Consider the following 228,970-nt stretch of genomic DNA (forward strand, 5'->3'; position numbering starts at 1 on the left):
GTTTCGTCGATTCCATCGCTGGCGGTGGTGGGTTGATCACCATCCCGGCCATGCTGATCGCGGGAATCCCGCCCCTGGAATCCTTGGCCACGAACAAGCTGCAGTCGCAATTCGGCTCAGCCTCGGCGACCATCGCCTACGCACGACGCGGCCACGTCAATCTGAAGCGCCAGATGCCGATGGCGATCATGTCGATGATCGGCGGTGCCGTGGGCGCGGTTCTGGCCTCGCTGGTGCCCGCGGAATGGCTTGCGGCCGCAATTCCCTTCCTGCTGATCGCGATCGCCATATTCTTCTCCATCAAGCCGAACCTCAACGATGTCGACGGTCACCAAAGGGTGACGCCATTCGTCTTCGGCCTCAGCGTGGTTCCGCTCGTCGGACTCTACGACGGCGTCTTCGGTCCGGGAGCCGGCTCTTTCTACATGCTCGGATTCGTGCTGCTCGCCGGCTTCGGCATGTTGAAGGCGACCGCCCATACGAAACTCATCAATCTCGGCTCGAACTTCGGTTCGTTCCTGATTTTTGCGGCAACCGGTTCAGTGCTTTGGAAGATCGGCCTGTTGATGGGCGTCGGCCAGTTCCTCGGCGCCCAGGTCGGCTCGCGGCTCGCGATGAAGAACGGCGCGAAGCTCATCAAGCCGCTGCTGATCGTCTCCTGCCTGTCGCTTGCCATCAAGCTGATCGCCGATCCTGCCCATCCGATAAGGGTCTGGCTGGGGTTCTAGAAGACCGCTCGGAAATCTCTCAGCCCTTCATCCGGAGCGGTAAGCCGGCCGCTACGAAATAGACGTTGTCGGCCACTGCCGCAATTTTCTGATGCAACCGGCCAGCATGGTCGCGGAACTCCCGCGCCATCTTGTTTTCGGGGACGATGCCGAGGCCGACTTCGTTGGAGACGAGAATTAGGGGGGCGGACAGAGATTCGAGCGTACGGATCAGCACCACTCCTTCGGCATCGACGTCACGTTCCTCCATCATCAGATTCGTGACCCAGAGCGTGAGACAATCAACCAGTATCACCCTGCCCGGCCCATCCATGCTCCGGATTTGCGCCGAGAGTTCAACCGGAACCTCGTGCGTCACCCATTGCTCGCCGCGGTCCGTGCGGTGCCGCGCGATGCGCTCGCGCATTTCCTCGTCATAGGCGCGCCCCGTTGCGATATAATGCCGCTCGAAACCCGTCTCTCGAGCAAGCGTTTCGGAAAAGGCCGACTTACCCGAGCGGGCGCCGCCGAGGACGAGGGTCAGTTGACCGGAGGTTTTCATGGGAAGACGTGGCCTGATCCAGAGGGGACCGGACGATTCGTAGATAAAGGAGGCGTCCGGCCCTGTTGGTGTTTGCTCTGGATTTTCATCACCGTCAGATGGTGCCGCCTCCCGGACGATGTGTCAATCTCTCCGGCATCGCGCCGTGAAAGATCGAATGGAAGGATCGGGGAGACCTGAAGGCGATATGGCACGAGCCGAAAAATCATGGCTCTGAACAACAAGGCGACCGGTACGCACTACCTGATCCGGCGCCGAAGGCAAGCTGACCGCCTGCCCCACCACGAATAGCGTGACATTCTTACCGGATGGTTAGTGAGAGCACTCAGCGGCAAAATTTCTCGCTGCAAGTTGAAGAAAGATGCTCGGTCGAGGTACGGAAACCTGCGTGCGGTATCCACATGCCGCAATAGCTGTGCCCTTCCGATGCAATCATTTAAAAGTGACCTTCCAGATGAACAGGAAACCGGAAATCGTGTGCTTCCAAGAGGTTGGACGGTTCCCACCGCAACTGATCCGGCGCTTGAAGGTTGATTTCCTGCGGGGAAGTCGTACCCTCAATTTTTAGGGCGCAGTGATGCGAACTGGACGAGATGGCGGCTGAACCGAGGAAAATACGCTGATCACGCTCGATCGAAGCCCGAATTCACTCACGTCGCGATCGGCGCATGCGGCCAATGCGCAGGAATCGTGAAATCGCGAACCCGAGACGGAGGTTAAAATGAAGAGACTTCTGGCTTCCACGGGGTTCGCCATCGGTATCTGCGCTCTTGCCGGGACGGCACAAGCTGATTGCGGATCTGTCTCGGTCGCCGAGATGAACTGGGCTTCGGCGGGTGTTGCCGCCAATGTCGACAAGATCATCCTGGAAGAGGGCTACGGTTGCATCGTAAAGCTCGTCTCCGGCGACACGATGACGACCTTCACCTCGATGGACGAGAAGGGAGAGCCCGATGTCGCACCGGAGTTCTGGGTCAACTCCGCCCGTATCCAGCTCAACAAGGCAGCAACGGAAGGCCGTCTGGTCATCGCGGCGGAGATCCTCTCCGACGGAGCGGTGGAAGGCTGGTGGATTCCGAAATTCGTTGCCGACAAACATCCGACCATCAAGACCGTTCAGCAGGCGCTGGCTCATCCGGAACTTTTTCCAGCCCCCGGAAACCCCGCCAAGGGAGCAATATTCAACTGCCCGCGAGGCTGGAATTGCCAGGTTTCCACGACCAACCTCTATCGGGCCCTCGGTGCCAAAGAGAAGAATTTCGAATTGATCGAAACCGCCACTGCGGCCGAACTCGACAGTTCGATATCAAACGCGTTTGCGAAGAAGACAGGCTGGCTGGGCTACTACTGGGCTCCAACTCCCATCCTCGGTACATACGAGATGGTAAAACTCTCATTTGACGTGCCGCATGATGTCAACGACTGGAGCGCCTGTACTTCGGTTGCCAACTGTCCCAATCCGAAGGTCAATTCCTATCCGACGTCGCAGGCCTTCACGGTGGTGACGAAGCGACTGGCAGACCGGGCGCCGGATGCACTGGATTATATGAAGAAGCGGAAATGGACGAATGCAACGGTGAATACCGTCCTCGCCTGGCAGCATGAGAACCGAGGCACAAACGAAGCCACAGCCAAGCACTTTCTCGATACAATGCCGGACATCTGGACGAAATGGCTGCCGCCTGCAATCGTGGAAAAGGTCAGGGCGTCGCTCTGAGACCTATACGGAGCCGTTTCCGGATAAATGGGAAAGAGCGTTTAAGTGCAGAATTTGCCGATGCCTTGCTTGGAACGCCATTCCGGCCAACGAGCCTGAAAAGAATAAAACAATAAGGGGAATTCCATGGCGCATAGCCTTACGGCGCCGCATTTTCACAGATCCTGGGCGTCGTGCCGATGGCCGCGGCTGAATACGGAGGTGGTTCGTGGCTAGTCATGGCATAGAGATCAAGGGGCTCTACAAGATCTTCGGGCCGCGAGGCAAAGACTACGTGGATGCCGTGAAAGCCGGCATGACGAAGACTGAGCTCAATGAAAAACATGGCCATGTCCTCGGCCTGAAGGATATCAATATTTCAATGCCGGCCGGCGGTATCACGGTTGTCATGGGACTTTCGGGTTCGGGAAAATCGACCCTGATCCGCCATATCAATCGCCTGATCGAGCCGACCGACGGCGAGGTCATCTATGACGGCAACGATATCTGTCGGATGAACGAAAAGGACCTGCGGGACTTCCGCCGCCTCAAGACCGCGATGGTCTTCCAGAAATTCGCGCTGCTGCCGCACCGTACCGTCATCGAAAATACCGTCTACGGCCTCGACATCCAGGGCATCCCCCGTCCCGAAAGCATGAAGCGCGGCCAGTATTGGATCGAACGGGTCGGCCTTGCGGGCTTTGAGCGGCATTATCCCAATCAGCTTTCCGGCGGCATGCAACAGCGCGTCGGGCTTGCCCGCGCGCTGACCAACGATGCCGATATCCTGTTGATGGACGAAGCCTATTCGGCGCTCGATCCGCTGATCCGCGTCGACATGCAGACCGTTCTCCTTACGCTTCAGGCCGAACTGAAGAAGACGGTGGTGTTTATCACCCACGATCTCGACGAGGCGCTGAGGCTCGGCGACAAGATCGCGATCCTGCGCGACGGAAAGGTTGTGCAGCAGGGTACCGGCCAGGAGATCGTGTTGTCTCCGGCCGACGACTACATCACCGCCTTCGTCAAGGAGGTCAATCGTGGCAGGGTTATCCAGGCGACGACGGTCATGCAGCCGCTCGACGGCGCACCGGACGGAATGCAGATCCCCGGCAGTTCAACACTTGAGGCCGCCGCCAGGCTTATGACCGAAGCCGGCCAGAGCCGCGCGGTGGTTCTGGACGAGAGCGGTACGCCGAGCGGCACGCTCGACCTGCGGACCATCATCACCGCAATGGTCAGTCCTGCCAGCCACGAGACGGAAAAGATGGCGGCGGAATAAAGAGGCTCTGCGTCGCCCACGGACGCGTCCGCGGGCACTTGCCATCATATAAAGCAATCTTTATATGATGGCTTGCGCCGCAGGAGAACCGCCATGACCACCGCCAATGCACTGACAGAGCTTCTTGCCGAAAAAGGTGTGCTTTTGGCAGATGGCGCGACAGGTACCAACCTGTTCGCGATGGGTCTCGAGGCCGGCGAAGCGCCGGAGCTGTGGAACGAGGCGGCGCCCGAGAAGATCGAAAAGCTGCATCAGGATTTTGTCGATGCGGGCGCGGACATCATCCTCACCAATTCCTTTGGCGGCACCCGTCACCGGCTGAAACTGCACAAGGCCGAGGGCCGGGTCCATGAGCTGAACAAGCTGGCCGCGGAGATCGCCCGCTCCGTTGCCGACAAGGCAGAACGCAAGGTCATCGTCGCCGGCTCTGTCGGTCCGACCGGCGAACTGCTGATCCCGCTTGGAGCCCTCTCCTATGACGACGCGGTCGCGGCCTTCGCGGAACAGATCGAAGGGCTGAAGGCCGGCGGCGCCGATGTCGCCTGGATCGAGACGATGTCGTCTGCCGATGAAATCCGCGCTGCTGCGGAAGCCGCGGCCAAGGTCGGACTGCCCTACACCTATACCGGCTCTTTCGATACCGCCGGCAAGACCATGATGGGTCTCGACCCCAAAGACATCCATGGCGTCGTCAATGAGGTAGGCAGCGCCCCGATTGCGGTCGGTGCCAATTGCGGCGTCGGGGCTTCCGACATCCTGTCGAGCCTTCTCGACATGACGGCCGCGGCGCCGGACGCGATCACCATCGTCAAGGGCAATTGCGGCATTCCGGAATATCGCGGCGCCGAAATTCACTATTCCGGCACGCCTCCGCTGATGGCCGAATATGCTCGCCTGGCCCGCGATGCCGGCGCCAGGATCATCGGCGGCTGCTGCGGCACGTCCTGTGAACATCTCGCCGCCATGCGCAAGGCGATTGACGAATACACGCCCCGTCCCCGTCCGACGATCGAGGAAATCGTCGACAAGATCGGCCCGCTGCGCAATAAGACCGCCAGCGAATCGGGCGGCGATTCCGGTCGCGAAAGACGTCGCCGCCGCGGATAGGGCATCGGGCTCCAACCGGGCCGCGGATCGGTCCGTCCGATGCTCACAGAAACAGAGCCGAGGAGGACCAAGATGGCGAACATATCCCCGATCGGCAGCAGGGAGACCGTGGCGGAAAGCCTTGCCGCGCTTTTACCCGAAAACCAGTCCTGGCTGACGCTCCTGATGGAGAACCCGTCGTCGGACGATCTGCTGCTGGACGGCCTGCACTTCTATCTCGACCAGGCGTCCGAGGCGAAGTTCCTGAACTCGTTGAAGCTGCAGAAGTGCGGTGAATGGATCGGCAGTGCCGCGCCTGCCCGGTTGCAGATCAGACTGGCGGAAGCGGCGAAATCCAGCCAGCACCCTGCCTATGCCGCGTTCCGGGACGGGCTCACCCGCTCCGGTGGGCTGGAGCGGGCTTATCCGAAGGCGAATATCTGAGCAGCCGCCAAGTCTAACGGCGGTCGAGTGTTTCGGCGAGCCTCACGAGATCCAGAAAGCCGCTGCGATATCCGAACGGGTCGTCGCCGCGCGCAGCGCGCGCCATCTCCAGAATTTCCTGGTAGGAATAAGCCTCCAGGGCATCCGTGCCGCGCAGCTTCTGGCCGAAGGCTGCAACCGTAGTGGCAAACCGCACGTCTTGCGGCGCGGCCGCGAAGTCGCTGACCGCATTCACCTCCGTTACCGGCGTGGTGATGAGTTTGCTCGTATTACTATCCGGCTCCTTGTAGCGGATCTTCACGAAGGCAAGTTCATCCGACGCCGAAGCCTGGGTTGAAGCCGCTGCAGGCGCTTCGTATCGCAGCGGATCGTTGAGGGTTGAAGCGCTGCCTTTGGGCGTAATTTCGTAGATCGCCGTAACGGAATGTCCAGAACCGATGTCGCCGGCATCTACCCGGTCGTTGTTGAAGTCCTCGCGCTTCAACGCGCGGGTCTCATAGCCGATCAGCCTGTATTCCGCGATCCTTTCGGGATTGAACTCGACCTGGATCTTGACGTCTTTTGCGATCGGAAAAAGGTTCGAGCCCGCCTCCTCCACCAGCGCTTTCTGCGCTTCGGCCAGCGTATCGATATAGGCTGCAGTGCCATTGCCGTTCTGGGCGAGCGTCTGCATCAGGCTGTCGTTGAGATTGCCCTGACCGAAACCGAGCACGGAAAGGAAAATGCCGTCCTTGCGGCGCCGCTCGATCAGCCGCTTCAACGCCTCGTCACTCGATACGCCGACGTTGAAGTCGCCGTCCGTCGCAAGCATCACCCGGTTGACGCCCCCTTGGATAAAACTCTGGCGCGCGAGGCGATAGGCGGATTCGATGCCTTCCGCACCGGCAGTCGAACCTCCCGGCTGGAGGTTGTCGATGGCGGCAAGGATCTTGTCCCGCTCGCGGGCCGAAGTCGGCTCCAGCACCGTTCCGGCATTGCCGGCATAGGTGACGATCGACACCTTGTCTTCCGGCTTCAGCTTGCCGACCAGCAGCCGGAAGGCACTCTTCAGCAACGGCAGCCTGTCCGCCCCGTTCATGGAACCGGAAACATCGATCAGGAACACGAGGTTGGCGGGCGGTGCTGCAGCCGGCGCATTCTCATAACCCTTGATCGCCACCTGCATCAGCCGCGTGCCGGCATTCCACGGCGTCGGTGTGAGGGTCACGGTCGTGCGGAATGGCTCTTCTGCCGATTGTGGCCGCGGCCAGTCATAGGGGAAATAGTTGATCATCTCCTCGACGCGTACGCTGTCCGGAGCGGGCAGATTCCCCTGCATCAGGGAACGGCGGACGAAAGCGTAGGAGGCGGTATCGACATCGACGGAAAAGGTCGAGACCGGATCGGTCGCAACACTTTTTACGGGGTTGGGATCGGCATTGGCGAAACGATCACGCCCCTGCTCCAGTGGTGGGAGAATCGCTGGCTCAGTAGGCACATGACGCGGGGCGGCGGCGAGCGGCGCTGCGCCCTCGGCCATCATCGACTGGGTGGGGGCAGGCATGGGAGGAGAGAGGGCCACGGGAGGCTCCGCCATGCGCTGCGCCGCGCCGCCGGAGGGGGCAGCCTCATAGTCCAACGGCTTCGACGCAGGCAGCGGGCTTGCGGCATCCTCCTCCCGTTGACGCTTGGCCTCGCCATGCCTCACAGAGGCCTTCGGAGCAACGGGCTCGCTTTGGACCTTTGGCGCATCAGCCATCTCGGGCAAAGCCACCTGCCCTGACGCCGGCAGATTGCCGCGTGTGATTTCGAAGGTGAGAAAGGCCGCCGCGGGAACGATGAGCAGAGTCGCAAGCGCCGAGCCTGCCAGATAACGATGTTGAGTGATCATGTTGGTGCTCCAGATCCGGTTGAGGATGGAGCTTTGACGCTGCCGCCACGATTTTCCTTGGGCGCGGTTTGCGGTTTTTTCTTCTGCGTCGAATGCCTGCATGGCGGCAGCGAGCGCACGGGCGCGTTTCTCGGAAGATGCGGGCGGAGCCGGAGGCAGAGTGCCGAGCTTTTCGAATTCGTCCGTCATGGTCACACCGCCTCCTTCTTCAGAAGGTCCTTCAATCGTTTTCGCGCCTCGTGCAGGTGCCAGGAAACAGTGTTTTCGCTGCAGTCCAGGACCTCTGCCGCCGCGGCGTGGCTGAGCCCTTCGCTATGGACGAGCAGGACCGCGTCTCTTTGTTTCTCGGGCAAAAGTCGCACTGCCGCCCACAGCCACTCGCCCCGCCCGTCATTCTCCGGCTCGAGATGCGCGAAGAAGACCGGGTCATTGGCAAGCCGGCCCTCGTCGCGCCGGCGGCGCAAGGACTGCCGTTGATGGTCGCGCACAACGTTCAACGTCAACGTGTAGAGCCAGGTGCGGAAGGCCGACTGGCCCTTGAAGGACCGGATGGAACGGCCGAGACGGATACAGGCTTCCTGAGCCACGTCCTCCGCGTCCGTCTCCGTTCCGCACCAGCGCCATGCGACGGAATGGATGAAATCGTAATGCGTTTCGACAAGCACGCCGAAGGCATCCCTGTCACCGTCACACGCCCTCTGAAGGATTTCCGCGCTCACGATTCCCGCCCGATTTCCGTCATTTTCAGCTTAGACGTTTCTCTATGCAAATTCCTTGGGGCCACGCGTAAAAATGTTCGGGTCAGCGCATCAGCGCCCGCATATGGAACCGCAGCTGCTCCGGCGGGTAGCGGAATTCCGCGCCCACCGGACAGGCATTGCGGGCGAGACAGCCTGAGACGACGCAGGTTTTCCCACCCGGTTCGTTGCCGAGATAGGAACGACAGGCAGGAACGTCGAAGCCGGACCGGCTGATCGCGCCGACGGGACAGGCCGTCAGACAAGGTTTGTCGATACAGCCATCGCAGGGATGCTCTGCGACTTTTACGGAGGTCTCGATCTCGAACGGAAAACCCAATGCGCCGCGATAGCCGTGCCAAAGGCCAAACTGCGGATGAATGAGGATGCCGAGCGGCGACGGTTTCAGGCCTTCCGCGCGCATGGCCCACTGCTGAAATGGCTGCCAGGGCGGGTCGGATGGGAAATAGGCGGTCGCACCGAGCTTTTCCGCCAGCGGGCGGATCAACTGTTTCGACCAGGTATCGAGCGGATCAGCGCCGTCATAGCCTCGGAGCCAACTCCTGAAAGACGGCCAGATGGAACCGCCGGCATTGCCGAGCAGGACGACGGCGAGCGCGTGATTGCCATCCGTCAGAAGCGGACCCTCGCCCGGCGCCAAACTCACGACGCCGCGGACAAGGATGCCGTATGGGCCGAGCACCGCGGCAATCGAGCCCGGAATGGCCGAAGGGCCGCTCATCGCGGCCCCTGATATTTATAGTGCGGGCGCCAGACCCCTTCCTGGATGAAGTCGGCGACCATTCTGGCGCCGCCTTGCTCCCTGGCGGCATCGGGCTCTCTTCAGGTGAAGGCGTCGGGCATCGAATCCTTGCGATCCTTGATGAAGGCGAGCAGCGCCTCGTCGATTGCCGGATCGAGCGGCGGTGCTTCATACGAATCGAGCCAGGAGCGGCAAAGCGCATTGGCGCGCTGTTCGATGCGCTTTTCGCCTTCGATCTCCCACTGTTCGAAGGAGTTGTTGTCCATCAGCGCCGAACGATAGAAGGCCGTCTGGAAATGCGCCTGGGTGTGGGCGCAACCGAGATAGTGGCTGCCCGGCCCGACTTCCCGGATTGCGGAAAGCGCCTGGCCTTCCTCGGACAGATCGACGCCCTGCGCCATTTTTTGCATCATGCCGAGTTGGTCCTGGTCGATCATGAATTTTTCGTAGGACGACACCAGGCCGCCTTCCAGCCAGCCGGCGGCATGCAGAACGAAATTGGTGCCGGCGAGCAGTGTCGTGTTCAGCGTGTTGGCCGATTCGTGGGCGGCTTGAGCATCGGGAACCTTCGAGCCGCAAAGCGAGCCGCCCGTGCGGAACGGCAGACCGAGGCGGCGGGCAAGCTGTGCTGCTCCGTAAGATACCAGCGACGGCTCCGGCGTGCCGAAGGTCGGAGCACCCGACTGCATGGAGATGGAGGCTGCGAAAGTGCCGAACAGTACCGGCGAACCCTTGCGGATGAGCTGTGTCATCGACGCACCCGCGAGCACTTCCGCCAGGATCTGAGCCAGTGTACCGGCGACGGTCACCGGGCTCATCGCGCCGGACAGGATGAAGGGCGATACGACCGACGCCTGGTTGTGGCGCGCATAGACCTTGAGAGCACCGAGCATGGTGCCGTCGAAGACCATCGGCGAGTTGGCATTGATGAGGTTCAGCGTGACGCAATTGTTCTCGACGAAATCGTCGCCGAAAACGATCTTCGCCATGGCGATCGTGTCTTCGGCGCGTTCCGGCGCGGTGACGGAGCCCATGAAGGGTTTGTCGGAGTATTTGATATGGCTGTAGACCATATCCAGGTGTCGCTTGTTGACCGGCACGTCGACCGGTTCGCAGACCGTGCCTCCGGAAGAATGCATGGACGGAGCGAGATACGCCAGCTTCACGAAGTTGCGGAAATCCTCGATCGTCGCATAGCGGCGCGTGCCGTCGAGGTCCCGCACGAACGGAGGGCCGTAGACCGGCGCAAAGACGGTGGCATTGCCCCCGATCACGACATTGCGCTCCGGGTTGCGGGCATGCCAGGTAAATTCCTTCGGTGCGGTTTTGAGAATTTCACGGCAAAGACCTTTCGGGAAATGCACCCGGTGGCCCTGCACGTCGGCGCCCGCCTTTTTCCAAAGGTCCAGAGCTTCGTCATCGTCACGGAATTCGATGCCTATTTCTTCGAGGATGGTATCCGCATTGCGCTCGATGAGCTGCAGTCCCTCCTCGTCCAGCACCTCATAGACGTTGATCTTGCGGGTGATATAGGGAAGCGAAGGGCCGGGACCGCCGCCCGTACGCGCGGCACGGCGGCCTGCCGCTCCCCGTTCGCCACGCCCGCGTCGTCCTGCGCCGCCTGCCGGTTCCGTCTGCTGGGTCAAGTCGTCCATGATGTTCCTCGCCTTGCGCCGTCGTTTGCGCCTGTCTTTCTGATGCGCCATGCTAAGCCGCGGCGCAAGCCGAACCCTGCCTTTCTGCGGCACGGGTTTGTGCAGGACAGACATTTGCGACAACCACTCCGTCGTTTTTCCGATGCGCTGCTGTCGCATACGAAAGAAATTGCGAAACAATTTGAAGGTACAGATAGTCGACGACGTGAGCGTCTGATTTGCAGGCCCCTCGAACCCAAGGGAAGTATTCCATGTCTGACGATGAAATCATCCTTTCGGAACTTTCCGACGAAGAACTCGTGCAGCAGATGCACGACGATCTCTACGACGGGCTGAAGGAAGAAATCGAAGAAGCGACCCATATCCTGCTGGATCGTGGCTGGACGCCTTACGACGTCCTCACCCAGGCACTTGTCGAGGGCATGCGGATCGTCGGCATCGATTTCCGCGATGGCATCCTCTTCGTTCCCGAGGTGCTGCTGTCGGCCAACGCCATGAAGTCCGGCATGAATATCCTGCGTCCGCTGCTCGTGGAGACCGGTGCGCCGAAACTCGGCAAGATGATCATCGGCACCGTGAAGGGCGACATTCACGACATCGGCAAGAACCTCGTCGGAATGATGATGGAAGGCGCCGGCTTCGACGTGGTCGATCTCGGCATCAACAACCCGGTAGAAAACTACCTGGAAGCGATCGAACGGGAAAAACCGGACATTCTGGGCATGTCCGCATTGCTGACCACGACCATGCCCTACATGAAGGTCGTCATCGACACCATGAAGGAAAAGGGCATTCGCGACGACTATGTCGTGCTGGTGGGCGGTGCGCCTCTCAACGAGGAATTCGGCAAGGCGGTGGGCGCCGATGCCTATTGCCGCGACGCGGCCGTAGCAGTGGAAACGGCGAAGGACTTCATCCGCCGTAGACATAATCAGCTGACTTAAGTCTGCCGCTGCAATCAAAGATAGCACTTAGTTGTAAATATTACTCCAGGTTGTAATCCTTTTCAGGATGAGCTATCCTCGTAGCTCTACTGGAGGGGAGAACAATGAGTCATTTCACGGACGACCTGATACGGACCGCAACGGAGGAATGGGATTTTTTTGGGCGATCGGCCTATAACCTCAATGGAACGACCGTCGACGGAAAAAAGGAATACCAAGATGGCGCTTGGCAAAGGATAGGGACCTACTGGCAAAATATCGGAGGTCCTTACGCCAGGCTGACAGGGAAAGACCGCGGCTATCCTTGGTCAGCAGCGTTTGTAAGCTTTTGCATGACGGACGCAAAGGTGCCGCCGACGAAGTTTGGAAAGTCAGCCGCCCATTCAAGCTACATAAACGATGCCATCCGAGCGATGGTTAGTGGCAATCGCTCGACTGCCTTTTTCGCTCAGGATAAACGACAATACCCTTTAAAACCAGGCGACCTCGTCGCGTACTGGCGGGGAGGCAGACCGATCTCGATCGGAAATGCTTTATCTGTCGGTTACTACCAGAGCCACTGCGATATTGTGGTGGATGTCAATTCCGCCTCTGCCTACGTCATCGGCGGCAATGTGGGGAACTCGGTGACACGCAAGGAACTCCGGATCGACTCTCAAGGTCGTCTGACTGACACCGGCTACAAATGGTTCGTCATTTTGGAGAACCTTCTGTAGCCCGGTAAATTCTCGGTTACCGGGCGGCGCGGTCGACCTTGCGGCCGGCATCCTGAGTGGCGTCGACGGCATTCGCCGTGTCCTGACCCACGCCGCGGATGGTATTGCCGCAGGCGGAAAGCGAAACCATCGTCGCAAAAAGAGCGGCGATCACCGTGACTGTCTTTGTCGTCATGATAGAATACTCCGATGGATGTGGATCGAATTGTTCCGGAAAGCGAACTTCCGCCGAAGGAACGTGCAAATTGTGAAAAAGTTCACGTGATCGCCTGCGGCGCCATCGCGCGGGAAATTCTCGCCGTCTGCAGACAGGCCGGGCTTGCCCATATCGACCTCAATTGCCTGCCCGCCATCTGGCATGCCTATCCGCAGAAAATCGTCCCAGGATTGGAAAAAGCCGTCACGGAGGCGCGCGCAAAAGGTTTTGAGAAGATCTTTTTCGCCTATGCGGATTGTGGCACGGGCGGTGACATCGACAGGCTTTGCGAGCGCGAAGGTATCGCCCGCATCGAGGGTCCCCACTGTTATTCGTTTTTCGCCGGAAACGAAGCGTTTGCGGCCGGGGCGGACGAGGATCTGCTCTCCTTTTTCCTTACGGACTTTCTCGCCCGCCAATTCGAAGCCTTCGTCATCGAGCCGTTAGGCCTCGATAGGCATCCGCAGCTCAAGGAAATGTATTTCGGCAACTACCGGAAGCTGGTCTATCTCTCTCAGGAAGAGGACGAAGCTCTACAGGAAAAGGCGCGCGCGGCGGCCGACTACCTCGGTCTCGAATACGAGTACCGCTACACGGGTTATGGCGACCTCACGCTCGCGTTACGCCTGGCTTAATCGTTTCTTTCGGCTTGTCGGCAACACTGCGCTCCGCACAAAGCGGAGTGGCACATGCAGGAACGGAATCCCTCTCGAATCGTGGTGATGACCGCCGGCGGGACAAACCCGCAGGTGATGATCAACGCACTTGCCAAGCACTTTCCGGATCTGCACGTGATCGAGGAACAGCCGGAATCCAAGGGCACGCTGCTACGGCGCCGTGCCAAGCGATTCGGCTGGTTTACGGCACTTGGACAGCTTGCGACCATGGTTGCCTCGCGGCTCGGGAAGCGCTTTGCCGCCAGGCGCATGGAAGAGATCATCCGCGACTACGGCCACTCCGCCGCCTCCAATGCGAACATCCCGGTCACGCATGTGCCGTCGCTCAACGATCCGGCATATCTCGCGGCGGTGACAACCCTGAAACCCCAGGCAGTCTTCACCATTTCCTGCCGTATCCTGTCGCCCGCAACGCTTGCCGCGATTCCCTGCCCGGTGATCAATTTCCATGCCGGCATCAACCCGATGTATCGCGGCCAGATGGGCGGTTACTGGTCGCTGGTCGAACGGGACGAGGGAAATTTCGGCGCGACGGTGCATCTCGTCGACAACGGGATCGACACAGGCGGGACCCTTTATGAAAAACGCCTCAAGCCGTCGCCCCGCGATAGCCTTGCGACATACCCGCTGCTGATGACGGCCGCCTGCATCGACATCAGCGTGCAAGCGCTCGAGGACGCCGTCGCGGGAACGCTGAGGCCCCATCAACCTCAGGGCCCCTCCTTCTTGCGCTTCCCGCCGCCGGTCTGGACCTGGCTCTATCACGGCCTTACGAAGCGCATCTGGTAGCCGCGTCGCTTTTTGCTCTGTGCGACGTCGTGGCAAGCGCAGTCTTGGCCGGCGCGCCCGTGCATGCTGGCCTTCAACACGGAGGAATTCATGGCCGACCGCATCGTCGTCTACTGGCGGGACATTCCGGCGCAGGTGATCGTCAAGAAGGGCAGACAAACCGCCAAACGCGAACTGTCGCTGCGCTTCACCGAAGCGATCGACATGTGCGCCATGCGGACGGGGGCATCGGAGACGGACGACTACCTTGCCGAATGGCGCAAGGCGGAGGCCGTTCCCGTATCCGATGACCTGGAAACCGAAGCGGATAAGGCTGCCGCCGACCTGGAGGCGGCTTACGACAAGGACAGGCTTGTCGCTCTGGTGAAGGCCGGCGGTCGCGAAGCGGCCTGACACTGAAGCACTGACATCAATCGGCGCCCGAAACCATGCGCCTGGAGGAACATATGACACGTACCATCGTCGCGTCCGCAACCCGCGAAATCGTGATCGGCTTCGACCAGCCCTTCTGCGTGATCGGCGAACGCATCAACCCGACCGGCCGCAAGAAGCTGGCGGCAGAAATGATCGAGGGCAATTTCGACACGGTCATCAAGGACGCCCTGGAGCAAGTCGCGGCCGGCGCCACCATGCTCGACGTCAATGCCGGCGTGACGGCGGTCAATCCGAACGAGACGGAACCGCCGCTTCTCGTCCGGACGATGGAAATCGTCCAGGGTCTGGTGGACGTCCCCCTCTCGATCGACAGTTCCGTAACCGCTGCAATCGAGGCGGCCCTGAAGGTGGCGAAGGGTCGGCCCCTCGTCAACTCCGTCACGGGCGAGGAAGAGAAGCTGGAAGCCATCCTGCCGCTCTGCAAGAAATACGACGTGCCTGTTGTGGCGATCTCGAACGACGAGACCGGCATCTCCATGGATCCGGACGTGCGGTTTGCCGTGGCCAAGAAGATCGTCGAGCGCGCGGCGGATTACGGCATCAAGGCACATGACATCGTTGTCGATCCGCTCGTCATGCCGATCGGAGCTTTGGGTTCGGCCGGACTGCAGGTCTTCGCGCTCCTCAGGCGCCTGCGTGAGGAACTGAAGGTCAACACGACCTGCGGGCTTTCCAACATCTCCTTCGGCCTGCCGCATCGCCACGGCATCAACGCCGGCTTCATCCCGATGGTGATCGGCGCCGGCATGACGTCCGCCATCATGAACCCCTGCCGGCCGCAGGAAATGGAAGCCGTCCGCGCCGCCAACGTTCTGAACGGCACCGACCAGAACTGCGGCAACTGGATCATGACCTACCGGGACTACAAGCCGGCTGAGGCGGGAGCTGCAGCGACCGCTGCCCCTGCATCGGCGGCTGGAGGTCGGCGCGGTGGTCGCGCCGCCCGGGCTGGCGCCGCCGCCAGAATGGAGTAGAACGCGCCTTCAAACGCGCGAGCCGAGAGAATGAACGATACCTCGACCCACCCCCTCGTCCTCTTCATGCCGTCCGGCAAGCGCGGCCGTTTCCCGGTGGGAACGCCCGTGCTCGATGCCGCGCGACAGCTCGGCGTTTATGTGGAGAGCGTCTGCGGCGGGCGGGCGACCTGCGGGCGCTGCCAGGTGTCGGTTCAGGAGGGTCATTTCGCCAAGCATGGCATCAGATCCTCCGACGACCACCTTTCTCCGATCGGCCCCAAGGAGGAACGCTACGACCGCGTGCGCAGCCTGCCGGAGGGGCGCCGGCTTTCCTGCTCCGCGCAGATTCTTGGCGACCTCGTCATCGACGTTCCCCAAGATACGGTCATCAACGCGCAGGTGGTCCGCAAGGCCGCCGACGAACGCGTCTTCGATCGCAATCCGGCAATCCGCATGTGTTACGTCGAAGTCGAAGAGCCGGATATGGAAAAGCCGCTCGGCGATCTCGATCGCCTCAAGGCCGCACTCTCCGCGGAGTGGCATGTCGACGATCTCGATGTCGATTTTCACCTGATTCCCCAGGTGCAGGCGATCCTGCGCAAGGGAGAGTGGAAGGCGACGGCGGCAATCCACAAGGACCGCGACGACGACCGCCCTCGCCTCATCGCGCTCTATCCCGGCTTGAAGAACGAGGCCTACGGGATCGCCTGTGATATCGGCTCCACGACCATCGCCATGCATCTTTCCTCGCTGCTGTCAGGACGGACGGTCGCCTCCGCCGGAACGTCCAATCCGCAGATCCGCTTCGGCGAGGATTTGATGAGCCGCGTCTCCTACATCATGATGAACCCCGACGGCCTAGACGCGATGACGGCCGCCGTGCGCGAAGCACTGAACGGACTGATCGACAAGGTATGCGCAGAAGGTGGCGTGTCGCGCGAGGATATTCTCGACTGCGTGTTCGTCGGCAACCCGATCATGCACCACCTTTTCCTCGGTATCGATCCCACCGAGCTTGGCGGGGCGCCCTTTGCGCTTGCCGTTTCCGGCGCAGTTCAAGTGAAGTCGAGCGAGATCGGCCTGCCGATGAACAAGGGCACGCGGACCTATGTGCTGCCCTGCATCGCGGGTCATGTGGGGGCCGATGCCGCCGCCGCGACGCTGTCGGAAGGTCCGCACCGGCAGGACGAAATGATGCTGATGGTCGATATCGGTACTAATGCCGAAATCGTGCTCGGTAATTCCTCGCGCGTGGTCGCCGCCTCGTCTCCCACCGGCCCCGCCTTCGAAGGTGCCGAGATATCGTCAGGCCAGCGTGCGGCACCCGGCGCGATCGAACGCGTCCGCATCGATCCGGTGACGCTCGAGCCGCGCTTCCGGGTGATCGGCGTCGAGCAATGGTCCGACGAACCGGGTTTTGCCGAAGCAGCGGCGACGTCCGGCGTGACCGGCATCTGCGGCTCCGGCATCATTGAGGTGGTCGCAGAAATGTTTCTTGCCGGCATCATCTCAGAAGACGGCGTCGTCGACGGGTCGCTGAGTTCACGCTCGCCGCGTATTCTGCAGAACCGCCGCACCTTCTCCTATCTGCTGCATGACGGGGAACCCCGGATCACCGTCACCCAGAACGACGTGCGCGCCATCCAGCTCGCCAAGGCCGCCCTTTATGCCGGCGTAAAGCTGCTGATGGACAAGCAGGGCATCGACCATGTCGATCGCATCGGTCTCGCCGGCGCCTTCGGCACGTTCATCGACCCGAAATATGCAATGGTGCTGGGTCTCATTCCCGACTGCGATCTCGCCAGAGTGAAATCGGTCGGCAACGCGGCAGGCACCGGAGCCCGCATGTGCCTGCTGAACCGGGGCTATCGGCGCGAGATCGAGGAAACGGTCGGAAAGATCGAAAAGATCGAGACGGCTCTTGAAACGAAGTTCCAGGACCATTTCGTCGCCGCCATGGCGCTGCCGAACAAGGTGGATGCCTTCCCCCGGTTGAGTTCGGTGGTAACTCTGCCGGACCGGAAGTTGTCGGCGGACGCCATCGCTGGTGAAGGTGGCGGCCGCCGCAGACGACGACGGGAGTGACGACCGGCTCGTGAGGAAGCAGAGCCGGTCGCGACGGACAAGTCCCTACGCCGCAGCAGCGACCATAGCGCCAAACGCCTCCCGGATGCTCTCCGCGACGGCCTTGCCAGGGATCGACAGCTGTGGCGCAGTCAGGAGCCGTATGTCGAAACTGATCAGCTCCGGCAGCCCCTCCTTGGGGCCAAGCACCTGCATATCGTCCGTGACGTAGGACCGTGGGAAAGGCGCGATGGCGAGGTCGGAGAGCACCGCTGCACGCTGCGCCATGGTATGGGCGCTCGCATAGGCGATCCGATAGCTCCGCTTGTGTCTCTCCAGCTGCGTGATTGCGTCCTGCCGCCACACGCAGCCATCCTCCCAAACGGAGATCGGGAGCGGGTCCCGCAGATAGGCGGTACCGCATTTTGCCCCGGCCCAGACCAGCTTTTCGGTATAGATCACCTCACCGCCGGTCGGAAAAGGCCGCGTCGCGCAGTTGATGAGCGCAAGATCAAGCCGCTGCTCGTCCATGCGTTTGCGCAGAAGAATGCTCTGATCCACGGTGACGTCGACCATGATGCCGGGGAAGCTTTCTCCGAAATCCTTGAGCACTTTCGGCAGAAGCCGCTCACCCACATCGTCGGGAGCCCCGAGCCGTACGACACCGGAGAGTTCGGGCATGACGAAGCGCGAAACCGCTTCATTGGAAAGCGCCAGCATACGCCGCGCATAGGAAAGCAGCATTTCGCCATGCTGGGTCAGCGACACCGATCGCGCATCACGCAGAAAGAGCGTCGTCTTCAACTGCTCTTCCAGCTTCTTGATCTGCATCGAAACAGCGGACGGCGTCCGCAGCACCGCATCGGCGGCAGTCGAGAAATTACCCGTCTCGGCGATCGCGACGAACGTGCGCAAAACATCGTTGTCGAGCACCGGGAGCGGCGGACGGAACGGGACGGTCATGGGATGCTCCATCAAAAAATCTGAACTTAAACACCATATCATTTCGTTTGATTGAATGTCAAACCCGGAGCATAGTCCAAAGCATCGGAAGTAAGCGTCAATTCCAAACGGAATTTCATAGAACGCATCACATGCATCCGATTGATTGATGGATCGGCGGCGCTCATTCTCCCAGTCCAGCACCGCCCATAATGACCCAAGGAGAACTGTCATGACTATGATCACCTATCAGGAGAGCGATCACTCCCGGTTTCGGCCGTCATCGTTCGCCTCGTTCATTCGCCCGGCCCTGCGTCTCACCCTGAGGCTTCGGGACGAGTGGCAGCGCCGCCAGACGGAAAAGATGCTGGAAGGCCTTCCAGCCGAAATCCGCAAAGACATTGGATGGCCGACGACCAATGCCGCACCGCGTAGATAACTCCCCGACACATGGCCTGCATGTCTAAAGATGCGGGCCATGTGATATCTCTCGTTCCATGACCGCCCATTTTTAGATCCCCCGCAAGGCTGCGACAGGTCAATGTCGCAAAAATTTTATTCGCTTGTCGTCAAAAGCCCTTCTCCCCTCCTTTTTTCCATGCCAATGTCGCTTTTGAATTAATGGCAGGCCGCAATGTACGGCCACGGCAAGGGGAATGATCGCATGGACATATCGAGCAAACACCCGGCGAAGAAGCGTTCTCTCGTCTTCTTTCTGGTGCCGAACTTCACCATGCTGCCTTTCGCGGCGGCGGTCGAGACACTCAGAATTGCCAACCGCATGCTCGGTTACCCTGCCTATACCTGGCGCCTCTGTTCCGCCGACGGCGCCAAGGTGCAATCCTCGAGTGGCATCGAACTCGAGGTCAACTCGTCGCTTGCCGATGAACGGCGCTATCTTTCCGGTGAAAACCGGCCGAACATGGTGATCGTCTGTTCGGGCGTCTATGTCGAAGAATTCCAGAATAAATCGGTAAACGCCTGGCTGCGGGAAACCTACAATCGCGGGATTGCGGTCGGCAGCCTCTGCACCGGCGCCCATGTGCTCGCTCAGGCCGGGCTGCTGAACGGCAAGCGCTGCGCCATCCACTGGGAAAACCTGCCCGGCTTTGCCGAAGCCTTTCCGCAGGCGGAAGTTTATGCCGACCTCTACGAAGTCGATTCCAACCTCTATACCTGCGCGGGAGGCACGGCATCGCTGGACATGATGCTGAACCTGATCGGCCAGGATTTCGGCGAAAATCTCGTCAACCGGGTCTGCGAACAGCAATTGACCGATCGGGTGCGCAATCCGCACGACCGCCAGCGCCTGCCCTTGCGGGCTCGACTGGGCGTCCAGAACGCCAAAGTGCTGTCGATCATCGAACTGATGGAGAACAATCTCTCCGAACCGCTGTCGCTCGTGGAAATCGCGGAGGACGCCGGATTGTCCCGACGGCAGATCGAGCGGCTGTTCCGCCAGGAGATGGGGCGCTCGCCAGCACGCTACTACCTGGAAATCCGGCTAGACCGGGCCCGGCACCTGCTCGTGCAGTCATCCATGCCGGTCGTCGAGGTGGCGGTCGCCTGCGGCTTCGTTTCGGCGTCGCATTTCTCGAAATGCTACCGCGAGGTCTACAATCGCTCGCCGCAGCAGGAACGGGCCGAGCGCAAGCTCAACATGAATTCGTCCCGCGCCGGCGTTGCGGCCTGAACCCGAAAAACGGCTCAGTCCGGCACGCTGCTGCCCGTTCACCACGACGCCGGGCCTCCTATTCGGAGGCGCCGGCGCGGACCATGGGCTCTGACAGTCCCTGGAATCAGGCGACGCTCTTGACGGCCGCCGTCTCCTTCAGCTTTGCCTGCATCGAGCGTATCTGAACCAGCGTGTCCAGGTTCTGGTTGACGCGGCAGTAGAACTCCTCGTCGATGAAGGGGCGCAGCATGAAATCATTGCCGCCCGCCTTCAAGAAGCGTGCGGACAACAGCCGGTTCGAGGAGGACGAAACGCCGATGATTCGCAGTTCGTGCGACCCGCGCACCGAACGTATGCGACGGGTAAGTTCGAAACCGTCGATATCGGGCATGTTGTAGTCCGTCACTAGGAGGCCGATATCCGGGTTCTTCTTGAGAATTTCCAGTGCTTTGGCGCCGCTTTCTGCGAGACTGACCCGAAAATTGTAGCGCTTCAGGCGGCTGGAAAGCAGGGCTCGCGCTGTCGGGCTGTCATCGACGATCAGCACATGGTGGCGGTGGTTGGTAAGGAAGCGGCAGACCGACTCCGCCAGCATCTCCACCGCGAAAACATTGTCCTTGAGGATATAATCGACGATGTCCTTGGACAGCAGTTTGTCCCGGGTGTCTTCATGGAATGTTCCGGTAAAGACGATCGTCGGGATCGAGAGGTCGATCAGATATTCCAGCGCCTCCCCGTGCTCTGCGCCCGGCAAATTGATATTCGAGATCGCCAAAGTCACCGGTTCACTGGACTGATCATAGGCAAGCTGCAGTTCTTCGAAGTTGCGGCAAATCTCCACCTCGATGCCGAACAGCTCCTTGAGGCGCGTCCCGATCATCGATGTGAAAACATTCGAATCCTCCGCAAGGAAGATGCGGGAGTTTGCCAGTGACTGGCCGGAATACTGCATCCCGGAAATGCCGAGGAATGTCATAAAGCCCCTTATCAGTAAGTACTGTCCCCTCTTGGAACACTCTTACTGTCAACGGTTTGCAGAACCGTTAATCCCGAAAAATGGAGCAACGTCAAAATGGAACGGGCGGTCCAAGGACCGCCCGTCATCGTCAAGATATCTGTTTTCGAGCAACCTTAGGCACGAAGCGCGGCGTTATCGGCGTCGAACGGACTTTCCGGGATGACGCTTGCATTATACAGCGTGCCCAAGATCTTGATCTTGAGCTTGGTTCCGGTCTCGGCATAGCCGGGCTTTACCATGGCAAGGGCCAGCGATTTGCCGATTCGCCAACCATAGGCGCCGTTGGTGGCGCGGCCGATCAACTCACCCGCCTCGTTGTAGATCGCCTCGGAACCGCGCGTATCCACATCGTTGGCGCCCTCCACCGCCAAGGTGCAGAAGTTCCACCTGAGCCCTTTTTCCTTGTAGGAAAGCAGCCCCTCCTTGCCGAGAAACTCCTTGTCCGCCTTGATGAAGCGGTCGAGGCCGGATTCGTAGGCGTTGTACTCGATCGACATCTCGCGCGGAATGAGCCGGTAGGACTTCTCGACCGACATGGCGAGCATGGCGCGAATGCCGAAAGGTTTGATACCGAACTCGGCGCCGGCCTCCATCAGCTTGTCGAAAATGTAGTTCTGCATCTCGATCGGATGGTGCAGTTCCCACCCGAGTTCGCCGACGAAGTTGACGCGGAGGGCATGAGCGGAAGCTACACCGATGGCAATCTCCTTGCCGGAAAGCCAGGGGAAATCCTTGTTCTCCAGGCTCGTCCGGGTGAGTTTCTTCAGGACAGCGCGGGATTTCGGACCGGCGAGCACCAGCACGCCGATCTTCTGGGTGATCTGCTGCAGGCGGACGGAGCCGTCCGTCGGGGCAAGCTTACGCAGATAATCGTGGTCATGAGCCTCATAGGCACCGGCCGAAACGAGGTAGAAACGGCCCGGTGCCCATTCGTAGACGGTGAACTCGGAACGGACCCCGCCGCTCTTGGTCAGCAGGTGGCAAAGTGCGATCCGCCCCTGCTTCTTCGGTATGGCGTTGGCAAAAATCGATTCGAGCCACGCGCGTGCGCCGGGGCCGGAGGCCTCCATCTTCGCAAAGGCCGACATATCCAGCACGCCGACATTCTCGTGGACGTTCTTCACCTCGTTGCCGACATGCTCGAAGTAGTTCGAACGGCGGAACGACCACTTTTCGACAATCCGGCCGTCTTCCAGCGCGGGCGCGTGATTATGGGCGGTGATAACGTCGGCACCAACGCCGAGCTCACTCTCCGGCACTTCGTAACCGTCAGGCGCAAACCAGTTAGCGCGCTCCCAGCCGTAGACGGAGCCGAAGACCGCACCGAGGTTCTTCAGCCGGTCATAAACGGGCGTCGTCTTCAAGGGGCGAGCCGCCGACCGCTCCTCATCCGGATAATGCATCGTGAAAACATTGGCATAGGCTTCTTCGTTCTTCTCGATGAGATAGCCTTCCGTAGCGTAAGGCCCGAAGCGGCGCGGATCGACGCCCATCATATCCACGGTCGGCTCGCCATCGACGATCCACTCCGCCAGCTGCCAGCCGGCACCGCCCGCCGCGGTGATGCCGAAGGAGTGCCCTTCGTTGAGCCAGAAGTTCTTGAGCCCCGGAGCCGGTCCGACGATCGGGGAACCATCCGGCGTGTAGGCGATCGCGCCGTTATAAACCTTCTTGATGCCGACGTCTCCAAAGGCGGGTACGCGGGCGATCGCGGTTTCGATATAGGGCATCAACCGGTCGAGATCTTCCTGGAAGAGTTCGTATTCGCTCTCGTCCGAGGGACCGTCGACGTAACAGACGGGGGCGCCGACCTCGTACGGACCGAGCAGCAGCCCGCCGTTTTCCTCGCGCATGTACCACGAGGAGTCGGATTCGCGCAGGACGCCCATTTCGGGCAAGCCCTTGGCCTTGCGTTCCTGGATCGCCGGATGCGGCTCCGTGACGATGTATTGATGTTCGACCGGGATCACCGGAACGTTGAGGCCGACCATCTCCCCGGTCTTGCGGGCGAAATTGCCGGTGCATGAAATGAGATGTTCGGCCGTGATCTCGCCCTTGTCGGTCGTCACCTTCCACAAGCCGTCGGGCTGCTGCGAAATCGCCGTGACCGTCGTGTTCCGATAGATGGTCGCGCCGCGGTCGCGCGCACCCTTGGCAAGGGCCTGTGTGAGATCGGCCGGTTGGATATAACCGTCGTCGGGATGCTGGATGGCTCCGAGAATTCCATCGGTTTCGCAGAGCGGCCAGATTTCCTTCACCTGCTCCGGCGTCAGGATATTCACCTTGACGCCGATGGTCTCGGCGATGCCGGCATAATACATAAATTCTTCCCAGCGATCCTTGGTCCGGGCAAGACGAATGTTGCTGACATTCGAAAAACCGACATTCATGCCAGTTTCGTTCTGAAGCTCCTGATAGAAGCGCACCGAGTACTTATGGAGCTGGCCAACCGAATAGGACAGGTTGAAAAGCGGTAGAAGGCCTGCGGCATGCCAGGTCGACCCCGAGGTCAGTTCCTTGCGCTCGATGAGGACGGAATCGCCCCAGCCCTTTTTCGCCAGATGGTAGAGCGTGGAAACGCCGACCACGCCGCCGCCGATCACCACCGCCCGTGCATGTGTCTTCATGGAATGAACCCCTCTTTGGCCTCGTGTGACCGTCTGTCAATCTGCTGGGACTATGCAATTCCAGCCGAGCGGCCAAACGCCTGATTACGACATGGCCGCATCCAGCTCGCGACGGCGATACGACATTCCGTCATCTGAGGGCAGGAGGCGATCAGACGCCTCCCCTATCATCGGCCTCGTCCGGCAGAATCGGCTTGCCGCGATGAAAGACGATCTCCTGTTGCGGGAATGGAATAGCGATCCCTTCGTCTCGGAACCGCTTCAGGATCGCGATCCTGAGATTGTTCCGAATGCGAAGTCCCTCCCCCATGTCGGCGAGGTGGAAGCGCAGCTCGAAGTTCAGCGACGACGGACCAAAGCTCAGAAATTCCACGTGCGGCTCGGGATTGCGCAGAACCTCGGGAATCTGATCGACCAGCTCCAGCAGAATATCCATCACCTTTTGCGGTTCGGTGTCGTAGCTCACCGAGATCGGCACTTCCGAGCGGCCGATCTTGTTGCGATGGGTCCAGTTGCCCACGGGCGAATTGATCAGGTCGGAGTTCGGCACGATGATGGCCTGCTTGCGGAACGTCTCGATCTCGGTCGCGCGTACCGAGATGCGCTTGACGATGCCTTCCGTCGCTCCCGTTATTACGTGATCGCCAACCTTGAAGGGACGCTCCACCAGCAGGATCAGGCCTGAAACGAAGTTGGAAACGATATTTTGCAGGCCGAAACCGATACCGACCGAAAGCGCGGAGGCGACCAGGGCGAAACTCGAGAGATTGATGCCCGCAGCCGATACGCCAACGATGACCGCGAGGCCGATACCGAGATAGCCGATGCCGGTCTTGACCGAATTGCGCACGCCGAGATCGACCTGGCTTCGCGCCAGCACATTCCCGTCGATCCATTTCTGCACCCAGCGGGTGACAACGTAGCCGACGCCGAAGAGAAGGATGCCGCCCAGGATGCCGATGATCGAGATGGAGATGTTGCCGATGCGGATCTCGGTGAAGAAGCCGTAGATCCAGGCTTCGATATCGGCGATCTGGAAGCCCCAGGTCAGCAGGATCAGCGGAATGCCGAACAGCAACGCGAAGGCATAGATGCCGAGACCCGCCACAAGCCCGGCCTGGTCGAGCGCCACCTCGTTGAAGTCCAACCGATCGGCAAGTCTTCTACCCGCTGCCGTCTCGGTAAACGAGCCCTGCTTGGAAATGGCCTTGCCCGACAAGAGACCGACATAGATGAGCACGACCACGGCGCCGGTGAGAACGATCTGGGTCGAGGCAAAGCGGGCGAGACCGACATAACCGGTCAGCACCGCGAGAATGAGCAGGCCTCCCATTACCCTCAGCAGCAGGGGAAAAAAGCGCGGCCACGCGTGGCCCTGCCCGTCTGGATCCTCGCCTTCGACAAGCCGCGGCTTGACGAAGGAGATGGCAATCAGAATGAGGCCGACGATGAGGGAAGCCAGCAGGCTTTTCACGATCGTCAGCACGAGCGGCGAACTCAACGCCTCGCTGATCGCGCCGAGCAGGTAATCCAGCCCGTTGACGATCGCCATCACGAGAACCGCCCATGTCAAAAGACGCGCGCCACGGTTGGTGATGCGCACCAGCCGCCATTCGGGTTCGCCGGGGGCCATGACGCCGTAGGTCAGCTTCCAAACGAAATAAACGAACCAGACGAAGCCGAAGAAGGTCGCGACGATCGGCGAGATATCCGCCCTCAGGACATTGAACCCGTCCAGGAAAACAAAGGAAGCGGCAAGGAAGGCCGCAAGCGACATCGTCTGGATGACGGTCGACCAGAAGGCGACGGAGAGACGCCGGATATAGGATGGGGTCTCATGAATCTCGCGACGGATGAAACGACCGAAAAGCCTGTAGCCGCCGCGAAGAAAGAGCAGGCCTGCGGCAAGCGACAAGACAATCGCTCCAAGGAGCTGCAGCTTCTTGAACTTCCAGACAAAACCGATCCAGCTTCCGAATGTGGATCCGAAATTGCGAACCTCCGCGACAAAGGCGTTTCCAGCGTCGGCGAAAAGCTCCGGGGAGAGTTCCGTGTGGCGGAACAGGGTTTGGGTGAAAAGGGTGCGGCGCAGATTGGTGATCGTATTGGCGAGCTGGGTGGCGCTGTTGGAAAGGCTGCCGGCGTCGTCGACGATAATGTTCAGCTGCGAACGCTCGTTGAGGAGACGGGCTCGTTCTTCGGCAACCGCTGGCGCTTCAGCGGGCTGGCCGGAGGCCGGCGGCTCGCCGAGGCTGGAGAGCCGCCCCTGGATCTGTTCGACGCGCGTCTTCATCGCGTCGGAGGCGGCGCGCATTTCCTTGACGATCTCTTCGGCCTGAACCCTGAGTTCCGCCAAGCGGGCATCGTCATGGGCTTCGTCCTCTATGCGCGTGCGGAAATTGTTGAGCTGTCCGCGAATGGCATCGAGCTTGCCCTTCATGTCCTCGTTGATCGAATCAACGGTCACGTCGGCCTCGGGTCGCGGCTGCGCTTGCTGCTGAGCCTGGGCCGCCGCATCGGCCGGCAAGCCGACAAAAGCGGCACCTGCCACGATGAGAAAGGCTGCGAAAATTGCGCGGGCCGCGCGCGAAGAAGTTGAACGGCCGGTCTTGAAGGGTCGTGCCAAGGCTCTGCTCTTTGTCTTTTTCGATCGGATTCGCGGGCGAAAATAGAGGCACTTCAAGGCGAAGAAAAGGAAGCTTGCGCCGCTCCCTCAAGAATTGGAACAAACGGAGGGAACTCGGGAACATTTCTCCGCGTTACCTTCCGCCACAACCAATGGAGGGTAGGCTTATGGAAAGTGATGCAGGGATCGGCTGGATTGCGGCAATCATTATCGGCGGCGTTGCCGGGTGGCTCGCCGAACAGTTCATGAAGAGCAATATGGGCATCCTCATGAACATTCTTCTCGGCATCGTTGGCGCCATCATCGCCAATGCCATTCTCAGCGTCTTCGGCGTCGTGCTCGGCGGCTGGATCGGTTATCTCATTGCAGGTTTCATCGGAGCCTGCATCCTGATTGCCGTCGGTCGCATGGTACGCCGTTAGCGCCTGATGTCAGAAACCGGCGCCGGGTCTCGAAAGGTATTCGAGCTCGGCGGCGGTGGATTCCCGCCCCAGAAGCGCATTTCGGTGCGGAAACCGCCCAAATTGCCGAATCACCACACGGTGACGCTCTGCATAATCGAGATATTCGGCATCCCCCAGCAGAGCAAAAAGCTCCACCGACCGATCCTGCTCGGCCAGATTTTCCGAATGTTCGAACGGCAGGTAGAAGAAAACACGCTGCTCCGGCGGGACGGCCATATCCGCACCGGCCTCGATCGCGAGCTTGGCTTCCCTCAACGCCTGCCAATCGGTCGCAAACGCCAGCGGCGTGCCACGGTAGAGATTGCGCGGGAACTGGTCGAGCACGATGACGGCTGCCAGGCGATTTTGAGGAGATGCACGCCAAGTATCCAGTTCACCGCGGGCAAGCGATAGATGCGTCGGCGCAAAATGCCTCCGCATCGCCTCGTCCAACGCCTCGTTCTTCTCGAACCAGTCTTTGCGGCTAAGCTCCTTGAACCAGAAGGAGAACACCTCGTCAGAGGTCTTGATATCGGCTTTGGCCATCGGGGGTTCCTCAATCGAGCCGGAAAGTCGAGACGTCCTTGCCGAGCAGGCGCCCTAGCGCCTCCACGACCAGATTGTGATCTTCCCGCTGCGGCAGGCCCGATACCGTTACGGCTCCGATACAGCCGACGCCGGTGACTGCAATCGGAAAACTGCCCCCGTGCGGCGCATAGTCGACCGCCGACAGGCCATATTTCGATTCGAGCGTTTCATCCCGCTGCGCAAGCTTTCGACCGATCATGTAGCTCGATTGAAAAAACCGCAGAACAACGTTGCGCTTGCGCCGCACCCAGCTTTCGTTATCCGGTGTGGAGCCGGCAAGAGCCGCATAGAAGGCAGGCATGGAATGCAGCCGCACGTCGATCGCGACACCGAGGTTTCTTTCGATTGCCATATGACGGAGCAAGGATCCGAGATCCCACGCTGTGCCGAGGTCGAAGCGATCGAAGACAAGGGTCTTCTCCTGCTCGGTGATCCTGGCGATATCCTCCTCGATGGCCATGCCCGTTCTCCCTAAATTCGCTTGGACGGCGCGGGCATAGATACGGCAACGCGGACGAAAGTAAAGTTCAGCCGGTCGCGGCAAACTTCCGTGCGGGCAAGAAAGCGGCGAGCTCGTCGACGGCGAAACCGATTCTCTGCCGCAGCGGGTCCGAGACGATCCGGTAATCGGCGAAATCCTTGTCGGAAGCATACACGGCCGTCGGCAAGGTATGGGCCATAAAGAAACCGAAGAGCGGCCGCAGCTGGTGCTCGACCATCAAGGCATGCCGGTCACCGCCGCCTGTCGCGGTAATCAGGACGAGCTTGGCGCGGAGCTGCTCGGGGTCGATGAGGTCTATGAAATGCTTGAAAAGACCTGAATAGCTTCCTTTGTAGGTCGGCGACCCCACGATCAGCAGATCCGCTCCAACCACATCATCCAGGACGGCCGTCGCGGCCTCGTCGAGGTCGCGTTGGTGCTGCGCCTGCCCGAGGGAAGGCCCCACATCGGCCATATCATAAATCAACGGCTCGAAGCCGTAGCGGTGAGCGGCGATCCTGGCGATATGCTCGACCAGCACGAAAGTCTTGGAAGGCCGGTTGTAGCTACCGGCGAGACCGACAACCTTCAGAGCCATGGGAAATCCTTTCGCAAAACAATTTGCTACAGACTACCGCCCGTTTTTGCGGACGGAAGGAAAGGAAACACCGAAGACACCCTGTAAGAAGAAATTCATGCCAACGAAACCCGATCAGGCAATGCGAGCAGACGGCGGAGCCGTTTGCGCGACCTGCGCGGCGATCGCCTCCGCAAGCAGATTTGCCTGAACTCGAATATCCGGTACGGCCGTTATTTCCCAGAACTGGCCCGCCGTAAGGGCGCCAGCGGCAAACAGGCCGGGCTGGGCCTTGCCGTCTGCATCCAAAACCCGGGAATGCGGATCGACGGAAATACCGAGGCCGAGGTCGTCCATGACAAGCATCTCCCTCTCTCGCATTTCGCGCAGCAAGGGCGAATGCCCGATGCCGGCCCGTTCCATGCCCGTGCAATTGACGATCCAGTCGGCGCGAATGGAGGCGAAGCCCTGGGTGCCGCGCCGGCGATAGCCAATGTTCGCGACAGCGCCCTCATCGTCGATAGACCGGATGAATCCGGCATGTACGGTTACCGTCCCGTCCTTGATCAATGCGTCGAAGCGGGTGAAAACTTCCGGTGCGATGCGGTGACGGTGAATATTCCACCAGGCAAGCGCATGACGGAGAAAACGCGAGCGCTGCTCCCGGCTCAAAGACTGCCATAGGGCCTGGCTTTGCGGTCTCAGCCCGTCGACGACGCCGCGCCAGTCGGCGCCGCTGCTTTGTATCTGCTTACGCAAAGCGTGCAATAGCTGACTGATCTCCCGGCTGGCCGGCAGTGCCGGAGTGACCGGAGTGGCGCGCCGCGGAGGATGCGGGTGCGGCACCAGTCCGCGACGCGACAGCACATGAATTTTACCGCGATGCCCACGGGCTCGTAGTGACAGCACCTGATCGATCATGGTCAGCCCGGAGCCGAGAATACAGATCTCGTCCGTTCTTCCCACCCGCGAAAGCCAGCTGAGCCGCCATGGATTGTCGATGATGCGAGGCCGGACGCTTTCCGCGACGCAATCCTTCGACACCGGCAGATCGGCGCTGCCGACACCCAAAGCCAAAACCACATTTCGGGCTTTCAATTCGTCGTGGTTGTCGAGACAGAAAACGAGGCGATCGCTCTCGCATTGAACGCAGGCCGTCGCCTTCGCCTTGACGAAATCCACATGGGCCCGGCGTTGCCGTGGCCGCAGGAGGGTCGCCAGCGTATCTCGCAGATAGAGGCCGTAGTCGCCGCGTGTGGCGAAATCCTCGGCGAAAACCGCCTTGCCCCTCCGCCGCAGCCACTCGACGAAATCGTCCGGCCGGTCCGGAAATACGCTCATTCGTGCGGCGGGCACGTTCAGGCGATGCAGATAGAATTCGGTGCGATAGGCCGTCCCACGCCCGAAACCCGGATCGTCCCCGACGACGGCTATCGAAGCGGAGCGTGGCAGAACCCTAAGGAGATTGATGGTGAGAGCGATTGCGGAGAAACCGGAACCGACGATAGCGACATCATAGGTCATCAAGCACACTCCTCGTCCGTTGCAATTGGGCGAAAGGGGGCAGTCTCACAAAGCCGCCGACACCCGGTTTGCCCGAGCTTCGGCAGCGGCCTTATCTCTACCAACTTAATAGAGATTGACGCATGATCGATGGTGCCGGTTGTGCTATTGGTGGTCGTCGGGTCGGTGACCCCCGGTAGCGGCGTTACCGGGGAGGTTCCCACAGTGCCGGCCGGCGCTGTCGCCGTGCCGGATTGCGGGCTCGTCGCATCCGTCGCAGGCACCTGGGAAAACGCAGGTTCGGCGAATGCAAGGGTTATCGCTACTATCGTTGCTAGCCTCGTCAGCATATCGAGATCTCCTCGGATGGACCGGCAACACAACCGCAAACAGGGCTATCTGGTTCCGCCGGGCACCCTTTGAAGCTTGGGTGAGGCGCCCTCCTCTTAGCGCATCAGCTCATGAATCGAGGACAACAGCCTGTCGTGCTGGTAGGGCTTCGGCAGGAACACCGTATTGGCGGGCAACAGCATAGGATCAAGATTGACGACGCCGGAGGTGATGATAATGCCCACATTGGGGCGCACGGCGCGGATACGTCGGGCAAGCTGGAGCCCGTCCATTGAACCCGCCATATTGACGTCGGTGAACACGATATCGATATCGGACCGGTTTCGGAAAAGCACCATTGCCTCATCGGCATTCCCGGCCTCGAGGACCACATGGCCGACTTCTTCCAGCACATCGAGCGTTGTGAATCGGATCAGCGGCTCATCATCCACGATGAGCACGACGGCATTCTGCGCCATCAAAATCTCCTAAGATGCGCCCCATCGGGGGCCACGGTCAGGTAATATGCTCGGCAATTGTCGCGAAATCCGGGCCTATCTGCGTGACGCCATATAGGGGATGGGGGAGTCAGCGGCAAGCATCGCTCGTTTCAGCGTCAAATTCATGTCGACACCTGCCGCAACTCGGGGATTCTGGTCCTTGAGAACCGGTGCGCGCATTCGTCATCTCGACATCCGGACTTTTGCGGGCGACTTGATGCCTGGCGTTTGGAAGCGGATGATTGCAAATGAATGATGTCCGGCGGGATACGATCGACGAGGAGCTTGTGCGGACTGTCGTCCACCTCTTCTACGGCAGGGTTAGGACCGATCCGTTGCTCGGTCCGATCTTCGAAGGCCGGATAGGGCGTGACTGGGACGCTCACCTTCAGCGTCTGACATTGTTCTGGTCCGCCTTGGCTTTCAAAAATGGCGTGTACTCCGGCAATCCCCACAAAGCCCATCAGGGACTTGCCTTGACGGCGGAACACTTCCAGCGTTGGCTTCATCTCTTCGAAGACACCCTGGAACAGACATGCCGCGGAGACGCCATGGAATTCTTCCGGGAGCGTGCGCACCGCATCGCGGAGAGCCTTCAGATCGGCCTCGGCATCGGACCCAAGGCGCTGCGCCTCTCCTGAAACGCAAGTCCGCGTTTTCTCATCGGCCACCTCTCATAAGCTGATTGCGTTGCGTCAACGAAAGAGTTGCCCAATCACCTCATGGTCCGCTCGCCATAGTCAAGGCTACCGGAACAGGAGCGAGTAATGCGGAAGATATCTGGACCATGTGCGGAATCCATATTCGGCGGCCGCTTTCGGGACCATCGCCGCGGCATTCGGCTTCGTCCTGAGGAAGATCGTCATGAAGCCTGAGCGAGTGATCGTTGGAATATCGGGCGCCTCGGGTGCCGCGATCGCTGTTCGGATTGTCGAGCGACTGGCTGAACTGCCGGATATCGAAACTCACCTCGTGGTCTCCGATGCCGGAAGGCGGACGCTGCAGCACGAGATCGGTCCGCAGGCACTTGCCTACGTCCGCTCCCTCGCCCAAAGGATCTACCCGGCGAGCGACATCGGGGCTGCGATCGCAAGCGGCTCCTTCCCTGTTCATGGAATGATCGTGGCACCGTGTTCCATGCGCACGCTATCGGCCGTGGCGACCGGCCATGCCGACACGCTCATCGTCCGGGCGGCCGACGTGCAACTCAAGGAACGGAGAAGGCTCGTGCTGCTTGCCAGGGAAACGCCGTTGCATCTCGGCCACCTGCGCAATATGTGCACAGTCACTGAAATGGGAGCGATCGTCATGCCGCCAGTGCCTGCTTTCTACCACAAACCGCAGACGATCGACGATATGGTCGATCAACTGGCTTGTCGGGCGATCGACCTTCTGGCTCTGTCCATCGGAACCATCGCTCGGACGTGGGAAGGCGAGATCACTGAAACAGAGCGGCGATCCACAGTAACCGACCTTCTCCTTTAGCTCGCCCGTAGGACGAATCATGCATATCGAACGCGACGAAAATGGTGATTTTGTCCTGGAAACCCCTGAGCTTGCCCAGCGTTTCGGACTGTCGAGCGAGGAGTTCCGAAAAAGCCTCAGACAAGGACACATCACGAGCAGCGTGGAACGGGGCGAAGGAGAGGATGCCGGAACCCACAGGCTGAGCGTGCGGCTTGGAAACCGCAGATGGCGCGCCATCCTGAGCGCCCAAGGCAAGGTGGATCACGAAGAGATGACCTTCGTAAAGAATTCCCCCAAACCGCGCCGTCCCTGATCCGGGATTTCCAACGGCGCCCACGGTTCCGCCTTGCTTGCTTCCGCGCAAAGATAGGCCGACCCTGTTCGGGCATTATCCTTCCTTGCGGAATGCTCTCGGGAAAAATCCCCGTCTGGACACACTCCGCCACCTCACGGGTTGAAGGGAAGGAATATGACAATCAAGGCGAAGCTGAGCGCCCAGAACCTTGCCGTGCTGGAGCGCAATCACGAGGCGCTTCTGGAGCTGTGCCTGGCGCTCGAGGAAATAGCCTCCTCGTTGCCCGGCGAAATCGACCGCGTGACCTGCCTCGCTGCATCGGAGGACATTGGCGCGTTGATTGAGATGACGCATGTGCTGGAAGAGGAAGTGCTGTTTCCCGACTTCAGCAGCAATGCCGGATCAAACTTTGCGCAGCGCATGATCGAACGGCTGAAGGCGGAGCACCGCTGCGATCTGCTTGCCGGTCGGGAAGTCTCGAAGACCTTGAAGGAGCTTGCGACCAGCAGCGGCGCTTCCATCAGTTCGGCCCACCATCTGCTCCAGGGTTTTCAGGAGGCCCTCAGACGGCATGTGCATTCGGAAAAGCTGATCATCGAAGCACTGCTTGTTGCCGAAGCCGAGGGGCGTGAGGTCTTGTGCTAGCGTAATCGAACTGCCGTGCGCTTGGGAAAAGCCCCTGCTGTTTGCGCCCCGTCAAACATCGCCGTGACGACAGCCGATAGCCTCCGGCCGATTCCAGCAGGACCCGCCCAGATGAGATTTCCCGCGACACTCGCCGCCCCTCTTAATGTCATTCCAGTCGCGGCGATCGAGCGGGCCACGTCCATCCTGTTTCGGCGGGTGATGAAGGAACATCCCCATCTGTTCGTCCGCCTCGGGGAGCATGTGGGAAAGCGCTTCGCCTTCATGCCGACCGACATCCCGCTTGTTTTCGTTGTTTCACCCGCGCAGCCTTCCATCTGTGTGGCGCGAAGGACACCAGCACCGCCAGACGCGGATGCCTGCGTCGAAGGCCCAATCGTCATGCTGCTCGCGCTGCTCGAAGGCCGCTGCGATGCGGACGCCCTTTTCTTCTCGCGCGACCTCACCGTCAGCGGCGACATGGAGGCCATGCTGGCAATGCGCAACGCCCTCGACGACTGCGATATCGATCTACCGCGCGACCTGTCCGCTCTGGCCGGCCCGCTTGCGCCGATCGTCAGCCGCGTCGCCGAGAGCATTCGGCAGCGCGCACTGACCGGGGAGGTTGGCCGATGGAACTGATTTGCCCCGCCGGAACACCCGCAGCTTTTCGCGAGGCTGTCGACGCCGGCGCCGATGCCGTTTATTGCGGCTTCCGCGACGAGACGAACGCCCGCAACTTTCCGGGCCTGAACTTCACGAGGGACGAGTTACGTGAAGCAATTGTCTATGCCGGCCGGAACGGCACCCAGACCTTCGTCGCCCTCAACACTTTCATGCGCGCAGGCGATGAAGAGATCTGGTACCGGGCCGCCGCCGACGCGGTGGCGCTCGGCGCCGATGCGCTGATCCTTGCCGATTTCGGCTTGATGGCCCATGTCGCGGAGCACTATCCCGACCAGCGGCTGCATGTCTCGGTGCAGGCGTCCGCCTCCAACGTCGATGCGATCAACTTTCTGGTCGACGCCTTCAACGCCAAGCGCGTGGTCCTGCCTCGGACGCTGACCATCGCCGACATAGCTCGCATTGCGCCGAAGATCCGCTGCGAAATCGAAGTCTTCGTCTTCGGCGGACTTTGCGTCATGGCCGAAGGGCGCTGTTCGTTGTCTTCCTATGCGACCGGGAAGTCGCCGAATATGAACGGCGTCTGCTCGCCGGCCAGCCATGTCCGTTACCGCAAGGAAGCAGATGAGCTCGTTTCCGAGCTTGGCGCCTACACCATAAACCGCTTCGCCGCCGGAGAGGCCGCCGGTTATCCGACACTCTGCAAGGGCCGCTTCGATATCGCCGACGAGCCCGGCTACGCCTTCGAGGACCCGGTATCGCTCGATGTCATGGGCGAGATCGATGCCCTGACCGCAGCCGGTGTCAGCGCACTGAAAATCGAGGGCCGCCAGCGCGGCAAAGCCTATGTGGCGGAGGTCGTTTCGACGCTGAAGAAGGCGTTATCGGCCAAGCCTGATGATCGCCCGGCCCTGCTTGCCCATCTCCGCGGGTTGAGCGAGGGGCAGAAGACGACATCCGGTGCCTACGAAAAGCGTTGGAGATAAGGACCATGGACATTGCCCGCCCCTCGCTGACCATGGGTCCCGTCTACTATCTTTGGGATAGCGCAAAATGGCGCGATCTCCACTTCCGCATCGCCGACGAATCCCCCTTCGATCGGGTTGTGATCGGTGAGACGGTCTGTTCCAAACGGCAGCATTTTATCGAGCCGCACATTGCCGAGGTCATCGAACGGCTGGAGGACGCCGGCAAGACGGTGCTCCTTTCGACGCTGGCTCTCGTTACGCTGGAGCGGGAAAGCAGGCTGGTCCGCGAGCTTGCACACGATAGCCAGCACATGGTCGAGGCGAACGACCTCTCGGCGCTCGGTCTTTTGAACGGCAAGGCCCATAGCATCGGGCCATTGGTCAACGTCTACAATTCCGCCACCGCCCGGCTGCTGGCCGGGCGCGGTGCTTGCCGCATCTGTCTGCCGCCGGAGCTCCCCTTCTCCTCCGTCAAGCGGGTCGTTTCCGCGACCCCGGGAGTCGATTTCGAGGTCTTCGCATTCGGACGTATGCCGCTGGCGATCTCCGCACGCTGCGCCCACGCGCGATCGAAAGGAAAAATCAAGGACAATTGCCAGTTCGTATGCGGTGAGGATCCGGACGGCCTGCCGGTGAGAACGCTCGACCGCCAGTCGTTCCTGGCTTTGAACGGCGTGCAGACGATTTCCCATACCTGTCAGGCCCTTCTCGGAGAACTCGTCGAGCTTGCCGCGTGCGGGGTTTCAGCAATCCGCTTGTCGCCTCAGGACTGCGACATGGTGGCCGTGGCGACCCTCTATCGGGACGCGCTCGATGGGGCCATCGGGGCAGACGAGGCCGCCGAAAAACTCCGGAGGCTTTATCCCGCCGCGCCGCTGTCAAACGGCTTTCATCATGCGCGCGAAGGTGCCGCCTGGGTTGCGCGGGCCCGTGACACCGCTCATGTAGGGTAATCCACCTGCGCAATGCGGATCAAACCAGATGAGATGATGTGCTGTTTTCGGACAGGGAAGTCAGCGTTTCGTCACCAAGCTTCCGACTTTCGTTTCAGGTCCCATTGAACATGCTCCGAAAGCAAAGGTAGGTGCGCTTTCAGCCGGCATGATGCCGGTTAGGGGCTCGCGGACCCCCTTCTCGCAAGAGTTGGTGAGCCCCGCTTCAACTTCTTCGACGCCTTGTGGGCCGAATGCTTCGGCGTCGGTAATGAAGCCGCAATCTCGATCTACGCTCCCCGACACTGAGATTGACCACCTGAAGGCTCTCCTTTAGAAGGCTGCTTTCCGTTCCGAAGCAGGCACTTCGGGATTTTGTAAACGCTCCGGAGCTGAGACGGATGGCGCTTTTTCCGCAGGACAAGCGGATCAGAGGCGAACGCGACGAGCTTAACCTGCCGTCGCGCTGGCCAGCGATTGCCGCGGCGCTGCTGATTGCCGCGCTTTTCGGCCTGCTGTCGGGCGTCGTAAAGGACGTGCAGATCTCGCGCGGCATCCAGTCCGCCGGCAAAAGCACCGATGCCCCGAATCTTTCCAAGCGCGAGCCGCTCAGGGCGCTCGCAGCAACGGATCGCAAGGACGGAGCCGGCCCTCATTCGGCGAATGCGGACGGCGCGCTCGTGCCTCGTTTCACCGCAATCGCCTTCCCGCTTTATTCCGCGGCCCAGGCGCCGAATGCCATCGCCGAAACCCGGCGCCTCCGGTTCTGGCCGGGATCGCTGCCGCGAGCGCCGCCTCGCGCCGTCTGAGAATAACGCCTCCGGCGTCTCGACAATATGAGCATTCTTGCCCTCCGCCCAGGAAGCGACAGGGCTTAGCAGGATCAGAAACATGAGAAATTCCCCCTGGCTGGTGGCGAGCTATGCTCTCATCATCATTATCGGCGTTCTGGTGGCGCTGCCGAACGTCATCCCGCAGTCCACCCTCGACCGTCTTCCGTCATGGCTGCCCCACAATCGGGTTTCCCTCGGCCTCGATCTGCGCGGTGGCTCGCATCTGGTGCTGGAAGTGGACCGCGCGGACCTGATCAACGAGCGCGTCCAGAGCCTCCTCCAGGATGCCCGCCGCGTACTGCGCGACAAGAACATCAACACCTCGGCGATCCGCCGTTCTGGCGAAACGATCACCGTCGCACTTCGCGACCCGGCACAGCGAGACGCGGCCGTCACAGAGCTGCAGACGCTCGCAAACCCTGTCGGTCTGGGAACGGCCGTCGGCGGCAGCGATCTTGCAATCACAACGCCGTCCGACAACACGATCTCGATTGCCCAGACGGAAGCGGGCATCAACTCGCACATCACCGCCGCGGTTGATCAGAGCCTTGAAATCATCCGCCAGCGTGTCGACCAGGTGGGTGTTGCCGAACCGACCATCCAGCGCGTCGGCTCCGACCGTGTTCTCGTCCAGCTTCCGGGCGAACAGGATCCGTCCCGCCTGCGCCAGCTCCTCGGCTCCACCGCCAAGATGAGCTTCCACCTGCTCGGCCAGCAGGGTGAGCCGGGCGTTACGATGCTCTCGGACGACGGCGGCAACCAGTATCCGGTTCTCGATCGCGTCGAACTGTCCGGCGACCGTCTGACGGATGCCCGCGCCGCCTTTGACCAGCAGACCAACGAGCCGGTCGTCAACTTCCGCTTCGATTCGGCCGGCGCCAACCGCTTCGCCCAGATCACCCAGCAGAATGTCGGCCGTCCCTTCGCGATCGTGCTCGACAACAAGGTGCTGAGCGCGCCCGTCATCCGCACGCCGATCACCGGCGGCTCGGGTCAGATCTCGGGCGGTTTCTCGGTCGAGGAAGCCAATACGCTTTCGGCCTTGCTGCGCGCCGGCGCCCTGCCCGCCAAGCTGACAGTCATCGAGGAACGCACCGTGGGTGCCGACCTCGGTTCCGATGCCATCGAGATGGGTATCTTCACCGGCATCATCGGTTTCGGCCTCGTCGTCGGTTTCATGTTCTTCCTTTATGGCCCCTGGGGCATTCTCGCCAACGTGGCGCTGTTCATCAACGTCATCCTGACCTTTGCCGGCCTGACGCTAATCGGCTCCACACTGACGCTACCCGGTATCGCCGGTATCGTGCTCGGCATCGGCCTGGCGGTCGACGCGAACGTTCTCATCAACGAACGCATCAAGGAGGAAACGAGGAAGGGTCGCAGCGCCTTCGGAGCAATCGACGCGGGCTTCAAGCGCGCCTACTCGACCATCGTCGACAGTAACGTCACGGCCCTGATCGCTACGGTGCTGCTCTTCTGGTTCGGGTCGGGTCCCGTCCGCGGCTTCGCCGTTACCATGGGTCTCGGCATCGCGATCTCGATGTTCACGGCGGTTTCCATCGTCCGTGTCGTGATGGTCTTCATTGCAGCGCGTCAGAAGCTCAAGAAAATCGAGATCAAGCCGCTCCTGCCGATCAACCTGATCCCGGACGGAACGCATATCAACTTCATGAAGGGTCGGTTCGTCGGCATCGGCGTATCGCTGATATTGTCCGTGGCCTCGATCATTCTGTTCGTCACGCCCGGCCTGAACTACGGCGTCGACTTCCGCGGTGGCATCCAGCTCGAAGTCATAACCCAGAACGAAACGGATCTGGGAGCCTTCCGGTCCGGCCTCGACGAACTTGGCCTCGGCGAAGTCGCGCTGCAGGAATTCGGTGCCAAAAACCGGGTGCTGGTCCGCGTCGAGCGGCAACCGGGCGGTGAACAGGCACAGACCGAGGCCGTCGAAAAACTGAAGGCCGAAGTGGTCAAGATCGACTCGACCTCGAAGGTGGAACGTACCGAAGTCGTTGGCCCGAAGGTCAGCGGCGAGCTTGCAACGGCAGGCATCCTGGCAGTCGTGCTCGCGTCGCTCGCGATGCTCGTCTATATCTGGGCGCGGTTCGAATGGCCCTTCGCAGTGGGCGCAATCGCAACCCTTGTGCTCGACGTCACGAAAACGATCGGCTTCTTCGCGCTGACCGGCCTCGACTTCAACCTGACGGCCATCGCGGCGCTGCTGACACTCGTCGGCTATTCGGTGAACGACAAGGTCGTGGTCTACGACCGGATGCGTGAAAACATGCGTCTCTACAAGAAGATGCCGCTGCGCGAACTGATCGACCTGTCGATCAACGAAACGCTGGCTCGAAGCCTCTACACCTCCGTCACCGCCTTCCTGGCGATGCTGCCGATGGCGATCTGGGGCGGCAGCGCGGTGGAAAGCTTCGCAATCCCGATGGTGTTCGGTATCGTGATCGCGGCTTCCTCGTCGGTCTTCATCGCGGCGCCGATCCTGCTCTTCCTCGGCGACTGGCGCACCCGGCGCAAGGCCAACCAGGCCGAAGCCGCCGGCGAAGCGGCCATCGAGGACGGCGAACGCGCAAAGCAGGTCTGAATTTCACATTCAGCGATACCGAAGGGCGGATGAGAATCCGCCCTTTTTGTTTCCCCTCTCCAAGTCTTGATCATGTTCGATTTTGCCGCCTACGCGGGCCTTTTCTCCGCAGCCTTCATCGCCGCCACCATTTTTCCGATGCAGTCGGAAGCGATCCTTGTGGGACTGATCCTCAGCGATCGGTATTCGCTCGCGGGACTGCTTCTCGTGGCGTCGGTCGGCAATACGCTGGGCGCTGCGGTCAACTGGTTCATCGGACGCGGGGTCGAGCAGTTTCGAGACAGGCGCTGGTTTCCCGTCACACCCGAAAAGCTCGAGCGGGCGCAAATCTGGTATCAGAAATACGGAAAATGGTCGCTTCTGCTGAGCTGGCTGCCGATTGGCGGCGACGCGGTCACTGTTGCCGCCGGGGTCATGAAGGAGCCTTTGCCGATCTTCCTGATCCTCGTCTTTATAGGCAAGGCCAGTCGCTATCTGGTTCTCGCAGGCGCAACGCTGAGCATCATCTGAGGCCCAACCGGCCTGTCAGTCGTCCAATTCGCCTGCGGCAGGCAGCGCTGCGAACAACGCTTCTTCCCCGGAGGTTCGCACGCCATGGAGATGATCCAGCGGCTTCCGGCGAGAGATCTTGTATACGGCGGCCGGCGGCAGATTGCGCATGGTCCCCCCGATATGGGTAGCCTTGAGGCCCAGCCTATCGAGGATCGGCCGAGGCACCGGGCACCGCGGGCCGTAAGTGAACTGATAAAAGGCCGCTCCCGGGCGGAGATAGGTAAAAGCACCCAGCAGAATAGCCGTCACCTTTCTAGGCGACATGGAGAGGATCGGCAGACCGCTTACGACCGCACCGACAGGCTGGCCCTCGAAGAGATCCCCCGAGTGAAGCTTCGCGGCATCCATCTGAAGCACGCGCGCCTTCGGAAAACGACGCTGGAGACCTGGAACAAATTCCGTTCCGTACTCGATCAGCGTCAGATCGGATTCGCTGACGCCTCGTGCCAGCAGGGCACGGGTGAAGACGCCGGTGCCAGGCCCCAATTCGATCACGGGGCCATCGATCGGCGCAATATCCTGGGTCATCAGCCTCGCAAGCGAATCTCCGGACGGCGCGACGGCTGCCACACGCAGCGGATTGCTGATCCAGGAGCGGAAGAAATGCAGAAAGTCGGAAACGGCTGCATCTGTCGCAGGCAATAAGGCTTCGTCAGCGGAAAGTTGCCCCGCGCCCCGCCCCTTGCCGCCGGCATTGCAATTCCAAGTCATGGAACTCTCCTGATTATCCTGATGCCGTTGCGCCCAGATCCACAATGCAGGCACATATCAGGTCCACACATGGCATTTTCAAGGAAACGCCCTAGGTTGCATTTGCGTCGGCGGAACAACAAGACTTTGCTGGCATTAAGCGAGACGCATGAGATTTTGCAGAGGGAGGACGAAAATGGATCAGCCGGTAACGGAACCGCAGGACGAAAAGACGGAACTTAACCGTGTCATCGGCCCTGGACTTCTCCTGTTGTTCATCGTTGGCGACATCCTCGGGACCGGTATCTATGCCCTTACGGGGCAAGTGGCGGCCAGGGTGGGAGGCGTCGTCTGGTTGCCCTTCCTGGTGGCTTTTGTCGTCGCGCTGTTGACGGCCTGCAGCTATCTGGAGCTGGTCACCAAATATCCTCGCGCCGCCGGCGCGGCGCTTTATGCCAACAAGGCGTTCGGCATTCATTTCGTCACCTTCCTGGTCGCCTTCGCCGTCATGTCCTCGGGCATCACGTCCGCGGCGACCGCCTCGCGCGCCTTTGCCTCCAATTTTGCCACGTCTCTCGGTCTCGATCTCGGAACGTGGGGCGTTCCGCTGATTGCCGTCGGCTTCATCGTCCTGGTCAGTCTGATCAATTTCCGGGGTGTCGGCGAAAGCCTGAAGATGAACGTGCTGCTGACGGTCGTCGAGCTCACCGGCCTTCTGATCATCATCGGCGTCGGCTTCTGGGCGATTGCCGGCGGCCAAGGAGATGTCTCCCGCGCCTGGACGTTTGCGACCCCGGAAGGCAGCGGCATCTTCTGGCCGGTGATCGCGGCAACCACGCTCGCGTTCTTCGCCATGGTGGGCTTCGAGGACTCGGTCAACATGGCGGAGGAGTGCAAGGAACCCAGCCGTATGTTTCCGAAGGTCCTCCTGAGCGGTCTCGTCATCACCGGCCTGATCTACATTCTCGTCGCGATCTCGGCGATCACGCTGGTGCCCGCCAACGAGCTTGGCGAAGGGGAAACCCCGCTCCTCAAGGTAATTCAGGCCGGCGCGCCCGGCTTTCCGATCAGCATCTTCGCCGTCATCACGATGTTTGCGGTCGCCAACTCCGCCTTGATCAACATGATGATGGCGAGCCGGCTCATCTACGGCATGAGCCGCGAAGGCGTGTTGCCGACCTCGCTCGGCAGGGTGCATGCGGTTCGCCGGACCCCGCATGCCGCGATCTTCTTTACGTCGCTGCTCGCGATAGCTCTCATACTGTTTGCAGGGGGCGTGCCGGCCCTCGGCGGCACGACGGCTCTGCTGCTGCTTTGCGTCTTCGCGGTGGTCAATGTGTCCGTGCTGGTGCTGCGCAAGGACAAGGTCGGACACAAGCATTTCCGCACGCCGACCATCCTTCCGGTGCTGGGGGCAATCTCCTGCACCTTTCTCGCCGGCCCCTGGACCGGGCGCGATCCGATCCAGTACGTAATCGCCGCCTGCCTCCTGGGGCTGGGTGTGATCCTCTGGTTCGCCACGGTTCAGATCATGCGCACCAGCCGGCAACCGGCGTGACTAGGATCTCGCCACGACCGAGAGCCGCCCGTCATCGCCGATATGCGGCATGACATCCCTATAGCCGGGCAGTCGCGGGTGCGTCGTATCCATCGGATGACTATGAGTGGCTGTGATGACCAGGACGTCGGCGCCGGCAGCCTCCCCTGCCTGAACACCGGCCAGCACGTCTTCGAACACCAGAACATCCGAGGGTCTGACGCCGAGCCGTTCAGATCCTAGGATGTAACCCTGCGGGTTCGGTTTGCCGACCGTCACATCTTCCGCGGTCACCATGTAGCGCGGTTGGACAATCCCGGCAGCTTCGAGCCTGCGTTTGGCAAGTTCGATCGGAGACGATGTCACGATTGCCCATCGTTCCGGAGGTATGGCGGACAGGAATTCGACGGCGCCGGGAATCGGCACGACCCCTTCCACGTCCTCGATTTCCCCTTGGAGGATCACATCCGCCTCTTTCTGAGGATCAATGCCCGGAAGATTGAGTGCCGTGATGGTGTCGATGCCGCGCTTGCCGTGCATGGTCGGCAGGAATTTTTCCACATCAAGCCCCATGGCCGCCGCCCATCGGCCCCAGACGCGTTCGGCAGCAGCAATCGAGTTCAGGATCGTCCCATCCATATCGAACAGGAACACGGCATAGTGTTTTTCCGGAAGGACGATCTTTGCTTCGGACGATAAGGACAAGGGACGTTCCTTTGTGAGGCGCAGTGCGGGAATCGAGCGACGGATTTTCTCCCCCTTGGACTAACGTGTGGCCACGATAGAGGCAAATGACAGATAGGGTCCAAGACGCGATAATTGCGAGGTTCTGAGGAACAATGTCCCTAGGCAGGAGTTACGGCCTCGTGGTCGCGCCCTTTGCTTCCGCAAGCGATGCGGCGCGCCTTTCTCCAAGGAGGGATGAAGATGGACGACAAGACCAATCCGCGCGCTCCGGGCGGCATGCCCGAGGGCTCTGGGGACCGCACCTTGACGAACCGCCAAGGCCACCCGATCACGAACAACCAGTCGCAGCGCACAGTCGGCAGCCGCGGCCCGGCGACACTCGAAAACTATCCATTTCTTGAAAAGATAACCCATTTCGATCGCGAACGCATTCCCGAACGCGTGGTCCATGCACGCGGTTTCGTCTGTTATGGCGAGTTCGAGGCGACCGGAAAAATCGGCGACGAACCCGCCTCGAAATACACTCGCGCAAAACTTTTCCAGGCGGCGGGGAAGAAGACACCGCTGGCGATCCGTTTCTCCACCGTGATCGGTGGCCGCGACTCCTCGGAAGCCGCCCGCGATCCCCGCGGCTTTGCCGTGAAGTTCTACACCGAGGATGGCAACTGGGACCTGGTCGGCAACAATCTTGCCGTCTTCTTCATCCGCGACGCGATCAAGTTTCCGGATGTGATCCACTCGCTGAAGCCTGACCCCATCACCTTCCGGCAGGAGCCGAACCGTATCTTCGACTTCATGAGCCAGACACCGGAATCCATGCACATGCTGACGCATCTGTTCAGCCCGCGCGGCATTCCGGCGAGCTACCGGCACATGGAAGGATTTGGGGTCAATACCTACAAGATGGTCGACGCAAAGGGCGATACGGTGCTCGTGAAATACCACTTCCATCCGCGTTGCGGCCTCGCAAGCCTGACCGCGGCCGAAGCGGCAAAGGTACAGGGCCAGGATCTCGGTTCCGCGTCGAAGGATCTTTATGAAGCCATCGAGCGGGCCGACTATCCGCGGTGGGACATGTACGTCCAGATCATGGACGACCACGATCATCCCGAACTGGACTGGGATCCGCTCGACGACACCAAGATCTGGCCGGAGAAGGATTTCCCGCTTCGCCACATCGGCGTCATGACGCTGAACCGCAACGTCGAAGACCATTTCAACGAAAACGAACAGATCGCCATGGGCACGGGCGTGCTGGTCGACGGCTTGGACTTTTCCGACGACAAGATGCTGGTCGGCAGGACGTTTTCCTATTCCGACACCCAGCGCTATCGCGTTGGCACGAACTACCTTCAGCTTCCCGTAAACCAGGCCAAGAACGCCAAGGTCTCGACCAATCTCAACGGCGGACAGATGTCCTACCGTCGCGACCTCGCCCCCGGACAGAACCCGCATATCAACTTCGAACCATCGATCCATAACGGGCTGCACGAGGCTGCGCAGGAAGCGCCGAACAATCCCCCCGAAATCCACGGCCGCCTGACGCGCAGCGTCATCGAACGCCGCAACGACTATATCCACGCCCGCGGCCGCTACTCTACGATGATGGATTGGGAGCGCGACGATCTCGTCTCCAACATGGGCGACCTGCTCGGCCAGTGCGAGCGCGACGTGCAGGAACGGATGGTCTGGCACTTCTTCATGGTGCATGACGATTACGGCAGGCGCGTCGGCGAAAAGCTCGGCATCTCCGCCAATGATGTCAAACATCTAGGCCCGCTGCCGAAACAGGTTTTGACCGAAGCTGAAAACAATCGCCTGCAGAACCTCGGCAACAACGCCGACAAGATCGATCCTGCGGTGTGGGGCCAATGGACCAGTTCCGTCAAGAATTATCGCGCTTCCGCAGAGGAAGTACTGACGGGGAAACTGCCGAGCCAGGGGATGACGCAGAGCCAGGCGGCGGAATAGCTGCTTTTCCTCGACCTTCCCGGACGTCTCCGGGAAGGTCGTCATTTCGAACGCATATGGGACACGGCATAGCTGCATGCGACGCCCAACGCGATCCCAATGGCAATGCCGATCCCGACATTGTCGAAGAATGCCTCTCCCAGAACTGCGCCAAGACCGACGCCAACCGCTATTCCCATGGCGATACTCATGCCGCGCAAAATAGCGTCAGCCAGTGGCGAGACTTTGGCGTCTTGCCGCTTTCGGCCGTTCTGCGATAAAGCTCGCGAACAAGCGAGCGGAGGAGCATGTGACTGCAGTTTCTGTCCGGCATACGGATCTGGCCGATCGCGGCGTGCTGATCACAGGCGGCGGATCCGGCATTGGAGCCGCTCTCGTCGAAGGTTTTGCGGAACAAGGCGCCAGAGTTGCGTTCCTGGACATTGCCGAGCAACAGAGCCAAAAATTGGCGGGTCGGCTGTCGGAAAAGTCTGCTCACCCGGTTATCTATCTGAAAGCCGACTTGCGTAACGTCGCAGAGACGCAGGCTGCCGTGGATGAAGCCGCCGCAAGGCTCGGTTCGCTCTCAGTGCTCGTCAACAATGCCGGCTGGGACGACCGGCATGAACTCGATGCGGTAACCGAAGAATACTGGGACGACAGCCAGGCGATCAATCTGAAGCAGATGTTCTTCGTTTCGCAGGCCGCGGTACCGCACATGCGCAAAGCCGGCGCTGGCGCGATCGTCAACTTCTCCTCGATCGCCTATCTGCTCAACATGGGAGAGATGCCGGCCTACACGACCGCCAAGGCCGGCATCATCGGGCTGACGAAGAGTCTTGCGGGAAGGCTTGGGCCGGAGAACATTCGCGTCAACGCCATCCTTCCGGGCATGATCGTCACCGAACGGCAGAAGGAACTCTGGCTGACAGAGGAAGGCATCGGCAAGATGGTTGCCCGCCAGTGTCTGAAGCGGGTGCTGACGGCGGAAGACCTCGTCGGTCCCTGCCTGTTCCTCGCTTCAAACGCTTCCGCCGCCATGACGGCTCAAACGATCGTCATCGACGGCGGCGCTTTGTAGAAAAACGGATTGCCGCGCGGGCTCCCGGTGGAAGAGCCCGCGCGGCCTGGAGGTCAGCTTACTCCGCTGGAGAGAGAGCGGGCGCCGCCTCCGTGCCGTGCTGCCGCAGAGGGCGGCCGCCGGTAAGCAAACGTGCCAGCATGTAGAAGACCGGCGTCATGAAGATGCCGAAGAAGGTCACTCCGATCATGCCGGAGAAGACCGCGATACCCATTGCGGAGCGCATTTCCGAACCCGCCCCCGTCGAGATGACCAGCGGCACGACGCCCATGATGAACGCCATGGATGTCATCAGGATTGGCCGCAGGCGCAGCCGGCTCGACTCCACGGCCGCCTGGAAGGGCGTGCGGCCCTGGAATTCCAGCTCCCGAGCGAATTCGACGATCAAGATCGCATTCTTCGCTGAAAGCCCCACCAGCACCACGAGCCCGATCTGGGTGAAGATATTGTTGTCTCCCCCGGTGAGCCACACCCCGGTCAAGGCGGCAAGCACACCCATCGGCACGATCATGATGATCGCAAGCGGCAGGGTCAGGCTCTCATACTGCGCCGCAAGCACGAGATAGACGAGCAGCAGTGCCAGCGGGAAAACGACGATGCTCGAATTGCCTGCCAGGATCTGCTGATAGGTGAGATCCGTCCATTCGAAGTCGATACCTGAAGGCAGCGTCTCATCCAGGATTTTCTCGATCGCCGCCTGTGCCTGGCCCGAAGAGAAGCCCGGCGCCGGACCGCCGTTGATGTCGGCAGAAAGGAAGCCGTTGTACCGCGTGGCGCGCTCCGGACCTGTCTGCGCATCCACCTTCAGCAGCGCCGAGAGCGGAATCATCTGGCCGGACTGAGAACGGACCTTCAGCTGGCCGATGTCCTCGGGCTTAGCGCGGAATTGCGCATCCGCCTGGACCCGGACGCTGTAGGTGCGGCCGAAGGCGTTGAAGTCGTTGACGTAGAGCGAACCGAGATAGATCTGCAGCGTTTCGAAGACGTCGGTCACCGAGACGCCGAGTTGTTCGGCCTTGGCGCGGTCCAGATCCGCATAAAGCTGCGGCACGTTGATCTGGAAGCTCGAGAAGATCCCGGCGAGTTCCGGCGTCTGGTAGGCCTTGGCAAGCACCGCCTTGGCCGCTTCGTCGAGCGCTTGGTTGCCCAGACCCGCACGGTCCTCGATCTGCAGCTTGAACCCGCCCGTCTGGCCGAGGCCGTTGACCGGCGGCGGCGGGAACATGGCGATGAACGCATCCTGGATGCCGGCGTATTTCTGGTTCAACGCCATGGCGATGGCGCCCCCGGAAAGCTCCGGCGACTTGCGGGCTTCGAAGTCGTCGAGGATCGCAAAGACGATGCCCGCATTCGAGCCGATCGTGAAGCCGTTGATCGATAGCCCCGGAAAGGCGATCGCATGTTCGACGCCCGGCTGTTCCGTGGCGATGTCACTCATGCGCTTAATCACCTGCTCGGTACGATCGAGCGTGGCACCGTCCGGAAGCTGGGCAAAACCGATCAGGTACTGCTTGTCCTGTGCCGGCACGAACCCGCCAGGGACGGCATTGAACATGCTGTAGGTCAGGGCGACCAGCGCGAGATAGATGACCATCACGAGGCTCTTGCGCGAGAGCAGTCCGCCGACCGTGCTCCCGTAGCCGTTGGATGCCGCCCCGAAAGCCCGGTTGAAGCCGCGGAAAAACCATCCGAAGATCAGGTCCATGAACCGCGTCAGCCAGTCCTTCGGCGCATGATGTCCCTTGAGCAGGAGCGCCGCGAGCGCCGGCGACAATGTCAGCGAGTTGATTGCCGAGATCACGGTCGAAATCGCGATCGTCAGCGCGAACTGCCGGTAGAACTGGCCGGACAGGCCGGTGATGAAGGCGAGCGGTACGAAGACCGCGACCAGAACCAGCGCGATCGCGATGATCGGGCCGGACACTTCCTTCATGGCGCGATAGGTAGCGTCGCGCGGACTGAGCCCGTTCTCGATATTGCGTTCGACGTTTTCGACCACGACGATCGCATCGTCGACGACGATGCCGATCGCGAGGACCAGCCCGAAGAGGGTCAGCGCGTTGATCGAGAAGCCGAAGGCATACATCACCGCGAACGTGCCGATGATCGAGACAGGAACGGCAATCAGCGGAATGATCGAAGCCCGCCACGTCTGAAGGAAGAGGATGACCACGAGAACGACGAGCGCGATGGCTTCGAGCAGGGTCTCGATGACCTTTTCGATCGAGGCACGCACGAACTTGGTGGTGTCGTAGACGATCTCGTATTTGACCCCGGCGGGCATGGCCAGCTGGAGTTCGTCCATCGTTGCCCGCACATTGTCGGCGATCTCGATCGCGTTCGAACCGGGCGCCTGCAGGACAGCGACGGCTACGGCCGGCTGACCGTCGAGCAGAGAGCGCAGTGTGTAGTCGGCAGCCCCGAGCTCGATGCGCGCGACGTCGCGAAGCCGGGTGATCTGGCCCCTATCGCCGCTCTTGACGATGATGTTGCCGAATTCTTCCGGCGTCTGCAGACGGCCCTGGGCATTGACGTTGAGCTGCAGGTTGACGCCTTGCGGGCTCGGTGACGCACCGATAATGCCGGCCGCGGCCTGGACGTTCTGCGAGCGGATCGCGTTGCTGATGTCGCTTGCGGCGAGCGAATGTTCAGCCGCCTTCTGCGGATCGATCCAGACGCGCATGGAATAGTCGCCTGCCCCGAAGACCTGCACCTGCCCGACACCCTCGATCCGCGCAAGGCGGTCCTTGACGTTCAGCGTCGCATAGTTGCGGAGATAGGTGATGTCGTAATTGCCTCCAGTGGAGACCAGATTCACGACCATGATGAAGTCGGGTGAGCTCTTGACCGTTGTGATGCCGAGCGCGCGCACTTCCGCCGGCAGCCGAGGTTCGGCTTGCGAAACACGGTTCTGCACGAGCTGCTGCGCCTTGTCCGGGTCGGTGCCGAGCTTGAAGGTGACGGTAACGTTGAGAACCCCGTCGGACGTCGCCTGGCTCGACATGTAGAGCATGTCTTCTACGCCGTTGATCGACTCTTCGAGCGGTGTTGCCACCGTCTCGGCGATGACCGTCGGGTTTGCGCCGGGATAGGTGGCGCGTACGACCACGGATGGCGGCACCACGTCCGGATATTCGGAAATCGGAAGGGCGCGCATGCCGATAAGGCCCGCAACCACGATAAGGATCGACAAGACGGCTGCGAAGACCGGCCTATCGATAAAAAACCGGGAAATATTCATGTCAAAGCCCTCTCTCCGGGGTTGAACAAGAAACGGAAAGCGCCCGTCCCGCAGCCGGATGGCTGCAGGCGACAAAGGCGTCGGTGATATTTTGAGGCTGACCGGTCAGATACCGGTCAGCGGATTATTTCGTGGCGACCTTCGCCTCGTCCTGAGGCTCTACGACCGCACCGGGACGGATCCGCTGCAGACCGTTGACGACGATCCGATCGCCGGCATTGAGGCCCTTTTGGACGATGCGCATGCCGTCGACCGTTGAACCCAGCTCCACCTGCCGGTATCCGACGGTATTGTTTGCATCCACCACGAAGACGAACTTCTTGTCTTGATCGGTCCCGACCGCCTTCTCGGTTACCAGGAGATGATCTTCCGCCTTCGGCTGACCCATGCGAACCCGCACGAACTGGCCAGGAAGGAGGCGACCGCCCGGATTACCGAAGACGGCGCGCACGCCGATCGTACCGCTCGCCGCATTCACCTCGTTGTCGATAAGCTGCAGCTTGCCGCGGATGGAAACACCATCGCCGGCAAGCGTGCTCACTTCAACCGGCACCTGTTCGATTGCGGGAGTGTCGTTCTCGGATGGGAGCTGCGCCAGTATTCGACCGACCAGTTCCTCGCTTGCGTCGAAGCTCGCATAGATCGGGTCACTGGAGACAAGGGTCGTCAGCGGCGAGGATTCAGAACCGGCCGCCACCAGATTTCCGACGGTGATTTCCAGCTTGCCGACCCGGCCGGCGATCGGCGCACGGATTTCCGTATAGTCGAGATTGAGTTGCGCCACCCTCAGGGCCGCCTTGGCGGACTGAAGATTGGCCAACGCCTCGCTCTGGGCGCTCTGCCGCTGGGCAAGATCACTCTGGGAGATAGTGTTCTTGGCCGCAAGGTTCTTGCCGCGTTCCAGTTCGGTGGCGGCAAGCTGGACCTTCGCCTCGGCTGAAGCAACCTGTCCTTCGGCTTGAGCGACCGCTGCCCTGTAGGGCTCCGGATCGATCGTCACCAAAAGCTCTCCCGCCTTGACCAGTCCGCCTTCACGGAAATGGACCGACTGGATGATGCCGCCGACGCGCGGACGGATTTGCACCCGGTCGACAGCTTCCAGCCGGCCGGAGAACTCCTGCCATGTCGTTACGCTACGTGGTTCGACCGTCGCGACGGTGACCGGAACGGCGGGCGCCTGCGCGGATGCCGACGCCGGCGCAGCATTGGCGCCCTGCGGCAGGTCGAGATAGACCGAGGCGCCTGCGATCAGGGCGGCCGTGCCCAGTCCGGTGCCCCATAGGGCCCAGTTCTTGATCTTCGATGTCATTGTACTCTCCTTGCGGCCCAGTAAACCGGCCGCTATTGCCTTCAAAATATTACACGTTACGCACTTAATTCTTGGACGAATCCGGCAAACTCGGAGCACAATGACTCCATCCATTTGCCGTCGCCGTCCCTGTAAATGCCCGTCCAGCCACAGCCGGCCGGGAAAATCTTACGTCGCACCGAAACTCCGGAAGCGGCTAGCCGATCAGCATAACCAACCGACTCGTCCCGCAACGGATCGTCGTCCGATGTCACGATCAAAGCCGGCGCAACGCCCGAAAGCCGCGAACAGAGACAGGGGACTGCGTAAGGGTGCTGGAACCCGCATGCCGAGCGGAGATAATGGCTCCAGCCCGCTGCCCAACGCTCGCCCATGCCGATTTCATCCGCTTTGCGGAAGGACCGCGTCGCCATCATCGGATCGATCATCGGCGACAGAAGGACCTGGCCGCTCAACTGACCCGGCATCTGGTCCCGCGCCTTCAAAGCCACACCGGCTGCGACATTGCCTCCGGCTTCGTCACCGGCAACCAGCAACAGAGACTTTGCGCCCCCGAATTGTTTGCGTCGGCTGCTCAGGCAATCAAGCGCCATGAAGGCGCATTCCATCGCCTGAGGAAAAACGTTGTGCGAAACGCTGCTGTAGTCGGCCTCCAGCACCACCGCACCGGTCTCCGCCAGAGCTTTGCCTATCGGACGCTCCGGTTCGGCGCGCCCTTCATCCAGAAAGGCTCCTCCCCGAAGATAAAGCACCAGTGGCGGCGTCTTGCCCTTTGCCGTACTTTCATACAGACGCATGGGCACAGGCGGCTTGGCCGACCTGTCGAAAGCTATATTTTCCCATTGCACCGTCATTGAAAAATCTCGCTCGACACCCTTAGTGACAGGGGTGCTTGTCGCCAATTTCAAAGCTGATATTATTATTCGAGCAAAATCATACTAGATCACGACATTCGACAACACTGTTCCAAATTTCAGGACAATGCTGCAACGCAGCGGAGACAGATCCCATGGACCAGCTTTCAGCAATGCGCGTATTCGTGCGCGTGGTGGAAACCGGCAATTTCACGCGCGCTGCCGCGACCCTCAATATGCCGAAGACCACGGTCACCAACCTTGTTCAGAGTCTAGAAGGACGTCTTCGCACGACGCTGCTCAACCGGACGACTCGCAGGGTGATGGTGACGACCGATGGCGCGCTCTACTACGAGCGGGCCGTGCAAATCCTGTCCGAGCTGGATGAGCTTGACGGCAGCATGTCCAATTCCCAGACCCAACCATCCGGCCGTGTACGGGTCGAGATGGCGGGCGCCTTCGCGGATCTGCTCGTCATACCGTCGCTCTGCGACTTCTATCAACGGTATCCGCAGATCAAGCTGGATATCGGCGTCGGCGACAGGCTGGTGGATTACATTGCCGAAAACGTCGACTGCGCGCTGCGTGCCGGTACGCCGACCGACCAGTCGTTGATCGCCCGCAAGGTGGGCGAGATCGGCATGCAGGCCTACGCTGGGCCCCTCTATATCCGCAACAAAGGGGTGCCCGAACATCCCAGGGACCTTGGCGCCGATCATTTTTCGGTGGGGTATCTGAATGCCAACGCGGGCCGCGTGATGACGATGGAATTCACACGAGGCGAAGAGATCGTGGAGATTACGCCGAACTACATCGTGTCCGTCAATGATGCCCGCTCCTACCTGAATGCCGCCATCTCCGGCATGGGCATCGTCCAATCGCCGCGCTTCATGGTGCGTGAGGCCGTGGAGAAAGGCGATCTGGTTCAGGTGCTCCCCGACTGGAATTGCGAATCCCTGCCTCTCTACATCGTCTATCCGCAGACGCGCCACCTCAGCAACAAGGTGCGGGTTTTCGTCGACTGGCTCGCCAAGCTCGTGCAGAACCTGAAGATCGAGGAAAATCGCGAGCAGATCCGCAAGGCCAGCTAGAGATATCGTCCCTCCCGGCCGAAGTCGTGCCTTCGGAATTTTGATGCCTCGACTCATCTGCCGATGATAAAGCGCTGCCTGAGGGGTCTTCGTTGGTGATCGGATTAGGCAAAGCATGACACGCTGGGGACATGTCGCAGTCGCCGTTATGGGTGGCATCGCAGCCGCTCTTCACATCGGCAAGGTACCCCCCGCGATCCCCATGCTCCGTACCGAACTCGGCATCGATCTGGTCGCTGCCGGGTGGCTTATGGGCCTGGTGAGCGTCCTTGGGGCAGCTTGCGGCATATTTATCGGCCGCTTTACGGATTACCTCACCCACCGGCGCGCCATGGCGCTCGGGCTCGGCCTGCTGGTCCTCGGAAGTCTTGTGGGTGCCGGCTCGAATTCGGAGATGCTGCTCTTCGCAAGCCGCGCCATCGAGAGTGTTGGGCTGATCATGGCGTCCGTCGCAGCACCCGGTTTGATCGCAGCGTCCATCCAGCCGCGCGACACCGGTCTCGCTTTTGCTCTTTGGGGTATCTGGCTTCCCGCGGGTGTGTCGGCAATGATGATGGTCTCGCCTTTTCTGCTGCCGAGTTTCGGCTGGCGCGGGTCCTGGGTTTTTGCGGCCGCCGCCTGCCTGATCCCAATGATCGCCCTGATGCTCATGAAGATCCCAAGGCCTGTTCACGCCGACCGATCCTCGACATCGCTTGCGTCCGCCGTCGGCCTGACTGCCATACGACCGATCTCATGGATCATTGCCGGCATCTTCCTTGCCTACAGTTCCAGTTTCATGGCCGTCTTCGGCTTTCTGCCGACATTGCTCATCGAGGAAATGGGGATCGGCCTTACCGCCGCCTCGATAATGACGGCACTTGCCGTGCTGGCCAATGCCGTCGGCAATGTGTTGGGCGGTATCCTTGCCCGTTGGGGCGCGTCCCGCTGGACGCTCATTGCCGGCCCCTGCCTCTTGCTGACGCTCACCGCCTTTGTCGTCTTCGGCCACGGCTTTCCGCTCTGGATGCGTTATGGGGCCGCCGTGGCTTACGCCATCTCCGGCGGTCTCCTACCCGCAACGATCATGGGTGCCCTGCCTGTCTATGCCCCTCGCCGCGATCTGGTCGGGACATTCAGCGGTTTCGTGATGCAAGGTTCCAATATCGGCCAGTGCTTCGGTCCGATGCTGCTTGCATCGATCGTCGGCATCTCCGGCTGGTCCGGGGCGCCCTATTATATCCTCGCCACTACGCTGCTCGGGTTCGCCCTCGCCCTTTGTCTCCGGCAAATGGAACAACGGATCGCCGCGCCGGCTGCTTAGCCGTATGGCGACTGACAGGCGCGGCGCGGGCCGCCATCGAAGGGCTGGTAGCTGTTGTCGTCGGGCCGATAGGAGCGATAGCGGCCGAAGCACCATTCCTCATGCACCCCTACCGGAGTAGCACTATCGGCTGCCTCAGGTTCCGCATAATCGGCCTCGATGCCGTAAGCCGGCTGATCATCATACGGGATTTCCTGCCGTTGAGGAGGCCGCCCGTCATCCCGTGACATTTGCCGATCGTCCGGCCCGGCCGCGACGTCCTCCGCGATAGGTGCGGCAGCTTGTGTCACCGTAGCTCCCGGCGCCTTGCACTGACGTCGCGAACTTCCACCATAGGGCTGATAACTATTGTCCTCGACGCGGTAGGAGCGATAGCGGGCAAAACACCACTGAGCCTGAGCCGGAGTTACCAACGGAGATGGAGGGATGGTACCGCCGACATCTTGGGCAATGGGCATCGGATTGGTCATTTCGTCCGACGGCTTCGAACCGACTGAGGCAGTAACGGTGTTGTCGATCGCATCAGGCGTGGGCTCGCTCCCGCCAGTCGATGCCGCCACCGGTGTTGGAGCAGGTGCGGCCGTCGGGTCCGATGCGGCAACCGCCGGCAATCGTTCCAAATTCTGATCGGCCGTGTCCACCTGTTTCGGCTTGGTAGTCCAGAGGTCCGGTGTATCCATGTGAGCGAATTTATGCGGCTCTGGTTCGGCGATCACATTGGCGGTAATGATCACGCCGCTCAAGAAGACCAGCACCAGCAGCACAAGGCTTGCTAAGAAGAAAAGTATGGGCTTCATGGCAGCGCTCCCGTTATAGGTTTTACGCTCCAAATGCCGATCGAAGCCTCTCGGTTCCGCTTAAAAAGCGAATTGGACCAAGGTCTGAATCACGGATGTTTACACCGCGAAATCGTGCTCGACTGTAAATCCATGACCAGAAAGAATGGTGGGTGATGTAGGGCTCGAACCTACGACCCGCTGATTAAGAGTCAGCTGCTCTACCAACTGAGCTAATCACCCAAGAACCAACTGCGGCGAGGCGTCCTCGCCAGCGGTGTGAGGGCGTATAAAGGGGATCTTCCGGCTTGTCCAGCGCTCCTGCGAAAATTATTTGCCCGAGCAGTCAAAAAATCAATGCAGGCGAAAACCCGGCGGCGTCCAAGTCGGGCCGCATGGCTGCTCCTGGCCAAAGGGAAACCCTTTCAACGGCTTAGTATAGCCTGTGTCATAGACGAAAAATCGGTGTCGTCAGATATCCAGATTGCCTTCTGCAATCCGCACCGCCTGCCCGCCGATGCGGCCCCTTGCGATATCGGCGTCCTTCACGTCGATATGCAGATGAATGTAGGATGGTCTGCCCATCTCGATCCCCTGCTCCACCAGGATCGGATGGTGCCCGTCCGGAAGCGAATCGAAGTGGCGGATGGCGCCTGACAGAGCAGCGACCGCCGCGCCCGTTGCCGGATCTTCCGAAATACCCATATCCGGCGAGAACATTCGCGCGTGGAATTTCGCCTGATGGTGCACGCCGCCGCGGCAATAGACATAGGCGGAAGCCAGTCCACCCTCGACAAACGGGGCAGCTTTCTCCCACAGGACCGCGTCGAACTCGAGGTTTCGGACGACCCCGATATTGTGCAGCGGAATCATCACGAACGGCACGCCTGCACTCCAGATCGAGACGACGTGATTCTCGAAGCCGATATCCGTCTGCTTGACGCTCAGCGCATCGGCCAGACCCTGTCGATCGAGCGGCAAGCTGATCTGCTGAGACTTTCTGGGCATGTCGAACTCGGCAAATCCAACCTCCCCCGCGCGTAGACGCACCGCGCAGCGCACCGGTCCGACATTTTCCTCCAGCACGCAGACGAGATCCATCTCGACGCTACCTGTCCCGTAGTCACGTTCGGCAAGCGCGACCGCCGTACCGACCGTCGGATGCCCTGCGAAAGGCAGCTCCCTGCCGGGGGTAAAAATGCGTAGCCGTGCAGCATAGGCGGGATTTTCGGAGGGCTGCACAAAAACGGTTTCGGAAAGATTCATTTCCTTGGCGATAGCCTGCATGGCCTCATCTGCCAGACCGTCCGCGTCGAAAATCACTGCCAGCGGATTGCCGGAAAGCTTCTTATCGGTAAAGACGTCATAGATGCTGTAGCGACGCGCCAACGGCAACTCCCTCCATGAATCCGATTGCGCCAAACTGCCCGACCGGTTTGTCCGGCGCAACCCTATTCGGCATGGGTTTGCCTCTCTCGGAAATACCAGTCGAGAACCGGCAGCATTCCGACGTTGTAAGGATGGGCGGCATGGTCTGCCGACTGGATCGCCACTGGGCCGGCAATTTCCTTGTCCTCGGCGATCTGCATATGCCGCTCGATGCGGGCGATCATCTCATCCGCCGTCAGTTCAAAACGAAAAAGACGAAACAAGGTCACCGCCCGGTGAAAGTGAGCCACATAATATCCCGGGCTTACCGTCGCGTCCTGCAGGTCGATCCCCGTTTCCTCCAGCACCTCGCGCCGCATGTTGCGCTCCGGATCGCAGAAACCGTCTGCGACGTCCTCCGGCTCGAAGGAGCCACAGGCAAAATAGACCATGCCTGCATTGGCGGTATGCTCACCCATCCGGATTGCAATCAGGGCACCGTCAGACGACTCGAGAACCGGATAGGCGTAGATGTGAAGACCACCGTGCCGTTCCGGCTGCTTTCGCCACCAGAGAAAGGTGGAGAAGGGAATGACGTGCCCCTCGCTGAAAAGCCCGTCCTGCCCCAGGCCGATCCGCCGCTGAAGAACCATCCGCCCGTCGAACAGCGCCGGTTTGGCAGCAACCTCCTGCACCCAGTTTTCGGCAGCGGACTTCCGCTCTGCAATGTGGAAGGGATGATCGCCTGCGAGAACGCGCATCCGAACGCTCTTTACATGAAAGACCGTCTTCTCCGGCGGCCAGCCGGCAAAATCCTCGGAAAGTTCGGCGGTCATGCAAGCTCCAGCGTCATCACGACAGGACAGTGGTCGGAAGCCTTCGGCCGATCCCAGCCGACCCGCGGAAAGCGCTCCACCTCCTGGCCGGGAGGAAAAACCGTGCGATAGGGCTGGCCGCCTCTGACGATTTCGGGAATTGCATCCCGATTGCGCTCGGCAAGCGCTGGCGACAACCAGATGTAATCCAGCTGGCAAAGATGCTGCTCTTCCGGCCCGCGGGCATGGTAAAGCGTCCAGCGATCCATCACATCCCGTCGCTGCACGGGATTGAGAACAAAACCGTCATCCGTGAATACGTCGAGGGCGCTGACATCTTCCTGCCGCGGCTCGAAGCGGTAGCCCTCGCGCCGGGTGCCGGTCACCTGCACCTTCTCCTGGTAGTCGTTCATGTCGCCGCAGATGGCAAAGTCCCTGTCCGCGGTCCGGCCCGTGCCGAAACGGCGTTCGATGATCTGGCGCACCGCCCTCGCCTCGGCGACCCGGATCGCCATCGTGCCGGTCCGTCCATCGCCATTGTCGCGGGCGCTCATGGATTTGAAATGGACAACGTAGAGCGAAAACGGCTTTCCCCCGATCTTCAGATCCAGTTCCAGGCAGTCCCGCTTGAAGATCTTGTCATATGCCTGGTTGGTCAGGGCGAGTTCATCGTTGAAGAGGCCGAGATCCTGATAGGTCAGCATGGCGTGGCTGCGGACATCCACCACCTCGATCCTCTCGCCGGTCCGGGTATTCTCGCGCATCAGCACCGCCACATCGATGCCGCGGGAATCGTTGCCTTCGACAAGATACTTCTGGCGATAGCCATTGCCGACCATACGGTAGAGGTAGCCGTATTCGAAGGCCTCCAGCGCCGGCATGTTATCGACCTCCTGCAGGCAGAGGATATCGGCATCCGCTTCCGCAATGGCAAGCGCCGAAAGCTGGCGCGTATCGTCCGTCTCGGCAATCATGCGAGCCTGCTCAAGCTGCTGATAGATCGCCTTGTCCTGCACGTCGTAGAGCCTGAGGACGCGATCCTGGCGAAGCTGGTTGCGCCAACCGGAAAAATCAAAACGCGTCATCAGATTTTCGATATTGAAGGTGCCAAGTCGCAGCAACATACGGAAACCCTTGTTGCTTCGGCACCATAACTAGCACGCACCAGTCTGGCTACAATCTCCAGGCAGAGTTGATCACCACGGATAGCTGGTCGCCAACCTTCACCGGCTGACGGCTGAAGGCTCGCACAGCCTGTCCATCCGGCAGGGCCAGGCGCAAGGCGTAACGCTCACCTTCGAACAGAACGGAAAGCACCGTAGCCGGCAGGCCTTCCGGCGCCACCTCGACATCCTGCGGACGCACGAGCACATCCGCGGTCGGTCCGTTGCCGGATCTCGCCAGCATCGCCTGCAATGCGGCCCAATCCAGAAGGCGCTTGTCATCATGCGGTAATGGGAGCGAAAGGACCGTCCCTAGTCCGACCAGCCCGCCGACGAGGCGGCCCTCCGGCCGCGCATAGATCTCCTCCGGCGTCGCCACCTGCAGCAACCGTCCTTCCGACATGACAGCCACATCCGTCGCCAGCGCCATCGCTTCCGCCTGATCGTGGGTGACATAGATCATCGTCGCACCCGAGCGGGCATGGAACTCGCGAAAAGTCTCCTCCATCTCCTGGCGCAAGTGGCGGTCGAGATTGGCAAGCGGCTCGTCCAGCAGGACCACGTCGGGTTCCGTAACCAGGCAACGGGCAAGCGCGACGCGCTGGCGCTGCCCGCCGGAGAGATCGGCAGGACGGCGGTCGGCATAGCCTTCCAGCCGGACGGCGGCGAGCGCCTCCCTGACCTTGCGCTGCCGCTTTTCGCCGGAAACGCCGCGAACCTTGAGCGGATAGCCGACATTTTCGGCGACGCTCATATGCGGCCAGAGCGCGTAGGACTGGAAGACCATCGCCATGTTGCGGTGCTCGGGCGCCACCATGTCGCTTGCGTCCGCCAGCACCCGTTCGCCGAGCAGGATGGAACCGTCGGTCGGCTGCTCGAAACCGGCGATCATCCGCAGGACCGTCGTCTTGCCGCAGCCAGATGGCCCCAGAAGCGCCAGAAAGCCGCCTTCTCTTACGGTCAGCGACACGTCGTTGACTGCGGGTCTGCCACCCGTCTCGAACGATTTTGAGAGGCGGTTGAGGATCAGCTTCGCCACGGCACCACACCTTTCGGCAATCGTTTCGCCATCAGCTCCAGCGCTAGCATCATCGCGACCACCATAATCACGACGAGCACGGAAAGCGCCGACGCGAGATTGAAACTGCCGCTGTCGTCGAGATTGTAGATCGCCACACCGAGCGTCTGCGTACCCGCCGACCAGAGAAGCGCAGAGATGGTCAGTTCATTGCAGGCGATCAGAAAGACGAGGATCACCGAGGCACCCGCCGCCGGCGCCACCAGCGGCACGAGGATGTCTCTAAGCCGGCGGCTGAAGCCAGCACCCGCAAGCCTTGCCGCCTCCTCGAGCGATGGATCGACCTGACGAAAGGCGCTGACGACGGGCTTGAGGCTGACAGCGAAGAAGCTCGAAAAATACGCGATCAGAATGATCCAGATCGTGCCGTAGATGGAGACGCCGATAACAGGGATGGGGGCCGCGAAAAGCAGGATGAAGGCGACCGCGAGCACAATGCCGGGCAGCGCATACGGAATTTCCGCCAGTGCCGAAATGACGCGGGTAAAGCGGCTTTTTCCCCGCACCAGAAAGTAACCGGTGAGCACTGTCACCACCAGGAGACCGAAGGCCGTCGCAAGCGAGAGACCGATCGAATTGGTGAAGGCGGTGCGCGTCACCGCCTGCCGGAAGAGGATTTCCCGATAAGCGTGGAGCGTAGCGGTCGAAGTGTTCAGCGGCACGCCGTAGGCGGGCGCCAGCGAACTGGCGATAAGGGCGGTCAGCGGCATGAAGAGGATCACGAAGATCGTCAGCCAGAGCCCCAGTTCCGCCGGCCAGCGCCAGCTGCCCAGCCGGAAGACCGCGACCTGCCCGGAGAGGCCGATGACGCGATAGTCACGTCCCCGCAGCACCCTCTCCTCAACCGCAAGCCCCACGATCGAGAGAATGCCTATGAGCGCGGAAAGAAGGGAAACGTCTCCGAACGTGCCGGGGCCGAAACTTGCGAATTTCGAATAGATCAAAGTCGGAAGCGTATAGATCGAGGCCGGAATGCCGAGGATCGCCGGAATGCCGAAATTGCCGACGCAGGACACGAAGGCGATCGCCGCGCCGGCCGTGAAGCCCGGTAGCGACAGCGGCAGGATCACGTCCTTCAACACCTGCCAGGACGATGCTCCGGCAAGCCTCGCGGCCTCCACCCCATCACGCGGCAAGGCGAGCAAGCCTGCTCTCAGCGAGAGATAAACAAGCGGGGCATTCTGCACACCATAAAGCAGCGCGATCCCGCCGATCGAATAAAGTGGCTGTGGCGAGCCGAGCGGCGGCGCCATACCGATCGCCTTGAGGAGGGTACTGGAAGGCCCCGTCATGCCGATCCACGAGAGCGCCGTTACCTGCGGCGGGATCATCGTCGGCAGCATGAAAAGAAAACCGAGCGCAGTCTTGCCCCGGATGTCGAACAGCGTCAGCAACAGCGCGAATCCGCCCCCCAGCACCACCGCTGCTATCATGCCGAAGAACGAGGTGGTGAGCGTATTGTAGACCGCCTGCCAGAGCCCCGGATCGCCGAGCATCTGGCGCGCTCCGCCACCCGTTGCGGAAGCGATGCCGGTCACGGCAAGCCGCCCGAGCGGCAGCGCGCTGAGGAAGAAGATCACTGTTATGACAAAAGGAAACAGCCAGCGTGGCTGGCTGTTTCCTCGATGTGAGGCTCGCGTCATGAGGCGCTTATATCAGCCTTTGATGCCGAAGATATCCGAGAAGGTCTTGACGTCTTTCTCCGAGTTCTTGAGCGCTTCGGATGCCTTGATCGGCAGAACCTTGATCTGATCGCGAGGCGGGTAACCGGCCGGCAGATCGACACCCTTGCGGGCCGGAATGTAGCCAAGCTTTGCCGCGACCTTCTGGCCGTTCTCGGACAGAAGATAGTCGATGAACTTCTTGGCAGCGTCCGCATGTTTGGTGGAAGCAAGGATTGCAGCCGGTTCGGTGACGGCGGACACGCCTTCCTTCGGGAAGACGAACTCGACCGGCGCGCCCTTGGCCTTTTCACGGATCGGCAGATAATCGACGACCACACCGTAGGCCTTCTCGCCGGAGGCGACGGACTTCAGGACCGCGCCGTTGCCGCCGGCAGCGATCGCGCCATTCGCCTTGAGCTGCGTGTAATAGTCCCAGCCGAGACCCTGAACGCCGGCAAGCGTCTGGGCGTGAATCAAGGCGGCACCGGACGCAAGCGGGCTTGGCATGGCGATCAGGCCCTTGGCTTCGCTTTGCGAGATCGGCCCAGCTCGTCGGCTTCATCGCCGCCTGGGTGTTGTACATGATGCCGGTGGTGATCAGCTTGGTGGAGTGGTAATAGCCGTCGGCGTCGTAGAGGCTCGTATCGAAATTGGCGGCTTCCGGCGACTTATAGGCCAACAGCTGGCCGGCCTGCTTCATCCGCTCGAGGGTAACGGTGTCGGCGATCAGCAGAACGTCGGCTGCCGGGTTGCCGGCCTGAATCTCGGCATTCAGCTTGGCCATGATCTGCGGCGTTCCATCGCGCACCCACTGCACGTCGAGCCCCGGATTGGCAGCCTTGAAGCCATCGACGGTCGCCTGGGCGTCCTCGTTCGGCTGGCTTGTATAAACCACGAGATCGGCGGCCTCGGCAGCACCGGCAAGCATGCCGAAAGCCACGAGGGCCGTGAAAGCGGAGAGAAGGTTTTTCATCGGGGGCGTCCCTGTTCGAAGATAAGCGGCGGACGATAAGCATTCCTGATTGACAGCCATGTGACAGCTTCCGAGAAACTTCAAGCTTTTACCACGCCATCCTCCAATTCCGCCACGACCGCGGAAATTTACTTTATCAATACTTTTCTGTGGCGAGCCCTCATACTAAGGCGGCCCGCAATTGTATTCATTTGCAAATCCTGCCATGCCCTGCATGGGGTAATATTGCGGGGGCACAAGATGAAAAGTCGCGAGCACTGGGGCGCACGGCTGCGCTATGAGTTCGACAAGAGCATGGCCGGAGGCGCGATTGCGCTGATTGGCTGGCTGGCGCTGATTTCGTTGATCGTCATCATCCTGGCCGGTCTTTTCCTCTCGCTAACGGGCATCGCGCCGGAAGGCGGAGAGCCGATGGGTTTCATCGAGGGTGCATGGGAATCGCTAATGCGCACCTTCGACGCAGGCACGATGGGCGCCGATCAGGGTTGGAACTTCCGCCTCATCATGCTGCTGGTGACGCTCGCCGGGATCTTCGTCTTTTCCGCACTTATCGGCGTCATCAGTTCCGGTCTTGAGGAAAAGCTCGACGAGCTGCGCAAGGGGCGCTCCCGCGTTCTAGAGACCGAGCATACGATCATCCTCAACTGGTCACCATCCATTTTTGACGTCATCTCCGAGCTGATCATCGCCAACCAGAGCCGCCGCAATCCGCGTATCGTCATCATGGCGAACAAGGACAAGGTGGAGATGGAGGACGAGATCGCCGCCAAGGTCGCCGACCGCAAGAACACCAAGATCATCTGCCGTAGCGGCGATCCGACCGATCTCTACGATCTCAGTATCGTCAATCCGCAGACATCCCGTTCGATCATCGTGCTGTCCCCGGATGGTGACGATGCCGACTCCCAGGTCATCAAGACTGTTCTTGCCTTGGTGAACGATCCGAACCGCCGCCCGCAAAAATACATGATCGCCGCCGAAATCCGCGATGCCGACAACGCGGAAGTCGCCCGTATCGTCGGCGGCGGAGAAATGCAGCTGGTCCTTGCCGACGACCTTATCGCCCGCATTGTCGTCCATACCAGCCGCCAGGCCGGCTTGAGTGCCGTCTATTCCGAGCTCCTCGATTTCGACGGCTGCGAAATCTACACGCTGGACCAGCCGGATATCGTCGGCAAATCCTTCGGCAATGCCGTGCTCGCCTACGACAACAGCACCCTGATCGGTCTTTGCGACACGGACGGGGCGATCCATCTCAACCCCAACCCGAACCGGGTGATCGCGCCCGGCGAACGCGCCGTGATTATTTCGGAGGATGACGCCTCGATCAAGACCTGGACCGGCGACATGGGAATCGACAAGAATGCCATCCGTCCGATCATCAAACGCGGCAAGACGGCGGAACGCACCCTTATCCTCGGCTGGAACCGCCGCGGACCGATCATTGCGACCGAGCTTGCCCGTTACGTCGCGCCTGCCTCGCAGCTGACGATCGCGGCGGATACGCCGGAATTCGAAAGCGAGGTCGCCGCCCTGAGACTCGATCCGGCCCTCCTGACCGTCCAGCCCCGGGTGATCGACACCAGCAGCCGCCGCGCGCTGGACGACCTCGATATCCCGTCGTTCGATCATGTCCTGGTGCTCGGATACAGTGACGACATGACCGCCCAATCAGCCGATACGCGCACGCTGATTACACTCCTGCAGCTGCGCAAGATCGGTGAAAAAGCCGAAAAGCATATCAGCGTCGTCAGCGAGATGATCGACGTGCGCAACCGGGAACTTGCCGAAGTAACCCGTGCGGAAGATTTCGTCGTCAGCAACAAGCTGGTCAGCCTCATGCTCGCCCAAGCCTCGGAAAACGAATCCATGGCGGCAATCTTCGACGAGCTTCTGGATGAGGCCGGATCGGAGATCTACATGCGGCCGATGAGCGACTATATCGATATCTCGAAGCCGGTGAACTTCTTCACGGTGGGGCTCGCCGCCCTGCGGCGGGGAGAAGTCGCGCTCGGCTATCGCCGCCAGCGGGCGGATGATCCGGATATCCGCAATCTCGGTGGCGTCGTCGTCAACCCGAACCGATCGGCGAAGGTCGCCTATACGGACGGCGACATGCTCATCGTGCTTGCCGCCGACTAATCGGGCAGCGCAGCGATAAGCGAGCCGCCAATAAAAAAAGCCTGCCGTTTTGCGGCAGGCTTTTTGTCGGAGAAGGCTGGAGAGTTCAGGCCGCCGCCCGGATTGCGTTGGAGATCAGGCGGCCGAGCCGCTTGATACCTTCGTCGATCATCGCCTCGTCGGCGCAGGAGAAGCTCATGCGCAGCGTGTTGGCATTGCTGCCGTCCGCGTAGAATGCCTTGCCCGGAACGAAGGCGACCTTTTCCGTGGCAATCGATTTCGCCAGAAGCTCGGCACCGTCCATGCCTTCCGGCAACGTAACCCACACGAACATGCCGCCTTCGGGACGGGTCCAGGTGGCGTTCTTCGGCATGTATTTATCGAGTGCCGCCAGCATCGCATCGCGACGCTTGCTGTAGACGGCCCTGATCTTTGCAACCTGGGCGTCGAAACCGCGCGAGGCGACGTGCTCGATAGCGATCTGATTGATCGTCGAGGAATGGAGGTCCGCCGCTTGCTTCATCAGAACCAGCTTGCGGATGACCGGCATCGCCGCGACCACGAAACCGACACGCAGGCCCGGCGCCAATGTCTTCGAGAAACTGCCGCTGTAGATCGTTCGGGTATTTTCGATGCCGCCCTTCCGGGCGATATCGAGCGCCATGATCGGAGGGATGGCCTGCCCGTCATAACGCAGATGCTGGTAGGCGGCATCCTCGAGGATCGCGATATCGAGTTCGTCGGCGAGCGCAAGCAGCTTTTCTCGACCGGTCAGGTCGATCGTCTCGCCGGTGGGATTGGAAAAATCGGCCGAAAGATAGGCGAACTTAACGCTGCCTCCTGCCTTCGCCGCGGTGTCGCGATAGGCATCCGGCGTGCGATTGCCGTTCAACGACAGCTGGTCGTAGTTCGGCTCATAGGCGTTGAAGGCGGAAAGCGCACCGAGATAGGTCGGCCAGGTGACGAGGGCCGTATCCTTGGGCGACAGGAAGAGCTTGCCGAGATAGTCGAGCGCCTGCTGCGAACCCGACGTGATGAAGACGTTGTCGGGAGTACAATCGATGCCGATCTTGGCGACGTCCCGGGCGATCCATTCGCGCAGCGGCTTGTAGCCCTCGCTGACCGAATATTGCAGCGCCGACCCGACCTGCGCACTTGAGAAAATGTCCGAATAGGCATCCTTGAAGGCCACATCCGGAAACAGCGCCGGATCCGGAATGCCGCCCGCAAACGAGATGATGTCGGGTTGGTCGAGCAGCTTCAGCAGTTCGCGGATTTCCGAAGCGCGCATACGGCCAGAGCGTGTGGCGAAGATATGTTCCCAATCAAGCACGGAATGTTTCCTCTTATTTCAACTTTCTATGTCCGATCTTTACACAAAGATCGATAGGTCAGCAATACTGACCTATCGGGTTTTTCCCGGTTTTCTCTTGTTTAGCATTCACCGAACGCGCTTGCCAGAAGAGGCAAGAAAAGAGACGTTCCGACGGTCGGACTCACCAGGATCCAGACAGCTCTAGAGGAGGGAAAACATGCTCAAGAACATCGATCCGGCGTTGAACGCCGATGTGCTTCACGCCCTGCGTTCGATGGGACACGCAGACACCTTGGCGCTCGTCGACACGAACTTCCCGGCCGATGCGATCGCCCGGCAGACGACGCTCGGCAAGCTGCTCAGGATGGACAATATAGCCGCCGCCCGGGCGATGCAGGCGATCCTCTCCGTTCTTCCGCTCGATACGCCGCTACAGCCATCCGTCGGCCGAATGGAAGTCATGGGCGCTCCCGGCGAGATCCCGCAAACTCAGCAGGAAGTCCAGGCTGAAATCGACGCGGTCGAAGGCAAATCAACACCCATGTACGGCATCGAGCGCTTCGCCTTCTACGAACAGGCAAAGAAGACCTATTGCGTCATCGCCACCGGCGAAACCCGCTTCTACGGCTGCTTCCTCCTGACGAAGGGCGTGGTGCCGCCTGCGGGCTGAAAAAAGGAAACGCCACGCATCGATCGCGATGCGTGGCGCAGCCTGAAAGCTGGGAAGCTTAGTTGACGGTCTTGTCGACCAGCTTGTTCTTGCCGATCCAGGGCATCATGCCGCGCAGCTTGGCGCCGACTTCCTCGATCTGGTGGCTGTCGTTGTTGCGGCGGATACCCTTGAAGCGGGCCATGCCGGAACGGTACTCCTGCATCCACTCCGAGGTGAACTTGCCGGTCTGGATGTCCTTCAGGACGCGCTTCATCTCGGCCTTGGTTTCTTCCGTGATGATGCGCGGGCCGGTGACGTATTCGCCCCACTCGGCCGTGTTGGAGATCGAGTAGTTCATGTTGGCGATGCCGCCTTCATAGATCAGGTCGACGATCAGCTTCACTTCGTGCAGGCACTCGAAATAGGCCATTTCCGGTGCGTAGCCGGCTTCCACCAGCGTTTCGAAACCGGCGCGGATCAGTTCGACGAGACCGCCGCAGAGAACGACCTGTTCGCCGAAGAGGTCGGTTTCGCACTCTTCCTTGAAATTGGTCTCGATGATGCCCGAACGGCCGCCGCCGACGCCGCAGGCGTAGGAGAGAGCAAGTTCAAGCGCATTGCCGGAAGCGTTCTGGTGAACGGCAACGAGGCACGGCACGCCGCCGCCCTTCTGGTATTCGCCGCGAACCGTGTGGCCGGGGCCCTTCGGCGCAATCATGACGACATCGACCGAAGCCTTCGGCTCGATCAGGCCGAAGTGGACGTTGAGGCCGTGGGCGAAGGCGATTGCCGCGCCGTCACGGATGTTCGGTGCGATTTCCGCCTTGTAGATGTCGGCCTGCAGCTCGTCAGGCGTCGCCATCATCAACAGGTCGCCCCACTTGGCCGCTTCGGCAACGGTCATCACCTTGAAGCCGTCGGCTTCAGCCTTCTTGATCGTGGCAGAACCGGCCTTCAGAGCGATGACAACGTTCTTGGAGCCGGAATCCTTGAGGTTCAGCGCGTGGGCGCGACCCTGGGAGCCGTAGCCAACGATGACGACATTCTTCGCCTTGATGAGATTGAGATCGGCATCACGATCGTAATAAACGCGCATTGTATGTTCCTTCCCTATGCGTGTGGGTTTGTTGATGAGTGTCATCGTCCCGCGGAAATGCCGAGCATTTCCGCCGATTGTTTTTGCGTACCGTGAAGCGTCAGGAAGGCTTCCACAGCCTTCTGCGCCTGGCGCGCATTGTCCTTGAGGCCCGGCTCGCCGAGCAGCATGCGTACATGCAGGTCGGAAACGATCAGTCCATAAAGCGTGTGATAGGCGCTGTCCGCGTTGTCGAAACGCAAGAGCCCTGCCCGCTTGCCCTGCTCGATAAGCGCTATTGCACGACGGTCGATCTGGCGGCGGCCATGTTCGATCAGGAGCTTGCCGAGCTTGGAGCCCTCGCGGCTCGCCTCCGCCTTGTTGATCTGGCCGATCGCCAGCCGGTTGAGCGCCAGCGACACGTCGCCGGCCAGCACTTCCAGCAGGTCGCGCGCAAAAAGCTCCAGATGTTCGCGCAAAAGGTCCGCCGTCAGGCGTTCGCCGGACCGCTCGTATGTGCGAACCTTGCTTGCCTGATGGGCGATCATCGCCGCCAGCAGCCCTTCACGGTCTCCAAACCACTTGTAAAGGCTTTCCTTCGAGCAGTTGGCGGCACGCGCCAGCCCCGAGGTCGTCAGCGCCTTCTCCCCGCCCTCCACGAGCAGCCGAAGCGCCTGTTCCAGAACGGCGTTCTGGCGCGGCGTAAACTCGGGCATGTCGGCGGTATCGGCTCTCACGGGTACATTCCTTTCAGTACCGTACGGTACGGTTCTGCCTATAAAGCATCCGGCGCGATCGTCAAGCCCGTTCTGTTGTCGACGGCTGGTGATCAAGGACTTAGGCCAGATGTTCTCCAGCGCGAAGCGATCGCCCGAATGATCGGGGGATCACTCGCTCAAGCAGCTCGAGCTCGCCCAGTGCGGCAACGACAAAGCGCTGATCCCCCGGCTGTTCCCGGTTTCGGCCTCGTTACTCCGCGACAGCCAGGATCGCACCCACGTCACGCAATGGCGATACACCGTAGAGCCGGCTGTACTCGCGGCTGAACTGCGACGGGCTCTGGTAGCCAACCCGGTGGCCGGCGCTGCCGACGTCGAGCCCCTCCAGCAGCATCAACCGCCGCGCTTCGTGCAGGCGCAGCTTCTTCTGGAACTGCACCGGCGTCATCGCTGTCACCGACTTGAAATGGTGGTGCAGTGAAGACGGGCTCATGCCCACATGGTCCGCCAGGTCCTCGATCCGCAGCGTGCGGTGGAAGTTGGCGCGCAGCCAGGCGACGGCGCGGGCGATCCGGTTGCTGCGGCTTTCGGACGTTGCGATATGCAGGAGCCGCCCGCCATCCGGCCCGGAGAGGACGCGATAGAGGATTTCCTGCTCAATCAGCGGCGCCATCGCCGCAATATCGGCGGGCCGGTCAAGCAGGCGAAGCAACCTTGTCACGGCATCGAGCAACTCTGGCGACGCGACATTGGAAACGATGCCGCGCATCGCATCGGTATCGGCGCTCGGCCGCGGAACGTCGATCCGCTCCAGCAGGGCGGAAAGCCCGTCAGGATCGATTGCGAGGGCGAAACATAAGTGCGGCACCTCCGGGCTTGCGACCGTGACGCGCGATGTCACCGGCAGTTCTATCGAGGTGAGAAGACAATCGCCCACGCCATATGCGATTGTCTCGTCCCCGAGCTTCACGCTCTTGGTGCCTTGCAGAACCAGACAGATGCAGGGCCGGTAATCCATATAGAGCGGCGCGGTCGGGACCGACCGCCGGCCGAGCACGAGGTTTCCGATAGCCGTAAACACTTCCCCATCTTTTTGAACGTGCCGCGCGGCAATCGATGCGGCCTCGTGATAGGGATTGAAGGGCAGTGTCATGGAGCCTCCGGAATGAGCAGGTGACTGCTTTTCCTATGCCGACTTGTTCTCGAAACCAACAGGCGGGCGATCACTTTTGCAGGATCGTGCAAAAAGCTCGCAGGATCGCTCTAACGCTGTTGCGAGGTCCGGAGGCATAGTCCGCGCGTCCAATTCCCTCCCAACTCCAACAGATGAATGGAGCTCCCATGGCTATTGCAAAAGGCTATGCCGCGACCGACGCGTCAAAACCATTGACGCCTTTCACCTTCGAGCGCCGCGAACCCAATGACGATGACGTCGTCATCTCGGTGCAGTATTGCGGTGTCTGCCATTCGGACATCCACCAGGCCCGGAACGAATGGGGCAACTCGCGCTTCCCGATGGTGCCGGGCCATGAAGTGGCCGGCGTCGTTTCGGCCGTCGGCTCCGAGGTCACCAAGTTCAAGGTCGGCGACCGTGTCGGCGTCGGCTGCTTCGTGAATTCCTGCATCGGCTGCGCGACCCGCGATCTCGACTACGAACATTTCCTGCCGGGACTCACCCAGACCTATAACGACGTCGAGGCCGACGGCAAGACGCCGACCTATGGCGGCTATTCGGATTCCATCGTCGTCAAGGAAGGTTATGTCCTCTCCTTCCCGGACAATATCCCGCTCGACGCCGGCGCCCCGCTGCTTTGTGCCGGTATCACGCTCTACTCGCCGCTGCGCCACTGGAAGGCCGGTCCCGGCATGAAGGTCGCGATCGTCGGCATGGGTGGCCTCGGCCACATGGGCGTCAAGCTCGGTGCGGCCATGGGCGCCGATATCACCGTGCTCAGCCAGACGCTGTCGAAAAAGGAAGACGGCATGAGGCTCGGCGCCAAGGACTATTACGCCACCAGCGACGCCGAGACCTTTACCAAGCTCGCCGGCACGTTCGACCTGATCATCTGCACCGTCGGTACGGCGATCGACTGGAATGCCTATCTCGGCCTCCTGAAGTTCGACGGCTCGATGGTGCTGGTCGGCGTCCCCGAACATGCGGTCCCGGTCCATGCCTTCTCGGTCATCGGCGGCCGCAAGAGCCTTTCGGGCTCGATGATCGGCTCCATCAAGGAAACCCAGGAAATGCTGGATTTCTGCGGCGAGCACGGCATCACGTCCGAGATCGAGAAGATCAATATCCAGGATATCAACGAAGCCTACGAACGCGTCATCAAGAGCGACGTGCGCTACCGCTTCGTCATCGACATCGCCTCGCTGGCGGCTTGAAACCGGAAACATCGAACATAAAGGGCGGTCCCCGGACCGCCCTTTTTGCTATGCCAACCATTGCTCGCCCGCTGATCTGCAGGCGCTCGCTGTTTACACGGCTCCCTGATCGCTCCCGCTGGCTGGCCGACCGTTCTTGTTATTTCGGCAGCTTGTCGTCGACGCCTTCGACATAGAAGTTCATGCCGAGCAACGTGCCGTCGTCGGCCTTCTCGCCCGCCTTGAGCCAGGGAGAACCATCCTGCTTGTTGATCGGGCCGGTGAACGGATGCAGTTCGCCCGACTTGATCTTGGCTTCGGTCTCTTCGGCCATCGCCTTCACGTCATCAGGCATATTCGTGTAGGGCGCCATGGTCAGGATGCCGTCCTTGAGACCATCCCAAATCTGTTCCGACTTCCAAGTGCCGTCAAGCAGCGCCTGGGCGCGCTTGATGTAATAGGCACCCCAGGTGTCGACAATCGCCGTAAGCTGCGTCTTCGGGCCTGCCGCGATCATGTCGGAGGCCTGTCCGAAAGCCAGAATACCGCGTTCGGCAGCAACCTGCATCGGAGCGGTCGTGTCGGTGTGCTGCGTGAGGATATCAACGCCCTGGTCGATGAGCGCCTTGGCGGCGTCTGCCTCCTTGCCCGGGTCGAACCAGGTATTGGCCCATACGACCTTCAGCTTGAAGTCCGGATTGATCGACTTTGCACCGAGTTCGAAGGCGTTGATGCCCATAACCACTTCCGGAATCGGGAAGGAGGCGATGTAGCCGGCCAGACCCTTCTTCGACATTTTCGCAGCGATCTGACCCTGAATATAGCGGCCTTCGTAGAAGCGCGAATTGTACGTGGCAAGGTTAGGAGCCGCTTTGAAGCCCGTAGCGTGTTCGAATTTCACGTTGGGGAATTTCTGGGCGACCTTCACAGTCGCATCCATGAAGCCAAAGGAGGTGGTGAAGACAAGATCACAGCCGGAACGAGCCATGCGTTCGATTGCGCGCTCGGCATCCGGACCTTCCGGAACATTCTCGAGGAAGGGAGTTTCGACCTTGCTGCCGAGCGCTTTGTCCAGTTGCTGGCGGCCGACGTCATGCGCCTGCGTCCAGCCGCCGTCCGTGCGCGAGCCGACGTAAATGAAACAGACCTTTTTCTTCTCCTGGGCCTGAGCGCCGGTCGACAAGCCGCCGAGAAGGGCGGCCGAAGCGGCAAGGGCGATAATCAGTTTCTTCATTTCCTAACCTCTATTGGCTTAAAGACGGATGTTGTTCCACCGCGGTCACCGGTCGGGGACAAAGGGTTTCCCCAACGATGCCGGCGTATTGATGAGCGTCGTGCGACGATTATGCGAGATGATGATCAGCACGACAATAGTAGCCGCGTACGGAAGCGCGGACAGGAATTGTGAGGGTATACCGATCCCGAAGGCCTGCGCATGCAGTTGACCGATGGTGACGGCCCCGAAGAGATAGCCGCCTGCGAGTACGCGCCAGGGGCGCCAGGAGGCAAAGACGACGAGTGCCAACGCGATCCAGCCGCGGCCCGCCGACATGTTTTCCACCCACTGTGGCGTGTAGACAAGGGAAAGCTGCGCGCCCGCAAGCCCGGCGCATGCACCGCCGAACATGACGGCCAGATATCGGGTTCGGATGACATTGATGCCCAGCGCATGGGCGGAGGCGTGGTTGTCTCCGATCGCCCGCATTTTGAGGCCCGCGCGGCTTTTGAACAGGAACCAGTTGATACCGATCACCAGGGCCATCGAGAGGTAGAAAGTCAGGTCCTGCCTGAACAGCACGCGGCCAAAAAACGGGATGTCTGAAAGCAGCGGAAAGACAATCGGCTGCAACTTGATGCCGGGCTGACCGACGAAGGCCTCCCCGAGTTGACCGGACAGACCGAGCCCGAGAATCGTCAGCGCAAGGCCGGTCGCCACCTGATTGGCGACAAGGGTCAGCGTCAGGAAACCGAAGAGCAGCGAGAACGCTCCGCCGCCCAAAATGCCGGCGAGGATGCCAATATAGGGCGAGCCGGTCATCTGCGTCGCTGCGAAGGCGCAGACCGCCCCCATGATCATCATGCCTTCGACACCGAGATTGAGAACCCCGGCGCGCTCGGTGACCAGTTCCCCGAGTGCGGCAATGACGAGCGGTGTCGACGCGGTGATGACGGTGAGAAGGATTGCCTCAAACATCAGCTTCTCACCTCGGCAGCCTTTGCTCCCGCAACGACCAAGCGGATCTTGTAATGGATCAGCGTGTCGCAAGAGAGCACGAAGAAGAGCAGCAGCCCCTGGAAGACACGGCTCACTTTGTCCGATATGCCAATGGAAAGCTGAGCCGCTTCTCCGCCGAGATAGGTCAGCGCCAAGACCAGACCCGAAGCGACGATCCCGAGCGGATTAAGTCTCCCCAGGAAGGCGACGATGATGGCGGTAAAGCCGTAGCCGGGTGAAATCGACGGCTGCAGGTGGCCGATCGAGCCCGATACTTCGGAAATCCCGGCAAGTCCCGCCAAGGCGCCGGAAAGCAGCATCGAGAACCATACCATCCGGCGGGCCGAAAAGCCTGCAAAGCGCCCTGCCCGCTCCGACTGTCCGAGGACCGAAACTTGAAACCCCTTGAGCATGAACCGCATCATGAACCAGAGGGCGACCGCCGCAACCAGCGCAAAGATAAAGCCCCAATGGGCACGGCCGGACGAAAGAACCTCCGGCAGGACCGCTTCGATCTGGAAGCTCTTGGTCTGTGGGAAATTGTAGCCCTGCGGGTCGCGCCAGGGACCCCGCGTCAACCAGTCAAGGTAAAGCTGCGCGATGTAGACCAGCATCAGACTGGTCAGGATCTCGTTGGTGTTGAAGCGCGTCTTCAGCAGCGCCGGGATCGCCGCATAGAGCGCGCCGCCGGCCATGCCCATCAGCAGCATCAGCGGCAGGATCATCGGCGAATGCCATTCGGGATTCATCACCGGCAGGATCGAGCCGGTAATCGCTCCGATGGTAAACTGACCTTCCGCGCCGATATTCCAGTTGTTGGACCGGTAGCAGATCGCCAGACCCACGGCGATCAGGATGAGGGGGGCGGCCTTGACCGCCAGTTCATGCAGCGACCAGACTTCGAGCAGCGGCTCGATGAAGAAGCTATAGAGAGCGCCAAGCGGACTTTTGCCGAGCAGCCAGAACATCACAACGCCGAAGACGAGCGTCAGCGCCAGGGCGAGCAGCGGCGAGAAAATGGAAAACAGCGTCGAGACCCGGGCGCGCTTCTCGAGTTCAATGTGCATGCGCCGCCTCCGGGATCAAATGGCTCTCGTGAATGCCGCCCATCATCAGGCCGATGCGCTCGAGCGTCAGCGTGCCTGCTGGATGCGGATCGGAAAGCTTACCCTCCGAGATGACGGCGATATTGGTCGCCACCTCGAAAATCTCGTCCAGGTCCTGGCTGATGACGACAACCGCCGAACCAGCTTTGGCGAGGTCGATCAATGCCTGACGGATGCGGCTCGCCGCGCCTGCGTCGACGCCCCAGGTCGGCTGGTTGACGACGAGCACCGCCGGCTGGCGATCGAGCTCCCGTCCGACGATGAATTTCTGCAGATTGCCGCCGGAGAGCGAACCAGCCTGCGGATCCTCGCCGCTTTTCCTCACGTCCATGGCTTCGCAGATGCGGCGCGTGGCGGAGCGAATCGCATCCTGGCGGATGATCGAGGCGAAGCCGCCCGAAAGAAATGCCTTTTTGTCCGACTGGCTGCGGGCGAGCAGAAGATTATCCGACAGCGGCAGTGCCGAAACCGCCGCATGTCCGTGGCGCTCCTCCGGCACGAATCCGGCGCCGAGCAGACGGCGACCGTTGATGCCCGTGCGGCCGACAGCCTTGCCGCGAATGCGGATCGCCTCGTCGTCCGTGACCGGATATTCTCCCGACAGCGTATCGAAGAGTTCGCCCTGCCCGTTGCCCGCCACTCCAGCAATCGCGAGCACTTCGCCAGCGCGCACTTTCAGGGAAATGTTCTTGAGAGACACGGCAAACGGCGTTCGCGCCGGCACCGAAAGATCGGTAACCTCGATACCAATATCGCCGAGTGCGCTGGCGCTGTCCCGATGGACCTGCGCGACGTCGGAACCCACCATCATACGGGCAAGCGAGGCGGGCGTCTCCCGTTTCGGATCGCAGGCACCGGTTACCTTGCCGTGACGCAACACGGTCGCGCGATCGCAGATCCGGCGGACCTCCTCCAGTCGATGGCTGATATAAAGAACCGAGCGTCCCTCCGCCTTGAGCTTGAAGAGCGTCTCGAACAGGCGATCAGCCTCCTGCGGCGTGAGCACCGACGTCGGTTCGTCGAGAATAATCAGCCTCGGATTTTGCAGCAGCGCGCGAACGATCTCGATCCGCTGGCGTTCCCCGACGGAAAGATCCGCCACATGCGCTTTGGGATCCAGAGGCAAGCCATAGGCCTTGGAAAGGGCCGCTGCTTCATCGGAGATTTTTGACAGGGAAATCTTCGGGTCCAGCGACAAGGCAATGTTTTCCGCGACCGTCAGGGCTTCGAACAATGAAAAGTGCTGAAAGACCATGCCGACGCCGAGACGCCGCGCCTCGCCGGGCGAATTGATCGTAACCGGCGCGCCTTCCCACAAGATCTGGCCGGCGCTTGGCTGGAGCACGCCGAAAAGCATCTTCACCAGCGTCGATTTGCCGGCACCATTCTCGCCGAGAAGCGCATGGATCTCGCCCGCCGCGATATCGAGATCGATCGCATTGCAGGCCGCAAAGCTGCCGAAAAGTTTGGTCAAACCTCGCACCGACAAAAGCGGTACTGCTGCCGGACCCTCGGATAACGTCACTGAACCCCCTGTTCGCTGCCGGCCGCCTTCTGCGAGGCGTTTTCAACGATGGCAGCGCCTTGTTTTAATACGCCAGCCGGGCTGAAACTTCGTGCCGGCCGATCATATTGATACCGTTTTTGTTGCTTCGCACAACATGAAACAGCCGACGCTGAAGTAACCTCAACTCATTTTCCAAGGTTTGGAAAAAGCTGCAGCACACCGCCAATGCAATAGAGGTAGATGCCGCTGAGGACCACGCCCCAGACTACCCAGTCCGGCGAGTTGAAATGCAGGAGCAGAGAATAGCCTCCCAGCGCGCACCAGAGCAGGCAGACAGCGAGGTTGAGTGCCCGCAGGCGCTTCACTCGAACGGGGTGGAGAAAATTGATCGGGAAGAAGGTGAGGACGACGGAAACCGACACCACGATCAGCGCGGTCATGGCGCTGGCGTCGATGACGAAGAGCGTGAAGATCACCATGTTCCAGACGACGGGAAAGCCTGAAAAGAAGTATTCGTCCGTCTTCATACCCATGTCCGCGTAGTAGACGGCGCTGGACACGACGATCGCACCAGCGGCGAAAAACGACCAGGGTTCGCCGATCATGCCGCTCTGATAGAGGGCAAAGGCCGGCAACAGGACATAGGTCACGTAGTCGATGATATTGTCCAAAGTGTCGCCGGACCAGTTCGGAAGAACTTCCTTGACCTTGACCTTGCGCGCGATCGGCCCGTCGATACCGTCGACGAGAAGCGCCAGACCCAACCACCAGAACATGTCGACGAAACGATGCTCGGCTGCTGCGACGACGCCGAGAAATGCAAGAAACGAACCCGACGCGGTCAGCAAATGAACCGAAAAGGCGCGGATCTCCGCATAGGGAACTTTTCGGTAATTGAATATTCGTCTGATCACACGTAAGTCCCGCATTGCCTTGGTTCGGCAGATATGCGGCGAATTGGCACGGTTTGCAACCGACTTGGCATTTTCCACCCCGTTAAAGCATTGCTTTTTCTGACGCTGCGCCGTCATGCCCCATGGATATGCGCATGCTGAAGCTCTAGATATCCAGAGGGACATTCGCAGAGCAGGATGACGGATATGCAGCATTTCGAAATCGCGGTCGTGGGGGGAGGACTCGCAGGCTCGGTTGCCGCGCTGGCTTTGGCGCGCTCAGGCCGTAAGCTGGCTTTCATCGCGCCGGCCTCAGAGAAGGTCGATGAACGCACGACTGCGCTGATGGATCAATCCATTCGCTTCCTGGAGCGGCTTGGCGTCTGGGAGAGTATCGCACCTTCGGCCGCCCCCCTTTCCATCATGCAGATCATCGACGCCACAAAACGGCTGCTCCGCGCACCGACGGCTCAATTCCGCGCCATGGACGTGGGCCTCTACGCTTTCGGTTACAACATACCGAACAATGCGCTGACGCAGACGCTGGACGCGGCCGTCGCCGCAGAACCGAACATCACGAAGATAGAACAAAGCGTCGAAACGTTAGACTATTCCGCAGAGCGCGCCGCGATCACGCTCACCGGCGGATCAACGATCACCGCCGACTTCGTCGTCGGAGCGGACGGGCGCAAATCCAAGACGCGGGATGCAGCGGGTATCGGCACACGCACCTGGTCCTACCCCCAGTCGGCGCTAGTGCTGAATTTTTCCCACACCCTGCCCCACGGCAATGTCTCCACGGAATTCCACACCGAGACCGGCCCCTTTACCCAAGTGCCCTTGCCGGGGCTTCGATCGAGCCTCGTCTGGGTCGTCAAGCCGGAGGAAGCCCAGCGCCTCCTCGAATTGCCATCGGACGAACTCTCCCGCCAGGTCGAAGACCGGATGCAATCCATGCTCGGCAAAGTGACCGTCGAAGGCAGGCCACAGATCTGGCCGCTCTCCAGCCTGATGTCGGAACGCTTCGGCAAGGGGCGCCTGGCGCTGATCGGTGAAGCGGCGCATGCCTTCCCGCCCATCGGCGCGCAGGGCCTCAATCTGTCGCTCCGCGATGTGATAGCACTGGCTGAGTTGCTCGCCGCAACGGGCGATCGTCCGATCGCAGCGGATGCCGGTGACCGGTTCAACCGCCGCCGCCGGCCGGATGTGATGAGCCGTACTTTTGGCGTCGACGTACTCAACCGCTCGCTGCTGTCGGATTTTCTGCCGGTCCAGATGCTGCGCGCGGCGGGCCTTCATCTTCTCGGCGGCGCTCCGCCGCTGCGAAATCTCCTGATGCGGGAGGGCATCGAGCCCGGTCGCGGCTTCCGCGCCGTCGTCGATGCATTACGGAACGAGATCCGGCGGTAACGCGCCGGAATGGATCAGATAAAGCACGACCGGCAGCGTCAGCACCGACGTCACCGTGATGATGAGGATGCTGGCGGAGGCCCGCTCCTGCCAAACTCCGTATTGTTGACTGATGACGAAGACATTGGTGGCCGTCGGCAGAGCCGAAAGCAGCGTTGCGGAATAGATCCAGACCGGCTCGAAATTGCCGATCACCGACAAGACCGTATAGGTGGTTATCGGTAGAAGAATGAGCTTGGCGACAGTGATGTAGCCGATCTCGATCGGCACCCGCTTGATGGGTCGCAACGCCAGCGTCACGCCCATGGCAAACAGTGCGCAAGGCGCTGCCGCCTGCGCAAGATAATCTATCAGCCGTTGCACGGGCTCGTGCGGCCTGAAACCGAAGACGGCAAAGCAGAAGCCCAGCGCTGTCGAAATGATGAACGGGTGAAGGACCACCTTTCTGGCTATTTCCAGCACGACCTGTGCCGCCGGTCGCCTATCTTCGCCGGCGACCGCCATCATAGCCGGGACCACAACGAAATGGGCGGCGTTTTCAAAACAGACGATCAGCGCAACCGGCACCGCTGCCGCTTCCCCAAAAGCCAGAAGAGCGAGACCCGGCCCCATATAGCCGATATTGCCATAGGAGCCTGCAAAGGCCTGGATGGTGCAGTCTTCAAAGGAATTTCGGCGAATGAACAAGCCGATCAGGAAAAGCAGAAGGAAGATCAGATAGGTCGCGGCGATCTCGCCGAAGATGAAGTCGACGCGGGTCAGCTGTTCCACAGGCGTGCGCGACACCAGCTTGAAGAAGAGCGCCGGAAGAGCCGCATAAATGATGAAGGTGTTCATCCAGCCTAGGGCTTCGGCAGGCTGTTTTGTGATCTTTGCGGCGAGATAGCCAATGAAGATCAGCCCGAAAAAGGGCAGTAGCAATGCAATGATATCGGCCATTTTTTGCCTGCCCGTATGCGGGCCAAGGTTTAAGGAAGCTCTCCGTTAGCCGATTTGCATGAGGATTGGAAAGGTCTGCTGGAACCAGATTGCGGCAGAAGTGACGAATCCGAAAATGAAGGCGAGGCCGGTCAGAATCAGGAACACGCCCATGGCCTTCTCCACCAGGCCGAGATGGCGGCGAAAGCGCGTCAGGAAGCGCATGAAAGCGCCGGAAAAGCCGGCAGCGATCCAGAAGGGAACGGCGAGCCCCAGCGAATAGATGGCAAGCAACATTGCCCCTTCGCTGACCGTGTCGCGAGACGCCGCCACACCCAGGATGGCACCGAGGACCGGACCGATGCAGGGCGTCCATCCAAAGGCAAAGGCAAGCCCCATGACATATGCGCCCGAGAGCGTCGCGGGCTGCCCTCCGCCCTGGAACCGCGCTTCGCGCGCAAGCAGGCCGATGCGGAAGACGCCGAGAAAGTTCAGCCCCATGACGATGATGATCAGGCCGCCGATCTTCGACAGGAGATCCAGATGCTGACGAAGCAGGACGCCGATGGTGGACGCGCCGGCGCCCAGTGCCACGAAAACGGTCGCAAAGCCGAGGGTGAAAAATAGAGCCGCCATCAGCACCGCCTTGCGTGCGCCACCGCCTGCCTGCTGGACGACGACGGCGTTCCCTCCGCGGAACTGATCCACTGAAATACCGGCCATATAACAAAGATACGGAGGCACGAGCGGCAGCACGCAGGGCGAAAGGAACGACAGCGCACCGGCAATGAGTGCGCTCAGGAGGGATATTTCAGCGATCGACACCAGCGGCTCCAACAGGGGCTCGCGAGCCCCGCTACTGCGCCTCACCTAATGTCTGAAAGCGGCAAATGCCAATCACCTTTTCGCTCGGGCATGGAAAAGCGTCAACAAGCCGCATTTTTGCTGTTTTTGCGGGTTGACCGAAAGAGGTCGCCTGCATATGTTCCGCGCACTTTCAAGGACGCGTCTCGCGTGCCGTGGGAGAGCGTAGCTCAGTCGGTAGAGCAACTGACTTTTAATCAGTAGGTCCAGGGTTCGAATCCCTGCGCTCTCACCATATAAATCAATTAGTTAGCACCCACCTATCCACGCCTCCTCCAGCACCAGTCGCCACCCAGTCGCCACGAAACTGCGCGACTGTTCACAGCTTGGCGCGAGCGTAGATTTTCTCCATGTTGCGTCAGGAGATTCAATCCGACGTAGGATGGCTTCCGGAACTATGATTCGGAGTTAGCGGTGCATAAATTTGTCGGCTTGGCTCTTCCACTGGTCTTCTTAATGGGAGTGACAGCCGTAGCGCTCGCCAATCCAGATCCATTTGCAAGAGACCTGCTTTGCAGCGGGCTATCAATATGCTTTCGCACTCAAAATGCCGCCTTCTGGAATAATGTGATATATGAGATCGGCCTCGGATCTGCGGTCAGCGTCGCATTTTATTGGTTGCTGGTGAAGGTGCCTGAGTTCGAGAAGCGCCGTAGGCTCCGCGAATATCTTCTCTCGAGCTATAAGTCGTTCCGCCGCGATGTGACATTCCAATTTCTCTTCGCATCTGGGTATGGTTCGGTTGATCCAGACTTCGTTGAGGAACTCCTTCCACAAAAGGCTTTCCGGAAGCATTTCAAACAACCAAGTACAAAGGTCTATGGGGACAGATGGCATGACGTCGCGAATGGTCTTCAGTCGCAGCATCGCCGCGACCTTTTCGTAGTGATGTCGATCCTGCGGGATGATGTTGTATACGTACTAAACAACACAGACGTCGCAGATCAGCGATCATTCGAATTTCTCCATCGTTTGACGAAAGCGATCGCCTCGCATGACCCTCGGTACGACGATTACGATGACGACAAGGCTTTGCTTCGCCTATTCTGGAGCCTAATGGCTGGTTGGAACTTGGTCACAGGTTATGAGGAGGAGGATCAGATTCAGCGAATCATTCGTCGGATCTGAGTTTATCGCGGAGGCAATGAGAACTCCGGCCGCACCGCAGCCAAGGTGGCCGACCAGCGCACCCTTAGGCGAGCGATGGAAGCGCGGAGCGCAAAATCTTTCCAAAAAACAAAAGGCCGGAGCGAAACGAACCGCACCGACCTCCTGCGCTCGAACTCGATCAGTGCCAGTACATCCGTGGTCACCGAGGGCCAAGCCTGCCTAAAATGTAGAATCGCCGCTGGCAGCTACAAGGGCGCCGTTGGCTTATTTCTCCAGATCCTGGGCCATCTTATAGTGGTGCTCAAGCGCCGGAAGGGTCTTCGCCGCCCACGCCTTCAGCTCAGCATTTTCACCGCCTTCAGCGTAACGCTTGAAGAGATCCACGGCATCTTCGTGAGCGTCCACTTGGTCGTCGAAATACTCTTCCTTGAACTCGGCGCCTGAAAGTTTGGCGAGGCCGTCAACCTCTTCCTTGTGGTCCTCAGTCAGAGCTGTGACGGGAGTTCCCTTTACCTTGCCGCCCGAGAGCAGCGCCTTCAGCTCAGCGCTCGTCTTTTCGTGATCGGTGATCATTTGCTGCGCAAAGGTCTTTGTCGCCTCGTCACCTTTCTGAACAGCAAGCTTGCTCGATTCAATTTCGAACATGTCGCTAGCGGATGCCTGCGTGACGAAATCCTCCGTGGAGGGAGCTCGCCCGATCAGCGAGTTGGCGCCAGTGCTTTCCGCGGTCGACTGTGCAAGGGCAGCGGTTGATGCCGCAAGAACAAGGATTGTGGCGATGATGATCTTTTTCATTACGGTACTCCTATTGCGGCGGATGAACACTCGGACGACCGATAAGTTCCAATCTATTGCAATTTCCGCGTGAGCCGAACGGGCGCTCGGGATGTCGGGTAATGAATCGGCCAGCGCGCCGCAAATGCGGGTGGTGCCCGCGCTGGCCGTATTGCTGCCCTGCCGGATTGCAGGTGGTGCGGCAGCGTTGATAAAAGGCCGGCTCTACCCGAAGGGAGCGCGGCAAAAGCGCCTGCGACGGAACCCCGTAGGCGGACCGCCGCAGGCCTGAGCGGTGCCGGTCTAAGCGACGCCGCACCTGCCGTATCACGCGGCAGGATTGAAAACTGGTGGGGCGGCGCGGCTCAGAGCATGGCCCTGTACGCAACGGACTGGACGGCCATGAGACTCGCCGATGATCTCAATCATGTAGACTTGCCTCCGGGTGCTGGTGGCGCTGCGGTCGATGACTACTCCGAGGAAATCGTGAAACTGAACGTATGCGCCCAGGCGGAACTTGTATCGGCGGACCTCAACCGGTGGCGGGAGATCTCTGGGGCGCTGATAGCTGCCGTTGCCCATATTTGCGGGCGTGCCCGGCACGCCACCTCTCTTGATGAGACTGCGTGGCAGCAAGGTTCTGTCGGCGGTGATCTGGATGTGCATGTTCATGTTGGAACGCTCCTCGTGAGGTTGATTAATTTCGCTCAACACGATAACTAATAACACCAACGGGGACCGCGTCAAGCGTTTTTAATCACCATGAGCGAAATTAATCACGTCACCGGCAAGCAGCTTGCGGCCGCCCGAGCGCTACTGGGTATCGGCCAAGTGGAGTTAGCTAAAGCAGCGAACGTCTCCGCACCAACGCTCAGGCGGATGGAAGCCAGTCCAGGGGAGATCGAAGGTATGCGAAACAACGTGGCTGCCGTACTCCGTGCCCTGAACGACAAGAACATCGAGTTTATCGACGGCGGCGTCCGCCTTCGTGACCGGCAAGCCTGACACAAGCTTCTCGGAGCAATCTGCCTCCACGCCTCACCAGCGACAGCGACTACCTCCACACCACAGAGGGAATTGCAAAAAGGCCTTCGGCGTTCCTGCCGCTGGCAGATGTAGTCGTAGGTTGAGGAGGCGCAGATGCGAAAATCCAGAGAAATCACCATTGGAAGAATCGAAAGCGCCATGCTGAAATGTGCGCTCCTGGTCGATCGCTACGGCGACGAGATGCAGCCGATGCTTGATCGGCTCGAGCGTGAGTGGCGTAACCGCATCAGGCCACCAGCGGTCGATCGTGTAAAAGCGATGCTTGCCGAGCATCAGGCGGAGGCTGGCCGTGACCCAGCTTGATCATATCTACACTGCCGACTAGGCCGCAGAGCGTCTGCGTCTCACCACCAGAGGCGTCATCAAGCTTGGCCGCCAGCACGGCCTCTGCTCCCGCCGTGGTCGAGACTATCTCTTCAGCGAAAGCGATCTGCTAGCGCTCTGGGAAGTGATGAGGGAGCCGGCCAAGGCGCTGACGTCGCTTCTTTTCGCGGCAGTTAAACCCGCACTGTCAGATCATCGGTTGCGCGAGAGCCTGCTCAAACAGACTACAAAGAAAAAAGGTCCTGGTCGGAAGCGTTGGGAAGACACTAACCGGAAGAACAAGGAGCTTCGCGAGGCAACGAAGGCAGCGATCGAGAAGTGGCGAAATGACCCGCCCTTAGATCACTCGAACCGTGATCCGGAGTACTGGACGGCCGATCGTAAAGATCGCCGTCGGTTGGAAAACCTGGCAAAGAAGAAGGGGTGGATGGCGAGGACATGACAGAACGCTCAACGTTACAAAGCGGGTCTTCCCACCCAATTTACCACCCGTTACTATTCGAGCTCGACTTAAGCGCGAGTTTCTGTTTCCTTACGCTCGGGTCGGGGGATAATCATGAACTTGAGAATTTTGGCCGTCGCCGTGTTGGCGGCATTTGTAACGGCGTGCCAAGGCGTGCAACACAGTACTCCAAGCGGACGCCCCGAAGTTACCGTCAAGGCTCCGGCCAAGGATGTAAAAACCGCCTTCGTCGGCACGCTAGCCAATTTCGGCTACGAAATTAGACGCGACACCGACTTCCAAATCGTTGTTGAGCGGCCAATCGACAATGTGATGGCCAACGTCCTTTTCTCCAGCAAATACGATCCCACTGTCGAGGGGCGCATCACCGCCACGGTGATGGATCTTGGCGGCACAACTCGCGTGACTGCAGATCTTGGTCTTGTTCGCAACGGTGGATCAGCGTTTGAAGCGGTGACCAACGTCAACAATTCGCCAGACTCTCTTGGGGTTCAATCGCTCCTCAACGATATTAAGGCCGGTTTTGAAAGCGGGAAGAATCTCTCAGAGGTCATCGCGATCGCGTCCCAGCGATCAATTCGAGATCGCTCACTCGCGTTGGCTAAGAAGAACTAATGCGGCGCCCTTCCACGAAAACCCCGTACTTCTGCTAGTTGCGCCACCATCCGGCCTCGCTACTATCTCCGCGTGCAACAGGAGGTAGCTATGACGGAAGAAGAGATCCCCAATTTTATACGAGACATTGTCGAAATCGGATGCGACCCAATCGCGGTCCCTGGAGTCGGCTGGGTCATCGGCGACGCGGACTTGCCGGCAAAGAAGCGAAGGGCGGTTCAGCCTGAACTGGAGAGAATTTGCGAGGTGTATGGCGAGCGCGACCATCTGCGGAACGCCATAATGGCACACCTGATTTCGATCGGTCGGTACTATCTACCTCAGGTGCATAGCTCCCGACTGCGATACGCGCACAGACCAGAACATATATAGAATAATTTGCTCGTGGATTAAAAACACCGGCGACCAAGACCGCGATTATTCATTCCGTTCCGCAGTCTTCTCTTTCGGCAAGAAGGAACGAATCTTCAGCATGCCGGTTTGATAGATGTCGCGAGGGGCAAACCCGTCCCCGTCCCCCTTAAGGTTTAAGCTTGTGCCCTACGAGCACCCTCGCGACGCCCCTCAATTCAAGGCTTAGATTTTCCGGGCACCTTTGCCGGCGCGGGGTTGTTGCAGCCCTTCGACATCATAGCCGACTGTATCGCCTGGACCTTACCCTTAGATACCGAGACCTGACCTTCCTTATCCCCGCCGAAGGTGGAGGACATGGGAACGCCAATAAGGAAAACACCGAACGCATCACCTGTGGCGGCGTCGTGCTGTTGCTTAGAAACGGCTGAGAGCGCAGCCTGCTCCTTGATCAGTTCCTGAGCTAGTTGCTCGCAGGAATAACTCGTGTACGCCGCCATCGGAATGTCAGTGGGAACGATTGCATCCGGTCGCTTGGCACACGCCGAAAGAGCCAGCGCGAGCGCCAGCGGCACAATAATTTTTGTCATGAATACCCCCTAATTTGCCCGGGCAGAGATAATCATGATTCATCCTTAAGTGGAAGTGGCCCGACAGTCCTTGCCTCCCGCCTCACCGACTCTATGTCGGACTGATGTTCGACATCCCTCCTCCCACGGTTCCACTTCGCGATGAAAACCGCGCGCTCCTGTGCCAGATGGCGATCGAGTTGTCACTTCAGGATCTCGTCGATGCTGCGATCAAGGCAGGCTGGAACGAAACCGAGGTACTAGGCGCGATTATCGAGGTCGCCGACAACCTAATGCTGGCCCATGGAGCGAATGCCGAGCTCAACGCGATGCTGAAGGCTTTGAGGCGCGGTCTGGAATAACCAAAGAAATGCCCGCCGAAGCGGGCAAAAATTAGGGGACGGGAACAGCGACCCAACCTTCAAAACGTAGGGCGATCTGGAGAGCCTTGGATCGTCGTTCGGGCATCGAACCATGAGCAGAACAAAACGTTCCCCGGGTGCGGGAGAATTTTAGTCGGGCAGCCGGTAGAGTTCGCCCGCGTCATCAGGATCGCGCAGCCCCTTGAACGAGGGATGCCGGAGCTTCCCGTCACTCGTCCACGCCCGGTATTCGATCTCGGCGACGTAGGCAGGCCCGGTCATGACGAGGTTCTTGCCTGGGACACGATCGACCGGCACGCGCGTCTTCACCTTGTCGAGCATCTTTTTCAACGAGCGGGCGACGTCGTGCTTGAAGCCCGTCCCGACACTGCCGACATATTTGTATCCATCCCGGTACCGTGCAGCCAACAGCAGACTGGCAACTGCGCCTGGCATAGCCGTAGACGGCTCGTAGCCGATGATTGCAAAGCTGTCGCGCTGGACGCATTTAATCTTCAGCCAGTCACCTGTTCGACCGGAACGATACGGGCTGTCCCGATGCTTGGCGATGATGCTTTCAAGTCCGAGGCGGCAGGCGTGATTGAGGAGATCGTTCGGATCGGCGTCAAACTCCTCCGAGAGGCGGATCGCGCCCTCGTCCCTTGGAACCACATCTTCGAGCAGATGCCGGCGCACCCGGTATTCGGTTCCTCGCAGATCGTGCCCGTCGAGGTAGAGGAGATCAAAGGCATAGAGAAGAGAGTTTCGCGAGGGGAGCTTGCCGCCGGATTTGCGGGATGCGCCGAGCGAATTTTGTAGGAGACCGAAGTCGGATGGTCCCTGCTCATCGAGCACAACGGCCTCACCGTCAAGGATCATCGTCGTTTGGCCGAGGGCCTTAGCTGCATCCGCGATCGCCGGGAACCTGTGCGTCCAGTCATGACCGCCGCGAGTGATGATCCGTACGCCGCTCGGTTCAATGTGAACTGCAATCCGATAGCCGTCCCACTTGATCTCATAGGACCAGTCGGGCCCGCGCGGGGGTTTGCTCTTCAGGAGCGCGAGACATGGCTCCACCCTCTCCGGCATAGGATCGAACGGCAAATGCGGCTGCTCGGGATCGCGCCTTTTGACCGGCCGGCTTTGCAGCGGCAGGTTCTCGTCAGTCAGGAGAGGCTTGGATGGCTTCCGAGGGCGCTTTGGCATGCGCCCATTCCACCAGCGAATTCTTAAAAAGGAATTCACCTTGACTCATCAGATCGGATGAGAACATCAATAGAACGAATATCGTCCAAACGTTGTTTTTCCACAGTTGTCCACAGCATGGCAGAAGAAATACCGCTGGGTGCGGACCTGGCCGGACGACCGAGGCTTAGATGGAAAGCCGCTGGAAGATTATTCAGCCTATGACGGTGGGCAATATGCGGGGAGAATTCGGCTGGACCAGGAGACCTTGAAGAAAGGTCAGTGGCAGTGGTCGGGAGCGTACCCGAAAGGATGGCGTGGGTCGCCCATCATGCCGAACGCTGGATTTGCGCCGACGGCGGCCGACGCGGCGCGCACCGTCGAGGAGTATTGGGACGCAATGAAAAAGAAGAACAACATACTAAGAGCAAATGCCACGTCATAGCCGAAGCTAACCTGACACCTCAGCATCTTTTCCGCGAATAATATTTGTTGTATCGCGTGAGCATGGACAAGATAGAGCGCGACAACTTGATTGTTCGGATGAGGGCCCTGGGCGCCTCGCCCAGCTCCATTGCGCAAAAGATCGGCATACCCTTATCTAGGGTTCAGACCGCGTTACGGAGTCACTCTTTCTGTATCACTGCACTCCGGCCGCCGGCGGGGATGAGCGTGAAAACTGCATGGCGGATATACGTTACTTTAGGCGATTGGCCGTCCGATGAAACAGTGGAGAAGCTCGCTGGACGAATGGAGCAATTCATGCGAGCGCCCGGAACACGTCTGAAAGATTGGGACGAGTATCGGATGTGGCTGGCCCGCTACGGATATCAATGAGCGAAGCCGTAAGAACACGAAAAACAGCTGAAACATGGATGATGCAAATATCATAGCGGAAATCGAAGAGATTATCCGAACCGTACCCGATGTTCATCATCCTTGGCGGGCCAAGGAGCATTACGAGTGGCTAGGTAGAGTAAAAGAAGTACTCGAACATTCGGAGGTAGGTAAGGGCAAGGAAGCCCGTGTCTTGATTGCGCAGGCTCTTAGCAGCAGAGCTTCAAGTACGTCCAGGGCGCAGATCTTAATAATGCTAAAAGGCGCACTACAACGCCTACGGTGAAAATCACGATGAATTGATCCGCACGCTAAAACACTGGCCTCGGCAAGTAGTTGTTCTACCTTTTGCTTGATGGAAATAGCGCGGGTCGATCTGGATGGAATCTGACGTGGTTGCGACTACCCTATGTCTCGGTGAGAGGACGCCGTTTTCCACATACGTAATGATTGCTGCCGCTTCATGTATGGCGGTCATCGGAATTTTACTCTTTCTCGCTAACCGTCAGCCTCCGCCTCCGAACTAGCCCTGTGCTCCTTAGGTGCCCCCAAAAGCACCTAGCTCGGACGGTATGCGACACGCATCTGTCGCGCAGCGTTTCCCCTGTAGTAAGCAAGGCTGCCAAACAGACTGTTGCGGACCGAGCGGGAAAAACGGTCGATCCGCCTTTTTGGGTTTATCGACTAGGGGATGGCCGCCCACTCTCCAATCGCTGCAGGATCTCTTTCACGACCCGGATATCTGTTCCGAGAGAATTGAGCGTCGTCTCAAGGGATCGCATGGAAACAGACGCATCACTGGCCTGTTTTTCTACTGTAGATAGGCGGAGCTCCTGAATGTCGAGGACCCGCATCGACCCTTCGACCGCGGTCAGGCGCTTATCCAGGCGCTCGATTGATAGAGAGTTATCTTCCGATCTGCGTTGAACATCATTCCAAGTAGCTCCCCATGCCGCAATGCCCCCGGCAAACCCGCATAGAATTACTACTGTATTTAGGTTCCACTCCCATTTCCAGGCTGGTGCTTTAACCGTTGTCATATCGTTGTTCCCTGCCATCAGTCCCCAGGCCCTTTCAATGCTTCATCAGGTAGTGCGTGCCGCGTGAGCGCAAGGTGGCGCGATTGCAGCCTCTGTACGCTCGAATTCGTTCAATCTGTCGAGAATCTGCGGTATCCTCTCCTCCATGATCTGCCGCCGCTGTAGAGACACTGGATGGGTTTGCGAGGAGCATTCGGACCGGCCTTGGACCGGAGTGCATGGTTGCGGCTGTGGAGCGGCTGGGATGCCCTGCCCTGATTGCAACGAGACCGGAAAGAGCTTTCCCGATGTGTCGAAGGTGTTTCGATCGGTTACGGATGTGGCCGGGAAGAAGGTGAACTGACCCGGACAAAGTGGTTAGGGCGATGGGTGGAACAGAGACATGCCCTTAAAAGTTCTGCGGCATGCCACTGACGCACCACGAGAGACAAGAGACCTTCGAGGAAGGGAAGCGTGCCGCCTCCCTCAAACAAAGCTCTATCGTTTGCCCCTATCTGGATGACGAGACCACAGAGCGCTGCGCCATCTGGATGGCCGGTTACCGGTCCTTCAAGGGCGACGATGCGAACTACGCGGAGAGCCTACTCCTTTAAGTCTGTTGCTTTCCCCGGTCGGACGTGACCCTATCAAGTTCTCGACAGACTGCTTAGGGCTCGAACGGGAAAAACGGTCGGGTCCTTTCTTTCGTGTTTAGGGTGATCGGTGGACTCGCGGCGAATAAGGCGTATGATTTCTTTATCGTCACCAATCGATCCCTAGGCGGTGACGGCTGAGAGTTACTACGCGCTCGCGCCTGCTTCATGTCAGGATGTCGGCCATGCTCGCTTCCCCACAGTTATCATCTTCGCTGGACCAGGATCTGCGCTGCCTTTGGCGCTGGGCCGCTAGGTACAGATCCGACGAACGGGACATCAAACGCCTCGTTGACCGCACAATCGCCACAGTAGGCGCCAATCCAGATCTCATCGAAAATCACAAAGTTGATCGTGGGTTGTTTCGGATTATGTGCAAGCTCGCCTTAGAGAAACCTATGATGCTTCGCCCACGTGTTTAGGGTGCGAGGTTATGCCGGAAGGCATCCGGCAGCAAACAGCCTTGGCGCCATCCGGTTGCGAAGGTTGATCTGCCCCTGGTAGGTCGGGTGCACCGTATCTGCTCCAATATCTTCCGGCTGAAGCCCGTCCATCATGTCGATGAAGGTAACCCCCTCTGTCAATACACCGGCCTGCACTGCGGCATTTTGCGGGAGGGTCGTGAAGGTGCCCATCACGAAACGCTTCGTTACCGGCGTAACATCCAGAGCGGCCGACACCGCCGCGGTGATTGCATCAAGGGCGGCTTGATCGACGGCGCTGTCGTTTCGTGACCCCGCAAAGACGATTGCTTCGGGCGAGATGTTGAGAGCCAGAGGCAGACGATCCCCGCCGAAGTGTGAGATTGCTACGTCGCCGGTTCCGCTGGCAACCCACTTCGTCCCGCCGATCGAGGCGTTGCAGCAGTGATCGAAGCCAAGCATTGCAGCAATGCCATGCGCCCAAGTATCAAGGAACGACGCGCCAGTTGGCGGCGATCCTGATCCTGCCGTAAGGCTGTCTCCGATCGTCACAAGCGTCTTGCCAGATGCAGCGGATCGAACAGGCGGATAGGCGGCTTCCGTCTGGAAGTTGAGGATGTTGTTCCCGCCCGCCATAATGAACTTGATGGTCCGGCTTCGGTTATCGGGAAAGGTCAGCAGCACGTTCGAGGTGGAGCCTGCCGCAGCAGTGACCGTGAAAGACGGCGACACCCATTTTCCATTCACCAGGATCAGCAGGCGAGGCGTAGCGCTTGGGGGCACCCAATAGAGGGCCACATAGCGAGAAGACGTAGTGAACTCAACTTGCATGTCCCAGCGACGAGACTGCGCAACGCCCCCGGGCATCATCGCGCCTGTGACGCGGCTGTTGACCGTGGCGGGGATCAGAACGCCATTCGGTACGCCGGGATAGCGGAACTTGGTGTCCCCGGCCATGTCCACGTTGGTGGTGTTGTCGCCGATGCGCTTGAGGGTGCTGTAGATGTTGTCTGCATCAAGCGTGATGTCGGGCGCAACGTATTCGCCGGCATGGACGCCGATCTTGCCGTCCGCTCGCTCATATGCGAACGTCGCCGAGCTGTACGGAAAAGCGTGCAATGGTCCGTCCAGAGCCCGGTGATGATGGCGGCCTCTCGACCGCCTTGATCTGGGAAATACGCGGCTCCATCATTTAGCCACCGCGTCGCGTTCGATCTTCTCCCGCATCGCAGTTATCGCGAAGTCGAGAACGGCGGAATCTACCGCGAAGATATCAGCAACATGACGAGAAGCATGTTCCGGCGCTGGGAGCTTTCCGGACCACTCAGCGAGTGAGAGCCGACGCCGTCCGGCTTCCTCAACGCGCCGCTGCTCCACGTGCAGAACCAGCGAGTGCTCCACGGGATGCACATAGGCTGGATGGCCATTCTCTAGTTCGATTCGAAGGCCTGCGCCGAGGACGGGACGGTCCGCCACCTCTCCGGCGATCAGGCGTTCGTATCGCGATTTTGATTTAAATAAGCGCAAAAGTCCTCCTCTCCGGCGCGAGGGCCGGCTATTAGTGGTTGATAGATCGATTTATTTAGTTGAAGCTAATGAACATTCGCGTTTCCTTTCCCGTTGGAAGATGAGGAGGAAACGAAAATGTCTGACCCGAAAAAGCCGAGGATGGTGCGGATCCCTGGTCCCGACTACTGCGTCATTGAACACTGCAAGAAATTCGGAATCAAACCTGCAGAACAAAAGAAGCTGCTATCGCTCTTGGGCAAGCGTGCGCCTTCGCATGAGCTGCGTTCAAATTCCCCGCCAAGGGCGCCGCGGTTTAGGTAGTCATACCACTCTGTCCGTGGCCAAGTTATTCTGGTTAGCTGCAGACCACGTATTGCTCCGAACACGCTCGTCCCGCCATGCATCGAGATCTGGCAAGGAATAAACAACCGCCCGACCAAGTTTGAAGTACCTCGGTCCGCCCCCGAAGCAGCGAAGTTTATCCAGCATGGATTTCGAGACGCCAAGATATTCGGCGGCCTCCTTGACGCGTATGTTTTTCATTGGCATCTCCCTTGTTTGATAGCGATGCCTGACAATTGATGATTTTTACAAAAGATGCTAAGCGAACAAACACGATTTATTCGCAGTGTTCTCTGTCTGATGCCTCTTTCGCTGCGTCAAACTCTGCGATCGCCTTCCGGACATGCGTTTCGGAGTAGCCGAATTTTTCTGACAGTTGTCGCAGAGCGTCCTCGTACTTCACCCCATCCAGCCGTAACCAGTGAAATTGCTCACCGATGTCGAACCAGTGCCGCGTATTGGCGCGCTGACGGCCGCGAGATCGTTTCGGTGGCCTGATCATCTCCGCTGCGATGCGTTGCACCACGCGATCGGCTTTGCCAGCGAGGAGAACCTCTATGATAGCCGTCTTCGCGTCTTCTGTTCGGCCTTCTGACAACGCCGTTTCGATAGGAAGCGCCTGCAGGCTAAAGCCATCAGGAAGTTTTGCCATCTTTGCCCCCCATCGCGCTCGATATCTTTTCGCCAATGGCGTCGGCTGCTTTCTTCAAAGGATCTGTGTCTAGGTGCGCGTAGCGCTGCGTCGTCGCTGCCTGCGTGTGCCCCAAAAGCTTTCCGACTATGGGAAGGCCAAGGCTGCCACCCACCCCTACACTGGCGAAGCTGTGGCGCAGGTCGTGCAGGCGTACGTTCTCAAGGCCGGCGCGTCTCAAAACCGCCCCCCATGGTTTGTTCAGGTCCGCCCGGGGCTTTTCGTCCTTAGTTCCAGCCGAGGCCCCTGCGATCACATATTTACCGACCCGTGGCAGCGCTTCGAGTATAGCTAATGCAGGTGATGAAAGAACCACGGTTTTTCGGCCGGTTTTACTGTCGGGCAGGAACAACGCGCCTCGCTCCAGATCTACATCAGACCAGCGGAGGTCAAGGATTTCGCGACGACGGGCGCCAGTGAGAAGGAAGAGTCGGATCGCCGCAACTACATGAGGACCGTAGACGGTCCGTCGGTTCTCGAGTTTGGCTGCGTGCTTTGCTTTCAGTTTAGTCTCGTCCACCTCATAGGGGAGTCCCGTAGTCTCGGCCTCGGTAAGCGCTTCTCCTAACGCAGCGAGCTCCGCAGATGTTAGGAATCGCTCCATTTTTCGCTCTTTGAAGCGCTCGACGACAACGACCGGGTTATGACCTGCCGGCGCCAAGCCGTGCTTTGATGCCCAGGTGAACATCGCGGACAGCACGGCCAACGTTCGGTTTGCCATTGTTCGTCCGCTGTTCCCCTTCGTGTTTTTTCCTCGCGTGATGTGAGCCTGGAGACGTGCAACATCGCTGGCCGTTACCAGGGAACTACGCATCGAGCCGAGGACGGGGACGATGTAACGATCGATGGCTGATTTGTACTCTGAATAGGTCCTCGCTTTGCGCTTCACCTGAACATGGTCACGCAGATATTTGCTCGCTAGCTCGGCAACCGTATCGCCCTTGCGTTCGTCCGACCTCGCAGAGGCGGGATCCGCGCCGAGCGCGACACGCGCCAGCGTCCGTACGGCTTCGTCCCTTGCCTCCTCCGGCGACATCGTCGCTGGCGTTCCCAGCTTCAAGCGCTTCTTTGCTACCGCTCGCCCGCCCGCGCCAGGTCGATACTCTAAGATCCAAGAGCGGGCGCCGGTGGGAGCGACACGCAGGCCGAAACCCTTTACGTCGCTATCGAAGTAGGTAGTGATCTTGTCCGTTGGCTGCAGAGCACCAACCGATTTGCGCGTCAACTTCAGTACCGGCATCTGCCCCCCGTGAGTCGCCACCAAGTCGCCACCGCAAGTGAAACACAAGGAAACTCGGGGTAACGATGCCTAGAAATATAGCGTGAATAGTCTTGAAAATAAAGGGATATTGACACGATGGCAATCCCGGTGAAATAAATGTATGCTGACTTTTAATCAGTAGGTCCAGGGTTCGAATCCCTGCGCTCTCACCACCTCTTCCCTAAACCTTCAAACTTCATGTTGGCGATTCCCGCGCCGATTACGACGCATATGCATCGCACAATGAAGATGCCGCCCTTCTCCATCTTCTCTTCGTCGTACCTAGCACGTTACTTGCCAGTCTCCAGTGATGCCGCAGTCGCCAAATGTTTCTGCGAGCGCAAGCCATGGAACTTCTTGGTCGTTCATCACGTTTGACGGCCGAAGGAGCAACTATGCGGATTATCTTTATTGTGATGATTGCCTCGGTACTTAGTATCCTGGCCTTCAAATATGCGGATCAAGGCCTTGGCGGCGGTGAGATCATGGCTTCGCCAGCCGAACTCTCAGCTCAGAATTGAACTGCACCCATCGCAACCTTGTCGCCTTCCAATGCCTCATCACTTCCTTTCCCAAGCGAGTCGATCCCGCTGAAGCTTCATCCGTATTCTCCGAAGCAGGCATTACCACATCACCGGCACATCTGGAGGCAGCCTCCGCGACTATTCTCACACATCGTTGACTTCAAGGTTCCGCTCCAAGGCGGAACCTTCTGTTTTTTGGGATGTTCAAATGCGAAAGAGGAGAAATTTCCATGAACGCCCGAAACATTCTTATTGCTTTGGGATCGGCCATCGTCGGAGCTTTGGTCGCGGCGCTTCTGTTGTATTCGGCGGGGCCGACCGCGACGGCCAAAACGGATCGCCTCAGCGGCTCCCCCTCGGAAACGGCATTCATGCCGGAGCGTTTTGGCGTTCCGAGCTCGACACAGTAAAACCACCCATCTCGACAATGGAGCCGGCGCGCGAAAAGGCGCCGGCTCCCGCTTCTCAATGAACCGATCCGCCGCCCTCTTCCTCTTCGAAGGAGACAGCCACATCGCTATTGGCCGAAAGCCGCACCGTATTTCCTTCGATATCGGCAACAAGATCGAGCGGAATGAAATGATGATGGCCTTTGTGGCCTCCTTCACCGCTGTCTTTCCTGGTCAGCTTGATCCGGCTTCCCTCGACGCCATCGACGGTCCCCACATGGACGCCGTCGGCACCGATGACTTCCGCATGTTCCTTGATTCTCGCAGCATCAATCATTGGAGATCTCCTTTTCTGCGGCTGAACAACGTGCGAGCGGCGATATCGATGCATAGGGAAAAGAACTGCCGGCTGATGCGGATCAAAGTCGAACTACCTTACCGATATTTAAGTACATCCCAGACGCATTTCGTGTCATCGGAAGCATGGAGATCCGTACGCCCCCCATGCATCTGCCGGATACGGGTGCATAATACCGGATAGGTTTGAAGATCGCGGGCAGATCCGCCTCCACTTCATCACGAAGGACACGACCTTGAACGTGCAGAAGACGTTAGAACCCGCCGAGAAGACGGCCGACGCAGCCGACCTCGCCGCAATTCTCACGAAGTCGGGATCCGGCAAGAAGCGGCGCCGGTTCTTCTGGCCGATCCTGCTCATCGTGCTTCTGGCGACAGCAATTGGCGCCTACGCCTATCTCGGCAGCAACGGCCCCCAATATACCTACAGCACGGTGCCGGTGGCTCGCGGCGATCTTTCGGTCATCGTCACGGCCACTGGATCGGTCCAGCCAACCGAGCAGGTCGATATATCCAGCGAACTGTCGGGCACGGTCCGCAAGGTCCACGTCACCTACAACAGCGCCGTCAAGGCCGGCGAGGTGCTCGCAGAGCTCGATACGAACAAACAGGAAGCCGATGTGCAGAGCGCGCGGGCTCAACTCGCGTCGGCAAAAGCCAATGTGCTGAAGGCCGAGGCGGAAGCCGCTTCGGCGAAAACCAGCCTTGACCGCTTGAGCGGGCTCGTCAGCAACCGGGTTTCCAGTCAGCAGGATCTGGACGCCGCAAGATATACCTACGAATCGACGCTAGCCACCAAAGCCATCAACGAAGCGGCGGTACAGTCGGCCGAAGCTGCGTTGCGCCTGGCGGAAGTAAACCTCTCCAAGCTGACGATCGTGTCGCCCGTCGACGGTATCGTGCTGACGCGCGATATCGATCCCGGTCAGACCGTCGCTTCCTCGCTCAATGCCCCGGTGCTGTTCACCATCGCCGGAGACCTCCGGCAGATGGAACTGCAGGTCGCGGTCGACGAGGCGGATGTCGGCCAGGTGAAGGAAAGCCAGGGCGCAGTCTTCTCGGTCGATGCCTATCCGGATCGGACGTTTCCGGCGAAGATCGAGACGGTGCGGTTTGCGTCGGAAACCGTGTCGAATATCGTCACCTATAAAGCGATCCTGACTGTCGACAACCAGGAACTCCTCCTGAGGCCCGGCATGACGGCAACGGCGGACATCAACGTCGAGTCGGTCAAGAATGCCCTTCTCATTCCGAATGCCGCACTGCGCTACTCGCCACCGGCCGCGTCTCGGTCCGGCGGCAGCATACTTACACGGCTCTTCCGGCCCCCGCGCGCCCCAGGCGGTAACCGCGGCTCCAACAGCGACAGCGCCGACAAATCCGCGCGCAGCATTTGGGTGCTCCGGAATGGCCAACCGCAGCGGATAGGCGTCCAGACAGGATCATCCGATGGCCGGTCAACGGTCATGCAATCGGGCGATCTCAAGGAAGGCGATCTGGTGATTACCTCGGCGATAGCGCGAAACGGCTGAGGCGAACCAATGCAGGCCCCCCTTATCGAGTTCAGGCAGGTTTCCAAGTTCTACGGTCGCGGCGAGGCGACCATCCGGGCGCTCGACCACGTCGATCTTTCGATATCGCGGGGAGAATTCGTGTCGATCATGGGGCCTTCCGGATCGGGCAAGTCCACCTGCATGAACATCATCGGCGGGCTCGACGTGCCATCCGCCGGCGAGTATCTTTTTCAAGGGATCCCGACCGGCGGCTTCAGCCGCACCCAGTTGACACTGTTGCGCCGGCATATGCTCGGCTTCGTGTTTCAGGGTTTCAATCTGCTGGCGCGGACATCGGCGGTCGAAAACGTCGAACTGCCGTTGACCTATCGCGGGATGGACGCTCGGGAGCGCCGAAGGCTCGCCATGGCCGCCCTAGAGCAGGTCGGGCTGAAGGGCCGGGAAGATCACACGACACAGGAACTATCGGGTGGCCAGCAACAGCGGGTGGCGATCGCCAGGGCAATCGTAACCGACCCGGCGGTCCTGCTCGCGGACGAGCCGACCGGTAACCTCGATACCAGGACGAGCACCGAGATCATGCAGTTGATCAGCCACCTCAACAATGAGCGTGGCATTACCGTGATCATGGTGACGCACGAAGAAGACATAGCAGCGTACGGCCAACGCCTTCTGCGCTTCGTCGACGGCCGCCTCACCTCCGATGAGATTCGCCAAAAGGAGGTGGAAATTGTTCATTGAGACCGCAAAACTTGCCTGGCGCGCCATCAGCAGGAATATATTGCGGTCATTCCTGACCGTACTCGGTGTCGTCATTGGCGTTGCCGCCGTTATCGCCATGGTCACGATCGGCAACGGTACGACGGCACAGGTAAAAACAGAACTTCAGAGGCTCGGCACGAACACGCTTTTCCTGCGGCCGGGACAATGGGGGCCTGGTCGCGCCAGTACCGAGGCAAAACGCTTCGACGACAAGGATGTTGAGGCGATACGGGATCAGATATCGGGTCTCAGAGCCGTTGCTCCGATCAACCGCGGCACGGCCACGGCCGTGGCCGGCGGTCAGAACCACTCGACCAGCGCGATCGGCACCACCAATGACTACCTGATCGCTCAGGACTGGGATCTGGTATCCGGACGCGAGTTTCTGCCTGCCGAGGAGCGTGGACAGGCGGCCTGCATCATTGGAGAAACCTTACGCAAGGAACTCTTCGGATCAGCAGACCCCGTCGGACAGACGATCAGGCTTAGCAATGTCTCCTGCCCCGTCGTCGGCCTGCTTGCCGCAAAGGGACAGTCGGGCATGGGGGACGATCAGGACGATACCGTGCTGATGCCGCTTAAGCTTCACCAGCGGCGGATAGGTGGAACGACCACGATCTCCAGCATTGTCCTCTCTGCCCACGACGGCGTATCGACCTCAAGGGTTCAATCGGATGTGGAAAGCCTTCTGAGAGAGCGGCGGCGTATCGGCATTGGCCGGGAGGATGATTTCTCGGTCAACGATATGTCGCAGATCGCCTCCACCATGACCGGCACGACAATGCTGCTGACCGGGCTGCTCGGCGCCGTGGCTGCTGTCAGCCTGCTGGTGGGCGGGATCGGCATCATGAACATCATGCTCGTCTCGGTGACCGAGCGCACCCGCGAAATCGGCATCAGGCTCGCGATCGGAGCGTTGGAGAATCAGGTCCTGACGCAGTTTCTCGTCGAAGCGGTGATGCTATCCATCTTTGGCGGCGTTACCGGCATCCTGACAGGCCTGTTGCTCGCCTACGGAGTTGTCACCTTTCTCGGTGTGCCCTTCGTTACCAGTCCTGTCATCATTTTCGTGGCGTTTGCCTTCTCGGCGGCAATCGGCATGATCTTCGGTTACTTCCCAGCCCGCCGCGCGGCTCAGCTTAATCCGATCGAAGCGTTGCGGCACGAATAGCCGTCAAAAAGAAAGGGCCGAATGGCCCCTCTCATCGTCAGGACGTTGTAGAAATCAGGCGTGCGCTTCGGCTTCGCGCTGCTTGGCGAGCGCCGCGAGGTCGGCAGGCTTCAGTTCGACGGATTCGCCGCACCCGCAGGCCGATGTCTGGTTGGGGTTCACGAAGGTGAAGCCGGAGCGGATCCTGCTGATTTCAAAATCCATCTGCGTGCCGAGTAGATAAAGCACCGCGGAAGGCTCTATCCAGACCTTGGCGCCATCATGCTCCATGAGGTCGTCCTTGGGATTGGCTGCGGTGACGAGATCGATGGTGTATTCCATGCCGGCGCAGCCGCCCTTCTTGATCCCAACACGCACGCCCTGTGCCTCCGGTCCTGAACTGGCCACGATCTGCTTGACGCGCGCGGCGGCGGCGTCGGTCATCGTCATCACTGCAAAGCCCATCGGCTCATTCTCCTTCCGCAGCCGGATTCAAGGTCCGGTGCTTCACGATTCAATGTAATGTTCGGTCGTAAACGGATCAATACCAGCCGACGGCGACCTGCGCCTCCTCGGACATCCGTTCCGGCGTCCACGGCGGATCGAACGTCATTTCCACTTCCACTCCGGAAACGCCCTCGACGGCGCCGACCGCATTTTCCACCCAGCCGGGCATCTCGCCCGCCACCGGGCATCCGGGTGCCGTCAACGTCATGACGATCTTCACCATTCGATCGTCTTCGATATCGATCTTGTAGATGAGGCCCAGCTCGAAAATATCGGCCGGGATCTCCGGGTCATAGACCGTCTTCAGCGCAGCAATGATATCGTCGCTGAGACGCGCCAATTCATCGGCCGGAATGGAGGATTCGATGATCCCCTCCCGGGCGTCCCATTTCAGTTCCGTTTCATCGGCAGCCATGGCAACGATTCCTCAGGCAAAGAAATTACGCGCGTAATCCAGCGCATCTGCAAGCGCGTCCACTTCTGCGCGCGTATTGTACATGCCGAACGATGCCCGGCATGTGGAGGTGACGCCAAAACGTTTCAAGAGCGGCATGGCGCAGTGCGTGCCGGCTCGCACGGCGATCCCTTTGCGGTCGATCACCATCGAGACGTCGTGTGCGTGGATTCCGGCGAGCTCAAAAGAAAAGATGCTGCCCTTGCCGGGCGCACTGCCGATGATCCGCAAGGAATTGATCGCCCTCAGCCGCTCGGCCGCATAGGCGGCAAGATCCGCCTCATGCCGGGCGATGGCGGCACGACCGATCTTGTCCATATAGTCAAGCGCGTAACCAAGTCCGATCGCCTGGACGATCGGTGGGGTACCGGCTTCGAAACGGTGCGGCGGGTCATTGTAGGTGACGGTATCCTCCGCCACCTCGAAGATCATTTCGCCACCGCCCTGGAACGGCCGCATCTCCTTCAGCCGATCCGCCTTGCCGTATAGTACGCCGATTCCCGACGGACCATAAAGCTTGTGGCCGGTCATCACATACCAGTCGCAATCGATGTCTCGGACATCGACCGGCATGTGCACGGCTCCCTGGCTGCCGTCGATCAGGACCGGAATACCCCGCTCATGCGCGATACGGCACACCTCCTTCACCGGAACGATCGTACCGAGCGCGTTGGACATATGCGTGATCGCGACGAGCTTGGTCTTCTCGGTCAGCGATTTCTCGAAGTCCTCGATGTGAAATGCACCCTCATCATCCACCGGCACCCAAACCAGTTTGGCGCCCTGCCGTTCGCGGATGAAGTGCCAGGGCACGATATTGGAGTGATGCTCCATGATCGTCAGAACGATCTCATCGCCCTCATCGATCTTCGGCATACCCCAGCCATAGGCAACGGTATTGATTGCCTCGGTCGAGTTTTTGGTGAAGACGATCTCGTCGACAGAACCGGCATTCAGGAAGCGGCGCACCTTTTCGCGTGCCGCCTCATAGGCCTCCGTCGCCGCATTCGAGAGGTAGTGCAGACCGCGGTGAACATTCGCATATTCGCTGGAATATGCGTGACTGATAGCGTCGATCACGACCTGAGGTTTCTGCGCGGAGGCGCCATTGTCCAGATAGACCAGCGGCTTCCCATGAACCATCGTCGACAGGATCGGAAAATCCCGCCGGATCGCGTCTACATCATAAGTTGCCGCCGGATTGTTCTGGTCCATATCAGGCATGCCTTTCAAGCCAGGACGAGATGATGCCTTCCAGCGCCTCGACCAGCTTTTCATCCTCGAGTTCCTCGACGATCTCCGCCACGAAGGCGTTGACCAGCATGGCCCGCGCCTTGTTCTCCGGAACGCCGCGCGCCATGAGGTAGAAGAGATGGTTGCTGTCGATATCGGCAACCGTCGCGCCATGACCGCAAATCACGTCGTCAGCGAAGATCTCAAGCTCCGGCTTTACGGAAAAGCCGCCATCGTCCGAGAGGAGCAATGTGTTGCAGGCCATCTTGGCGTCGGTCTTCTGGGCATCCGGCGCCACCCGGATCATCCCCTGGAAGACACCGTTGGCGCGATCGAACACGACGTTGCGGATGATCTCGGTCGAATTGGTGTGGGGCACGTTGTGCCCGAGCATCAAGGTGACATCCGTGTGGCTCTCGCCGCCGAGCAGGTTGACGCCACGCAAGGTCAGTTCGGCGCCCTGGCCCTCCACTTCGATCCGCAGCTCCTGGCGAACGAGTTTACCGCCGGCATTGACCACGAAAAGCCGGAGCTTCGCTTGAGTTCCGAGCTTGACGCGTATCTGGCCGAGATGGGTATCGGCTGCGCCCTGCTGCTGCACGATGATCCAGGTGACTTCCGCGCCGTCATCCAGCCGGATGTCACTGATCGAGGACACAAGGGCGGTGCCATCGGTCACCGCGATATGACGTTCAATGATCGTTGCTTTGGAAGCGGCCCCAAAGGATACCGGGAAACGCGTGTGAATCTGGCCGCCCGCATGCAGGGCCTGCAGTTCGAGCGCCTGCTCCAGTTCCGTATTGGCCGGAACCGAAATGGCAAAACCATCGCGCACGAAGCTGCCGTTGATCCGGCCGATCGCGTCGTCATTGCCGAATGCCGTCAGCTCCGCGGCGGCCGAGCCATCGGTAAGCTTGTTCTTGAAGACCGTTACTTCGACGCCGTCCGCAGATGCCTTGGGATCAGCAAACCCCTGCAGGATCGAAAATATCTTCGAGCCGTCGACCAATGCTGCTACCGGATCGACCGCAGCAACGGGCGCAGCGTCGGGAACCTGCCGCAACAGGCTCTTGAGGTCGGTATAGTGCCAGGACTCGATCCGGCGGGTGGGAAGACCGGCCTTCTTGAGATCGTCCAACAACCGGTCGCGGGTGCCGATGACGGCTCCGTCCCCCGGAAATTCGCCAATCTGGGCGGCGAATGCTTCGACCAGTGCGGTCTCGGCAGCCGTCAGGCGACTTGTCGTCTGCATATTCATGACAACGTCTCTCCTCGGCGCTTAAGCCGCTTCTCCGATGATATCAGCATAACCGTTCTCTTCCAGTTCCAGCGCCAGCGATTTGTCACCGGAACGAATGATCTGGCCCTTGTAGAGGACATGCACGCTGTCCGGTACGATGTAGTCGAGGAGGCGCTGATAGTGGGTGATGACGACGACCGCGCGGTCCGGCGACTTCAGCGCATTGACCCCATCGGCGACGATCTTCAACGCATCGATGTCGAGCCCGGAGTCCGTTTCGTCCAGCACGCAAAGCTGCGGCTCCAGAAGCGCCATCTGCAGGATTTCCGCACGCTTCTTTTCACCGCCGGAGAAACCGACGTTCAGCGGACGGCGCAGCATGGCCTGGTCGATCTTCAGCTTATCGGCGGCCTCCTTGACGCGGCGGATGAAGTCCGGCGTCGTCAGTTCCGCTTCGCCGCGCGCTTTGCGCTGCTCGTTCATCGCGACCTTGAGGAACTGCATGGTAGCGACTCCGGGGATTTCGACCGGATACTGGAAAGCCAGGAAGATGCCCTTGGAGGCACGCTCGGCCGGGTCGAGTTCAAGAATGCTCTCGCCGTTATAGAAGATGTCGCCTTCGGTAACCTCATAATCTTCGCGGCCGGAGAGGATGTAGGAAAGCGTCGACTTGCCGGAGCCGTTCGGCCCCATGATGGCGGCGATTTCGCCCGCCTTGACCGTGAGGTTCAGGCCGCGAATGATTTCGGTGCCGTCTTCGGCGATACGGGCATGCAGGTTCTTGATCTCAAGCATGATATTTTTCCATTCGTTCTTGTCTCAGTGAGGCCGACCAATCTGGACCAGCCTGGATTCAGAAGCCGAGAGCGCTACGGACCCACGGTAGGAGGAAGACCGCGACTGCACCGACTGCGAGGCCCCACCCCGCCCGGGCGACACGCCCTCCGAAATTCGGCGCAAAGGCCGCAAGAAAACCGCAGATCAGCGCGTAGTAAACCAGATTAAGGGGGTCGACCATGTCTGCGGCTTTCCGGATATTCCTCGATTTATCCAACACTTCCTTCGAGCGAGATGCTGATCAGCTTCTGGGCCTCCACCGCGAATTCCATCGGCAGTTGCTGGATGACGTCCTTGACGAAGCCGTTGACGATCAGCGCGACCGCTTCCTCTTCCGGAATGCCGCGCTGCATGACGTAGAACTTCTGGTCGTCGGAAATCTTGGACGTCGTGGCCTCGTGCTCGATCTTCGCGGCGGGGTTCTTCACATCGATATAGGGCACGGTATGGGCGCCGCACTTGTCGCCGATCAGCAGACTGTCGCAGTTGGTGAAGTTGCGGGCGTTGTCGGCCTTGCGGTGGACGGACACCTGACCGCGATAGGTATTGTTCGACTGCCCGGCCGAAATGCCCTTTGAAATGATGCGGCTCGACGTGTTTTTGCCGAGATGAATCATCTTGGTGCCCGAGTCGATCTGCTGATGACCGTTGGAAACGGCGATCGAATAGAATTCGCCGCGCGAGTCGTCGCCGCGCAGGATGCAGGACGGATATTTCCAGGTGATCGCCGAACCGGTTTCCACCTGGGTCCAGGAAATCTTCGAGCGGTGGCCGCGGCAATCGCCGCGCTTGGTCACGAAATTGTAGATGCCGCCCTTGCCCTGGGCATCGCCCGGATACCAGTTCTGCACCGTCGAATACTTGATTTCCGCATCATCCAGGGCCACTAGCTCGACGACGGCCGCGTGAAGCTGGTTCTCGTCGCGCTGCGGCGCCGTGCAGCCTTCCAGATAGGAAACGTAGGCGCCTTCCTCGGCGATGATCAACGTCCGTTCGAACTGGCCGGTATTCTTCTCGTTGATGCGGAAATAGGTGGACAGTTCCATCGGGCAGCGCACGCCCTTCGGCACGAAGACGAAGGAGCCGTCGGTGAAGACCGCAGCGTTCAGCGTCGCATAGAAATTGTCCGAGGTCGGAACGACGGAACCCAGATACTTTTTGATGAGATCCGGATGTTCACGGACGGCCTCAGAAATCGACATGAAGATCACGCCGGCTTTCTGGAGTTCCTTCTTGAACGTGGTGACGACCGATACCGAATCGAACACGGCATCGACCGCGACCCTGGGTGTCGTCACGCCGGCCAGGATTTCCTGCTCCCGCAAAGGGATGCCGAGCTTCTCGTAGACCTTCAGCAGTTCCGGGTCGACGTCCTCGAGCGAGGCCGGGCCGGTGACATTCTTCGGCGCCGCGTAATAATAATAGTCGTTGAAGTCGATCTTGGGATAGTCGACGCGCGCCCAGGTCGGCTCTTCCATGGTCAGCCAGCGGCGATAGGCGTCGAGACGCCATTCCAGCATCCAGTCCGGCTCCTGCTTCTTGGCCGAAATGAAGCGGATGATCTCTTCCGAGAGCCCCTTGGGCGCCTTGTCCACTTCGATGATGGTTTCGAAGCCGTATTTATACTGGTCGATGTCGATCCCGCGGACCTGATCGATTGTTTCCTGGACGGCAGGCATGTCATTCTCCAAATCTTGCCGGTTCAAATTCCGGCAATTCTTGTCATCGTCGCGGACGGCAGCTGCCACCCTTATGTAGGCGCCAGAAGGCTGTTTTCACACCTTTTGGCAAGTGGAAATTTGCGCTTCCGCAAATTTGCCGATCGGCTTACGCGGCCTCTCCCGCCGGCTTTCGCCGGGCAGCGATTTTCGCAAAAGCAGCAAGCGCCTGCGCGATATCATCGTTGGTTGTATCAGCACCCAACGAAATCCGCAGTGCACCAAGCTTCGGGTCGTGCCCCATCGCGGTAAGAACGTGACTTTCGCCAACCTTTCCGGAAGAGCAGGCCGAGCCTGCCGAGAGTGCGATTCCTTCGAGATCGAAAGCGATCTGTCCGGTTTCCGACTTCAACCCCGGCAGGGTGAAAAAGGACGTATTGCATACGCGGTTTACGTCGACGCCGTGAATGATGACATCCGGCGCCGCCTGATGCATGCCCTGTTCGAGCTGGTCGCGCAGGGTGGCTAAGGCGGAGCTGCGCTGCCCCAGGTTATCCAGTGCGGCCTCCGCCGCGGCGCCGAAACCCACGATCGCGTGAAAATTCTCGGTGCCCGAGCGATGGCCTTTCTCCTGGCCGCCGCCCCGGATCAGCGGCTTCGGCATCAGAGCTTCGCCGCGGGACACCAGCGCACCCACGCCCTTCGGTCCACCGATCTTGTGCGAAGACAGGATCAGAAAATCGGCGTCCAGCGTGTTGATATCAACCGGTATTCGACCGACCGCCTGCACCGCATCGACGACCATCAGCCCGCCATGGGCATGCACCATCGCAGCGGCTTCCGCTACCGGCTGCACGATGCCGGTTTCGTTGTTGACCAGCATGACAGCGACGATCGGAAGGCCTGAGTTTCGATCATGGCTGCCAAGCAACGCCTCAAGAGCCGCCAGATCCACAATGCCATCACGCGATACAGGCACCTGCGAGAGCCTGCCCTGGTCGAAGCGGCCGCCCTCACGGATCGCAAGATGCTCGATTGCCGAAATATAGAGATGACCAGCCGTCAAAGGCGCCCGGCCCATGAGGAAGTCGGGGGTCAGCACGTGATTGGCAGCTTCCGTGGCGCCACTCGTAAAAATCACATGCGCCGGATCGCTGCCAACAAGCGCGGCCACCTGCCGGCGTGCCTTGTCCACGGCAGCGCGCGCGGCCCTTCCCTCGCCGTGTACGGATGACGCATTGCCCGGCAGCCGAAGCGCATCCAGCATGGCTGCACGCGCCCGCGCGCCGAGCGGCGCGGTCGCGTTCCAGTCCAGATATATGCGGTTCAGCGCCATTGGCCTTTTGGTTTCCGTTTCTAAATAGGAGTGGAGTAAGGGTCGGCAGACGGGATGCCCCGCATTTTTCTTGAAATTTCCTTGAGCCTTGCCTTATGAGACATCGCATCGGGCGTCACTTCAAAGATGCCCAAAGTTTCGAATGGTTCTAAATTTGGTTTTAGAAAAGCTGAGCGGCTTCGTCAAGTCAAACTCGACGTGATGACCGATTTAGAACCTTAGAACGTAGAACCTTAGCACGTTGACCGGAGTACCGATGCCCGAAGTCATTTTCAACGGCCCCGCCGGCCGCCTGGAAGGTCGCTATCAGCCTTCCAAGGAAAAGAGCGCTCCCATTGCGCTTATTCTCCATCCTCATCCGCAGTTCGGCGGAACGATGAACAACCAGATCGTCTACCAGCTCTTCTACATGTTTCAGAAGCGCGGATTTACGACGCTCCGGTTCAACTTCCGCAGCATCGGGCGAAGCCAGGGCGAGTTCGATCACGGTGCCGGAGAACTCTCGGACGCCGCATCAGCTCTGGACTGGGTGCAGAGCCTTCACCCGGATTCGAAGAGCTGTTGGGTGGCAGGCTATTCGTTCGGCGCCTGGATCGGCATGCAGCTTCTGATGCGTCGTCCCGAGATCGAGGGTTTCATGTCGATCGCTCCGCAGCCCAATACCTACGATTTCTCCTTCCTTGCCCCCTGCCCCTCCTCGGGCCTCATCATCAACGGCGACGCCGACAAGGTTGCGCCCGAAAAGGACGTCAACGGCCTGGTCGAAAAGCTGAAGACGCAGAAGGGCATCCTGATCACCCATCGCACCGTCGAAGGCGCCAACCACTTCTTCAACGGCCGCGTTGAAGATTTGATGTCGGAATGCGAAGACTATCTCGACCGCCGCCTCAATGGCGAACTCGTCCCGGAACCCGCCGCCAAGCGGATTCGCTGACATTCACGCGAAAAAGGTTGGGCCGCCGTTCGGCGGCCTTTTCATTTCACGATCTTGATGGGCGCTGATCTTGGAAGCGCGGAAGACATCGCTTGCCTGACGCAATTGCGGCCGGAACGTTTTGCCTCATAGAGAGCATCATCGGCATTGCGCATGGCATCGGTAAATTCCTGACCTTGCTCGACTTCGGCCACCCCGAAACTTGCGGTGATGCTGAAGGAAGGCGGCAGGGCACCGATCTGAATGCCCATTGTTCCGCCCCGGAGGGCATGCGCCAGCAATACGGCCATCTCCGCGGTCGTGTTCGGCATGAAAATAGCGAACTCTTCGCCGCCGATGCGGCCAAGGATGGCGCTTTTAGGGGCCGTCACCTGCAGGAGATCGCCAAACGCCCGGATCACCAGATCGCCGCCATGGTGTCCATAGCTATCGTTGATGCTCTTGAAATAGTCCAGATCGCAGATAATGACGGAATGCCGGGCTTTCGACGCGTGGGCGATAGCCGCCTTCACGCCATTCTCGAAACCGCGTCGATTGGGCAGGCCGGAGAGCCCGTCTCTCTCGGAATTGCTGCGTTCGTCGGCCATGATCTCCAGCACCAGAACCGAAAACAGCGTCAACCCGACTCCCACGACGAGAACGGCTGTCGAACTCTGGGAGATCAGTGCGTAGTTGGTGTGGATATAGTCCTTGGCCGTTGTTCCCGCCCCTGCAAGCGCGGCAAGACCTGCCTTGGCAACAAAATGCAGACCGGTGACCAACAGCAATGCCCCGAGGAAACGGTCTATTATCAATCTTCGTGTCGACAGGAAAACAGATACCGCACCTGCCAGTGCCACCATGGCGAAGGGCGCCTGGTAGGAGAAGGCGTGGGCTACGGTGCCGCGCGGCAGGTCATAGATAAACACGTCAAGGGCTACGCTTGCAGCTAAAAAACAGCAGGCATAAGCGAAGCTGATCTTGCGGCCGTAAAGCTCCCCGACCCCGATCAGAAGCAGGATCAATCCGCCCAGCACAGCTGCAAAGGCCCCGAACGCCCAGAATTTTGTCAGATTGGTGTAGGCGACGAGCAACTCGCAAATCGATGACAGCGAAGCGACCGCAAAACCTGCCGCAAACCATAGCGCGGCAGTCCGCGAGCGGCTTCGCGTCGAAACCACGACAAAGACGAGGGAAAAGAAGATGGCGATGATAAAATTCACCGCCAGGAGAAAGGCCGGACCGTTCATCAACCAATCACTGCAGCACCCTGCACCTACCCGTTTAACGTGTCACAAGGATGGTAAAGGCTCAAAAACAAAAAACCGTTAATGTTTAAATATCAGGAGTCTTAGGCTTGGCGCACTTTCACGGATCGCCTCAATCGAGAGCGCGAATCTGTCTCTGCATCCACTTCATTACGGAATTTGAACACCCTCGGCATCACTTTTGAAGTGATTAGCAGCAAAAACAGTGCTAGACGCCCGCCACACATCCAAAACACCCATCCTGCCAGAGATAGATCATGTCCAGGTTCAAGTCCGACTTCCTTCGCACGCTCGACGAGCGCGGTTTCATCCACCAGGTCTCCGACGAGACAGGCCTCGATGAGCTGTTCGCCAAGGAAACCGTGACGGCCTATATCGGCTATGATCCTACAGCTTCGAGCCTGCACGTCGGCCATCTCACCCAGATCATGCTGCTCCACTGGCTGCAAGCCACCGGCCACCAGCCGATCTCGCTGATGGGTGGCGGCACCGGCATGGTCGGCGACCCTTCCTTCAAGGAGGAAGCGCGCAAGCTGATGACGGTCGAAATGATCGAGGACAACATCACCTCGCTCAAGCACGTTTTCGCCAATTACCTCGACTACGATCGCGAGCTCAATCCGGCCCTGATGATCAACAACGCCGACTGGCTGCGTCCGCTGAACTACCTGGAATTCCTGCGCGACGTCGGCCGGCATTTCTCGGTCAACAGAATGCTGTCCTTCGATAGCGTCAAGACGCGTCTCGACCGCGAGCAGTCCCTGTCCTTCCTCGAATTCAACTACATGATCCTGCAGGCCTACGATTTCGTCGAACTGGCGAAGCGTTACGGCTGCCGGCTGCAGATGGGCGGCTCGGATCAATGGGGTAACATCGTCAACGGCATCGACCTCGGTCACCGCATGGGGACGTCGCAGCTTTATGCGCTGACCTCGCCGCTCCTGACCACGTCTTCCGGCGCCAAGATGGGTAAATCGGCATCCGGCGCCGTCTGGCTAAACAAGGATCTTCTGCCGGTCTATGACTTCTGGCAGTACTGGCGCAATACCGAGGACGCGGACGTCGTCCGCTTCGCAAAGCTCTTCACTACGCTGCCGATGGATGAGATCGCCAAGCTTTCGCAGCTCGGCGGATCGGAGATCAACGAAGCCAAAAAGATCCTTGCCACTGAAGTTACGGCGATCCTGCACGGTCGTGCCGCAGCCGAGGAAGCGGCCGAGACGGCGCGCAAGACCTTCGAAGAGGGCGCGCTTTCCGAAAATCTGCCGTCTGTCGAGATGCCGGCTGCCGAACTTGATGCCGGCATCGGCTTGCTGACGCTGATCGTTCGGGCCGGACTTGCGGCGTCGAACGGCGAAGCCCGTCGCCACGTCCAGGGTGGCGCGGTTCGCATCAACGACCAGTCCGTCATAGACGAACGCAAGATGATTGGCACTGGCGAGGTGACCGGCGATGGCGTCATCAAACTATCGCTCGGCAAGAAGAAACATATCCTTGTCCGCCCGATTTGATTGAGGCAAAAAAGACTTCCCCGAAGGGCCGCAGTTGCGGCCCTTTTTATTGGAATTCAAAGATCTGTCGGAAGATACCGGGCGCTATCAGCGATAGCGGATTGACCGTCAGCCGCGGTTTGTCGAAAGGCCCTTCGAGCTTGAAGGTGATGCCGAGAAGGCCGCGATCACGTCCGTTGCCAAGGATGGCGCCGATGATCGGCAATTCTCCGAACAGACGGTTCAATCCGTAAGCCGGCATGAAAGTGCCGGTCATGTCCATATTGCCTTTGCTGTCGCGCACCAGCCCTTGGAACGTGGCGCCGATCTGCTCGCCGCGCACTACCCCGTTCTCCACGGCGAGGGTACCGTTACGGTAGAGCAGGCTTGCAAAGCCGCGTTGGAATTTCGCAGAAGTCACGTCGATATTGCGCTTGGTCGCGGTACTGAGACTGCGCCCCTCCTGGTCGGGCGTGGAAACAAGCGACTGGAGTTTCGTCTCGTTGACGAGCGAGAAGCTTCTCAAGTCGAGAGATCCAGCCCAGGCTTCGCCTTCCGCTCGCAGCCGAAGATTCAGGAGCCCGCCTCGCAGGTTGTTGTAAAGGTTCATGAAGCGGATGACGGCACCGGCATCGCCACTGGTAAGGGAGATCGTATCGCCCCGGCTCATCTCGCTGACAACCGCCTGCCCGCTTTCCGTGATCCCGGAAAAATCGGCCTTTGAAATATTTCCGTTTCGGCTCGAGAACAACGCCGACACATTGGACAAAACCTGGTCGTTAAATCCAATCAGGCGCTCGAGCTTTGCGCGAACCGTAGCATTGTCCTGATCGTCTCGACCTCGGCCGCCGGCGCTCCCCCTCTCCTTGTCAGCCTTGAGCCGCGTGATGACCGGACGGATGTCCACCGCTGATCCCGTGATCGATATGTCGAAGCTGTCTTTTCCACGTTTGACGGCAACGGCATAATTGTCGGCTGGCGAGAGCTGCACATGAGAAAATTCGGCCGCGGTCAGATTGTCTCTGTTGAGAGAGAGGTTGCCACGAGCACCGAACCCCTCACCTGAAAGTTCGAAATTCCGGATATCGGTATGCTCGCCCGCCTCGGAGAGCTCGAATTGGGCTTTTGCGGGGATCCCGCTGCCTTTCGTCCAACCGAGCCACGGCACGGAAAGCGTCGCCCGGCCAAGATCCAGCGCCACGGTCTGACGCGTTTCGTCAACCCAGGTCCACTGCGCCGATATCGATCCGTCAATAATTTCCGACAGGCCCGGCGCCAGCTTCTGGCGCTGCTCGTTGTTGAGCACGGTCTTGATGATCCGCTCGCGTTTCACGCGCGAGGTGGAATCGATCGGTTCGGCGAGGGTGATATCGGCCGGTACATCGTCGATCGTGCCCTTCGCAACGAGCCGAGCGATCTGCGTGTCGACATCCAGCGTGCCATTCAGAGCGCCGATCCGGCGGCCGGAGAATTCGGGCGCAAGGCTGACGTTATCAAGCTCCGCGTGGGCATTCCACGTCGGCTCCGGCGGGTTGTGGGCCTTGATGAGACCCATGCGCGCCCTCAGATCCACTCTTGCAAGTCCGGAGAAATCCTCCGGCTTGAACTCCGTCCCCTTGAGCGCGCTGATCGGTCGAAAATTCGCCAGTTCCGTCACCGCGTCTGCTGGTCCCGCGAGCTTCAGGAAAAGGTCCGCCATCAACGGTTTTGCGTAGGTCGAGGGAATGGAAAAGCGGCCGCCATCGACGACGACAGATCGACCAGACGGGAAAAAGGACATGGCACGCGCAATATCGACCGCCAATGCCTCTCCTTTGAGGTCAAAGCGACCATCGATGTCGCGGAGTGGAGGAATATCGCCCGGCAGGTTGATGCGGGCATCAGCAAGATCGAAATTGATCTGCAATTCGTTCTGGTTGAGCTCCATCGGAACGCCCGGCCCCTTCATCCGGCCAGCCGGTATGAAGACGGCGATAGAACCATTCGTCACCGTGCCGCCGAACATATTGTCCATGACCCACTCGCGCGGCCTTCGCGCCATCCAGAACGGCCAGAGCTGCTTTACTGCCGTGACCTGCATCTGCGGCAACTGAGCCCCGAAACTGATTTCCGGCGACTGCTCGCCAAAACGCACCTTGAGGGCTCCCGCCATCCGCCCCATGGGGCTGGACACCGCCATCTCGTCGAATTGCAGCTCGCGGTCCGCGGAGAGGTAACGCCCGTTGGCCTTGAGATCGAAGCGGGTCGGCTGTTCGCCTTCCGTGGCTCCCGCAGCGGTGCCGCCGCTGATCAGAAGATCGAGCCCGAAACCGACGCGCTTGTCATCCGCGTTGAGCCTGCTGAGATCGATCACCGCGCCGGTGAACGGCAGGATGGTCGGCCCGAATCGCGCCTCCGATCTCAGAAGCTCGATCGAGTTCTTCGAAAAATCATAGGCGACATTGATCGTGGCACCGGTCAATATCTGCTGGAGCCCGTCGAAATAGAAATGCCCCGGAGACTGGCGCAGCGTCGCCGTGATGCGAGGTTCTGTCATCTCGCGTGCTCGCACCGCGGCGAGATCCAGATCGAGCGACCCTTCGATGCCCTCCCGGGGGGCGCCATCTTCCGTTCGCTGCAGCAGAAAAGGCGTGACCTCCAACCCAGCCAGCCTCGCCGACAAGGAGGTGGTGACACCCTCGACCGTCTTCGACGCGGCCGTCAGCATGGCACGGCGGCCATTGAGGCTTATGGCGCCGTTGACCTCCACCTCGCCATCGATGCTGCGCGCCAGTTTGAGATCGTCGACGACGAGTGCGATCGGCTTGCGCCCGGGCGCTGCAGGAAGAAGGATCTCGATCCCTGATATATCGATCGAACCAGTGCCGGTTCGTTCCATGAGGCCGCGCGCTTCGTCAAAGCGCTGGAATGCCTGCTCAAGGAGAGCCGGCATACCGTCGACCCGCACTTCCGACAGCGGCAGCGGATCCCCCGACGGCAGTTGCGCCGTATCCAGGCGGATATCTTCCGCCTCCATATGCTTGATCGATATGCGCCCGCTCAAGAGAGCAAGAGGATCGATCGCCATGCGCATCGCGCCCGCACGGCTCAGATGTTCGCCGGTCGCCTGCTCGACGATGTCGACATTGCGCGCTTCCAGCGCAAGGCGAAGGCCGGAATCAAAACGGATAGCCGTGGAACCGACGGTTGCGGCATAACGGGGACCTATCGCATCGTTGAGTGCGGCTTGAGCGCGCGCGGAAAGCGTACTGTCGGCAACGCCTCCTTCGATTGCGAAAATGGCGCTGCCCGCTGCGAGCATGACCAGCACCAGAAACAGTGCGACAACCTTGCTGAATCGCTTCATCCGCGTCGGCAGAGGCGGACAATTCACGATAATGGGATCTTCCGCCCGAGCCGAGGGAAGTTCGTGCAGTGGAACGATGTCCTTGCGGTTGAAGTCGACCCTTTCTCCGCGAATTTCCGCCATCAGGTTGAGATCTGTCTTTCCATATTCGCGTGTGTGATCTGGACGCCTCGCCGGCCACTATATACCGATTGCGGCGAATATGATTCAAGATACCGGCAAAAGAAAGGAAATCCATGCCTGAATTGGCTATTGGCGACATCGCTCCGGACTTCGAACTGCCACGCGACGGCGGCGGGACTGCGTCCTTGAGGGCGTTTTTGGGGAAACCGGTCGTCGTCTATTTCTATCCCAAAGACGACACCGAGGCCTGCACCAAGGAAGCGATATCCTTTACCGCGCTTCTGCCGGAATTTGAAAAGGCAGGGGCTGCAGTCATCGGCGTGTCGCCGGACAGCGTCAAGAAACACGACAAATTCGCGAAGAAGCACGCTCTGTCGGTCATTCTCGGCTCGGACGAAGATACGGCTATTGCCAATCTCTACGGTGTCTGGAAGGAAAAGAGCATGTACGGCCGCACCTATATGGGTGTCGAACGGACAACCTTCCTGATCGGCGCGGACGGACGGATCGCGAAGATCTGGCCCAAGGTCAAGGTCGCAGGCCATGCCGAGGCCGTTCTTGAAAGCCTCAAGACGCAATAGGGACATCAGATGCCGGGAGAGTTCTCCATCACTTCTTTGAGAGGCGGCGCTACGACGGCCGTCCTCTCGGCCGATCTCGACATCAAGACGCGGCTTACGCAGGAAACGGCGACACGGTGGTTTGAACGGCGGCTGTCCCTTCGCTCACCGCTCGACCCTCCCCTTGCCGAACGTCCCGGTCGCCCGGAAAAGCCTGAACTGGTACCGCCGAAAGCTGTCGGAAAACGCTCGCTGCACACCGTCAACGGCCGCATTGCGACCCTGCACGCCATCGCCCATATCGAGCTTAATGCCGTCGACCTGGCGCTCGACATTGTTGCGCGTTTCGCCACGGAACCTGTTCCGAACTCTTTCTTCGACGGCTGGATGCAGGTCGCCTTCGAGGAAGCCAAGCATTTCCGGATGGTGCGGGCACGATTGAACGATCTCGGCGCTGAATACGGAGACATGCCCGCGCATGATGGATTGTGGCAGGCAGCCCATTCCACGCGCAACGACCTCACCGCCCGGCTTGCCGTCGTGCCTCTGATCCTGGAAGCCCGCGGCCTTGACGTAACGCCCTCGCTGCAGGCGAAGATGCGCGAAAGTGGCGATCTCGAGACCGCAGCGATTCTCGACGTGATCTACAACGACGAAAAAGGTCATGTCGCCATCGGCGCAAAGTGGTTTCGTTTTCTCTGCGCCCGTGAGCGTAAAGATCCGGCGGCAACATTTCAGCAGCTGGTACGCGCCAATTTCCGCGGATCCCTCAAGGCTCCTTTCAATGATGTCGCCCGGGCAGAAGCGGGTCTGACACCCTCCTTCTATCGCTCGCTGACCGCAAGCAGCAACGGCTAAGGCAATTATTCGTTAACCATAAGCATGTGTAATCCCATCAACGGGACGACGGCAAAACGAGTCGTATCTCTGGGAGATTCACGTGGCGAAGGGAACCGAAAACCGGGTATTTGGGAAACGGGCGCCTCAGCACGTCCTCATTTTCGCCAGCGGTGAAAAAATCCGCCACATGACCATCAGGCCCTGGATGGCCGCCCTGACTTTCTGCTTTCTCGCCGTCTTTGCGATCGGCTATCTCGCAGCGACCTCCTATCTCGTTATCCGGGATGACCTGATCGGCGCGACAATGGCCAGGCAGGCCCGCATGCAACACGACTACGAGGATCGAATCTCGGCATTACGGGCCCAGCTCGACCGAATTACCTCCAGGCAACTGCTCGACCAGCAGGTCGTAGAGCAGAAGGTTGAAAAGCTGCTGGAACAGCAGAGCGCATTGTTTTCACGACACGGAAAGCTCGGATCGCTGCTGAACCGCGCGGAGGAATCGGGCCTGACGGGACCGGAACCTTCAGCTCCAGTCACCTCTCATTCTCCCTTGAAGGAGCGCCAGGCGTCGATGAACGGTGGCGGTGGCTTGCAGGCGATCGACAAGCTGCTTTCCGGAAAGACTGCCGCTACGCCGCTCGACACATCCAGTGCCCTTGGCTACACGTCGCTACGTGAAAACATTTCCGATCGCGCTGATCGCGTCTTCTCCCGGGTGACGCTTTCGCTGAAGAACCTCGAGAAGGAACAGCTCGTCAAGATCGCCGATCTGACGACCGGTGCATCGGAAACCGCCGATGCGATCACCGCCATCCTCAGACGGACCGGCGTGGAGGTGGCCTCCGCGCCAAAAGCCGCCTCAGCAAATGGCGTCGGCGGTCCCTATCTGGAGCCTCAGACAGATATTGGCGCATTCGACGCCTCGCTCGATGATCTCGATGCGGCCCTCAGCCGCCTGGAAAGCGTGCGTGAAACGGCGCGCGACCTTCCGTTCGGCAATCCGGCTCCCGGCCATGCCATAACCAGCCGCTATGGGAACCGCATCGACCCCTTCCTTGGTCGACTGGCCTTGCATGCCGGAATCGACTTCGAGGCTGAAACCGGCCAGGACGTTAAGGCTACTGGCTCTGGAAGGGTCGTCACCGCCGGCGCGTCGGGCGGTTACGGCAATATGGTGGAGATTGACCACGGCCAAGGCACCACGACGCGCTACGGCCATCTGTCCAAAATCCTGGTCAAGGAAGGCGATACGGTTGCCGCAGGTGACGTCGTCGGCCGAGCCGGATCCACCGGGCGCTCGACGGGACCGCATGTGCATTATGAGGTTCGTCGAGGCGGCAATGCCATTGATCCCATTCATTTCCTTAACGCCGGAATGAAGCTCACGACCTATCTCAAGTGAGCCGTTGATTGCCAAAAGACAATTTCTTTGCTTCCGAACGATAGCCGGCTTGTCTATTTAGGATGTTCGTTCACCAATCCCCCAGCCGAATTCCCTGTTTTCCTTGACTTTCAGCGTTTTTGGTTCTATGTCGCGGACCAGTTGTCGGCCCTGTAGCGCCGACTAGCACAGAGTTCGTACAGAACCGGAACGGAAACGTAATTCCCTTTGACCACATTCGCTGATCTTGGCCTGAGCCAGAAAGTTCTCTCCGCCGTCACTGACGCGGGTTACACCATCCCTACGCCGATCCAGGCCGGGGCAATCCCGCATGCTCTGCAGCGCCGCGACATCTGCGGTATCGCACAGACCGGAACGGGAAAGACCGCCTCCTTCGTTCTGCCGATGCTGACGCTTTTGGAGAAGGGCCGCGCCCGAGCCCGGATGCCGCGCACGCTGATTTTGGAGCCGACCCGTGAACTTGCAGCGCAGGTCGCGGAAAACTTCGACAAATATGGCAAGAACCACAAGCTGAATGTCGCGCTGCTGATCGGCGGCGTCTCGTTCGAAGATCAGGACCGCAAGCTTGAGCGCGGCGCCGACGTCCTCATCTGCACGCCGGGCCGGCTTCTCGACCATTGCGAACGCGGAAAGCTTCTGATGACCGGCGTCGAGATCCTCGTGATCGACGAAGCCGACCGGATGCTCGACATGGGCTTCATCCCGGATATCGAGCGCATCGCCAAGATGATCCCGTTCACCCGGCAGACGTTGTTCTTCTCGGCGACGATGCCGCCGGAGATCCAGAAGCTTGCTGATCGCTTCCTGCAAAATCCTGAGCGCATCGAAGTGGCCAAGCCGTCCACGACAGCCAAGACGGTGACGCAGCGCCTCGTCGCATCGCACAACAAGGATTACGAGAAACGCGCCGTACTGCGCGATCTCATCAAGGCGCAGGACGACCTGAAGAATGCGATCATCTTCTGCAATCGCAAGAAGGACGTCGCCGATCTCTTCCGCTCGCTGGAGCGTCACGGCTTCTCGGTAGGCGCGCTCCATGGCGACATGGATCAGCGCTCGCGAACCACCATGCTGGCAAATTTCAAGGACAACAATATCACGCTGCTCGTCGCCTCGGACGTCGCCGCGCGCGGTCTTGATATCCCGGATGTCAGCCACGTCTTTAATTTCGATGTGCCGATTCATGCGGAAGACTATGTCCACCGCATCGGACGCACCGGCCGTGCCGGACGCTCGGGTCGGGCCTTTACGATCGTCACCCGGTCGGACACCAAGTACCTCGACGCGATCGAGAAACTGATCGGTGAAAAGGTCGAGTGGCTGAGCGGCGATCTGACGGCCCTGCCCGCCCCCATGGAAAGCCATGAGAATGATCGTGGCCGCAAGGGGCGCGATCGTGATAAGGAGCGCGGCCGCGGCAGACGAAGCGATTCGGGGCGCGGCGATTCGAGTCACAAGGCTGACACGAAGATCCAAGATAATCCGATTGAAGCAGCCGAAGAGGCATTTGTGGAAGCTAGGGTAGAAAACGTGAAACCGGAGCGCAAGGCAGACAGGAAGCCGCAGAACAATAGCGGCAACCGCAACACGCGGCCAAGCCCGGCACCCGCAAACGACGACAATCGCGAGCGCCGCCAGCGTTACCACCGCGACCACGACGACGGCCCCACCCCGATTGGCTTCGGTGATGATATCCCCGCATTCATGCTGATCGTAGCGAACGGCACCAAGGCCTAATTTCAGTGGCAAGACCCGGCATTGATTTTCCTGGCGTCGGTGCCGGGCTTGTCATCCTGCGCGACGACGGGAGAGTCTTGCTCTGCCGACGCATGAAAGCCCCGGAAGCCGGTTTCTGGAACATTGTCGGCGGCAAAGTCGATCCGATGGAGCCGTCGTCCGATGCAGCGCGCCGCGAGGCCGAAGAAGAAACGGGCCTCAAAATCGGCGATGTCGAGTTTCTCTGCATGGCCGAGGAAATCATCGAGGCTGACCGGCAGCATTGGGTCTCGCTGATCTATGTCACACGAGATTTTTCCGGCGAGCCGACGCTGACCGAGCCGGACAAACTGTCTGAAATTGGCTGGTTCGATCCGAAAGATCCCCCGCAGCCGCTTTCAGCCTTCTCTGCCAGGGCGTTCTCGCACCTCGAAACCGTGCAACAGCAATAAGGACCGCCCCGGACGAACCGAAGCCGGTCATGGTTAGATGAGGATCTGCCTCAAGAGGTAGATTTAGCCCGCAAGGCGGCTTCGAAGGCGAGCCGCGCCCATTTTCGCATTTCATCCGGATCGTCGAATGCTTCTTCCGGTATCGTCCAGTAAGGCATCGGAACGGGCGTGCCTTTCTTGTTTTCATATACCCACTGCCGCGCGCCGGCAGTGGCAAACTCCGGACCGCTAACCTCGTCTGCCTTCAGCATGATCTCGTCGCGCAGGTCGATCGCAATGATCAGGCCCTGGTGATAGATACCCTTGCCGCCAAACATGCGGCGGATCGATACGGGGCCGAGCCCCTCGAACAACTCCTCGATGCCGGCATTGTCCATTCTTACCCCCTGAGAATACCACCCGCAGCCGCCACCTCTTCCGGCGTGTCCACATCGAGATGCGCCGCTGGACCGATATCGATATCGATGATCGGCAGGCCGGAACTCTCGATGATGGCGCGTGCCCCTACATCGCCCTGAAGCCCGAGAACCGCATCGTACGCCACGCGGGGCAGGATGACCGGATTTCCTCGCTTCCCACCGGATACCGATCGGATCACCACGTCACCACCGGCCTCCCGAAAGGCTGTGATCAGCATGCTCACGTGCTCGGCGGTCACGCTCGGCATGTCCGCCAGCATCACCAGGATGCCGTCCTTCGATGCAAGCTCCGGATTGGAGAAACCGGCGACCAGGGAGCTTGCGATACCCGACGCGTAATTCGGGTTGAAGCAGCAAGAAATTTCCAGGCCGGCAAGCGCCGCTTCCACGTCCTTGCGGCGATGGCCGGTGACGACGACGACAGGAGAAGCTTGCGAACTCTGCAACATCGTCGCCGTGCGCCGCGCGAGGGGTATGCCGTCGAATTCCGCCAGCAGCTTGTGAAGCCCACCGTTTCCCATGCGCCGGGCCTGGCCTGCCGCCAGCAGCAATGCACCGACCGACAGATCTGCCGTCTTTTCGATGATGGAATCGCGTGGCTTCGGGCGGCTCGCGATTTCCATCAACAGTCCGCCGACTCCCATGCCGGTGATGTCGAATGACGTTACGGCCTCGCCCGCCATCAAGCGGCTCAGCACCCAGTCGAAACCATTCTCTTTCGGAGAACGAGCGCAGCCGGGAGCGCCAAGCACAGGTACCTCGCCGATCCGGCCGAGCACAAGCAGATTGCCCGGATCGACCGGCATGCCGACCTGATGGACTTCTCCACCAGCCCGGCGGATCGCAGCAGGTATGACATCGTCTTTGTCCGCTACGGCGGAAGCGCCGAAGACGACAATCATAGCCGGCCCGCGCGTCTCTTCGGGTTTGAGCTCCAGAAGAACCTCGGTCAGCCGTTCCACTGTATGCGAGATGCGGATTTCCTTCGTCAGGCGGCTACCGGATATCGCAAGGCGCTGTTCCAGAAGTTTGGCCGTCCGATCCATGACCGAGGTCTTCAGCGACGGAAGTTCGGTCGCGATCAATGTCACCGCGCGGGGATGGAAAACCTTCACTTGAAAAGGGACGGCTCCCGACAGCAGAGAAACGGCCTCGGCGACCCCGTCGCCGCTGACGGCCAGAGGAATGATCTTGACGGTTGCCACCATATCGCCTTCCCGCACAGTGACATGGTCGGCAAGACAGGCGAGCGTGATGGCCGGATCGATGCGGTTCAGGGCGTCCACGACCGTCTTGTCGGCCACGAAGAGGCCGTCCGCATTGGCATAGATGTTCACCCGCCCCGTCGCGGCCTCGGAAAAACGCAGATTGTCGGGAGCGATGACATTGGCGATGGCGGCGGCGGCGTGATCCTCCAGCATGTCGCCAGGATCGAGCCGTACGGCTACCACGGACGCCACGCCTTCCTGAGACATCCTGGCGATATCCTCCTTCGACAGGATCTGTCCCTTCGAGATGCGGCCGGAGGGCAACCGGATACTGTGCGCCAGCACCACGCCTTCTGCTTCGCCGAGGTTGAAGGTTCCGTATTTCATCCAGTATCACCCATCAGTGACAAGATCGCGGCGTCGGAAGGCCTGGACGACCTGGGCGAGAGTGGCAAGCGCGATTTCCGCCGGGCTCGCCGCAGCGATGTCCAAGCCGATCGGCGCCGCAATCCGGCCGATCTCTTCGTCGGTCCGCCCCATTTCCTTCAGTCGCTCAACGCGCTTCGCATGTGTCTTGCGGCTCCCGAGCGCTCCGACATAAAAACAGCCGACCCTGAGGGCCTCCGACAGGGCAAAGTCGTCGATCTTCGGGTCGTGCGTGACCGCTGCCAGTGCGGTATAGGCGTCAAGCGGCCGCTCCCTGAGCACGTCTTCCGGCCAATCGGCGATCAGCTCGACACCATCGAAACGCTCCTCTGTCGCAAATGCGGTGCGCGGATCGATGATCGTCAGATCATAGCCAGCGACCGGAGCCAACCGGGCCAGCGCCTGGCTGATATGCACTGCTCCGATCACCACGATACGCGGCGGCGGCAAATGGACGTTGAGGAAAAGCGAGCGCCCGTCGACTTCCGCCATCGCCGCTTTGCCGCTCCGGAACGCTTTGGCGACCTCCTGGCCGAGCGGACCTGGAACGGGTTCACCTTCTAGGATCAACCGCACCGGGCCGCCGGAAAGGTCGGTCGCGACAACGGCGGCCTTGCGGGCTTGCCGAGCGGCGTTGAGCTTTGCGAGCGTTTCGAGCTCCATCAAGCAAGCCTTTCCACATACACCCGGATTTTACCCCCGCAGGAGAGGCCGACGCGCCAGGCTGTCTCGTCGGCCACGCCGAACTCAAGCATCTTCGGGACGCCTGACGTGATAACGTCGAGCGCCTCGGTGATGACGGCTCCTTCAACGCAGCCGCCCGAGACAGAGCCTTCGAAATTGCCTTCGCCGTCGATGACCAGATGGCTGCCCGACGGGCGCGGCGCCGAACCCCATGTCTCGACTACAGTGGCGATAGCAACCTGGCGGCCATCTTCTCTCCAGGTCTGGGCGGTCAGCAACGGATCGAGAATTTCAGATGCAGTCATGCCACCCTCCGTGGATGCATATAGCGGCGCGGGTCCGCCGATTTCGTATGGTCATCCGATAGCGCGATGGCGAGATCGGCAAGCGATTGCAGATTGTGGACAGCCCGGAATTCGTCCACATGCGGCAACATCGCACGAACACCCTGCGCCCTTGCCTCAAAACCCTCGAACCGCAGCAGCGGATTAAGCCAGATCAGCCGCCGGCAGGAACGATGCAGGCGGTCCATTTCCGTTTCCAGTTCCTTGACGCCTTCTCGCTCCAGGCCATCGGTGATCAGCAGCACGACCGCGCCCTGGCCGAGCACCCGGCGCGACCAGAGGCGGTTGAATTCGGAAAGCGTCGCGCCGATCCGTGTGCCGCCGGACCAGTCGCGCACGGCATCAGTACAGCCGGCAAGCGCCTCGTCCGGGTCGCGGCGGCGCATTTGCCGGGTTACATTGGTGAGCCGCGTACCGAACAGGAAGGTGTGGACCCGGGTCCGCCTTTCGGTCAGGGCATGCAGAAAATGCAGAAAGATGCGCGTGTATTGGCTCATCGAGCCGGAGATGTCGGCAAGCACCACAAGAGGCGGCGGCGTCTTCTTGCGCTCCCGAAAGCGCGGAAGGATAAGATCGCCTCCCGTTCGCATCGCCTGGCGCATGCTGGCGCGCGGATCGATGATCGGTGGCCGGTATGATGAGCTGAAGCGACGTGTCTTGACCTCGTCGAGCGGTAGCGCCAGCTTGGCAAGCTCGCGTCGCGCCAGGGCCAGTTCGGCCGCCGTCATCTGGGCAAAATCCATCCGCTTCAGGACTTCGCTGCCGGACGTGGTGAAGCGCGAATCGATCTCGATCTCCGGAGGTGCTTTGCGGGCAGCGCCTTTCGGCTGATCGCTGATCAGTGCATCACCGACCCGCGTCGCGCCGGCTTTCTGCTTTTCTTGCTCATGACGATCAGGCGCCTTGGGCGACATCATCGCAATCATCTTGCCGACAAGGTCCCGCGAGCGCCAGAACAGCCGAAATGCTTCATCGAAGACCGCCTGGTCCTCGTGGCGCTTGACAAAAACGGCCGAGAGCGCGGCATGAAACTCCTCACGCGAGCCAATCCCTATAGCATCGACCGCAACGATCGCGTCGGCGGCTGCGGCCGGCCCCGTCTTCAGCCCGGCGCGACGGAGCACTCTGGAAAAGTAGACAAGATTGTCGGCAAGCCGCCCATCCGGACCTGGTGGAACGACGATGCCGTCCTGCCCTATGCTCGTCATCATGACCTACACCGCCGTCTGCAGTTCCGCCTTCACTTCGGCAAGAACCCGCTCTCCTTCGCCACCTCTGATCCGCGCGATATCGTCCTGATACTTCAGGAGAGTACCCAGCGTATCGGCAATCGTCTCGGGGTCGAGCGCAAGCCGGTCCAGTTCCGTCAACGCCGTCGCCCAGTCGATGGTCTCCGCCACGCCCGGATTCTTGAACAGATCGCGCGTCCTGAGCTTTTGGACATAGGCAACCACCTGACGCGACAGGGTTTCGCCGCATTGCGGAACCTTGCGGCGGATGATCTCAAGCTCCTGCGCCGCGTCCGGGTAATCGACCCAGTGATAGAGACAGCGGCGTTTCAGCGCGTCATGGATCTCGCGGGTTCGATTGGTCGTGATGATGACAATGGGGGGCTCGGAGGCTTTGATCGTGCCTAGCTCGGGGATCGTCACTTGGAAATCGGAAAGCACTTCCAGAAGGAAGGCTTCAAAGGCCTCGTCGGTGCGGTCCAGTTCGTCGATCAGGAATACCGGGGCCGGTTGGCCGGGTTGACCAAGGGCCTGAAGCACCGGGCGGCGGATGAGATGGCGTTCCGAGAAGAGATCGGCCTCCAATCGCTCGCGGCTCTCGATGCCGGTCGCCTCGGACAACCGGATATCCAGCATTTGTGCCGGATAGTTCCATTCGTAAACGGCCGAGGAGATATCGAGGCCTTCGTAACACTGCAGCCGGATCAACGGCCTGCCGAGCGCTTTTGCAAGGGTCTTGGCGATCTCGGTCTTACCGACGCCGGCCTCACCTTCCAGGAAGAGCGGCCGCTTCATCTTGAGCGCCAGGAAGACGACCGTCGCAAGGGACCGACCGGCAAGATAGTCCCCGGCGGCAAGTAGCGCGATTGTCTCGTCGATCGAGGCGGGCAATGTGCCTGATGTTTCGTCCGGCATGACTATACCCTTTCAAACAGCGTTCTAAAGTGTTCGAAAGCCGCGGTCCAGATAGATGAGCGAGGACGCTTCCGGGCCGAAATGGATCGCTTTCACCTCGCCGAACATAACAAAATGTGTGCTTGCCTGCTTGATCTCGGTGACCCGGCAATCGAACGAAACGGTTGCATCGGTCAGGACCGGTGCGCCTGTGAAAAGGGTCTTCCAGCTTCCCAGCGAGAACCTCTCATCGGCCGCTACACCGCTCAGCCCGGCAAAGGCCGTGGCCAGCCCCTGATGGTGAGCCGCCAGCGAATTCAGCGCGAATATGCCGCTCTCGGCGAAGATCGCGTTATTCGCATTGCTGCTGTTCAGACATACCAGCAGGCTCGGCGGATTGTCCGAGACCGAACAGGCGGCGGTCACGGTCACTCCGCGCCTGATCCCGTTGAACTCGGTGGTTACCACCTGAACGTGGCCGGCATACCGGGCCATACCGTTGCGATAAAGGACGGGATCGAGAAAAGGCTGGTCCGTCAAAGGCAGGTCCGTCAAAGGTATCTCCAGGGGCCACGTCCCTTCATCACTCCCCTCGATATGGTAACAAAAACACTTGATGTCCACGGGAGCTGCGGGTTTTTACATCCTATAGCCGATTCTCTTTGACGGCTGCGACGAGAAAGCTAAATGTGGCCCCAAGGGCAAGATCCAAGGAAAAGCATGACAGCACGACGTTTTGTTATCGCCGGAGTGCTAGCTTCGTTTCTGGGATGCGGATCGGCATCGGCTGCGGTGATCGGTGTCGTCGCCCCGCGTTCCGGCCCCTATGCCTCTCTCGGAAACCAGGTTTTTCAAGGTGCGCGCGTTGCGGCCGAAGCCACGGGCGACACGATCATCGAGATCGATGAGATCTGTGAGGAAAGCGGCGGCGTCAAGGCGGCCCGCAGTCTCGCCGAGGCCAAGGCCGTTGCCGCGATAGGCTTCCTTTGCGTCGAGACGCTCACCACTGCCCTGCCTCACCTGAAGGCAGCCCGGATTCCCGCTGTCAGCATTTCCGTGCGCTCCAAGATTCTGATGGAGGACACGCTGCGCAATGGCTGGCCTTTCTACCGGATGGCTCCGGTCGAAGGCGACGAAACGGAAAAGCTCTCGGAAATCATCCTTGATCTGTGGAAAGCAGAGCCGATCGCATTTGTCGAAGACGGCACGATTTATGGACGCGAGCTCGCAGGTGCCATCCGCCAGAAACTCGAACCGGCCGGCATGACGCCGGTCTTTTCCGACACTTTCCGGCCAGGTCAGGAGCAACAGGTGGCACTGGTACGTCGTGTCGCCAAGGCGGGAGCGACCCACGTCTTCGTCGGCGGCGATCGCAACGATGCGGCAATTATCGCCCGCGATGCCGCGTCGGAGAATCTCCAGTTGGTCCTTCTGGGCGGCGACGCCCTGAGAGCTGCAAACCGCCCGGTGCCCCTCCGCGAGGGCGTTCTTGCGGTCGCCCTTCCCGACTACGCCGCGCTACCTTCAGCCGCCGCCGCCGTTGGGGCTTTCCGGGCGAAAAACATCGATCCGGACGGATACATGCTGCCCTCCTACGCGGCCGTAGAGCTTGTTCACCAGGCAGTTTCCAAATCGGGAAACCGGCCCTTGGTTGAGGCTGTCGGCAATGGCTCGTTCAATACCGCGATCGGTCCGATCGCCTTCGACGAGGGGCATGAACTTACCGAAAACCCGTTCCGCCTGCTCGAATGGCGGGGGACATCTTTCGTTCTGGCCCATCCTGCGACCGAGTAGCGATTGTTCCACCAATCGGCTGGTGCTAAGGGTCGCGGAAAACTTGGAGACCTCCGCCTGATGACCCTGCCGATCCGCATTGCACCGTCCATTCTCGCCGCCGATTTCTCCAAGCTCGGGCAGGAGGTGCGCGACGCCGTCGAAGCGGGGGCGGATTGGGTGCATCTCGACGTCATGGACGGGCATTTCGTGCCGAACATCTCGTTCGGACCCGACGTGATCAAATCGCTGCGGCCCTACACCTCCGCGTTCTTCGACTGCCACCTGATGATCTCCCCCGCCGATCCCTATCTCGAGGCCTTTGCCAAGGCAGGCTGTGACGGCATTACCGTGCATGTCGAAGCGGGGCCCCACTTACACCGTTCGCTGCAGACGATCCGCGCTCTCGGCAAGAAGGTAGGCGTCACTCTCAATCCCGCAACATCGCTTGCTGCGATAGAGAATGTGCTCGATGACGTCGATTTGATCCTGATAATGAGCGTCAACCCTGGCTTCGGCGGCCAAAAATTCATCCCGGCAATGGCGGAAAAGATTCGCGCCGCCAAGGCCTTGATCGGTGACAGGCCGATCGAGCTCGAAGTCGACGGCGGCATTACAGCCGACACCATCGGCGCCGCGACAGCAGCCGGCGCCAATGTCTTCGTTGCCGGTTCGGCGGTTTACAAAGGCGACGGAATCGCGGCCTATCGGGAGAATATTACGCAGCTCAAGGCTGCCGCGGAGAATGGACGCAAATGATGTCTCGCTTGCGGTATTTGGTATTGGCATGCGCTGCAATGCTCTTCGCAGAAACAACATCTGCAGCCGATATCGCCAGCATTCAGCCGATCGGCTTCTCTGCCGATGGTCAGACATTTGCGTATGAAGAATACGGCATCCATGATGGATCCGGCTTTCCCTATGCGAATATCTATGTCCTCGACCTCGCAAACGATACCTTTCTTCCTGGAACACCGTTTCGAGTGCGTCTGGAGCAGGACGATGCGACAATCGCAAAGGCTCGCTGGCGTGTCCACAACGAAGCCGGAACAGTGATCGAGAGTTACGAGCTTGCCAATCACCCCGGGGAACTTGTTGCCTTCAACCCTGTCACGGAGGTTGACGCAGACCCGCACCGGCTGCGCTATTTGAGCGTCGCGGCGCTCCCGGCGGTCGGCAAGCAGAACACGCTGGTGCTCGAGGAACTCCCGCAGTCTCTCGATCCACGTTGCGAAGGCCTCATAACCCGAACCGTTGCCTTCCGCCTTCGTTTTACCGAGCGAAATGGGATGCCGGTTAACGAAACCATGCATGAGGATCAACACATTCCTGTTTCCCGTAACTGCGTCAGCGGCTATCGGCTGGGTGGGATCGTCAGCGGATCTGCAGGGAGAAGCACTCCCGTGGAAGTAGCTCTGGTCATGGTTTTGAGCGCCGGCTTCGAAGGGCAGGACGGTCGCTGGATTGCCGTCCCACTGAATACGCCTCGCTGATCCTCCAGTCACTGGCTGGAAAACTTGAGCTTGCGCGCGCTTCTTGCTACAGCGGCGCCAATACTCTTTTAGGAAACCGAAAGCCCATGATCCCCCGTTATTCGCGGCCCGAAATGGTCGCCATCTGGTCGCCCGAAACCAAGTATCGCATCTGGTTCGAAATCGAGGCGCATGCTTGCGATGCTCTGGCCGCAATCGGCGTGATCCCCAAGTCGGCGGCAGAGACCATTTGGGAAAAAGGTGGCAAGGCGGAATTCAGTGTCGCTCGCATCGACGAGATCGAGGCGGTCACCAAACATGACGTCATCGCCTTTCTGACGCATCTTGCGGAGTTCGTGGGGCCGGACAGCCGTTTCGTGCACCAGGGCATGACCTCGTCCGACGTCCTCGACACCTGCTTCAACGTGCAACTCGTCCGCGCGACCGACCTGCTGCTCGCGGATATCGACAAGCTGCTCGAAGCGTTGAAACGCCGCGCATTCGAGCACAAGGACACGGTCACCATCGGCCGCAGCCACGGCATTCACGCAGAGCCCACGACCTTCGGCGTCAAACTCGCCCAGGCTTATGCCGAATTCGACCGGAACAAGACCCGGCTCCTCGAAGCGCGCGATGAGATCGCCACCTGCGCGATCTCGGGAGCAGTCGGTACCTTTGCCAATATCGATCCACGGGTCGAGGAGCATGTCGCAGCTGCGATGGGCCTGAAGCCGGAACCGGTTTCGACGCAGGTTATTCCGCGTGACCGGCACGCCATGTATTTCGCTATCCTCGGGGTTATCGCCTCGTCGATCGAACGCCTGGCGATCGAGGTCCGCCACCTGCAGCGCACCGAAGTGCTCGAAGCCGAGGAATATTTCTCGCCGGGCCAGAAGGGGTCTTCGGCCATGCCGCACAAACGCAATCCGGTGCTGACGGAGAACCTGACCGGTCTCGCCCGTATGGTGCGCTCCTACGCGCTGCCGGCCATGGAAAACGTGGCGCTCTGGCACGAGCGGGACATCTCCCACTCGTCCGTCGAACGCATGATCGGCCCGGACGCGACTGTTACGCTCGATTTCGCACTGGCGCGCATGACCAGCGTCATCGACAAACTGCTCGTCTATCCCGAGAACATGATGAAGAATATGAACAAGTTCCGCGGACTTGTTCATTCTCAGCGGGTGCTGCTTGCCCTTACGCAAGCTGGTGTTTCACGCGAGGATGCCTACCGCCTCGTGCAGCGCAACGCCATGAAGGTTTGGGAAGAAGGCAAGGACTTTCTCGAAGAGCTGCTTGGCGACCAAGAGGTCCGCGCAGCGCTTAGCGAGGACGATATCCGCGAAAAATTCGATCTTGGCTATCACACCAAACACGTGGATACGATCTTCAACCGTGTCTTTGGCTGATAGCTGAGCCGGCCGCCTTCAATAAAGCCCCTGGCCGCAGAGCTGCGGCCAGGGGCTTTTTTTCATCTTTCCGCCGGGATCGAAGAAGGTACCACGAGTTTGCGATAGAGGTGCCAGGTCGAATGACCGAGGATCGGCATAATCACCGCCAGCCCCGCGAAGATCGGGATCGTCCCGATCACCAGCAAAGCAGCGACGATCAGCCCCCACAGGGCAACCGGCACCGGGTTGGCAATTGTCGCCCGCACGCTCGTGTCGATCGCGGCCGCTGCCCCGACGTCCCGGTCGAGCATCAGTGGGAAAGCAACCACCGTCGTCGCCAGAACCACCACTGCGAAAAGGAAACCGGTCAGATTTCCCCACAATATCAGCGCCATGCCTTGAGGAGTCGTCATGACCTCGTTGAAGAAGGCCGAGATCGAGGTTGGCGGCACATCGCCGAAATAAGCGGCGTAGATCGACTGCGCGACCAGAAGCCAGGATATAAAAAGCACGAACAGGAAAAAGCCGACCGCCAGAATGGACGGCAGCGCCGGCGAGCGCCGTACACTGAAGGCATGCTGCCACGAACTGTCTTCGCCAGCTTCGCGTCGACGGCTGATTTCGTAGAGGCCGAGCGCCGCCAGCGGTCCGAGCAGGGCAAAACCCGACATCAGCGGGAAAAGCAGCGGCAGCAGATTGGCACCAGTGCTCCAGGCCATCAGAAACACGCCGGCGAGTGGATAGATCAGACATAAGAACACGTAGTGCGATGGCTTTTCGCGAAAATCGCTCCAGCCCATTCTGAGCGCGTCGGTGATGTCGGCAATGCCGATCTTTCGGATTGCCGGGCGCGCAAAACCGCTGTCTGCTCCGGCCATGATGTGAAACGCCGTCATAGAGTTCTCCTCCTCAGCCTAGCTATCCGCACGCTGCAGGAGCCAAGATGACCGCAGCGGCATTTCTCACATGTGAGCCCGCAAGGGAAACGGGATCAGAGGTGCACCAGTCCGATCGGCGAGCGACATACGTTCGGCCAAGAAGAGCCGACACGCTTCGCAAGGTAACCGGCACCATTATCCTAGCAAATTTTTCAACGCGTGTCCCGTATCACCTTGACTTCGACCATTTTGCTACTCAAATCGCGTCCTCATGAAAGCGTCTGAAGCCGATATCCTGATTATCCCGGGCTATACCAATTCCGGTCCCCACCACTGGCAGAGCCGTTGGGAGGCCAAGCTCAAGACAGCCCGACGCGTTGAACAGGCGGAGTGGTCGAAGCCGGTGCGGGACGATTGGGTTGCTCGCGTCGCCGAAGAGGTCAACGCCTCCAGCCGTCCCGTGGTGCTGGTGGCCCATTCGCTCGGGATCCCATCTGTGATCCACGCGATTCCGTATTTCAGAAAGACGATCGCAGGCGCTTTTTTCGTGGCACCGCCCGAAGTCGACAATCCAGCCATACGGCCCAAACACCTGATGACATTTGGCCCCTATCCGCGCGATCCCCTTCCCTTTCCGTCCTTGACGGTCGCCAGCCGCAATGATCCCTTCGGCTCATTCGAACATGCCGACGACATTGCCTCCGCGTGGGGTTCACTGCTCGTTGATGCGGGCTACGCCGGGCATATCAACACCGAGTCCGGCCACGGACCATGGCCGGAAGGAACGATGGTATTTGCCCAGTTCTTGAGCCGCTTGAGGCCCATGGAAACGAATTGAAGGACGCCCCCGGAAATTTCGGGGTGCTGCAAGAAGACCTGGCGGCTGCGAGATTTCAGCCCATATCGCCAAGAAGCCGCGCCGGGTCGGCGCGGCTTTGCCCTCGGCTGAGGAAATGAGACTTACTGCTCTTCGATCTGCTTTACAGCGTCAGCGAGCAGATCGATCATTTTCACACGAATATCCTGGTCGGAGACGGAGATACCAGCCGCGTCGAAATCGCCCCGCAACTTGCGGAAAACATCCTCGTCACCGGCCTCTTCGAAATCGGCCACGACCACTTCCTTCGCGTAGGCTTCTGCGTCAGCTTTGCCGAGCAGACCGGCAGCCCACAGGCCGACGAGCTTGTTGCGGCGGGCGAGCGCCTTGAACTTCAGCTCCTGATCGTGGGCGAACTTGTTTTCGAAGGCTTTTTCGCGATCGCTGATGCCGCTCATTTCGGGTCTCCCAAGCTGGACTTTTGCCCCGCCCCCTTAATCAAAAGAGGAGCAAAGCGCAATTGGCCGATATCGATTCAGGTTCGTTGCAAAGCGAAAATCCCGATGCAAAATTGACAGAAACAAGTTTCTCCCTGCGCGAGAAGCCTGTTGTCGCAGGTGGCCAACAGAAACGCCTGCCGGCCTGCGCCGAAATCATGACGCAATTTGGTGGCTATGTCCTGTGGAACTTTATGGTCGAGGGTCGAAAGGCCGGGTGGCACCGGCCAGACCGCCAGGTACGCCAGGCGATACCCGACAAAGACCCAATCGGAGCGCGAAGAGCGTGCATCATGCCCCTGCTTTTCTTGTTTATCGCCGCCTTTTTACGCGGCACTCGCGATGACTGAAGTACAAGCTTCAGGAATCCCTGTACTCTGATCGGCAGATGATTCCCGATAGCGCTTTGCGCAACACCCTCGCCCCATAAAGCTTTTGGAGGCCCGCATTGTGAAACGCTTTCTTTTCCGATAAGGGACCGCTCAAACATCATCCATCGCGCCCGCGAGCGGCGCCAACAACGAGACAAGAAACTATGAACCGTCGCCGCCGTATCTACGAAGGCAAGGCCAAGATCCTGTATGAAGGCCCTGAGCCGGGCACGCTGATCCAGTTTTTCAAGGACGATGCCACCGCCTTCAACAAGAAGAAACATGACGTCATCGACGGCAAGGGCGTACTCAACAACCGTATCTCCGAGTACATCTTCACCCATCTGAACAAGATCGGCATTCCGACGCATTTCATCCGCCGGCTGAACATGCGCGAGCAGCTGATCAAGGAAGTGGAGATAATTCCCCTCGAGATCGTCGTGCGCAATGTTGCCGCCGGATCGCTTTCGAGCAGGCTCGGTATCGAAGAGGGCACGGTCCTGCCCCGCTCGATCATCGAATTCTACTACAAGTCCGATGCGCTCGCTGATCCGATGGTCTCCGAGGAGCATATCACCGCATTCGGCTGGGCGAACCCTGCCGAGCTGGACGATATCATGGCGCTCGCCATTCGCGTCAACGACTTCCTCTCCGGTCTGTTCCTCGGCGTCGGGATACAGCTCGTCGACTTCAAGATCGAATGCGGCCGCCTCTTCGAGGGCGACATGATGCGCATCATCCTCGCCGATGAAATCTCGCCGGACAGCTGCCGCCTCTGGGATATCGAGACCCGGGAGAAGATGGACAAGGATCGTTTCCGCCGCGATATGGGCGGTCTTTTGGAAGCCTATTCGGAAGTAGCGCGCCGTCTCGGCATCATCAATGAAAACGAGCCGATCCGGGGCACGGGTCCGGTTCTGGTCAAGTAAACTCGGGGGTTAGATCAGTGATCAAGGCACGCGTGACGGTCACGCTGAAGAACGGCGTTCTGGACCCACAGGGCAAGGCGATCGAAGGTGCACTCGGCAGTCTCGGATTTTCGGGAGTCGGCCATGTGCGGCAGGGCAAGGTCTTTGATATCGAGGTCGACGGCGCCGACAAGGCGAAGGCCGAAGCTGATCTGAAGGCCATGTGCGAAAAGCTGCTCGCCAATACGGTGATCGAAAACTACGCGATCTCGCTCGACTAAGACGCGGATTCGGCGCTGCCGCGCCGGATCGATATCTGCAACTGCCTCGGATCCGGATAATTTCGAGGCCATTGAGGTTCAAACGCCCCATGAAATCCGCCGTCGTCCAGCTTCCCGGTCTCAATCGCGACCGCGACATGATTGCCGCCCTCACCAAGATTTCCGGCCGGGCGCCGATCACCGTCTGGCAGACGGAGACCGAAATCCCCGACGTTGATCTGATCGTTATTCCCGGCGGCTTTTCCTACGGTGATTATCTGCGCTGCGGGGCAATCGCCGCGCGCATGCCGGTCATGCAGGCGATCAAGGAAAAGGCCGATCAGGGCGTCAAGGTACTGGGCGTCTGCAACGGCTTTCAAATCCTCGTCGAGGCGGGAATGTTGCCCGGGGCGCTGATGCGCAATTCGTCGCTGAAATTCGTCTGCAAGGAAGTGAAGCTCGAAGTGGTGAATGCCGAAACGGACTTCACCCGTGCCTACGAAAAGGGTCAGGTCATCCGCTGCCCCGTCGCCCATCACGACGGCAACTACTTCGTCGATTCCGAACTGTTGTCCTCTCTGGAGGACAATGGGCAGATCGTTTTTCGTTACGCGGAAGGCACGAACCCCAATGGCTCTTTGAGCGACATCGCAGGCGTAATGAACCGCAGCGGCAATGTACTTGGAATGATGCCGCATCCGGAGAACCTGATCGAGGCCGCTCACGGTGGTAGCGACGGGCGTGGCATTTTTGCTTCTGCGCTCGACGTGGTGGCCGCCACCGCCTGACGTTTACGTTTCCTGCTCGATCAAGAAATATCCCGATTTCACCTTAGGACGTTTTGATGGCCCTCCCCATCCGCCTTCACGTGGTACTCGCCATCTCGGCCCTCGGTCTTCTGCTTTCCGCATGCCAGACGGAACGTCCGGTATCGGGCCCGAATCGCGCAGCCTTGCCGACAATGGAGCGTGTTGCACTTGCGGCAAACTCGTGCTGGTTCAAATCCGGTGACGCCGCGTTCAGACCATACCGGCTGGCGCCTGAGCTGAACTCTTTCTCCGGCCGCCCTCGCATCCTCGCGGTTCCGCGCAATAGTCCGGAATCGCGACCCGTCCTCGTCGTCCAGGCGGAAGGCAACCCCGCCCGTCTCGATGCCTTCGGACCACTCATGAGCACCGCCGACGGGGAACGAATCAAGCGCGACGTCTTGCGCTGGGCCGGCGGTACGAGCGGCTGCTGAAGACAGCCTATCCCGTGTCATCGCGATCTGTTGCAGAGCTGCACCGAGGCGCATGAATTTTCACGTTTTTCTGCCACAATCCATAACAACCAATGAAGGGTTGCTGGACGGCCAGCGCCTCTCGCGGTACCACTTCCGCCCGGGGGAATGCGAGCGCCAAAAGCGCACCGTATCGGCCGCGAGGAGCGGTCCGCATGAAGGGCGATAGCAATGAACAAAGCAGTATTGGGTTGTGTCGTCGGGGCTGTCTTGACCGCGTCCGCCATATCATCCTCGGCACTGGCCCAAGAACGTCTGTTCGATGAAGTCCGTATCGGCGTCTCCGGATCGATCCACGACAAGAAGACGTTCGAACCGGGGTTGTTTCCGTCCGCCACCGTCTTTTTCGATCCATTCGATCAGCGGCACGCCGAGAGCTTCCTCGACCATATGCTGCGTCCAAGGGTACATGTCGGCGCGATTGTGTCGACCTCGGGCGGCGCCAATCAGGTCTATGCGGGCTTTACCTGGACCGCCAATGTGACGGACAAGCTCTTTATCGATCTAGGTTTCGGCGGCTCGCTCACCGATGCAAGTCTCGACGATCCCAACGAGCGGCCAAACGTGGGTTGCCGTGCCCAGTTTCATGAATCGGCCGCCTTGGGTTACAACATCACTGAAAACTGGCGCGTTCTCGCCACGATCGAACACTCCTCCAATGCGGACATTTGCGACCAGAACGATGGCCTTTCCTATGCCGGCATAGCGGTGGGCTACAAGTTCTGACGGCTCACGTAACCTCCAGAAAAATGAAGCGCCGCGTTCCGGCGCTTTTTTTGTCCTGGACATACTTCGCCTGTCACCTTGCAAGGCAGCATTTTCCTGTCGCACCTTTCGGCGACATAGGCTAAAGAGCGCCAAAGCTTGGCCCTGTCATCCAGAGTAGATCATGACCATCCCGAACAGCATCGCGATCACCCCTGAACTCGTTGCCTCCCATGGCCTTAAGCCGGACGAGTACCAGCGTATTCTCGATCTGATCGGCCGCGAGCCGACATTTACGGAACTCGGCATCTTCTCGGCCATGTGGAACGAGCATTGCTCCTACAAATCCTCGAAGAAATGGCTGCGGACATTGCCGACCAAAGGCCGTCGGGTCATTCAGGGGCCTGGCGAAAATGCGGGCGTGGTTGATATCGATGACGGCGATTGCGTGGTCTTCAAGATGGAGAGCCACAACCATCCCTCCTATATCGAGCCCTATCAGGGCGCGGCAACCGGCGTCGGCGGCATTCTTCGCGACGTCTTCACCATGGGTGCGCGGCCTGTGGCCGCCATGAATGCGCTTCGTTTCGGCGCACCGGATCATCCGAAAACCAAGCACCTCGTATCGGGCGTCGTCGCAGGCGTCGGCGGCTACGGCAATTCCTTCGGCGTTCCGACCGTTGGCGGCGAAGTGGAATTCGATCCGCGCTACAACGGCAACATCCTGGTCAACGCGTTCGCAGCGGGCCTCGCTCGCACCGATGCGATCTTCTATTCCAAGGCGGAAGGCCTCGGCCTGCCAGTGGTCTATCTCGGCGCCAAGACGGGCCGCGACGGGGTCGGCGGCGCGACGATGGCATCTGCCGAATTCGACGAGTCGATTGAAGAGAAGCGCCCGACCGTACAGGTTGGCGACCCCTTTACCGAAAAGTGCCTGCTGGAAGCCTGCCTCGAACTGATGGGGACAGGCGCTGTCATCGCCATCCAGGACATGGGGGCCGCAGGCCTCACCTGTTCCGCGGTCGAGATGGGTGCGAAGGGCGATCTCGGCATCGAACTGGACCTGGATAAGGTTCCAGTCCGTGAAGACCGCATGTCCGCCTACGAGATGATGCTCTCGGAGAGCCAGGAGCGTATGCTCATGGTCCTCAAGCCGGAAAAGGAAGAAGAGGCCAAGGCGATCTTCGTCAAGTGGGGACTCGACTTTGCAATCGTCGGCAAAACCACCGACGACCTGCGGTTCCGCATCCTGCATCACGGCGAGGAAGTGGCGAACCTGCCGATCAAGGAACTGGGAGATGAGGCGCCGGAATATGACCGCCCTTGGGTCCAGTCGAACGGCCGCGCTCCCCTTCCCGCATCGCAGGTCGCCGCACCGGCAGACTACAATGAGGCCTTGTTGAAGCTGGTCGGCTCGCCGAACCAGTCCAGCCGCCGCTGGGTCTGGGAGCAGTATGACACCTTGATCCAGGGCAATTCGCTGCAACGTCCCGGTGGGGATGCCGGCGTGGTCCGCGTCGAAACCCATCCGACAAAAGCCCTCGCCTTTTCCTCCGACGTGACACCGCGCTATGTCGAGGCCGATCCGTTCGAAGGCGGCAAGCAGGCTGTCGCCGAATGCTGGCGCAATATCTGCGCGACCGGCGCGGAGCCGCTTGCAGCCACCGACAATCTCAATTTCGGCAATCCCGAAAAGCCTGAAATCATGGGCCAGTTGGTAGGTGCCATCAAGGGCATCGGTGAAGCTTGCAAGGCGCTCGATTTCCCAATCGTGTCCGGCAACGTATCGCTCTACAACGAGACGAACGGCATCGCCATTCTGCCGACGCCGACGATCGCTGGCGTCGGGCTGTTGCCCGACTGGCAGAAGATGGCGAAGATCGGCTCGGCCAAAGAAGGCGACAGGCTGATCATGATCGGAACTGACGGCAGCCATCTCGGTTCTTCGATCTACCTGCGCGATATCCTGGATACGATCGAAGGCCCTCCGCCGGAAGTCGATCTCGCCGCCGAACGCCGTAATGGCGAATTTGTCCGGTCCATGATTCGCAACGGCCAGGTCACCGCCTGCCACGACATTTCCTCGGGCGGACTTGCTCTTGCGCTGGCGGAAATGGCGATGGCGTCGGGTAAAGGCATGAAGGTCAGTCTCAAGGAGCAGCGCGGACCGGCGCATGCTCTTTTCTTCGGTGAAGATCAGGCGCGCTACGTGATCACCGTGTCCTCTGACCTGGCCAACTTCGTACAGGCAAGCGCAGAGAGCGCGGGCGTGCCATTCCGTCTGCTAGGGACCGTTACCGGCGAAAACCTGATTGTCGATGATCTTCTCGATGTCGCAATCGTTGACCTCGTGAACGCCAACGAAAGCTGGTTCCCGCAGTTCATGGCCTAAGCCAGCCGCTGCCAACAGCAATTTTCTGGAGACAACAGCGCGACACGCTGTTGTCTCTTTTGCATTTGTGGCTCCGGAGGGATTGATGGACTCGATCCCGCCGCGTAAAAATCTCTGTTTACGAACTGGATATCACGCAAAAATGCTTAAACGGATCCTGACCTGGTTGCGGTCGTCAGGCCCCACCTGGCAATACAGGCGCATCTGGCTTGATGCGCTCATTATCACGCTCTGCCTGAACGTCCTTGCGTGGCTGATCTTCGCGAAGCTGGGAATGCCCACTTCCGAGATCTTCGCAGAGGACGGCCCGATCGAGGACCTGCAATCCTTGTCGCTCGCGATCACCGCATTGCTCGGGATCGTTGCGGCGTCGAGGACGCGTATATTGGCTCGCTTCGTCGCGACTGCCATAACCTGCATTTCAGTCGTCTTCTTTGCGCGCGAGATGCCAATATGCCGTGGAAGTGTGACAGTTTATTGCGTCTCGAAGACCTGGCTGCCAATTATTATCGCGGCAGCCGCTCTGATCCTGCTGATTGCGACGATCGTTTTCGAGTATCGTCACAGAGGTGGCCTCTCCCGCGCCATTCATCCGCGCCTCTCATGGCCGTTGGGGTTTGTCGCGGCGGTACTCGGCCTCAGCCAACTTGCCGAGAGCCTGGACATCGTGGTGATCGAGGAAAGCCTGGAATCCTACGGCTTCATGATCCTCACGTTGAGCGCTGCCTGGCTTTTCCGCTTCGCGAGAAGTCAGCAGGTCGAACCGCTCGGAAAAAGGGCCAAGGCGAGCCTCTCCCGGTTCAAGCACGCCATCTCGAATCATTGATTTTCAGCAGCATTCGAAATCTGCAGTTATCCGCTATCCCGCTTTGACCGAAGAACGGGTTTGGGGCACTCTGTCCTCAAAAAGGTCCGCATGAGTCTGCGGAGGAGAAAAGGAACACATCATGGCGATGCAACCCGGTGAAATCGAAGATCTAATCAAGGCGGGCATTCCAGGTGCCAAAGTAACTATCCGGGACCTCGCCGGCGATGGCGATCACTACGCAGCCGAGGTGGTGGCGGAGCAATTCCGCGGTAAAAGCCGCGTGCAACAGCATCAGATGGTCTACGAGGCGCTGAAGGGCAACATGGGCGGCGTGTTGCACGCCTTGGCGCTTCAGACGTCAGCTCCCACGGATTGAGTTGACAATGCCAGACCTCATCAAGGAGATCATCACGGGCGTCGTGGAAAATGTCGTGAAGGAGCTTCTGAAGAAGTCCCACGGCCGCACAACCACCAAGCGGAAAAAAAGACAGACGCGGTCTGCTTCGACCGGCCGGTTCGTCAAGAAGACCTCCCGCGCGGCACGTCCCGCCAGGAAACAGGTTAGCCGCCGGCGTACGGCTGCAAGCCGCAGCAGGCAGCGTAGCCGCTGACCTAAAGAGCGGCGCTCTTAAACGAAATGGCGGCAGACAGAATCGCGGCGACGATCCCAGCAAGGCCATACAGAGGGTTATTCCGCTGGAATTTGGCCGGCCACATTGCTATTTAGAAAGATGACGCAGCGCAGCGGCCCTTGAAACCGCATGTGAAAGGATATGACATGAGCGGAATTAACGAATTCATCGACAACGAAGTGAAGACGAACGACGTGGTTCTCTTCATGAAGGGCACGCCTCAGTTCCCGCAGTGTGGTTTCTCGGGCCAGGTCGTTCAAATTCTCGACTATCTGGGCCTCGACTACAAAGGCGTGAACGTGCTTGCCGACGCGGAGATCCGCCAGGGCATCAAGGACTATTCCAACTGGCCCACCATTCCGCAGCTTTACGTCAAGGGCGAGTTCGTTGGTGGTTGCGATATCGTCCGCGAGATGTTTCAGTCCGGTGAACTGCAGAATCACCTCCAGGAGCAGGGGATCGCCGTCCGCGGCGCAGCATGAGTTTTTCGGGGCGACGCCCCGGATTTTTTGAGAATAATTTTCAAGGCGCCGCTCCCACGGCGCCTTTCCCATTGTTTAGGAAATCACTGTGACAAATTCTTCACAAACGGCGTCTGACCGCTTGCGGGGCCTGAGCCGGGCCGAGTTCATTGCGATGATGGCCATGCTGATGGCTCTCAACGCGCTCGCCATCGATATCATGCTCCCGGGACTTCAGGAGATCGGCGCCTCGCTCGGCGTCGAAAGCGAGAACCACCGGCAATATGTCGTTTCTTCCTATATTTTTGGGCTCGGCGTCGCACAGCTCCTCTACGGACCGCTCTCCGACCGCTTTGGCCGTCGCATACCGATGCTGTTTGGCATCGGAATCTATGTCATCTGCTCGATCGGCATCATTGTCGTTCCTTCCTTCGCCATGATGCTCGTCCTGCGCTTCATCCAGGGCGCGGGCGCCGCCGCCACTCGCGTGATCACCATCTCCATCGTCCGCGACGTTTACGGCGGCCGTGCAATGGCCGAGGTCATGTCGCTTATCATGATGGTATTTATGATCGTACCGATCATCGCTCCCGGAACGGGACAGGTCATCATGCTCTTCGGCGAATGGCACCTGATCTTCGCGTTCATCGCAGTCATTTCGCTTGCCATCGGCTTCTGGATGTATGCGCGCCTTCCTGAGACGCTCGATGCCGCCGACGTGAGACCTTTTACGGCCTCCTCTATCCTCGATGCGTTCCGCATCGTGCTGACCAATCGGATTGCGCTCTGCTACACGATCGCCAGTACCTTCATCTTCGGGGCATTGTTTGGCTTCATCAATTCCGCCCAACAGATCTACGTGGGGATTTATGAGCTCGGGATCTGGTTTCCGGTTGCCTTTGCCGCGGTTGCCGTCTTCATGTCCATGGCGTCCTTCCTTAACGCCCGCTTCGTCGGCCGCTTCGGCATGCGACGCCTTTCCCACGGCTCGCTCTTCGGGTTCATAGCGATCACCTTCGTGTGGATGCTGGTGCAGATATTCGGTCCCCAGCCGATGCCAATCCTGCTGTTCCTCGTCTTCTTTTCCCTGGCGATGTTTCAGTTCGGCTGGATCGGCGCCAATTTCAATTCGCTGGCGATGGAACCGCTCGGGCACGTGGCCGGCACGGCTTCCTCTGCGCTCGGCTTCATGAGCACGGTCGGTGGATCGTTTATCGGCGTGGCCATCGGCCAAGCCTTCGACGGGACGGCGCTGCCGCTGGTCGTCGGTTTCTTCACCGTCTCCATTGTCGGATTGATCTTCGTGCTGATCGGCGAGAAGGGAAAACTCTTCCAGCCGCACAATCCGCGGATCTAGCGGTAGATCGCCAAGAAGGGCCGGAGCGATCCGGCCTTTTTAATGCCCGATGATCTCATCGCGCAGCATATGCCAACTCTCCCTGTCGGTGGCGACGAGGAGGCCGCCATCGACATGGTGCGGGCGGTAGGCGGAGCCGTCGAAACGGGCGACATGACCGCCGGCTTCGACGGCGATCAGCGTACCGGCCAGATGATCCCAGGGCATCAGTTTATTGTAGAGCACGAACTGCACGTGGCCGCCCGCAAAGGTGCGATATTCATGAGCCGAGCAGCGATAGTTTGCGAAGAATCGGACCTTGGCGAGATTGCCGAGGATGCGTTCGCGATCTTCACCGAAGAAATAGCCGGGCGAGGCCATGCCCACCATCGCATCGATCGGGCGTGACTTCGCAACGGAAAGGCGGATCGCCTCCCCATCCGGCCGGCGAAGAAAAGCGCCGGCACCCTTTTCAGCCATGATCCAGTCGTCGCCCATGGGATCGTAGATGATGCCGGCCACCACCTCGCCCTTCCAGACGACGGAGGCCATCACGCCGAAGGCAGGAATACCGGAGGCAAAGTTGAACGTGCCATCGACCGGATCGACGACGACGGCGAATTCCGCATCGGCGAGCTTGCCGAGCAGGGACGGGTCGGCGGCAACCGACTCTTCCCCGACGAAAAGCGCCCCGGGAGCGATCGCGTCCATTTCGCGCCGAATCAGGCGTTCTGCCGCTTCGTCCGCCTCGGTCACCAGATCGGTCGGCTCGCTCTTGGAGCGGACATCGTCATTTCCGAGCCTGCGGAAGCGCGGCAATATTTCGGACTTGGCAGCAAGGCGCAAAAGGTCGGCAAGTTTGGTAACGTCTAGCGGAGGGGTCATTGAAAAGTCTCAGGCTCTGGCGGCTTCGAGGCCGGAAAAATCGAAAAGCTTCGGGTCTAGGAGGTGGGACGGGTTGACATGGGCAAGCGCCCGCAACATCGCGTCCTTGCGGCCCGGCATGCGAGCCTCGATATCCGCAAGCATCGCCTTCATCGCGTTGCGCTGCAGCCCATCCTGCGATCCGCAAAGGTCGCACGGGATGATTGGAAACTGCATGGCAGAGGCAAATTTCGCCAGGTCGTCCTCGGCGCAATAAGCGAGCGGCCGCAAGACCATCAGATCGCCTTCATCATTCAGAAGCTTCGCCGGCATGCCCGCGAGCCTGCCGCCATGGAAGAAGTTCATGAAAAAGGTTTCCAGAATATCCTCCCGGTGATGCCCAAGGACGAGAGCGTCGCAGCCCTCCTCCCGCGCAATCCGGTAGAGGTTGCCGCGCCTGAGCCTCGAGCAGAGCGAACAATAGGTCGCGCCCTCCGGCACCTTCTCCTTTACGATCGAATAGGTATCGCGGTACTCGATCCGGTGCTTCACGCCGATCGACCTAAGATAATCCGGCAGCACATGTTTGGGAAAATTCGGCTGTCCCTGGTCCAGATTGCACGCCATCAATTCGACCGGCAGAAGACCGCGCCATTGCAGATCGAGCAGGACGGCCAGCAGCGAATAGGAATCCTTGCCTCCGGAGAGGCCAATCAGCCAGCGTTTCTGGCCTTTCAGCATCTGGAAATCGTCAAAGGCCTGACGCACCTGCCGGAGCAGGCGCTTGCGCAGCTTGTTAAACGAGACGGAACTCGGCGCGTCACGAAACAGCGTCGGCACGAGGCCAGTGACGGCCTCGTCCAGCTCATCTTCGATTGCGGCGTTCACGCCCATTCGTCTTCCCTTGAAGGGTGAAAGCGGTTCAACCCGCCTTCCCTGTGATTGTCAGGCGCCGAGCGCAGCCGCTACCGCCTCGAGCGCATCATTGGCCTTGGCGCCATCCGGACCGCCGGCCTGGGCCATGTCCGGCCGGCCGCCGCCGCCCTTTCCGCCAAGCGCAGCAGAGGCAACCCGCACCAGATCGACCGCGCTGAAGCGACCGGTGAGATCCGGCGTTACTGCCACAACGGCACTTGCCTTGCCGTCTTCCGAAACGCCGACCAGGGTGACCACGCCTGAACCCAGGCTTGCCTTACCCTCGTCCGCCAGGCCCTTCAGGTCCTTGGCGTCGATTCCTGCCAATGCCTTGCCCATGAACTTTACGCCTGCGATTTCACGGACGTCGTCCGCCGAACTGCCCTGCCCGCCGCCCATGGCGAGCCGCCGCTTGGCTTCCGCCAATTCCCGCTCGAGCTTGCGCCGCTCGTCGATCAGCGCCTCCACACGGGCAACAACGTCGGTCGGCTGCACCTTCAGTGCACCGGCAAGTGTCTTCACCCGTTCATCCTGCTCGGCGAGATAGGCCCGCGCGGCTTCGCCGGTAACGGCCTCGACACGGCGTACACCAGCGGCCACAGCGCTTTCCGCGAGGATGCGTACCAGACCGATATCGCCTGTCGCGTTCACATGCGTTCCGCCGCAGAGTTCGACGGAATAAGGTTTGCCGGCCTTCGGACCTGCAATGCCCTTGCCCATCGAGACCACACGGACCTCGTCACCATATTTCTCGCCGAACAAGGCCATGGCACCTTCCGCGATGGCGTCATCGACACTCATCAGGCGGGTTGCGACCGGTGCATTCTGAAGGACGATGGCATTTGCCATGTCCTCGACCTTCTGCAACTCCTCGGCCGTCATCGGCTTCGGATGCGAGACGTCGAAACGCAGACGCTCCGGCGCCACCAGCGAACCCTTCTGGGCCACATGCGTGCCGAGAACTTCCCGGAGCGCTTCGTGCAGAAGATGGGTCGCAGAATGGTTGGATCGGATACGAGAGCGGCGAGTGTGATCGACCGTCAACGCGACCGCATCGCCCGCCTTCAGCACGCCTTCGGCGACCGTCGCAATATGAACAAAGAGGCCCTCGCCCTTCTTTTGAGTATCCGTAACGTTCAGCGTGGCGTGATCGGTGGAGATCACACCGGTATCGCCCATCTGCCCGCCGGATTCGCCGTAGAAGGGTGTCTGGTTCACGACCACTTGAACCTGCTCTCCGGCAGAGGCGCTCTCGACCGTCTTGCCATCCCGCACGATCGCCTGCACCACGCCTTCGGCGGTCTCCGTGTCATAACCGAGGAATTCGGTCGCGCCGAATTTCTCCCTGAGCTCGAACCAGATCGTCTCGGTCGCCTTGTCGCCGGAGCCAGCCCAATGCGACCGAGCTTCCGCCTTCTGCCGCTCCATTGCATCGGTGAACCCGGAGATATCCACGCCGATTTCGCGCGCCCGCAACGCGTCCTGTGTCAGGTCGAGCGGGAAACCATAGGTATCGTAGAGCTTGAAGGCGGTCTCTCCGTCCAACATATCGCCCTTGCCGAGCGTCGTTGTCTCGTCGGAAAGCAAGGAGAGACCGCGCTCCAGCGTCTTGCGGAAACGGGTTTCCTCGAGCTTCAACGTCTCGGAGATCAGCGCTTCGGCGCGGATCAGTTCCGGATAGGCACGGCCCATCTGCTGCACCAGCGCCGGCAGGAGTTTAAAGAGCAGAGGGTCGCGAGCGCCCAGAAGCTGCGCGTGGCGCATGGCGCGGCGCATGATGCGGCGGAGCACGTAACCCCGGCCTTCGTTGGATGGCAGAACGCCGTCGGCAATCAGGAAGGCGGACGAACGCAGATGGTCGGCTATGACGCGGTGGCTGGCGCGGCGTTCGCCATCGGCCTTGACGCCGGTCGCCTCCTCGGAGGCGGAAATCAGCGCACGGAAGAGGTCGATATCATAGTTGTCGTGCTGCCCCTGCAGCAGAGCCGCAACGCGCTCCAGGCCCATGCCGGTGTCGATCGACGGACGCGGCAGATCGATCCGCTCCTCCTTCGTCACCTGCTCGTACTGCATGAAGACGAGGTTCCAGATCTCGATGAACCGGTCGCCATCCTCCTCCGGTGAACCAGGAGGCCCGCCCCAGATATGGTCGCCGTGATCGTAGAAGATTTCCGAGCACGGGCCGCAGGGGCCGGTATCGCCCATGGCCCAGAAATTGTCGCTCGTCGCAATACGAATGATCTTCTCGTCGGCGAGACCCGCGATCTTCTTCCACAGGCTGAAAGCTTCGTCGTCCGTGTGGTACACGGTAACCAGCAGGCGGTTCCGATCGATGCCGAATTCCTTAGTGATCAGGTTCCAGGCAAGCTCGATGGCGCGTTCCTTGAAATAGTCGCCGAACGAGAAATTGCCGAGCATCTCAAAGAAAGTGTGGTGGCGCGCCGTGTAACCCACATTGTCGAGGTCATTGTGCTTGCCGCCGGCGCGCACGCATTTCTGCGCCGTGGCAGCCGTCGAATAGGGCCGCTTTTCCAAGCCGGTAAAGACATTCTTGAACTGCACCATGCCGGCATTTGTGAACATCAGCGTCGGATCATTGCGCGGCACCAGCGGACTTGAGGTTACGACCTCGTGTCCGTTCTTCTGGAAATAGTCGAGAAAGGTCGACCGAATTTCATTCACGCCGCTCATGCTAGGCCCTTTTTACCGCCGGATGCGATGCTGTTATTCGAAAACCAAAGGCTTGTATCGTCCACACCCCCAACTGTCCAGCCGAACGAGAAACCGGCCGCTCATCTTTCGATGGCGGCCGGCCCAAAAGTAAGCGGCCAGGAAAATCCTGAATGCGGCGGAACCGCTTACATTTCTGCGGCAGCGTCGCCGTCGTCGGCATCCGGCCCGCCATTCTGCAGGAAGCGATCAGCAATCAGACCGGCATTCTGGCGGAGCGACATCTCGATCTCGCGGGCAAGTTCGGGATTGTCGCGCAAGAAGAGTTTCGCATTTTCGCGGCCCTGACCGAGACGCTGGCTATTATAGGAGAACCAGGCACCGGACTTCTCGACAATACCGGCCTTGACGCCGAGGTCGATCAGCTCGCCGGTCTTGGAGACGCCTTCGCCATACATGATGTCGAATTCCACCTGCTTGAAGGGAGGCGCCATCTTGTTCTTGACGACCTTCACGCGCGTCTGGTTGCCCACGACCTCTTCGCGTTCCTTGACCTGGCCGATGCGGCGGATATCAAGGCGGACAGAGGCGTAGAACTTCAAGGCGTTGCCGCCGGTCGTGGTTTCCGGCGAACCGAACATGACGCCGATCTTCATACGGATCTGGTTGATGAAGATGACCATGCAGTTCGACTTGGAGATCGAGGCCGTCAACTTGCGCAGCGCCTGGCTCATCAGGCGGGCCTGGAGGCCCGGCAGACTGTCGCCCATTTCGCCCTCGATTTCGGCGCGCGGCGTCAAAGCTGCAACCGAGTCGACGACGAGAACATCGACAGCGCCGGAGCGGACCAGCGTATCGGTGATTTCCAGCGCCTGTTCGCCGGTATCGGGCTGCGAGATCAAAAGGTTCTGGAGATCGACGCCCAGCTTGCGGGCATAGACCGGGTCGAGCGCGTGTTCGGCGTCAACGAAGGCGCAGATACCACCCTTCTTCTGCGCTTCAGCGATCGTCTGCAGTGCAAGCGTCGTCTTGCCCGAGCTTTCCGGGCCGTAGATCTCAACGATACGGCCCTTGGGCAGACCGCCAATTCCGAGTGCGATGTCGAGGCTCAGAGAACCCGTGGAAACCGTCTCGATCTCGACGATATTCTCGTTCGAGCCGAGCTTCATGATCGATCCCTTACCGAAGGAACGTTCGATCTGCGACAGTGCCGCTTCCAGCGCCTTGCTCTTATCCACGCCTTTTTCCTCTACCAGCCGCAAACTATTCTGTGCCATGAGATCCCACCTTTAGGTTATTGCCGCCGCGCAAGCAATGAAGCAGCCGATAAAGGTGATGTACCTATTTTGTTCTCATTTGGCAATAGCCAATCAAGAGATTGACGGGAATTAGCTATTTCGCTTCCGTTCCCGTCATGTTCACGCCATCGCATCGCATGGAAATTCGCTCACTAAAACAACCGTCTCGCCGCAATTTCGGGACGAATCGCGAAGCTCGGAAATTGCGGCGAATATCCTCCTAGTCCGAATCGAGCATTTCCCGAACGGCGACCGCGAGCTGCTTCAGCGAGAACGGCTTCGGCAGGAATCCGAATTTGGCCTCGGCCGGCAGGTTGCGGGCAAACGCATCTTCGGCATAGCCAGACACGAAGATGAATTTCAGATCCGGATAGGATTTGCGAAGCTCGGCAAGCAGCGTCGGCCCGTCCATCTCCGGCATCACGACGTCGGACACCACGATATCGACCTTGCCCTCAAGCTCTTCCATGATGTCGAGCGCCTCTACTCCGGAACCCGCCTCGTGGACCGTATAGCCGCGCGTCTCAAGCATCCGCTTGCCGCCGCGGCGTACCGCCTCCTCGTCCTCGACCAGCAGTACGACCGCGGACTTGCCAGTCAGGTCCATATCCTCGGCCGCAGAGGTTGCCGGAACAGGCGCGGACGGCGCCGGCTCGGCAGCGGTTCCCGCAGCAGGTGCCGCGCCTGGAATGACCGCGGGCGTCTCTGGAATGTGGCGCGGCAGGAATATCCGAAAACTCGTACCCCGACCGACTTCCGATTCCGGATAGATGTAGCCGCCGGACTGCTTGACGATGCCGTATACCATCGAAAGGCCAAGTCCGGTTCCCTTCCCCACCTCCTTGGTGGTGAAGAAAGGTTCGAAGATCTTGTCCATGATCGCAGGCGGAATTCCCGTACCGGTGTCGGAGACCTCGACCATAACGAAATCTTCCGATGGAAGGTCTGCCTGATGGAAATCCGAGGCCTCCTCGGCAGACACATTGCGGGTCTTGATCAGGATCGTCCCACCGGTCGGCATTGCGTCGCGGGCATTGACGCAGAGATTGATCAAGACCTGTTCGAACTGCGAAAGGTCGGTACGGACCGGCCACAGATCGCGTCCGTAATCCACTTCCAGCTTCACATTCGTGCCGGAAATCAGCCTGTCGACCAGCATGCGCAGGTCGCCCACCACATCCGTGAGGTTCAGCACCGCCGGACGCATGGTCTGCTTGCGGGAGAAGGCCAGCAACTGCCGTACCAGCACCGCCGCACGGTTGGCGTTCCGCTTGATCTCCATGAGGTCCGCGAAACTCGCGTCGGAGGGCCGCGCCTGCAAAAGGAGATGATCGGAGGAGAGGAGAATGGCGGTCAAGACGTTGTTGAAGTCGTGGGCGATGCCGCCTGCCAGCGTCCCCACCGCGTTCAGCTTCTGGGTCTGGGCCATCTGGGTCTCGAGCGCCTTCTGCTCGGTCGTCTCGACCGCGTAGACGATGGCCGCCTCCTCCGGCGCCTCGTCACTCTCGTCGATCACGGCATTCACGTAGAAGCGCACATAACGGTTCTCGTCGCCCGGATGGCGCGAGTCGATCGGCGGAATGTCGCCCTGCCGGTCCTTGGCGGCGGCCAGCGCCTGCATGAGCTGCTGGCGTGTGTTCTCGTGCACGATGCGCTCAAGCTCGACGCCGGAGTCCATCTCGTCGCGCGACACGACCCCTGCAAACAGCTTGAGGAAAGGTGCGTTGATACGGAGGATTTTTCCTGCGCCATCCACCGACGCGATCGCCATCGGCGTATTGTTGAAGAACCGGGTGAACCGCATGGCCGAAGCCGATTGATCCCCTTCTCCACCCTTCGGCCGCGCCAGCACGATCGTGCGGCTTTCGCCGGGCGCGCCGTCGCGGGTAGCGCTGACATTGTGCACGAGGCGAACGGGCAGGCTCTGGCCGTTGGTGCGGCGCAGATCGAGGTCCAGGGTTTCGGTCCGCTTCAATCCGGGGGCCGCCTGGACGGACTGGATCAGCGCCATACCCTCGCCTGCCACCATATCCGCGATCGTCATCGAGCGTGGGGCGAACTTCGTCAGATCGATGCCCAGCCATTCGGCGAGCGTCGCATTGAGGTAGAAGATTTCGCCCTTCCGTCCCGCGGAGAAAAACCCCGCCGGCGCGTGGTCCAGATAGTCGATTGCATTCTGCAGTTCGCGGAAGAAGCGTTCCTGATCCTCGCGCTCGGACGTGATGTCGGTGATCTGCCAGATATCGAGCTGGCCCTTGCCGGTTGGCCCCAGCAGCCGCGCCTTGAGGCGATACCAGTGCGCACCCGAACCGTTGCCCGTCGCACGACCGAGCGGCTGCAGGAGCCTGAATTCCTCATGACCCTCGCGGCCTTCTCGCAATGCGGTGGTCAGGCGGTAAAGAGCCTCCGTCGACTCGCGGGTGCGGGAAAGCAGCGCTTCCAGCGATTGTACGTTGCTCGCTCTGGTCGCGCCGGTCATCCGGCCATAAGCGGCGTTGGCGTAAAGAACGCGTCCCCTCGGATCGGTAATGAGGATGCCGTCGGGGTGGCTGGCCAGAAAACCCCGTGCCAGCTCGTCCGATCGCGATTGCGGCATCACCTCGACGAGGCCGATCAGCGAGGAGACGAGAAAAAAAATTCCCACCATGGCCAGAATGCCTAGGAGACCGAGTACGACCTCGTTGTCGAGCGCGTGTTGGAACAGCACGAAACCGGCCGCGACGCCACAAAGCACAAGAGCCAGAAGAACGATCCGGACGATGGTGCCGCCGCGCGTGCCACGCTCCACCAAAGGCGCTTCGTAGTTGCCGCCTTGCTGCAACTTCGTCATCAATTCCTCGCATTTCGGCCAGCCTCGCGGCCATGGTCACCCGCGGGAAGAATCCCGCGATTCCTTCTTAGCAACTTGCATAGTCGGCAAAAAGCTCCACAAGGCCACAAAACCCGGGACAGTTTGCCAACGTGACCTATCTTTGTCATTTCACGCTGGTTTTCAGGCTTGGACAATGGCGACCAGCAGCTTGCCTCGGCAGGAAAAAAGTCGTCTTTTACGCCAGCATGCGCATGAGGAGTGGCAATAGATGTTCGGAGACCTTTTAGGCACCTATGGCAGCCGCCTCGTGATCGCCGTCGTCGGAGTGGGTGTCGGCCTTCTCCTATTGGCGGGAGTCTTGTGGATGATCCGTGGCCGCAACGGCCCGTCGCCCTTCGTGAGAGGCGGAAAGAACCGTCAACCTCGGCTCCAGGTGCTGGATGCCGCTGCGGTCGACACCCGCCGCCGCCTCGTCCTCGTCCGCCGCGACAACGTCGAGCATCTGATCATGATCGGCGGCCCCACGGATATCGTCATCGAAAGTGGAATATCAACTTCAGGCAACTTGGCCCACACGGCGTCCGTGCGCCCGGTGCCGCGCGATCTGCCCTCCTCCGCTCCCGCAGAACCACCTGCGGAGAACCGGGCGGTGCCGGCCGAGCCGCGCCCGGTCCCGTCCCAGCAGTCAACCGTTGCGGAACCACGCGTTGAAGCTGTTCGGGAGGTCCGCCCGCTTCGCGAGCCGCCTCGCCCCTCGTCGGCAATGCCCGTGCGGACCGCGGGAACTTCGGCTCCAGCCTCGGCCGCCACGCCGAAAGTCGAGCCACCCGTTCGACAGACGCCCGAAGCCAAGACCGAACCGCTACGGCCGATTGCAGCCTTGGCGGCAGCCACGACCGCCGCCCATTCCCTCGACAGCCCGGCCAGTAGGCTTGACGCCGCCCGTCCAGCAGTGTCGCCGGACGCGCAAACGCCACGGATCGTGCCGGTCACTCCGCAAACGGTCCCTCCGTCGCTGCAGCCCGCGGCGGAAAACCCAAAGCAGCTCGGCAGCGATTTCGAACGGCTACTCGAGGAAGAGATGGCTCAAAATTTGGCCGCCCGCGAATCGGCTGTCCTGGGCCAGCCGAGCCGCCAGGCCCCGCCGCGCGATGCGGCCGTACCGATCGTCGCCGGGACAACACCGGAGCCGACGCTGCAAACCGAAGTTACCCGGATCTTCGGCGAGATGTCTGCGACGCGCGATAAATAGTTCGGGTCCCATCCACTTATGCAAACAAAAAGGCACGGAAAAACCGTGCCTTGAATTTCGCTTGCCAAAAGAACCGTGAGATTTACTCGTCTCGATAGACCTTTTCGCGGCGTTCGTGACGTTCCTGGGCCTCGATCGACAGCGTTGCGATCGGACGAGCATCGAGCCGCTTGAGGCCGATTGGCTCCCCGGTCTCCTCGCAATAACCGTAGGTGCCATCGTCGATGCGCTGAAGGGCTGCGTCGATTTTGGAAATCAGCTTTCGCTGGCGATCGCGGGCGCGAAGCTCGATGGCTCTGTCGGTTTCAGAGGAGGCCCGGTCCGCGAGGTCCGGGTGATTGGCGCTTTCTTCTGCCAGATGACCCAGCGTTTCGCGCGCTTCTCTCAGGATGTCATTCTTCCAAGCAATCAGCTTTGCCCGGAAATATGCTTTCTGATTTGCATTCATGAACTCATCGGTTTCCGAGAGTACATAATTGCCAAGATCGATCTTCTCACTCAACGCGATTCTCCTGAAGAACATCTCATGCGGCGCCTCTATATCCTATTCAAGTATGCTGGTTCAAGCCTTGCGCCGGGCTTTAGAGCATTTTTAAAATCGTCATAAAAATCAGCTAAACGGCTATTTTTTATACTTTTATTTGCGTCTCCGCATCTTCCTCAGTTGCATCTGGCGGGCTTTGGTCGCGCAACGAGGGGTATTCCCGGCAGTTGACGAGCATCCCGCCGAAAGGCTAACCATCCATTCCAATCTCAGTTTCGGCGCCGGGTATGACGACGATCACTCCTCCTCCTTCCCGCATCTATCTCCTGCGCCACGCCAAGGCGGGCTGGGCGGAGCCGGGGCAGCATGATTTCGACCGCCCGCTGGACAATCAGGGTTTTGCCGAGGCGGAAATCGTCGCAGACAAAGCGGCCGATCGGAGTTATTTGCCCGAAACCGTCATCAGCTCGACTGCGACGCGCTGCCGACAGACAGCCGAAGCGATCCGTCGCGCTGTCAGCGAGACGATCGAACCGCTTTATATCGACGAGCTCTACAATGGCTCCCTCGGAACCTATCTCGCTATTCTCGAGGGTCAGAAGGAAAGCCGGTCGGTGATGCTGATTGGCCATAATCCGACGATGGAAGAACTGCTGGAAGCATTGATCGGCTCAGATCAGATGGTAGCCGCCATTCCGGGCGGCTATCCGCCTGCTGGCCTCGCGGTGTTGGACTATCGTGGGCTTTCCGCCGGCACCGCCACTGCCTGGACCCTTGTCGATTTTCTGACCGCCTGAAAGGCTGAAGCGGCCAAGTAAGATACCGTCTCGCCTTTGCGCTGCGCTTTGCGCATCCTATATTGGCGGAAACTCTGGACCCGGAACGACGTTTTGCCGCCTTCGCTTACCAGCTTCACCGATGATGCACGCATTGCGCTCGACAATCTCGCCGACCGCGCCTCGGGCCTCATTCACCCGACAATCCGCCTTGGTGTTACCGGCCTGTCTCGGGCCGGCAAGACCGTATTCATTTCATCGCTCGTCCACAATCTGTTGAACGGCGGCCGTCTGCCGCTTTTCGAAGCGATGCGGTCCGGCCGGATTTCTACGGTCAGGCTCGAACCGCAACCGGACGATGCGATCCCCCGTTTCCAATACGAGGACCACGTTCAGGCACTGGTGCGCGACCGGATCTGGCCAGATTCCACGCGAGCCATCTCGGAACTGCGCGTCACGCTGGACTATGAAAGCGCAAGCGGCTGGAACCGCATGTTCTCTCGCGGTCGGATTTCGATCGATATCGTCGACTATCCGGGCGAGTGGCTACTCGACCTGCCGCTTCTCGCCCAGGATTTTCGCGAATTCAGCGAGAAAACGGTTGCTCTTGCTGCCACCGGCATCAGGAAATCTCTCTCAGAGGAATGGCTGACGATGGCGGCAAGCGTCGATCTCGACGCGCCCGCCGATGAAACGACCGCTCGCAGGCTTTCGGAAAGCTTTGCCGGCTATCTCCGGGCCTGCCGGGCGGATGAACGCTCCCTCTCCACCCTGCCGCCCGGCCGCTTCCTGATGCCGGGCGATCTGGAAGGTTCTCCGGCGCTGACCTTTGCGCCCTTGCCGAACTTGCCTGCAACGAAGGCGCCCAAAGGTTCGCTCCGGGCGATGATGGAGCGGCGTTACGATGCTTACAAAAACGTCGTGATCAAGCCCTTCTTCCGCGAACATTTCGCCCGACTCGACAGGCAGATCGTCCTCATCGACGCGCTGCAGGCCATCAATCGCGGCCCCGAAGCCGTTCAAGACCTCGAGCGCGCGCTCACCGATGTGCTCGCCTGCTTCCAACCGGGCCATAACAGCTTTTTCTCGTCCCTGGTCGGGCGCAAGATCGACAAGGTTCTGGTGGCAGCGACCAAGGCCGATCATCTGCACCACGAAAGCCATGACCGGCTGGAAAGACTGACCGGCCGGCTCGTGGATCGCGCGATCCAGCGGATCGGCATGGCCGGCGCGGGCATCGAGGTCATGGCAATAGCGTCTGTGCGCGCCACGCGGGAAGCCACGGTGAAGGAAGGCAGCCATCTTTTGCCGGTGATCGTCGGCACGCCCATCGCAGGCGAGACGATCAATGGCGAACGCTTCGACGGGAACAAGAAAACCGCTATATTTCCCGGCGACTTACCAGAAAATCCGGATTCGCTGTTTCAACGGCTCGACGCACCCAATGCGGAGCTTCCGGAAATCAATGTCGTGCGTTTCCGCCCGCCCGCGCTTGACGAAACGAATGGCGGCATAAAACTCTCGGTTCCACATATCCGGTTGGACCGCGCCATGCAGTTTCTGTTTGGAGACCGCCTCGCATGAGACCGCCCGAAACGTCCGAGAGTGGCAAACGCCGACCTGCATCCTTCGACGTCGAGGAGAAAAACGCCCCGCGAGGCGAGGCGTCTATGCCAGCGCGGCGCAGCCCGCGCAGCTTTGCGGATGACGTCACCATCACACCGGATGAGCAGGATCCGTTCCTCTCGCCCTCCGAGTTGACCACGGAAGCGATCCCCGTTGCCCAGCCCCGGACCCGAAGGAGATTTTCCTTCGCCAACCTCGCGATCGGCGCCTTTGGCACCTTCCTGTCGCTCGCCTTCGGCCTCTGGGCAGATCGCATCATCCGCGATCTCTTCGCCCGCGCCGATTGGTTGGGTTATGCGGCGCTGACTGCGCTCGGGCTTGGGTTGCTCGCGCTGGCGGTGATCGTGGGGCGTGAAATATTCGGAATGATGCGGCTTTCCGCCGTCCAGACATTGAAGGCTGAGGCCGAGGAAGCGGTTCGGTCCCCTCGCCCATCAACTGCGCGCTCGGTTGTCGCCGCACTCGTCAAATTGCTCAGCCACCGCGCAGAGACCGCCAGGGGCCGCACGGCACTCGATGCCACCAGGGATGAAATCATAGACGGCCCGCAGCTTCTCGATCTTGCTGAACGGGAACTGCTGGCGCCCCTCGACCGCAAGGCCCGGTCGCTGATTCTCGGCTCCGCCAAAAGGGTCTCCATCGTGACGGCAGTCAGCCCCCGCGCGGTGGTCGATCTCGCCTACGTGCTCTTTGAAGTCACCCGGCTCATCCGGGCCATGGCTGAGCTTTACGGTGGCCGGCCCGGAACCCTCGGCCTGCTGCGGCTCATGCGGGATGTGATTGCGCACCTTGCCGTCACCGGCTCCATCGCGGTTGGAGACAGCCTTGCGCAGCAGGTTCTGGGCCATGGATTGGCCTCGAAACTGTCGAGCCGGCTTGGAGAAGGAGTGATCAACGGTTTGCTCACCGCCCGCATCGGAATTGCCGCAATGGATCTCTGCCGACCGCTGCCATTCAGGGCCGTCAAGCGGCCTGGAATAGGTGATTTTCTTTCCGATATCGCGTCCGTCGGCGGCCGTAAAAGTGAATAGCCGCCGGGTTCAAGGCGGCACGGCGTTGCCCGCCGATACCACTCGTTAACCATTCCAGCTTAAATTACAGGCCTCTTACAGTCGCTGCTTGCCAGAGGAAAGTTTATGTATCCGCGCTTCTTTTCGCTTCTCGGCGGGCTCGCCGTTCTAGCCGTTGCGGCAACCTCCGCCATGGCGCCTGAAGCCGAGGCTGCTCCTCGCGACAAGGCCTTCTTTCAGTCGGTCGCAGGCGTGTGGAAAGGACCTGGTGAAATCGTCGCCGGTAAATACAAGGGCACGAAATTCAGCTGCAACCTGACGGGCGCCCCCTCGCCCGAGGGCGACGTCGGTATCAAGCTCGACGGCACCTGCCGCGTCGGCGTCTTCCAGCAGCCGATGTCTGCCGTCATCACCCAGAACGGCCGTGGCTACACCGGAAAATTCCTGGATGGCGCCGATGGCAAGGGACTGGATATCATTTCCGGCTCGGTCAACGGCGACAAGGTGGTGATGGGCATCAATCGCGCCAAGCTCAACGGCGCGATGGTTGCCAGCCTGCGCGGCGAAAACAAGATGAACATTACCATTTCGGTCAAGGTCGAGGATCAGATGGTACCCGTTATCGGGCTGTCCTTGGATCGCGACATGGATTCGATCGCGGTAGGTTCGATCAAACAGTAGACGCAGCCACGCGTCTACTGGCGCTGCCACCAGTCCTGGCTTTCCTCTGCGACCTTGATACCCGCCGTATCGACGTCTTCAAGCCAGTCGCGCACCGCCCTTCCCTTCACGACAAGGTCGGACGCCACGTCTGCAAGGGGCTTGATCACGAAACCGCGCTCGGTCATCCGCGGATGCGGCACCTCCAGCTTTGAAGTCTTCAGCTCACGAGGGCCATAGGTCAGGATGTCGATGTCGATGATCCGCGGTCCCCAGCGCTCCAGGCGCACGCGCTTCATCGCCCGTTCGATCGAGAGACAAACTTCCAGCAGATCTTCCGGATCGAGCCGCGTTTTCACCAGCGCGCAACAATTGAAAAAGTCCGCCTGATCCGTCTTGCCCCAAGGCGGGGTGGAATAGAGTCTGGAAACTGCGGCGACACGACAGTCGTCTCTCGCATCCAGCTGTCGCAAAGCCTCTGCCATTGCCGCCGGCGGGTCGCCTATATTGCCCCCCAACCCAAGCGCAGCAGTATGCAATCCGTCCTCAGGCGAAGTGTTCAACACGGACCTCTGCATAATCCAGTATGCCTGGAATCGGTACGCTTGGCTTGCGTACCGTGATATCGGCGCGCCTGATCTGCGGCGACCATTCACACAACGCCTTGGCCACATCCTTGGCAAGGGCCTCAATCAGGTTGCGGCGGCTCTGGGTCACGACCCTTTCAACGATTTCATAGGCTATACCGTAGTGAACGGTGCTTGCGACGTCATCGTTCTCGAGAGCCTCGTCCGCCTCCACATCCATTGCGACGTCCAGGAAGAATCGTTGACCGAGAGACGCCTCCTGCTCGAAGGCGCCGTGCTTTGCGTAAAAGCCGCAGTTTTTGAGCGTGATCGTGTAGATGCCCATCGACTAGCCTCTCTTCTCCTCATGGGCACCGGCCGCTGCCAGCACGGCGTCCGCCATCCTCAGCGCATCCAGATTGGCTGAGACATTGTGAACGCGGAATATTGCAGCGCCTGCAAGCCTCAACATCGCGGTGGTCGCGGCAGTGCCAATATCGCGCTCGTCCGCCCGCTCGCGGCCCGTCACGGCTCCGATGAACCGTTTGCGGGACGTCCCGGCCAGCATCGGAAAACCTAACCGGTGCAATTCCGGGAAGCGAGCCATCAATTCCAGGTCATCTTCCCTGTTTTTGGCGAAACCGAAGCCTGGATCGAGCACAATCGCCTCGTCCGGCACGCCGGCCGTTCGTGCGATATTCAAGGACCCTGTCAAAAAGAACTCCTGGTCGTCGATCCGGTCGGCAAGCCTCTCCTCCTCCCGCCCGCGGCCAGTATGCATGATGCAAACCCCGGCGCCTGTCGCCGCAGCGACATCGGCGATCATTGGCTCGCGCTGCAGGCCATGCACGTCGTTGATGATGTGAGCGCCCGCGGCGACAGCGAGCCTGGCGGTCTCGGCACGATAGGTATCTATCGAAATGAGAGCGTCCGTTTCAGCATGCAACTTCTCAATCACCGGCAGGACCCGGTCCTGCTCCTCCGCGGGCGTGATCTCCACCGCACCCGGCCTTGTTGATTCGCCCCCGATATCGAGGATGGCCGCGCCGTCTCCTACACAGGCCATCGCGTGGATGAAGGCGCTTTCGAGACTTGCATGACGCCCGCCATCGGAAAACGAATCGGGCGTAACGTTGATGATCGCCATGATATGGCCTTGAAAACCAAGTTCGAGGGTTCGGCCATGCCCCACGCGCCACATGCTGTTGCAGCGCGATATCACCCGCCGTCCATCTGTCGAAGGATAACGCAAAATTTGATGCCTTTATGTTGCGCTCCTTCTGGCTATGCCCCAAGCTAACCCCAAGTTCAACGTCGCAGGCCCGAGAATGTTTTTGATGCGCAGAGTCCACCGACTTTTCGGTGCAATTCTTGTCTCCTGCGTGATCTCAGCGCCAGCTTCCGCCGAACCGGCGATCAGCAAGAACTATTCCTATTTCCGGATCGGCGGCCGCACGGCGGAAGACCTCGACAAGGAACTGGAGAAACGGGGACCGATGACCCGCGCCTCGGGCCACCGCCACCCCGGGGCGACTGAAATCAAATTCGGGGGCGACGCCACCTATGTGGAAAAGGGCGGCAACTGCTCGATCGGCGGCGCCCGTGTAACGCTTCGCACCCGCATCATACTCCCCCGCTGGAGCAATCGTGGCCGCGCCAGTGACGACCTCCGCTTCATCTGGGATACTCTGTCTGCCGACATCAAGCGGCACGAGGAGAGGCATGCCGAGATCGCTCGCAACCACGCCCGTCAGCTGGAAAGGGAACTGCTTGCCCTTCCCTCCCAGACAAGCTGCGATGCATTGGAAAAGCGCGTGGCGGACGCGACCCGTCGCATCCTGGAGGCGCATGACCGCGAGCAACTGCGCTTCGATCAGGTCGAGGCCGCCAATTTCGACGCCCGTATGATGCGGCTGCTGCAATACCGCATGAAACGGAACACCAACTAGAACCATCTCCCAGCGACACCCGCCACGAACCTTTTGCGAGGCTTGCGCATCATCCTGTCAATGACAGGTGATTTATGGTGATAGTCTAAAATACGAATCTCGGATACAAACTAAGACATAGCTTACCTACCGCACTTCCTCGGATCGAGGGCGGAGGCGGAGCTGAAAAATTCGCGCGCTTATCGGTACCGCCGAGGCGTCGCAGGCAGCGGTTTCAAGTGTTCCGCGTAACGGTTTCCCGTGTTTTGTTCTCCTGGCGCGTCTTCAGCCGCAGGTGTTTTCCTCCCTCGCCTGACGGTGATGCGCCCGCCTTAGCCTCGCTTGCCGCTCCTGCGCAGCGAGGCTTTTTTTTGCCGGCAATCCGAAATGTGGTCAGGCCTGCCGCTCGGGTACGTTGACCACGAGGCCATCGAGTTCCGGCTTGATCTTGATCTGACAGGAAAGACGCGAGGTCGGCTTCACCTCGAATGCGAAGTCGAGCATGTCTTCTTCCATCGGAGCCGGCGGACCGACCTTTTCGGTCCACTCTTCATCGACATAGACATGACAGGTGGCGCAGGCGCAGGCACCGCCGCATTCGGCCTCGATGCCGGGAACGGAATTGCGAACCGCATTCTCCATAACCGTGGAGCCCGGCTCGGCCTCGATATCGAAGCGCGTTCCGTCAAAGGCAACGATCGAAAGTTTCGTCATGATATTGGAAATCCGGGATGTTGAAGGTTGCAGCTTTATTTAAGCGCGCTGTCTTCCAATAAAACCCCGGCACAGTCAACATTTTCGGGCGCCGCGAGCTGTCCCATCGGCGCCCCCCAGGCGGAAAATTGGCGCCTCAGCGGCAGAGCTTGTTGACGAAGTTCTCGGCCTCCACGACCGCGGCGCCGACCGCTGCCTTAAGTGCGGAATCTGCACCATTGTCTTCGAGTTTCTCGGCCGCAGCAGAGACCTTGAAGGCACCGACGGCGCTGGCCGCGCCCTTCAGGCGATGAGCTATCGCGACGGTGGCGACCGTGTCGGCGCCAGCGAGATCCTGCAGCGCCCGACGAGCCTGGCGTGCAAACATCTGAAGAACCTCGACTTCCAGAGCCTTGTCGCCCATGGTCTGTGTCGCGAGATGAACAAGGTCGATCGGCCGGGATTGAGACGGGCAAGCGCCTCGTTGATGTTCAGGGGCTTCAAACGCAATACTGACGGCTGCCACTGCCATGGAATGATTTCCTTGTTGTTGTTCTTACGTGTCCCGAATTGTGCGGGTCGGAGGCCGCTATCCCGTTAAATTCCGGCACAATCTGGGCTGAAATCTTCCCATATGGTTAATTTCTGCTAAGCTCCCGGGATTTTAGGACTTTTGCATCTGAGAGTGGTTTAAATTCTGTTAACAACATTCCGCGCTGACGCTTCCGGCCCGGCGATTTAATTGTGCCAGGGAGCCGAATGTGCCACTACAGTACGACTAAGGTGGCGGGGAATATTCTCCTTTTGCCACGGATGGCAGGTTGGTAAGCTTTCATTATCATCCGTTTGAAAGAACGGCCGTCCGACATGAAAATGAATAGGAAACTCAAGCCCTATGACGGGGCACGGGTTTCCGGCAGGCAGTGTTCCATCTGTCGGTCTGCGGGCGGCAGCGCGTCTGATGGGATTGCCGGGCGAGTATGTAACGAGGCGTAACCGCATGGCGAAGAAAACTAGCAGCGAGTCGATCGATGAGACGGCTTTCCAGGCTCTGGAAGAGGCGCTGAAGATCAATTTCAACGACGAATCGCCGCGCAGCAGATCCGCGCCCAATGCCTCGGAGACAAGAGTGTCAGACACATCTAAGCAGCGTCAGTCTTCTCCGCAGCATCAGGAGGAGCCCGCCGAATCGTTCAGGTCGGCCGTTTCCGAAGCCGCCGCCAAGTCACCCACATTCCAGCCCGCAAACGATGCCGGCAGACGCAGCGCAAGCGCGATCCTCAGGACGCTCGAAGGCGGCGCCATGCGCTCCGCCATCCGCAACGCGGTCATCATCTCCCTTCTCTGGGCCGTGGCCGGCATCGGGCTGGGACAGGTCATCTACGGCAACCAGCTTTGGGAAATTACCTCCGTTGCAGGCGTGCTTGCCGCTCCCGGCCTTGTCGCTCTTGCAGTCGGGATCCTCATCCCGATCATGCTATTCTTCGCGTTCGCCATCATGATGGCACGGGCACAGGATCTCAGAAATGCCGCCCGCTCCATGGCCGAAGTGGCGCTTCGCCTTTCCGAGCCTGAGACCATTGCTTCCGAGCGTATCATGAGCGTCGGCCAGGCCGTGCGCCGTGAAGTCTCCGCGATGAACGAAGGCATCGAACGCACGATCGCACGCGCCACAGAACTCGAAACGCTTGTGCATTCGGAAGTCAACGCGCTCGAACGCAGCTTTACCGACAACGAACTGCGCGTCCGCGGTCTCGTGCACGAGCTCGGCGCAGAGCGCGATGCGATCGTCAATCATGCGGAGCGTATCCGCTCGTCGATCGTCGGCGCTCACGACCAGCTCAAGGAAGAGCTGTCGCTGGCCACCGAGGAAATCTCGATCCGTCTTGCGACCTCGGGCGAAGCCTTCGCCACGATGATAGATACCCGGGCTGCCGCGCTCATGGAGAAGTCCGATGCCGCCGGCGAGGCGCTCGGTTCACTGCTGACCGCCAAGGCAGAAAACCTGCTGCAGACCTTGAATTCCTCCGGGTTCTCGCTCGCCCATGAATTTGACGAGCGGATGGAGCAGCTGACCTCGGTACTCTCGACGCGCGGCCAGGCGCTCCTGACCGAGTTCGAAACCCGCGCTTCGTCTCTCGACGCCAATACCGAAAAATTGAATGCCGCGCTGGCAGACCGTACCCGGCAGCTCAACGAGACCCTGCTGGCCCGCACGCGCGAGATCACGGAAGGGCTTTCCAGCAGCGAAAAGACCCTCACCGGCTCACTCGACGAAATACTGTCGGGCCTCAACAGCTCGCTCGAGGAAAAGGGTTCCTCCTTCCGCCAGAGCCTCCAGACGACGGTCGAGGATGTCGTCATGGACCTCGACATGCGCTCCAGCTTCTTCGAGGAACGCCTGCAGGCAACCGTCGGCCATCTCAGCACCACGTTCGACGACAGCGTTTCTCAGTTTACATCCGCATTCGATCAACGCGCCGGCTCACTCGACAGCAAGCTGATGGACAGCCTTGCACGCATCAATGAGACGGTCGCGAGCGGCTCGGAGTCCATCGAAAGTATTCTCAGCTCCAGCATCGAACGCATCAGCTCGTCCTTGACGGATCAGTCTTTCGCGCTCGCCACCACGCTCGGCACCGGCCAGGAAGTTTTGGACTCCATGCTCGAAAGCCGCTCGCGCGAGCTTTCCGATGCACTGTCGGCGCGCAGCAGCGAGATCCAGGACGCCTTGGGCTCCCGCACGATAGAGATCCAGGACGTTCTGGGCTCACGGACAGCAGAGATCCAGGAGGTACTGGGGTCCCGTACGGCAGAGATCCAGGACGTTTTGGGCTCCCGTACCGCGGAGATCCAGGACGTACTCTCGTCTCGTACGAGCGAGCTTCAGCAGGGCCTCGCGGGCGCACATCGGCAGATCGAAAGCACCCTTACAGAAGGCAACAGCGCGCTTCTGCACACGCTCACGGACAACCAGACCAAGTTTGAACAGGGGCTGGCAATCCGCTCGGGCGCGATCATTGCGGCACTTTCGGGCAGTCACGATCACCTGACCGAAGTCCTCAGCCAGAAAACTGCAGCCATCGACACCCTGATGTCCAACGCGCCGGAGCGGCTCGCGGGTATGTTCGATGAAAAAGCGAACCATATCGCGCGCACTTTGTCGGAAAGCGAGCAGCGGCTCAGCGGCGACCTCGGGCGCCACGCGTCGCAAATGCAGATCTCGCTCGAAACCAATCGCGAGCGGATTTCCGAAATCCTCGACGACAAGTCGATGGAGATCGCCACGTCCTTTGCGCTTGGTGAGGACCGTCTCACCGGCATGCTCGACGAGAAGTCGGAAGCCATCGCCCGTGCATTGTCCGAAACGGAACAACGCATGAGCGGCGATCTCGGCCGTCGCACCTTCGAAATCCACGAGGCGCTCAACACCAACCGCGATAAGCTCGCGGAACTCCTGGACGACAAGTCCATGGAAATCGCCACGTCCTTCGCACTTGGCGAAGATCGCCTTTCCGGCATGCTGGACGCCAAGGCCTCGGCACTGGTGAATACGCTGTCGGATGCTGACAGCCTTATCGAGCAGTCCTTCGCAGCCCGGGCGGAAGCGATCCATAACGCCTATGCCGACAACCAGCTCAATCTCGATCTCTCGCTTGAGACCCGCACTGCCGAGCTTTCTCGGATCCTGGAATCCGGCGGAGAGCGTCTCGAACAGGCTGTGGGCAGCGCCAGCAATCGCATAGAGAGCGCCCTTACCGATGGTGCCGGCCGCTTCGAAGCGGGCCTCGCCGGCGGTCTGGATCGGATGGAGACCGTCATGAGCTCCACGCAGGAGCGGATCGCGGCGACCATCGGTCTCGGCCATCAGCAACTGGAAACGACGCTCAGTTCCGGCCACGACCAGATGCGGGAAACGCTCGAAGAGCGGACCAGCCTGCTTGCCACCACACTGGGCGACGCGCGGAACCAGATCGGCGACCTGATGCAGGATCAGGCAACATCTCTGAGCACCTCCATCGCAACCAGCGCCGGCATGCTGGAAATGACGCTCGAGAACCAGAACAGCGCATTGAAGGATGCCATCGACACCGCTGGACAGTCTCTGGAAGAGCGGCTCCGCGACAATGTCGGCACCCTTGCCGTCCGCCTTTCGGATGCCGCGGGCGAGATCGGCCGCTCGGCAGACGCCTTCTCCAATCGTATCCGCCAGACTGTCGGTGGGGTTCAGGGCGCTCTTGAAGAAACGGGCAGCCGGATCGAATCGACCTTCGGCGGCCTCGAGGATCGCATTCGCGGCGAAGTCGTGAATGCAACCCAACTTGTCAACGACGCCGGCAGCAATCTCTCCGCCGCGCTCGACAGCCGCACATCGGAATTGGAGCGCGTTGCCGTCGAGGCCACCGACCGCATCGCCGACACGATGGACGGACGCACCGCCCGCATTGAAGAGCGTCTCGGCACGATCGACCGTGCCCTGACGATCGGGCTCGACAATGTAACCAAGACAATCGAAAGCAAGGCTGTCGGCCTTGCCTCGACACTGCGCGAAGCCGTCAGCGCCGCGGCGCAAAGCATGGACAGCGAAGCCACCCGTTCGGCGGAAGTGCTTGCCCGCGCAGGCGCCGAGTTCACCGAAGAACTGACAAACCGCAACAGCGAATTTACGAAAGCGATCGAGGAACGTTCAATCCAGATCGTCGGGCGGATTTCCGAGACGCAAAACAGGCTGGCGGGCCAGGCTGCGACTGTTGCGCATGCCTTCTCCGAAGCCGGAAACGCGATCGTCAACAAGGTCGCCGAAGCCGACAGCCTCGTGAAGAAGCAGGTGACGGCAATCTCCGAGGCTCTCGACGATGCGCAGAAGGCGCTTGGGGAACGCGGAAACGATATCCGGACCACGCTGACGGAAACGGCAGACCAGCTTGACAATGCCATGGACGCCGTCGACCGCGCACTTGCGGCCCGTGGCGAGGCGATCCGTTCGGCGCTCGACAACCGTGCTCGTGATCTGAATTCCATGCTCGCCAGCCGCTCGGCCGAACTCAGCCGCCTTCTCGACGAAAAGGCGAGACCGATGGTCGAGGAATATGCCGAGACCGGCCGTGCCGCCGTCGAACAGATCACCGGCGCTGCCCAGCAGGGTGCAGAACGCCTGTCCGCTACCGCTGAGGAAACCGCTGCCCGGATCCGTAACGAGAATTCCGCGCTCATCGATGCCATCGCCACCCGAACCAACGACACCCTGGCGGCCATCACCCAACGGACCGAGAATGCCGCCGGCACCATGCGCTACGTCGAGCAGGGTCTGTCCGTGGCTGTGAACAGCCTCATCGACAAGCTCGCTGAAAGCAATTCCAGCATCAGCGCCATGGTGCAGCAGGCAGCGCAGGACATCGGCAGCACTGCGGACGTCGCGGCCGAGCATCTCGCCGAAGCCGATCGCAAGCTCGGCGCAACAGCCAACCGCTTCTCTCAGTCGGCTGGCCATGTGGCAGATATCGTCTCCGGTTCGACCCGTATGCTCGAAACCAATATCGAGCGCATGTCTGAAGTCTTTGGCCAGACGCTCGATCAAGTCGGGGGTATCGTCAGCCGCTTCGACGAACATTCGAGGGTCCTGTCGGAGGCTTCGGACCTCCTCAATGCTGCGCAATCCAATCTTGCCAGCACTCTGGATGAACGCCAGAACGCGCTTCGCAATCTGGCAGGCGGCCTCCTCAAGCGCTCGGAAGAAATCGAAGCGACCATGCGCAACCTGACGGGTCTCGTGGACAGCGCTTTCGAAAAGGCTGAGGAACGCTCCCTGCAGGTCGGCTCGCGACTGCGGGAAAGCCTGCATGCCTCATTCGCCGACATCGGCCGTACGTTGGGCGAAACCCAGCATCGCGCCGAAGTCACTGCCGACGCCATGCGCGAAGCCTTGGTGAATGCCGGTGGCGACGCTACCCGCGCCATCGAGTCGACTTTGTCGGATGCCGAGAAAAGGACCCGGGATCTTTCCGAACGGATGCGCGGAAGCATCTCTGCCTCGCTCACCGATGTCGAACGGCTGTTGTCGGATGCCACCGACCGGTCGGGCACTGCCGCGGAACAGCTTCGCGAAACGCTGCGTGAATCGGTCGAGGAAGCGATCAATCGCTTCTCTGGCGCAACCGACGAAATCCGGCGCTCGGCGCAGGACATTCGGCGCGAGCTGGATACGACCCGTACGGAACTCAAGCGCGGCGCCTTCGATCTTCCGGAAGAGGCCAAGGAAAGCGCCGCCGCCATGCGTCGCGCAGTCGCCGAACAGATCAAGGCTCTCCAGGACATTTCCGCCCTGGTCGGACGCTCGACGCAGAATTTCGAGGTCTCGGAGGCTTCCACGAGCCGTCCGGCTCCGGCACCTGCTCGTCCCCAGCCTGCCGCTGCCGCTCCCATCGTGCAGCAGCCCGCTCCGACTGCTCCGCGCAACGACACGTATGGCGCAAGCTCGCTGCGGGGCGCGCTTCCTCTTGATCGGCCTGTCGCTCAGACGCCGGTTCCACGCGCGCCTGAACCGGCCTCCCGCGGCGGCAATGCGAGCGATGACGGCTGGATCAGCAACCTGCTCCGCGGAGCGTCGCGTGACGAACTGGCCGAATCTCCAGCACCGCGTCAGCAGCAACCGGCGCGCTCGGCCGAACCTGCACCTGCGCCGCCCCCCCGCAGCAACGGAGACAACCGCAACCCTCGCCACATGGTCGAGTCGTTGAACTCGCTGTCCGTCGATATTGCCCGGGCGATCGATCATGATGCATCGGTTGATCTGTGGCGCCGCTACCAACGCGGTGAGCGGGATGTCTTTACTCGCCGTCTCTATACGCTTAAGGGCCAGCAGACCTTCGACGAGATCAAGCGCAAGTATGAGCGGGAGCCGGAATTCCGGACCGCTGTCGACCGCTACATCGCCGACTTCGAGAAGCTGCTCGCCGATGTCGCGCGCACGGATCGTGACAAGACGGTGACCCAGAGCTATCTGACGTCGGACACGGGCAAAGTCTACACGATGCTCGCCCATGCCGCTGGCCGCTTCAACTGAAAGCAGCCACAATAGACAACCAAAAAGGCCGCCTCGAAGGCGGCCTTTTTGGTTTCGGAACTGGCTCGTTACTCGCCCAGGAGTAGGAGCGGCGCCTTACATGACTTTTAGCGCCCAGTCGACAATCTCTGTGCCCACCTTGGCAAAGGCCTTGTCGAGCGCTTCGATGAAATGACGGTTCTCCGATCCGGACACCGGCGCCGTCGCCTTGAAGACGCTCTGGGCACGCACTGTCCCGTTGCGATCGTTGAGCAGCTTTGCCGAGATCTCCACGATCGCGACGCGCGGACTGCTGGCGCTCACTTCGAAGGCTCTTATGTCGGTCACCACCTGATAGTCGATGGCGAGGCCCTGTCCTGGTTTGCCAACGCCACCGACGCGACCAGAGTTTTCGAAGGCTTCGACGAGCTTCGACTGAACGAGAGCCGGCAGACGGTCGCCCCACTGGGAATTGGCAAGATACTGGATTTCCGAAGGAGAAACACGAACCACCACCTGCTCGCTGTTCAACAGCTTGACCGCAGTCGGCTCGGGAATCAGGATCTGCCGATTGCGGGCCGCGGGCCCTTCGCCGGAGGACGCGATAGAGAGATCGAACGTGTCGTTGTTCGCGCTGCCGCCGCAGCCGGTGACAAGCACTGCCACCAATGGCAGTGCGACGAGGAGCGGGCGGCGGTTCACGCGTCGCGTCAATAACTCCGTACCAGTCATCAAAATCCCAGTCTCCAAATCGCGGCCCGCGTCACCGGCGTGTCCTGCCGTCATACTGTTTCACTGTCTCCCCGCCGAAGATCAGCCTTTGCGGGTTCTGGTCGAAGTTGTTGATTGTCTGATCGAGCGACTGGACGGTGCGCCGGGCGTCGTTCACCAAGGTCTGGATATCTCTCAGCCCTGTTGCCGAGAAGCGCGTGAGATTGTCGGCGATCGGGCCTACGCGCGCATTGATATTGTTGGCCACGGTCCGGAAAGATTCCAACGTTCTACGGGCTTCAGCAAAAAGCCCCTGTGAATCGTCGCTCGAAACGAGGCCGTCCACTTTGGCGAGAATGCCGTCGACGCGGCTCGATGCCTCATTCAGCTTGCGGGCGAGTTCGGTAAAGTCGCCAACCGCCCGGTCGATGTCTTCCCTGCGATTGGCGAAGCTGTCGACCACGTCGCGGGCGGAGCTAATCGTCTGCCGCGCGTCTTCCGAGGCAGCCGTTATGTTGCCGATGGTGGTTTTGACCTGCTCGGGATTAACCGAACTCATGACTGTATCGACACGCCGCAATACGCTCTGGGCCTGAGTACCCGCCTGTTCGAAATTTGCCGCTGCATTCCTGACATTGGCGACAAGATCGCCAAAGTTGTCCGAAGCATTCGCGATATTTCGGGTGGCTCGTTCGGTATTGGATACGACGGCGTTGATCTTCTCGGCATCGATCGCACTCACCAGTCGCTCAGCGGCCTGAAGGGTCGAATTCAATGTGCCGGAGACGCGATCAATCGTCGTCGACAGCGTGGACAAGCTGTTCAGGAATTTGTCGATGCTGTCAGAGTTCTGGGCAAGAGCACCGGTGAACGTTTCGACGTTACGAATGGTTTGAGTGAGCGGCCCGCGCGCATCCGCAACAAATCCCTGGATATCGCCGATCGCCGCGTCGGCTCGGTCGAGAATCTTGTCCGCGGTGGCGAGCAGGTTCGTAACGCTCGATTGCTCGGCGATCAGCACGGCTGGCCGACCGGTCTCGAGCGACTTCTGGAGGATATTCTCCTCGCCCTTCGCGCCGCCTGAAAGCTCGATATAGGCAGCCCCCGTCAGTCCCTGCACTTCAAGAGCAGCTTGAGTGGACTGATAGACCGGTGCATCCGCCCTCACTTCGGTAAAAGCGATCGAGTAACGTGGATCGTCCGGATCGATCGTAAGGCTACGGACCGAACCGACCGGAATACCGTTGAAACGGACCGGCGAGCCGACCGAAAGGCCGTTTGCCGATCCGGGGATGCGGATCGCAAGTTCAGCCGTAGGTCCACCTCGACCGGACTGGGCCATCCAGTAGACGAAGCCGAAGGCGGCCGCGATCACCAGCAACGTGAAGAAACCGACAAGGGCGTAGTTAGCTCTGGTTTCCATGGATTAAGTCACTTCTCTACTTCCGCAGCCGGCTGCTTTTCTTGGATCACGACCGACCGCGCCCGCTTCCCGCGGAAATAGGACTGTACCCATGGATCGTCATTAGCAAACATATCTTCAAGGGTACCTTCCACCAATACCCGTTTCTCGCCAAGCACGGCAATACGGTCACAAACCGAAAAAAGGCTGTCGAGGTCGTGTGTTACCATATAAACCGTCAGCCCGAGAGTGTCGCGCAGCTTGGCAATCAGCGCATCGAAATCAGCCGCCCCGATGGGATCGAGACCCGACGTCGGCTCGTCCAGGAATACCAGGTCCGGGTCGAGCGCAAGCGCTCGCGCGAGCGCAGCACGCTTGATCATGCCGCCCGAAAGCTCCGATGGGTATTTGTCGGCTGCATCCGGCGGCAGCCCCACCATTTCGACCTTCAGATAGGCCAGTTCGTCCATCAGCGACTGCGGCAAATCCAGATATTCGCGCATCGGAAGCTGGATATTCTCCTTAACGGTCAGCGCCGAGAACAGTGCCCCGTGCTGGAACAACACACCCAAGCGCATGTCCACCTGCATGCGCTCCTCTTCCGAGGCGTTGTCGTAGTCGATGCCGAGGATTTCGATCACGCCCGACCGGTGCGGCAGAAGGCCGAGAACGGTGCGCATGAGAACGGACTTGCCGGTGCCCGAGGCGCCCACGAAACCCAGGATTTCACCGCGATAGACGTCGAGGTTCAGACGATCGAGCACCAACTGCTCCCCAAAGCCGACAGTCACGTCTCGCACCGAAAGCACGACCTTGCCGCCGTTTGGCTTATCCTTGACGCTGCCCTCTGCCACCTCTTCCAACTCCGCCCCCATCAGAAATCGATTGCCGAGTAAAAGATGGCGAAAAGCGCATCCATCAGGATGACGACGAAGATAGCCTTCACGACCGACGTCGTGACGTGCTGTCCGAGAGATTCCGCGCTGCCGCCGACCTTCATGCCCTCAACAGCGGCAACGATGCCGATCGCCAGCGCCATGAACGGCGCCTTGATCATCCCAGATGCAACGGATGTATGGTCGATCGCCTCGTGCAGACGTGAGAGGTAAGTGTCGAACGTGATGCCCGAATAGGCCCAGGCAACGACCGCGGCACCGAAAAGGGCGGCAAAATTGGCGATGATGGTCAGGAGCGGCAACGCCACGGTAAGCGCCACAAGGCGCGGAAAGATCAGCACGCCCACCGGGTTGAGACCGATGACGGTCAGCGCATCGATTTCCTCCCGCATCTTCATCGAACCGATCTCCGCGGTGATCGCGCTGCCCGACCGGCCGGCGATCATGATCGCCGTGAGGAGAACCCCGATCTCGCGAAGCTGAAGTATCCCGACGAGGTCGACCACGAAGATTTCAGCGCCGAAGTAACGGAGCTGGAAAGCGCCCTGCTGCGCGATGATGGCGCCGATCAGGAACGACATCAGCACGATAATCGGCACGGCCCGCACGCCCATGCGGTCGATATGGGTGACCACCGATGCAGGAGATACCCCGGCCCCTCGGCCGAACTTCATCTGCGCGCCGCGGACCGCCGAACCGAGAATGTGCATGGCAGCGTAAAAGTCGCCGCCGAGACCCACCATGATCTTGCCGCTCGGAGCAAATACCCGCTCGAAAAGCGTACCTCTGTTCCCGCTGTCGACAGGAGGTGCCGGCGCCTTTTCCGGCAATGCGCCGATGAGTTCCCGGATCGGTCCTTCGCCCCCGGTGAGCACGGCCTCGCGGCCCTGTTCGGCCTTGGAAGTCATCAGGCGGCGAATCAGCCACGCGCCCGCCGTATCGACGCCGCCGACCCCGTTGAGGTCGATCTCCAGCCTGCCCTGCCCTTCGGCGCGCTCCAACCGTTCCAGATCTTTCAGGATCGGAGAAATTGTCGAACCTCGCCAGTCACCCGCCAGGAGGTAACGTTCGCCGCCTGGCAGATCTTCGGCCTTGATTTCGGCTGCCTTGGACGTCACGGGTTCTTTCGCAGTCATTGATCATTTGAGGATTCAATACGATACGGTTGATCGCATTTTCAGGATCAGCAATAAAGTCACCTCACAGGTATTTGCATTAAAGGGATGCGTAAAACCATGCGCCGTCACCTCGAAGCCACAATAGAAACTTTTCCAATCGCCGGCTTGTTCACCATTTCGCGCGGCTCAAAGACCGAAGCCGAGGTCGTTACCTGCACGATCCACGAAAACGGCGTGTCCGGGCGCGGCGAATGCGTGCCCTACAAACGTTATGGCGAAAGCCTGGACGGCGTTCTCTCGGATATCCGATCGATCGCAGAGTCCATCGGCAGCGGCCTGACACGCGAGGAACTGCAGACCCGGATGAAACCCGGGGCAGCACGGAATGCGGTGGATTGCGCGCTTTGGGATCTGGAGGCGAAGCGCAGTGGCGGCCGGGTAGCGGATCTGATCGGTGCCGCCAGCCGGAAGCCTCTCGTTACGGCCTTCACGCTTTCACTTGGCGAACCGGCGGCGATGGCCGCCGATGCCCGCAAGAACGCGCAACGTCCGCTGCTCAAGGTCAAGCTCGGGACCGGGGATGACGAATCGCGGCTCCGCGCTGTTCGCGAGGCGGCTCCGAACTCACGCATCATCGTTGACGCAAACGAAGGATGGACGGAAGAAAACCTCGCTCATCACATGGCCATCGCGGCGGAAATGAATGTATCGCTCATCGAGCAGCCTCTGCCCGCCGGCAAGGACGCGGCCCTGGCGGGGATCCGGCGCCCGGTCTCGGTCTGCGCCGATGAAAGCGTGCACGCGACGAAGGACCTCGAGAGTCTTCGCGACCGCTACGACGCCGTCAACATCAAATTGGACAAGACCGGTGGCCTGACAGAGGCGCTGGTTATGAGGGCCGAGGCTCAACGCCTCGGGTTCCTGGTGATGCTCGGCTGCATGGTCGGCTCTTCGCTTGCCATGGCTCCGGCCGTTCTGCTGGCACAGGATGCCGATTACGCCGATCTCGACGGGCCGCTTCTGCTTGCAGAGGATAGGCCGAATGGCCTTCGTTACGAAGGCTCGCTGGTTTATCCGCCGGACGAAAGCCTTTGGGGCTGAAGCCGGACTGCCAGCGCAATCGTCGCAAGCCCTATGAGCGATAGCAGTGACATGACGTTATAGCTTGCCAGGCCGAACTCCCGGTAGATCATCCCGGACAACAAGGTCGAAAGCGCCAGAAAGGTGCCGTTATAGAAAACATAAGCGCCCTGCATGGACGATTCCTGATCCTCCTGCACGGATTCGACCAGACGGTTCTGCAATCCGATATGCACGAATGCGAACGTAAAGGCATGCGTGCATTGAAGAGCGAAATACCCCCAGAAGCCGAGCGGCAGTGGAAACAGCGTCCAACGAAGGGCCGCCACGGCACAGCCCACGCGCATGAGCGTCCACCACGGGACGCGGCGCGCAATCCATCCCCCGGCAAAGAAGACCAGGATTTCGGAGATCACCGCCGCACTCCAGAGAACTCCGATCGAGCCGCTTGAAAAGCCGATCTGCTGCCAATGGATGCTGCCGAACGTGTAGAACATGCCATGGCTTGCCTGGCCGATAGACGCGCCGATCATCAATACGTGCAGATCGATCCGCCTCAGCGAACTCGGCTGCAGCCCCCTGCCGACGTCTGGCCGAGTCACCGCCCGCCCAAGCCGCGGTGCGGCGAAGGCGGCAGCGATCGTCAGAAGGAAGCCGAACGTAATTACCGGCGGGATGACTTGAAAGCCCCATAATCCGCGCAGTTCCCCGGCCACCAAGGCCACCGCGACGAAACCGATCGATCCCCAGACGCGCATCGAACCATATTGGAACCCCCACCGCCGCACCCCGGTGACCGCGATGGCTTCCACGATCGGAGCATAAGGGGCGAAGACTGCCGCCTGAATACCGACAATCAGAAGGACCGGCCAGAATTCGCGAGTGAAGAACATGGCGAGCGCCGTTAACAACGACAACGCGCCAGACCAGGCGAGCATCAATGTCCGCTCGCTTAGCCTGTCGGCAAAAACGCCGGCCACCGGCGCGGCAAATACCCGCAAGAGAAGTTGCGCGGCAAGCACAACCCCGATTTCAAATTCGGAGAAGGCGAGTCCGTCGAGCCACACCGGCAGGTAAGGCAAAATGACGCCGTTCACCCCCAACGGCGCGCCATACGCGAGCGCGCAGCGCAATTGGAAAAACCGGGGCGCGGCGGGCGCCGTCTGTGCAGGAATCACGATTTCACGGGTAGGTTGCTGAAACTTGCAGCTTACCTAACACAGAGCCCCGCCCCTGCCTATGGCAAGAAATGACCCTGGGCACCGCTCTATAAGTCGCTCGCGTCAGGCCGCCTGCATATCCTCGAGGACCGGCGGTTTCGCCAGCGCCTTGATCTCGGCGACAGCGCTATCTCGCTGCCAGGAGATCATTTCAAGCGTGCCATCCTGGTGTTCGACGATTGCCGTGCAGCTTTCCACCCAGTCGCCGGTATTGACATAGTGGATGCCGTCAATGTCTTCCATCACCGCATGGTGAATATGACCGCAGATCACGCCTTCCACGTTATGGCGGCGCGCCTCTTCGGCCACGACGCGCTGGAACTCGCCGATGAAGTTGACCGCATGCTTGACCTGCAGCTTTGCCCAGGCGGAGAAGGACCAATAGGGCATGCCGAGGCGTCTGCGGATGGCCGCGAGGCCGAGGTTGATGACGATCGCCGCGTCGTAGGCCCAGTCGCCGAGATAGGCGAGCAGACGGGCATTTCGAACGACCACATCGAACTCGTCGCCGTGCAGCACGAGATATTTCCTGCCGTCCGCCATCTCGTGGATAGCCCGCTCGGCCACCTCTATCCCGCCGAAATGGGTGCCGGGAAACGACCGGAGAAATTCATCGTGATTGCCGGGGATATAGACGATGCGGGTTCCCTTGCGCGCCTTGCGCAGAAGCTTCTGCACGACATCGTTGCAACCCTGCGGCCAATACCAATTCCGCTTCAGCCGCCAGCCGTCGATAATGTCGCCCACAAGAAAAATGGTATCGGCTTCATGATAACGCAGGAAGTCCAGCAGGAAGTCAGTTCGGGCGGCCTTCGAGCCGAGATGCACGTCCGAAATGAAGAGCGTTCTGAAATGCCTTGTTTCCACTTGCCCGGTCACGAAGTCGTCCTTTCGTTGCCGCTTCTTTCGTTTTCAAAACCAGACTCGTGTTTCAGGATGATGACAGGGCTCGGGAAAACCCCGCTCGACGGCCCTCCGGCATCGCTCCAATTTCCGCCACGAGCGCAAATTAGCTGCTGTCGCACCCGGCTGATTGATGTAAGGAGGGTTCTCTCCTTTCCACCAGCCCACGCAGAACAGACAAGCCAGGAGGAACCATGAACGCGCAGGATAAACCGAAATCGCCGGCCGTGCCGGTCAGCGGCGATCTCGACGAGCAGGCGCTGTTCTTCCACCGCTATCCTCGCCCGGGCAAGCTCGAAATCCAGGCGACCAAACCGCTCGGCAATCAGCGCGACCTGGCGCTCGCCTATTCTCCGGGTGTCGCCGCCCCCTGTCTCGCGATCCGCGACAATCCCGATGCCGCTGCCGACTTCACCGCCCGTTCCAATCTCGTCGCGGTCGTTTCCAACGGCACCGCCGTACTCGGCCTCGGCAATATCGGCCCGCTGGCATCGAAACCGGTGATGGAGGGCAAAGCCGTCCTCTTCAAGAAATTCGCCGGCATCGATGTCTTTGACATCGAAATCGACGCTCCCGGCATCGAGGCGATGGTCTCTACCATCTCGGCGCTGGAGCCGACCTTCGGCGGGATCAACCTGGAAGATATCAAATCTCCGGAATGTTTCGAAGTCGAGCGCCGGTTGCGCGAGAAGATGAACATTCCGGTATTCCACGACGACCAGCATGGGACGGCGATCATCGTCGCCGCTGCGATCCTGAACGGGCTGGAACTTGCGGGCAAGAATATCGGCGACGTGAAGATCGTCACGTCCGGTGCCGGCGCCGCAGCGCTCGCCTGTCTGCATCTCCTCGTTTCGCTCGGAGCGAAGAAGGAAAACATCTGGGTCCATGACATCGAAGGCCTTGTCTATGACGGCCGCAACACGCTCATGGACGAGTGGAAGGAAATCTACGCCCAGAAATCCGACAAGCGTGTTCTGGCGGACAGCATCGACGATGCCGATGTCTTCCTCGGATTGTCCGCCGCCGGCGTGCTGAAGCCTGAACTGCTTGCGCGCATGGCGCCGAAGCCACTCATCATGGCACTCGCCAACCCGACACCGGAAATCATGCCGGAACTCGCCCGCGCCGCCCGTCCCGACGCGATGATCTGCACCGGCCGTTCGGACTTTCCGAACCAGGTCAACAACGTCCTCTGCTTCCCCTACATCTTCCGCGGTGCGCTGGATTGCGGCGCCCGGACGATCAACGAGGAAATGAAGATGGCGGCGGTCAAGGCGATCGCCGCACTTGCCCGCGAGGAAGTCTCCGACGTAGCGGCTCGCGCCTATTCCGGCGAAACACCCGTCTTCGGCTCCGACTATCTCATCCCCTCGCCCTTCGATCCCCGGCTCATCCTGCGCATCGCGCCGGCCGTGGCAAAAGCCGCCGCCGAAACCGGGGTCGCCTCCCGGCCGATCCAGGACTTCGACGCCTACCTGGATCAGCTGAACCGCTTCGTCTGGCGCTCGGGCTTTGTCATGAAGCCGATTTTCGCCGCCGCCAAGACCTCGGAAAAGAAGCGCGTGATCTTTGCCGAGGGCGAAGATGAGCGCGTGCTTCGCGCCGCCCAGGTGTTGCTGGAGGAAAAGACAGCGGCGCCCATCCTCATCGGCCGCCCTTCGGTCATCGAGGCGCGCCTGCAGCGCTTTGGCATTCGCATTCGGCCGGAGGTCGATTTCGCAGTCGTCAATCCGGAAGATGATCCGCGGTACCGCGAATATGTCGATGAGTATATCGCTCTGGTGGGGCGCAGGGGCATCAATCCGGAGACTGCCCGCACGATCGTGCGCACCAACAGCACGGTCATCGGCGCCCTTGCCGTCAAGCGCGGCGAGGCCGACGCACTGATTTGCGGCGTAGAAGGCGGCTATGACCGGCATTTGCGCGACGTCGAGCAGATTATCGGTAAAAGGGAGGGGGTCTGCGCCTTCTCGGGTCTGAGCCTCCTGATCTCTCAACGCGGCGCAATTTTCTTCACGGATACATTCGTGAACTACAATCCTTCGGCGCAGGAAATCGCCGAAATCACCGTTCTCGCCTCCCAGGAAGTCCAGCGGTTCGGCATCGTCCCGAAAGCAGCGTTGATCTGCCATTCCAATTTCGGTTCCCGTGACTCCGAAAGCGCCCAGAAGATGCGTGCGGCCCTCAGCCTGATACGTAAACAGGCTCCTCAGCTGGAAGTCGACGGCGAGATGCAGGGCGGCTCGGCCCTTTCGGAGGAGTTGCGCAAGCGCGCCCTGCCGGACAGCTCGCTGACCGGAGAGGCCAATCTTCTGATCTTCCCGAACCTGGATGCAGCCAATATTTCGCTGGGCATCGTTCGCAATCTCACCGATGCACTTCACGTCGGGCCGATTCTGCTGGGAACGGCGCTGCCGGCGCATATCCTCTCCCCCTCGGTCACATCGCGCGGCGTGGTGAATATGGCAGCCTTGGCGGTGGTGGAGGCCTCGCAACCGGATTTCGCCCTGCCGTCCTAGGCTTGCATGGAGTGAACCCGCTGATGGCGTTGGCGTGCTTATAATATTATCAACCGGCCTGTCTCATGATGCGGTTTACCGACTCTAGAGATTGCCGGAACATCGACCATGCGTATTCGCAGCCTGCTGCTCGCTCCTATTATGCTCGCGCCCAGCGTCGTTTCTGCGCGAGATGTGGCGATTTGCGCAGCGCTCTACCGGCAACTCAACAACGCCCCGCAAATCATCGGCAGCACCGCCGAGATGCGGCGCTATTCGCAACATCTCGGCGAGATCAACAGCGACGTCCGTCAGCTCCGCATCGAGATGCGCCGCGCCGGCTGTGGCGGCAGCATCGTCGTCTTCGGCAGCGCTGATGGCGGTGTCTGCGACGAAATGCGCGATGCGCTCGGCGCCATGGAGCGTGAGCGCGACGCGTTGACGGCGGAACGCCAGAATGCACGCCAGCTCTGGCGAACGTCGGACGAACGCAATGCCATTCTGGCGTCGATCCGATCAAACGCCTGCGTTCCCTCCGATGTCGAGGAGGAGCGAAAAGAACGGCTGAAGGTACAAGGGATCGAATTACCGCAGCCGGAGCCCTATTCCGGAATCACCGATTTGCGGACGCAGGATCCGCGGGAAACGAAGGCGGCGAACCAGCCGCCGCCCCCACCGCTGGAGCGCGCTTACGACCCGAATAGGAAAGTCCGGATGGTCGGCCCCCAGTTTCTGCCGGATGAAAGCATTGATCTTGCCAATCCGAAGTCTACCGGTCCACAACCCCAGCAGTGATCACGATCGGCCCCATTGATCGTTGAACACCAGGTCCTCGAGCAAAAGCCGCTGACGCCAGCCCTTTACCGCCAGCTCCGGCTCTTGATAAAGCCGGTCGACATAGCCGACGCAGAGCCAGGCAACGATCTGGATTTTCTCGGGAATACCCAGCAGCGCGCGCAAGTCTGCCTCACGGAAGATGCTGACCCAGCCCACTCCGACACCTTCGGCTCGCGCCGCCAGCCAGAGATTTTGCACCGCGCAGACGGTTGAATATGTGTCCATGCGCGGATCATGAGTGCGCCCGATGACAATGGGACCTGCCCGGTCGGGATCGCAGGTGACGCAAATGCTGAGCGGCGCCTTGCGGATACCCTCCAGCTTCAGGCTCCGGTAGATATCGCGCCGTTCTTCAGGAAACATCTCCGCCGCTTCTTCGTTTGCCCGCGAAAAAGCCTGCCACGCGGCCTCACGTACCTCCGGATCATGCACCAGGATGAAGTTCCACGGCTGCATGAAGCCGACAGACGGCGCCGCGTGCGCCGCCCCAAGCAATCGCCCAACGAGATCGTCCGGCAGCGGCTTGGGCAGAAACTGGTCGCGCACGTCGCGGCGCGTCTCTATGACCCGGTACACCGCGGCACGGTCACATTCCGGAAATTCTTCCGCAGGCATCAAGGCATCGGCAAAAAGATCAGGTCGCATCGTTAATCCCCAACAATGCTGATACCCCGCGCGATGACGCAGGGCATCAAAGAAACCTTGCCGCCGTCCATGCGGGTCGGTCTATCTCGACAGGCCGGTCTTCTGACTTGGCTTCATTCGCTCGCCGCTGCCTTCCCGGAGATCCAGTGGCATCTACTCTGCGGCAGGCGTCCGCCTCACAGCGTTGGGCACGTTCCGGTCTTGCACCAGATTCCCGATTCTCCTGCCAGCGGCAGGCACCTGACATCTCGGGTTATGCCCGAGCGGCCTCACGCATTCAAGCCTCTCATGCGACAGGAAAATAGCGCACGTAGGCGAACTCATCCCCATTCGGCGACCAGTTGGGCGAATTCATCGTGCCCTGCCCGCCAAACAGTTCAAACAATGTCTCGACATTCCCTCCATCCATATCCATCAGTCGCACGCGGACGTGTTGATCACGCGGATGATCGAATACCGTCGCGTCGTAAGAGACGAAGACGATCTTGTCACCCTTCGGTGACGGATGAGGAAACCAGTCGCCGTAATTGCTGTCGGTGATCCTTTCCGCTGCGCCACCCGACGCTGGAACGCGCCAGATCTGCATCAAACCGGTGCGGCTGGAGTTGAAATAGATCCACATCCCGTCCGGCGAATAATCGGGGCCGTCATTGCGACCCTCTCCGAAAGTCAGCCGCGTCTCCTCGCCGCCGTCGATATCGATCGAATAGATGTCAAAGAGATCGTTGCGGATGCCGCAATAGGCGAACTTTCGACCATCCGGCGACCAGCCATGCCAGTAGGACGGCAGGTTCTTGGTCACCAGCCGGGGATCGCCACCCTCCGCCGGAAGCACATAGATTGCCGACTTGCCGAATTCCACCTTGTCGGAAATGGCGATCAGCGAGCCGTCCGGCGAAATGCCGTGATCGTTGTTGCATTCGCGCGCAAAGCCCGTATCGACCAGTGCTGGCTCATCGTCACCCTGCGGTGACAGCCGATAGACCAGCCCATCGCTGTTGAGCATCAGATAGCTGCCGTCCGGTGACCAGTTCGGCGCTTCGAACAGAGCTTCAGTCTGCCACACCACCCGGTTTTGCCGGGTGCGAACATTGTAGATCTCGACAGAACTCCGCAGCGCCATGGCAGTTACCGATCCCGGAACCGGTTGGTGATCGGATAGCGCCGGTCTCGGCCGAAGTTCTTCTTGGTGATCTTCACGCCCGGAGCAGATTGCCTGCGCTTGTATTCGGCAAGGTAAAGCAGGTGCTCAATTCGGTGGACGGTCGCCAGGTCGTGCCCCCGGGCCACGATTTCTTCGGTGCCCATTTCCAGTTCGACCAGGCATTCCAGAATGTCGTCGAGCATCGGATAAGGCGGCAGGGAATCCTGATCGGTCTGGTTGGGGCGCAGCTCCGCAGATGGCGCCTTGGCAAGGATGTTCTTCGGGATGACCTCACCCCCGGACCCCAGCGCGCCGGGCGGCAGATGCTCGTTGCGCCATGCCGACAGACCGTAGACCTGCATCTTGTAGAGATCCTTGATCGGATTGAAGCCACCGTTCATGTCGCCGTAAAGCGTCGCATAACCCACCGACATTTCTGACTTGTTGCCGGTCGTCACCACCATGGAACCGAACTTGTTGGAGATCGCCATCAGGATCGTTCCGCGGGCGCGGCTCTGCAGGTTCTCTTCCGTGATGCCCTCGTCTGTTCCCTCGAACAGTTCCGCCAGCGCGGACGAAAATCCGTCCACCGGCTCGGCGATCGCAACGATGTCGTAGCGGCACCCAAGGGCTTTGGCGCAATCAGCCGCATCCTTCAGCGATTCATCCGAGGTGTAGCGGTAGGGCAGCATCACCGTGCGCACTCGCTCCTCGCCCAGGGCATCCACGGCGATTGCCGCGCAGAGCGCCGAGTCGATACCGCCGGAAAGGCCCAGAACGACCGATTTGAACCCGTTCTTATTGACATAGTCACGGAAGCCCAGCAGGCAGGCGCGATAATCCGCTTCCTCTTTTTCGGGAATACGGGCCATCGGGCCGCGCGTACAACGCCAGCTGTCGTCGACCTTCTTCCATTCGGTGACCGTGATTGCCGGTTCGAACTGGCTCATCTGGAAGGCGAGCGTCTTGTCGGCGTTGAAGGCGAAGCTTGCGCCGTCGAAGACGAGCTCGTCCTGCCCCCCCACCTGGTTGGCGAACAGCAACGGCAGGCCGCTTTCGATCACCTGACGCAGTGCGACCTGATGGCGGACATCCACTTTACCGCGATAGTATGGGGAGCCGTTCGGCACCAGCAGGATGTCGGCTCCGCTTTCGGCCAGCGTCTCGCAGACGCCCATGTCGTTCCAGATTTCTTCGCAGATCGGGATGCCGATCCTGACGCCGCGGAAGTTGTACGGTCCTGAAATCGACCCTTCGGCGAAAACGCGTTTCTCATCGAACTCGCCGTAGTTCGGCAGATCGACCTTGTCTCGTATTGCGACGATCTTGCCGCCGTCCAGCAGAGCCACCGCATTGTGCCGGCCGGCCTCCCCCTGCCGCGGAAAGCCGATAACGACGCCTGGGCCGCCATCGGCGGTGTCGGCGGCAAGCTGCTCGACAGCCTTCCGGCAGGCCGCCAAGAAAGCAGGTTTGAGGACGATGTCTTCCGGCGGATATCCGGAGATAAAAAGCTCGGTAAAGAGAATGAGGTCCGCCTCTTCGCCCGCGGCGTCCCTGCGCGCTTCCCGCGCAAGGGCCAGATTACCGGCGACATCGCCGACAGTCGGGTTGAGTTGAGCGACGGCAATGCGGAGAGTCTGGCGGATATCGTGGGTCATGGCAAACGATCTAGCGCCCGCAGATGACGCCGGCAACATTGCTCCGAGGAATTTTTGCAATCTTTCAAACGGATGACTGATCTGGGGTAGGCTGCGATGGGCGTTCACACCCGGAGTGTTCCCTAACCCGCCCGTGGAGAAGCTTTGCATTCGCCGGCTTGATCCTTCCAGCCATGATTGGCATTTTGTCGGAAGCAAGATTCGGAGGAAGTCGCAATGAAGGCCCTGCTGCTGATCGACATCCAGAACGGCTTCTGCCCCGGTGGCAACCTGCCCGTGCCCCACGGCGACGAGGTGGTGCCGATCGCCAATCGGCTGATCGAAGACGGGGGATACGACGTTATCGTCGCTTCCCAGGACTGGCATCCGAAAAATCATGGCAGCTTCGCCTCACAGCATCCCGGAAAGAAGCCTTTCGAAATGGGGGAACTTTCGGGAAAGCCGCAGGTCATGTGGCCCGACCATTGCATCCAGGAAACGCCGGATGCGGAGTTCCATCCCGACCTCAATATCGCCGCTGTAGACTACGTTCAGCAGAAGGGCGAAAACCCGGCGGTCGACAGCTATTCCGCCTTTAGGGACAACGATCAGGCCGCATTCACAGGATTGGCGGGCTATCTGAGAGCCCAACAGGTGAAGGAACTCGACATCTGCGGTCTCGCAACCGACTATTGTGTGAAATATTCCGCGCTGGACGCGGTTGAAATGCTTCCGGACATCACGGTGTGCTTCATCGAGGATGCAAGCCGCGGGATCGATCCAGCGGGCGTCAAGGCGGCCATCGCCGAGATGAAAACCAAAGGCGTCGGTATCGTGACGAGCGCCGAGATTCTCGCCGATTGACGCAGCCGACTACCCGCACAGTTCAGCGGAATCGATCGTTCCATCAGCCATATTCAATTGCGCTGAATGCTGCACGGCTCTAAAGCGTGCGGAAAGGACTTTTTTATGAATCGCGAAGACGTCATCGATGGCCTGAAGGGCGGAGCTATCATTGCGATTTCCTCCGCGCCCTTTGCGATCCTGTTCGGCGCCGTCGCTGTCGACAACGGCTTGTCGGTCCTGGATGCGGCCGTCATGAGCGCCACCGTCTACGCAGGCGCAAGCCAATTGGTCGGCATCGAGCTTTTTGGCCATAACGTCGCACCCTGGCTGATCGTGCTCTCGATCTTCGCAGTCAACTTCCGGCATATCCTTTATTCCGCGGCGCTGACCCGCTTCATCAGCCACTTTTCGCCGATCCAGAAGTTCTTCACCTTTTTCCTGTTGACCGACCCGCAATTCGCCGAGGCGGTGAAGCGTGGCGAAGATGGCCGGGGTGTGAGCTTTGAGTGGTATCTCGGTTTCGGGCTCTCGATCTATTTCCCCTGGCTGTTCTTCAGCGCCGTCGGAGCCTGGTTCGGAAGCATGATGGGCGATCCCCGAACATTGGCAATCGACGTCCTGTTGCCGACATATTTCCTGGGATTGGTGCTCGCATTCCGCCAGCGCTCTGGTTTCTATCCCGTCGTATTTGCCAGCACGCTCGGCTCCATCGCCGCCTATCATCTCGTCGGCTCCCCATGGCATGTCAGCATTGGCGCGGCTGTTGGGGTCGCGGTGGCGGCATTGCTGCCGCTACCCGCAAGCGAACCGAAGCCCATCGCCGAAGAGGCGGAGGCCTGACATGAGCGAGATCCTCAACCCGGAAATGCTCCTGTTGATCTTCGCCGCGGCGGTTGCGACCTTTCTCACGCGTGTCGGCGGTTATGTTCTGATCACCCGGATGAAGACGATCCCGCCGCGGATGGAGCAGGCGCTGAATGCGGTGCCGGCTGCCGTCCTGACCACGCTGGTTGCCCCTGCCTTCTTCAATGGCGGATGGGACGTAAAGATCGCCATGTTGGTGGCACTTGTGGTCAGCTTGCGCTATCCGGGCCTGATCATGCTCGCTGCCGGCTGGGCGGCGGCAATGACCAGCCGCCACCTGTTCGGCTTCTGATCGCTCCGCGGCTCAAGCCAGCGGCTCAGTGGCCTCCACAAGCCAATCCTTGACTGCCTGTTTGTCGATAAGCGGCAACAGTTTCTCCCGCACATCGGCGTGATAGCGGTTGAGCCATTCGAGCTCTTCCGACGTCATCATCGCCGGCAAGACGAGCCTACGGTCGATGGGGCACCATGTCAGCGTCTCGAAGGCAAGCATCGGCAGATCGCCGCCGTCGATCTCTTCCGCCGTCTTCACATAGATCAGGTTTTCGATGCGTATACCGAAAGAGCCGGGACGATAGTAACCCGGTTCATTGGAAAGGATCATGCCGGGCAATAGTTCCTGGGTCGCAAGTCGCGAGATGCGTTGCGGCCCCTCATGGACCGAAAGATAGGAACCGACGCCATGGCCCGTTCCATGCGCATAGTCGCCCCCTGCCTTCCAGAGCGCGATGCGGGCGAGCGGATCGAGATCGCAGCCGCGCGTCCCCTTCGGAAAACGCGCCACGCTGATGGCGATCATGCCCTTCAACACCAGCGTGAAGAAGCGCTTTCGATCTTCCGGTACGGCGCCGACAGCGACGGTGCGGGTGATGTCGGTGGTGCCGTTGATATATTGCGCGCCGGAATCGATCAGGAAAAGTTCTCCTGCTTCGAGCTTGCGATCCGTCTCGGTCGTCACCCGATAATGAATGACGGCACCGTGTTCGCCGGCACCTGAGATCGTGTCGAAGGAAATGTCCCTCAAGGGGTTCTGCATGCTCTGGCCGACGCGAACACGGGCTTCCTCCAGCGCCTTCACCGCAGTGATCTCGGTGATCGAACCCGCCGGCTGCGCATCCAGCCAATGGAGAAATTCGACCATGGCCGCACCGTCCTGCAGATGTGCCTGAGCCGAACCTTCCAGCTCTGCCCTGTTCTTGCAGGCGCGCGGCAGCTTGGCAGGATCGGAGGTCTCCACCACCTCCCCGCCGGCGGTGGCGATTGCCTTTGTCAGCGCCAGCGGCGTCAGCTCGGAATCGACCAAGATTTTTCCGCCCTCCTTTGCAAAGAGCGAGAGACGGGCCAGAAATTCCGATGGTGGGTGCTGGGCGGAAATCTGCGCGAGATAGGCGGCAGTCTCGATGCCGGTCTTCATCTGGTCCAGAAAGATTTCAGCCTGGCCCTCGGCCGGAATGATCGCCCGGCTCAAAGGATGCGGCGTGTGCGGGACGTCATCGCCGCGAATGTTGAAGATCCATGCGACGGACGAAGGGTCGGCTATGAGGACCGCAGCCGCCTTCCTCTCCTTCACCTGTCTTGCGATCTCCGCGATTTTCTCGCTGGCGAGAATGCCCGTATGCTCCTGTTTCTGGATCGAAACGGCGCCGAGCGGCTCGGATGGACGATCCATCCAGATAGCATCGAGTGGATTGCCGTCCAGAAGCACCAGCGCGCCTTCGATCTGCGCGAGGGCTCTTTCCAGCCGCCGCGCTTCGGCCCCCGCATGCAGCCATGGATCGATGCCAAGCCGGAATCCTTTGGAGGCATGACGTGGCAGCCAGACATGCGGTGGTTCGTTGACGAGGTCGCCGCCGGTGAAGACAGTGCCGTCGACCTGCTCCGCAAGTTGCGTCACGTAACGTCCATCGACGAAGACCACCGCCTCACGCTGCGTGATGAGCGCCATTCCGGCTGAACCGGTGAAACCGGTAAGCCAGGCAAGCCGTTCGGCCGATGCGGGTACGTATTCGCCTTGATATTCGTCCGCACGCGGCACGAGAAACCCGTCAATTCCAAGCTCTGCGAACCTCGTCCGCAGCGCGGCAACACGCTCGCGGCCGAATTGCGGGGCGGACTTCACTTCGAAAGATTGAAACATGGCTGCAAATTTCCGGCTGCTTGATTCCGAGGAGACCATGCCATGTTAGACGATCTTCGATGGGATGTGCCAGCCGGGTAAGGCATGATCAGCGATTATGCATTTGATGCGACCTCAGGACAGATCGCAGCGTTCTATGCGCTGAGCGCATACCACCAATGAGGGAAACCCTCTCACTGTGCGGTGCAACATAACCTATATCTGGATCATCGAACGGGCGCCAAACAAGGCCCGCTCTCAAAGGATCACTCCGATGGCAAACTCTTTCTTCCGCAATGCCTTCAACCGCGTGGTAGAAGCTCGTGAACGTCAGGTTGCCCGCTACGTCAACGGCGCTTTGCTGAACCTCGACGATGAAACGCTGAAGGGTCTGGGCACCAGCCGCGAAGAACTGCGCCGCAAGGGCGCCACCAGCTACGTATTCTGAATTTAAGGCCGGCGCGACGATCCTCCCTCAATCGCCCGGCTTTCAGAATACGAGACCCGCTTGAGCATCTCCTCCTCCCGGCTCGCGGGTAAGATCAGCGTTTAAGCTGATCGCAAGGCGGCACCGCAAGTGCCGCCTTTTTGCTATCTAGGTATTTCAGCCATGCAGCGTCATCAATGCTGCGGTGCGAGATACCTCAGCCGTGCCGGAGATGGATCGTCACCCAGCCGTTCCGCCAGATCGTACGCACGTGGCGAAGCCTGACGCCGTTATAGGCGGCCAACACCTTCCAGCGCTGCCCCGCCAGAATGCCTGACAGGATGACAGAGCCACCTGGCGCCAGATGCGCAGCAAGTTGCGGCGCCATCTTCATAAGCGGACGCGCCAGAATGTTGGCGATAATTAGATCGAATGGACCCTCCTGAAGGAAGGCAGGCGAATGGAAGCCGGGCGCCGTTTCCAATCGGATTCCGGTCGCGATCCCGTTTCGACGCACGTTTTCCTTGGCCACACGCACGGCGACCGGATCAATGTCGGTTGCGAGAACGGGGATGTTCTTCAGCTTGCGCGCTGCAATCGCCAGCACGCCGCTTCCAGATCCAAGATCGAGCGCGTTGCGGACATTACGGGCCCGCATGACCTCCTCGATCACTTCGAGGCAGCCGGCGGTCGTACCGTGATGGCCGGTCCCGAACGCCTGACCAGCATCGATCTCGATCGCGATATCATTGGCCTTGACCTTGTCGCGGTCATGCGAGCCATGAACGAGGAAGCGCCCTGCCCTGACCGGTTTCAGGCCTTCGAGCGATTTGGCGATCCAGTCGATGTCAGGAATGACTTCGCGCCTGATCGCCGCGTCGGGAAAGGCATGGCCAATGCCTTCGGCCATGCGCACACGCACCGCCTCCTCTTCATCCGCCATCATGTAGACGGAGGCTTCCCAGATATCCCTCTTTTCGTCGACCTCAGTGGTCGCTATGGCCAGATCTTCCTCGCCGAAGACTTCCGAGAGGATATCGAGGATGTGTGCTGCGCCCTTTTCGGTGGACGTGACGTAAAGGCGGATTTCGCTCAAGGAGATAATCTCTCAGCTGATGATCAATGGCCGAGAGGATTGCCACAGAAACATGGGGGGCTTCAACCGCGAAGGCGTCACCCCTTGATCAGATTCTCGAGCTTCTTGACTGCGACGTCGGGATTCTCGCCGTAAGCGATCGTGCCCGCGAAGCGTCCGCCGTTGTCCAGCAGGAACACGGACGCGGTATGATCCATGGTGTAGTCACCGTTCGGGTTCTTTTCGTCCACCGGTACTCTTTTCGCATAGACCTTGAAGCCCTTGATCATCTCGTTGACCTTTTCGGGAGGGCCTGAAATGCCTTTCACCCGATCGGTGACATTCGAGATATATTGGCCGAGCAATTCGGGCGTATCGCGCTCGGGATCGACGCTGACGAAGAAGCCGTTGAGCTTTGTCCCGTCCGGATCGACCTGGCGCAGCCAGCCGTTCAATTCGAAAAGGGTGGTGGGGCAGACTTCCGGGCAATGCGTGAAGCCGAAGAAGAGGGCTGTCGGCTTGTCCTGAAAGGCTTTTTCGGTGACCGGCTGCCCGTTCTGGGCGACGAGTTGGAACGGAACCCCGAACGGACCTTCTGCAAGTTCCTGTCTCGATTGGGTCATTTCCACTGTCAGCCAGACAAGGACGCCCGCAAGTGCCACGACCGCGACCCAGAGGATGGTGCGAAAGGTCTTCATTGGAATTCTCTCAGTTCGCGCCTGCTAGTCAGGCTGCAGTTCCTGGAGAGATAGATGGGAAGTCGTCCACACGCAATTCAACAAGCTGTCGTCGCGCTGATTTGTCCCACGGCACTATGACCCGGTCAGAAACACCAGGACAGGCCGCTCTCATCGAGCGCAAGCACGATGGAAGAGCCGAACCGCAGCCAGCCATAGAAAACCACTCCCCCGAGACCGAGGAAAAGCAGGCTCGCAGCAGCGATTATGGGGACGCGATGAGCGTTGGTGGCGTTGGCGTTCATAGGCATCATTGTAAGGCCCCTCAGGATTTTTCGGAAGCCCCACGCCGAACAAGATTAGCAGAGGATTAATATCTTTCTGAGAGCTTAAGGATGCGAAGTGGTTCAGCGAGTCGGCCCGAAGCGAGAAGCCACGCCATCTATGCGGGCAACCTTCCCGCTGCCTCTGCGACAACCCGCTCACCAAGACATGATGTCGCGCAATTGGTTCGCCTGCCCCAATCGTATTCAAAGATCCACGGATTTCATCCGGCATCAAGGAACTCAAGCAGCATGACGAATAGTCGTTCTCGCAAGACACTTTCCGTGAACCAACGTCTATGGACCCTGGCCGGCGCTGCCTTTGCCGGTATTGGCGCCATGCTCGTCGTCGGATGGTACGAAGGTCATCAGGTTGAACTGGCCCTTGAGCGAGCAACGCACATTCACAACCAGGTAGATTCCGTCAACCAGATGCGGATCGCCAATTCGCAGCTCATACTCGCTGCGATGGACACGATCGTGGACCGCGAAGAAAAGCGGGTAGCACCTGAGCGTATGGAAGTGATCGCATCCTCCATTCGCCAGATGAGTCTCGGCGCAACGGAAATGAGGGCTCTTGCTGCCGAGATCGGCACACCAGCCCTTGTAGCGACCTTTGAAGCTGATCTCGCCGCGGTCGGCAAGGCGATCCAGAGCGATCTCAAGACGATGGTAGAGGCCGGTGCGCCCGACGAGGAATACGCAAAGATCGACGACGCGATCGACGGCGCCGGCGAGCGGCTGGATACAGCGCTGCGAACCCTTGCGGAAAAAGGCAGCACGGTCGTCAAGGAACGGGTTTCGGAAGCCAATTGGGTCTCAAGCAGGTCGCTTTACGTTCAAATCGGCTGCGGGCTTATTGCCCTCGCCATCATGGCAATTCTCCAGATCGTTCATGGAGGCGTGATCCGTCGAGGCATCGCCGGCGTGCGCGCCAGTATGCAGCGGATTGTCAATGGTGACTATGCCACACCGGTCGACGGCGCAGAACGCGGCGATGAGATCGGTGAAATGGCGCGTGCGACGGATATCTTCCGTCTGTCCGCGATCGAGAAACGTCAACTTGAGTCAGACGGCGAAAAGCAACGGCAGCTGAACGATGAGGAGCGCCTTGCGCGCGAAACAGATCAGCGAGCTGCAGCGGACGCGATTCGCGATGCCGTACAGTCGCTCGGCAAAGCGCTCAACCTGCTCGCCGAGGGCAATCTCTCCGTCACCATCGATCACCCCTTCCGCGGCGATCTGGAGCGGCTTCGCGAAGACTTCAACCGCGTCGTCGAACGGCTGCGCCACACCATGAGTGAAGTCGCCACCAATGCCGGCTCGATCAGCGCAAGCGCGAACCAGATGCGCTCGGCCGGCGACGATCTCGCCAAGCGCACCGAGCAGCAGGCTTCATCGCTCGAAGAAACCTCGGCAGCGCTCGAACAAATCACCGCAACCGTCCGCAGCGCCACCCACCGCGCCGAAGAGGCGAGCGAGATGGTTACCCACACCAAGACTTACACGGAACGCTCGGCAACCGTCGTTCGCGACGCGACGGCAGCAATGGGACGGATCGAGGATGCCACGGCCGAAATCGGCAAGATCATCAACGTCGTCGACGAAATCGCCTTCCAGACGAACCTCCTGGCGCTGAATGCGGGTGTGGAGGCAGCCCGTGCGGGCGAAGCGGGCAAGGGTTTTGCCGTGGTGGCTCAGGAAGTGCGCGAGCTCGCAGGCCGCGCGGCCGGCGCCGCCAAAGACATCAAGGCGCTCGTCACCCGCTCGAACCAAGAGGTCAAGACCGGGGTAGATCTGGTCAAGGCTACCGGCGAGGCCCTGACCCGCATCGGCGAGGATGTTCTGAAAATCGATGGCCACGTTCACGCGATTTTCACTTCTGCGCGCGAACAATCAACCGGACTTACAGAGATCAACAGCGCAATCGGCCAGATGGATCAGGCAACCCAGCAGAACGCAGCGATGGTGGAGCAGAGCACTGCCGCAAGCCACTCGCTTGCAAGTGATGCGGAAAGCCTGAACAGGCTGATGAGCCAGTTCCAGATTCGTGGCGCCGGCGGTCCGCGCGCCGTCGATACGGCAGGCACCTCGACGCCCAGCAAACCATCCCCCGCATTGAACTTGATGAACAAGCTCGCGGGAGCCTTCGACAACAACCCCACCTCCGCCAAGCCGAAGGCCGTGGGTTCCTCAAATCAATGGGAAGAGTTCTGACATGACGAATGCCATCAAGCAGTCCGGCGCCTACCTGGAAATCGTCTCCTTCCATCTTGGAGACCAGGAATTCTGCATCGACATCATGGCGATCCGCGAAATCCGCGGCTGGGCGCCGGTGACACCGATGCCGCATACGCCCCCTTACGTTCTGGGCCTGATCAACCTGCGCGGCGCCGTGATCCCGGTTATCGACATGGCCTGCCGCCTCGGCATGAAGATGACGGAACCCTCCGAGCGTTCCGCGATCATCGTGACCGACATCGCCGGCAAGCTGGTAGGCCTGCTGGTTGAACAGGTTTCCGACATGATGACGATCCGCGGAGAGGACCTGCAGCCGGCGCCGGAGATCATCCCGGAAGCCCAGCGCGCCTTCTGCCGCGGGATCGTGGCCCTCGAAAAGACCATGGTCTGCTTCCTGAACCTCGATACGGTCATCGCCGACGAACTGTCTCGCGAAGCCGCTTGATTTTTGCACCGCAAAAGATGCTGCACAACTTCCGCCACACGCCAGCGTGGCGGAAGATTAATTTATTGTAATCATTACATATTTTTAAGAATATTATTCGGAACCACTCTTTCGCATCGCGAGTTCTCCGACCGCAAACGCCCAACCGAACCGCTTCAAAACTCTTCGGCTGGTTACGAAGATAGGAGAATGACCATGAAAAAGGCTTTTGCTCTCGCAATTCTGATGTCTACTGCCACCCTAGGCGGCGCTTATGCCCGTGACATGGGCAGCACCGTAAGATCCGCAACCGATTTTTCCATCGTCTATACTGACCCGGAAATCGACAACAGCGCCAAACGCCTGGATATCCCCGACAGCATCGTCCATCCCACCCCGGCGATGATTCGTCACGCTCAGGCCGAGCTCAGCCGGGATTCGGCTCTTCGCGCCGGCCTGCTGCAGAAGAATGTCGAGTTGAACAACGTCGTAGCGATCGATACCGCTGCGGATGGCAGCCGGATCGTCTACGTCCGCTGATCCGCAACCTATAACCGTCTGAAACCGGGTTCGTCCGCGAGCCCGGTTTTTTCATAGCCTCAGTCAGATTGACTCATGTCGCGCCTCATGACTGTATTTGACCGGATGCTGCGGCAGGACCTGTCGCCATCCGCGCTTTGGGAGGAGCGGTGTGAGCGATGTAGCAGACGTCATCGTCGTCGGCGCGGGTTTGGCTGGCCTCGTGGCAGCCACTGAACTATCCGATGCCGGCCGCTCCGTCATTGTCGTCGAGCAGGAACCCGAGCAGAACCTCGGAGGCCAGGCTTTCTGGTCGCTCGGTGGCCTGTTCCTTGTTGATTCGCCCGAACAGAGACGCATGGGCATCAAGGATTCCTTCGGCCTCGCCTGGCAGGACTGGCTTGGGACGGCGGGGTTTGACCGGGACGACGATTTCTGGCCTCGCGCCTGGGCGGAAGCCTACGTAGCCTTCGCGGCGGGCGAGAAGCGTTCCTGGCTTCGGCAGATGGGGCATCGTCTCTTCCCCGTCGTCGGCTGGGCCGAACGCGGCGGCGGACCGGCGACAGGGCATGGCAATTCGGTGCCCCGTTTCCACATCACATGGGGAACAGGTCCAGGCGTAGTCGAGCCCTTTGAGCGCCGGGCGCGCGAAGCCGAGCAAGCCGGAAAAATCCGCTTCCTGTGGCGCCATCGCGTGGATCACCTCATCACCGCAGGCCAAGCCGTGGTTGGTGTTGCCGGTGCCATTCTCGAACCCAGTTCAGCCGTGCGCGGCGCTGAAACATCAAGAACGCCGGTGGCCGACTTCGAAATTCGCGCGCCCGTGGTGATCGTCGCGTCCGGTGGCGTCGGCGGAAATCAGGACCTCGTGCGGCAGATGTGGCCTGAGAGGTTGGGCAAACCACCCACATTCATGGTCTCGGGCGTGCCGAAACATGTCGATGGACGGATGATCGGCATCACCGAAGCGGCCGGCGGCCGGGTAATCAACCGCGACCGGATGTGGCACTACACCGAAGGCCTTCGGAACTGGAATCCGGTCTGGCAGGATCACGGTATCCGCATTCTCCCAGGTCCCTCCTCGATGTGGTTCGACGCCACCGGCCGGCGCCTGCCTGCACCGTTTTTCCCCGGCTACGATACGCTCGGAACGCTGCGGCATATCTTGGGTACAGGTTACGACTACAGCTGGTTCATCCTGAACCAGAGCATCATCCGCAAGGAGTTTGCGCTTTCCGGTTCCGAGCAGAACCCCGATCTGACCGGCCGCGATTGGAAGCTGACGGCGCGCCGCGCGGTCGGCAGGCGTGCGACCGGGCCTGTGGAGGCCTTCAAGGAACACGGCGAAGACTTCGTGGTCGCTTCGACGCTTGCGGAACTGATTGCGGGCATGAACCGACTGACCGGCAACAATCTCCTGAAACTGGAAGACCTGGAGCGCGAAATTCTCGCCCGCGACAGGCAGATCGACAATCCCTTCTGCAAGGATGCGCAGATCATGGGGATACACAATGCCCGACGCTCTCTCGGCGACAAGCTCGTGCGCACCGCCAAACCACACAGGATTCTCGATCCCGCACACGGGCCGCTGATCGCGGTAAAACTCAATATTCTGACGCGCAAGACTTTGGGCGGACTGGAAACCGATCTCTCCGCGCGCGTTTTGGGACAGGACGGCCAGGTGATTTCCGGCCTCTATGCGGCAGGAGAAGCGGCCGGCTTCGGCGGTGGAGGCCTGCACGGCTATCGTTCGCTCGAAGGCACGTTTCTGGGAGGCTGTCTGTTCTCCGGCCGAACGGCAGGGCAAGCTGCGGCAGCGGCGGTAGCGTAAAATCTCATGGCTTGGGCTTGCCGTTCTTCCAGACCACCTGCTGGCCGTAGAGCGGCACGGTCGAGATCGCCATTTTGGCCGATCCTTCGACGACCTGCCGTGAGTGCGCAAGATAGACCAGAGTGTCGTTCGCCTGGTCATAGATGCGCTTGACGAGAAGATCCTTCCAGATCAGCGAGCGGCCTTCGCGGAACACTTCCTCGCCTCCTCGGGACAGGTCGATTTCGCCGATCTCGATCGGACCTGTCTGGCGGCAGGCAATGGAACTGTTCGACGGGTCCTCGAACCAGTTACCCTTCTTGAGGCGGTCGATAATGCTGCGGTCGAAATAGGTGACGTGGCACGTCACGCCTTTGATCTCCGGATCGGCAACTGCCTCGACGATGATGTCATTGCCAATCCAGTCGACCCCCACCTTGCCGATCACTTCGGCGGACGTGGGTGCCGCGAGGGCGCTGAACGAAAGCGCGGCGGCAGATGCGAGGCAGGCTAGTCGGTTCATGGGGTGCGGGCTCCGGTAAACGATCCGTGATCTGAGATAAGAAGCCCCGGAGCAGAAACAAGCCGGTCCCTCGGACTAGGGTCCTATTTCAGCCTGCAGGTACAGGGATCATAGCCGCCGGAAAAGAGCCTCCCGACCTTCATTCCGATCATCGCGGGTATATCGCGCACATGCGGCACCTGAAGCGACCGGGCAATGGCGATCGCCGCCTGGCCGCAGACCGCGGCATCCTCTGCCGCATTATGATGGGCAAACCGCAACCCCAGATGTCCGGCCAGCACATTGAGTTTGTGCGAGCCGAGATGCGGCCAGACCTTCTGCGCCATCTTCACGCTGCAAAGGTAGGAAAGCTCGGGATATCCCAGGCGATAGACATCCAAACACGCGCGCCAGACGCTGAAATCGAAGGCGGCATTGTGAGCGATCATCGTCGCTCCGCGGAAATCCTCGGCAAATTCCTCCATCACCTCCGGAAATTCCCCGGCGTCTTCCACATGTTCCGGCCGGATTCCGTGGATGGCCACGTTGAATGGAGAAAAGCGCATGCCCTTCGGGCGGATCAGCCTCTCTTCCACGCGCACGACCTCGTTATCCTCGATCCACGCAAGTCCGACCGAACAGGCGCTGCCGCGCTGTTCGTTGGCTGTTTCGAAGTCGATGGCAATGGTCTTCAAGAGCGCTTCCGGGTGTGGTTCCGCCAACTTCTACCGTCGGCAATCCGATTCGGCAAAGATGCCGGAGAATTCTTGTCGTCTCTTGACGCATTGGAACGTGTCTGGCTTGATGTGATCCATGATCAGCTTCGCCGCCCACATGCATTTTACCGTGACCATTCACCCCGCAGGGTGCGTGGCGGTATTGGCGCGTTAGCCGGTCATCCGTCCACCAACCCTGCCGAAGTACGGCGGGGTTTGGCTCTCCCGCTCAGCTTCGGCAAAACACGAAGGAGAGCGCGATGAAACTCAATGAAGACGCCCGTAAGCCACCGCGATCGGAGCGGCTGGAAGGTCTTGTAGTCCGTGCAGTGCGCGATACCGACGCCGAAGCCCTGAACGCACTCATCAATATGCCCGGCTATCGCCATGGCACGTTGCGTGTCCCCTACCAACGCCTGGAGGAAACCCGCAAACGGTTGGAAAACCCAACACCCGGAACGATGAATCTGGTCGCACTTTACGAGGACCGGATCGTCGGAACCGGCGGCATTAATCGCTTCTCCGACAGGAGGCAGCATGCGGCAAGTCTCGGCATGGGGGTCCACGACGATTATGTCGGCCAAGGCATTGGCAGTGTTCTTATGAGTGAGATGGTGAAGGCGGCGGACGACTGGCTGGACATCCGCCGGCTGGAACTGACGGTCTTTATCGACAATGAACCGGCGATCGCCCTTTACAGAAAATTCGGGTTTGAAACGGAAGGTATTTTGCGCGACTTCGCCTTCCGTGAAGGCCGCTATGTGGACGCCCACTCCATGGCTCGCTTGAGGGTTTGAAGATCAGACACTGATGAACGCCAGCCATTCATCTTCGTCCATGACCTGAACGCCGAGCTCCCTCGCCTTGTCGAGCTTGGAGCCGGCGCCCGGGCCTGCGACGACGAAATCGGTTTTCTTGGAAACAGACCCTGCCACCTTGGCACCGAGACCTTCAGCTCTCGCCTTGGCCTCGTCCCGGGTGAATTTTTCGAGTGCTCCGGTAAAGACGACAGTCTTTCCGGCGACGGGGCTTCCGCTTGCAGCAATTTGCTCGGCTGCCTGCGGCGTCACCTCCTCGAGGAGACGCGCTATCACCTCGACATTGCGCGGCTCCTTGAAAAACTCCACAATGGCGCGAGCGACCACTTCGCCTATGCCCTCGATATTGTTGAGATCATCCCAGGCCTCGCCGGAGAAATTCTGCGCTTCCCTCATGGCGGCTTCGAAGGCCTCATAAGTGCCATAGGCGCGCGCCAGCAGCTTCGCCGTCGTCTCGCCGACATGGCGGATGCCGAGCGCGTAGATGAAGCGGTGAAGGGCAATATTGCGGCGTTCGTCGATCGCGTCGAAGAGCTTCTTTACGCTCACCTTGCCGAAGCCCTCGATGTTCTCAAGCTTGGCAAGCGGCGAAGCTTCCTGCCTTTTCTGCAGCGTGAAGATTTCGGGAGCGGTGCGGATCTGCAGCGCCGGGTCTTCACTCTCGAAGAAAAAGTCGATCTGCTTTGCGCCCAGGCCTTCGATGTCGAAGGAGTTGCGGGCAACGAAATGTTTCAGATGCTCGACCGCCTGCGCCCGACAGACGAAACCGCCGGTGCAGCGGGTGACCGAATCGAGCTTGCCGGTCTTTTCGTTGCGCTCGCGCACCGCATGACTGCCGCAGACAGGACACTTCCTCGGGAACTCGTAAGGCACTGCATCGGAGGAGCGTTTCTCCATAACGACATCGAGAACCTGAGGAATCACGTCGCCCGCCCGCTGCACGATGACCGTGTCGCCGATGCGGATGTCATGTTCGTCCTCGCGGATGCGCTCGCCGGAATTGCCTATGCCCTTGATATAGTCCTCGTTGTGCAGCGTCGCATTGGTGACCACGACACCGCCGACGGTAACCGGCGTCAGGCGCGCAACCGGCGTCAGCGCCCCGGTGCGGCCGACCTGAATGTCGATCTTTTCCACCTTGGTGAAAGCCTGCTCGGCCGGGAACTTGTGCGCCGTCGCCCAGCGCGGGCTGCGCGAGCGGAAACCGAGGCGAGCCTGCAGGTCGAGCCGGTCGACCTTGTAGACCACGCCATCGATCTCGTAGTCGAGGTCCGGCCGCTTCAGGCCGATGTCGGTGTAGTGCGCAATGATGTCTTCTACGGATTTCAGCCGTTTCATCAGTGGGTTGACCGGAAAACCCCAATCTCTGAACTTTTCCACCATGCCCATCTGGCTATCGGCGGGCATTTCCGACATTTCGCCCCAGGCGTAAGCGAAGAATTTCAGATTGCGGCTCGCCGTCACCTTGGCGTCCAGCTGGCGCAGCGATCCGGCAGCCGTGTTGCGCGGATTGACGTAGGTCTGCTTGCCTTCCGCGGCCATCTTCTCGTTGAGCGCGAGGAATTCGCTCTTCGTCATGTAGACCTCGCCCCGCACCTCGACGACATCAGGCGCGCCAACCGGCAGGCGGTTCGGGATTTCCTTGATGGTCTTGATGTTCTCTGTGACGTTCTCACCTGTCGTGCCGTCGCCGCGGGTGGCGGCATTCACCAGTCTGCCCTGCTCATAACGGATCGACATGGAGAGCCCGTCGATCTTCGGCTCGGCGGTGAAAGCGATCGATCCATCCGGAAGCTGGCCCAGGAACCGATAGACGGAGTTGATGAAATCCCGCACGTCGTCGTCGGAAAACGTGTTGTCGAGCGACAGCATCGGCCGGGAATGGGTGATCGGCGCAAAGGTCGGCAAAGGAGCCGCACCAACCCGGATCGACGGGCTATCGGCGCGGATGAGCTGCGGAAACTGCCTCTCGATCGCGTCGTTGCGCCGTTTCAGCGCGTCGTATTCAGCGTCCGAAATCTGTGGCGCGTCATGGCCATGGTAGAGCTCGTCATTGCGGGCGATCTCGGCCGCCAGATAAGCGAGCTCGGCTGCGGCCTGTTCTTCGGTCAGGTTCTCGACGGGCATCTGTTCGACGGGCATGGCAACGGCTCCTCGGGTATCGCGGAGTCGTTTTTGTAGAGCAATTTTTGCCGATGGGAAGAGACGAGATCAGCCGTTCCCGGCCAGCAGGCGCTTCGCCGCTGCGCGCGCCTCGTCGGTCACCGAAGCGCCAGCGAGCATACGCGCGATTTCTTCGGTCCGATGTTCGGGCTCCATGGTGGCAACGCGGGTGGCGATCTTTTCGGAACCTTCGCCCGCCGGCCCCTTGGAGATAAGAAGATGCGTCGCGGCACGAGCGGCAACCTGCGGCGCGTGGGTGACGGAGAGCACCTGCACCTTGTCGGAGAGCCGCTTGAGGCGTTGACCGATCGCATCCGCGACCGCGCCGCCGACGCCCGTGTCGATTTCGTCGAAAACCAGCGTCGGGGCAGAACCCCGGTCCGCCAGCGCCACTTTCAGGGCCAGAAGAAAGCGGGAAAGCTCGCCACCAGAGGCAACCTTCATGATCGGCCCGGGTCGCGTGCCGGGGTTCGTCTGGACGTGGAATTCCACCGTATCGATGCCCTCGGCGGTCGCCGCATCGGGATCGCTCGTCACGTCGACCATGAAGCGGGCTCGTTCGAGCTTTAGCGCGGGCAGTTCGGCCATGACCGCTTCTGCCAGGGCCTCGGCACCGTGCCGGCGCTTTTCTGAGAGACCGGCAGCCGCCCGGTCATATTCGTTCTTTGCCGCCGCCGCGAGCTTCTCCAGTTCAGCGAGCTTCTCTTCGCCCGCATCGAGGTCGGCAAGATCGGCCACCATCTTTTCGGCCAGTGCCGGCAGGTCAACCACCGCGACCGAATACTTGCGGCCAGCGGCGCGAAGCGCAAAAAGCCGCTCTTCGACGCGCTCCAGCTCCCGTGGATCGAACTCCGTCTTGCGCAGAGCAGCCTCCACTTCCATCTGCGCATTCGAAAGATGGTTCAACGCCTGGTCGAGGAGTTCGACGGTTTCTTCGAGAAGGCCCGGCGCCTCATGGCTCTTGCGCTCCAGGCGACGGACCAGTGAAGCGATTGGCGGCACCGGCGATGCATTGCCGTTCAGGAACTCCGAGGCTTCCGAAATGTCGCCGGCAATGCGCTCGGCCTTCTGCATCCGGGAGCGCTGTTCGGCGAGCTCATCCTCTTCGCCGTCGCGCGGCGCCAGTGCCTCGAGTTCCTCGACGGACGCCCGGATATAGTCGGCCTCCCTCGCGGCAGCCTCCACCTTGGCACGATGGGTCCTGAATGCCCGCTCCGCGTCCCGCCAGGAGCGATAGAGGCCGGAAATGTGCTGCACCTCGTCCGTCAGCCCGACAAAGGCATCGAGCAGTGTGCGGTGAATATCCGTATCGATCAGCGCACGATCGTCATGCTGGCCGTGGATCTCGACGAGCAACTGACCAGCCTGGCGCATGAGCTGCACGCTCACCGGTTGGTCGTTGATCGAGGCGCGCGTGCGGCCGTCGGCCGATTGGACGCGCCGGAAGATCAGGTCGCCATCGTCATCGATGCCATTTTCGCGCAGGAGCTGGCGGGCGTCGTGGTTGCCGGCCACATCGAAGACCGCGGTAACCTGACCCTTCTCTTCGCCATGCCGAACCAGGCCGCCATCGCCGCGACCCCCGAGCGCAAGCGAAAGACTGTCAAGGAGGATAGACTTGCCCGCACCCGTTTCGCCGGTCAACACAGAGAGGCCGGTCTCGAAGGCAAGATCCAGCCGCTCGATCAGAACGATATCCCGAATCGATAACTGGCTCAGCATGTTTCCTCGATACCGCGCCTTATCTTAAGCGCCGATGAGCTTGGCTCCGGCACGTGAAATCCACGAGCCCCGGTTCTCGCGAGGCTCTACACCACCGCTCTGCAGCAGCTTGTAGGAATCCGCGTACCACTGGCTATCCGGATAATTGCGTCCGAGAACAGCCGCCGCAGTCTGGGCTTCTTCCACGATGCCCATCGCATAGTAGGCTTCGGCGAGTCGCGCCAGTGCCTCTTCCACCTGATTGGTGTTCGAATACTGTTCCACGACATTCCGGAAGCGCCGCACCGCCGCAAGATATTCCTTGCGTTCCAGGTAGTAACGGCCGATCTGCATTTCCTTGCCGGCCAGCTGGTCGCGCGCAAACCGGATCTTGGCCTGGGCGTCCTCGACATATTCCGAGTTCGGATAGTCCTTCACGACCTTGTTCATCGCTTCGATCGTGCGGTTGGCGGCGCGCTGATCCTGCGTTACGTCAGCGACCTGCTTCGAATAGGAAAGGCCGATGAGGTACTGCACATATGCCGAATCCTCCGACTGCGGATACTGATTCATATAGCGGTTGCCTGCCGCGATCGCCTCGTCGTTGCGGCCGAGACGATATTTCGTGAAGGTGCTCATGACCAGCGCCTTGCGGCCCCATTCCGTGAACGGGTTCTGCTTGTCGATGGCGTCGAATTTCCGCGAAGCTTCCGACAGATTGCCCGCCTTCATGTTGGCGAGCCCCTGATTATAGAGGGTCTCCGGCGGGTCGGTCTCCATGCCGAGCTTGGTAATGTCGATATCTCGGTCCGATTGGCAGGCGGTGATGCCAAACCCGGCGCCGATAAGCACCAGCGAGACAAGCGCTGATCTTGCCATCTTACGCATTCCAACAGACCTTACATGATTCATTCGACAGTTCCTGATCGTCCCGCGCACAAACGCCCTGCCCCGAGCAAGCCGTTCTAGCCATAAAAGCAAAGGGAGAGCAACGCAATGCTGCGGCATTAATGCATTTTTGTGGCATCGATGCCAGCATCGGCATCCTCCCAAAAGAAAAGGCCGCTTCCGAAGAAGCGGCCAAGTCGACTGGATCAGATTTATCTCAGGCGGACCAGGGTGCCATTTCCGGCATGCTGACCGGTACGAACTCACCTGCCCGCAGACGCGCCGTGCGCGAGGACGGAGCCTCGACCACTTCGTAAGCCGTCGGATCGCTCATCAGCGCCTTCAGCGCATTGGCATTCATCTTGTGACCGCCGCGATAGGAACGGTAGCAGCCGATAAACTGGGCACCGGCCAATGCCAGATCCCCAACGGCGTCCAGCGTCTTGTGACGGACGAACTCGTCCTCGTAGCGGAGGCCTTCGACATTGACGATCGTGTCGTCGTCGGAGATCACGACAGAATTTTCGAGCGAGGAACCAAGCGCATAACCGGCCGCCCAGAGCCGTTCCACATCACGCATGAAGCCGAAGGTACGTGCGCGCGAAAGCTCCTGCTTGAAGGTAGCAGCCGTCAGGTCGCCCTTCCAGGTCTGGCGACCGATGAGTGGCGAGGAAAAATCAATCTCGACTTCGAAGCGCGTGCCGTCGTAGGGGCGAAACTCAGCCCAGGAAGCACCGGAATCGATACGCACCGGCTTCAAGACGCGGATGTAGCGCCGCTTGACGCCCTGATTGACGAGGCCGACCTGCTCGATCGCTTCAATGAACGGCAAGGAGCTACCGTCCATGATCGGCATCTCGCCACCGTCCACTTCGACAACGACGTTGTCGATACCAAGCGCGTAGAGCGCTGCCATCACATGCTCGATCGTGGCAACCCACTTTGCCGGCGAACTGCCGAGAACGGTGCAGAGATCGGTCGGACCTACATGAGAGGAAACGGCACGATATTCGACAGAGTTGCCATCATCGAAAATACGGCTGAAGACTACGCCTGTACCCGCTTCCGCAGGCTGGAACGTAATACCGACGGGGGCTCCAGAATGAACGCCGGTACCCTTGAGGCTCACCGGGGCGGCGATGGTGGTCTGGAAACCGAGCAATCCGATGGTCATTCCTGCTGCCTTCTCTTCGCCGGATCCGCAAAGCAACGGAATCCGAAATTCTTAGCGCCTTTTAAGCCGATCGCCTGAATCGGCGGGTCTTTTCGGCGTCTCTTCAGCATCCTTCATACGCAGCCATCCGGAACATTCCAAATCACTGTTCGTTTCGGATTGTTACGTTGCTAACTCTAAGTCCTGATTGAGAAAACGGGGAAAGCCCGGATCTGTGATCCGGGCTCTCTTCACGTTTGATGACTGCCGTTAAATCAGTTCGACTGGCGGCGGAGGAAGGCCGGGATTTCCAGCTGATCTTCCTCATGATGAGCCTGCGGAACGGCGCGGCCGTGATCGTCGAGATTGCCGCGACGCGGAGCGTAGAGGCTTGCCTCTGGCGAAAGCGGACGACGCTGCTGGGAAGCTTGAGCAGGTGCCGGCGCGGTCATGTCGGCATTGACCGGCTCTTCTTCCTCGCGGCGGCCAAGCGAATTGGTGATCCGCTTCAAAAGGCCCATCGGACCCCGCTCCTCCTGTACGTGCTGTACCGGCTGAGAGCGACGATCCATCTCAGCCTTCACCACCGGCGGAAAATCTTCCACCTTCGGCATGCGCACAGGCTCCAGGACCGGCGACATCGACGGAGCAACCGGCTCGTGATGCTGCGGCTGCGCCATGCGCGGTGCAGGCTGGCTCATCTGAGGAGCCTGCGGCTGGATGTGAGCCTGGGTTGGGGCAGGCTGCGGGACCGGCGCAGGACGGCTGACGACTGGAGCCGGAGCTTCGACCGGAGCGGCACCGAAGATGCGGCTCTGCGGGCGGAATTCCTCCTGCGGCGGCTGCATCACCGGCTGAGGTGCCGGGGCGACGCGCTGGGGTTCGGCGATTGCGAGTTCGCGCTCCATTTCGGCTTCGGCCATGCGGATGGTCTCGGCGATCGGATCGAAAGCCGGCTTCGGGGCCGGAGCCGCCTGCATGACCGGAGCGGGAGCCGGCTGAGCAAAGGTCGAAGCTGCCGGAACCGCAGCCGACGGCCGCACGATCGGCTTGGCAGCAGCGCGCATTTCCGCGGCGCGGATATCGATCGAAGCTGCGCCGCGATCGATGCCGGTCGCAACGACCGACACGCGGATGAGGCCTTCCAGCGCTTCGTCGAACGTCGCACCAAGAATGATATTGGCGTCCGGATCGACTTCCTCGCGGATACGGGTAGCGGCTTCGTCCACTTCGAAGAGCGTCAGGTCGCGGCCACCGGTGATCGAGATCAAGAGGCCCTGGGCGCCCTTCATCGAGGTCTCGTCGAGGAGCGGGTTGGCGATTGCCGCTTCCGCAGCCTGCATGGCACGGCCAGGACCCGAAGCTTCGCCGGTGCCCATCATCGCGCGGCCCATTTCGCGCATCACCGAGCGGACGTCGGCGAAGTCGAGATTGATGAGGCCTTCCTTGACCATGAGGTCCGTGATGCAGGCGACACCCGAATAGAGAACCTGGTCGGCCATGGCGAAGGCGTCCGCGAAGGTCGTCTTGTCGTTGGCGATGCGGAAGAGGTTCTGGTTCGGAATGACGATCAACGTGTCGACCGACTTCTGAAGTTCCTGGATGCCCGATTCGGCAAGCCGCATGCGGCGCTGGCCTTCGAAGTGGAACGGCTTGGTGACCACGCCGACCGTCAGGATGCCCTTGGAACGGGCAGCCTGCGCGACGACCGGAGCTGCTCCCGTGCCGGTGCCACCGCCCATGCCGGCGGTCACGAAGCACATGTGAGTACCGTTCAGATGATCGACGATCTCGTCGAGGCATTCTTCGGCGGCGGCGCGGCCGACTTCCGGCTGAGAGCCTGCACCGAGACCTTCGGTAACCCGGGCACCCATCTGGATGATCCGTTCGGCTTTCGTCATGGTCAGCGCCTGGGCGTCGGTATTGGCGACGACGAAGTCGACGCCCTCCAGCCCAGCCGTGATCATGTTGTTGACGGCGTTGCCGCCGCCGCCACCCACGCCGAACACGGTAATCCGAGGCTTCAGCTCGGTGATGTCAGGCTTTTGCAGCTTGATGGTCATTGCACCAGTTCCTTCTCTCTCAGGCCGCATCGCCGCCGGCCAATTCATTCCAACTCTTCTCTGATCCAGCCGGCAAAAGCCGCTGCATCAAAAACTTTCTTTCAGCCATTGGCCGACGCGGGCCAGCCGGCCGTTTCCGCTGCCAAGCGAGGCGATCAGCCTGCTTTGCGAAGCGTGTGTTTCCATGTCCGCGACCTGCGGATAGATCATCAATCCGACCGCAGTCGAAAATGCCGGTCCCTTGGCTGCCGCAGGCAGACCTGAGACTCCCATCGGGCGACCGATACGGACGTTACGCGCCAGGATGCGGCGGGCCGTTTCCGAAAGGCCCGTCAGCTGGCTCGCTCCGCCTGTAAGCACGACGCGCTTACCGACGATCGGGCTGAACCCGGACTTCTGTATGCGGTCGCGGATGAGTTCCAACGTCTCCTCGATCCGGGCCCGAACGATGCGGGTGACGAGGGAACGCGGCACCTGGGTCGGCTGATCACGATCGTCCTCGCCAATCGGCGGAACGGAGATCACGTCGCGTTCGTCGCCGCCGTTCGCCAGCGCCGAGCCATGAACCACCTTCATGCGCTCCGCATCCTCGATCCGGGTCGAAAGGCCGCGTGCGAGGTCGGTGGTGACGTGATGACCACCGAGGCTGATCGCGTCCGTATGCACGAGCTTGCCTTCAGCAAAGACCGAAATCGTCGTGGTGCCGCCGCCCATGTCGATAGCCGCGCAGCCGAGTTCCACTTCGTCATCGACGAGGGCAGCAAGGCCGCTGGCGTAGGGAGTGGCGACAATGCCCTCCACGGAAAGATGCGCGCGGTTGATGCACAGTTCGAGGTTCTTGAGGGTTGCGCGCTCTGCAGCAACCACGTGCATGTCGACACCCAGTTCATCGCCGAACATCGCGAGGGGATCGCGAATGCCGCGCTCGCCGTCCAGCGAGAAGCCCGTCGGCAAGGAGTGGAGAATAGCGCGGTCCTGACGCAGGGATTGCTGGCTGGCCGCAAACAGAACCTTCTTGAGGTCCGCAGCCTCTACTTCCTGGCCGCCCAGATCGATTGTGGCGGTATAGACGTCGCTGGCCAACCGCCCGGAGGAGACGTTGACGATAAGGCTGTCCACGGTGAGACCGGCCATGCGCTCGGCAGCGTCGACCGCAAGCCGGACGACGCTTTCCGCCGCATCGAGATCAGCGATCACCCCGGACTTCACTCCGCGCGAACGCTGATGGCCGATGCCGATGATCTCGATATTGTGCGTGCGGCCAGGCAATACCTGGCTTTCCTGACGCGGGGTCAGCCGGGCGATCATGCAGACCACCTTAGTGGAACCGATATCCAGGACTGAAACGACATGCGAACGCTTGGAAGACAGTGGCTTCATGCGCGGCAACCCAAAGTGCGAGGAACCAAAAACGCTCACAACTGCTCTCCCTGCTTCTTCAGGGTCTTTGCCCGCGCCTCCAGGGCCTCCTTGCGGCGCTCCGTAGCGCCGGAAGTCAACTGGACGGTGGTGCGGTCTTCAAGGCGCAGATCGACAGCCGCGACATCGCGCTCCAGCACACCTTGCTCTTTTTCAAGGCGGGCAAGCACCGCGAGTGCCTTGCCGACATTGGCTTCCGGCAGTTTCAGCACAACACCATTGTCGAGATGCAGATCCCAGCGACGGCTTGCGACGCGGACATAGGCCTTGACCCGGCTTCTCAGCTCCGGCCAGGCAGACATTTCGCCTTCGAACGAGGCGGCGGCGGCCTCCGCGTCACGACCGACAAAGAGCGGAAGCGACGCGAACTTGTTGTCGCGCAATGGCGCGATGATGCTGCCGTTCTTCTCGATCAGGGAAAGCTCGGAACCATGCTGCCAGATACCGAAAGCCTGGCGCTCCTGGAGCATAACCTCGATCGTCTTCGGGTAGACCTTGCGGACTTCGGCATACCGGACCCAGGGAAGCTCGGAAAGCTTGCGGCGCGCCGCATCGACATCGAGAGCGACGAGCGAAGTCGTACCATCAAGGCCGAGAAGCTGAAGGATGTCGATTTCCGAGGTCTGGTCGTTGCCGGAAACACGAACGTCCTCGATGGCAAAACCTGCGGCAGCCGTCGTCGCCTGGGCAACAGTCTGCGTGTGACCACCAAGGGACATGCCGTAGAGGCCGACCACGGCGAAGAAGCCGAAAGTCGCAATGGTCCCGGTATGCTCTGGAATATGAATGCGGCCAGTCGCAAGGCTGACACAGAAACGTACGGCGCGGCGTAACGGCCGCGGCAGCACACGCCGCTCCTCCGCACCCAGATAAAATCCCTGAGAACGGCCCCGCGGTCCATCCGCTCTTTTGCCGATCAACGCAAGCACGAAGCGTCCTCCACCATCCAACGGACGAGTTCACCAAACGAGTGGCCGGCATGTGCGGCCATTTCGGGCACCAGCGATGTCGGAGTCATGCCTGGCTGCGTATTGATCTCGAGCCAGATAACCTCGCCATTCTCGGAGAAGCGGTCGTCGTAGCGGAAGTCCGAACGACTGACGCCCCGGCAGCCCATCGCCTGATGCGCCTTAAGAGCTAATGTTTGAATCTTTTGGTAAACATTCGGTGAAATTTGCGCAGGAATGACGTGCTTTGAACCACCAGCTGCGTATTTTGCATCGTAGTCATAGAAGGCGTTGCCTGTCGGAACCACTTCCGTCACGCCGAGAGCCACATCACCCATGACGCCGCAGGTCAGTTCCCGGCCATAGATGTAACGTTCCACAAGAACGCGGTCGCCATACCGCCATTCGGGCGATCCGATCACCTGCGGCGGATGAGACTGATTCTCCTGAACGATCACGACACCGAAGGACGATCCCTCTTTTACCGGCTTCACGACGTAGGGCGGCGCGATCGGATGCACACCACCCACCTCGAACCGGCTCATGACCTTGGCTTCCGCAACCGGAATGCCGGCTGCCTTGGCGACATGCTTTGCCTGATGCTTGTCCATCGAAAGCGCCGAAGCGAGAACGCCGGAATGGGTGTAGGGAATTTCCAGATATTCCAGGATGCCCTGGATCGTACCATCCTCGCCGAATGGCCCATGCAACGCATTGAAAGCCACGTCCGGCTTGAGCTCCGAGAGAACGGCGGCGACATCCCGGCCAACATCGACGCGCGTGACGCGATAACCTTCGGACTCGAGAGCGTCAGCACAGGCATTGCCCGAGGACAGGCTGACAGGCCGCTCGGAGGAAAAACCTCCCATCAGAACAGCCACATGCTTGTCACTCATCAATCACTCCCGAAAAAAGGACTTCACGCTACGTTGCGGCGCTTGCGCCAACCTTGTTCGCCAGCGATTCCCACCACACCCAAGGCACGCCTATATTAGTGCCTTAATATGGTTAACAAACCGTTTACTTTCGTTAATGCTCCACTTGAAATCGAAAATTACGCAATAAATTTCAATATGTTGTCCGCAAGTTCTAATTAAGAATATGAAAATAAAAGCGATAGCAAGAGCATGAAAAAAGCCCGCCGGAGGTCGTCCGGCGGGCTGGAAACAGAAGAATCGGACTTACTCAGCTTCCCCGACGGCCTTCCAGGCAATCGCGCCCAATACCGCGCCCAGGATTGGCGCTATCCAGAAAAGCCAGAGCTGTCCAAGCGCCCAATCACCCACAAACAGGGCGACGCCGGTGGAACGCGCCGGATTGACCGAGGTGTTGGTGACGGGGATCGAAACCAGATGAATCAAGGTCAAAGAGAGACCGATCGCCAGCGGCGCAAAGCCGACCGGGAAACGATGGCTGGTAGCGCCCAGAATGATGAACAGGAAGAAGGCCGTCATCACCACCTCCATCACCAGCGCCGAAAGGAGGGAATAGCCGCCGGGCGAATGTTCGCCATAACCGTTGGAGGCAAACCCGCCGAGCTGAAAATCCGCCTTGCCCGAGGCAACCAGATAAAGCACGGCGGCTGCGGCGATCGCTCCCGCTACTTGCGCAATCACATACGGAAGCAGATTGGAGGCAGGGAATCTGCCTGCGACCAGCAGGCCGAAGGATACCGCCGGGTTGAAGTGCCCACCGGAGACGCTGCCGACAGCGTATGCCATGGTGACCACCGTCAGGCCGAACGCCAAAGAAACGCCGAGAAGGCCGATACCGACTTCAGGAAAGGCCGCAGCCAGAACTGCGCTGCCGCATCCACCGAAGACGAGCCAGAACGTGCCGAGAAATTCGGCGAAAAGCTTCTTAAACATCTTGTATCCCCCAAGAGCGACGCCGGCCCCTGCCGACGCTACGACTCGCTCAATGCAAGGGAATTATCTGACTGTCGCTCATGAATGGGCGGTGAATGAGCGAACTCTGAAACGCCGCCACTCCGACGGATGCAAATGGTCGAGGGCCGGGAGGCTACTGGCCACTCATGGGCAACGGCGGTAGCGCAAATCACTCCGTGGCCACGCCCTGAAGCGGTTTCACCTCACGCCCGGGCATGAAGATGCCGAGCCGTTTGATTTCCCATTCCAGCTTGATTCCGGAATGTTCGAAGACCTTTGCACGCACCGTCTCACCGAGATACTCCAGATCGTAACCGGTCGCATGGCCGATATTGATCATGAAGTTGCAGTGGAGCGACGACATCTGCGCACCGCCGCTCATCAGGCCTCGCCCGCCTGCCTCGTCGATCAGTTTCCACGCGGAGTGGCCCTCGGGATTCTTGAAGGTAGAGCCGCCCGTCTTTTCCTTGATCGGCTGCACCGTCTCGCGATGCTGGCGAACAGTATCCATTTCAGAGCGGATCTTGGCTCGATCCTCGGAATAGCCCTCGAAGATCGCGTGCGTGAAGATCAGGTCCTTCGGAGCCGATGAATGACGATAGGAATATCCCATGTCTGCCTTCGACAGGACATGCTTGTCGCCCTTCCGGTCGACTGCGTGAACCTCGAGCACCCGGTCCGTCGTCTCGGTGCCGTTTGCGCCGGCATTCATGCGGAGCGCCCCGCCGATCGACCCGGGAATGCCATAGTAGAAGGCGAAGCCGCCGATCCCGTTGTCCATCGCCATGGCGGCGATATGCTTGTCCGGGCAGATCGCGCCGGCCTGTATGCGGTTTTCGCCGATGAGGTCGACGCTGCCGAATCCCTTTGCCGAGAGCCGCAATACCACACCGGGAATGCCGCCATCGCGGACCAGCAGATTGGAGCCGACACCGACCACCGTCAGCGGCACTTCCTCCGGCAGGAGCTTCAGGAAGCTGACAAGATCGTCGGCGTCATGGGGCTGGAACATGAGTTCCGCCAAACCACCGGCCTGAAACCAGGTAACGCGATCCATCGGCGCATCCGGCGTCAGCCGCCCGCGCAGTTGATTGACGCCATCCCCCAGCGACGCCAGCAGCTTTTCCCCATTCACCTGTTTCATTCCTGTCGTCCCGATATGCTTTCCAGTTCCTTCGGCAAGGCAGCCGCCCATTGCGTAATGTTGCCCGCTCCCAGAAGAACCACGAAATCACCCGGTTTCGCAATGGCAGATACAATCGTAGCGAGTTCTGTCGGCGATTCCAGATGGCGGGCATCACGATGGCCGCCCGAACGGATCCGGCTGACGAGCGCTTCGGAGTTTACTCCATCGATCGGCTCTTCGCCTGCCGCATAGACCGGCGCCAGAATGATGCTGTCGGCATCGTTGAAGCAGTTTGCAAAGTCCTCGAACAGACTGGACAGACGCGTATATCGATGGGGCTGGTGCACAGCGACGATGCGCCCCTGGCATGCCTCGCGGGCCGCCCTCAGAACTGCTTTGATCTCGACGGGATGGTGTCCGTAGTCGTCGAAAACAGAAACACCATTCCAGGTGCCCGTCAATGTGAAGCGACGTTTGACGCCGCTGAAGGCGGCAAGGCCTTTCCGTATGTTCTCTTCGGAGATACCGAGGCGATTGGCGACCGCAATCGCTGCTGTCGCATTGGAAATGTTGTGGCGGCCCGGCATGGGCAGCGCCAATTCCTTGAACGTAAAGACACGACCGGTGCGGCGGCGGCGGATTTCCACGTCGAAAATGGATTTCGTGCCTTCCATGCGCACATTGAAGAACCGCGCGTCGGCTTGCGGGTTCTCGCCGTAGGTAACGATCTTGCGGTCCTCGATGCGGCCGACCAGCGCCTGCACTTCCGGGTGATCGAGGCAGAGGACGCCGAACCCGTAGAACGGTACGTTCTCGACAAATTGCCGGAAAGCGGCGCGCACTGCATCGAAATTGCCGTAGTGATCGAGATGTTCGGGATCGATATTGGTGACAACGGCGACATCGGCAGGCAGCTTCAGGAACGTGCCGTCCGATTCGTCGGCTTCGACCACCATCCACTCGCCCTCGCCCATGCGGGCATTGGTGCCGTAGGCATTGATGATACCGCCGTTGATGACGGTCGGATCGAGCCCACCGGCTTCGAGCAGCGCCGCGACCATGGAGGTCGTCGTGGTCTTGCCGTGCGTGCCGCCGATGGCGATCGCATTGCGGAAGCGCATCAACTCGGCGAGCATTTCGGCGCGGCGGACGATCGGCAGCGACTTTTCACGTGCTGCGACCAGTTCCGGGTTGTTCTTCTTGATGGCTGTCGAGACGACCACGACTTCGGCATCGCCGAGGTTTTCGGCCTTGTGGCCGACGAAGACCGGAATGCCTTTGTCCCTCAGGCGCTGGACGTTCGCGCCGTCCGCCTGGTCGGAACCTTGCACCTTGTGGCCAAGATTATGCAGCACCTCGGCGATGCCGCTCATCCCTATGCCGCCGATGCCGATGAAATGAACGAGCCCGATGGCCTTCGGCATCTTCATGTACGCACTCCCTTGAATTCCGCGATAGACTTGCGCTCGGCAATAGCCACAACCATGTCCGCAAGCAAGATCGCCGCGTTGGGTCGTCCAGCCGACTTGGCGGCTGCCGCCATCTTTTCGAGGCGTTCGGGCTCTTTCATCGCTGCGGAGACGAGGGCGGCCAGCCGCTCCGGCGAAAGCTCCGACTGCGGCACGACCTGCGCTCCGCCGGTCGCGACCAATGCCGCCGCATTCGCTGCCTGGTCATGATCCAGAGCATGCGGATAAGGCACCAGAATGGCCGGTCGGCCGATCACGGCTATTTCCGACACCGTCGAGGCCCCCGAACGGCAGATGACCAGATGCGCCGTTGCGAGACGCTCGGCCATGTCCGAAAAGAAGGAGGAAATATCCGCCGGCGCCTTCAGTTTGGCAAAGCAGGACGTCACACGATCCTTGTCTTCCGGACGGGCCTGCTGGGTAACGGCGAGACGGTCGCGCTCGGCCTGATCGAGCAGGCTGAGCGCCGTCGGCACCGCCGAGGAGAAATACTGCGCGCCCTGGCTTCCCCCGAAGACGACCAGCCGGAACGGATCGCTGTCACGGGATGCCACATAGGGGACATTCGAGGCAGCAAGGACCGCCGGACGCACCGGATTGCCGGTCGTCACGGTCTTGCCCGCATAGGGTCCTTCTGTCTCGGGCAGGAAGCCGCCGGCGATCGCCTGAACCTTCCCAGTCAATGCCTTGTTGGCGCGGCCCATCACCGCATTCTGCTCGTGGATCATCGACGGCACGCCCATGGCAGTCGAGGCCATCAGTGGTGGCACGGTCGGGTATCCTCCGAAACCCACGACGGCGAGCGGTTTCAGCCTGCCGATCAGGCGGCGAGCGGCCCGCAAGCCCGTCCACAGCTTCCAGCCGGTACGGGCGAGCGCGATCGGGTTCTTCGATCCGAATGTGGCGGAAGGAACGACGTGAATTTCATCGGCCGGAAAGGTGCCGGCATAACGCTCGGCGCGGCTGTCCGTGACGAGATGGACGGAATAGCCGCGCGCCCTGAGCTCATGCCCGAGCGCTTCGGCGGGAAAAACATGGCCGCCGGTACCCCCGGCGGCAAGAAGGACGATGCCTTTGGTCATTCATCTTACTCCGCCGGCACACTCTGAGTGACGCGGAACAGGCTCCGCTCCTGCGCCCGCTTTTCCGGCCGGTGCCGCGTCAGCGCCAGAATGAAACCTGCCGTGACGCAAATCGCGATCATCGAAGAGCCGCCATAGGAAATCAAGGGCAGTGTCATGCCCTTGGCGGGCATCAGTTCGAGATTGACGCCGATGTTGATCATCGACTGCATGCCGACCTGCAGGACGAGACCTGCGACCGCAAAGCGGTTGAAGTCGTTGCCTTCCTTGAAGGCGTGATTGAGGCCGCGCAGCACGACGAAGGCGAAGATCGCCACCAGGGTCATGCAGAAGATGATGCCGAATTCCTCGGCGGCGACGGAGAAAATGAAGTCGGTGTGGCTGTCGGGAAGGATCCGCTTGACGATCCCCTCGCCAGGCCCCTGGCCGAACCAGCCCCCTTGCAGGATCGCTTCATGCGCGGTCTCGATCTGGAAACGGTCGCCCTCGCCCGTCAGGAACTTGTCGAAACGGGCGGTGACGTGCGGCAGCATGTAATAGGCTGCGAAAATACCGCCAGCCCCGACGCCCCCAAGCAGGAAGATCCACAACCACGGCATCCCGGCCATGAAGAACATGCCGCCCCAGACGACGCTGGTCAGGATCGTCTGGCCAAGGTCCGGCTGGGCGACCAGCAATGCCGCGACAATGCCGAAGAGGATGATGGCGAAGAGGTTTCCGGGGATTTCCGGCTGACGCGCATGCTCGGCAAAAAGCCAGGCGCAGACGACGACGAAAGCGGGCTTCATGAATTCCGAAGGCTGGATCGAAAAACTGCCGACCCCTATCCAGCGCCGTGATCCCTTGACCTCGACGCCGAAGAACAGAGCCAGCACCATCATGGTCAGGGAAATGACGAGCAGGATGACCGCCGTTCGGCGGACCTGCCTCGGGGTCAGGAAGGACAGCCCGATCATCACCACCAGCGAGGGCAGAAGGAAAAGAGCGTGCCTCTCGACGAAATGGAAGCTGTCGAGCCCGATTCGCTCGGCGACCGCTGGCGAAGCCGCGAAGGAGAGCATGAAGCCGATGCCCATCAGCAGCACGAAGGCGACCAGGAAGAAACGGTCGATCGTCCAGAACCAGTCTGCGAGCGGCCCTCGATCTGCGCGGCTTACCATCTTCAGCTTCCCTTTCCGGTCTCGATCAACATCGTGACGCCATCGAGTGCCGCGACATGGCCGACGAACGCATCGCCGCGGACCTCGAAATTCTTGAACTGATCGAAGCTGGCGCAGGCTGGCGACAGCATCACCGCAGAAGGCGCCGGGTCGGCCCCGGCATCCGCTGCGGCATGGATCACCGCCCTTTCGAGCGTGCCCGAAATCTCGTACGGCACCGCCTCACCGAGAGTTGCCGCGAAAGCCGGCGCCGCCTCTCCAATCAGATAGGTTTTTACGATACGGGAAAAGAGTGGAGCGAGGCTGACTATCCCACCCTCCTTCGGCAGACCGCCTGCGATCCAGTAGATCCGGTCGTAGCTGGAGAGTGCGGGGGCTGCCGCATCCGCATTGGTCGCTTTCGAATCGTTGACGAAAACCACCTGCCCGCCCCCGCTGTTCGTCAACTGGCCGACCGGCTGCATGCGGTGCTTCAGGCCCGGGAAGGATTTCAGCCCGGCCCGGATATCGTCTCTGGACACGCCAACTGCAAGGCAGGCGGCGATCGCGGCTGCGGCGTTCTGGGCGTTATGACTGCCTCGGAGCGTCTGGATGCCATCGAGATCGGCGAGCAGCGAAGTCATGCCTCCATGCGCTTCGATGATCCGGCTGCCTTCGGCGTAAAGCCCTTCGGCAACGACGTTGCGTTTGGAAACCCGCTTGACGGTCACGCCGGCGCGCTCCACCCGGTCGGCGATGAGCGCACAATAGGAATCGTCGACGCCTATGACCGCGATATCGCTGCCGGCAACCAGCCGCTCTTTGATGTCAGCATAATGCTGCATCGTGCCGTGACGATCGAGATGGTCCGGCGTCAGATTGAGCAGGATTCCGGCAGTCGGATTGAGCGTCGGGGCAAGATCGATCTGGTAGGAGGAGCACTCGACGACGAAATAGCGTTCCGCCTTTGGCGGATCGAGCGTCAGGATCGCCGTACCGATATTCCCGCCGAGTTGCATGTCGCGGCCGCTCGATTTCAGGATATGGGCGATGAGAGCGGTGGTCGTCGACTTGCCATTGGTGCCGGTGATGGCGATGAACGGGCAATCGGGCGCATGCGCCCGGCGTTCGCGAACAAATAGCTCCACATCGCCGATGACCTCGACGCCGGCAGCATGAGCGAGATCGGCGCTCCAATGCGGCTTCGGGTGCGTAAGCGGCACACCGGGCGACAGGACGAATGCAGCCTGCGCCGACCAGTCGATCGTGCGAAGATCCGCGGTTGCGATCCCTTCGGCGCCAGCTTTCGCGACACTGTCGGGATTGTCGTCCCATGCGATGACATCCGCACCACCGGCGACTAGAGCCTTGGCAGTCGCAAGCCCCGAACCGCCGAGACCGAAGAGAGCGACCCGTCTATCCTTGAATGTGGTGACCGGGATCATCTGGGGTCACCGGAGCTTGAGGGTCGAAAGGCCGAGCATGGCGAGACCGACGGCGATGATCCAGAAACGGATGACGACCTGGCTTTCCGTCCAGCCAAGCTTCTCGAAATGGTGATGGATCGGCGCCATCAGGAAGACGCGGCGGCCGGTCATCTTGAAGAAGCCGACCTGGATGATGACGGAGAGCGTCTCCATCACGAAGAGTCCGCCGACGATCGCCATGACGATTTCGTGCTTTGTGGCGACTGCGACCGAACCAATCAGCCCGCCGAGCGCCAACGAACCGGTGTCTCCCATGAAGATTGCTGCGGGCGGCGCATTGAACCACAGAAAGCCAAGGCCCGCTCCGATCACCGCCCCCAGGATAACGGCGAGCTCACCGGTGCCGGGCACGAAATTGATCTGCAGATAGTTCGCGAAGACGGCGTTGCCGGCGAGATATGCAATCACCCCGAACGAGGCCGCGGCGATCATCACCGGAACGATCGCGAGGCCATCGAGGCCGTCCGTCAAGTTTACCGCATTGCCGGCGGCAACGATCACGAAACCGCCGAACAGCACGAAAAAGATGCCGAGATTGATGATCAGATCCTTGAAGAAGGGAAAGGCGATCGAGGTGCCGAGGGTCGGGTTGGTCGGCGAGCCGCTGGCCAGAGCCATACGCATCATGAAGAAGACCGCGATGGCCGCGATGACAAACTCGATTGCGAGTCTCGCCTTGCCCGAAAACCCCTTCTCCGTCTGCTTCGTAACCTTCAGGTAATCGTCGTAGAAGCCGATCGCACCGAACCCGAGCGTGACGAGCAAGGTCGCGACGACGTAAACGTTGGAAAGATCGGCCCAGAGCAACGATCCGCCGACGATGCCGGCGAGGATCATCAATCCTCCCATGGTCGGCGTGCCGGCCTTCTTGAAGTGGGTCTGCGGGCCATCGGCGCGGATCGGCTGGCCCTTGCCCTGCCGAACGCGCAGCGAAGCGATCATTTGGGGGCCGAAGAGGAAGACGATCAGGGCCGACGTGAAGAGGGCGGCACCGGTCCGGAACGTGATGTACCGGAACAGGTTGAAAAATTGAAATTTGTCCGCCAGTTCCACAAGCCAGATCAGCATTCAGCGCCCTTTCCAAAGCCGCGTCTTATTAAAGTCGGCGCCCCGTGTCGGAGAATGCCGGGTAGTTGTCAAGCAGGCCGGCCACGATCTTGCCGAAGCCAAGCCCAAGCGATGATTTCACCATCACCACGTCACCCGGGATCACCGAGCGGATGACAAAATCCGCAAGATCCGCGGTTTTCTCGTAATATTGCACCTGAACACTCTCAGGCAGAGCATCGCGAAGCGCCGCCATCTCCAGGCCCGCGAGCCAGACATGCTCAATGCCGGCAGCCAGCAGCGGACCGGCAAGTTCTTCATGTACTTCCGCGGAGAACTCTCCCATCTCCAGCATGTCGCCGAGCACCGCGATGCGCCTGCCAGAGACTTCCGGTGTGGCCGAGGCAAGCAGGGCGATCGCCGCCCGCATCGAGGCCGGGTTCGCGTTATAACTCTCATCGATCAGCGTCAGATGTCCCTCGCCAATGCCGAGCAGGTGGCGCTCGCCCCTGCCCTTCACCGGCTTGAGAGCGGCGAGTGCCTCTATGGCCTTGGGCATATCCGCACCGACAAGCAGGCAGGCCCCAAGCGCGGCCATGGCGTTTTCGGCAATGTGACGCCCCGGCGCGCCGATCTGTATCTCCGACGTTTCGCCGTTGATCACGGCCCATACAGTAGAGCTTTCCGCATTCCCTTCGAAATCCGCGAGCCGGAAATCTGCCTTGGCGTGCTGGCCGAAACTGTAGACGCGGGAGACGCCTTCCTCCTGCGCCTTTTTTTCAAGAAAATCGAATTGCTTGTTGTCGCGGTTGAGGATTGCCGTCCCGCCGGGTTCCAGGCCTTCGAAAATCTCGGCTTTGGCGGCGGCGATTTCCTCGAGGCTCTTGAAATGGCCGAGATGAGCCGCGGCGATCGTGGTGATCATTGCCACATGCGGACGCACCATCTTCACCAGAGGCCGAATCTCGTCCGGATGGTTCATGCCGATCTCGAAGACGCCGAAATCGGCGTCTGCCGGCATGCGGGCGAGCGTCAACGGCACACCCCAATGATTGTTGAAGGAAGCAACCGCGGCATGCACCTTGCCGGAGGGCGCCAGCACGTGACGCAGCATTTCCTTGGTCGTCGTCTTGCCGACTGAGCCGGTGACCGCGACGATCCTCGCCCCGCTGCGTTCGCGCGCGGCAAACGCCAGCTTTCCCAGCGCCGCGAGCACATCTTCCACCACGATCATCGGCACTGTCAGCTTGCCGAGAGCCGGCAATTTCGCCTCGTTGACGACGATTAGCGGCGCGCCGTTTGCAACCGCAAGGCTCGCGTAATCGTGACCGTCGACACGGTCGCCCTTGATCGCGAAGAAAGCCTCACCGTCGCCGATCGAGCGGCTGTCGATCGAAATGCCGGTAATACCGGCGGGTAGCGTGCCAATCGGCCGGCCGCCCATCGCGGCCACCATATCCTCAGAAGTCCACAACCAGCTCAAGATCTTAGCTCCTCCAGCGCCTTGCGTACCTCCACGTGATCCGAGAACGGCAGAACAGTGGTGCCGATCGTCTGGCCTTCTTCATGGCCCTTGCCGGCGACGATCAGGGTATCGCCTGAATGCAGCATCTTCACCGCTTCGCGGATCGCCTGCGACCGGTCGCCGATTTCGATAGCGCCCGGCGCCGCCGCCATGATCTCCGCGCGGATTACCTCCGGCACCTCGGACCTTGGATTGTCGTCGGTGACGATGACGACGTCGGCAAGCCGCGTCGCCACATCGCCCATGATCGGCCGCTTGCCCTTGTCGCGGTCGCCTCCGCAACCGAAGACCACGATGACGCGCCCCGTCGTGAAAGGTCTTACGGAGGTCAGTACATTTTCAAGCGCGTCCGGCTTATGCGCGTAGTCGACATAGGCAAGCGCACCGTCCTTCGTCTGACCAAGGAATTCAAGACGCCCGGAGGCGCCGACCAACTTCTCCAGCGCCGCCATCGCGGCAGATGCCGGCACGCCGGTCGACATGGCGAGACCGGCCGCGACGAGCGCGTTGGCAACCTGGAAATCGCCGGCAAGAGGAATGTGGACCTCGAAGATCTCGTCGTGAAAATGCACTTCCGCCACCTGCTTGTGACGGAAATGCTCGACCCGCTTGAGGCACAGATAATCGCCACGTCGGCCGACGGTACGCACGTCAAGGCTGGACGCTGTCGCGACGCGAATGGCCTCTTCCGACCAGGCGTCGTCCGCAAAGATCACCGCCGGCCCACCCTTCGGCATCAGGGTATCGAAAAGCCGCATCTTGGCGGCCATGTAGCTTTCGACCGTCGGATGGTAGTCCATGTGGTCACGGCCAAGATTGGTGAAGGCTGCGGCCGCCAGGCGCACCCCATCGAGCCGGCTCTGGTCAAGCCCGTGACTGGAGGCTTCCATCGCGGCGTGGGTGACCCCTTCGGCGGCAAGCTCGGCCAGCAGCTCCTGAAGTTCCACAGGATCCGGTGTGGTCAGAGATCCATAGTCGTTGCGGCTCGGCGACACGACGCCCGTCGTGCCGATCTGTGCTGCGGCATAGCCCGCATGAGCCCAGATCTGACGCGTGAAGGAGGCGACGGAGGTCTTGCCGGCCGTCCCCGTCACCGCCACCATCGTCGCCGGCTGCGCTCCATAAAATCGAGCCGCTGCCAGCGCCAGAAGCCTGCGAGGGTTGGAAACGATCAGCACCGGAATACCGGCATCCGCCGGCTGCGCGGCAATAGCGGCAACTGCGCCACGGGCAGCAGCATCGCCGATATAGCTGGAGCCATCAGCCTTCGTGCCCGCAAGTGCCGCAAACAGCATGCCGGGCTTCACCTTGCGGCTGTCGGAAGTGACGCCAGCTACGTCAAGATCGCCCGCCGGGCCGGCCATGAATTCGGCCAGCTCCGGGAAGTCCTGTCCGACAAGGTCTCGCAATTTCATCGCTTGAATGTCCCTCTTGAGCGTTTCCCCACGAATCGTGCCGTCGATTTGTTGTCGCTCAATAAGACACAAGCAGGGCAGAACCGTCATTGCCGAATTTCGGCTTTACACCGAGAATGGGTGCCGCGCGGCTGATGATGTCATGTGCCATGGGAGCCGCCGAGCTGCCTGCCAGTGCCGCGCCGTTGCCCTTATCGGTTTTCGGCTCGTCAATAAAGGTCAGCACGACATATTCGGGATTGTCGATTGGAAAGGCTGCCAGGAAGGCATTGAAGTTCTTGTCATGGACATAGCGCCCATTGACGACCTTGTCGGCCGTACCAGTCTTGCCGCCTACATTGAAACCCTCGACACGGGCATTTTTGCCCGAGCCTTTCACCCCGTTCACGTGGAAGAGATAGCGCATGGAGTCGCTGGTCGACGGTTTGATGACCTGTTTGGCCACGAGGTCGGCCTGCTCCCGGGTTCGCGGCAGGAAGGTCGGTTGGACGAGCTTCCCGCCATTGATGAGGGCGGCCCCGGCGACCGCTGTCTGCAACGGGGTCGTGGAGACACCATGACCGAAGGAAATGGTGATCGAGTTGATCTTCTTCCATTCGCGCGGCTGGCTCGGTTGCGCCACTTCCGGCAGCTCGGTCTGCATCTTGGTGAGCAGGCCGATCTTGGTCAGAAACGCCTTGTGGCCTTCGATCCCGACGACATCGGCCATTTTCGCCGTACCGATGTTCGATGAGTACTGGAAGACTTCGGGAACGGTCAGAAGCCGGCCTTTCCCATGAAAATCCTTGATGGTGAAGCCACCGATGCGGATCGGATAACGCGCATCGAAACTGTCCGTTATCTTCACTCGGCCGGTATCGAGCGCCATCGCGATCGTGAACGACTTGAAGGTCGATCCCATTTCGAACGTCCCGTTCGACATGCGATTCAACCAGCCTTCCTCGGCCCCTTCCGCTGGGTTGTTCGGATCGTAATCGGGCACGGATGCCATCGCGAGGATTTCGCCCGTATGGACGTCCATGACCACCGCGCCTGCGCCGATGGCCTGGAATTTCTTTATCGCGGAGACGACAACCTCCCGCACGATCGCTTGAACCCGCAGATCGAGTGAAAGCTTGACCGGCTCGAGCGGCTGGCTGGAGGTCATGCCGACCGCGGCGAGATCTGCCAGTCCCTGGCTGTCGACGTAGCGTTCCATTCCCGCGACGCCGCGGTTGTCGATGTTGACGTGACCGACGACGTGGGCAGCGGTTGAGCCACCTGGATAGAAGCGGCGCTTTTCGGGCCGGAAGCCGATCCCCGGAATTCCGAGAGCCAGAATCTGGCTCTGCTGCTTCGGCGTCAGTTGGCGGCGCAGCCATTGGAAACGCGAATCGGAGGTTAACTTCGTATATGTCGACTTGACGTCGAGATCGTTGAGCACCGTGGAGAGCTTTTCGACGACCTCGTCCGGATCGACGATCTTGTGGGGTTCCGCAAACAGCGAGACGGTGCGGATATCGGTCGCTAGAACCTCGCCGTTCCGATCGACGAGATCGGGGCGCGACGCCATCAATCGATCGGGCGGCAGGATGCTGGACGTCGTCAAAGGCTCGGCCACGCCGTATTGCACGAGGCGGCCGCCGATGACGCAATAAAAAACCGTGAAACCAGCGATCAGCAAACCAACCCGATTCTTCGCCTGGGCGGACTTGCGCTTGCGGCTACCCTCGAAGGAGGATCCTCGGGTGGGGGAGCGGCTGCCCGCGGAAAAGTGCGCGCGGCTCTTCAGGACCATAATGCGGGACAGGAAAGACATCAGCGTTTCACCGATCCGGTAGAGATGACTTCAATGGAGCCGCGCCCGCGCGGGGTGGGTACGGGAATTTTCGAGCTGGGTTTTGCCTTGGCGGCTTCGACGCCCTTGAGAGCCGCGGCGACTTCGCTGCTCTTGCCGGCGATGATCTCTTCGATCGTCGTCTCCGGCTGCGGAAGCTGCGCCTTCAGCATCGGCAGCTCGTTGGGCATGGCGAGCTGGGTCGGCACCGTCGGGGTCAATTGAAGCTCGGAATTATAGACATTGATCAGCCGGTGCAGACGGTTCGGCTGCGTCAGCAGCGCCCAGTCCGCCTTCAGGAGATCTATCGTGTCCTTCTCCAGCTTGATTTCCGCCTCGAGCCGGCGGACTTCGGCAAGCTTCTCGTCGGCGCGATGCTTGATCGTATACGTGACGACCGCGGTTGCCGTCATGACGCCGATCAGTACCAGATCGAAGCTACGCAGCATGTTTCAGGCTCCCATCTTTGCAAGGCTGGCGAGGTCGGGCAGATCGAAAATGGAAAGGTCTGCCGCCCGTGGCGGGGCGGCGGAACGAATACCGGCGCGCAGCTTTGCCGAGCGGGCACGCGGATTGGCTTCCGCCTCCTCGTCGCTCGCGGTGATCATGGACTTTCCGACAGGCTCGAATATCGCAGGCTTCGCTTCGACCATCGGCAGATGGCGCGAACCTGAAGCCTTGCCGGAGCGGTCAGAGAAGAACTGCTTGACGATCCTGTCTTCGAGCGAATGAAAGGTGACGACAACGAGACGGCCACCCGGCTTCAGAGCGCGTTCGGCGGCGAAAAGCGCCTGGGCAAGCTCGCCCAACTCGTCATTGACGAAGATGCGCAACGCTTGAAAAACCCGCGTAGCCGGGTGAATCTTGTCCTTGGCCTTGCGCGGATTGACGCTCTCGATGAGATTTGCCAGATCCCGCGTCGTCGCGAATGGCTCCGAAGCACGACGCTTTTCGATGGCCCGAGCGATACGGCCGGCCTGCTTCTCTTCACCGAGGAAACCGAAGATACGGATCAGATCGCTGACCTTGGCACGATTGACGACATCGGCCGCGGACACGCCCTCCGCCGACATGCGCATGTCGAGCGGGCCGTTTTTCTGAAACGAGAAGCCACGCTCCGCCTCATCGATCTGCATCGAGGACACGCCGATATCGAGCACGACACCATCGAGGCCCTCTTCGGGCGCATGATCGGCAAGATGGGAGAATTGTGAATGGATAAGCGTGAGACGCCCCTTGTGAGCATCGGCCAGCTTCTGCCCGGCAGCGATCGCCGTCGGATCGCGATCGAGCGCGATCACTTCCGCACCGGCAGCAAGCAGGGCGGATGAATATCCACCCGCCCCGAATGTGCCATCAAGAATGACCTTGCCGGCTTGAGGCTCGAGCGCCTCGACAACCTCTTCAAGGAGGACTGGAATGTGACGAACCAGTCCGCCTTCGGCCCCGGTTTCTCCGCTGCCAGAATTCGCCGCCATTCCGCACCTCTGCTCTACACAGGGCGCGAACCGAAGCGCCCCTCTCTCGCCGCCGCCTGCGCCTCGTGAAACGCCTGCGGCCGCCAAAGCTGAAAATGATCCGAGCGCCCAACGAAGGTCACTTCCGAGCTGATTCCCGTGAAGTCCCGGATGAAATCCGTGACCATCAGCCGGCCCTCCGCATCGAGCCTCATGAAGACACCGCCACCATGCACAAGCAGCGACATCCTGTTGGCTTCCGGCGAGAACGGATCGACCGAGGCGATCTGCTTTTCGTATCGATCGAGCAGATCCGGACCCCCTACGCTGATCGCCGGATAGATGAAATCCTGAAGACAATAAAGCTCCTGGACCCCACATTCCAAAAGAACCGCGCGAAAACTCGCCGGAACGGAAACCCGCCCCTTCGCATCGATCCTGTTCGTCGCATTTGAAAGGAAGCGACTCACCACGCCGAACACCCGCTCCCTTGCAATCGAAGACGGATACCCGCCCGCCACAACGCACCGCCCCAGACAAAGCTTCGCCATCCGGATGAACGGAAATCCGCCCGGCCGACCGACCGAAACTTTGGGATTGGCGGGCGCTCATACGCCCTTGTGCAGTGCGATTTTGGGATACCATGGGACCATATGGGCGTCAATGGGAGAGGCCCCGCTAGCCGCTCCCAAACATGATTTATTTATAAGCTGTTAAGTTTAACAAAGGGTTATTGGGGCAAGCGGAGAAACCGGCTCCACCGACAAGCGCAAGTGGGATTTCCACAGCCCCTAACGATCTGGAGGCAAAGGAAAATTCGAAGGCACTTACATGCGCATCACCATCGGCGGCGCACCCCATATACGCCCTCATGGGGCGACACCCCCGAATCCATCTCACTCAATGCGGGAAATTGCCAGTTGGCCTGTAAGCCGGGTTCTGTATGGCCCCGGTGCGAGCACCGGAACGTGGCAGCCATTCATCTGGGACGATGTTTGCACATCGCCTCACGCAACCCACCCGGATGACTGGCCCGGAAACAGGCTGTAGCCTCGCTTTCGCGAAGCTCGCGTCATCCCTATTCGGTCTTGCTCCCGGTGGGGTTTACCATGCCGCCGCTGTTACCAGAGGCGCGGTGGGCTCTTACCCCACCCTTTCACCCTTACCCCGCCATCTCAGCCGCCCGTCGTGGCAGTTGAAAAAGCGGGGCGGTTTCCTTTCTGTGGCACTTTCCCTAGGGTCGCCCCCGCCGGACGTTATCCGGCACCGTGTTTCCGTGGAGCCCGGACTTTCCTCACCTTATCGCCTTTCGGCATTGATAAAGCGCGGCTGCCCGGCCAACTGGCAAGCGGTCCATAACCGAGATAGGCATCGAATACCAGAGTTTAGAGGTAGCTTGCTGCGAAATCCGTCGGATAGCTTTCGTCGATGATCCGACCATGGAAGATGAGTTCTGCGCCAAGCCGTCCGATTTCATCCGAACTCTTGGCGGCAGCCCCGCATCCGCCGCTCAAGATCCCGATCCGATCCGATTCCGTCATGGCGATCGCGGGATAGCCCGTCGGAGTAAATGAGGTAACGCAGGCGGCTCTCGACGTTCGGGAAGTATCGAGCGACGGCATCAGTCGGCGAATGACCTCGGTCAAATGCGCATGGGTGCTCTCGCGGCCTCCGGAACGAAACCAAGCCCGGACTTCCGGCTCGGTCGGCAACAGCAGATCATCCGGATCACCGCCGATTTTCAAATAGAACTTGCCGTCGGGATAGCGTACCGGCGGCAGAAGATAGATGCCGTCCTCGGCCTCGTCCCATTTCCAGATCAGCGACGGAACCTTGCCCAGCACATCCAGGGCTGCTTCATCGATCTCGTAAAAAGCAACGGTTCGGGCATAGACGTTTAGGTGAAGACGTCGTGGCAACAGATTCTCGTTTATGGAAAATCCGCCGGCAGCAACGAGCACCTTGTCGCCCAGATAGCTGTTGCCTTCGGCCGTCGTTACCGTCACGGCATCGCCCGCCTGTCGGATGGAGGAAACCGTTTCAGGGATGATTGCGGCCCCCTGTCGTTCCGCAAGCAGAGCCTGGGCTTTGACCAGACGGCGCGGGTTCACGTAACCCGCATTTTGCGGCTCCCAAACGCCCTCGCTGCCGGGAGGAAAGGAAAAAAACGGAAAACGGTCGCCGAGATCGGCATCGCCGGCTATTTCGGTTGCAACACCGAGTTTTCCTGCCGCATCGATGACCCTGGCAACATAGGATGGACCGCCGGCGCGGGCGGGGCCAACAATCAAGCAGCCGCATTCGGAATAGAAGTCGGTCCCGCTCTCTTCGGCGATTTCGCCGTACCGGGCAATGGAACGGTTGGCGAGGCGTGCCCAGACCGGATCGGAATCGATCGTCCTGGTAATACGCGCCTCGTCGTAGTGGCTGGCGAAGACGCCCTCATGGCGCCCATAGTCCGCCGGCTCACCCGGGCCGATCAGCGCGACGCCATCGGTCCATTTCGAAAGGTAACGAGCTGCCGCAGCGCCCATCATGCCTTTCCCGATAACAATATACTTAAACCGCCCCGACATGTTCTGCCCTTTCGATTCCTTCAGCTGAAATGCCTGTTCCCAAAGGCACTTCTAGCCGTTTCCGGAATCAAAATACCAGAGGTGTCGTCGTCCGGATGAGGTTCGACGCGAAATCAAATTCCGCAGTGTCGGCTATCTGCGGCTGTCTGACCGGCTGCTTGGTGGCATCGATGACCGCGAGCACTTTATCGCAGTAGCGCTTGGAGACGGGGTTCATGCGTTTGGCGGCATGACCTGCATTGTATTTCAGGATCGTCCCGCAGACCTTGCCGCCGCCGCGCTCATGCGCTCCGGAAAGATATTTCATTCCATAGCGGATGTTCGTCTCGGGATCGTAAAGACCATAATTCGGTCCTTTGTAGCCCATCAACCTCGCCGTTGCGGGCTTGATCTGCATGAGGCCGATCTCGCCGGCCTTGCCCTTTACGGTCGGGCGGAAATTGCTTTCGATCTGGACCACCGCATTGGCCAATTCGACTGGAACACCGTACTCGGTTGCATATTTCTCGATGATTTTCGAGTAATGAAGCTGCCGAATGAGACGCTTTGCGACGTCGGTAGGCGCGGCAAAGCCCGTCTCGCGTGTTTCCCAGGGAATGATGAGCGGTTTGGTGTAGACGGTAGCCTTCTCGGCGTCTTCAGCGCGCACGAATTCGGATCCCGCGACGACCATGGCAAGGCCCGCCGCGGCTATAACAGCCAGTTTTTTCATTCCGTTAGTTTCTCTCCGGACTAATAGGCTCGCCGGCGTCAATACGCAGACACCCCCTCACCGCGTCGCCGGATAGACGGCGCGGCGCTTCACGATGACCTATCGTTTATCTCTGCAACCCCCGTCCAACATGGTGGCTGCGTTAGCCCGTCCTTTAGAAAGACCTAATGAGGAAATGATGTGGCGGCGCAATATTTTTGCTTAAACCGGTCATTTGAGATCCAATCATCACCCCTGCGGGCGACGATATTTCGGCAATGACGTCAGCAGCCGATGCAAGGTATCGATCGTTGAAAAATCAGCAATACCATCAACGAGCTGGGGTCTGAAATGTCGTTGGAACGCTTCCACGACGCCTTTCGTCCGATCACAAAAGTGTCCTGTAATTTCAATAGCATATCCATATAGGGAGAGCATGGATTGGAGAGCTTCGACCGGTTGACCGCTCTCTCCATGCTGAAAGAAACGCCCGCCGCTGATTTGCGTCGGATCGATCCAGTGACCCACTCCGTCAATATGCAATTTTTCCCAGGGAAAATTTTCCCCCGGATCGACCTTGCGGATCGGGGCTACGTCCGAGTGACCGAGCACCCTTTCGGGCGGAATGCTCCACCTTTCGCCACAATTGAGACACAAATCGGCGACCGATTTGATTTGTGCGGCCGGAAAGTCCGGAAGCCCGCCCGGATGTCCGGGATTGGCGATCTCTATTCCGATTGAACAGGAGTTGATGTCGCTTTCGCCCGCCCAGGAGCTCTTGCCGGCGTGCCAGGCACGCCGCCCTTCCGCTACGAGCTGGACGATCCGCCCGTCCTCATGGACGAAATAATGGCTGGAAACCTGGCTCTCGTCGCTGCAGAGCCAGGAAAGCGCCTGATCGGCGCCGGGCATTCCCGTGTAATGCAGGACGATCATATCGGGCTTGCGCCCGTTTGAGCGCTCGCCGTGATTGGGAGAAGGTTCCACCGAAGCGCCGGGATAATCGGCGACAAAAACCGTCATGCAGCGCGGCGCTCTTTCGAAATCGCGGCGTAAGCGGCATTCAAGGCAGCCATGCGTTCGTTGGCCGCAGTATGGAGGGCGACAGGGACGCCGCGTGCAATAAGCCGATCGGGGTGATGTTCGGAAACCAGCAATCGGTACTGCTTGCGGATCTTCGAGAAATCGTCCTGCGGCGAAACGCCCAGCACAAGATAGGGATCCGCCCCATCGAGATGCACGTGACGCGCCATGATGCGGCGGAAATGCGCCTCGTTGATATGGAAAATATCGGCGATGCGTCCGAGGAAGACCAGTTCGTCCTCGTGCACGAGACCGTCCGCCTTGGCGATGTGGAAGAGGCCATCGACCACGTTTTCCAGCATCGGGCAGTTGTCGCCGGCTCCGGGACTGCAGAGACCCGCAAGCTTCAGCGCATAGGCTTCGTAACCGGCGACGTCCTGGCGCGCGAGGTTATAAAGGCGTGCTACGTTACGTGCCTCTTCATCGGGAAAATCGAAGATCTGCTGAAAAGCCTTCACCTCGGCTTCGCTCACGATCCCGTCGGCCTTTGCCATCTTGGCAGAGAGAGCAATGATCGCCACCGAGAAGGAAACCTGCCGGCGGGTTTCCGGATCGCCCTCAAAAACCGTCCGGACGGCCTCCAACATGCGGCCCAGCACACCGCCAGCCGCGTCGCCGATAGCGCCGAGGAGCCGTTCCCAGAGGGAGGAAATTTGGAGGCAGGCAAAATCAAATATCATTGCCCCAATGGACCAGATTATCCCAATGATTGCAAGGCAGCGGGCGGTCCATCTCAGATTAAACTATGTTCATGTTTTCCGAACAATCACCGCCGTTCACGGCCGCTTTACCCGGTCCGCGAAGCCACCGGCGGCGTCGAGAGACCGTGATCGTAAGGGTGGTTTTCGGAGATCTTCATCGGGCAACAGCCTGTGTCGCGCCGGTCCAGATGTTGCCGACTTTCGCTAAGTTTCGCTTTTCCACAGCCGTGCCGACGCGGTAATCGGAGTTGAAACGATTATATCGCGGCTTGCCGTCCCCTTCCCGGTCTATTCGGACGAAAGGCCGGATTTTCTTGAGAAATTCACTTTACAGGTGGCCATCTCTGTCGCATCCATTCGGGCGGTTTTGAACTGTACGCGACTGTACGCGTCAAGGAGGATCGATGGCCAAACAGAAAGTAGCGATGCTGACCGCCGGAGGCCTTGCGCCCTGCCTTTCGTCCGCCGTGGGCGGACTGATCGAGCGTTACAACGACATCGCGCCAGAGATCGAGATGGTCGCCTACCGCTCGGGATACCAGGGCGTACTCCTGGGCGACCGCATCGGCATCACGGCCGACATGCGGGAGAAGGCCCATCTGTTGCATCGCTACGGCGGTTCACCGATCGGCAACAGCCGCGTCAAGCTGACAAACGCTGCAGATTGCGTGAAACGCGGCCTGGTCAAGGAAGGCGAAAATCCGCTCCGGATCGCCGCCGAGCGCCTCGCCTCAGACGGCATCACCATCCTGCACACCATCGGCGGGGACGACACCAACACCACGGCAGCAGACCTCGCAGCCTATCTCGGTGCCAACGGCTATAACCTGACCGTGGTCGGGTTGCCGAAGACTGTCGACAATGATGTCGTACCGATCCGTCAATCGCTCGGTGCTTGGACGGCGGCGGAGGTCGGGGCACATTTCTTCGACCACGTTTCGAACGAACAGAGTGCTGCTCCTCGCACACTTGTGATCCACGAAGTGATGGGCCGTCATTGCGGCTGGCTTACCGCTGCCACCGCCCGCTCCTATATCCAGAAGACCAGAGACAATGAATATGTCGAAGGCCTGATGATGAACTCGGAATTGAAGAACATCGACGGCATCTATCTTCCCGAAATGGCCTTCGACATCGACAAGGAAGCTGGTAGATTGAAGGACGTGATGGACAAACGCGGCTTCGTGACCCTTTTCGTTTCGGAAGGAGCCTGTTTGGACGCGATCGTTGCCGAGCGGGAAGCCGCCGGCGAGACGGTCAAGCGTGACGCCTTCGGTCATGTGAAGATCGACACGATCAATGTCGGCAACTGGTTTCAGAAGCAATTCGCCGCCCTTCTCGGAGCCGATCGCTCCATGGTGCAGAAATCCGGTTATTTCGCCCGTTCAGCACCTGCCAATGCCGCTGATTTGATGCTGATCAAAGGCATGGTTGATCTGGCGGTAGAAAGTGCCCTGAACAAGGTTTCAGGCGTGACCGGCCATGACGAAGACCAGAACGGAAAACTGCGGACGATCGAATTTCCGAGAATCAAGGGTGGAAAACATTTCGATCTGACGGCAAAATGGTTCGGCGAAGTGATGGACCACATCGGCCAGCCCTTCGAAGCTGCTTGATACACGACGAGTGACGAGCGTCATCGAGGCGTTCGGGAGGAAATGCAATGACGGCTGATATCTGGCTCGCTTTTGCCGCGACCGCGATCTTTTTCGTCCTCCTCCCAAGCCCTCTTGCTTGCCTTACTGCCAGCTTCTCGCTCCAGCGCGGCCGTCGCACCGCGGTCGCCACCCTGCCCGGCCTGGCGCTTGGGCTCACAACGGCATTGATGCTGGCAAGTGTACCGATTGCACTTGTGGCTCTTTATGCCCCCCGGCTGATGGAGACGATTTCCTGGGCCGGCCTTGGCTATCTGATGATCTACATATTGTGGTCCTATCAGGACCCGAAAATCGCCGGCCCCATAGCCGACAACGACAATCTGCCGGAATGCCGTCATGCGCGGATTTTCGGCTGCCTCTTCAGTCAATCTGCGTTCAGTCTTCGTTATGCACTCGTGCTCGCCGCCATCCTTGCGCAGTTCGTCGACCTCAAAACTCCAGTTCTGCTTCAGCTTCTCGAAATGCAGGCGATTTTTGTCGTCTGCATGATGATTGGAGGCACCATCCACGTGCTGTTGCCCCGCCGCGTTCTCGGCCGTAAACGCAACGCCGCAAACATCAACCAAGCCTCGCGCAAGCCCCAGACGCGATTCATATCGCGACGTGCGGTCACGGCCGGTTATCGCCGGATCGCCGCGTAGGTCTGACTGTCTTGCCGGACGCTGCCCAATAGGTTAATTAAACCACCCATTCGATAGCGGTTCGGCGGGCTGGGGTAACCATATTCATGAAAGCAACCCAATGGCGATAATCAGATTTCTCGGCCGTGGAACGGCTGTGGCCTGCGCCATGTCTTCGGTTCTCGCTTCGTGTTCAAGCGTTGAGCGTGAGCCCAAAATCGCTGCGACTCAGACGCAAACGCCGACGAATACCGCGGTAGCGGGCTCAGTTCAGACAGCATCCGTAGACGGACAGTTGACTGTCCAGTACAGATCGGATCTGCCGGTCAGTCAGCAGACGCAGACGGCGGCGGCCCAGCTTCCAGGCTCTCCGGGCGCGCAGCCGACCGTCGCCCTCGCAAAAACGTCGAGACTTCCGGTTCCTGTTCCGACAGCCGCCGAAGCTGCCTCGGTCCAGACTGTAGCGATGGCATCTGCAACCATGGCGCCGTTCGTTGCCCTGGTACCCACCCAGAGCGCCGTAGCGACGGCAACCCCCGCCAAGACCACCTCGACCCTTGTCGCAGCGGCGGCGCCGGCGGCGTCAACCGTTCCCGCAACCTCGACGATTCTCGCATCCTCCAAGGGCGGACGTCTGGCCGTCCCGGCCATCGCCCCCGCCGTTTCGGAAGGCAAGATCCAGCCGGCCGCGGCCCAGGCGATTGCATTGGACGAGCCGGAGCTGACACCCGACATGGTGGCGCTGCAGTCCGTCGTACCCACACCGCGCCCGCAACGCCCAGACACGTCGACGCTTGCCTATGCCGCTCAGCCGAGGGCCGTCGCCGCACTTTCCGCGATGGAATTCCCGCCGGCCCCCGGCGATCCGCTGCCGACCACCGCTTCAGCGGCACCTGCGGATTTGAGCAAGCTCATCAAGCGTTATGCAGGACTTTACGGCGTGCCGGAATCGCTGGTGCATCGTGTCGTGCATCGTGAAAGCAGATACGATCCCAAGGCCTACCATAAGAACGGCTACTGGGGTCTCATGCAGATCAAGTATTCGACCGCCAAGTCCATGGGCTACGAAGGACCTGCCGCAGGCCTGCTCGACGCCGAGACGAACCTCAAATACGCGATCAAATATCTGCGTGGCGCCTGGCTTGTCGCCGACAACAAGAACGACAGCGCCATCAAGCTTTATGCGCGCGGCTATTACTATGATGCCAAGCGCAAGGACATGCTGCACGTTCTCGAGAAGTAGCGACAGCAGTTGACGGCGCCTTAAGGCGCTGTCGCCTTCACGACCTCAGCGACAAGCATCGACGGATCATAGCGCTCCGGCGTCAGGCCAAGCCGCACGACCACGAGGTCGAGCGACGGAATGACGATGATGTTCTGTCCATCATGGCCGTCCAGGATGAATGTGTCGGCGGGTAGACCCTTGCTCGCGCCCGGTAGCCAGGTCTGCATTCTGGAATAGCGGCCATTCGAGGTCCGGTTCGGCTGGCGCATGGCCTCGACGAAGCCTTCCGGCAGGATCCGGTTGCCGTTCCAGACACCGTCGCGCGCCAGCAGCAGTCCCATTCGCCCCCAGTCCCGCGCGGTTGCGTACATGTAGGAACTGCCGACGAAAGTACCGGCCGCATCGACCTCCAATACCGCACTCGCCATTCCCAACGGTTCGAACAGTGCCTTTCGCGGATAGGCAAGCGCCGCCTTGTCTTCCAATCGGCTCATCCATATCCGGGAGAGCAAAACGCCTGTGCCGGAGGAATAGTTGAAGCGAATACCCGGATCGGCCTCAAGCGGCTGATCGGCGGCAAAGTTTGCCATATCTCTTTCGAGATAGAGCATGCGAGTGACATCCGCGACCGTGCCGTAGTTCTCATTGAAGGCAAGACCGCTCTCCATCGCCAGAAGATCGGCGAGGCTGATATCGGTGCGCTGATCGTTCTGCCATTGTCGGAAGAGGGCTTTATCACCCGCCGACAGCCGACCGTCCCGAATCATCGTGCCGATGACCGCAGCAGTCACCGTCTTGGTCATCGACCAGCCCAGAAGCGGCATGTCTTTCGAGAACCCGGCAGCATAGGCCTCTCCCGCGATGCGCCCGCCCTTCACGACGACCACAGCCCGCATGCCGGATCCAATGAGATCACCGCGTGAAAGAAGCGCCGCAACTGCCGGATGGGATTCGGCTTTTCCGCCCTCTGGCCAAAGCGCAGTCTCGTCGACGGGCGTCTGCGCATTCGATGCCGTTTCCACTCCGGGCAATGTTTCATCATTGGGAGTGACGGTGCAACCCAGGCCATCGCGATGGACGGCGTCGTTGCCGGCGAAGACCCCGAACAGCGCCGCATGGACGCGTTTTCCGGTCCGATCGACGGAAACGTGCATCAGCTTGAGAAGTGGGTGACCCGGCGCCTGAACGTCGACCGCGAGTACTTCCTCCGCGTCCCGCCCGGCAATGAAGACATTCGAACAGACGATCTTGGCTGCATAGCCACTACCAACCCTCAGCAGCTCCGGTGGAATAAGATAGAGCCAAGCCGCGACGCCGATAAGGCCAACCAAGACGGCACCAGTACAGACCTTCACAATCCGGCTCAACAATCGCATGGCTCCTTCGCTGCCGCACGCATGCAATCAGGATTCTCGCCTCCAAGGAAGCAGTTTCGGTGGCGCAGGTCGCGTTCTGGAATTCAGCACAGGCTGCGTCATCAATCTGTTGCACGAGCGGGCTAAACGCCCTGCAACTCTGGACTAGGCAGGACTCGATTATGGCGGATATTGCTCAGGAAGCCGGTTTTCGGAAAAATAAGAAGCTCAAGGATGCGCTTCTGCAGCATAAAGCACTTTCGCGACAGGGTTTTTCGGAGAGGCTTTTCGGGCTGCTGTTTTCCGGTCTCGTTTATCCGCAGATCTGGGAGGATCCGGACGTCGACATGACGGCGATGGAGCTGACCGAAGGGCACTCGATCGTCACGATCGGTTCGGGCGGCTGCAATATGCTCGCCTATCTATCCCGCGCGCCTAAAAAGATCGACGTGGTCGATCTCAATCCGCATCACGTCGCTTTGAACCGCCTGAAGCTGGCGGCTTTCCGGCATTTGCCGGGTCACGGAGACGTCGTACGCCACTTCGGCATGGACGGCGTTCGATCGAACAGCAAGAGCTACGACAAATTCGTCGCGCCGCACCTCGATACCGCCACACGCACCTATTGGGAAAAGCGGTCCCTGTTGGGTCGCCGCCGCATCGGCGTCTTCGACCGTAACATCTACAGGACGGGACTGCTCGGCCGTTTCATCGGTGCCGGCCATCTGATCGCCCGGATGCATGGAACCGACCTTACCGAGATGGCGAACGCCCGCTCCTTGCGCGAGCAGCGGCAATTCTTCGACGAGAAGATCGCCCCCCTCTTCGAGAAACCCGTGATCCGCTGGATCACCAGCCGCAAGAGTTCGCTTTTCGGCCTCGGTATCCCGCCACAACAATATGACGAGCTTGCGAGTCTCGCCGCCGACGGATCCATTGCGCCGGTGCTGCGCCAGCGGCTTGAAAAGCTCGCCTGCCATTTCCCGCTGCGCGACAACTACTTTGCCTGGCAAGCTTTCGTACGCCGTTATCCAAAGACAGAGGAAGGCACGCTGCCGACTTATCTGAAGGCGGAAAATTTCCAGATGATCCGCAACAATGCCGATCGCGTCACCGTCCATCACGCAAGCTTCACCGAGCTTCTGGTCCGGAAGGCTGCGATGTCCGTTGACCGCTACGTCCTCCTCGACGCGCAGGACTGGATGACGGATCAGCAGCTCAACGACCTCTGGACGGAAATTACCCGCACGGCGGCTCCCGGAGCCCGCGTAATCTTCCGCACGGCCGCCGAAAAGACCGTCCTCCATGGTCGCCTGACCTCAGCACTGCTCGACCAGTGGACCTATCTCGAAGATCGGTCCGCCGAACTGAACCTCCAGGATCGATCCGCGATCTATGGCGGCTTCCATATTTACGTGAAAAAAGCCTGATGGCGCGCCAGATGACAGGCACGTCCCTCCCCGGCGAGCATGCAGAACGCATGGATCGGATGTACCGCTACCAGCGTCACATCTATGACGCCACGCGCAAATATTACCTCTTCGGCCGTGATCGGGCGGTCGAGGGACTGCATGTGCCGCCGGGCGCGACATTGCTGGAAGTCGGATGCGGCACGGGCCGCAATCTATTGCTCGCCCACCGGCACTACCCTACTGCCAAGCTCTATGGCCTGGATATCTCCGCCGAAATGCTCGAAAGCGCCCGGGCGAATTTTCGCGGCAGGCCGACAGCACCGAATTTCCAGGTAGCGGATGCCACGAATTTCAAGGCGGAGGAATTCGGCACGACGGGCTTTGACCGCATCCTGATCTCCTATGCGCTCTCGATGATCCCGAATTGGGAAGGGGCACTCGATGCCGCGCTTGCCGCGCTCGCCCCGAACGGCTCGCTGCATATCGTCGATTTCGGCCAGCAGGAACGCTTGCCCGGCTGGTTCGGACGGCTGCTGAAGGCGTGGCTGACGCGCTTCCACGTAACCCCCCGGGCAAACTTGCATGACGTTCTGGAAAGCAAGCTCGCCGCGGCAAACGCCGACATGATCTTCGAAGAGATCGGCCGGGGCTATGCCTGGCACGCGGTGATCCGCCGCCGCGGCTGACTAGGCGATCGCTGCGCATACGGCGGGCGCCCCTCTTGCCATAACCGATTTTTTACGACGTTATGATGAACATGGCGTTCGCGCTTCCTCGTTGCGGAATCATGGGGCGAGAGGCTTTGGTCTGCATCAACACGGAACTTTCATGCCTCGGCTCCTTTTGACGCTTCTTGCGACAGTCATACTCGCGGCCGCCGGCTGCACTTCGACCGATTACGATCTGGTTGAGACCTCATCGGTCAAGCAGGTGAGGTTCAAGGACAACGATCCGCAGGACTTTGGCAGATATCATCCCGGACGCCACGAAATCCACGGCATCGACCTTTCCAAGTGGAACGACGGCGATATCGATTGGGCGCAGGTGAAAAGGTCCGGAGTCGCATTCGCCTTCATCAAGGCGACCGAAGGCAAGGATCGGGTAGACGGTGCATTCGAACGGCATTGGCGCAACGCCGCCGCCATCGGCATCCCACACGCGCCTTACCACTTCTATTATTTCTGCTCGACGCCCGAGGAGCAGGCGGATTGGTTCATCGCCAATGTGCCGAGGCAGTCGACAAAACTGCCGCCGGTGCTCGACGTGGAATGGAACCACGCCTCTCCCACCTGCAAGCTGAAGCCCGACCCTGCCACCGTGCGCGACGTGATGAAACGCTTCATGGACCGTATCGAACGCCATTACGGCAAGCGACCGATCATCTACACCTCCGTCGACTTCCACCGGGACAACCTGGTGGGAGCCTTCAACGACTATCATTTTTGGGTGCGGTCGGTGGCGGCCCATCCCGGCGAAATTTATGCCGGTCGCCGCTGGGCCTTCTGGCAATACACATCGACAGGCATCGTGCCGGGGATCAAAGGTCAGACGGACATTAACGTCTTTTCCGGCACCTCGAAGAGCTGGAACAGCTGGGTCGCATCCGCCGGCAAGTAAACCTCAGCCTCCCGCAATTCGGCGTCTGGCAATATGTGAGCAGTTGCGGTAGAACCTGCGCGACGTCGCTGCCGCCCATTTTTTCGTCAAGAATTTCGTCCACATGCGGCGGTGCTTATTCATATTGGGAACGCCGAATGTCCGCTGTCTTTGTCCGCCGCCTCTCCCTCGCATCCGTTGTCGCCGGCTGCCTTGCCTCCACCGCTCTTGCTCAGACACCGGCCCCAACCTGCGGAGGTGATCTTTCCACCTTCCTTCAGGGCGTAAAGGCTGAGGCGATCGCAAAGGGTATTCCCGCCGATGCCGCCGATCAGGCTCTTGCCGGCGCGCAGATCGACCAGAAAGTACTCTCCCGCGACCGCGCCCAGGGTGTCTTCCGCCAGACCTTCCTCGATTTTTCCCAACGCACGGTCAGCCAGGCGCGGCTCGATATCGGCCGCCAGAAGCTGAAGCAATATGCCGATGTCTTCGCTCGCGCCGAGCAGGAATTCGGCGTGGCTCCGGGCGTCATCACCGCCTTCTGGGCTATGGAGACGGATTTCGGTGCAGTCCAGGGCGATTTCAATACCCGCAACGCTCTTGTGACGCTCGCGCACGATTGCCGGCGCCCCGAACTCTTCCGCCCGCAGCTTATCTCGCTGATCGAGATGGTGCAGCACGGAGACCTCGATCCGGCGACCAATACCGGCGCCTGGGCAGGCGAGATCGGCCAGGTGCAGATGCTGCCTGAGGACATCATCGCGTTTGGCGTCGATGGCGATGGCGATGGCCATGTCAACGTGAAGAACAGCGCCGCCGATGCAATCCTGACCGCTGCCAAGTTCATCCAGAGCCTCGGTTTCAAGGCCGGTCAGCCCTGGGTCCAGGAAGTAACGCTGCCT

At 60.2% G+C, this 228,970-nt stretch carries 218 protein-coding genes, 2 tRNA genes, 1 other RNA gene, 1 pseudogene and 1 riboswitch (2 of these 223 cut by a window edge); of the genes and pseudogenes, 99 read left to right on the forward strand and 123 right to left on the reverse strand.

Features of this window, described 5'->3' with window-relative positions:
* Positions 1-728 carry the 3' portion of a TSUP family transporter gene (locus C5L13_RS06140; protein WP_105382374.1) on the forward strand. The gene continues 58 nt to the left of window position 1, outside the view, so 728 of the gene's 786 nt are visible here — the last part of the coding sequence; its start codon lies off the left edge, out of view; its stop codon occupies positions 726-728.
* A 19-nt stretch (positions 729-747) separates the two neighbouring features.
* Here C5L13_RS06140 and cobU read toward each other — a convergent pair whose 3' ends face one another.
* Positions 748-1,269, reverse strand: coding sequence for a bifunctional adenosylcobinamide kinase/adenosylcobinamide-phosphate guanylyltransferase (gene cobU / locus C5L13_RS06145; protein WP_105382375.1), 522 nt, complete (start codon positions 1,267-1,269; stop codon positions 748-750).
* A gap of 721 nt (positions 1,270-1,990) precedes the next feature.
* Between cobU and C5L13_RS06150 the strand changes: the two genes are divergently transcribed.
* The 4 genes from C5L13_RS06150 (at position 1,991) to C5L13_RS06165 (ending at position 5,777) form a co-directional block, all read left to right on the forward strand.
* Positions 1,991-2,986 carry a glycine betaine ABC transporter substrate-binding protein gene (locus tag C5L13_RS06150; protein WP_105382376.1) on the forward strand — a complete coding sequence of 332 codons (996 nt, stop codon included), beginning with the start codon at positions 1,991-1,993 and terminating at the stop codon, positions 2,984-2,986.
* Positions 2,987-3,194: 208 nt separating this feature from the next.
* Complete coding sequence (locus C5L13_RS06155; RefSeq protein ID WP_105382377.1) at positions 3,195-4,247, forward strand: quaternary amine ABC transporter ATP-binding protein; 1,053 nt, start codon at positions 3,195-3,197, stop codon at positions 4,245-4,247.
* 93 nt (positions 4,248-4,340) lie between these two features.
* Positions 4,341-5,354: a betaine--homocysteine S-methyltransferase gene (gene bmt / locus C5L13_RS06160; protein ID WP_105382378.1), complete on the forward strand. Its 1,014-nt coding sequence runs from the start codon at positions 4,341-4,343 to the stop codon at positions 5,352-5,354.
* 72 nt (positions 5,355-5,426) lie between these two features.
* Positions 5,427-5,777, forward strand: a complete 351-nt coding sequence (locus C5L13_RS06165; RefSeq protein WP_105382379.1) for a hypothetical protein — start codon at positions 5,427-5,429, stop codon at positions 5,775-5,777.
* A 13-nt stretch (positions 5,778-5,790) separates the two neighbouring features.
* Here the strand turns inward: C5L13_RS06165 and C5L13_RS06170 are convergent, their stop codons facing one another.
* The 4 genes from C5L13_RS06170 to C5L13_RS06185 all read right to left on the reverse strand — a co-directional run bounded on the left by C5L13_RS06170 (position 5,791) and on the right by C5L13_RS06185 (position 10,802).
* On the reverse strand, positions 5,791-7,836 hold the full coding sequence (locus C5L13_RS06170) for a VWA domain-containing protein (protein WP_105382380.1): 2,046 nt from the start codon (positions 7,834-7,836) through the stop codon (positions 5,791-5,793).
* Between the two features lie 2 nt (positions 7,837-7,838).
* Positions 7,839-8,366 carry an RNA polymerase sigma factor gene (locus tag C5L13_RS06175; RefSeq protein ID WP_105382381.1) on the reverse strand — a complete coding sequence of 176 codons (528 nt, stop codon included), beginning with the start codon at positions 8,364-8,366 and terminating at the stop codon, positions 7,839-7,841.
* 82 nt (positions 8,367-8,448) lie between these two features.
* Complete coding sequence (locus C5L13_RS06180; protein WP_105382382.1) at positions 8,449-9,126, reverse strand: 4Fe-4S dicluster domain-containing protein; 678 nt, start codon at positions 9,124-9,126, stop codon at positions 8,449-8,451.
* 101 nt (positions 9,127-9,227) lie between these two features.
* Positions 9,228-10,802: a trimethylamine methyltransferase family protein gene (locus tag C5L13_RS06185; protein ID WP_105382636.1), complete on the reverse strand. Its 1,575-nt coding sequence runs from the start codon at positions 10,800-10,802 to the stop codon at positions 9,228-9,230.
* A gap of 251 nt (positions 10,803-11,053) precedes the next feature.
* On the opposite strand from C5L13_RS06185, the gene C5L13_RS06190 reads away from it, so the two are divergent.
* Both C5L13_RS06190 and C5L13_RS06195 read left to right on the forward strand, forming a co-directional pair.
* Positions 11,054-11,746: a corrinoid protein gene (locus tag C5L13_RS06190; RefSeq protein WP_105382383.1), complete on the forward strand. Its 693-nt coding sequence runs from the start codon at positions 11,054-11,056 to the stop codon at positions 11,744-11,746.
* A 104-nt stretch (positions 11,747-11,850) separates the two neighbouring features.
* Positions 11,851-12,462 carry a DUF2272 domain-containing protein gene (locus C5L13_RS06195; protein ID WP_105382384.1) on the forward strand — a complete coding sequence of 204 codons (612 nt, stop codon included), beginning with the start codon at positions 11,851-11,853 and terminating at the stop codon, positions 12,460-12,462.
* Between the two features lie 16 nt (positions 12,463-12,478).
* Here the strand turns inward: C5L13_RS06195 and C5L13_RS06200 are convergent, their stop codons facing one another.
* A complete protein-coding gene (locus tag C5L13_RS06200) occupies positions 12,479-12,637 on the reverse strand; it encodes an entericidin domain-containing protein (protein ID WP_105382385.1) in 159 nt (52 codons plus the stop codon).
* Positions 12,638-12,651: 14 nt separating this feature from the next.
* On the opposite strand from C5L13_RS06200, the gene C5L13_RS06205 reads away from it, so the two are divergent.
* The 5 genes from C5L13_RS06205 to C5L13_RS06225 all read left to right on the forward strand — a co-directional run bounded on the left by C5L13_RS06205 (position 12,652) and on the right by C5L13_RS06225 (position 17,600).
* The gene (locus C5L13_RS06205) at positions 12,652-13,293 is read left to right on the forward strand and encodes a DUF1638 domain-containing protein (protein ID WP_105382386.1); all 642 of its coding nucleotides are present in this window, start codon (positions 12,652-12,654) and stop codon (positions 13,291-13,293) included.
* A 54-nt stretch (positions 13,294-13,347) separates the two neighbouring features.
* A complete protein-coding gene (locus C5L13_RS06210; RefSeq protein WP_105382387.1) occupies positions 13,348-14,124 on the forward strand; it encodes a formyl transferase in 777 nt (258 codons plus the stop codon).
* Between the two features lie 90 nt (positions 14,125-14,214).
* A complete protein-coding gene (locus tag C5L13_RS06215; RefSeq protein WP_105382637.1) occupies positions 14,215-14,517 on the forward strand; it encodes a virulence factor in 303 nt (100 codons plus the stop codon).
* A 53-nt stretch (positions 14,518-14,570) separates the two neighbouring features.
* Positions 14,571-15,533 carry a methyltetrahydrofolate cobalamin methyltransferase gene (locus C5L13_RS06220; RefSeq protein ID WP_105373482.1) on the forward strand — a complete coding sequence of 321 codons (963 nt, stop codon included), beginning with the start codon at positions 14,571-14,573 and terminating at the stop codon, positions 15,531-15,533.
* Positions 15,534-15,563: 30 nt separating this feature from the next.
* The gene (locus C5L13_RS06225) at positions 15,564-17,600 is read left to right on the forward strand and encodes an ASKHA domain-containing protein (protein ID WP_105382388.1); all 2,037 of its coding nucleotides are present in this window, start codon (positions 15,564-15,566) and stop codon (positions 17,598-17,600) included.
* Between the two features lie 45 nt (positions 17,601-17,645).
* Here C5L13_RS06225 and C5L13_RS06230 read toward each other — a convergent pair whose 3' ends face one another.
* A complete protein-coding gene (locus C5L13_RS06230; RefSeq protein ID WP_105382389.1) occupies positions 17,646-18,542 on the reverse strand; it encodes a LysR family transcriptional regulator in 897 nt (298 codons plus the stop codon).
* 211 nt (positions 18,543-18,753) lie between these two features.
* Here C5L13_RS06230 and C5L13_RS06235 point away from each other — a divergent pair, with 211 nt between their 5' ends.
* Positions 18,754-18,960: a hypothetical protein gene (locus tag C5L13_RS06235; RefSeq protein ID WP_105382390.1), complete on the forward strand. Its 207-nt coding sequence runs from the start codon at positions 18,754-18,756 to the stop codon at positions 18,958-18,960.
* 225 nt (positions 18,961-19,185) lie between these two features.
* Positions 19,186-20,214: a GlxA family transcriptional regulator gene (locus C5L13_RS06240; RefSeq protein WP_105382638.1), complete on the forward strand. Its 1,029-nt coding sequence runs from the start codon at positions 19,186-19,188 to the stop codon at positions 20,212-20,214.
* Positions 20,215-20,320: 106 nt separating this feature from the next.
* Here the strand turns inward: C5L13_RS06240 and C5L13_RS06245 are convergent, their stop codons facing one another.
* From C5L13_RS06245 to C5L13_RS06255, 3 genes are all read right to left on the reverse strand, one after another.
* Positions 20,321-21,172, reverse strand: a complete 852-nt coding sequence (locus tag C5L13_RS06245) for a response regulator (RefSeq protein WP_105382391.1) — start codon at positions 21,170-21,172, stop codon at positions 20,321-20,323.
* Between the two features lie 155 nt (positions 21,173-21,327).
* Positions 21,328-23,841 carry a GcvT family protein gene (locus C5L13_RS06250; RefSeq protein WP_105382392.1) on the reverse strand — a complete coding sequence of 838 codons (2,514 nt, stop codon included), beginning with the start codon at positions 23,839-23,841 and terminating at the stop codon, positions 21,328-21,330.
* A gap of 151 nt (positions 23,842-23,992) precedes the next feature.
* On the reverse strand, positions 23,993-26,467 hold the full coding sequence (locus tag C5L13_RS06255) for a mechanosensitive ion channel family protein (RefSeq protein WP_245423263.1): 2,475 nt from the start codon (positions 26,465-26,467) through the stop codon (positions 23,993-23,995).
* A gap of 167 nt (positions 26,468-26,634) precedes the next feature.
* On the opposite strand from C5L13_RS06255, the gene C5L13_RS06260 reads away from it, so the two are divergent.
* Positions 26,635-26,889: a GlsB/YeaQ/YmgE family stress response membrane protein gene (locus tag C5L13_RS06260; protein WP_105382393.1), complete on the forward strand. Its 255-nt coding sequence runs from the start codon at positions 26,635-26,637 to the stop codon at positions 26,887-26,889.
* Between the two features lie 9 nt (positions 26,890-26,898).
* Here the strand turns inward: C5L13_RS06260 and C5L13_RS06265 are convergent, their stop codons facing one another.
* The 4 genes from C5L13_RS06265 to C5L13_RS06280 all read right to left on the reverse strand — a co-directional run bounded on the left by C5L13_RS06265 (position 26,899) and on the right by C5L13_RS06280 (position 30,080).
* Positions 26,899-27,456 carry a DUF924 family protein gene (locus C5L13_RS06265; protein WP_105382394.1) on the reverse strand — a complete coding sequence of 186 codons (558 nt, stop codon included), beginning with the start codon at positions 27,454-27,456 and terminating at the stop codon, positions 26,899-26,901.
* Between the two features lie 10 nt (positions 27,457-27,466).
* The gene (locus C5L13_RS06270) at positions 27,467-27,958 is read right to left on the reverse strand and encodes a heme-degrading domain-containing protein (RefSeq protein ID WP_105382395.1); all 492 of its coding nucleotides are present in this window, start codon (positions 27,956-27,958) and stop codon (positions 27,467-27,469) included.
* Positions 27,959-28,025: 67 nt separating this feature from the next.
* Positions 28,026-28,577: an FMN reductase gene (msuE, locus tag C5L13_RS06275; protein ID WP_105382396.1), complete on the reverse strand. Its 552-nt coding sequence runs from the start codon at positions 28,575-28,577 to the stop codon at positions 28,026-28,028.
* A gap of 114 nt (positions 28,578-28,691) precedes the next feature.
* Complete coding sequence (locus C5L13_RS06280; protein WP_105382397.1) at positions 28,692-30,080, reverse strand: FAD/NAD(P)-binding protein; 1,389 nt, start codon at positions 30,078-30,080, stop codon at positions 28,692-28,694.
* A 129-nt stretch (positions 30,081-30,209) separates the two neighbouring features.
* Here C5L13_RS06280 and C5L13_RS28670 point away from each other — a divergent pair, with 129 nt between their 5' ends.
* On the forward strand, positions 30,210-30,482 hold the full coding sequence (locus C5L13_RS28670; RefSeq protein WP_158693398.1) for a hypothetical protein: 273 nt from the start codon (positions 30,210-30,212) through the stop codon (positions 30,480-30,482).
* A 23-nt stretch (positions 30,483-30,505) separates the two neighbouring features.
* Here C5L13_RS28670 and C5L13_RS06290 read toward each other — a convergent pair whose 3' ends face one another.
* Complete coding sequence (locus tag C5L13_RS06290; protein ID WP_407070406.1) at positions 30,506-30,868, reverse strand: response regulator; 363 nt, start codon at positions 30,866-30,868, stop codon at positions 30,506-30,508.
* A 269-nt stretch (positions 30,869-31,137) separates the two neighbouring features.
* Between C5L13_RS06290 and C5L13_RS06295 the strand changes: the two genes are divergently transcribed.
* From C5L13_RS06295 to C5L13_RS06340, 10 genes are all read left to right on the forward strand, one after another.
* The gene (locus tag C5L13_RS06295) at positions 31,138-31,530 is read left to right on the forward strand and encodes a group III truncated hemoglobin (protein ID WP_105382400.1); all 393 of its coding nucleotides are present in this window, start codon (positions 31,138-31,140) and stop codon (positions 31,528-31,530) included.
* A 223-nt stretch (positions 31,531-31,753) separates the two neighbouring features.
* On the forward strand, positions 31,754-32,374 hold the full coding sequence (locus tag C5L13_RS06300; RefSeq protein WP_105382640.1) for a UbiX family flavin prenyltransferase: 621 nt from the start codon (positions 31,754-31,756) through the stop codon (positions 32,372-32,374).
* A 19-nt stretch (positions 32,375-32,393) separates the two neighbouring features.
* Positions 32,394-32,669 (forward strand): DUF6522 family protein, encoded by a 276-nt coding sequence (locus C5L13_RS06305; RefSeq protein ID WP_105382401.1) that lies wholly within the window; start codon positions 32,394-32,396, stop codon positions 32,667-32,669.
* Positions 32,670-32,825: 156 nt separating this feature from the next.
* On the forward strand, positions 32,826-33,296 hold the full coding sequence (locus C5L13_RS06310; protein ID WP_105382402.1) for a hemerythrin domain-containing protein: 471 nt from the start codon (positions 32,826-32,828) through the stop codon (positions 33,294-33,296).
* 111 nt (positions 33,297-33,407) lie between these two features.
* On the forward strand, positions 33,408-33,917 hold the full coding sequence (gene ubiT / locus C5L13_RS06315; protein ID WP_105382641.1) for a ubiquinone anaerobic biosynthesis accessory factor UbiT: 510 nt from the start codon (positions 33,408-33,410) through the stop codon (positions 33,915-33,917).
* Positions 33,908-34,885 carry a ubiquinone anaerobic biosynthesis protein UbiU gene (gene ubiU, locus C5L13_RS06320; RefSeq protein ID WP_105382403.1) on the forward strand — a complete coding sequence of 326 codons (978 nt, stop codon included), beginning with the start codon at positions 33,908-33,910 and terminating at the stop codon, positions 34,883-34,885. Before ubiT ends, ubiU begins: the two co-directional genes overlap by 10 nt.
* A 5-nt stretch (positions 34,886-34,890) precedes the next feature.
* Positions 34,891-35,820, forward strand: a complete 930-nt coding sequence (gene ubiV / locus C5L13_RS06325; RefSeq protein WP_105382404.1) for a ubiquinone anaerobic biosynthesis protein UbiV — start codon at positions 34,891-34,893, stop codon at positions 35,818-35,820.
* A 380-nt stretch (positions 35,821-36,200) separates the two neighbouring features.
* Positions 36,201-36,608: a hypothetical protein gene (locus tag C5L13_RS06330; protein ID WP_105382405.1), complete on the forward strand. Its 408-nt coding sequence runs from the start codon at positions 36,201-36,203 to the stop codon at positions 36,606-36,608.
* Between the two features lie 82 nt (positions 36,609-36,690).
* Positions 36,691-39,231 carry a protein translocase subunit SecD gene (secD, locus tag C5L13_RS06335; RefSeq protein ID WP_105382406.1) on the forward strand — a complete coding sequence of 847 codons (2,541 nt, stop codon included), beginning with the start codon at positions 36,691-36,693 and terminating at the stop codon, positions 39,229-39,231.
* 72 nt (positions 39,232-39,303) lie between these two features.
* A complete protein-coding gene (locus tag C5L13_RS06340) occupies positions 39,304-39,741 on the forward strand; it encodes a YqaA family protein (protein WP_105382642.1) in 438 nt (145 codons plus the stop codon).
* 15 nt (positions 39,742-39,756) lie between these two features.
* Here the strand turns inward: C5L13_RS06340 and C5L13_RS06345 are convergent, their stop codons facing one another.
* On the reverse strand, positions 39,757-40,494 hold the full coding sequence (locus tag C5L13_RS06345; protein WP_158693399.1) for a class I SAM-dependent methyltransferase: 738 nt from the start codon (positions 40,492-40,494) through the stop codon (positions 39,757-39,759).
* 175 nt (positions 40,495-40,669) lie between these two features.
* On the opposite strand from C5L13_RS06345, the gene C5L13_RS06350 reads away from it, so the two are divergent.
* A complete protein-coding gene (locus C5L13_RS06350; RefSeq protein ID WP_105382407.1) occupies positions 40,670-42,031 on the forward strand; it encodes an APC family permease in 1,362 nt (453 codons plus the stop codon).
* Here the strand turns inward: C5L13_RS06350 and C5L13_RS06355 are convergent, their stop codons facing one another.
* Positions 42,032-42,715 carry an HAD-IA family hydrolase gene (locus tag C5L13_RS06355; protein WP_280952600.1) on the reverse strand — a complete coding sequence of 228 codons (684 nt, stop codon included), beginning with the start codon at positions 42,713-42,715 and terminating at the stop codon, positions 42,032-42,034.
* 222 nt (positions 42,716-42,937) lie between these two features.
* Here C5L13_RS06355 and C5L13_RS06360 point away from each other — a divergent pair, with 222 nt between their 5' ends.
* Positions 42,938-44,668: a catalase gene (locus C5L13_RS06360; RefSeq protein WP_245423264.1), complete on the forward strand. Its 1,731-nt coding sequence runs from the start codon at positions 42,938-42,940 to the stop codon at positions 44,666-44,668.
* Between the two features lie 41 nt (positions 44,669-44,709).
* Here the strand turns inward: C5L13_RS06360 and C5L13_RS28675 are convergent, their stop codons facing one another.
* On the reverse strand, positions 44,710-44,847 hold the full coding sequence (locus C5L13_RS28675) for a hypothetical protein (protein WP_170117207.1): 138 nt from the start codon (positions 44,845-44,847) through the stop codon (positions 44,710-44,712).
* Positions 44,848-44,957: 110 nt separating this feature from the next.
* Between C5L13_RS28675 and C5L13_RS06365 the strand changes: the two genes are divergently transcribed.
* Complete coding sequence (locus C5L13_RS06365) at positions 44,958-45,728, forward strand: SDR family NAD(P)-dependent oxidoreductase (protein ID WP_105382646.1); 771 nt, start codon at positions 44,958-44,960, stop codon at positions 45,726-45,728.
* A gap of 58 nt (positions 45,729-45,786) precedes the next feature.
* Here the strand turns inward: C5L13_RS06365 and C5L13_RS06370 are convergent, their stop codons facing one another.
* The 3 genes from C5L13_RS06370 to C5L13_RS06380 all read right to left on the reverse strand — a co-directional run bounded on the left by C5L13_RS06370 (position 45,787) and on the right by C5L13_RS06380 (position 51,132).
* Positions 45,787-48,969 (reverse strand): efflux RND transporter permease subunit, encoded by a 3,183-nt coding sequence (locus C5L13_RS06370; RefSeq protein WP_105382408.1) that lies wholly within the window; start codon positions 48,967-48,969, stop codon positions 45,787-45,789.
* Positions 48,970-49,093: 124 nt separating this feature from the next.
* On the reverse strand, positions 49,094-50,278 hold the full coding sequence (locus tag C5L13_RS06375) for an efflux RND transporter periplasmic adaptor subunit (RefSeq protein ID WP_105382409.1): 1,185 nt from the start codon (positions 50,276-50,278) through the stop codon (positions 49,094-49,096).
* Between the two features lie 56 nt (positions 50,279-50,334).
* Positions 50,335-51,132: an alpha/beta hydrolase fold domain-containing protein gene (locus C5L13_RS06380; protein ID WP_105382410.1), complete on the reverse strand. Its 798-nt coding sequence runs from the start codon at positions 51,130-51,132 to the stop codon at positions 50,335-50,337.
* A gap of 155 nt (positions 51,133-51,287) precedes the next feature.
* Between C5L13_RS06380 and C5L13_RS06385 the strand changes: the two genes are divergently transcribed.
* Together C5L13_RS06385 and C5L13_RS06390 are read left to right on the forward strand one after the other, a co-directional pair.
* Complete coding sequence (locus tag C5L13_RS06385; protein ID WP_105382411.1) at positions 51,288-52,223, forward strand: LysR family transcriptional regulator; 936 nt, start codon at positions 51,288-51,290, stop codon at positions 52,221-52,223.
* Positions 52,224-52,338: 115 nt separating this feature from the next.
* Positions 52,339-53,526 carry an MFS transporter gene (locus C5L13_RS06390; protein WP_105382412.1) on the forward strand — a complete coding sequence of 396 codons (1,188 nt, stop codon included), beginning with the start codon at positions 52,339-52,341 and terminating at the stop codon, positions 53,524-53,526.
* Here C5L13_RS06390 and C5L13_RS28925 read toward each other — a convergent pair.
* From C5L13_RS28925 to C5L13_RS06430, 8 genes and pseudogenes are all read right to left on the reverse strand, one after another.
* Positions 53,523-54,323 (reverse strand): BA14K family protein, encoded by an 801-nt coding sequence (locus C5L13_RS28925; protein WP_170117214.1) that lies wholly within the window; start codon positions 54,321-54,323, stop codon positions 53,523-53,525. The two genes, C5L13_RS06390 and C5L13_RS28925, sit on opposite strands and share 4 nt — an antisense overlap.
* Positions 54,324-54,469: 146 nt before the next feature.
* A tRNA-Lys gene (locus tag C5L13_RS06400) sits at positions 54,470-54,545 on the reverse strand.
* Positions 54,546-54,773: 228 nt separating this feature from the next.
* Positions 54,774-55,691, reverse strand: a complete 918-nt coding sequence (locus C5L13_RS06405; protein WP_105382413.1) for a PhzF family phenazine biosynthesis protein — start codon at positions 55,689-55,691, stop codon at positions 54,774-54,776.
* A gap of 62 nt (positions 55,692-55,753) precedes the next feature.
* Positions 55,754-56,506, reverse strand: a complete 753-nt coding sequence (locus tag C5L13_RS06410; protein WP_105382414.1) for a DNA mismatch repair protein MutT — start codon at positions 56,504-56,506, stop codon at positions 55,754-55,756.
* The gene (locus tag C5L13_RS06415; RefSeq protein WP_105382415.1) at positions 56,503-57,609 is read right to left on the reverse strand and encodes an endonuclease/exonuclease/phosphatase family protein; all 1,107 of its coding nucleotides are present in this window, start codon (positions 57,607-57,609) and stop codon (positions 56,503-56,505) included. The genes C5L13_RS06410 and C5L13_RS06415 overlap by 4 nt, the downstream gene beginning before the upstream one ends.
* A gap of 49 nt (positions 57,610-57,658) precedes the next feature.
* Entirely contained in the window at positions 57,659-58,687 is a 1,029-nt protein-coding gene (locus C5L13_RS06420; RefSeq protein WP_105382416.1) for an ABC transporter ATP-binding protein, read from the reverse strand.
* Complete coding sequence (locus C5L13_RS06425) at positions 58,675-60,369, reverse strand: ABC transporter permease (protein ID WP_105382417.1); 1,695 nt, start codon at positions 60,367-60,369, stop codon at positions 58,675-58,677. Before C5L13_RS06425 ends, C5L13_RS06420 begins: the two co-directional genes overlap by 13 nt.
* A gap of 12 nt (positions 60,370-60,381) precedes the next feature.
* A pseudogene (locus C5L13_RS06430) lies at positions 60,382-61,363 on the reverse strand (ABC transporter substrate-binding protein).
* Between the two features lie 240 nt (positions 61,364-61,603).
* On the opposite strand from C5L13_RS06430, the gene C5L13_RS06435 reads away from it, so the two are divergent.
* Positions 61,604-63,505, forward strand: coding sequence for a CASTOR/POLLUX-related putative ion channel (locus tag C5L13_RS06435; protein ID WP_105382418.1), 1,902 nt, complete (start codon positions 61,604-61,606; stop codon positions 63,503-63,505).
* A gap of 85 nt (positions 63,506-63,590) precedes the next feature.
* On the opposite strand, the gene C5L13_RS06440 is transcribed toward C5L13_RS06435, so the two are convergent.
* The gene (locus C5L13_RS06440) at positions 63,591-64,817 is read right to left on the reverse strand and encodes an aminotransferase-like domain-containing protein (RefSeq protein WP_105382419.1); all 1,227 of its coding nucleotides are present in this window, start codon (positions 64,815-64,817) and stop codon (positions 63,591-63,593) included.
* A gap of 199 nt (positions 64,818-65,016) precedes the next feature.
* Here C5L13_RS06440 and C5L13_RS06445 point away from each other — a divergent pair, with 199 nt between their 5' ends.
* Entirely contained in the window at positions 65,017-65,469 is a 453-nt protein-coding gene (locus C5L13_RS06445) for an RbsD/FucU family protein (protein WP_105382420.1), read from the forward strand.
* Positions 65,470-65,527: 58 nt separating this feature from the next.
* Here C5L13_RS06445 and ilvC read toward each other — a convergent pair whose 3' ends face one another.
* The 3 genes from ilvC to C5L13_RS06460 form a co-directional block, all read right to left on the reverse strand.
* Positions 65,528-66,547, reverse strand: coding sequence for a ketol-acid reductoisomerase (gene ilvC / locus C5L13_RS06450; RefSeq protein WP_105382421.1), 1,020 nt, complete (start codon positions 66,545-66,547; stop codon positions 65,528-65,530).
* Positions 66,548-66,588: 41 nt separating this feature from the next.
* Positions 66,589-67,242 (reverse strand): TetR/AcrR family transcriptional regulator, encoded by a 654-nt coding sequence (locus C5L13_RS06455; RefSeq protein WP_105382648.1) that lies wholly within the window; start codon positions 67,240-67,242, stop codon positions 66,589-66,591.
* Positions 67,243-67,495: 253 nt separating this feature from the next.
* Positions 67,496-68,398, reverse strand: coding sequence for an AraC family transcriptional regulator (locus C5L13_RS06460; protein ID WP_105382422.1), 903 nt, complete (start codon positions 68,396-68,398; stop codon positions 67,496-67,498).
* A gap of 188 nt (positions 68,399-68,586) precedes the next feature.
* Between C5L13_RS06460 and C5L13_RS06465 the strand changes: the two genes are divergently transcribed.
* Positions 68,587-69,633, forward strand: coding sequence for an NAD(P)-dependent alcohol dehydrogenase (locus C5L13_RS06465; protein WP_105382423.1), 1,047 nt, complete (start codon positions 68,587-68,589; stop codon positions 69,631-69,633).
* Between the two features lie 139 nt (positions 69,634-69,772).
* Here the strand turns inward: C5L13_RS06465 and C5L13_RS06470 are convergent, their stop codons facing one another.
* From C5L13_RS06470 to pcsA, 5 genes are all read right to left on the reverse strand, one after another.
* Positions 69,773-70,846 (reverse strand): BMP family ABC transporter substrate-binding protein, encoded by a 1,074-nt coding sequence (locus C5L13_RS06470; protein WP_105382424.1) that lies wholly within the window; start codon positions 70,844-70,846, stop codon positions 69,773-69,775.
* A gap of 45 nt (positions 70,847-70,891) precedes the next feature.
* Complete coding sequence (locus tag C5L13_RS06475) at positions 70,892-71,806, reverse strand: ABC transporter permease (protein ID WP_105382425.1); 915 nt, start codon at positions 71,804-71,806, stop codon at positions 70,892-70,894.
* Entirely contained in the window at positions 71,806-72,894 is a 1,089-nt protein-coding gene (locus tag C5L13_RS06480; protein ID WP_105382426.1) for an ABC transporter permease, read from the reverse strand. Before C5L13_RS06480 ends, C5L13_RS06475 begins: the two co-directional genes overlap by 1 nt.
* Entirely contained in the window at positions 72,884-74,458 is a 1,575-nt protein-coding gene (locus tag C5L13_RS06485) for an ABC transporter ATP-binding protein (RefSeq protein WP_105382427.1), read from the reverse strand. The genes C5L13_RS06480 and C5L13_RS06485 overlap by 11 nt, the downstream gene beginning before the upstream one ends.
* Before the next feature lie 167 nt (positions 74,459-74,625).
* Positions 74,626-75,354 carry a phosphatidylcholine synthase gene (pcsA, locus tag C5L13_RS06490; protein ID WP_245423265.1) on the reverse strand — a complete coding sequence of 243 codons (729 nt, stop codon included), beginning with the start codon at positions 75,352-75,354 and terminating at the stop codon, positions 74,626-74,628.
* Between the two features lie 186 nt (positions 75,355-75,540).
* Between pcsA and C5L13_RS06495 the strand changes: the two genes are divergently transcribed.
* Positions 75,541-76,743 carry a UbiH/UbiF family hydroxylase gene (locus C5L13_RS06495; protein WP_105382428.1) on the forward strand — a complete coding sequence of 401 codons (1,203 nt, stop codon included), beginning with the start codon at positions 75,541-75,543 and terminating at the stop codon, positions 76,741-76,743.
* Here the strand turns inward: C5L13_RS06495 and C5L13_RS06500 are convergent.
* Positions 76,720-77,682, reverse strand: coding sequence for an AEC family transporter (locus C5L13_RS06500; RefSeq protein WP_105382429.1), 963 nt, complete (start codon positions 77,680-77,682; stop codon positions 76,720-76,722). The two genes, C5L13_RS06495 and C5L13_RS06500, sit on opposite strands and share 24 nt — an antisense overlap.
* A gap of 45 nt (positions 77,683-77,727) precedes the next feature.
* Positions 77,728-78,486 (reverse strand): cytochrome c biogenesis CcdA family protein, encoded by a 759-nt coding sequence (locus tag C5L13_RS06505; protein ID WP_105382650.1) that lies wholly within the window; start codon positions 78,484-78,486, stop codon positions 77,728-77,730.
* A 198-nt stretch (positions 78,487-78,684) separates the two neighbouring features.
* Between C5L13_RS06505 and C5L13_RS06510 the strand changes: the two genes are divergently transcribed.
* Both C5L13_RS06510 and C5L13_RS06515 read left to right on the forward strand, forming a co-directional pair.
* Positions 78,685-78,760 (forward strand) — tRNA-Lys (locus C5L13_RS06510).
* Between the two features lie 179 nt (positions 78,761-78,939).
* Positions 78,940-79,653: a hypothetical protein gene (locus C5L13_RS06515; protein ID WP_105382430.1), complete on the forward strand. Its 714-nt coding sequence runs from the start codon at positions 78,940-78,942 to the stop codon at positions 79,651-79,653.
* Between the two features lie 246 nt (positions 79,654-79,899).
* On the opposite strand, the gene C5L13_RS06520 is transcribed toward C5L13_RS06515, so the two are convergent.
* Together C5L13_RS06520 and C5L13_RS28680 are read right to left on the reverse strand one after the other, a co-directional pair.
* Complete coding sequence (locus tag C5L13_RS06520; RefSeq protein WP_105382431.1) at positions 79,900-80,430, reverse strand: DUF4142 domain-containing protein; 531 nt, start codon at positions 80,428-80,430, stop codon at positions 79,900-79,902.
* Positions 80,431-80,736: 306 nt separating this feature from the next.
* The gene (locus C5L13_RS28680; protein WP_158693401.1) at positions 80,737-81,081 is read right to left on the reverse strand and encodes a hypothetical protein; all 345 of its coding nucleotides are present in this window, start codon (positions 81,079-81,081) and stop codon (positions 80,737-80,739) included.
* Between the two features lie 90 nt (positions 81,082-81,171).
* Here C5L13_RS28680 and C5L13_RS06530 point away from each other — a divergent pair, with 90 nt between their 5' ends.
* The 4 genes from C5L13_RS06530 (at position 81,172) to C5L13_RS06545 (ending at position 82,858) form a co-directional block, all read left to right on the forward strand.
* A complete protein-coding gene (locus C5L13_RS06530; RefSeq protein ID WP_105382433.1) occupies positions 81,172-81,414 on the forward strand; it encodes a helix-turn-helix domain-containing protein in 243 nt (80 codons plus the stop codon).
* A 135-nt stretch (positions 81,415-81,549) separates the two neighbouring features.
* Entirely contained in the window at positions 81,550-81,759 is a 210-nt protein-coding gene (locus tag C5L13_RS06535) for a hypothetical protein (protein ID WP_105382434.1), read from the forward strand.
* A gap of 148 nt (positions 81,760-81,907) precedes the next feature.
* Positions 81,908-82,222, forward strand: coding sequence for a hypothetical protein (locus tag C5L13_RS06540; RefSeq protein WP_105382435.1), 315 nt, complete (start codon positions 81,908-81,910; stop codon positions 82,220-82,222).
* Between the two features lie 114 nt (positions 82,223-82,336).
* Complete coding sequence (locus tag C5L13_RS06545; RefSeq protein WP_105382436.1) at positions 82,337-82,858, forward strand: hypothetical protein; 522 nt, start codon at positions 82,337-82,339, stop codon at positions 82,856-82,858.
* Between the two features lie 569 nt (positions 82,859-83,427).
* Here C5L13_RS06545 and C5L13_RS06555 read toward each other — a convergent pair.
* Complete coding sequence (locus C5L13_RS06555; RefSeq protein WP_105382438.1) at positions 83,428-83,799, reverse strand: hypothetical protein; 372 nt, start codon at positions 83,797-83,799, stop codon at positions 83,428-83,430.
* Positions 83,800-83,903: 104 nt separating this feature from the next.
* On the opposite strand from C5L13_RS06555, the gene C5L13_RS06560 reads away from it, so the two are divergent.
* A complete protein-coding gene (locus C5L13_RS06560) occupies positions 83,904-84,140 on the forward strand; it encodes a hypothetical protein (protein ID WP_105382439.1) in 237 nt (78 codons plus the stop codon).
* 150 nt (positions 84,141-84,290) lie between these two features.
* On the opposite strand, the gene ligD is transcribed toward C5L13_RS06560, so the two are convergent.
* Together ligD and C5L13_RS29220 are read right to left on the reverse strand one after the other, a co-directional pair.
* Positions 84,291-85,346 (reverse strand): non-homologous end-joining DNA ligase, encoded by a 1,056-nt coding sequence (gene ligD / locus C5L13_RS06565; RefSeq protein ID WP_105382440.1) that lies wholly within the window; start codon positions 85,344-85,346, stop codon positions 84,291-84,293.
* A gap of 1,493 nt (positions 85,347-86,839) precedes the next feature.
* On the reverse strand, positions 86,840-87,220 hold the full coding sequence (locus C5L13_RS29220) for a hypothetical protein (protein ID WP_407070407.1): 381 nt from the start codon (positions 87,218-87,220) through the stop codon (positions 86,840-86,842).
* A 386-nt stretch (positions 87,221-87,606) separates the two neighbouring features.
* Between C5L13_RS29220 and C5L13_RS06595 the strand changes: the two genes are divergently transcribed.
* Positions 87,607-87,795 (forward strand): hypothetical protein, encoded by a 189-nt coding sequence (locus tag C5L13_RS06595; protein ID WP_105382446.1) that lies wholly within the window; start codon positions 87,607-87,609, stop codon positions 87,793-87,795.
* 470 nt (positions 87,796-88,265) lie between these two features.
* Here the strand turns inward: C5L13_RS06595 and C5L13_RS06600 are convergent, their stop codons facing one another.
* Both C5L13_RS06600 and C5L13_RS06605 read right to left on the reverse strand, forming a co-directional pair.
* Positions 88,266-89,375 (reverse strand): SGNH/GDSL hydrolase family protein, encoded by a 1,110-nt coding sequence (locus tag C5L13_RS06600; RefSeq protein ID WP_105382447.1) that lies wholly within the window; start codon positions 89,373-89,375, stop codon positions 88,266-88,268.
* A 69-nt stretch (positions 89,376-89,444) separates the two neighbouring features.
* Entirely contained in the window at positions 89,445-89,783 is a 339-nt protein-coding gene (locus C5L13_RS06605; protein ID WP_105382448.1) for a hypothetical protein, read from the reverse strand.
* Between the two features lie 117 nt (positions 89,784-89,900).
* Between C5L13_RS06605 and C5L13_RS29530 the strand changes: the two genes are divergently transcribed.
* A complete protein-coding gene (locus C5L13_RS29530; protein WP_105382449.1) occupies positions 89,901-90,086 on the forward strand; it encodes a hypothetical protein in 186 nt (61 codons plus the stop codon).
* On the opposite strand, the gene C5L13_RS06615 is transcribed toward C5L13_RS29530, so the two are convergent.
* The 3 genes from C5L13_RS06615 to C5L13_RS06625 all read right to left on the reverse strand — a co-directional run bounded on the left by C5L13_RS06615 (position 90,087) and on the right by C5L13_RS06625 (position 92,038).
* Entirely contained in the window at positions 90,087-90,314 is a 228-nt protein-coding gene (locus tag C5L13_RS06615) for a helix-turn-helix transcriptional regulator (RefSeq protein WP_342588156.1), read from the reverse strand.
* A gap of 70 nt (positions 90,315-90,384) precedes the next feature.
* Entirely contained in the window at positions 90,385-90,759 is a 375-nt protein-coding gene (locus C5L13_RS06620; RefSeq protein ID WP_105382451.1) for a hypothetical protein, read from the reverse strand.
* Complete coding sequence (locus C5L13_RS06625) at positions 90,743-92,038, reverse strand: site-specific integrase (RefSeq protein ID WP_105382452.1); 1,296 nt, start codon at positions 92,036-92,038, stop codon at positions 90,743-90,745. The genes C5L13_RS06620 and C5L13_RS06625 overlap by 17 nt, the downstream gene beginning before the upstream one ends.
* Before the next feature lie 368 nt (positions 92,039-92,406).
* Between C5L13_RS06625 and C5L13_RS28685 the strand changes: the two genes are divergently transcribed.
* Positions 92,407-92,580 (forward strand): hypothetical protein, encoded by a 174-nt coding sequence (locus tag C5L13_RS28685; protein ID WP_158693402.1) that lies wholly within the window; start codon positions 92,407-92,409, stop codon positions 92,578-92,580.
* Between the two features lie 233 nt (positions 92,581-92,813).
* On the forward strand, positions 92,814-92,993 hold the full coding sequence (locus tag C5L13_RS06630; protein ID WP_105382453.1) for a hypothetical protein: 180 nt from the start codon (positions 92,814-92,816) through the stop codon (positions 92,991-92,993).
* Between the two features lie 55 nt (positions 92,994-93,048).
* Here the strand turns inward: C5L13_RS06630 and C5L13_RS06635 are convergent, their stop codons facing one another.
* The gene (locus tag C5L13_RS06635) at positions 93,049-93,309 is read right to left on the reverse strand and encodes a DUF2171 domain-containing protein (RefSeq protein ID WP_105382454.1); all 261 of its coding nucleotides are present in this window, start codon (positions 93,307-93,309) and stop codon (positions 93,049-93,051) included.
* A 262-nt stretch (positions 93,310-93,571) separates the two neighbouring features.
* Here C5L13_RS06635 and C5L13_RS06640 point away from each other — a divergent pair, with 262 nt between their 5' ends.
* The 3 genes from C5L13_RS06640 to C5L13_RS06650 are packed head-to-tail and all read left to right on the forward strand — an operon-like array spanning position 93,572 to position 96,776.
* A complete protein-coding gene (locus C5L13_RS06640; RefSeq protein WP_407070412.1) occupies positions 93,572-94,861 on the forward strand; it encodes an efflux RND transporter periplasmic adaptor subunit in 1,290 nt (429 codons plus the stop codon).
* A gap of 9 nt (positions 94,862-94,870) precedes the next feature.
* Complete coding sequence (locus C5L13_RS06645; protein WP_105382456.1) at positions 94,871-95,584, forward strand: ABC transporter ATP-binding protein; 714 nt, start codon at positions 94,871-94,873, stop codon at positions 95,582-95,584.
* Positions 95,574-96,776, forward strand: a complete 1,203-nt coding sequence (locus tag C5L13_RS06650; RefSeq protein ID WP_105382457.1) for an ABC transporter permease — start codon at positions 95,574-95,576, stop codon at positions 96,774-96,776. The genes C5L13_RS06645 and C5L13_RS06650 overlap by 11 nt, the downstream gene beginning before the upstream one ends.
* Positions 96,777-96,830: 54 nt before the next feature.
* Here C5L13_RS06650 and sufA read toward each other — a convergent pair whose 3' ends face one another.
* The 8 genes from sufA to C5L13_RS06685 form a co-directional block, all read right to left on the reverse strand.
* Positions 96,831-97,220 (reverse strand): Fe-S cluster assembly scaffold SufA, encoded by a 390-nt coding sequence (sufA, locus tag C5L13_RS06655; protein WP_105382458.1) that lies wholly within the window; start codon positions 97,218-97,220, stop codon positions 96,831-96,833.
* A gap of 76 nt (positions 97,221-97,296) precedes the next feature.
* Positions 97,297-97,677, reverse strand: a complete 381-nt coding sequence (locus C5L13_RS06660) for an SUF system Fe-S cluster assembly protein (RefSeq protein ID WP_105382459.1) — start codon at positions 97,675-97,677, stop codon at positions 97,297-97,299.
* 12 nt (positions 97,678-97,689) lie between these two features.
* A complete protein-coding gene (locus tag C5L13_RS06665) occupies positions 97,690-98,931 on the reverse strand; it encodes a cysteine desulfurase (protein ID WP_105382460.1) in 1,242 nt (413 codons plus the stop codon).
* Between the two features lies 1 nt (position 98,932).
* Complete coding sequence (gene sufD, locus C5L13_RS06670; RefSeq protein ID WP_105382461.1) at positions 98,933-100,207, reverse strand: Fe-S cluster assembly protein SufD; 1,275 nt, start codon at positions 100,205-100,207, stop codon at positions 98,933-98,935.
* Positions 100,208-100,228: 21 nt separating this feature from the next.
* Positions 100,229-100,984: a Fe-S cluster assembly ATPase SufC gene (gene sufC / locus C5L13_RS06675; protein WP_105382462.1), complete on the reverse strand. Its 756-nt coding sequence runs from the start codon at positions 100,982-100,984 to the stop codon at positions 100,229-100,231.
* Positions 100,985-101,042: 58 nt separating this feature from the next.
* Positions 101,043-101,207 carry a hypothetical protein gene (locus C5L13_RS28935; protein ID WP_170117215.1) on the reverse strand — a complete coding sequence of 55 codons (165 nt, stop codon included), beginning with the start codon at positions 101,205-101,207 and terminating at the stop codon, positions 101,043-101,045.
* Positions 101,208-101,235: 28 nt separating this feature from the next.
* Positions 101,236-102,705, reverse strand: a complete 1,470-nt coding sequence (gene sufB / locus C5L13_RS06680) for a Fe-S cluster assembly protein SufB (protein ID WP_105382463.1) — start codon at positions 102,703-102,705, stop codon at positions 101,236-101,238.
* Between the two features lie 148 nt (positions 102,706-102,853).
* Positions 102,854-104,020, reverse strand: a complete 1,167-nt coding sequence (locus tag C5L13_RS06685; protein ID WP_105382464.1) for a cysteine desulfurase family protein — start codon at positions 104,018-104,020, stop codon at positions 102,854-102,856.
* 256 nt (positions 104,021-104,276) lie between these two features.
* On the opposite strand from C5L13_RS06685, the gene C5L13_RS06690 reads away from it, so the two are divergent.
* Entirely contained in the window at positions 104,277-104,954 is a 678-nt protein-coding gene (locus tag C5L13_RS06690) for an alpha/beta hydrolase (RefSeq protein WP_105382465.1), read from the forward strand.
* 41 nt (positions 104,955-104,995) lie between these two features.
* Here the strand turns inward: C5L13_RS06690 and C5L13_RS06695 are convergent, their stop codons facing one another.
* Positions 104,996-106,183, reverse strand: coding sequence for a GGDEF domain-containing protein (locus tag C5L13_RS06695; protein WP_105382466.1), 1,188 nt, complete (start codon positions 106,181-106,183; stop codon positions 104,996-104,998).
* Between the two features lie 275 nt (positions 106,184-106,458).
* Here C5L13_RS06695 and tyrS point away from each other — a divergent pair, with 275 nt between their 5' ends.
* Positions 106,459-107,712, forward strand: coding sequence for a tyrosine--tRNA ligase (tyrS, locus tag C5L13_RS06700; protein ID WP_105382467.1), 1,254 nt, complete (start codon positions 106,459-106,461; stop codon positions 107,710-107,712).
* A gap of 46 nt (positions 107,713-107,758) precedes the next feature.
* On the opposite strand, the gene C5L13_RS06705 is transcribed toward tyrS, so the two are convergent.
* Positions 107,759-111,160, reverse strand: coding sequence for a YhdP family protein (locus C5L13_RS06705; RefSeq protein ID WP_105382468.1), 3,402 nt, complete (start codon positions 111,158-111,160; stop codon positions 107,759-107,761).
* Positions 111,161-111,273: 113 nt separating this feature from the next.
* Between C5L13_RS06705 and bcp the strand changes: the two genes are divergently transcribed.
* The 5 genes from bcp to C5L13_RS06730 all read left to right on the forward strand — a co-directional run bounded on the left by bcp (position 111,274) and on the right by C5L13_RS06730 (position 116,133).
* A complete protein-coding gene (bcp, locus tag C5L13_RS06710) occupies positions 111,274-111,741 on the forward strand; it encodes a thioredoxin-dependent thiol peroxidase (RefSeq protein WP_105382469.1) in 468 nt (155 codons plus the stop codon).
* A 9-nt stretch (positions 111,742-111,750) separates the two neighbouring features.
* Entirely contained in the window at positions 111,751-112,578 is an 828-nt protein-coding gene (locus tag C5L13_RS06715) for a ferritin-like domain-containing protein (protein ID WP_105382470.1), read from the forward strand.
* A gap of 82 nt (positions 112,579-112,660) precedes the next feature.
* Positions 112,661-113,965 (forward strand): M23 family metallopeptidase, encoded by a 1,305-nt coding sequence (locus C5L13_RS06720; RefSeq protein WP_105382471.1) that lies wholly within the window; start codon positions 112,661-112,663, stop codon positions 113,963-113,965.
* A gap of 207 nt (positions 113,966-114,172) precedes the next feature.
* The gene (locus C5L13_RS06725; RefSeq protein ID WP_105382472.1) at positions 114,173-115,702 is read left to right on the forward strand and encodes a DEAD/DEAH box helicase; all 1,530 of its coding nucleotides are present in this window, start codon (positions 114,173-114,175) and stop codon (positions 115,700-115,702) included.
* A gap of 5 nt (positions 115,703-115,707) precedes the next feature.
* Entirely contained in the window at positions 115,708-116,133 is a 426-nt protein-coding gene (locus tag C5L13_RS06730) for an NUDIX domain-containing protein (protein ID WP_105382473.1), read from the forward strand.
* A 50-nt stretch (positions 116,134-116,183) separates the two neighbouring features.
* Here C5L13_RS06730 and C5L13_RS06735 read toward each other — a convergent pair whose 3' ends face one another.
* From C5L13_RS06735 to C5L13_RS06765, 7 genes are read right to left on the reverse strand one after another with little or no spacing between them, the layout of a single operon-like run.
* Positions 116,184-116,510, reverse strand: a complete 327-nt coding sequence (locus tag C5L13_RS06735) for a TfoX/Sxy family protein (protein WP_105382474.1) — start codon at positions 116,508-116,510, stop codon at positions 116,184-116,186.
* A gap of 2 nt (positions 116,511-116,512) precedes the next feature.
* Positions 116,513-118,147, reverse strand: coding sequence for an NTP transferase domain-containing protein (locus tag C5L13_RS06740; RefSeq protein WP_105382475.1), 1,635 nt, complete (start codon positions 118,145-118,147; stop codon positions 116,513-116,515).
* A gap of 6 nt (positions 118,148-118,153) precedes the next feature.
* Positions 118,154-118,849 carry an XdhC family protein gene (locus C5L13_RS06745; RefSeq protein WP_105382476.1) on the reverse strand — a complete coding sequence of 232 codons (696 nt, stop codon included), beginning with the start codon at positions 118,847-118,849 and terminating at the stop codon, positions 118,154-118,156.
* Positions 118,849-119,175 (reverse strand): XdhC family protein, encoded by a 327-nt coding sequence (locus tag C5L13_RS06750; protein WP_105382477.1) that lies wholly within the window; start codon positions 119,173-119,175, stop codon positions 118,849-118,851. Before C5L13_RS06750 ends, C5L13_RS06745 begins: the two co-directional genes overlap by 1 nt.
* Entirely contained in the window at positions 119,172-120,422 is a 1,251-nt protein-coding gene (locus tag C5L13_RS06755) for a vWA domain-containing protein (protein ID WP_205836813.1), read from the reverse strand. Before C5L13_RS06755 ends, C5L13_RS06750 begins: the two co-directional genes overlap by 4 nt.
* Positions 120,423-120,428: 6 nt before the next feature.
* On the reverse strand, positions 120,429-121,358 hold the full coding sequence (locus C5L13_RS06760) for an AAA family ATPase (protein WP_105382479.1): 930 nt from the start codon (positions 121,356-121,358) through the stop codon (positions 120,429-120,431).
* 24 nt (positions 121,359-121,382) lie between these two features.
* Positions 121,383-121,883, reverse strand: a complete 501-nt coding sequence (locus C5L13_RS06765) for a flavin reductase (RefSeq protein WP_105382651.1) — start codon at positions 121,881-121,883, stop codon at positions 121,383-121,385.
* A 174-nt stretch (positions 121,884-122,057) separates the two neighbouring features.
* Here C5L13_RS06765 and C5L13_RS06770 point away from each other — a divergent pair, with 174 nt between their 5' ends.
* From C5L13_RS06770 to purB, 4 genes are all read left to right on the forward strand, one after another.
* Entirely contained in the window at positions 122,058-123,131 is a 1,074-nt protein-coding gene (locus tag C5L13_RS06770; RefSeq protein ID WP_158693403.1) for an ABC transporter substrate-binding protein, read from the forward strand.
* A gap of 60 nt (positions 123,132-123,191) precedes the next feature.
* A complete protein-coding gene (gene rpe, locus C5L13_RS06775; protein ID WP_105382481.1) occupies positions 123,192-123,869 on the forward strand; it encodes a ribulose-phosphate 3-epimerase in 678 nt (225 codons plus the stop codon).
* 38 nt (positions 123,870-123,907) lie between these two features.
* Positions 123,908-124,603, forward strand: coding sequence for a DUF2259 domain-containing protein (locus tag C5L13_RS06780; RefSeq protein ID WP_158693404.1), 696 nt, complete (start codon positions 123,908-123,910; stop codon positions 124,601-124,603).
* An 86-nt stretch (positions 124,604-124,689) separates the two neighbouring features.
* The gene (gene purB / locus C5L13_RS06785) at positions 124,690-125,991 is read left to right on the forward strand and encodes an adenylosuccinate lyase (protein ID WP_105382483.1); all 1,302 of its coding nucleotides are present in this window, start codon (positions 124,690-124,692) and stop codon (positions 125,989-125,991) included.
* 62 nt (positions 125,992-126,053) lie between these two features.
* On the opposite strand, the gene C5L13_RS06790 is transcribed toward purB, so the two are convergent.
* Complete coding sequence (locus C5L13_RS06790; RefSeq protein WP_105382484.1) at positions 126,054-126,869, reverse strand: DUF2189 domain-containing protein; 816 nt, start codon at positions 126,867-126,869, stop codon at positions 126,054-126,056.
* Between the two features lie 253 nt (positions 126,870-127,122).
* On the opposite strand from C5L13_RS06790, the gene C5L13_RS06795 reads away from it, so the two are divergent.
* On the forward strand, positions 127,123-127,689 hold the full coding sequence (locus tag C5L13_RS06795) for an RBBP9/YdeN family alpha/beta hydrolase (protein WP_105382485.1): 567 nt from the start codon (positions 127,123-127,125) through the stop codon (positions 127,687-127,689).
* Positions 127,690-127,811: 122 nt separating this feature from the next.
* Here the strand turns inward: C5L13_RS06795 and C5L13_RS06800 are convergent, their stop codons facing one another.
* The gene (locus C5L13_RS06800; protein ID WP_105382486.1) at positions 127,812-128,126 is read right to left on the reverse strand and encodes a DUF1476 domain-containing protein; all 315 of its coding nucleotides are present in this window, start codon (positions 128,124-128,126) and stop codon (positions 127,812-127,814) included.
* Positions 128,127-128,188: 62 nt separating this feature from the next.
* Between C5L13_RS06800 and C5L13_RS06805 the strand changes: the two genes are divergently transcribed.
* The 12 genes from C5L13_RS06805 (at position 128,189) to C5L13_RS06860 (ending at position 137,338) form a co-directional block, all read left to right on the forward strand.
* Complete coding sequence (locus tag C5L13_RS06805) at positions 128,189-128,515, forward strand: hypothetical protein (protein WP_105382487.1); 327 nt, start codon at positions 128,189-128,191, stop codon at positions 128,513-128,515.
* Positions 128,516-128,700: 185 nt separating this feature from the next.
* Positions 128,701-129,465 carry a phosphoribosylaminoimidazolesuccinocarboxamide synthase gene (purC, locus tag C5L13_RS06810; protein ID WP_105370004.1) on the forward strand — a complete coding sequence of 255 codons (765 nt, stop codon included), beginning with the start codon at positions 128,701-128,703 and terminating at the stop codon, positions 129,463-129,465.
* A gap of 17 nt (positions 129,466-129,482) precedes the next feature.
* Positions 129,483-129,725 (forward strand): phosphoribosylformylglycinamidine synthase subunit PurS, encoded by a 243-nt coding sequence (purS, locus tag C5L13_RS06815; RefSeq protein ID WP_105382488.1) that lies wholly within the window; start codon positions 129,483-129,485, stop codon positions 129,723-129,725.
* Positions 129,726-129,814: 89 nt separating this feature from the next.
* On the forward strand, positions 129,815-130,492 hold the full coding sequence (gene purQ, locus C5L13_RS06820) for a phosphoribosylformylglycinamidine synthase subunit PurQ (RefSeq protein ID WP_105382489.1): 678 nt from the start codon (positions 129,815-129,817) through the stop codon (positions 130,490-130,492).
* A 56-nt stretch (positions 130,493-130,548) separates the two neighbouring features.
* Positions 130,549-130,944 carry a hypothetical protein gene (locus tag C5L13_RS06825; RefSeq protein WP_105382490.1) on the forward strand — a complete coding sequence of 132 codons (396 nt, stop codon included), beginning with the start codon at positions 130,549-130,551 and terminating at the stop codon, positions 130,942-130,944.
* A 210-nt stretch (positions 130,945-131,154) separates the two neighbouring features.
* Complete coding sequence (locus tag C5L13_RS06830; protein ID WP_105382491.1) at positions 131,155-131,709, forward strand: acyloxyacyl hydrolase; 555 nt, start codon at positions 131,155-131,157, stop codon at positions 131,707-131,709.
* Positions 131,710-131,872: 163 nt separating this feature from the next.
* Positions 131,873-134,080 (forward strand): phosphoribosylformylglycinamidine synthase subunit PurL, encoded by a 2,208-nt coding sequence (purL, locus tag C5L13_RS06835; protein ID WP_105382492.1) that lies wholly within the window; start codon positions 131,873-131,875, stop codon positions 134,078-134,080.
* 142 nt (positions 134,081-134,222) lie between these two features.
* A complete protein-coding gene (locus C5L13_RS06840; RefSeq protein WP_105382493.1) occupies positions 134,223-134,906 on the forward strand; it encodes a hypothetical protein in 684 nt (227 codons plus the stop codon).
* Between the two features lie 121 nt (positions 134,907-135,027).
* Positions 135,028-135,264: a BolA/IbaG family iron-sulfur metabolism protein gene (locus tag C5L13_RS06845; protein ID WP_105382494.1), complete on the forward strand. Its 237-nt coding sequence runs from the start codon at positions 135,028-135,030 to the stop codon at positions 135,262-135,264.
* 7 nt (positions 135,265-135,271) lie between these two features.
* Positions 135,272-135,499 carry a hypothetical protein gene (locus C5L13_RS06850; protein WP_105382495.1) on the forward strand — a complete coding sequence of 76 codons (228 nt, stop codon included), beginning with the start codon at positions 135,272-135,274 and terminating at the stop codon, positions 135,497-135,499.
* 167 nt (positions 135,500-135,666) lie between these two features.
* Positions 135,667-136,002, forward strand: a complete 336-nt coding sequence (gene grxD / locus C5L13_RS06855; protein WP_105382496.1) for a Grx4 family monothiol glutaredoxin — start codon at positions 135,667-135,669, stop codon at positions 136,000-136,002.
* An 88-nt stretch (positions 136,003-136,090) separates the two neighbouring features.
* Positions 136,091-137,338 carry a multidrug effflux MFS transporter gene (locus C5L13_RS06860; RefSeq protein ID WP_407070408.1) on the forward strand — a complete coding sequence of 416 codons (1,248 nt, stop codon included), beginning with the start codon at positions 136,091-136,093 and terminating at the stop codon, positions 137,336-137,338.
* Between the two features lie 39 nt (positions 137,339-137,377).
* Here the strand turns inward: C5L13_RS06860 and C5L13_RS06865 are convergent, their stop codons facing one another.
* From C5L13_RS06865 to cckA, 5 genes are all read right to left on the reverse strand, one after another.
* Entirely contained in the window at positions 137,378-138,202 is an 825-nt protein-coding gene (locus C5L13_RS06865) for an inositol monophosphatase family protein (protein WP_105382497.1), read from the reverse strand.
* A gap of 9 nt (positions 138,203-138,211) precedes the next feature.
* Entirely contained in the window at positions 138,212-139,075 is an 864-nt protein-coding gene (gene ttcA / locus C5L13_RS06870; protein WP_105382498.1) for a tRNA 2-thiocytidine(32) synthetase TtcA, read from the reverse strand.
* A gap of 51 nt (positions 139,076-139,126) precedes the next feature.
* Positions 139,127-141,787, reverse strand: a complete 2,661-nt coding sequence (alaS, locus tag C5L13_RS06875) for an alanine--tRNA ligase (protein ID WP_105382499.1) — start codon at positions 141,785-141,787, stop codon at positions 139,127-139,129.
* Between the two features lie 167 nt (positions 141,788-141,954).
* Positions 141,955-143,043 (reverse strand): recombinase RecA, encoded by a 1,089-nt coding sequence (gene recA, locus C5L13_RS06880; protein WP_105382500.1) that lies wholly within the window; start codon positions 143,041-143,043, stop codon positions 141,955-141,957.
* Between the two features lie 241 nt (positions 143,044-143,284).
* Positions 143,285-145,894: a cell cycle histidine kinase CckA gene (gene cckA / locus C5L13_RS06885; protein ID WP_105382501.1), complete on the reverse strand. Its 2,610-nt coding sequence runs from the start codon at positions 145,892-145,894 to the stop codon at positions 143,285-143,287.
* 250 nt (positions 145,895-146,144) lie between these two features.
* On the opposite strand from cckA, the gene C5L13_RS06890 reads away from it, so the two are divergent.
* A complete protein-coding gene (locus C5L13_RS06890; protein ID WP_105382502.1) occupies positions 146,145-147,128 on the forward strand; it encodes a flagellar biosynthetic protein FliO in 984 nt (327 codons plus the stop codon).
* An 82-nt stretch (positions 147,129-147,210) separates the two neighbouring features.
* On the opposite strand, the gene dksA is transcribed toward C5L13_RS06890, so the two are convergent.
* Positions 147,211-147,630, reverse strand: a complete 420-nt coding sequence (gene dksA, locus C5L13_RS06895; protein ID WP_105382503.1) for an RNA polymerase-binding protein DksA — start codon at positions 147,628-147,630, stop codon at positions 147,211-147,213.
* Between the two features lie 269 nt (positions 147,631-147,899).
* Here dksA and C5L13_RS06900 point away from each other — a divergent pair, with 269 nt between their 5' ends.
* From C5L13_RS06900 to C5L13_RS06915, 4 genes are all read left to right on the forward strand, one after another.
* Positions 147,900-148,409, forward strand: coding sequence for a SixA phosphatase family protein (locus C5L13_RS06900; RefSeq protein WP_105382504.1), 510 nt, complete (start codon positions 147,900-147,902; stop codon positions 148,407-148,409).
* A gap of 93 nt (positions 148,410-148,502) precedes the next feature.
* Positions 148,503-149,972 carry a YcjX family GTP-binding protein gene (locus tag C5L13_RS06905; RefSeq protein WP_105382505.1) on the forward strand — a complete coding sequence of 490 codons (1,470 nt, stop codon included), beginning with the start codon at positions 148,503-148,505 and terminating at the stop codon, positions 149,970-149,972.
* Positions 149,969-151,045: a YcjF family protein gene (locus C5L13_RS06910; RefSeq protein ID WP_105382506.1), complete on the forward strand. Its 1,077-nt coding sequence runs from the start codon at positions 149,969-149,971 to the stop codon at positions 151,043-151,045. Before C5L13_RS06905 ends, C5L13_RS06910 begins: the two co-directional genes overlap by 4 nt.
* A 105-nt stretch (positions 151,046-151,150) precedes the next feature.
* Positions 151,151-151,705: a hypothetical protein gene (locus C5L13_RS06915; RefSeq protein ID WP_105382507.1), complete on the forward strand. Its 555-nt coding sequence runs from the start codon at positions 151,151-151,153 to the stop codon at positions 151,703-151,705.
* A 14-nt stretch (positions 151,706-151,719) separates the two neighbouring features.
* Here C5L13_RS06915 and folK read toward each other — a convergent pair whose 3' ends face one another.
* From folK to folP, 3 genes are read right to left on the reverse strand one after another with little or no spacing between them, the layout of a single operon-like run.
* Positions 151,720-152,247, reverse strand: coding sequence for a 2-amino-4-hydroxy-6-hydroxymethyldihydropteridine diphosphokinase (gene folK / locus C5L13_RS06920; RefSeq protein WP_245571147.1), 528 nt, complete (start codon positions 152,245-152,247; stop codon positions 151,720-151,722).
* A complete protein-coding gene (gene folB, locus C5L13_RS06925) occupies positions 152,231-152,596 on the reverse strand; it encodes a dihydroneopterin aldolase (protein ID WP_105382509.1) in 366 nt (121 codons plus the stop codon). The genes folK and folB overlap by 17 nt, the downstream gene beginning before the upstream one ends.
* Positions 152,597-152,599: 3 nt before the next feature.
* On the reverse strand, positions 152,600-153,397 hold the full coding sequence (folP, locus tag C5L13_RS06930; RefSeq protein WP_105382653.1) for a dihydropteroate synthase: 798 nt from the start codon (positions 153,395-153,397) through the stop codon (positions 152,600-152,602).
* Between the two features lie 190 nt (positions 153,398-153,587).
* On the opposite strand from folP, the gene C5L13_RS06935 reads away from it, so the two are divergent.
* The gene (locus tag C5L13_RS06935; RefSeq protein ID WP_170117216.1) at positions 153,588-154,199 is read left to right on the forward strand and encodes a DUF922 domain-containing Zn-dependent protease; all 612 of its coding nucleotides are present in this window, start codon (positions 153,588-153,590) and stop codon (positions 154,197-154,199) included.
* 372 nt (positions 154,200-154,571) lie between these two features.
* Here the strand turns inward: C5L13_RS06935 and C5L13_RS06940 are convergent, their stop codons facing one another.
* Positions 154,572-154,892, reverse strand: coding sequence for a 2Fe-2S iron-sulfur cluster-binding protein (locus C5L13_RS06940; protein WP_105382511.1), 321 nt, complete (start codon positions 154,890-154,892; stop codon positions 154,572-154,574).
* Between the two features lie 136 nt (positions 154,893-155,028).
* Positions 155,029-155,397, reverse strand: coding sequence for an Hpt domain-containing protein (locus tag C5L13_RS06945; protein ID WP_105382654.1), 369 nt, complete (start codon positions 155,395-155,397; stop codon positions 155,029-155,031).
* A gap of 474 nt (positions 155,398-155,871) precedes the next feature.
* On the opposite strand from C5L13_RS06945, the gene C5L13_RS06950 reads away from it, so the two are divergent.
* A complete protein-coding gene (locus C5L13_RS06950; RefSeq protein WP_105382512.1) occupies positions 155,872-161,934 on the forward strand; it encodes an apolipoprotein A-IV repeat region-like domain-containing protein in 6,063 nt (2,020 codons plus the stop codon).
* Positions 161,935-162,030: 96 nt separating this feature from the next.
* Here C5L13_RS06950 and C5L13_RS06955 read toward each other — a convergent pair whose 3' ends face one another.
* The 4 genes from C5L13_RS06955 to C5L13_RS06970 are packed head-to-tail and all read right to left on the reverse strand — an operon-like array spanning position 162,031 to position 166,058.
* Positions 162,031-162,645 (reverse strand): ABC-type transport auxiliary lipoprotein family protein, encoded by a 615-nt coding sequence (locus C5L13_RS06955; RefSeq protein WP_105382655.1) that lies wholly within the window; start codon positions 162,643-162,645, stop codon positions 162,031-162,033.
* Between the two features lie 31 nt (positions 162,646-162,676).
* The gene (locus C5L13_RS06960) at positions 162,677-164,047 is read right to left on the reverse strand and encodes an MlaD family protein (RefSeq protein ID WP_105382513.1); all 1,371 of its coding nucleotides are present in this window, start codon (positions 164,045-164,047) and stop codon (positions 162,677-162,679) included.
* Positions 164,048-164,055: 8 nt separating this feature from the next.
* Positions 164,056-164,880: an ABC transporter ATP-binding protein gene (locus tag C5L13_RS06965; RefSeq protein ID WP_245571149.1), complete on the reverse strand. Its 825-nt coding sequence runs from the start codon at positions 164,878-164,880 to the stop codon at positions 164,056-164,058.
* Positions 164,881-164,900: 20 nt separating this feature from the next.
* Entirely contained in the window at positions 164,901-166,058 is a 1,158-nt protein-coding gene (locus C5L13_RS06970; protein ID WP_105382514.1) for an ABC transporter permease, read from the reverse strand.
* Positions 166,059-166,157: 99 nt separating this feature from the next.
* Here C5L13_RS06970 and dgcA point away from each other — a divergent pair, with 99 nt between their 5' ends.
* Positions 166,158-167,141, forward strand: a complete 984-nt coding sequence (gene dgcA, locus C5L13_RS06975; protein WP_105382515.1) for an N-acetyl-D-Glu racemase DgcA — start codon at positions 166,158-166,160, stop codon at positions 167,139-167,141.
* On the opposite strand, the gene C5L13_RS06980 is transcribed toward dgcA, so the two are convergent.
* Both C5L13_RS06980 and C5L13_RS06985 read right to left on the reverse strand, forming a co-directional pair.
* On the reverse strand, positions 167,111-168,298 hold the full coding sequence (locus tag C5L13_RS06980; protein WP_105382516.1) for an MFS transporter: 1,188 nt from the start codon (positions 168,296-168,298) through the stop codon (positions 167,111-167,113). The genes dgcA and C5L13_RS06980 overlap by 31 nt on opposite strands.
* Positions 168,299-168,403: 105 nt before the next feature.
* Positions 168,404-169,219 carry a UDP-2,3-diacylglucosamine diphosphatase gene (locus tag C5L13_RS06985; RefSeq protein WP_105382517.1) on the reverse strand — a complete coding sequence of 272 codons (816 nt, stop codon included), beginning with the start codon at positions 169,217-169,219 and terminating at the stop codon, positions 168,404-168,406.
* A 218-nt stretch (positions 169,220-169,437) separates the two neighbouring features.
* Here C5L13_RS06985 and C5L13_RS06990 point away from each other — a divergent pair, with 218 nt between their 5' ends.
* A complete protein-coding gene (locus C5L13_RS06990) occupies positions 169,438-171,765 on the forward strand; it encodes an NADP-dependent malic enzyme (protein ID WP_105382518.1) in 2,328 nt (775 codons plus the stop codon).
* 108 nt (positions 171,766-171,873) lie between these two features.
* Complete coding sequence (locus tag C5L13_RS06995) at positions 171,874-172,539, forward strand: hypothetical protein (protein ID WP_105382519.1); 666 nt, start codon at positions 171,874-171,876, stop codon at positions 172,537-172,539.
* Here the strand turns inward: C5L13_RS06995 and bluB are convergent, their stop codons facing one another.
* The 3 genes from bluB to C5L13_RS07010 all read right to left on the reverse strand — a co-directional run bounded on the left by bluB (position 172,540) and on the right by C5L13_RS07010 (position 176,028).
* Positions 172,540-173,226, reverse strand: coding sequence for a 5,6-dimethylbenzimidazole synthase (gene bluB / locus C5L13_RS07000; protein ID WP_105382520.1), 687 nt, complete (start codon positions 173,224-173,226; stop codon positions 172,540-172,542).
* Positions 173,227-173,301: 75 nt separating this feature from the next.
* Positions 173,302-173,485: riboswitch (cobalamin riboswitch) on the reverse strand.
* Between the two features lie 27 nt (positions 173,486-173,512).
* Complete coding sequence (locus C5L13_RS07005) at positions 173,513-174,343, reverse strand: TolB family protein (protein ID WP_105382657.1); 831 nt, start codon at positions 174,341-174,343, stop codon at positions 173,513-173,515.
* An 11-nt stretch (positions 174,344-174,354) separates the two neighbouring features.
* A complete protein-coding gene (locus tag C5L13_RS07010; protein WP_105382521.1) occupies positions 174,355-176,028 on the reverse strand; it encodes an NAD+ synthase in 1,674 nt (557 codons plus the stop codon).
* 216 nt (positions 176,029-176,244) lie between these two features.
* Here C5L13_RS07010 and pncA point away from each other — a divergent pair, with 216 nt between their 5' ends.
* From pncA to C5L13_RS07025, 3 genes are all read left to right on the forward strand, one after another.
* The gene (pncA, locus tag C5L13_RS07015; protein ID WP_105382522.1) at positions 176,245-176,871 is read left to right on the forward strand and encodes a bifunctional nicotinamidase/pyrazinamidase; all 627 of its coding nucleotides are present in this window, start codon (positions 176,245-176,247) and stop codon (positions 176,869-176,871) included.
* A gap of 105 nt (positions 176,872-176,976) precedes the next feature.
* Complete coding sequence (locus C5L13_RS07020; protein ID WP_105382523.1) at positions 176,977-177,693, forward strand: AzlC family ABC transporter permease; 717 nt, start codon at positions 176,977-176,979, stop codon at positions 177,691-177,693.
* A 1-nt stretch (position 177,694) separates the two neighbouring features.
* Positions 177,695-178,009, forward strand: coding sequence for an AzlD family protein (locus C5L13_RS07025; RefSeq protein WP_105382524.1), 315 nt, complete (start codon positions 177,695-177,697; stop codon positions 178,007-178,009).
* Positions 178,010-178,021: 12 nt separating this feature from the next.
* On the opposite strand, the gene C5L13_RS07030 is transcribed toward C5L13_RS07025, so the two are convergent.
* Positions 178,022-179,854, reverse strand: coding sequence for an aminopeptidase P family protein (locus C5L13_RS07030; protein ID WP_105382525.1), 1,833 nt, complete (start codon positions 179,852-179,854; stop codon positions 178,022-178,024).
* Positions 179,855-180,107: 253 nt separating this feature from the next.
* Between C5L13_RS07030 and C5L13_RS28940 the strand changes: the two genes are divergently transcribed.
* Positions 180,108-180,281: a hypothetical protein gene (locus C5L13_RS28940; protein ID WP_170117218.1), complete on the forward strand. Its 174-nt coding sequence runs from the start codon at positions 180,108-180,110 to the stop codon at positions 180,279-180,281.
* 196 nt (positions 180,282-180,477) lie between these two features.
* Here C5L13_RS28940 and C5L13_RS07040 read toward each other — a convergent pair whose 3' ends face one another.
* The 3 genes from C5L13_RS07040 to C5L13_RS28690 all read right to left on the reverse strand — a co-directional run bounded on the left by C5L13_RS07040 (position 180,478) and on the right by C5L13_RS28690 (position 182,326).
* Positions 180,478-181,356: a 50S ribosomal protein L11 methyltransferase gene (locus C5L13_RS07040; RefSeq protein ID WP_105382527.1), complete on the reverse strand. Its 879-nt coding sequence runs from the start codon at positions 181,354-181,356 to the stop codon at positions 180,478-180,480.
* Positions 181,357-181,433: 77 nt separating this feature from the next.
* Positions 181,434-182,033 (reverse strand): SCO family protein, encoded by a 600-nt coding sequence (locus C5L13_RS07045; RefSeq protein ID WP_105382528.1) that lies wholly within the window; start codon positions 182,031-182,033, stop codon positions 181,434-181,436.
* A 125-nt stretch (positions 182,034-182,158) separates the two neighbouring features.
* Positions 182,159-182,326, reverse strand: coding sequence for a hypothetical protein (locus C5L13_RS28690; RefSeq protein ID WP_158693405.1), 168 nt, complete (start codon positions 182,324-182,326; stop codon positions 182,159-182,161).
* 261 nt (positions 182,327-182,587) lie between these two features.
* On the opposite strand from C5L13_RS28690, the gene C5L13_RS07050 reads away from it, so the two are divergent.
* The 4 genes from C5L13_RS07050 to C5L13_RS07065 all read left to right on the forward strand — a co-directional run bounded on the left by C5L13_RS07050 (position 182,588) and on the right by C5L13_RS07065 (position 187,350).
* Positions 182,588-184,552, forward strand: a complete 1,965-nt coding sequence (locus tag C5L13_RS07050; protein ID WP_105382529.1) for a methyl-accepting chemotaxis protein — start codon at positions 182,588-182,590, stop codon at positions 184,550-184,552.
* Position 184,553: 1 nt separating this feature from the next.
* Complete coding sequence (locus tag C5L13_RS07055; protein ID WP_105370048.1) at positions 184,554-185,021, forward strand: chemotaxis protein CheW; 468 nt, start codon at positions 184,554-184,556, stop codon at positions 185,019-185,021.
* 195 nt (positions 185,022-185,216) lie between these two features.
* Positions 185,217-185,540 carry a hypothetical protein gene (locus C5L13_RS07060; RefSeq protein WP_105382530.1) on the forward strand — a complete coding sequence of 108 codons (324 nt, stop codon included), beginning with the start codon at positions 185,217-185,219 and terminating at the stop codon, positions 185,538-185,540.
* Between the two features lie 151 nt (positions 185,541-185,691).
* A complete protein-coding gene (locus C5L13_RS07065) occupies positions 185,692-187,350 on the forward strand; it encodes an FAD-binding dehydrogenase (protein WP_105382531.1) in 1,659 nt (552 codons plus the stop codon).
* Positions 187,351-187,354: 4 nt separating this feature from the next.
* Here C5L13_RS07065 and C5L13_RS07070 read toward each other — a convergent pair whose 3' ends face one another.
* Complete coding sequence (locus C5L13_RS07070) at positions 187,355-187,852, reverse strand: CreA family protein (protein ID WP_105382532.1); 498 nt, start codon at positions 187,850-187,852, stop codon at positions 187,355-187,357.
* Between the two features lie 83 nt (positions 187,853-187,935).
* Positions 187,936-188,526, reverse strand: coding sequence for a 3'-5' exonuclease (locus C5L13_RS07075; RefSeq protein ID WP_105382533.1), 591 nt, complete (start codon positions 188,524-188,526; stop codon positions 187,936-187,938).
* A 281-nt stretch (positions 188,527-188,807) separates the two neighbouring features.
* Between C5L13_RS07075 and C5L13_RS07080 the strand changes: the two genes are divergently transcribed.
* A complete protein-coding gene (locus C5L13_RS07080) occupies positions 188,808-189,344 on the forward strand; it encodes a GNAT family N-acetyltransferase (protein ID WP_105382534.1) in 537 nt (178 codons plus the stop codon).
* Between the two features lie 3 nt (positions 189,345-189,347).
* Here the strand turns inward: C5L13_RS07080 and ligA are convergent, their stop codons facing one another.
* From ligA to C5L13_RS07210, 26 genes are all read right to left on the reverse strand, one after another.
* Complete coding sequence (ligA, locus tag C5L13_RS07085; protein WP_105382535.1) at positions 189,348-191,507, reverse strand: NAD-dependent DNA ligase LigA; 2,160 nt, start codon at positions 191,505-191,507, stop codon at positions 189,348-189,350.
* 69 nt (positions 191,508-191,576) lie between these two features.
* On the reverse strand, positions 191,577-193,250 hold the full coding sequence (gene recN, locus C5L13_RS07090; RefSeq protein ID WP_105382536.1) for a DNA repair protein RecN: 1,674 nt from the start codon (positions 193,248-193,250) through the stop codon (positions 191,577-191,579).
* A gap of 24 nt (positions 193,251-193,274) precedes the next feature.
* Positions 193,275-194,117, reverse strand: coding sequence for an outer membrane protein assembly factor BamD (locus tag C5L13_RS07095; RefSeq protein WP_170117219.1), 843 nt, complete (start codon positions 194,115-194,117; stop codon positions 193,275-193,277).
* Between the two features lie 217 nt (positions 194,118-194,334).
* Complete coding sequence (gene lpxC / locus C5L13_RS07100) at positions 194,335-195,291, reverse strand: UDP-3-O-acyl-N-acetylglucosamine deacetylase (RefSeq protein ID WP_105382538.1); 957 nt, start codon at positions 195,289-195,291, stop codon at positions 194,335-194,337.
* A gap of 254 nt (positions 195,292-195,545) precedes the next feature.
* Entirely contained in the window at positions 195,546-197,333 is a 1,788-nt protein-coding gene (gene ftsZ, locus C5L13_RS07105; protein WP_105382539.1) for a cell division protein FtsZ, read from the reverse strand.
* 87 nt (positions 197,334-197,420) lie between these two features.
* Positions 197,421-198,752: a cell division protein FtsA gene (gene ftsA / locus C5L13_RS07110; protein ID WP_105382540.1), complete on the reverse strand. Its 1,332-nt coding sequence runs from the start codon at positions 198,750-198,752 to the stop codon at positions 197,421-197,423.
* On the reverse strand, positions 198,749-199,681 hold the full coding sequence (locus tag C5L13_RS07115) for a cell division protein FtsQ/DivIB (RefSeq protein WP_170117220.1): 933 nt from the start codon (positions 199,679-199,681) through the stop codon (positions 198,749-198,751). Before C5L13_RS07115 ends, ftsA begins: the two co-directional genes overlap by 4 nt.
* Positions 199,669-200,595, reverse strand: a complete 927-nt coding sequence (locus C5L13_RS07120) for a D-alanine--D-alanine ligase (protein WP_105382542.1) — start codon at positions 200,593-200,595, stop codon at positions 199,669-199,671. The genes C5L13_RS07115 and C5L13_RS07120 overlap by 13 nt, the downstream gene beginning before the upstream one ends.
* A gap of 285 nt (positions 200,596-200,880) precedes the next feature.
* Positions 200,881-201,567 carry an aquaporin Z gene (gene aqpZ / locus C5L13_RS07125; RefSeq protein ID WP_105382543.1) on the reverse strand — a complete coding sequence of 229 codons (687 nt, stop codon included), beginning with the start codon at positions 201,565-201,567 and terminating at the stop codon, positions 200,881-200,883.
* 190 nt (positions 201,568-201,757) lie between these two features.
* Complete coding sequence (gene murB / locus C5L13_RS07130; protein ID WP_105382544.1) at positions 201,758-202,732, reverse strand: UDP-N-acetylmuramate dehydrogenase; 975 nt, start codon at positions 202,730-202,732, stop codon at positions 201,758-201,760.
* On the reverse strand, positions 202,729-204,144 hold the full coding sequence (gene murC, locus C5L13_RS07135; protein ID WP_105382545.1) for a UDP-N-acetylmuramate--L-alanine ligase: 1,416 nt from the start codon (positions 204,142-204,144) through the stop codon (positions 202,729-202,731). Before murC ends, murB begins: the two co-directional genes overlap by 4 nt.
* A complete protein-coding gene (gene murG, locus C5L13_RS07140; RefSeq protein ID WP_105382546.1) occupies positions 204,141-205,265 on the reverse strand; it encodes an undecaprenyldiphospho-muramoylpentapeptide beta-N-acetylglucosaminyltransferase in 1,125 nt (374 codons plus the stop codon). The genes murC and murG overlap by 4 nt, the downstream gene beginning before the upstream one ends.
* 5 nt (positions 205,266-205,270) lie before the next feature.
* The gene (ftsW, locus tag C5L13_RS07145; protein ID WP_105382547.1) at positions 205,271-206,425 is read right to left on the reverse strand and encodes a putative lipid II flippase FtsW; all 1,155 of its coding nucleotides are present in this window, start codon (positions 206,423-206,425) and stop codon (positions 205,271-205,273) included.
* Positions 206,426-206,427: 2 nt separating this feature from the next.
* Complete coding sequence (gene murD / locus C5L13_RS07150; RefSeq protein ID WP_105382548.1) at positions 206,428-207,849, reverse strand: UDP-N-acetylmuramoyl-L-alanine--D-glutamate ligase; 1,422 nt, start codon at positions 207,847-207,849, stop codon at positions 206,428-206,430.
* A gap of 6 nt (positions 207,850-207,855) precedes the next feature.
* Positions 207,856-208,959, reverse strand: a complete 1,104-nt coding sequence (mraY, locus tag C5L13_RS07155; RefSeq protein WP_105382549.1) for a phospho-N-acetylmuramoyl-pentapeptide-transferase — start codon at positions 208,957-208,959, stop codon at positions 207,856-207,858.
* Between the two features lie 28 nt (positions 208,960-208,987).
* The gene (locus tag C5L13_RS07160) at positions 208,988-210,421 is read right to left on the reverse strand and encodes a UDP-N-acetylmuramoylalanyl-D-glutamyl-2,6-diaminopimelate--D-alanyl-D-alanine ligase (RefSeq protein ID WP_105382550.1); all 1,434 of its coding nucleotides are present in this window, start codon (positions 210,419-210,421) and stop codon (positions 208,988-208,990) included.
* Entirely contained in the window at positions 210,418-211,878 is a 1,461-nt protein-coding gene (locus C5L13_RS07165; protein ID WP_105382551.1) for a UDP-N-acetylmuramoyl-L-alanyl-D-glutamate--2,6-diaminopimelate ligase, read from the reverse strand. Before C5L13_RS07165 ends, C5L13_RS07160 begins: the two co-directional genes overlap by 4 nt.
* Before the next feature lie 58 nt (positions 211,879-211,936).
* Positions 211,937-213,676, reverse strand: a complete 1,740-nt coding sequence (locus C5L13_RS07170) for a peptidoglycan D,D-transpeptidase FtsI family protein (RefSeq protein WP_105382552.1) — start codon at positions 213,674-213,676, stop codon at positions 211,937-211,939.
* Positions 213,676-214,143 (reverse strand): cell division protein FtsL, encoded by a 468-nt coding sequence (ftsL, locus tag C5L13_RS07175; protein ID WP_105382553.1) that lies wholly within the window; start codon positions 214,141-214,143, stop codon positions 213,676-213,678. The genes C5L13_RS07170 and ftsL overlap by 1 nt, the downstream gene beginning before the upstream one ends.
* Before the next feature lie 3 nt (positions 214,144-214,146).
* On the reverse strand, positions 214,147-215,172 hold the full coding sequence (gene rsmH / locus C5L13_RS07180) for a 16S rRNA (cytosine(1402)-N(4))-methyltransferase RsmH (RefSeq protein ID WP_105382554.1): 1,026 nt from the start codon (positions 215,170-215,172) through the stop codon (positions 214,147-214,149).
* Between the two features lie 14 nt (positions 215,173-215,186).
* Positions 215,187-215,633, reverse strand: coding sequence for a division/cell wall cluster transcriptional repressor MraZ (gene mraZ / locus C5L13_RS07185; RefSeq protein WP_205836815.1), 447 nt, complete (start codon positions 215,631-215,633; stop codon positions 215,187-215,189).
* A 430-nt stretch (positions 215,634-216,063) separates the two neighbouring features.
* Positions 216,064-216,496: RNase P RNA component class A (gene rnpB / locus C5L13_RS07190), an RNA gene on the reverse strand.
* A 40-nt stretch (positions 216,497-216,536) separates the two neighbouring features.
* Positions 216,537-217,727, reverse strand: coding sequence for an FAD-dependent oxidoreductase (locus C5L13_RS07195; RefSeq protein ID WP_105382555.1), 1,191 nt, complete (start codon positions 217,725-217,727; stop codon positions 216,537-216,539).
* 67 nt (positions 217,728-217,794) lie between these two features.
* Positions 217,795-218,439 (reverse strand): lytic transglycosylase domain-containing protein, encoded by a 645-nt coding sequence (locus C5L13_RS07200; RefSeq protein ID WP_105382556.1) that lies wholly within the window; start codon positions 218,437-218,439, stop codon positions 217,795-217,797.
* A 228-nt stretch (positions 218,440-218,667) separates the two neighbouring features.
* Positions 218,668-219,441 carry an N-acetylmuramoyl-L-alanine amidase gene (locus C5L13_RS07205; RefSeq protein WP_105382557.1) on the reverse strand — a complete coding sequence of 258 codons (774 nt, stop codon included), beginning with the start codon at positions 219,439-219,441 and terminating at the stop codon, positions 218,668-218,670.
* Positions 219,438-220,181, reverse strand: a complete 744-nt coding sequence (locus tag C5L13_RS07210; RefSeq protein ID WP_170117221.1) for a J domain-containing protein — start codon at positions 220,179-220,181, stop codon at positions 219,438-219,440. The genes C5L13_RS07205 and C5L13_RS07210 overlap by 4 nt, the downstream gene beginning before the upstream one ends.
* Positions 220,182-220,606: 425 nt before the next feature.
* Here C5L13_RS07210 and C5L13_RS07215 point away from each other — a divergent pair, with 425 nt between their 5' ends.
* The 3 genes from C5L13_RS07215 (at position 220,607) to C5L13_RS07225 (ending at position 223,723) form a co-directional block, all read left to right on the forward strand.
* Positions 220,607-221,818, forward strand: coding sequence for a pyrophosphate--fructose-6-phosphate 1-phosphotransferase (locus C5L13_RS07215; protein WP_105382558.1), 1,212 nt, complete (start codon positions 220,607-220,609; stop codon positions 221,816-221,818).
* A gap of 47 nt (positions 221,819-221,865) precedes the next feature.
* Positions 221,866-222,501 (forward strand): LysE family translocator, encoded by a 636-nt coding sequence (locus C5L13_RS07220; protein ID WP_105382559.1) that lies wholly within the window; start codon positions 221,866-221,868, stop codon positions 222,499-222,501.
* Positions 222,502-222,775: 274 nt separating this feature from the next.
* Entirely contained in the window at positions 222,776-223,723 is a 948-nt protein-coding gene (locus C5L13_RS07225; protein WP_245571151.1) for a lytic transglycosylase domain-containing protein, read from the forward strand.
* A gap of 20 nt (positions 223,724-223,743) precedes the next feature.
* Here C5L13_RS07225 and C5L13_RS07230 read toward each other — a convergent pair whose 3' ends face one another.
* On the reverse strand, positions 223,744-225,081 hold the full coding sequence (locus C5L13_RS07230) for a serine hydrolase domain-containing protein (protein WP_105382560.1): 1,338 nt from the start codon (positions 225,079-225,081) through the stop codon (positions 223,744-223,746).
* A gap of 161 nt (positions 225,082-225,242) precedes the next feature.
* On the opposite strand from C5L13_RS07230, the gene C5L13_RS07235 reads away from it, so the two are divergent.
* From C5L13_RS07235 to C5L13_RS07250, 4 genes are all read left to right on the forward strand, one after another.
* Entirely contained in the window at positions 225,243-226,490 is a 1,248-nt protein-coding gene (locus C5L13_RS07235; protein ID WP_105382561.1) for a DUF3419 family protein, read from the forward strand.
* Positions 226,490-227,158 (forward strand): class I SAM-dependent methyltransferase, encoded by a 669-nt coding sequence (locus C5L13_RS07240; RefSeq protein ID WP_105382562.1) that lies wholly within the window; start codon positions 226,490-226,492, stop codon positions 227,156-227,158. The genes C5L13_RS07235 and C5L13_RS07240 overlap by 1 nt, the downstream gene beginning before the upstream one ends.
* Before the next feature lie 142 nt (positions 227,159-227,300).
* Positions 227,301-228,089, forward strand: a complete 789-nt coding sequence (locus tag C5L13_RS07245) for a glycoside hydrolase family 25 protein (protein WP_105382563.1) — start codon at positions 227,301-227,303, stop codon at positions 228,087-228,089.
* Positions 228,090-228,226: 137 nt separating this feature from the next.
* Positions 228,227-228,970: the 5' portion of a lytic murein transglycosylase gene (locus tag C5L13_RS07250; RefSeq protein ID WP_105382564.1), read on the forward strand. Its footprint extends 459 nt past the window's final position; only the first 744 of its 1,203 coding nucleotides appear in the window; it begins with the start codon at positions 228,227-228,229; its stop codon lies off the right edge, out of view.

The organism is Neorhizobium alkalisoli (genome assembly GCF_002968635.1).
Taxonomy (GTDB): Bacteria; Pseudomonadota; Alphaproteobacteria; order Rhizobiales; family Rhizobiaceae; genus Neorhizobium; species Neorhizobium alkalisoli.

Bases quoted from the DNA above. Each gene is read 5' to 3' on its own strand.
- cobU (WP_105382375.1), bottom strand. From the start codon at position 1,269: ATGAAAACCTCCGGTCAACTGACCCTCGTCCTCGGCGGCGCCCGCTCG.
- C5L13_RS06150 (WP_105382376.1), top strand. From the start codon at position 1,991: ATGAAGAGACTTCTGGCTTCCACGGGGTTCGCCATCGGTATCTGCGCT.
- bmt (WP_105382378.1), top strand. From the start codon at position 4,341: ATGACCACCGCCAATGCACTGACAGAGCTTCTTGCCGAAAAAGGTGTG.
- C5L13_RS06165 (WP_105382379.1), top strand. From the start codon at position 5,427: ATGGCGAACATATCCCCGATCGGCAGCAGGGAGACCGTGGCGGAAAGC.
- C5L13_RS06170 (WP_105382380.1), bottom strand. From the start codon at position 7,836: ATGACGGACGAATTCGAAAAGCTCGGCACTCTGCCTCCGGCTCCGCCC.
- C5L13_RS06180 (WP_105382382.1), bottom strand. From the start codon at position 9,126: ATGAGCGGCCCTTCGGCCATTCCGGGCTCGATTGCCGCGGTGCTCGGC.
- C5L13_RS06185 (WP_105382636.1), bottom strand. From the start codon at position 10,802: ATGGACGACTTGACCCAGCAGACGGAACCGGCAGGCGGCGCAGGACGA.
- C5L13_RS06190 (WP_105382383.1), top strand. From the start codon at position 11,054: ATGTCTGACGATGAAATCATCCTTTCGGAACTTTCCGACGAAGAACTC.
- C5L13_RS06195 (WP_105382384.1), top strand. From the start codon at position 11,851: ATGAGTCATTTCACGGACGACCTGATACGGACCGCAACGGAGGAATGG.
- C5L13_RS06200 (WP_105382385.1), bottom strand. From the start codon at position 12,637: ATGACGACAAAGACAGTCACGGTGATCGCCGCTCTTTTTGCGACGATG.
- C5L13_RS06205 (WP_105382386.1), top strand. From the start codon at position 12,652: ATGGATGTGGATCGAATTGTTCCGGAAAGCGAACTTCCGCCGAAGGAA.
- C5L13_RS06210 (WP_105382387.1), top strand. From the start codon at position 13,348: ATGCAGGAACGGAATCCCTCTCGAATCGTGGTGATGACCGCCGGCGGG.
- C5L13_RS06215 (WP_105382637.1), top strand. From the start codon at position 14,215: ATGGCCGACCGCATCGTCGTCTACTGGCGGGACATTCCGGCGCAGGTG.
- C5L13_RS06220 (WP_105373482.1), top strand. From the start codon at position 14,571: ATGACACGTACCATCGTCGCGTCCGCAACCCGCGAAATCGTGATCGGC.
- C5L13_RS06225 (WP_105382388.1), top strand. From the start codon at position 15,564: ATGAACGATACCTCGACCCACCCCCTCGTCCTCTTCATGCCGTCCGGC.
- C5L13_RS06230 (WP_105382389.1), bottom strand. From the start codon at position 18,542: ATGACCGTCCCGTTCCGTCCGCCGCTCCCGGTGCTCGACAACGATGTT.
- C5L13_RS06235 (WP_105382390.1), top strand. From the start codon at position 18,754: ATGACTATGATCACCTATCAGGAGAGCGATCACTCCCGGTTTCGGCCG.
- C5L13_RS06240 (WP_105382638.1), top strand. From the start codon at position 19,186: ATGGACATATCGAGCAAACACCCGGCGAAGAAGCGTTCTCTCGTCTTC.
- C5L13_RS06245 (WP_105382391.1), bottom strand. From the start codon at position 21,172: ATGACATTCCTCGGCATTTCCGGGATGCAGTATTCCGGCCAGTCACTG.
- C5L13_RS06250 (WP_105382392.1), bottom strand. From the start codon at position 23,841: ATGAAGACACATGCACGGGCGGTGGTGATCGGCGGCGGCGTGGTCGGC.
- C5L13_RS06260 (WP_105382393.1), top strand. From the start codon at position 26,635: ATGGAAAGTGATGCAGGGATCGGCTGGATTGCGGCAATCATTATCGGC.
- C5L13_RS06265 (WP_105382394.1), bottom strand. From the start codon at position 27,456: ATGGCCAAAGCCGATATCAAGACCTCTGACGAGGTGTTCTCCTTCTGG.
- C5L13_RS06270 (WP_105382395.1), bottom strand. From the start codon at position 27,958: ATGGCCATCGAGGAGGATATCGCCAGGATCACCGAGCAGGAGAAGACC.
- msuE (WP_105382396.1), bottom strand. From the start codon at position 28,577: ATGGCTCTGAAGGTTGTCGGTCTCGCCGGTAGCTACAACCGGCCTTCC.
- C5L13_RS06280 (WP_105382397.1), bottom strand. From the start codon at position 30,080: ATGACCTATGATGTCGCTATCGTCGGTTCCGGTTTCTCCGCAATCGCT.
- C5L13_RS28670 (WP_158693398.1), top strand. From the start codon at position 30,210: ATGGTGCCGGTTGTGCTATTGGTGGTCGTCGGGTCGGTGACCCCCGGT.
- C5L13_RS06290 (WP_407070406.1), bottom strand. From the start codon at position 30,868: ATGGCGCAGAATGCCGTCGTGCTCATCGTGGATGATGAGCCGCTGATC.
- C5L13_RS06295 (WP_105382400.1), top strand. From the start codon at position 31,138: ATGAATGATGTCCGGCGGGATACGATCGACGAGGAGCTTGTGCGGACT.
- C5L13_RS06300 (WP_105382640.1), top strand. From the start codon at position 31,754: ATGAAGCCTGAGCGAGTGATCGTTGGAATATCGGGCGCCTCGGGTGCC.
- C5L13_RS06305 (WP_105382401.1), top strand. From the start codon at position 32,394: ATGCATATCGAACGCGACGAAAATGGTGATTTTGTCCTGGAAACCCCT.
- C5L13_RS06310 (WP_105382402.1), top strand. From the start codon at position 32,826: ATGACAATCAAGGCGAAGCTGAGCGCCCAGAACCTTGCCGTGCTGGAG.
- ubiT (WP_105382641.1), top strand. From the start codon at position 33,408: ATGAGATTTCCCGCGACACTCGCCGCCCCTCTTAATGTCATTCCAGTC.
- ubiU (WP_105382403.1), top strand. From the start codon at position 33,908: ATGGAACTGATTTGCCCCGCCGGAACACCCGCAGCTTTTCGCGAGGCT.
- ubiV (WP_105382404.1), top strand. From the start codon at position 34,891: ATGGACATTGCCCGCCCCTCGCTGACCATGGGTCCCGTCTACTATCTT.
- C5L13_RS06330 (WP_105382405.1), top strand. From the start codon at position 36,201: ATGGCGCTTTTTCCGCAGGACAAGCGGATCAGAGGCGAACGCGACGAG.
- secD (WP_105382406.1), top strand. From the start codon at position 36,691: ATGAGAAATTCCCCCTGGCTGGTGGCGAGCTATGCTCTCATCATCATT.
- C5L13_RS06340 (WP_105382642.1), top strand. From the start codon at position 39,304: ATGTTCGATTTTGCCGCCTACGCGGGCCTTTTCTCCGCAGCCTTCATC.
- C5L13_RS06345 (WP_158693399.1), bottom strand. From the start codon at position 40,494: ATGACTTGGAATTGCAATGCCGGCGGCAAGGGGCGGGGCGCGGGGCAA.
- C5L13_RS06350 (WP_105382407.1), top strand. From the start codon at position 40,670: ATGGATCAGCCGGTAACGGAACCGCAGGACGAAAAGACGGAACTTAAC.
- C5L13_RS06360 (WP_245423264.1), top strand. From the start codon at position 42,938: ATGGACGACAAGACCAATCCGCGCGCTCCGGGCGGCATGCCCGAGGGC.
- C5L13_RS28675 (WP_170117207.1), bottom strand. From the start codon at position 44,847: ATGGGAATAGCGGTTGGCGTCGGTCTTGGCGCAGTTCTGGGAGAGGCA.
- C5L13_RS06370 (WP_105382408.1), bottom strand. From the start codon at position 48,969: ATGAATATTTCCCGGTTTTTTATCGATAGGCCGGTCTTCGCAGCCGTC.
- C5L13_RS06375 (WP_105382409.1), bottom strand. From the start codon at position 50,278: ATGACATCGAAGATCAAGAACTGGGCCCTATGGGGCACCGGACTGGGC.
- C5L13_RS06380 (WP_105382410.1), bottom strand. From the start codon at position 51,132: ATGACGGTGCAATGGGAAAATATAGCTTTCGACAGGTCGGCCAAGCCG.
- C5L13_RS06385 (WP_105382411.1), top strand. From the start codon at position 51,288: ATGGACCAGCTTTCAGCAATGCGCGTATTCGTGCGCGTGGTGGAAACC.
- C5L13_RS06390 (WP_105382412.1), top strand. From the start codon at position 52,339: ATGACACGCTGGGGACATGTCGCAGTCGCCGTTATGGGTGGCATCGCA.
- C5L13_RS28925 (WP_170117214.1), bottom strand. From the start codon at position 54,323: ATGAAGCCCATACTTTTCTTCTTAGCAAGCCTTGTGCTGCTGGTGCTG.
- C5L13_RS06410 (WP_105382414.1), bottom strand. From the start codon at position 56,506: ATGACCGCCGAACTTTCCGAGGATTTTGCCGGCTGGCCGCCGGAGAAG.
- C5L13_RS06415 (WP_105382415.1), bottom strand. From the start codon at position 57,609: ATGTTGCTGCGACTTGGCACCTTCAATATCGAAAATCTGATGACGCGT.
- C5L13_RS06425 (WP_105382417.1), bottom strand. From the start codon at position 60,369: ATGACGCGAGCCTCACATCGAGGAAACAGCCAGCCACGCTGGCTGTTT.
- C5L13_RS06435 (WP_105382418.1), top strand. From the start codon at position 61,604: ATGAAAAGTCGCGAGCACTGGGGCGCACGGCTGCGCTATGAGTTCGAC.
- C5L13_RS06445 (WP_105382420.1), top strand. From the start codon at position 65,017: ATGCTCAAGAACATCGATCCGGCGTTGAACGCCGATGTGCTTCACGCC.
- ilvC (WP_105382421.1), bottom strand. From the start codon at position 66,547: ATGCGCGTTTATTACGATCGTGATGCCGATCTCAATCTCATCAAGGCG.
- C5L13_RS06455 (WP_105382648.1), bottom strand. From the start codon at position 67,242: ATGCCCGAGTTTACGCCGCGCCAGAACGCCGTTCTGGAACAGGCGCTT.
- C5L13_RS06460 (WP_105382422.1), bottom strand. From the start codon at position 68,398: ATGACACTGCCCTTCAATCCCTATCACGAGGCCGCATCGATTGCCGCG.
- C5L13_RS06465 (WP_105382423.1), top strand. From the start codon at position 68,587: ATGGCTATTGCAAAAGGCTATGCCGCGACCGACGCGTCAAAACCATTG.
- C5L13_RS06470 (WP_105382424.1), bottom strand. From the start codon at position 70,846: ATGAAGAAACTGATTATCGCCCTTGCCGCTTCGGCCGCCCTTCTCGGC.
- C5L13_RS06475 (WP_105382425.1), bottom strand. From the start codon at position 71,806: ATGTTTGAGGCAATCCTTCTCACCGTCATCACCGCGTCGACACCGCTC.
- C5L13_RS06480 (WP_105382426.1), bottom strand. From the start codon at position 72,894: ATGCACATTGAACTCGAGAAGCGCGCCCGGGTCTCGACGCTGTTTTCC.
- C5L13_RS06495 (WP_105382428.1), top strand. From the start codon at position 75,541: ATGCAGCATTTCGAAATCGCGGTCGTGGGGGGAGGACTCGCAGGCTCG.
- C5L13_RS06500 (WP_105382429.1), bottom strand. From the start codon at position 77,682: ATGGCCGATATCATTGCATTGCTACTGCCCTTTTTCGGGCTGATCTTC.
- C5L13_RS06520 (WP_105382431.1), bottom strand. From the start codon at position 80,430: ATGAAAAAGATCATCATCGCCACAATCCTTGTTCTTGCGGCATCAACC.
- C5L13_RS28680 (WP_158693401.1), bottom strand. From the start codon at position 81,081: ATGAACATGCACATCCAGATCACCGCCGACAGAACCTTGCTGCCACGC.
- C5L13_RS06530 (WP_105382433.1), top strand. From the start codon at position 81,172: ATGAGCGAAATTAATCACGTCACCGGCAAGCAGCTTGCGGCCGCCCGA.
- C5L13_RS06535 (WP_105382434.1), top strand. From the start codon at position 81,550: ATGCGAAAATCCAGAGAAATCACCATTGGAAGAATCGAAAGCGCCATG.
- C5L13_RS06540 (WP_105382435.1), top strand. From the start codon at position 81,908: ATGAGGGAGCCGGCCAAGGCGCTGACGTCGCTTCTTTTCGCGGCAGTT.
- C5L13_RS06545 (WP_105382436.1), top strand. From the start codon at position 82,337: ATGAACTTGAGAATTTTGGCCGTCGCCGTGTTGGCGGCATTTGTAACG.
- C5L13_RS06555 (WP_105382438.1), bottom strand. From the start codon at position 83,799: ATGACAAAAATTATTGTGCCGCTGGCGCTCGCGCTGGCTCTTTCGGCG.
- C5L13_RS06560 (WP_105382439.1), top strand. From the start codon at position 83,904: ATGTTCGACATCCCTCCTCCCACGGTTCCACTTCGCGATGAAAACCGC.
- ligD (WP_105382440.1), bottom strand. From the start codon at position 85,346: ATGCCAAAGCGCCCTCGGAAGCCATCCAAGCCTCTCCTGACTGACGAG.
- C5L13_RS29220 (WP_407070407.1), bottom strand. From the start codon at position 87,220: ATGGCAGGGAACAACGATATGACAACGGTTAAAGCACCAGCCTGGAAA.
- C5L13_RS06595 (WP_105382446.1), top strand. From the start codon at position 87,607: ATGCCACTGACGCACCACGAGAGACAAGAGACCTTCGAGGAAGGGAAG.
- C5L13_RS29530 (WP_105382449.1), top strand. From the start codon at position 89,901: ATGTCTGACCCGAAAAAGCCGAGGATGGTGCGGATCCCTGGTCCCGAC.
- C5L13_RS06615 (WP_342588156.1), bottom strand. From the start codon at position 90,314: ATGCCAATGAAAAACATACGCGTCAAGGAGGCCGCCGAATATCTTGGC.
- C5L13_RS06620 (WP_105382451.1), bottom strand. From the start codon at position 90,759: ATGGCAAAACTTCCTGATGGCTTTAGCCTGCAGGCGCTTCCTATCGAA.
- C5L13_RS06625 (WP_105382452.1), bottom strand. From the start codon at position 92,038: ATGCCGGTACTGAAGTTGACGCGCAAATCGGTTGGTGCTCTGCAGCCA.
- C5L13_RS28685 (WP_158693402.1), top strand. From the start codon at position 92,407: ATGGAACTTCTTGGTCGTTCATCACGTTTGACGGCCGAAGGAGCAACT.
- C5L13_RS06630 (WP_105382453.1), top strand. From the start codon at position 92,814: ATGAACGCCCGAAACATTCTTATTGCTTTGGGATCGGCCATCGTCGGA.
- C5L13_RS06635 (WP_105382454.1), bottom strand. From the start codon at position 93,309: ATGATTGATGCTGCGAGAATCAAGGAACATGCGGAAGTCATCGGTGCC.
- C5L13_RS06645 (WP_105382456.1), top strand. From the start codon at position 94,871: ATGCAGGCCCCCCTTATCGAGTTCAGGCAGGTTTCCAAGTTCTACGGT.
- sufA (WP_105382458.1), bottom strand. From the start codon at position 97,220: ATGGGCTTTGCAGTGATGACGATGACCGACGCCGCCGCCGCGCGCGTC.
- C5L13_RS06660 (WP_105382459.1), bottom strand. From the start codon at position 97,677: ATGGCTGCCGATGAAACGGAACTGAAATGGGACGCCCGGGAGGGGATC.
- C5L13_RS06665 (WP_105382460.1), bottom strand. From the start codon at position 98,931: ATGGACCAGAACAATCCGGCGGCAACTTATGATGTAGACGCGATCCGG.
- sufD (WP_105382461.1), bottom strand. From the start codon at position 100,207: ATGAATATGCAGACGACAAGTCGCCTGACGGCTGCCGAGACCGCACTG.
- sufC (WP_105382462.1), bottom strand. From the start codon at position 100,984: ATGCTTGAGATCAAGAACCTGCATGCCCGTATCGCCGAAGACGGCACC.
- C5L13_RS28935 (WP_170117215.1), bottom strand. From the start codon at position 101,207: ATGGTCGACCCCCTTAATCTGGTTTACTACGCGCTGATCTGCGGTTTT.
- sufB (WP_105382463.1), bottom strand. From the start codon at position 102,705: ATGCCTGCCGTCCAGGAAACAATCGATCAGGTCCGCGGGATCGACATC.
- C5L13_RS06685 (WP_105382464.1), bottom strand. From the start codon at position 104,020: ATGGCGCTGAACCGCATATATCTGGACTGGAACGCGACCGCGCCGCTC.
- C5L13_RS06690 (WP_105382465.1), top strand. From the start codon at position 104,277: ATGCCCGAAGTCATTTTCAACGGCCCCGCCGGCCGCCTGGAAGGTCGC.
- C5L13_RS06695 (WP_105382466.1), bottom strand. From the start codon at position 106,183: ATGAACGGTCCGGCCTTTCTCCTGGCGGTGAATTTTATCATCGCCATC.
- tyrS (WP_105382467.1), top strand. From the start codon at position 106,459: ATGTCCAGGTTCAAGTCCGACTTCCTTCGCACGCTCGACGAGCGCGGT.
- C5L13_RS06705 (WP_105382468.1), bottom strand. From the start codon at position 111,160: ATGGCGGAAATTCGCGGAGAAAGGGTCGACTTCAACCGCAAGGACATC.
- bcp (WP_105382469.1), top strand. From the start codon at position 111,274: ATGCCTGAATTGGCTATTGGCGACATCGCTCCGGACTTCGAACTGCCA.
- C5L13_RS06715 (WP_105382470.1), top strand. From the start codon at position 111,751: ATGCCGGGAGAGTTCTCCATCACTTCTTTGAGAGGCGGCGCTACGACG.
- C5L13_RS06735 (WP_105382474.1), bottom strand. From the start codon at position 116,510: ATGGACAATGCCGGCATCGAGGAGTTGTTCGAGGGGCTCGGCCCCGTA.
- C5L13_RS06740 (WP_105382475.1), bottom strand. From the start codon at position 118,147: ATGAAATACGGAACCTTCAACCTCGGCGAAGCAGAAGGCGTGGTGCTG.
- C5L13_RS06745 (WP_105382476.1), bottom strand. From the start codon at position 118,849: ATGGAGCTCGAAACGCTCGCAAAGCTCAACGCCGCTCGGCAAGCCCGC.
- C5L13_RS06750 (WP_105382477.1), bottom strand. From the start codon at position 119,175: ATGACTGCATCTGAAATTCTCGATCCGTTGCTGACCGCCCAGACCTGG.
- C5L13_RS06755 (WP_205836813.1), bottom strand. From the start codon at position 120,422: ATGACGAGCATAGGGCAGGACGGCATCGTCGTTCCACCAGGTCCGGAT.
- C5L13_RS06760 (WP_105382479.1), bottom strand. From the start codon at position 121,358: ATGCCGGACGAAACATCAGGCACATTGCCCGCCTCGATCGACGAGACA.
- C5L13_RS06770 (WP_158693403.1), top strand. From the start codon at position 122,058: ATGACAGCACGACGTTTTGTTATCGCCGGAGTGCTAGCTTCGTTTCTG.
- rpe (WP_105382481.1), top strand. From the start codon at position 123,192: ATGACCCTGCCGATCCGCATTGCACCGTCCATTCTCGCCGCCGATTTC.
- C5L13_RS06780 (WP_158693404.1), top strand. From the start codon at position 123,908: ATGCTCTTCGCAGAAACAACATCTGCAGCCGATATCGCCAGCATTCAG.
- purB (WP_105382483.1), top strand. From the start codon at position 124,690: ATGATCCCCCGTTATTCGCGGCCCGAAATGGTCGCCATCTGGTCGCCC.
- C5L13_RS06790 (WP_105382484.1), bottom strand. From the start codon at position 126,869: ATGACGGCGTTTCACATCATGGCCGGAGCAGACAGCGGTTTTGCGCGC.
- C5L13_RS06795 (WP_105382485.1), top strand. From the start codon at position 127,123: ATGAAAGCGTCTGAAGCCGATATCCTGATTATCCCGGGCTATACCAAT.
- C5L13_RS06800 (WP_105382486.1), bottom strand. From the start codon at position 128,126: ATGAGCGGCATCAGCGATCGCGAAAAAGCCTTCGAAAACAAGTTCGCC.
- purC (WP_105370004.1), top strand. From the start codon at position 128,701: ATGAACCGTCGCCGCCGTATCTACGAAGGCAAGGCCAAGATCCTGTAT.
- purQ (WP_105382489.1), top strand. From the start codon at position 129,815: ATGAAATCCGCCGTCGTCCAGCTTCCCGGTCTCAATCGCGACCGCGAC.
- C5L13_RS06825 (WP_105382490.1), top strand. From the start codon at position 130,549: ATGGCCCTCCCCATCCGCCTTCACGTGGTACTCGCCATCTCGGCCCTC.
- C5L13_RS06830 (WP_105382491.1), top strand. From the start codon at position 131,155: ATGAACAAAGCAGTATTGGGTTGTGTCGTCGGGGCTGTCTTGACCGCG.
- purL (WP_105382492.1), top strand. From the start codon at position 131,873: ATGACCATCCCGAACAGCATCGCGATCACCCCTGAACTCGTTGCCTCC.
- C5L13_RS06840 (WP_105382493.1), top strand. From the start codon at position 134,223: ATGCTTAAACGGATCCTGACCTGGTTGCGGTCGTCAGGCCCCACCTGG.
- C5L13_RS06845 (WP_105382494.1), top strand. From the start codon at position 135,028: ATGGCGATGCAACCCGGTGAAATCGAAGATCTAATCAAGGCGGGCATT.
- C5L13_RS06850 (WP_105382495.1), top strand. From the start codon at position 135,272: ATGCCAGACCTCATCAAGGAGATCATCACGGGCGTCGTGGAAAATGTC.
- grxD (WP_105382496.1), top strand. From the start codon at position 135,667: ATGAGCGGAATTAACGAATTCATCGACAACGAAGTGAAGACGAACGAC.
- C5L13_RS06865 (WP_105382497.1), bottom strand. From the start codon at position 138,202: ATGACCCCTCCGCTAGACGTTACCAAACTTGCCGACCTTTTGCGCCTT.
- ttcA (WP_105382498.1), bottom strand. From the start codon at position 139,075: ATGGGCGTGAACGCCGCAATCGAAGATGAGCTGGACGAGGCCGTCACT.
- alaS (WP_105382499.1), bottom strand. From the start codon at position 141,787: ATGAGCGGCGTGAATGAAATTCGGTCGACCTTTCTCGACTATTTCCAG.
- recA (WP_105382500.1), bottom strand. From the start codon at position 143,043: ATGGCACAGAATAGTTTGCGGCTGGTAGAGGAAAAAGGCGTGGATAAG.
- cckA (WP_105382501.1), bottom strand. From the start codon at position 145,894: ATGACGAAGTTGCAGCAAGGCGGCAACTACGAAGCGCCTTTGGTGGAG.
- C5L13_RS06890 (WP_105382502.1), top strand. From the start codon at position 146,145: ATGTTCGGAGACCTTTTAGGCACCTATGGCAGCCGCCTCGTGATCGCC.
- C5L13_RS06900 (WP_105382504.1), top strand. From the start codon at position 147,900: ATGACGACGATCACTCCTCCTCCTTCCCGCATCTATCTCCTGCGCCAC.
- C5L13_RS06910 (WP_105382506.1), top strand. From the start codon at position 149,969: ATGAGACCGCCCGAAACGTCCGAGAGTGGCAAACGCCGACCTGCATCC.
- C5L13_RS06915 (WP_105382507.1), top strand. From the start codon at position 151,151: ATGTATCCGCGCTTCTTTTCGCTTCTCGGCGGGCTCGCCGTTCTAGCC.
- folB (WP_105382509.1), bottom strand. From the start codon at position 152,596: ATGGGCATCTACACGATCACGCTCAAAAACTGCGGCTTTTACGCAAAG.
- folP (WP_105382653.1), bottom strand. From the start codon at position 153,397: ATGGCGATCATCAACGTTACGCCCGATTCGTTTTCCGATGGCGGGCGT.
- C5L13_RS06935 (WP_170117216.1), top strand. From the start codon at position 153,588: ATGCGCAGAGTCCACCGACTTTTCGGTGCAATTCTTGTCTCCTGCGTG.
- C5L13_RS06940 (WP_105382511.1), bottom strand. From the start codon at position 154,892: ATGACGAAACTTTCGATCGTTGCCTTTGACGGAACGCGCTTCGATATC.
- C5L13_RS06950 (WP_105382512.1), top strand. From the start codon at position 155,872: ATGGCGAAGAAAACTAGCAGCGAGTCGATCGATGAGACGGCTTTCCAG.
- C5L13_RS06955 (WP_105382655.1), bottom strand. From the start codon at position 162,645: ATGACTGGTACGGAGTTATTGACGCGACGCGTGAACCGCCGCCCGCTC.
- C5L13_RS06960 (WP_105382513.1), bottom strand. From the start codon at position 164,047: ATGGAAACCAGAGCTAACTACGCCCTTGTCGGTTTCTTCACGTTGCTG.
- C5L13_RS06970 (WP_105382514.1), bottom strand. From the start codon at position 166,058: ATGACTGCGAAAGAACCCGTGACGTCCAAGGCAGCCGAAATCAAGGCC.
- dgcA (WP_105382515.1), top strand. From the start codon at position 166,158: ATGCGCCGTCACCTCGAAGCCACAATAGAAACTTTTCCAATCGCCGGC.
- C5L13_RS06990 (WP_105382518.1), top strand. From the start codon at position 169,438: ATGAACGCGCAGGATAAACCGAAATCGCCGGCCGTGCCGGTCAGCGGC.
- C5L13_RS06995 (WP_105382519.1), top strand. From the start codon at position 171,874: ATGCGTATTCGCAGCCTGCTGCTCGCTCCTATTATGCTCGCGCCCAGC.
- bluB (WP_105382520.1), bottom strand. From the start codon at position 173,226: ATGCGACCTGATCTTTTTGCCGATGCCTTGATGCCTGCGGAAGAATTT.
- C5L13_RS07010 (WP_105382521.1), bottom strand. From the start codon at position 176,028: ATGACCCACGATATCCGCCAGACTCTCCGCATTGCCGTCGCTCAACTC.
- pncA (WP_105382522.1), top strand. From the start codon at position 176,245: ATGAAGGCCCTGCTGCTGATCGACATCCAGAACGGCTTCTGCCCCGGT.
- C5L13_RS07020 (WP_105382523.1), top strand. From the start codon at position 176,977: ATGAATCGCGAAGACGTCATCGATGGCCTGAAGGGCGGAGCTATCATT.
- C5L13_RS07025 (WP_105382524.1), top strand. From the start codon at position 177,695: ATGAGCGAGATCCTCAACCCGGAAATGCTCCTGTTGATCTTCGCCGCG.
- C5L13_RS07030 (WP_105382525.1), bottom strand. From the start codon at position 179,854: ATGTTTCAATCTTTCGAAGTGAAGTCCGCCCCGCAATTCGGCCGCGAG.
- C5L13_RS28940 (WP_170117218.1), top strand. From the start codon at position 180,108: ATGGCAAACTCTTTCTTCCGCAATGCCTTCAACCGCGTGGTAGAAGCT.
- C5L13_RS07045 (WP_105382528.1), bottom strand. From the start codon at position 182,033: ATGAAGACCTTTCGCACCATCCTCTGGGTCGCGGTCGTGGCACTTGCG.
- C5L13_RS28690 (WP_158693405.1), bottom strand. From the start codon at position 182,326: ATGATGCCTATGAACGCCAACGCCACCAACGCTCATCGCGTCCCCATA.
- C5L13_RS07050 (WP_105382529.1), top strand. From the start codon at position 182,588: ATGACGAATAGTCGTTCTCGCAAGACACTTTCCGTGAACCAACGTCTA.
- C5L13_RS07055 (WP_105370048.1), top strand. From the start codon at position 184,554: ATGACGAATGCCATCAAGCAGTCCGGCGCCTACCTGGAAATCGTCTCC.
- C5L13_RS07060 (WP_105382530.1), top strand. From the start codon at position 185,217: ATGAAAAAGGCTTTTGCTCTCGCAATTCTGATGTCTACTGCCACCCTA.
- C5L13_RS07070 (WP_105382532.1), bottom strand. From the start codon at position 187,852: ATGAACCGACTAGCCTGCCTCGCATCTGCCGCCGCGCTTTCGTTCAGC.
- C5L13_RS07080 (WP_105382534.1), top strand. From the start codon at position 188,808: ATGAAACTCAATGAAGACGCCCGTAAGCCACCGCGATCGGAGCGGCTG.
- ligA (WP_105382535.1), bottom strand. From the start codon at position 191,507: ATGCCCGTCGAACAGATGCCCGTCGAGAACCTGACCGAAGAACAGGCC.
- recN (WP_105382536.1), bottom strand. From the start codon at position 193,250: ATGCTGAGCCAGTTATCGATTCGGGATATCGTTCTGATCGAGCGGCTG.
- C5L13_RS07095 (WP_170117219.1), bottom strand. From the start codon at position 194,117: ATGCGTAAGATGGCAAGATCAGCGCTTGTCTCGCTGGTGCTTATCGGC.
- lpxC (WP_105382538.1), bottom strand. From the start codon at position 195,291: ATGACCATCGGATTGCTCGGTTTCCAGACCACCATCGCCGCCCCGGTG.
- ftsZ (WP_105382539.1), bottom strand. From the start codon at position 197,333: ATGACCATCAAGCTGCAAAAGCCTGACATCACCGAGCTGAAGCCTCGG.
- C5L13_RS07120 (WP_105382542.1), bottom strand. From the start codon at position 200,595: ATGAGTGACAAGCATGTGGCTGTTCTGATGGGAGGTTTTTCCTCCGAG.
- aqpZ (WP_105382543.1), bottom strand. From the start codon at position 201,567: ATGTTTAAGAAGCTTTTCGCCGAATTTCTCGGCACGTTCTGGCTCGTC.
- murB (WP_105382544.1), bottom strand. From the start codon at position 202,732: ATGAAACAGGTGAATGGGGAAAAGCTGCTGGCGTCGCTGGGGGATGGC.
- murC (WP_105382545.1), bottom strand. From the start codon at position 204,144: ATGAAGATGCCGAAGGCCATCGGGCTCGTTCATTTCATCGGCATCGGC.
- murG (WP_105382546.1), bottom strand. From the start codon at position 205,265: ATGACCAAAGGCATCGTCCTTCTTGCCGCCGGGGGTACCGGCGGCCAT.
- ftsW (WP_105382547.1), bottom strand. From the start codon at position 206,425: ATGGTAAGCCGCGCAGATCGAGGGCCGCTCGCAGACTGGTTCTGGACG.
- murD (WP_105382548.1), bottom strand. From the start codon at position 207,849: ATGATCCCGGTCACCACATTCAAGGATAGACGGGTCGCTCTCTTCGGT.
- mraY (WP_105382549.1), bottom strand. From the start codon at position 208,959: ATGCTGATCTGGCTTGTGGAACTGGCGGACAAATTTCAATTTTTCAAC.
- C5L13_RS07165 (WP_105382551.1), bottom strand. From the start codon at position 211,878: ATGAAATTGCGAGACCTTGTCGGACAGGACTTCCCGGAGCTGGCCGAA.
- C5L13_RS07170 (WP_105382552.1), bottom strand. From the start codon at position 213,676: ATGTCTTTCCTGTCCCGCATTATGGTCCTGAAGAGCCGCGCGCACTTT.
- ftsL (WP_105382553.1), bottom strand. From the start codon at position 214,143: ATGCTGCGTAGCTTCGATCTGGTACTGATCGGCGTCATGACGGCAACC.
- rsmH (WP_105382554.1), bottom strand. From the start codon at position 215,172: ATGGCGGCGAATTCTGGCAGCGGAGAAACCGGGGCCGAAGGCGGACTG.
- C5L13_RS07195 (WP_105382555.1), bottom strand. From the start codon at position 217,727: ATGTCGGGGCGGTTTAAGTATATTGTTATCGGGAAAGGCATGATGGGC.
- C5L13_RS07200 (WP_105382556.1), bottom strand. From the start codon at position 218,439: ATGAAAAAACTGGCTGTTATAGCCGCGGCGGGCCTTGCCATGGTCGTC.
- C5L13_RS07205 (WP_105382557.1), bottom strand. From the start codon at position 219,441: ATGACGGTTTTTGTCGCCGATTATCCCGGCGCTTCGGTGGAACCTTCT.
- C5L13_RS07210 (WP_170117221.1), bottom strand. From the start codon at position 220,181: ATGATATTTGATTTTGCCTGCCTCCAAATTTCCTCCCTCTGGGAACGG.
- C5L13_RS07215 (WP_105382558.1), top strand. From the start codon at position 220,607: ATGGCCAAACAGAAAGTAGCGATGCTGACCGCCGGAGGCCTTGCGCCC.
- C5L13_RS07220 (WP_105382559.1), top strand. From the start codon at position 221,866: ATGACGGCTGATATCTGGCTCGCTTTTGCCGCGACCGCGATCTTTTTC.
- C5L13_RS07230 (WP_105382560.1), bottom strand. From the start codon at position 225,081: ATGCGATTGTTGAGCCGGATTGTGAAGGTCTGTACTGGTGCCGTCTTG.
- C5L13_RS07235 (WP_105382561.1), top strand. From the start codon at position 225,243: ATGGCGGATATTGCTCAGGAAGCCGGTTTTCGGAAAAATAAGAAGCTC.
- C5L13_RS07240 (WP_105382562.1), top strand. From the start codon at position 226,490: ATGGCGCGCCAGATGACAGGCACGTCCCTCCCCGGCGAGCATGCAGAA.
- C5L13_RS07245 (WP_105382563.1), top strand. From the start codon at position 227,301: ATGCCTCGGCTCCTTTTGACGCTTCTTGCGACAGTCATACTCGCGGCC.